Genomic DNA, 228,158 nt, shown 5'->3' with positions numbered 1-228,158 from the left:
ACTGAGAAGTTCGCTCGTGAGCAGGGAGTCGCCAGCATCACCGCCGAGGTGCTGTACGCGGCGAAGGAAGCGGTCGGGGCGTAACCGCAGATTCTGTCCAATGTATGGGCGAACACCGTTCGCCCTGATTGGGCAATAACCTCGCTGGGCAAACAACCGTTTGCCCCTATAGGCCCGCTTTGAGGCAGGGCTCAACTTCCAAAAAATAGGCCCCAGACTTTTCCCCTGTTGGAGGAGTCTGGGGCCTAATTGATCTAAAGGCTTTTACCCATCGATAGGACTAGCTGCCCTGGCAACCAACCCAGGTGCCCTGGTCTTCATAGACAAAGGGGGTACCGGTTTCGCAGAGCACCGAAACAGCGCTCTGGGGGCCAGGGATGGTCACCATGGAGACGGTGCCGCCGACGGGGCTGGGTACGTCAGATAGCTCGGGCTCGGTCAGCGCCGACTCGGGGCCGACGGCGTCACCGGGGTTGGGCACTTGGCAGCCAACCCAGTCTAGGCCCGCGTCGCTGTAGGCGAAGGGGACGAAGCCTTCCTGGTCACAGGCCACCATAACGGCGGTCTCGGGGCCGGGTAGCCGGAGCTGCTTTACGGTGCCGCCCTCAGGGCTTGCGATATCGCCAAAGAATACATCAATCGTAGCTCCAGGCTCTTCAGTCGTGGGTTCCTCGGTAGAGGGAGCTTCTTCGTTGGGATCCATAACTTCTACAGGGGTGGTACAGCCTACAGCACCAACGAGGCAGAGTGCTGCCACTGCACCCAAGCGACCCCAGGCAGAGACCGACAATTTAGCACCGGGTAGACGAGAAAAAGCCATAGCAAAACTACCTATTGAAAGAGTATTTTTCAGCATTGAGCATTATAAACACTCTTGCGACGGATTTTTTAAGTCGCTAAAGGTACATTTTTGGTCAAGCCGGGCCTTTTTTGCTCAAAAACCTCCGTTGGCTATGCCGTTTTATCGCCCGCTCGGCCCTTCGCCCTCAGACTTGATAGCGCCAAGGCAGGGTTAGCTGTGCGAGGGGGCGATCGCAAAGATTCACCATTGGCGGCAGCGACCCAAAACGGGGCAATCTAAGGCAACACCACACTCTGTATAACGGTTAACTAATGACCCAGGCTAACTCCGAACCCCCAACCCCTTCAGATGGAAGCAACGCGGTTAAGTGGGTAGCGCTGGGCTGTGTCGGCTGCTTTGGGGTGCCGGTGCTGGCCGGGCTGGTCACGGCGTTGGTCATTGGCGGCACCACGCAGTTTTCCGCTGGCCCCGACCAGGGCTCAGCCGAAAACCAAGAGCTGTTTACCTACACCATTCCCGGTGAGACTCAAACTATTTTGAATATGGGCATGTTGGGCATGCAGATGGTTCAGGTAGCAAACACCGACTCGCCCCCGTCGGTGCTGCTGACCATGGGCCAGTTGCCCAGCTATCTCAAGGGGAGCAACGCTCAGCAAAGCTTCGTTGAAGAGTTTCAAAACAGCATTACTACCGAAGGCAATTATCAACTCACTGAGCAGCGGGTTGAAGAGCGTACCCTCTGCGATCAGCCCGTATCCGTTGTGATCCAGACAGGCAGCTTTGAAGACGGCCCTACCACCTATAATGCCGCCAGTCTGCTGACCTTTGTCGAGCACAACAACGACGCCCGTTTTGTATGGGTGCTGACCCACGGCGATGCGCCCCAAACTACCGCCGACCAGGTGTTTGCTACCCTCGATTGCCGTTGAGGAAGGCAGGTATAAGGTCTCAGGTATAGGGTTTAAGGGGTTGGCCTGAGACCTTATACCTCAAACCCTAAACCCTCTATTTCACCTGTGTTACGCGCCAGCTCAGCTTGAGGTTGAGCCAGAAGTTCCAGAAAGTGACGATCGCGATCGCCACCAAGTTTGCCAGGTAGGGCCAGCGCTGGTCAAACACCAGGTTGTAGATCACGTTGAGCACCAGCACGTTGAGTACCAGCCCCGCCAGACATACCAGGTTGAACTTAAGAAACCGCTTTAGCCGAGCCGACCAACCCTGTTGCAACATGCTGATGTCGGCAAAGGTCCAGGCGTCATTCCAAATAAAGTTGTTGATAATCGCTACTTCAGACGCCCCAATTTTGCTGCGGGTTAGAGGTAGCCCTAGGGTGCTGTGCAACAGGTAGAGAATGACCATATCCACTACCACGCCGCTGAGCCCTACCACCCCAAAGCGCACAAATCGCTTCATGGGGAAGTGCTGGTGCAGTTGTGACAGTCGCCCCCCCAGCCGCAGCCGCAGCAGGTGGTGAATGTAGTCGATGTACTGTCGCCAGGTGACCTTGCTCGCTCCCTCCTGCCGCTCTTGAAAGACGTAGCCCACCTCGGCGATGGTATCAATGGTGCCGCGCCCCAGCACCTCGAGCAAAATTTTGTAGCCCTTGGGGTTGAGCAGAGGGCCGGCGATCGTCTCCCGCTGCACCATAAAGTAGCCGCTCATGGGGTCGCTCACTCGACCCACTACCCGAGGCAGCAGCAGCAGACCCACCGTCTGCGCCCCCCGCGACAGCACTCGCCGCGCCAGGCTCCACTCGCTGACACCGCCGCCCTCGACGTGGCGACTGCCCACCGCCAAATCAGCTCCTTGCTGAATCGCCTTCAACAGCCCGAGCAGCACCTCTGGGGGATGCTGCAAATCGGCGTCAATAACGCCTAAAATGCGCCCTCGGGCGATCTGCCAGCCGCGAATCACCGCCGAAGATAGGCCTCGCTCCTCCTGCCGCCGCAGCACTCGCACCTGGGGGTAGGTTGTCTGTAATTCTAGAGCTCTGTTCCAAGTGAGGTCGGGGCTGTTGTCGTCAACCACAATCAGCTCATAGTCCTGGGGAATCGTGCTGTCGAGTAGGGCAACCAGGCGCTCCACCAGTGGGCCAATGTTCTGGCCTTCGTTGTAGGTGGGTATGGCTAGGGACAGGGTTAGGGTTTGTAGCGCAACCCCATCATCCCCAGCTAGAGCTGGTGAGGGTTCAATCTGCAATGGGCCGCTGGGGCAAGACTCAAGCTTTTGCAACTGGGATTGGGGAATCATGGCACCGGCGCAACACACCAAGCATTCCGGTAGCCCGAGCCCTAGAGCGCGCTAAGAACCTAGCGCTAATGCCTGAACCTAGCCGAAATTTTACATAGGCAACCATCCTACAGCAGTCGCTCCCCCAACGTAAATGCTGGGGTGTCTCGGCAAAAACCGGGCCATAGGTTTCTCACAATTTCAAAGCCTGTGTTAGACAGCGGCTTGAAACCCTAAACTCTTTATCCTTCCATCAGTCTTACGGGCTGCTAAAACTCAGCCCATAGAATGTGTCTGGGGGTAGAGAGGCACTAGCATTAGGTCTCGTACTATACAGTTCAATCTGTTCTGGGTTATCAGCGGCTTTAGTCCGTCGCTTTCTGGCAGAACCGGAATTTCTCACATTTATACTAAGGAACTTAAAAACTTTATGCAACGCCTTATCACACTCTCTAAAGAAGTTGTTAGCCGCCGCTTTCGTGCGATCGCCCTGGTTTGCCTAGTTGGCCTAATGAGCTGGCTAACTTTGGCGACTCAGCCTGCTTTCGCTGCTAACAGCAAGGGCACTGCGACCCCGCCGGTAGACCAAAAGATGACTGAAGAACCCCGAGATCAGGCCTATGAGGAGGCCGTCGAGGTCATTGATAACCCCAACGGCATGCAAAAAGTCTACGAGAAAAATCTAAAGCAGTACCGTCAGGAAAATCCTGACCAGAAGAGCTTGGTTGAAGATGCTAAAGGCCTGGTCGAAAAAGTCACAGGCGGCAAATAGAGCGGGAGGTTTTCAGTCTGGGCCAATCCTTTTGCCCAAAATCTAGCTGGGCCGAAACTCCTAAATAGGCTGTTTAAATTGCCTGGGTGCGAGGTTCAAATATTCGAACCTTGCACCCAGGCAATATGTGTTTGTGCAGAGCTTAACTTCAATCTCATTCAAGCGCAGCAAGTTTTTAAAGGTTGCTAAAGCGGTAGTGCCGTAGGGTTTTAGCGGCTCAAACTAGACTTGAGCCTCAGCGCTGCTAGGGCTGCTCTATTTCGGTCACCACTCCAGCCTCTATGGGGCGGTTGGTGGTTTGAATCGAGCAGTTGGCCGGCGAGCTTTGGCTCTGCAACACCCGAGTCGTTTGCTCACCGCGAATGTTGATGTAGGTCGTGGGCCCAGAGCCAGTTTCTATGCGGGCGGGGACATCGAGCCAGGTAATATTGTCGAGGCGATCGTGCACTCGCAGCTTGAGTTCGCCATTTTGGCGGTACACGCGGGCTGTCGTGCGATTCGTGCCGTTGCAGACCATGACGGTGGTTGTCGGCGCGTCAACCCCTGGCCCTGGCTGATCTAAAACAGTGACGTAGGGGGCGTAAACCCAACCCTCAATCGGGCCGGTAACAACATAGAGCCAATCCCCCTGGGTTTGAATAATCTTAGCCTGGGCACCTCTGGGTATGGTGCCGCGAACGCCGTGGTTGAGGCCGGGGCCAGAGCGCACGTTGAGACTGTCAATATTGACCTCGGCAACTTGGGCAAAGGCCGTAGAAATTGAGAGGCCAACGGCAGCAGCGCTGGAGAGCAGGGCAATAGCCAGGGTTTTAAGTTTCATAGTTTGTAGAGTCTCACTGGGAAAAGGGGACCGCAGCCCCTAGGCAACGGCCCTGATGAAGCGATGGCGACTAAATCACCCGCACCAATTTAAGTGATGAATCTAAGGAACCAATAAAGCTGTAACTCTGTATACCAAGGGGCGTCCCATCTATCCCTTGACCCCGCTCCCTGTCTCTGTGGGCACAATGTAGCGCTGTAGCAGCACAAACACCACGATGGCGGGCAGCACCGACAAAATAGACCCAGCCGCAATCAGCCGCCAGTCAAGGGAGAAGCTGCCCGCCAGCCGGGCAACGCCTAGGGGCAGAGTGTAGCGCTCGGGGCGATCGAGCAAAATCAGGGGCCAGAGAAACTCGCTCCAGGTGCCAATGAATACAAAGATTCCTAGCGTTACTAGGGCAGGGCGAGTGGCGGGCAGCATTACATTCCACCAGATGCCGAGGTCAGAGCAGCCATCCATGCGGGCAGCTTCTTCTAGCTCCTTGGGCACGCCCTGAAACGCCTGGCGCATGAGAAAGATGCCAAAGGCCGAGGCTAGGTAGGGCAGCACCAGCCCTAGATAGGTGTTCCGTAGGCCCAAATTAACAGCCAAAATATACAGCGGTATCATCACCACCTGAAATGGAATCATGATGGTGGCCACAATTAGCGCCAGCAAAGTGTCGCGGCCCAGAAATGACAGCCGCGCTAGAGGATAGGCCGCTAGCGAGCACAGCAGCAGGTTTGCCGCCACCGTCAGCACCGCCACTACGCTGCTGTTGAAAAAATATTGGCCAAAGGGGTTTGACTGCCATACCTGTCGGTAATTGGCTAGGGTCGGCTGCTGGGGCAGAAGTTGAGGCGGAGTTGCTAGCAGGTTCTCTGCTGCTCCTTTAAATGAGGTGCTGAGCAGCCACAGCAGCGGAAACACCATCACCAGGGCAATGAGCAGCAGCAGGACGTAAATGCCTAGGTTGCGCCAGTGAGGCCATTGGGCGAGGGATTGAACTATGGGTTGCTGCTTGCGATCGGGCATCGGTAGTCCTGCCTGGGCATCGGGGGACTAGATTCCAAGGTTCATTAGGAACTCTGGAATCTGGCTAGCGAGAAATAGTTGGAGGAGAGGCCATCTCGTCACCCCAAAAGCAGCTCTTGCAGCAGCCAAAACCCAGCAAAAGATTCGCTTTCGCGGCTGTCTTGGATGCCAATGAAATGCACCTGATTAGCTTTGGCCTTGGCGGCTTCAAACGCCTGGGCCTCGGCCAGCAGCTTAGGGCCAGGCAGACCCGCCAAGACCCAGCTATCGAAGGCTCCGGTTTCTAGGATAATTTGGGGAGCTTTGCTGGATTCTATGCGCCAGTAAGCTAGCTCTAGGCCCGACATCCAGGCGGCCAGGGCGGTGGCGCGGGGGGAGAAAATCAGCAGGCCAGGGATTGGGGTGCTGGGGTCTAGATTCGCCATATCTAGAGGAAAGGATTCCCCAAAGCCAATCTCCCAGTCGGGCAGATCGGCAAAGGCGGCGGCCTCAAGGGTGACAAAGGTCCACTGCTGCCCCAGTAGGGCATCGGGCAGAGCCTGGGGGCTGGGGGGCGGCGCTGCTACCGAAGGCGAAGGAGCGCTGGTATAGCCTTCCATCTGGGGATACACAGTTTGGTTGCGATCGCTCAACCACCTCTGCAACGCCACCGTGCGACGGCTGGGCCGAGCCGGAATGCTTGCGTCTTCACAGGCTCGCAAAATCATGTTTTGCATTTGGTAGCGAAAGTACCGAATGCGGCTGGGGGGCGCAATGCCCTGGCTGGTGGCCTCGGCGATCGCCTCCTCGATCGCCCCCTTCAGAACAATCGAGTTGACGTCGCTGCTGGGCAAAAACTTGCTGTAGCGAAAGAGTTGATCGGCCTTGGCTCCGGCGCCTACCAACCCTTCACAGAGCAGCACTTCCCAGAGTTTTTTGCCATTTTCATCCAGCACGGGCCGGGAGTAAAAGTCGAGTTCCCATACGGTGCCCATAGTGCCTAGGCCTCGCTGTCGTTCAGCATGCGGCTGACGTCGCCCAGACGGTTCTCAGCGTCTTCAAACACGGCTTCAGATTCTTTGATGATCTCGCCGGGATATTTTTCCAGCACCTTGGTCGAGAGGGAAATGCGGTTGCGTTCAGGGTCGAGGCCAACCACCACCGCTTTGATCGACTGACCCACCTGCAGCACTGTGGGCAGCGACTCGACATAATTTTTGCTGATTTGCTTGATGTGCAGCAGGCCGCTAATGCCGTCAAACTCCACAAAAGCGCCGAAGGGCTTGAGGCTGGCCACGGTACCCTCGACAAGTTGCCCTAGGGCTAGGGTGCTCATCACCTGGCTGCGGGCGGCGGTGCGAGCCGACATCACCAGCTTGTTGGCGGCGGGGTTGACCTCCAAGAAGCCTACGGTGAGGCGCTGGCCCACCGCATCCTCCAGATTCTCGTAGGTGCGTCCCAGGTGCGATCGCGGCACAAATCCCCGCAAACCCTCCACATCGACTGTCACGCCGCCCTTGTTGAAGCCGGTGACTTTGACATCCATCACAGCGTTCTCTTCGGCCTGCTGGGCTAGCTTATTCCACAGCTGCTTGAGCTGGAGCTTGCGGATCGATAGCAGCACCTGACCGTCGGCATCCTGGTCGCGAATTACCTGAAACGAGTATTCACCCCCCGGTTCAAGCACGCCCTCAAAGGAGGTGATGGCCCGCACCGCCGCTTCGCGAATGGGCAAAAAGGCCGCTGACTTGCCGCCAATATCCACCGTGGCCCCATCGGGAGCAAAGGAGATGACGGTGCCCCGCACGGTGCTACCCACCTGAAAGTCGTAGTCGTGGGCCTCAAGGGCTTTGGCAAAATCTTCGGCGGAGAAAGTCAAGGCTGAGGCTCCTGGACAACAAACATAATTTAACTAGCTTTCTACTATACAACGCCTTGCCTGGGGCACCGCTGAGCAATAGCCCAGGCAAGGCAGGCCGAGACCCTTTACAATAAATGCCAAGCGGATAATGTTGCCCCCAAGAATCGATGGCCGACGAGCAATTTAGCTTATTTAATGCTGACAGTGGCGCTACCGAAGGCGCGATCGCAGACCCCAGCACTGTAGATTTTGACGCCATTCCCACTAGCGGATCGGTGCCCATTCCCCCCGGCATTTACCCCGACCTGGAGACTCTGGGTACCCACTGTCGGGGCTGTCTACGCTGCGACCTGTCGGAAACGCGCACCAATGTGGTGGTCAGTCGGGGTAGCCCTACCGCTCCGGTGCTGATCATTGGCGAAGGCCCTGGTCAGCAGGAGGACGAGCAGGGTGTACCCTTTGTGGGCAAGTCGGGCCAGCTACTAGAGAAAATTCTTGAGTCAGTGCGGTTCAACACGGACACTGATGTGTACATTTGCAACATCGTCAAGTGTCGCCCGCCCGAGAACCGCGTGCCCACCACAGCTGAGGTAGCGGCCTGCAAGGGCTACCTGCTAGAGCAAATTCGCATGGTGGATCCTAAAATCATTCTTCTTACCGGTGCGACCGCTCTAAAGGCACTCCTAGGGGTGAAGTCGGGCATCAGCAAAGTGCGCGGCCAGTGGATGGAGTGGGAAGGCCGTTTGTGTATGCCGATTTTCCACCCGGCCTACCTACTGCGCAACCCATCGCGCGATAAAGGCAGTCCCAAGTGGCTCATGTGGCAAGACATTCAGGCGGTGCGGGCCAAAGTCGATGAACTGTCGGGAAGCTGAGGGCATCCGGCAGGTTGAGTTCGGCTTTCATTACCCAGGGGCCAACCAAATCTTTGACAGAATGAATGGGGGGCTAATTGGGTTTGAGGTCAAAGGGTTAAGGCATGGCTCTGAATGCCCAAATTCCTGAATCGATCGCCTGATACCTCCATCGATCGCGCCCCGCAAATAGCAAGGAGATTTTAATGGATACCAATAACCTTTTACGCCAGTTGCTGATGATTGGCGTGGGCACCACCTCTCTAGTCGCTGAGCGGGTCAAGCAGGTCAGCGAGGAGTGGGTGCGCGAGGGCAAGTTTAACCCCGAGCAGGCTCGCACTCTGATGGATGAGGTGATGGCCCAGCTCAACGAGGGCAACGGCGCGCTCGAAGAGCAGTTTCAGCGGCTGTTTCGCAATACGCTGCAAGACCTGGGCGTACCCCGTCAGGCTGAAATGGACGAGCTGCGCGGCCGGCTCGATCGCCTAGAGCGTCAGGTAAGAGATTTAGAAAACCGCGCCTGGAAATAGTCTGCTCATCTGTAGCCCAGCCACCGCTACGAGAAAAAAAATAACCGTAGAGTAAAACCAGGTTTTCTCAGGCGAAACAGCGGTGCGCATCTTTATTGATTTTGTCGTGGGCAGCATTGCGGCCCTATTTCCAGTCGTAGATCCGATCGGGTCGGTGCCGATCTTTTTGGTGCTGACCACCGGGGTGCCCGCCGCGCTGCGTAATCGCTACGCTTTAAATATTGCCTGCAATGTTGTGCTGCTGCTGATCGGTACGCTGCTGGTGGGGGGGAGTGTGCTGCGGTTTTTTGGTGTCTCCCTGGCTGTGGTGCGCATCGCTGGAGGCATTGTGGTGTTCCACGCGGCCTGGAAGGCGATGAACTCTGACCCCAAGCTCAACGAAGTAGACAATCAGGATGCGGCCTATCGCGTTGGCGAACACAAAGATATTTCGTTCATGCCAATGACCATCCCGCTGCTGGGAGGGCCGGGGGCGATCGCCGTCACTCTGGGCCTGGCCGCCCAAGCGGGTGGCGATCTATCCGTGCCCACCGCCATGAATATGCTGGCGATCGCCGTCGCGATCGGGCTGATCGGCGTCGTCATTTTTCTGTCGCTGCGATCGTCTACGCTGCTGCTAAAAGCCTTGGGGGCCAGCGGTATTCAAGCCATGAGTCGTCTGTTGGGCCTGTTTGTTATGGCCATTGGGGTGCAGCTGATTTTGAACGGTTTGGCCGACTGGTTGACTTCATTGAATTTGCTGGTTCCCTAAGAACTAACGGGCAGCGTGAGTGGTCTATCGGCCTGACAAACTGCGTTACCGCACCATACTTTTGACCTAGACTTGGGGTGTTCCCTGAAAATATCGCCCTGGCTCTGCTGATTCGGCAATAGAGATTGGGTGTAGGCCAGATGTAGCCAGATCGATCGGGTTAGCGGTGCTACCGTGTAACCGATCGCTCGTCCACGGTTGGTCTGCGTAATCCACAACACTTCATCTAGTGGTGAACTTTCTGTTTGCCGCCAACTGTTTCAGGGAACCATTGACCCATGAGCTACCCTAGCTTCCACAGCTTTATTAAACTGCTGCGCAGTCTGCTCAAGCGCAGGCAACCTCTGCTGTTTGAAGAATCTATTTTTTTGGCAGATCTGTGCCTCGCCTACGGCACCATTGCCGGCCTGGGCGATCGCGACAAAAAGACCCTCTTTCTGGCCGCCCACTTCAAAAATCTGGGGGCTATTTACCTCGAAGACCACAACCTCATACAGGAGTACCGAGACCATCGTGAGGCCATTGCCCAAATGGAGGTGCTGTTTGACGCCAGCGCTCAGCTAGCCAGGGATGCTGGCCTTCAGGAGGTCGCCGACGTTCTCGATGAGTACCACCTGCGGGCCATTCCCCACAATCATCTAGCCCGCATTTTTCAGGTGCTCAACGCCTGGGTGTCGTGCCGCCAGCGCAAAGGCTGGCGTAGCTCGATGAGCGACAAAGAGGCGCTGATTATTCTCAAGCAGCGGGCCGAGATGAAGTGGTCTGACCCCAAAGTAGTGTTTCACTTTATTGAACACCTCTGCCGCTACTCGTCGCGGCCCGAGCGCCGCCAGGCCTGCACCGTTACGGGGTTTGAGGTACCGGCCGAGATGCCCAAGGTGCGCGACTACAGCTTTGATACCCTAGAGGATCAGTTCCAGGAAGTTGAAACGGCGGGGTGAATTGAGTATAGCGTTGGCCACGGCGCTTAGGACTAGAGTCACCACCACGGGCAAAAACTGGGGCAGCGCACTAGCCGATAGCGCTCCCCTCAAGGGATTATGCAGAATGTCTCAGCCGACCTGGCGATCGCTGTAAATCTCCAGCTTCTGGACAACGCATTGAGCAGCCACGATTATTTAACATCACTCCAGCAGTGGGGTGACGGGCAACTCAAACTGGCGAGGCCGATTTGCTCAAATAATCTGCCTATTGGCCTCTAGCCGCTGTTAAGCCGCAAGAAAGCCGATCGGGGGATAGTCAGACATAGCGCAAGGGGCTACAGTTGGGGAGGCGCAGCGATGGCCTCGGGCCAGTCTCTGACCATCGTCGCGACGTTTTGGCGGTTGTTGACCGCCGGTCGCTTCGACGGTTGAGGCACTATGCCCACCACCGCAGATCGGCCGCACAATTGATTTGTTGATCAATAGCTACCAAGGGTCTGTTATGGCTGAAGACGCAATAGATATGGATCTACCCTATTCCACCCCGCCTGAGGATGGGTTAGATATTGTGTCCTATGTGGACACCATTGAGGCAGTGATTGCTTCTTTGGATCAAGGAGATGGAGCTATGGTTAGCCAAACCGATGAGGGCCACCTGTGGCGATTTAAGTACGGCAGTGTCGATGTGTACGCGCAGCTGACGGGTGAGACTGAGACCGATACGCTAACCGTGTGGTCCCCTGTACTCATGCTGCCCGCTAAAGATGAGCCCCGTCTGATGAAGCGGCTGCTTGAGAAGAACTGCAACGAAACCCTCGAAGCTCGCTTTGGCATCTCGGGCGATCAGGTGCTGGTGATTTCAAGCCGCATTCTGAAGGACATTTCCCCCGCCGAAATCTCTCGCTTGATGACCATTGTGGCCACCATCGCCGACGATTCCGACGAAGCGCTAGTCTCCGAATTTGGTATGAGCTAGCAGGGTATAGGGTATGAGGTATAGGGTAAAAGAACAGTCCTAAGCCTTACTCCCTATACCTTGTACCTTGCAGCCCTACGCCCGCGCCTCTTCAATCACTGATTTTGCGATCGAGGACAGCTGTAATCCTGGGGGATACTGCCCGTCTTCTTTGATGCGCTGAATCATGGCGGGGGAGACCCGCAGGCCGAGGCGATCGGCGATTGCACGCACCACATCGCCGCGATCGATCGTGCCGGCTACGGCATCGGCGGGGGTGAGCACCGTGAGCCGAGGCAGCTGTAAGTCTTCAAGCTGGTCGATGGCTTCGGTTAGCGGTGTGCCCTCGCGCACCGATGGAATCGTCAACAGGGGCTTGGCGATGTGGCTAAGTGGCAGGGTTTCCCACTGGCTGCGCTCGATCGCCCGCATATCTTCAACCGTGACCAAGCCCCGATAGCGCCCCTCCGAGGCCGCAAAGTAAGCTGGAGGGCGATTCTCTTCGAGGAGGTAGGTGTCAGCAAACTGTCGCAGCGACATGGCTGCATCTACGACTTTGAAATCGCGGGCCATAGCGTCGGCGGCGGTAAGGGCCAACATGGCCTCTTGTAGATTGGTGACCTGGTTGTAGGCGGCGGCATTGCGCAGAGCAAACCAGCCGATCGCGGCAATCCAAAAGCCAGAGAATGCCTGATAGAACAACGCCATGACCAGGCCAAAGGCGATCGCCAGCCAGCCCAAGAGCTGACCGGAGCGCGCCGCCCAGCGAATGCCCTTGATGCGGCTGTTGGTGACCTTCCACACCAGGGCCTTGAGCACCTGGCCGCCGTCGAGGGGTAGGCCGGGAATCATGTTGAACAGCGTCAGCACTAGGTTGATCTGAGCCACGCTGCCGGTGATCACGCCCACCGGAGTCGGTAGCGAGGGAATCTGGGAGATGGCGGTGAGCAGCAGGAATAGACCAAAGCTGACCAACGGGCCGGCGATCGCCACCTTAAGCGCATCCTCTGGCGTTTTCGATTCTTTGTCGATGGAGGCAATGCCGCCAAACAAAAACAGGGTGATCGAGTTGACCGCGATGCCCTGACCCTTAGCGGCAAGGCTGTGGCCCAGCTCGTGCAGCAGCACCGACGCAAACAGCAGCAGCGCCAGACCAAAGCCCATCACCCAGGCCAGGTTGCCCCAGGCCGAGTGCCAGCTGGGCTCCAACCCGTAGGACACGGTCACCAGCAGCAAAATAATGAACCAGGAGCTATCGACAAATAGGGGAATTCCTAAAATGGCCCCAACGCGCCAGTTGGATTGCATTGCCTAGCTCCTATGAATGCTGTCAAATACCAACCCAGACCCGGTAATGGCTAGCAGAACTAGGGCACTTGGGTCTGGGGTCTGGCTCTATTCTATCAATCGCCCCACAATGTCGTTGGGCCTAGGCGTTGGTGAGGCTAGAGCAGCCCGGCGTTGCCCAAGCCCAAAATCATGCCAGCGCCAAGAATGTGGCCAAAGCTAGCGATCGCCAGCAGCTCGGGCAGACCAAAACCTTCAAACAGCATGGGCAGGCCCACGGGTAGGGCTGGCCCGGCCCCAGGCTTGCGAATGGCGTACTTGCCAATGGCCAGTACAAACAGGTTGCAGGTAATCATAATTAGCGCCACTTTATACGACCACTCAGGGGTGGTGGGCACAGTGTAGGCAGCAAGCAGGGTAGAAAACAGCAATGTTATTTCTCCGCTAGAGGTCTAAAATTAGGTCTTGAGAATTGAAATTGGGTCTTGAGAATTAAATCGAGTCTTAAAGAAACAGAATCTCAGGCGATCGCCACGCGCTTAATTTAGGCATTCAACCTTGTTGGATTATAAAAATCCGGCGACACCCACCTAACGGAATGTTCAACAGAGTTAACATGCGGGTCAAGATTTGTGGCATTACTCAGGCGGAGCAGGCGATCGCGATCGCCCGCCACGGTGCTACCCACCTGGGCTTTATTTGTGTGCCCCAGTCGCCCCGCTACCTAGCCCCCGCTGCGATCGCCGAAATCACCCAGGCCCTAGACGCGGCTGGAGTGGTGACCAAAACCGTGGGAGTCTTTGCCGATGCCCCGCTAGTGGAGATGTCCGCCGCTGTCCGCCGGGCCAACCTCAGCCATATTCAGCTCCACGGTCAAGAAACCCTGGAGCAGTGCCAGCAGCTCCTGGCTGAGCTACCCGGCGTCTTCCTGATCAAAGCTATTCGTATACGCACTGCTACAGACCTGGTACGGGCTGAAACCTACGCTCCCTACGTCGATGCTCTGCTGCTCGACGCCTACCACCCTCAACAGCTCGGAGGCACAGGGTTAACGTTGGATTGGGATGCTTTAGTGTCGTTTAGGCCAACCTGCCCATGGATGCTGGCTGGAGGGCTCACCCCCGAGAATATATCTACGGCGCTGTCAACGCTGAGACCCGACGGCATTGACCTTTCCAGTGGGGTAGAACAGCATCCCGGTGTAAAAGATTTGGCGTTGGTTCAACACCTGTTTGAGCAGCTGCAACCCTGGCTACCGAGCAGAGCTGAGGTATAGGCCGAGGCAATAGCGGATGGGGAAGAAGGCTAGTTTTGGTCGGCTTGGGGAGCAGTCGATGAGGCACTGGGAGTTCCAGGGCTGACAGCGGCGATCGCCAGATCTTTACCCCCATCACTGTGGGTGCTGTCTTTGGCTAGTATTGCGATCGCCTCGGGTTGGTAAGCGGCCACATCAAACCAGAAGGTAGTGCCAATGCCCACTTCGCTGACCAGATGCACCTGACTGCTGTGCTTTTCGATGATGTTTTTGACAATGGAGAGGCCCAAACCGGTGCCTTCCAGAGTGTGGACGCGGTTTTCGACCCGGAAGAAGCGATCGAAAATGGCCTGCTGGTCTTCGGGGGCAATGCCGATGCCGGTGTCAGAGATCTCAATGCGAATGTAGCCGCCCTCGTTGGGGTCGTCTCCGGGGGGCACAATCTGGTGGGCCCGTAGCATCACCTGGCCGCCAGATTCGGTAAACTTCAGCGCGTTGCCCACCAGGTTGCTAAACACTTGCAATAGCAGGTCGTAGTTGCCGATCACGGGGGGCAGATTGGGCTCTACGTCCTGTAATAGCTCGATTCGCTTGTCACGGGCGTTGAGGCGGTGGGTGCGCAGGGTTTGCTCAATCGGCTGAATGATGTCGACGGCTTCGAGCTGGTATTGGCGACTCGACTCGAGACGCGACAGGTCGAGCACGTCGTTGACCAGGCGAGTGAGGCGATCGGTTTCATGGTTGGCGGTTTCGAGAAATTCCTTGCGTTCGCCGTCGCTGAGGTCTTCGCCGTACTCGTGCAGAGTTTCAATGAACGACTTGATGTTAAACAGCGGCGTGCGCAGCTCGTGGGAGACATTGCTGATAAACTGGGCCTTGGCTTCGTTAAGGGCCACCTCACGGGTGATGTCCTGCACGGTGATGGCCAGACCTTTGACGTTCTCTTTGGCCTGGTCGAGTACGGTATTGAGCAAGATCCTCAGGGTGCGGTGGCTGGGCTCAGTGATCGGTACCCGAAATTCCATCGCCTCTGAGTCGCCCTTGACGGCCTGAAATAAGGGTCGGGTGAGCTGCACCCGCACCGCATTGGGAAAGTGTTCCAGAATATTTTTCCCGTCCAAAATCTGGTCATCCCAGCCAAAAATGCGGCGAGCGGTGGGGTTAACCAGTACGGCGTGCATATCGCTGTCGAGCAGAATGGCGCCGTCGGCGATAGTAGAAACCAGGGTTTCAAGCTTGGCTTTTTCGGCGGTGAGCTCTTCGATGTTTTGCTCTTCGTAGCTTTCTAGGCGCTCGGCCATGTCGTTAAAGCTGTAGATCAGCTCACCGAGTTCACCCCCCAGGGGCAGGTCGATGCGCTGCCTAAAGTTGCCGTCGGCGATGTTCTTAACCCCTAATGAGAGTTCTTTGATCGGCTGAGTAATCGTGAGCGCGTTGAACACGGCTCCCAAAATTACCATGACCCAGATGGAGACAAACACCGCAATGGTGACATCTCGCGTCAGGTGTGAGGAGGCCACCACCGTGGGGTTAGGGTTGATGCCCATAGCCAAAACGCCCAGGTGAATGCCGTTGTAGTTGAGGGGCACAAAGACGTCGGTGACTTCACCTGCTGGGGTAAGGTGCTGGCGCACCAGGGGGCGATCGGTGTTTTGGGCATAGCCCTCGGGCAGCTGCATGCGTCGTCGCAGCGTGAGGGAGTTTTGGACCGCTGCTTCAGAAAAGGGGATGCCGAAGAAAATATCGCCGTTTTCGTCGGCGTAAAGCATATAGCGCACGCTAGAGGTGCTTTGGTAAAAGCTGTAGGAGAAGCGGGCTAGCTCGGTGCGATCGGCTTCGTTGACCAGGGGGGCGACGTTGGCGGCTAGCAGCAGCCCTAAGTCTCGGGCAAACCGGGTGTCGTTGAGTCGGGCATCCATCTGGATGGTGTTGACAGCCCAAAAGGTAAGGGCGCTCGTGATCATCGACACTACCAGTGTTGCCCCGGCCATTAGCCGGGTTTGGAGGGTGAAGTCGCCCCACCAGTGCAGGAAGATATCGCGAATTTTAGCCAGAAGCCTGATCAACGGAACCTATCGAATGCTGGATGTTGAATTCAGCCTTTATTCTGGCATGTTCTTCGCATCTTAGCCCTGCGCTTAGTCTTCGAAGAGGGTCTCAAACTCGTGGCGCAGACTGTCGTAGTTGACCACGCGGGCCACAATCAGGTTTTGGTCGCCCTGGGCGGCGGCAAACTGCTGTCTCCAGTGGCGCACGTCCTGTTCTTGGTTCAGCCAGAAGGTGACGATGGTGCTGACGATCGCATCCCAATCCCAATCAGGCTTGCGGTGCACGGCCTCGGTGGCGCTGATAAAGGCATCGAGGGTGCAGCAATAGCTGCCGAGAAAGGCCTGGCTGCGATCGCGCCGCGCCTCTGCCTGCTGCTGGTGATTAAAAAATTGCAGTACCGGGGCAATGCCCACTATGTCAAAGCTATAGCTCATGGTTAAACGGGTGATAAAAACGAAGTTTATCGGCAACTCGCTTCACCGCTGGCGGCAATCCTAGTTAGCCAGAAATTGCCCTGGTATAGATCAGAGCAACAGCGGAGCAAAGGAAATCCGCTGCCCCATTAGGTAGCCACAAGTGAGGGAAAAGCCGGTAAGACTGGGCTGAAATCGGTGATAGATCACGTTCAGAGTCAGTACTGGTGATGCAAGTTAGTGAATAGTTTAGACAGTTCACTCTGTGGAGTTGTTCGTCTGCAACGGTTTTTGACGATTTCTACAAACTAGACGAGTCGCTACCATAGAAGACACCGCCGTCAGTTAGAGATCGCCCACATCTCTCGGAGCATCCTATGACCACCCTGGATTTGCCCCTTGAACTTAACCTCGAGGCTGTTCACTTCACCGATGAGCAGTTCTACCAACTCTGTATCCACAACCCGGAGATGGCGATCGAGCAAAATGCCCAAGGAGTGTTGATCGTTATGCCCCCTGTTGGCGGTGAGAGCGACAATCAAGAAATGGAGGTTGGCGGTGAACTGTATCTTTGGAATAAGCAAACCCAACTTGGTAAGGTGTTTAGCTCCTCGACAGTTTTTCCAACTGCCGATTGGCAGCAAGCGATGGTCAAGGACCGGCCCGAAGGGCCATCGCCCGATGCCGCCTGGGTAGAACTATCCCGCTGGGAGGCGCTAACCCCAGAGCAGCGGCGCAGATTTCCCCCCATTGCGCCTGATTTTGTGATGGAAGTGCGCTCGAGCACCGATAACCTGACGACTCTGCGCGAGAAGATGCAGGAATACGTGGCCAGCGGTGTTCGTTTGAGCTGGCTGATTAATCCTCAGGACCAACAGGCGGAGGTTTATCGGCCTGGGCAGGAGGTGGAGGTGCGATCGCTGCCTACTCAGCTTTCTGGAGAATCTGTGCTGCCGGGCTTCATCCTGAATGTTTCCCCGTTTGCTTAGCTGTTGGGATAGACCCACAGCCAGTCGACCCTAGCAACACTGGCTTGCGGAGCTTTGTAAGTGACAGGCGTCACAGTTCGCAAAACTCTTGAGGGCTGCTCCCCCTTGACCAACTTGGGATAAAGATGCGGGTGCAAGGGATGACTCAGCCGTGCCCTTGAGGCATTCTAAGTACAGATAAGACGAGCTTCGCACATATAACTAACTCCCTATTCTAAGCAGCCCCTGGTGCCCCGGCATCGGGGGTTATTTAATGGAAAAGCCCCAGGATGCTGCGAGCGTCCTGGGGCTTTAGCTGGGGAAGACAATGGTTTATACCAAATCCCATTTAGTTACACCCGGTTTGTAGGGGCATTGCACTGCAATGCCCTACGAGAGCCCTATTTTGAACCGGGGTCTCTCAAGACGGATTTCGTATTAGGTGCCAACAGTCCAAGAATTGATGTAGATCTCTTGCTCAGGGGTCAGGCTATCGACTTCGATACCCATGGCGACCAGCTTCAGGCGAGCAATCTCCTTATCTACCTCAACGGGGATGGAGTGCAGACCGGGTTCGAGGGAACCCCGGTTCTTCACCAGGTACTCACAGGCCATGGCCTGGTTGGCAAAGCTCATGTCCATAACGGCGCTGGGGTGGCCTTCGGCGGCGGCCAGATTAACCAGGCGGCCTTCACCTAGCACAATCACCGACTTGCCGCTGGTGAGCATGTACTGTTGGGTAAAATTGCGCACCTGCTTGACTTCGCTGGCCATCGCACCCAGCGATTCGAGGTCAATTTCGATGTCGAAGTGGCCAGAGTTGCACACCATGGCGCCATCTTTCATCGCCTCAAAATGCTCGCGACGAATGACATGCTTGTTGCCAGTGACGGTAATAAATAGGTCGCCTACGGTAGCAGCCTCAGCCATAGGCATCACCCGAAAGCCGTCCATAACTGCCTCAATGGCGCGCACTGGATCAATTTCGGTGACGATGACGTTCGCCCCCATGCCCTTGGCTCGCATAGCAGTACCTTTGCCGCACCAGCCGTAGCCGGCCACAACAACAGTTTTGCCCGCCAGCAGTACGTTGGTAGCGCGAATAATGCCGTCTAAGGTCGATTGACCCGTGCCGTAACGGTTGTCGAAGAAGTGTTTGGTGTCGGCGTCATTGACGTTCATAGCGGGGAAGCTGAGCACCCCGTCGTTGAACATAGCCCGCAGGCGGACAATGCCGGTAGTGGTCTCTTCGGTAGTGCCAATGATGTCGGCGAGCTGTTCTTGGCGGGTTTGCACCAGGGTAGCGACTACGTCACTACCATCATCAATGATGATGTTGGGGCGGTGGTCAAGGGCGGTTTGCACGTGGCGGTGGTAGGTGGCGTTGTCTTCGCCGCGTAGAGCAAACACGGGAATGCCGTAGTCGGCCACTAGGCTAGCCGCAACGTCATCTTGAGTCGAGAGGGGGTTGCTAGCAATGAGCACGGCGTCAGCGCCGCCATTCTTGAGGGCGATCGCCAAATGAGCTGTCTCAGTAGTGACGTGGCAGCAGGCCGAAATGCGAATGCCCGCCAAGGGCTTTTCCTTGGCAAAGCGGTCTTGAATCTGACGGAGCACGGGCATCTCACGCCCAGCCCACTCAATCCGCTGTTTACCCTGGGTTGCCAGGGAAATATCCTTGACGTCGTACTTAAATTGAAGAGTTGTGGTCATAGCGAGGGTATCAACCGTAATAAATCGTCTCTGTGCCAGTTGCTAGCGTTTATAGCTTAACGGAATTTCACCTGGCGGACTGTCTCGATACTCTATATAAGGTACTACCCAGATACTTCATGCAGAGTATTGCCGCGATCGCTCATGCGGGGTACTGCCCCGATCGCACCTCGGTACAAAACTGCTGGGCGGCTTCAACGGCCTGCTGCCTGAGGTTGGCGTAGACTTTTGCAAAGGGCGGCTGCCAGGCTGACAGCCCGAGGACGTCGGCAGTGACCAGCACCTGGCCGTCGCAGTGCACCCCAGCGCCAATGCCAATGGTAGGAATGCGCAGCGCCTTAGTAATATCGCGGGCTAGTTCGGTAGGAATATGCTCTAAAACGATGGAAAACGCTCCGGCCTGCTCTAGGGCTTTGGCTTCGGAAAGAATGCGATCGGCCTCGGCCTCAGTTTTGCCCTGCTTGCGAAAACCGCCAAACTGGTTGATCGACTGGGGCGTCAGCCCCACGTGGCCCATCACCGGAATGCCCCACTGCACCAGTCGGCGCACGGTCTCAACTACACCAGCGTGGCCGCCCTCTAGCTTTACTGCCTGGGCTCCGGCTTCCTTCAGCATCTGCCCTGAGGCGCGAACGGCGTCCTCAACGCTGGTCTGATAGCTCAGAAAGGGTAGATCGACTACCAGCAGTGCATTTTTGACCCCCCGCCGCACCGCCTTGGCGCAGATCAGCATGTCCTCAGTGGTCAGCGGCAGGGTGGTGTCGTAGCCTAGGGCGACCATCGCCAACGAATCGCCTACCAGCACAATGTCGGCCCCGGCCTGGTCAACAATTTGTCCCGACATCACATCCCAGGCGGTTAGCACGGTAATGGGTTGAGCTGGTGCGCCTGTCTGCTTCCACCGCAAAATTCGATCAACGCTAACGGCCATGGCTGCGCCTGGAAAGGGATATGGTTGTCAGGATAACAAACCCTGATTCGGCTATCCCTCCAATCTGCCGCCCCCCTGGGGAACACAACTCGCTAAAATCAAATAAACCCGTACAAAGTGGCTTATCACGATGATCCCAACCGTTATTGAGCAATCCGGGCGTGGCGAGCGCGCGTTTGACATTTATTCCCGACTTTTGCGGGAGCGTATTATTTTTCTGGGTCAAGAGGTCACGGCCGATTCGGCCAACCTGATTGTGGCCCAGATGCTGTTTCTTGAAGCCGAAGACCCCGACAAAGATATTTATCTCTATATCAACTCCCCCGGTGGGTCTGTATCGGCGGGCTTGGGCATCTATGACACCATGAACCACATTCGGCCTCAGATCTGCACCATTTGCGTGGGGCTGGCGGCCAGTATGGGGGCGTTTTTGCTTACCGCAGGCGAAAAGGGCAAGCGCATGAGTCTGCCCAACTCCCGGATTATGATTCACCAACCCTTAGGCGGTGCCCAGGGTCAGGCTACTGATATTGAGATTCAGGCGAAAGAGATTCTCTACCTGAAGAAGCAGCTGAACGATGCGATCGCCAAAAACACCGGTCAGTCAATCGATAAAATTGCCCAAGACACCGAGCGCGACTTCTTTATGAGCCCTCAAGAAGCGGTGGAGTACGGTCTCATCGATCAGGTGATTGATCGCACCTCCGTCGGTTCCCGCCCGCTGACAGCGATGTAAATCTCTCTAACCCCTGGGGCTTGATGCCTTGGGGGTTAAGTGTTGCCACGTGGGGATTGGGTTTCTAAGAACAGCAAGAACTCCAGCAGTTCTTCGTCGGTGAGGTCGTGACGCGATAGCTTGCCGTAGGTTTTCTTCAAAAACTCACGCCCCTGGGCAACCCCCCAGCCCAACCGCTGAAGTTCTACATCGGTTTGGGCAATGATGTCCGATAAATCGACCGCTGCCGGTTCTACGCCTAGATCCACCAACTCGTCAGCCGGGGCCTCGATGGTAGCGGGCAGATCTACCTGAAATGGGGCGACTGGTGGGGGCAGGGTTGGAGCCGCCACGACCGCTAAGGGCAGCTCGGCAGCCGGTTGCTCTAAGATATTTCCCTGGTCTAAAACGGGGGGAACCAGACTGAGCGGCGGTGGGGCGAGTTCTGGATGAGTCGTTGGCAAGGGCTCTCCCTTGGGTTGGTTGGGAGGGGCGATCGCCTCCAGGTTGGCTAAGCCTGGGCTGGGCTTGGCGATCGCTGCCTCAGGAGGCTCAACCCTATCGACTTCGATGGGGAGGGGCAGGCTGGGCAGTTCACCCGTCAAGCTCAGGCGCTCTAGGGCACGGGTGGTGGCTATATCTTCAGCCATCTCTAGGGCAGTATTTGCCCCTAGCCCGCTGGCCAGAATCAGATTGTCTACTCCAGCGCAGACCCGCACTACATACAGTCCGTCGTGGATAGTGAGCAAATCCGACGTCAGGCTGCCCTGGGGATACTGTTGGCGAAATTGCGTCAGCAGTGAACTTAGCACTCGGGCGGTCTCCCCTGCGGGTGGATGGTAACCGTACTATTCTAAGGAAGTAGGGCACGTTAGACTGAAGCCATTGTGACGCTGGCCTGCTTGAGGGCGGCGAGGGAACTCCCCCAATGGCGTGCGACCGTGGGTCGGGCAGGCTAATCAGCCGGTGCCTTTACCCTGAACTATTTTGATTGCTACTCTAGGCGGCTGAACTGAGCTAATGCTAGACCGATTACTCGATATCTCTAATAACTTTGGGGTCGATACCCTACTGTTGCTGCCGGTGCTCATTGCCCTGGAGGCGGTGCTGTCGGCCGACAATGCGATCGCCCTGGCCGCGATCGCCCAAGGCCTAGAGAGCGAAGCTATGCAGCGCCGGGCGCTCAACTTTGGGTTGCTGATCGCCTTTGTTCTGCGGGTCGGGCTAATTTTGACAGCGGGCTGGGTGCTTCAGTTCTGGCAGTTTGAAGTGATGGGAGCGGCCTACCTGCTGTGGCTGGTGTATAAGCACTTCACCGCTGCCAGCGACGACGCAGCCCAGCACCACGCCCCGAGATTTGCCACCGTTTTGCAGGCGATTCCAGTCATTGCCTTCACCGATCTGGCTTTTTCGCTAGATAGCGTCACCACCGCCCTAGCCCTCTCTAAGGACGTACTGGTGATTTTGCTGGGCGGCACCATTGGCATCATCACCCTGCGGTTCATGGCGGGGCTGTTTATCCGCTGGCTGGATGAGTTTGAGCACTTAGAAGACGCCGGCTTTATCACCGTGGGATTTGTGGGTGTTCGTCTGCTGGTGCGGGTGATTGACGACAATCTAGTGCCCCCAGAGTGGACGATGGTGCTGGTGATTGCCCTCGTGTTTGCTTGGGGCTTCTCGAAGCGCGTCGCAGAGAGCGCCAGTATTGAATCAGCTCATTTAGGCAATGGCAAAATGCCTACCGTTGCTGAATTAGAGGCCCAGAGCAGTATCTCTACGGAGGCTGCCTCTGAGGAAGATGCCACCCCGGCAATCCCCCTCCAGCAGGACTAAAAAGCCCCGCCCTCAGCCGCACCCAGTCTCTAGAGATAGGAGCACCAGTCGCTCCAGCCGCCAGGGTAGAGCTTAGCCATGGGTCGGCCCGCCACGGTTTGAGCTAGCAGATTGACGCAGGCCGTTACCCCTGAGCCGCAGTAGACGATCACCTCATTGGCATCGTTCAAGCTGGCCCAGTGTTGGCTGAGCTCATCGGCGGGTTTCATTTGGCCGTTCTCGGCAGAAACATCTTGCCAGAAGTAGTTCACAGCGCCGGGAATGCTGCCTGCTACTGGGTCGATGGGTTCGACCTCGCCCCGATAGCGGTCGGGCGATCGCGAATCGATCAGCAGCGTTCCCTCCGGGCGATCGCGCACCGTCTCTACATCCACAACCCAATCTTGACGCGGCGCGGGCACAAAGTTGCCCAGTCGAGATGCAGGGATCTCGGTACTGGTGGGATAGCCGCCTTCGACCCAGCCTGACCAGCCGCCATCGAGCACGGCTACATTGTCGTGGCCCAGGTAGCGCAGCAGCCACCAGAGGCGCGAAGCAAAGGCAAAACGGCTATCGTCGTAGGCGACGACGAGGGTAGGCTCTGGGCCGTCAGACTCTACCCCCATCGTTGTGAGCCGCTGGCTGAAATTATCCCAATCTGGCAGCGGGTGGCGACCCCCGTGGCGCTGCACCGGACTGGATAGGTCTCGATTGAGGTCTAGGTACCAGGCGTTAGGAATGTGGCCAGCGGCATACTGCTGCTGCCCCTGCTCGGCATGGGCTAGGGCAAAGCGACAGTCGGCGACCACAACTTTGGGGTCATCCAGGTGCTGGGCTAGCCAATCGGCGGTTACTAAGTTGCGAGGGTAGGTCATAGATTAGATGAACGGGCTGACATGGGAGGTTAAAGTCTGGTCTAGCGAGAGATAGCGGTGCGCCGCAGAAGTAGGGTATAAGGTTGCTGAACCGGCAACCTAGTCGTCGTGGAATCTATGCGGTGAGGAATGCGGACGGTGCGAAATGCGGGTGTTCAACTAGAGTACGGTCAACCTTTTTAACCAGCAGATCCTATTCAACGAGGCGCTGTTATGACTATGGACACTCAACCGAGTACTGAGATTAAAACAGCAACGAGCTGGGTCATGGCCCTCAGCGTAGGTCTGATTGTTTTAGGTATTTTGGCAGTTTTAATGCCGGCGATCGCCTCCGCTATTTTTACCTCCGCTATTGGGTGGATAGCCGTAGTCAGCGGAATTTTGCAGGTTGTGCAAGCGTTTCAGGCGCGAGCGGTCAGGGCGCTAGGGTTAAGCTTGGGGGCGGGCCTGCTCTATGTGGTGGCGGGGCTCTATATTTTGTTTAATTTAGCGAAAGCGACGGCGGCGCTAACACTGGCTTTTGGCCTATTGTTTATTGCCGAAGGCATTTTTACCATCGTGATGGCGTTTACCTACCGAGCTGGGCGCACCATGTCGTGGTTTGTGGCTATCAATGGCATCATCACGCTGATTCTAGGGATTTTGGTCATCAATCGCTGGCCGTTTAGCTCGCTTTGGCTAATTGGCTTTTATGTTGGCGTTAGCCTATTGTTTAGCGGGGCTTCGCTGCTAGGGGCAGCCGCAGCCGCTCGGAAAGAAGTTGCCTAGAACCGTCCATGTCCGGAGACTACATTCTCTTTGCCCAGCACGGCTGGGCCGACACTAATCAGTCAATGATGACCCTGGCGGAGCAGCTAGCGGGCGATCGCGCGCAAATTGTAGCTCCCTGCCTCAACTACGCCATGACCTGGCTGCGGATTGCCCCGCTGGTGGATGAGGTCGATGCGCTAGCTACGGCGACCCTGGCGCGTCAGCCCAGCCTGCCGGTACGAATTGTGGGTCACTCAATGGGGGGCTTGATTTGGTTGGAGGTGCTCAATCGCCATCCCGACTGGTGGCCCAGGGTAGAGTTTTTGACGCTGGTGGGCTCTCCGGTGGGCGGGGCAGACCTGGGCCGCATTCTGGATCCGCTGAAGATGGGAGTTGGCATTGCCGCTGACCTGGGGCGCGATCGCCGCCCCCTAGCCGCCCGACTCGCTGCCGCCATCACCACCCTATCGATCGCAGGCGATGTGGATAGGGGCAGCGATGGCACCATCACGGTTGAGAGTACACGGGTGCCCAACGGCCAATTTGTTTGTCTGGGGGGTATTAGCCACGCGGCCCTGCGCTGTCACCCACGCGTGGTGGCGCAGATTCAACAGTTTTGGAAGGGTGACAGCCTGAGTGATCCGCTATTCCCCCATTCCCTGGTGGAGCAGCTGCGTCAGATACCCGGTATGACCGATGCCCACCGACGCGACTTTGCCCGGGCTACTCCCTGGCACACCTTCGCCGACGGCACCAGTATTCGCCTCTGGCTCAGCCCCTTTGGCATTCACCACGTGTTTTTGGCCTCTGCTGAGAATGACTGCCTGTACTCAGGCTATGTGGGTTGGCTGCACAGTGGGGAGCTATGGCACAGCCTAGGGGCACTGCGGACAGACGCCAAATTATTCTAAAGCCGATGAGTCGGTGGGGTGGCGATCGCCCGGTTGGCGGGTGGAGGTCAGCGGACTGGAAATAGAGAGGCCATCCTCACTGACTAGGCCCACGGTGACATCGACGCTGCCCTCGTGTTGGCGGTCTTGCCGGTACTGCTCGACGGCGGCGTTCACCTGGTCTGCGATCGCCCAGGCGGCCTTCGAGGGCGGCGGCGACTGCTGCAAAATATTCAGCTGAAAACTGACCTGCTCAATCAGCAGTTTTTCATCGATGACGCTGAGCTGGGTGTCAATGTTGAAATCAACCTGATTTTTCAGCACCGCACTCAGAGCTAGAGCAATCAGATCGGCCCCGACATTGATTAAGGTCGGGGCGTGGCTTTTGACGTAAGCGCTAACGGTTTCACCTACCGCCTCGGCCATGGGTTGCTGAGCTAGGGCGGTGGCTAGGGTTTGAGCGATCGCCAAGTAGGCGGGATCGACAGCGGCGGCGATCGCACCATCGACATCAAAGGACTGCACAATCTGGCTGATCAGGCCCAGGGCTTCTGAACGAGTTAGGGGCCGATGGTCAGCGATCGCTCTGCTCAGCAGCGGCATGACCGAGGTGACTATCGTCCTTAACCTGTCTGGGGTGAGATTGGGCCTATAGCGCTGCACGTAGGCCGCGAGAACATTCTGAGCCTCTTGCTCCAGATGCTGCTGCCAGCGGTAGGTTTCTTTCGCTAAAGCACTGGTAGCGCGATCGACAATGGCATTTTTGAGATCGTCAGCGGTGAGCCCATCGAGCACCCGTTGAGCTATGGCGTCAATCAGAGCGGCGGACTCTTCGGGCAGATATAGCCGTAACAGGGTGCCGAGCAGACCCTGAACCTGCTCGGGTGAATTGGGCAAGCCATAGAGTCGCCCATAGGCGCTGAGACCGCTGATCAGCGTTGCGGTCACCTCGGGGTCACGGGAAGCAGAGGTCAGATCCTCAGACGGCATCGTCAACCTCCTCGGTGGAAGTGAAGGGACTATCGGCACCCTTCCCAATACTAATCACAGACTGGCTTGGGCAGCCTCACCTCTGCGGGTACTCTAACGATGCGGCATTTGTGCCAAACGGCCTGCTCTGTTAGCCGGTGAAGTCTCGGTTAAGACCACCCAACTCGCCAAGGTTTCAGCTAGCGAGGATAATTTTTCATTCTTCGCGCTTCTGTCTTCATTTTTTATAAATTGCCGTTGTAGCCACGGGGCGTAATCAGCCAGGGGCCGTGGCGCTGGGTGCTCTGGTTGCCGATCAGCACTACCGTCAGCATGTCGATGGGGGCCTCTAGCAAGTTGGCCAACGTCGTGCGGTGAATCATCTCGTCGGGGCGGTAGACCGACTTCACTACTGCTACCGGCGTATTCGGCGATCGGTAGGCCATAAAGATGCTGTGGGCGGCCGCGATCTGCTCGGTGCGGGTTTTTGACTTGGGGTTGTAGAGCGCCACCACAAAGTCGGCCTGGGCCGCTGCCTCTAGCCGCTTGACAATCACCGGCCAGGGGGTGAGCAGGTCGCTGAGGCTAATGGCGCAGAAGTCGTGCATCAGCGGTGCTCCTACCCGAGCCGCGGCAGATTGGAGGGCTGAAATGCCGGGAAACACCTCCACTGAGGGCGTTTCGCCATCCCAGCCGGTGCCCTGGAGCTGCTCTAGCACCAGCCCGGCCATGCCGTAGATGCCGCAGTCACCGGAGGACACCACGGCTACACTCAGGCCCCAACGGGCCAGATCAATGGCGCGATCGGCCCGCTGGCGCTCTTGGGTGATGGGCCAGGGTTCAACAATCTGACCAGGCCGACAAAGAGGGCGAATTTGGTCAATATAGAGGCCGTAGCCGATGACCACGTCGGCTTTAGCGATCGCCCCCTTAGCCGCAGGCGTAATCTGATTCAAATCACCAGGACCGGTGCCCACCAGCGCTAGATGCCCAGCGCGGGGGATATATTCTCGCTCGGCTTGGGCGATCGCCACCGTCACCGCCCCCGGCTGCCCCTCCACCCGTACCACCTGCTTGGTCACCCGCAGATCGCCCCCCGCCGCCAACATCGCGGCGGCCTCCGCCACGCTGGGAGTCTGTACCGCCGCTTCCACCACTGTGGACGGGTTGGGGACGGGGATGGTTTTCAGTTCTTCCGCGGTAAAGCAGCGCAGGGGCCAATGATGGTCTTGGCAGAGGGCTACTAACCCCACTTCGTCAGCTTTGAGGTCGAGGCTGGCGAGGCCGGCGATCGCTCCCCAGGCAAAGTGCCCGGCTCGGCAAACCCGTGCGATCGCTGCCTCAATCACCGCCTGGGGTGTACCTCGTTCGCAGCCGATCCCCACCCACAGCACTCTTGGGTGCCACTGGGCTTTAGGAAAATCGCTTTCGGGAGCAAACTGTCGCTGAATTGGACTGATCCACAGCCGAGCAGCCGGGTTGCGGACCGACTCAAAGACAAAGGGATGGGTCGGAGGCAGGTGGTCTTGCCAGAGGGTGGTGCCGCAGTCTTGCAGCACCTCGACGGTTTTGCTGTGGGCCAGAGCGGCACTCACCCCCGTCCAGTCGCCGCTGCCCTTGCTCCAACCAAAAGGCACTCCCAGCACATCCACCCCCGGCAGCCCGTGGGTCGAAGCGGATCCAGTAATCACGGGCTCTACCCCCAGCAGCAGGGCGATCCGATGGGTCAGAGCATCCGCGCCGCCCTGGTGGCCGCCGCAGAGACTAATCACCTGGACGCCCGTTTCAGCCACTACCACCACCGCAGGGTCGGTGGTTTTGTCGGCCAGCAAGGGAGCAATCAGGCGTACTACCGCCCCAGTCGCTAGGGCAAAGATGAGTCCGTCCTGGGTGGGCCAGAGGGCTGCGATCGCGGCTTTGAGCGGGCCATCATAGACCTGAACCGCTAAGCCATAGGATTCAGCTTCAGTAGCCAAATCGGAGGGAACCCAAACTGTAGCCGGGAGAGCAGACGCCAACGGCAGCAGAACTTTTAACCCTGCTGGGGTAGTGGTAATAGCGGCAAAGGAAGGAAGGGGCAAGCTCTAAATACTCGTAAAATGCGTTGGCGCTAACGGCATTGACCCAAACTTTAGCTGGGCAGGCGCGCTTACCTACCCTACAGCATTGTTGATTTTCCCTGGCTGCCCTTTCTGGGGAATCTAACCGCCAGAACCAGAACCGTAGGGTGGGCACTGCCCACCTTAAGTTGTTGCCAAGCAATACAAAGTCCTGTAATTCACCTTCCAGACCATTGGGAGAGCTTTGCTTTTTATGGCGCAACTGGTGGTGGGCAGTGCCCACCCTACTGCTGGTGCTGCCCATGACGGTAGACAGCCGGGATGGCTATCCCACAAAAGTTTGAATATCTTCCAGCTCTTGTGGGATAGGCATTCTGCCTGTCCTGGCCCCTACCAGCTCGGCTTAGTAGTAGTTTCCAACCTTGCGGTGGTGGATAGCGGTCTGGCCATCGGGGTCAGACACCTTGCCGTCCTGCACCGTGCAGTAGACAATCCAGTGGTCGCTCACCTCCATGCGGCTGGTGACTTCGCACTCCACGTAGGCCAGGGCGTCGGCCAGCAGGGGCGAGCCGTTGTTGGCGGGGCGGGTGCGCACTCCGGCAAAGCGATCGGCACCGGGGGCAAACCGCTTGAGGAAATGCTTCATCAGGCCCAGGTGCTTGCCCTCTTCGAGAATGTTGAGCACAAAGGTATCACCCACCTGCATCAGGGACTCAATGGCACGGTCTTTCGCCACAGCCACCGAAAAGCCCAGAGGCTGAAAGCTAACCTGGGCCACCCAGGAGGCCAGCATGGCGCTGGAAACCTGACCCTTTTTGGCGGTGATGATATACAGCCCGCTGCTGATGCGGCCCAGCGCTTTCTCCAGGTCGACATCGAGGGATTTGAGCTTCTTCAGCTTGCCCGCCTGGGCGAGGCCCTGACCCAGGTCAGTACCGGCCTCTTCGCAGAACTGATAGGTGCCCTCGGTGGGGGTGTCTTTGATGCGAATCGGCACAAACGATTGGATCAGCTCTAGATCCTGAAACTTATTGGCCAGGGGGTCGATCGGCTCATCGTCGCCGCCGTAGGACTCATATAACCCAATGGTTTGCTTGCCGTGCACCGCCGCCAGAATGGTACCGAGGGTGGTCTGGGTTTCGCTGGCTCCGACCCCGGAGGCGGGGGGCATGCCGACGACTAATCCCTTGGCCCGACCCACTAATTCTGTGACCTCCTGAGGGTCGGCGGAGCGCATATCCATCATTTCGACGGCGACGCCGGTTTTGGTAATGCCGCGGGCAATGGATTGGGAGAGGCGATCGCTGTACCCGTAATCCGACACGTAGAACACCGCCACCAGGTCTTCGGCCTTGGTCTTCTCCTGGCTCCAGCGCTGGTAGCGGCCGGTCAGCTCCGCCACGTTGTAGCGCAGTAAGGGGCCGTGTCCTGTGGCCACCATCTTCACCGGCGGTAGGGCTTCCATGCGCTTCATGGCCCCGAGCACTGACCTGGCGTTGGGGGCCATCAGGCACTCGTAGTAAAAGCGAAAATCGGGGGAAACCAGCTCTAGGTTTTCGTCATAGGGGGCATCGCTGCAAAAGTGCATGCCAAAGGCGTCGCAGGTAAACAGCACGCCGGTTTTGTGGTCGTAGGTAAAGATGGTGTCGGGCCAGTGCAAGTTAGGGGCGCTGATAAACTCTAGGGTGTGGCCGTTGCCCAGCTCTAACGTGTCGCCGTTTTTCACCACGAGGCGCTCAAAGGGGCGGTGCACCAGGTCTTCAAGAAAGGCGATCGCCACCTTAGCCCCTACCACCACCGCCTGGGGAGCCAGCTCCAGCACGTCGCGCACCAGGCCACTGTGGTCGGGCTCGGTGTGGCTGATGATTAGGTAATCGATAGTTTTGGGGTCGATTTCGCCAGTTAGCGTTTTGAGATAGAGCTCGCGAAACTTAGCGTGGGAGGTATCGACCAGGGCGACTTTCTCGCCGCGAATAATGAAGGAGTTGTAGGTGGTGCCGTTTTGCAGACCAAACTCAATGTCGAAGCGATCGCGATCCCAGTCTAGCGAGCGAATGGTGGTGGTGTCGTCAGCCACCCCTTCGACTTGAACTGTGAGACGCTTCTGCGCTGGTGCCGCTACAACCATGGAGAACCTCCTGCAAAATTTAGGTGCTGCCAACCCGGAATACAAGCCAGGGGTTTAGCAACTAAAACGTTTCTTAACTATAGGTATTCTCGCTTAAAACCGCGAGGCTTGGGGTCAAAATCCCTTATCGCTTTAATTGCGATCGGTAACCATTGACAATGGGGGAGGGTAAATTTTGAGTACCCTAGAATTAAGCCAATCAACATTTATTCTCTCGTCGCCTTGGTTCCAGCCTAGCTAGCAACCTGGGCGCTGCCGGAACGAAATTAACGCTTGCAGAATAGCCCCGTAACTTACTCCCAAGTCTGTCTGAGAGCCTGTCAGCCCTATCATTTCTCCATAGTTCCTGCGTAATAGCCCATGTCACTCCCCACTGGAGCCCTGGTTCTAGAACCCACCGCCGATGGTTCGATGACGCTGTTTTCAGAAGATTTTGGCGAGTGGTTTCACAGCCGCGAAGGAGCCTACACCGAGGCCAAAACCACCTATGTAGATGCCACCGACCTGGCCAGACTGGCCTTGGCCCCTACCCTGACCATATTGGATGTCTGCTACGGGCTGGGCTACAACACCGCCGCTGCTCTATCCACTGTTGCCCAGGTCAACTCTGCCTGCCAGGTGCGGTTGGTGGCCCTAGAGCTCGATGCTCGCGTACCCCGCCAGGCTGTAGAGGCCGGGTTGATTCATGGGTGGCCCACAACCGTGCAAACCTGCCTGCGGGAACTGGCCGCTACTGGCCAATCGACCCGTCCTGGGCTCGATGCCACCCTAATGTGGGGCGACGCCCGCCAGCGCATTCAAGCGATCGCCTCGTCGGGGTTTAAAGCTGACGTGATTTTCTTTGACCCGTTTTCGCCGCCCCACTGTCCTGAGTTGTGGACGGTGGAGTTTATTGAGCGGGTAGCAGCCTGTCTGCACCCCCAGGGTCGCCTGGTCACCTATTCCGCCGCTGCTGCGGTGCGGGTGGCCTTTCAGCTGGCGGGGCTCTCTATTGGGCCGGTGAATGCTGTTGGCCGCCGCTGGCCGGGTACTCTGGCTCAGGTAAACCCTGAGGGCCTAATGCCGCTGTCGCTGCAAGAACAGGAGCATTTGCTGACTCGGGCCGCAGTCCCCTACCGCGACCCTACCCTGAGCGCCAGCGCTGAAGCCATTCGGCAGCGCCGCCAGCAGGATCAGGCTGCGTCAAACTTAGTACCAACGTCGCGCTGGCGCAAGCGGTGGCTGCCCCCGTATGAAAAAAAACTATCTCCCCGATAGGCTGTAGTTAGCTTTGTTGATCGGTTGTTGCCATTCTTAAGGTTTTTGCTGTGCCCTACCGAAACCCTCTACCACCCCGTGTGCTTGTGGTCGACGACCACGCCCCCAGCCGCATGGCTGCCGTAGCGCTGTTGTCAATCGATGGCTATCAGGTGGAGCAGGCAAGCTGCGGGCAGAGCGCCCTGAGCCGAGTCTTGCAGCACCAGCCTGACTTGATCTTACTGGACGTGATGATGCCCGGCCTAGACGGGTTTGAGGTGTGTCGCCAGCTTAAAGAGAACGACAACACGCGGCTGATTCCGGTGGTGTTTGTCACGGCCTTGGGCGATCGCGAAGCCCGGCTGCAAGGCATCGAAGCGGGGGGCGACGACTTTTTAACTAAGCCCTTCGACCAGCTCGAACTTTCGGCCCGAGTCAAGTCGCTGATTCACCAAAAGCGCCTCAATGAAGATCTCGACCATGCCGAAAAGGTGTTGTTCTCCATCGCCCGCACCATCGAGAGCCGCGATCCAAACACGGGGGATCACTGCGATCGCTTGGTCAGCCTCGGGCGTGCCTTTGGCGAATACCTAGGGCTTTGCCCAAGCCACATTCGCGATCTCGCTTGGGCGGGCTACCTGCACGACATTGGTAAGGTGGGCATCCCCGATGCTGTGCTGCTCAAAACTGGCCCTCTCAGCGTGGCCGAGCGCACCATCATGGAGCAGCATGTCGCCATCGGCGAGACCATCTGCTGTCCTTTACGCACCATGCAGGGAGTACTGCCAATCATTCGTCACCACCACGAGCGGTGGAACGGCAGCGGCTACCCCGATGGTTTGGCTGGGGCGGCTATTCCACGACTGGCCCAGATTTTTCAGCTGATCGACATTTTTGACGCGCTCACCCACGATCGCCCCTACAAACCCGCCTTCTCTATAGAAGAATCGCTCCAGATCATGCGCCAGGAAGTAGAGCGGGGCTGGCGCGACCCAACGCTAGTCGACCAGTTTGAAACCTTTGTTTGCGCCTATCGACCCGATGCCGTTTTGGGCCTAAACATGGCCGCTCGCCAGGGCGAACGGCTCGAGCCCGCCAAGCAGCGTTACGCTTAACCTGCGCTAGGTGTGGTCTGTTTGCTGAAGACTATGGCCGGTTGAGCCTCGTTTTCCACAAATCTTTTGATTATGTAGCACGGTTGTCTTTTTTGAGAGACAAGCCGCCCGTACATTTATTGAATAGTCCTGATTACGCCACCTGAACTCCGTTTGGGGCTGCGATTCCACCAGGAATCGCTTCGCGAATCGCCAGGGTGTTGACTCTAGAGCCCCAGCAAACCGATTTTGACATTCAGCTTTAGCTAGCTTGCCCCAGCTAGACACGGCCTGAGGTGGCAAGAATAGGGCTTTTTTGGCTTGATATTTGGCGCTTGGCCTGAACCGAGGCAAACATAGTCAAGACTTTAGAAATTAATTTTTGGACACACGTTTAGGGGATTTTACACACCGTGGATGCACCACAGAAGCTGGCCTTTATTGTTCAATCGAACCGCTTGCAGGGGCTCATGTGGCAGGCGCTGCTAAAGTCCCAAAAGCTGGCCGTCATTCTAGAACCCGCTAAGGGTGACCTAGCCGACTGCATCAGCCAAATTGCCAGCGCCGGGCTGACTTTGCCCGATGTCATTGTGTTGGATACCGAAGCAGCGGAGCTCAACCCCTACGAGTTTTGCCGCTGGTGCCGCGCCACCTTCCCCACTATGCAGATTTTTCTGACCCGGTGTCGTGAGCTTCACATTTCCGATACCGAGCGGCGCTGGGCCAAGCAGCAGGGAGCAACCGACTTTCTCTGCGGCTTTGACCGTGACACCTTAATGAGCGGTGCCACTAACAATGTCAAACGCATTTTGACCAGCCTTGACTACCCCTTTCTCAACGAGAAGGCGCTGCTCACGGTGCTGCTCAATATTCGTCGTCAGTTGGGTACTACCCAAGCCACCGGGACTCTCGCCAGTCGTCCAGCGCGTGCTCAGGCTAAAGGTACAGGGCTTGCCCTGACTGGTGCTAAGCCGTCTCCAAATGCGTCCAGCGGCCCAGCAAGCCCGTCTGCGACCCCCGATCTTCTAAACGATGTCGATTGGGTCACCTCTGGTCTCCGCGCCCTAGGCAATGGGTTATCTCGCAAGGCTGCCAAAGAGTCGTTTGCACCCCCGCCCGCCGTTAAGTCGAGCGCACTGCCCAAGCCCTCGGTTATCGATGAGAAACTGGCTGATGGTAGTACCGTGCGCCGCTACCGGGGAGTGGTTTACTAACGCTTGCCAGCGTAGCCTGAAGCGTTGAGTTCATCCTTAAAGCTGGCACCATCACCAACAAAACCGGCAGAGATTGATTAAATCTCTGCCGGTTTTGTTAGTTGCCATAGTTAAGCGTCGGCTTCAGGAGCTGAGTCGGCTTTTTTAGACGCAGACTTGGTGGGCGATCGCCGGGTTGTCGTCTTAGTGGTTTTTGAGGCCGCGGACTTTTTCGTGCCAGTAGCCTTGGTATCCGTAGACGACTTGGCGGTAGTGGCTTTGGTCGTTTTCTTCGCCCCGCTAGCTTTGCTGGCTGCCGCTGTCTTGGTGGTGCGCGAGGTGGCTGCTTTGCCCTTGCCCCCCTTGCCCTTTTTGGTCGATGCCTTAGCGTTGATCCAGCTGAGAGCCTCCTCTAGGGTGACGGCCTCGACCTCGACCCCTTCGGGCACCGAAGCATTGACCTTGCCGTGTTTAACGTAAAGGCCGTAGGGGCCGTTAAACACCGCTACCTGCTCATTGTCATCGGGGTGGGCACCCAGCTCTTTGAGTGGATCGACCTTCTTGCGGCCGCGCCCAGCCTTGGGCTGAGCCAGCAGTTCCAGAGCGCGCTCAAGGGTGACGGTGAGCACGTCGTCGTCGCCCTTGAGGGAACGATAGTCACGGCCCTCTTTGCCCTGGTCGTGGACAATGTAGGGGCCAAAGCGGCCCTGTCCGGCCTTAATGGACTTGCCCGTTTCTGGATGGGCACCCAGGTTACGGGGAAGCTGTAGCAGCCCCACCGCCATCTCCAGGGTGACAGCCTCAAGCTGGGTACCCTTGGGCAGCGAGGCCCGTTTGGGGTTGGGGTTGTCGTCGCTGGGTTCGCCGAGCTGTACATAGGGGCCGTAGGGGCCAATGCGTAGAAAGATCGGCTCCCCAGTATCGGGGTGCAAACCTACTTTGTCAGGGCCTTCGACCTTCTGCTTGATAATGCGCTCAATCTGCTCGCCATCAAGGTCAGCGGGGGGCACATCAGCGGGAATGGAGGCCTTTACCGACTCCTCGCCAGTGCCAATTTCGACGTAGGGGCCATAGCGACCGATGCGGATTTTGGCATCGAGATCGTCAAGCAGCACCGTGCGGGCGGCGGTAGGGTCGATCTGAGTTTCGCGCTCCTGCACCAGAGTTTCTAGGCCCTGGTCCCCGGAGTAAAACGCCTTGAGGTAGGGTAGCCATTCGACTTCGCCCGTGGAAATGTCGTCGAGGGTCTGCTCCATGCGGGCGGTAAAGTGCACATCCACCAGGTCGGGGAAGTTTTGCTCTAGCAGCTCGGTCACCGCAAAGGCCGTGAAGGTGGGGATCAGGCTGTTATTGACCAGGTTGACGTAGCCGCGATCGATGATCGTGCTGATCACGGTGGCGTAGGTACTGGGGCGGCCAATGCCCTCACTTTCAAGCACTTTAACCAGGGTGGCCTCGGTGTAGCGAGCCGGGGGCTGGGTTTCGTGGCCGATCGCCTCCAAATCCGTACAGCTGAGGGCATCGCCCGTGGCTAGGGCAGGCAGCAGCACCTCTTGGTCTTCGATCGCCGCATCGGGGTCGTCAGAACCCTCCACATAGGCTCGAAAGAAGCCGGGAAAGTCGATGCGCTTGCCCGTGGCGCGGAAGATAGCGTTTTCGACCTCAATGGAGGCGGTGATGTTGGTTTGACGGGCCTCGGCCATCTGACTGGCCACAGTGCGCTTCCAGATCAGGTCGTAGAGGGAGGCTTCGCGCCCAGTTAACCCCGTTTCCTTAGGAGTTCTAAAGGTGCTGCCAGCAGGGCGAATGGCCTCGTGGGCCTCCTGGGCACCCTTTGATTTGGTGGCGTACTGGCGAGGTTTAGGACTGAGGTAGTCGGTGCCGTACTTGGTGGTGACACAGGCGCGGGCGGCGGCGATCGCCTGCTCCGACAGGTGCACCGAGTCAGTACGCATGTAGGTGATGTAGCCCTGCTCGTAGAGGTTTTGGGCCACTCGCATGGTGTCGCGAGCCGAGAGCCTGAGCTTGCGGTTGGCCTCCTGCTGGAGGGTCGAGGTGGTAAACGGTGGGGCGGGTTTGCGGTTGTTGGGCCGCTCTTCCAGGTTGCTGACGGTCCATAGACCCGACTGGAGGCGAGTTTGCAGCTCACGGGCCTGGGTTTCGTCGAGCAGCACCACGTCGCGGCCTTCGGCTACGCGACCGGTGGCTTCGTCAAAGTCGCTGCCGTTGGCTAGGCGGGTGCCGCCGAGGGAGTAAAGCTTGGCCTCAAAGGCGTTCTTATCCTTGAGCAGGCTGGCCTTGAGATCCCAGTAGGAGCCTCGGCGGAAAGCGCGGCGTTCTTGCTCGCGCTTGACCACTACCTTGACCGCCACCGACTGCACCCGACCAGCGGACAGACCGCCAGCAATCTTCTTCCACAGCAGGGGCGAGAGGGTGTAGCCCACTAGGCGATCGAGGATGCGGCGGGTCTCCTGGGCATGGACCAGCTGGCTGTCGATGTCGCGGCAGTTGTTAAGGGAGGCCTGAATCGCCTCTTGGGTAATTTCGTGGAACACCATGCGCCGGGTTGGCACCTTGGGGTTTAGCACCTGGAGCAGGTGCCAGCTAATGCTTTCGCCCTCGCGGTCTTCGTCAGTGGCCAGCAGCAGTTCGTCGGCCTGTTTGAGGGCGTCTTTGAGGGTTTTAACCACCTTTTTCTTGTCGCTGGGCACGATGTACAGCGGCGCGAAATCATCCTCTGGATTAACTCCTAGCTGAGCCCACTTCTCGCCCTTGACGTTAGCAGGAATCTCGCTGGCCGATCGCGGCAGGTCGCGCACGTGCCCCATAGACGCCTCAACCCGGTACCCCGACGGCAGGTAGTTGCGAATCGTTTTAGCCTTGGTGGGTGACTCGACAATGACAAGGGTTGACATAGGTCTGCTGGCGCTTCGGTGATAATCGTTAGCAATCGCGGGCGGGCTCGGTAACCTACAGCTTTATAGCGGGTTTTGGCAAACCTATTTAAATAGTTTGCGGCGCAGGTGTGGTGGCCAGATGATCAACACTGTACTGCACACCTACCGAACTGCTGGGGTCTTTAGCCATGAAAACTTAATCATTGGCAGCCTTCAGCAGGACTTAGGGTTGAGCGAATCAACCATAAGCTACATAAATAGATCATTCCCTTAGCTATCGTCCAGCCCTACTCAATTTTGAAGCTTAGGATAGGGCGCAGGAAAAGTTCTCTGGTCGAGGGGCGGCGATCGCGTTACCATCGGCCCAGGGCATGCCATCAATTCCCTCGCACGTTGAGTGGAATTGGGGCAACGGGTGATCGTCAACCTGAGGATGATCATTGAGTCTTAGCCCCTGGTCACTGTACAGGTGACCTGGTACGGTAAAAAATAATCTTGCGGGAAAAAGCCATGGATCTCGTCAACCTCGGGGCACAGCTCAACGCTGGCACTATCTGGCCAGAGGCCGTTCTGCTAGTCACGATCTTGGTGATTTTGGTCGGCGATCTGATCCAGGGTCGCTCCTCTTCCTCCTGGACTCCCTACGCGGCCATGGCCGGAGGGCTGGGGGCCACCGCCGCCCTCGTGGTGCAGTGGTCGATGGCCAACCCTGTGGGCTTCTTAGGGGCTTTTAACGCCGACGATTTGAGCATTGTGTTCCGCGGCATTATCGCCCTCTCAGCGGTAGTGACGGTGCCCATGGCCATTCGCTACGTCGAGCAGTCGGGTACCTCCCTGGCCGAATTTCTGGTGATTTTGCTCACCGCCACCTTGGGGGGCATGTTTCTCTCGGGAGCCAGCGAGCTGGTGATGATTTTTGTCGCCCTTGAGACCCTCAGTATTTCGTCATACCTGCTGACCGGCTACATGAAGCGCGATCCCCGCTCCAATGAGGCGGCGCTCAAGTACCTGTTGATTGGGGCGGCGAGTTCAGCCATCTTCCTCTACGGTTCGTCTCTGCTGTACGGTCTTTCGGGGGGCGAGACTCGGTTGGATGCGATCGCCACTAACATCGTCGGTGATGGCACTCAGGCCCCCATTGGCCTAGTGGTTGCTCTGGTGTTCGTGATTGCTGGTATTGCCTTTAAAATCGCCGCCGTTCCCTTCCACCAGTGGACTCCCGACGTTTACGAAGGCTCTCCAACCCCAGTGGTAGCTTTTCTGTCGGTGGGTTCCAAGACCGCTGGCTTCGCCCTCGCCATTCGTCTGCTGGTTACTGCCTTTCCGCTGGTGTCGGAGCAGTGGCACTTTGTCTTCACCGCCCTGGCAATTCTCAGCATGGTGCTGGGCAACGTGGTGGCCCTGGCTCAAACCAGCATGAAGCGCCTGCTGGCCTACTCCTCCATCGGCCAGGCCGGATTTTTGATGATTGGTCTGGTGGTAGACACCGACGCCGGCTACGCCAGCATGCTCTACTACCTGCTGGTCTACCTGTTCATGAACCTGGGCGGCTTCACCTGCGTGATCTTGTTCTCGCTGCGCACGGGCACTGACCAAATCAGTGAGTACGGTGGCCTATACCAAAAAGATCCCCTGCTCACTCTGGGGCTCAGCATTTGCCTTCTCTCCCTGGGGGGCATTCCACCCATGGCTGGATTCTTTGGCAAAATCTACATCTTTTGGGCGGGTTGGCAGGCTGGTGCCTACGGTCTGGTGCTGGTAGGTTTGGTGACCAGCGTAATCTCCATCTACTACTACATCCGCGTCATCAAGATGATGGTGGTTAAAGAACCCCAGGAAATGTCTGATGCGGTGAAGAACTACCCCGCTATTCGCTGGGATCTGCCTGGTCTGCGTCCCATGCAGGTGAGTTTGATTTTGGCGGTAGTGGCCACGTCTCTAGCGGGTATTTTGTCGAACCCTTTGTTTACCATTGCTAACAACGCGGTGATTCAGACCCCCATGTTACAGAGCCATGGTGCACAGGTAGCTGTGAGCCCTATCGCCGACACTGTGCAGAACTGAGGGTTGAAGGTATAGGGTTTAAGGGGGTCAAGGATATGCCCTATCCTTGACCCCCTTAGCTTTAAAGCCTCAGGCATTCTTGGCGATCGGTTTGTCTAGACCTCTGATACACGCATAGGTATTAGCGCCATCGGCCGTGAATCCTTCGCTTTTAAGGACAAGGAAGGATATTGCTTTAATGGGTATCATTAAGCACCCAATTTTGCCAAATTAGATCAGGTTGGGCTCGTGGAGCTGGCTTCGGTAGGCATGACCGAATTGAGCTGTGGCTTGGCTGTATGCAGCTCATGGTAGGCGGCGAGGGGCAGCAGCAACCGGCTGTGGGTGCGGCCATCGTCAAGGATCGAAAAGCTGATTTCGCCCCCCAGCTGAGTAATCAGCAGTTTGCAAATGGCCAGATGCAGCCCCGGTGGACCATCTAGAGCCGAGGGGGCCAGCACGTCGGCAGGATTGAGCTGGTTAAGTTCTTCGAGCAGGTGCGGTGAGCACTGACCGTCGTCGGTTACCGACAGCTCGACCCAGTCAAGGTTGAGCACTCGGCACCAGAGGTCAATGCGGCCTCCCACCGGAGAGCGGTTGCATGCCGCCGCCATGACCTCGTAGAGAATCAGCTCTAGCTTGAGCATGTCGCCGCCCAGCACGACGTTGCTCTCGTTGTGCACCTTAGACCAAAGCTGACGGGCCTCCAAAATCGGGTTGACCCGCTCAATCAGGCGGTTGAGCAAACTGATTAATGGCATGGTCTGGTGCTGCTGGTGTAGCTGCCAGCGTTCACCTAGTAAAAGAGTTTCAGCGTTTTCCATCACGGCGGCCAGCTGATCGTGGAGCAGCTGAAGCTCACCTGCGATCGCCGTGTCCTTAACCTGAAGCTGGGCAAGATTTTGGGTCGTCTGCCCTAGCACTCGGTAGAGATCCTCCAGGCGGTGGTGTTTGTACCAGTTGAGATTTTCGAGATCCTGGCGCTGCTGAGTCAGCATTGCCGTCAGGGCCAAGTGCCGTCGCGACCAGGCTAGCTGACTGGTGAGCAGCTTAAAGATAGTGAGGTGGTGGTTAGCCCACTGCCGGTGGGCGGGTGATACAGCGACTACTACGCCGGTAACCACATGGGATGGAGCTGTTCTTAAGGCGGTAATGAGCAGGCGGCTGCCCAAGGGCGCGATGAACCAGTCGGTTGTTTCGGTGGGCAACTCATTGACCGTCAGGGGCAGCATGCCGTCGGTTTGGAGCGCCCAATTGATCACGGCATCGGACCCCACCGGAATTGGATGGTTGCTCTTAATGCTGACGCTGGTATCTTGACTGACAAATTGAGTGACGGTAGCGGTGAGGCTACCGGGCTGCCAGCTGAGCAGCAGCACTGCCGACCCGTGCAGCAACTGCATGACGTGCTGGAGGGTAGTTTGCTCAAGCTGGTCGGGGTGTAGCCCTTTGTGCAGCGCCTGCAAGCCCCACTGAATTGATTCGTAGATATGCTGCTGCTGGTCGAGCTGGCGCTGGAGCTGCCACTGGTGCAAAATCACGCCAATCTGTCGGGCTACGGCCTCAAACAGGGACTGCTCAGTAGTAGTCCACTGGCGGCTCATGGTGTCGCAGATCAGCACCATGCCCTCGGGGGCGTTGCCGGGGGCCACATTGCCCACCAGCACCGCCTGGGCACCCAGCTCTAGCAGGGAAGGTCGCCAGGCCATGAGCTTGAGATCGTGGGAGAGGTTGTCAATGGTAATAGCTGAGGGGCTGCGCTCGAGCATTTGCCAGTCGATATCGTCGAGGCAGGGCCACAGCATCGGCACCCCTCGATGCCGGCCAGCCTGGCTTTGAAAGCAGAGATCGTAGCCGTTGCGATCGGGGTTAAACAGCAGCACAAAAAATTGCTGAATGCTCAGTCGGTCTTGCAGTACTTCAAAGCAAGTTTGTAGGGTGTGGTGCCAATCGACATCACCATGGATACCCTGGATAACGCCGGTGGTGAGATGCTGATCGAGCTCAGTTTGGCGTACGGTTTCTCTGGCGGTGGCGGCAGGTAGCGCCACGGTGAGCAATTGCGCCGCGCCAATCAAAAACTGCTTTTCGGGCTCTTTCCAAATGCGAGGGGTGGTGCCCTCTACCGAGACAAAGCCCATCAGGTCGCCTTGGCGGCTAATGGGGGCAATCATCAGAGATTCAGCCTTGAGCTGCTGCATTAGGCGATCGGAGATGATGGTTTTGAGCGCGCCCCGGCTTTCACCCACCACCACGAGCTGCTGGTTACAAAGGGCCTGGTAGAGACCGCGCACCTCATCGACGGCAATGTGCAGCGATCGCTCGTCCTCGACCGATGCAGGGCGGTTGGCTAGCCCTGGTGTGCGCTGCCAAAAGTAGTTGCCCTTGGGTTCAAACCAAAAAACGCGGGTGCGCTGGGGTGCCACAAACCGCTGGGTTTCGCGCACTACCTCCTTGAGCTGGCTATCGATATCGGGCAAGGTGCCCAGGCGGCCAATTAGAGCCAGCAGCGGTTGCTCAAGGCGCTTGGCCTGCTGCCGCTGCTGCTCAGACTCAAACTGGTGCAGCGCCTCAGCCAGTTCTCCCATGACAATGGCCAGGTAGGAGCGCTCCCCCAGGGAGGCACTCTTGCCCCACTCAGAAGACGCCAGCACCAGCAGGCCAAAGCACACGTCCTGACGCTTGATGGGAAAGATGATGGCGCTTTGCAGGGCCAGCTGTTTGGCGATCGTGCCCCATTCCCCGGCGCGAATTTCGTTTTGCAGGTCGGCCACAATGAGGGGGCGCTGCTGCACTACCACCTGCTCCATCACATCTCCTGGGGTGAGGTTGATCATGGTGCGAATCAATCGCACCTGCCGGGGGCTGTGGCATCCCTTGGTAACCAGGCGGTGGTTGATGCGATCGTACAGGCCGACCCAGGCCACTTCAAAATCCATCTCCTGGCGCACATGGTCGAGGGCCAGGGTTACCGCTTCTTCGGCGGTGGTGCTGCCCCGTAGCGTCTTGAGAATGCGCGACAGGGCCATAATTTGATGGTCGTGCCGGTCAGAGGAAGAATCGTGGGGTTGGGATTGCGCCATGGGCGTCAACAATCTCCTCGGTTGCAGGAAAGGGGTTAGAAACAGATATCTGGCCCACCAGGCCAATCCCTAGATACCCAGGGAGCTAACCGAGTCGCCGGGCTACCCCTCGGCCAGGATACTGGCTAGAGCCATAACCTGCCGAGTGCAGTGACTTGATCGCTGTAGACTCCACCCAGATCTGCCAATTAGTCTTAGCGGCCGTCCAAGGCTGCTTTAATAGGGAAAGCCAACCACAGACGACGCGGTGCTGCTAACCCAAAGACCGTTGACCATGTGCTCCTGACGTGCTCTGTAATGCGCAGGCTGTGGGCATCACCAGATCTCACCCCTAGCCAGAATATTAGTCTACCCGCCCTCTATTTGCATACACCACTGCTGTTTGTGAAAGATCCCTACCGTCAGCTTGTGCGTCCCCTGTTGTTTCACGGGGTGACGCTCGACCCAGAGTTTCTGCACCACCGCACCATGAATTTGCTGGCTTGGTTGGGACAGCCTGACCGGGGAGCGATCGCAGCCCAGACTGAACCCTGGCTACAGCAGCAGTTTTGCCTCACTGACCCGCGCCTGGCCCAGACTCCCTGGGGTTTAGGTTTTACCAATCCCCTAGGCCTAGCGGCGGGCTTTGATAAAGATGGTTTAGCGGCGCGTGCTTGGCCCCAGCTCGGCTTTGGCTTTGCCGAACTGGGTACCGTTACTCGTCATCCTCAGCCGGGCAATCCCCAGCCGCGCCTGTTTCGCTTGGTCAAGGATGAGGCGGTGCTCAACCGCATGGGTTTCAATAATCAGGGAGCATCGGCTTTGGCCGATCGCCTCGAATCCTACTGGAGCACCCAGCGGCCTACGATCCCTATCGGCATCAACCTGGGCAAGTCGAAGGTGACCGAGCTGGCCGATGCTGCTGAAGACTATCGGTTCAGTTTTCGGCAGCTCTACTCCTACGGCGACTATTTTGTGGTGAATGTGTCGTCACCGAATACGCCAGGGCTCAGGTCGCTACAGGCGGCTGACCAGCTCGGCCCCATTTTGGCGGCGCTACAGGAGGAGAACAGTAGGCGCAAACCTCTACTCGTCAAAATTGCCCCCGACTTAGCTTGGCCCGATATTGACGCTGTGATCGAGCTGGCTCAAGCCTACGAACTGGCGGGCATTATTGCCACCAATACCACGATCGCAAAGGAGAGCCTCAAAACCAAAACTCTGCTACAGACTGGCAACGCTGTCGTAGATGAGGCGGGGGGGATTAGCGGTGCGCCGCTAAGGTCGCGATCGACTGAAGTAATTCGCTATATCTACCAGCGCACTGGGGGAGCCCTGCCGATTGTGGGTGTAGGGGGTATCTTTACCGCTGCCGATGCCTGGGAGAAAATCATCGCTGGGGCGACGCTGCTCCAGGTTTACACCGGCTGGATTTATGAAGGTCCTTGGATGGTGCGGCGGGTCTTGGCAGGACTGCTGGCCAAACTAGAGGAGCATCAGCTAACCAGCATCGCGGACGCTGTGGGACTGAGCCACAGGTCATAGAGCGTTGAGCTAGATGTCGGTGCGCCCTACGTGAGTTTTTGGAAGTTTAGATAGGTCTTATAGCTTGCCCTGGCTCTTAATGCGCAGATAGCTCTCGACCAGCGGATCGGAAATTTGGTGAGCTGGGGCATCGAGCACCAGCACCCCACGCCGTTTCAGGCGAGCAAAGGCGGCCTCGCGCTGACCGAGCAGATCCAAGGCAACAGCCCGCTGGTAGGCGGCATCGACTTCGGCGGTGGGCTGCTGGGCCTGGCGATCGATCGCTGGATCCCGCAACGTAATACAGAAGGGCAGGTGTCGCGGGCGCAGGCGGGCTAGGGCCGAGAGCAGTTCGGCGCTGGCGGTTTCATCCACAATGTCGGTGATCAGCACCACCAGGGAGCGGCGGTGCTGCTGCTGGGCGGCGTGGGTGGCGGCAGCCGGATAATCCGATTCTTCGAGCACGGGCTGGATGGGGGTGAGGCGATCGATCATCTGCTGAAAGTTGGCCTGCCCTCCCTTGGGAGGAATCCAGGTATGGAGAGTGCGATCGAACACGCCTAAGCCGACGCGATCGCCCCGGCTCACCCCCGCCAAAGCCAGCGACAGCGCCGCATTCATGCCCCAGTCGAAGCGGTTGAGTCCTTGCACCTGGGCGGTCATCAAGCGTCCGCGATCTAAAAGGATCAGTAACGTTTGTTCGCGTTCCGGTTCCAGCACTCGCACTAGAGGCTGGCTGAGGCGGGCGGTTGCCTTCCAGTCGATGAAGCGGGGGTCGTCGCCAGTGCCGTACTCGCGCAGCTCGGCAAATTCGGTGCCTACGCCCATGCGCCGCTTTTGCTTCAGGGTGCCGGTAGCCTGGAGGGCGAGCTTGACGGAGAGCTGATTCAGACCAATTAGATCGGGGTAGACGGCGACGGTTTCGGCGGCGGGTACTGTCCAGTCAGCCCAAGCCAGCCCTAAGGGACTGCGCTGCTGGATCTGGAGGTCACCCCAAGGATATTTGCCCCGCTGCTTTGGGTTGACGGTAAAGGTGAGGGTTTCAGGTTCCTTGCCGCTGAGGGAGATCTCTAGGGGCATGGAGGTGCCGTCAAAGGCGGTGGGATAGTTGTCGAACAGGCGCAGGCGAACGGGGGTGGAGGATTCCCCATGTAAAGAGATGGGATTGTCGCGTCCGATTGACAGGCGGTGGAGCGGATCTCGCTTGATCGTCGCCCGCCGGGTTTTGACTCGCAACCCATCCCAAACCATCACGGCAAGCACTGCACAATCGAACAGCAGCAGGGCCAGGAGGGCAACGGTGAGTTGGTTGGGGGTGTCGAAAAAGTTGGTCAGCAGGGTGACGACGAGCCCGCTCCCTAGCAACAGTCCATAGGTTCGTCCGGTAGGGATAATCGCCATTAGCGGGGTACCGCTACGCTGTCGAGCACGCCCTGGATGACGCGATCGCAGGTCAACCCATCTAATTGGGCCTCGGCCCCAAGGATCAGCCGATGGCGCAGCAAGGGCATGGCCACAGCCTTGACATTGTCGGGTGTGACGAATTCTTGCCCATTGATCCAGGCGTGGGCTTTGCTGGCGGCCAGCCACTGCACGGTGGAGCGAGGGGAGGTGCCCAGCTCCAGGTCAGCGTGCTGGCGGGTTTTGTGGGCCAGGGCCAGCAGGTAGTCAATGATGTTTTCCTGCACGGTCACGGCTTTGACGGCCTGACGGGCGGCGAGAATGTGGTTGGCGGCGGCGATTGGTTTGAGCTGGCCAATATCCAGCCGTTTGGCCTCAAATCCGGCCTGGGCATTGAGCAGCATTTGTTTTTCTGCCGCTGGGGCCGGGTAGCCGACCACGAGCTTAAAGAGAAAGCGATCGAGCTGGGCTTCGGGCAGGGGATAGGTGCCCTCAAACTCCAGCGGGTTCTGGGTGGCCACAACCCAAAACAGGTTGGGTAAAGGATGGCTGGTGCCATCCAGCGTCACCTGCTGTTCTTCCATGGCCTCGAGCAGGGCCGACTGGGTTTTGGGCGGAGTGCGGTTGATCTCATCCGCCAAAAGGACTTGGGTGAAAACTGGGCCTTTTTTGAGGGTGAAGGTGCGGCTGGTGAGGTCAAAGACGTTGGTGCCCGAAATATCCGACGGCAGAATGTCGGGGGTGAGCTGGATGCGGCCAAAGTCGGCCTGGATCAGCCGCGACAGGGCGCGCACCATCAGGGTTTTGCCGGTGCCGGGCACTCCTTCAAGAATGACGTGGCCCCCCGCCAGCAGGGCCACCAACAGCTCCTGCACCAGGGGTTCTTGCCCTACCACCACGCCGCTGAGGGTTTTGCCGATGCGTGCGATCGCCGCCTGTAGGTCAGTTTGTCGCTCGGTCATGGCCCGCTAGTGTCTCCTGTGGTGTTGCCGGGGTAATGAAGGGATTGTACCCGCTTGAGCCAGTCGCGCAGCTGACTTTCGCCCTTGAGGGTAGGAGGATTCAGAATCGTCGCCAAATCGGTGGTGGGCAGGTTCGTTTGGGCATTCCAAGCCGCTTGCAGTTGCTCTACCGGCAGCAGCGTATTGCCCAGCCCCAGCGCTTTTTGCAGTCGGAGCCGCTCGGCCTGACTCAGGGTCTGCACCACAAAGTCGTGGCTGCCCGCCTTGTGCAGCACCCCAGCCAGCGCCTGAATGTAGGCTCGGCTGTTGTCTACTGGGGCAGCTAGTAGGGTTCGCCGCTGACCCAGTCTGTGGTTAAAGGCCAGCAGCGCTAGCAGTGTTACCGCCAGGGCTTGAAGCACCACAATGGCCAGGGGGGTACGAGCCAGGTAGTTGAGCCAGCTAGCGTCGTCGCGGCCGACCTCTGAGGCGATCGCCTCCTCATCCCGGTAGCCATGCAGGTACTCATCGACCCACACCCGCCCGCCCGCGCTGGTTACCAGCTCTGTCGCTAGGGCAAAGTTTCCTGGCTGGTTGGCGTAGGCGTTAGCGGCCAGGTGGGGCGTGGCCACCATCGTCACCTGGCCCGACCCAAAGGCCTGCTGCCAGACCACTGCCCCATACTCGTCTTCTAGGGCGACGCCCAGCTTTGGCCCCTGGCTGTAGCGACGGCGAGTGTCAATTTTGACCTGGCCGGCTTCGCTGGTCAGGGTTTGGGAGAATGGGGCAGCTGTCGCCGGAAACTTAACGCCCAGTACCACCAGCCGATGACCGGCTTCTATCCAGTCGGGCATCCAGGGCAGCAGGGCCGATAGACCGGGCTCGTCAATAAACCCCGGCAGTACGGCTACCAGGGTTTCGGGGATGGCCGACTGATTTTGAATTAGGGTGACGGTGGCCTCCTCAGCCTCCCCAAGCTGCTCGATCAAATCCTCCACTGGGCGCTGCCAGCGCTGCACGGTAATGCCCTGCTGCTCTAGGGAGTTGTACCAGGCGCTATAGCCTGCCGGGCCTCGGTGCCAGGTCGAGCCACTATCTGAACGGCTGGTGGCAGGGGCGCTGACGATCATCAGGCTCAGCAGCAGCGCCAGGGCCAGCAAGGCCAAAATTAACCTGCGGCGGTTGAAGGGGAGCGATCGCGTCACGACTGGGCGATCTCCTGGTAGGCGCGGCGGCAGCGCTGGTAGGTTTCCTCCGTTGCCAAGGCTTCGCCGTAGGTGATGCGCTCGTGGGTGCGAATCAGCAGTTCGTAGGGGCGGCTGGGGTCAGCAGCGATGCAGTCAAGGTATTCGCCATCGGTGCGGCTGGCGCGGTAGAGCACCCGCTCGGTCTCGTTGAGCCGCGCTAAACCCGCCATATAGAGAGCCTGGCAGGCTCCAGCGTAGTTGCCCTGCTGGGCCAGCCGCTGGGCCTCACGCCACCAGTGAGCTGCCTGCTTGAGGGCGGCTTCGGTGGGGGTCGAGAACTGGGTCGCGCTTGATTTAACCTGCCGCTGTCGATAGTCGAGGTAGGCCAGAATAGCGCGGTAGAGCAGCCAGCCTGTCCAGAGAGCCAGGGCGGCGATCGCCAGCCAAAATAGCCCCTCGGCCAACGGGCCGAGCCAGCCCCAATTGGGCACCTCGGGCTGGTCAATATCGACCTGAGAAAACTGGTACTCAAACCATTCCCCCACGTTCTGCCCTCCCTGGCGCATTTGCCAGGCGAGAGAATCGGTGCGGTGGGTGAGGTCGGCCATTGTGGGAGTCAGTCAAAGCTGGCCCCATTATGGCTCAGGAGCCCAGGCGAATCACCGGCTGGTTCAATATTTAGAGCGCAGCTACCCCGCTAGTGCAAAACACGCTATTGGGTGAGTTGGCCTGGCTCGCCACTGTGCCGACGGCGGTGAACTCTGCTGTTGTCAAAAGAGCTTCGACTTGGGCGACCTCATAGGCGGTGAACCCGTGCTGGGTTAGCCCCTGGTCTTCTAAGTAATTCTTTGACGCGTAGCCAATCACCAAGCGTCCGCCGGGTTTGAGTACGCGCCGACATTCGCTCAGCACCTGGGGCGCGTTGGCCCAAAAATATAGAGTGTTGACGGTGCAAACCTGGCTGAACTGCTGATCGGCAAAGGGTAATGCCTCGGCGCTGGCTTGGTGAAGCTCGACCATGCCCTGGCTAATTAGGGTTTGGAAACGCCGCTTACAGATCTCCATGGCGTCGGGCGATCGCTCTACCCCCACCACCTGCGACGGTTTGCCTGTCGCCACCAGTTTGTGCATCAGGTCGCCGCCGCCGAACCCGATTTCGAGCATGCGATCGCCCGGCTGAAGCTGTAAAGTCTCTAGAACTAAGTCGTTGAGAGCGGCATTGCGGCGATTGAGAAACTTCAGCAAGAGCCGCCCAAACCATCCCGACGGATCGCCCAACTGTCGGGCCAGAAACGGCCTGAAGGAATTAATTCCCATAGTTTTGCTCTAAATAGAAGAGTGGAACGGTTCTGTCGCTAATCGTTAGGTTTTTGATTAAAACAACACTGGCAAAGATTTGACGCTATGGACTTCGATGGAGGGAATAAACTCCAGTTCTCTATCAGGCACAATGCGAAGATTGGGCAGCCGTTCTAGCACTGCGCTTAGAACAATTTTGGCCTCCAATCTAGCCAACGGCGCACCTAAACAAAAGTGAATGCCATTGCCAAAGGCCAGGTGAGGGTTGGGATCGCGATCGATTACAAACGCGTCGGCGTGCTCAAACTGGGCCTCGTCTCGATTGGCCGCACCCATCCAAACGGTGACCATTTTCCCGGCTGGAATGGTCTGCCCATGGAGCTGAGTCTCAACCTGAGTGAACCGTGCCATAGCCTGCACTGGCGATCGATAGCGTAAGACTTCTTCGATCGCCAGCGGCAGAAGTTGAGGATCTTGCTTGAGCTGTATGAAGGCCTCTGGATAGTCGTTAAAACAGAGCACCGCGTTACCCAATAAATTGGTCGTGGTCTCGTTGCCGCCCACGAGCAGCACGATACAAAAATCTACGAGTTCTTGGGCTGAGAGGGTCTCGCCTGCTTCGTGGGCGGCAATTAAATCGCTGATCAAATCTTGGCCTGGATGTTGGCGGCGCTCGGCTAGCAGGTGCCGAAAGTAGTCGGCCATAGCGGTTAATGCTGCTTGATCGTAGACCACAATGCCGTCTGACCAGCGTTTGAAATCGCCGCGATCGCCCACCGGCACGCCCAAAATCTCAGCAATCACAATCACCGGCAGCGGAATCGCTAAACCGTGCATAAAATCCATCTCACCCTGATGCTGAACCGCGTCAATCAACTCGTGGGTAATTTGCGCAATGCGGGGAGCTAGGGACTCTACTCGTCGAGCGGTAAAGACCTGGCCTACAAGCGATCGCAGTGTTCTATGCTTCGGCGGGTCAGTAAAATTTAGGCTTTCAGTGAAGTCAGTTTGCTCCGGCGGCTGCGGAATTTTGGATGAAAACGTTTTCCAGTCAGAAAATACTGGCTTAACATCGTCGTAGCGAAACACCATCCAACTTTGGTGCTCTGGGTCGTAAAAAACCGGCGTATCGCGGCGCATCTCGGCATACCACGCAAAGGGATTGCGAAAAAGTTCAGAATTTTGCATGACACATCTCCTAAATATCTAAAAATTTGCAGGACAAATCGAGCCAGCTAAAAGCGGCAGCCTCAAACAGCGATTTTGGAGCTAAACCCTAGGGGTGATGCTCAGAATTAAGGGGCAGAGAACCAGCTCATGCCGGTGGTGATGGCAACGGCTGTCGCAACGCCGTACAGCGTGATGCCAATGAGTGAAAAGACTAAAAGTTGCCGGGGTGCAATGCCAGTAAGTGGGCCAACAATGGCCACTGTCCAGCTTCCTAAAAGGGGCGTCATGGCAATGAGAAACCAGGCACCGTAGCGCTTAAAAGGCTCTCTAACTCGCTGCCCGCCGCGTTTCTCTAAGCGCAAGAGCCAAGCGCGCAGCTGAGGAATCTGCATGAGGCGATCGTAGCCCCACAGCAGGAGTGGAATAGGCGCAAAATTGCCCAGCACTCCCCAAAATACCGCTGAAACCGCGTCTAACCCCAGAGCCATACCCGCCGCAACGGCTGCATAAACTTCTGCGTAGGGAAAGAACCCTACTGACCACGTCGTCAGCGCTTTAGTGACGTATTCTATCGTTGGCATGGCGGTCATTTGAGATGGGATGGTAAGGCATTGAATTGTTAGGACTGATGGAAAGGGGAGACTTGCTCAACAGAAGGGTGCGGTAGGGGCATTACACTGCAATGCCCCTACCAAGGGTCGCATGGCAAACAGCATCCTGCCGAGACGAGCAGTTGGTCTAGCGCAACAGTGCGGGGGCAAGCGATGGTCAAAAACCGGCCTTAGAGGGCGTTGGCGAAGCCTCTCTGGAGGAGAATCGCATTCCCCGAGCTGTCATAAACCAAGCAAAGCCCAACAAGATTGAGTACCCAGCAAATAAGAACGCGGCGTAGCGCCCAGCGGTTTCAGGCTGCATGTTGCTCATCAGTCCAGCAAACCCAGCCAAAATGGGAATTTCTCCTAGCATTCCAGGCAGCGCGATGCAAACTGCGCCCTGTAACCAGTCTCTGGCTTCGATGCGCCGCCACCGCATCAGCCCGACAAAGACCAGCGTGTATAGCCCGCCCGTGCTGGCAACGTTGAGCCAATATTCCATCATCGAGCGCTCAAAGAAAATCGAGCCCACCTGCCGATAGGCCACTGTAGCCGCAGCCCAAATGCCAAATCCAACCAACACAAGGCTCAAGCGATCTTTTGTGTTCATGGGGATTACCTATGAAACGATGTTAACGTAATAGCTATTACGTTAATAGTAAATGTAATAGCTATTACGTTAACTGTCAACATGAGTCGACCGACCGAACCCCAAAAGAAAGCTGAGCTGCTCGAAAAGTGCCTGGAGGTGGCCCTTGAGACGGGCGAGCTGGACTCTAGCATTAACGCGATCGCCAAGCGCATCGGTACTAGCGGGCGTATGCTGGTCTACCACTTTGGCTCGAAGCAAGAGCTAGAGCGCCAGGTAATCGCTCGGCTAGAGGTGCGTCTGCGCGCCCAGTTGCTGTCGCTGCAAAACACAGCCGTAGCAGACACCGATACCGTTGCTGAGTCTCTGCTGGCGATGTGGCGGCAATTTACCACCCCAGAGATGCAGGGCTGGCTGAAGCTGACAATGGATCTCAACCTGCGGGCCATGCGAGGCGATACCGAAACTCAGCAGTTTCTAGAGCGCGAAACCCAGCAGTGGGTCGAGGCGCTGACGGCGCTGACGGGGAATGAAGCGGTGGCGCGATCGCTGTTTCACCTATTTCAAGGGGCCACCCTCGACTTTCTGACCACCGGCAACGCCCAGCGCGGCGAGCAGAGCGTCAAGGCATTTTTAGAGGGAATGCGATCGCCCAACATTCACTAACCCCTTTTAACGCTCAACTGCGCCAACTGGCCCAATACGATACTCTTTTAAGGTGAAAAGGTAGCGTATCTGCAATGGACCCTCCTCAGCCTCGCCCTCGGCCGTCGTTAGAGCAGCTGATTGACGCCTACGAGTCTGCCATTGCCATGCTTGAAGGTATGGCTGTTGACGAGGCGACCACTGAGGTATCGCATCAGCTAGTGATGGACGCCCTGCTGGCAAGGGATGCGGTAGAAAAAGTTCGCCAAGATGATGAGAAATCTGCCGCCAGCCCTTTGCCCACGGGAGTGTATGCCCGGCTAATCAGGCTAGATCAGCGGCTGAAAAGTAAGACAGACTTGATTGCAGCCCACGGCGATTTAGAGAGTTCTCGGCAGAGTATTAACCCCAATTCCCAAGCTTGGTGGTGGTTTTTAACCCCTGCTCCTCAGGCTGCCAAACAGCACGACCAAGACCGCTTTGACTGGGTTTGGAATGGTCTAACTGTGGTTTTTTTGGTCACTGCGACCAGCTTTGCAACTAGCACTGCGAAAGCCTTTTCAATTCAAGGCTTTGATGTGCTGGGGTTGTTTAGCAGTTTTATTCAGGGGGCGGGTTTAGCCTTTGTCGCTGGCGGAGCCTTTACTGATAAAGGGCAACGGGTGGTGCAAAATGCCTTGCGAAGCGTCAATATTCCCAGCTATCACCATGCCGAAGCAACCTGTCTGCTGTCGGCAAGCCTGTTAACAATGTCGTTTTTGGGCTACTCAAACCTATACCGACTCGGCAATTTGTACTACGTTTGGGGCCAGGGAGAGCGCGATCGCGGTGATAATATCTCCGCCTTTCAAACCTTCCAAAAAGTCTTAGACTTTGCCCCCAACAAAAAAGAAGCCTACTCTGCGCTGGGCCAGGTCGCCGAGAAAATGGGCCGTTTAGACGAAGCTGCTACTTACTATGAACAGGGGCTAGCCCTGTCCGATCCTTCTTCCGCACTGGGGATGGCGCGGTTGGTACTAATCAATACCCTTAAAGAAAGCGGTTGGGCAGCACCCATGGACAACCAAAAAGTTCGCGAAGTCGAATTTTATCTGGAGCTTGCCTCTCAATTTAACTTGGGGTTTGATAAAGCCGGCAACCCAGTGGAAGTGGTCGATGTCGTCATCGATCAGCAAACCCACTATGGGCTGCTAGAACTGGCTAAAATAGACTTCCAGAGCATCAGCTCTAGCCCACCTGTCAATGCCTTAACGGCGGAGCAAAAGCAATCGATTCGAAAAACCCAAACTCACCTCAGGCAGGCGCTCACTTATTTTCAAAAGGCCCATTGGGAGGAGTCGATCACTATAGCCACCCAACGACCAGAGGATGCGGAAAACCTTCTAGAACTGACTCGACAGCATTCTCGGTGGGTACGTGATCTCAGCGCTTCCGCAATAGACCCTCGGCTATCTGAAGATGAGGAAAAACTGCTGAGCCACGCCGTTGACCAAGCATCTAACGGGCTCAACTTAAGCCCAGAGTTCACCGAACTCACTCAAACTTTTTCCTATGGAGAACGAACTTATCTCATTGATAGATTTGTTAGCAGCCTACCTGCCGCTCATCAAGAAAAACTGAAGGAAAATCTAGCCCTAGATCTTGGCAAGCCGAGATGCTATATCGCCATTATATTTCTAATCGATTTTGCCATTGATGACTATTTAGCTACTGGGGCAAAAGGGGATGCTAACCGGCTCGATCTGCTGCGATCGCGGCAGCAGTTTAGCGATCGCGAATGCGGCAATACCGAAGTTATGGCAGAGCCTTTTCTCCAGACTCAGCACGCCTCTGCTCCGCCCCTCAACCGGCTTGACCTCTACACCCTCAGCATTCACGAAAAATCATTGATCAGTGAACTACTGAGCGTTCCAGAACCCCTGTTCTCAGGCGCTGACGAATAGCATCAGGCTGGCCGTCGCCAGGTTCGCCACCAGGGCCGCTGAGGAGTGGCATTGCGGCGGCGTGCGGGTTGACATACTCGGCTATCTGCCGACGATAGGCAAACCTCTGACTTGCTCCGCGATAGCTGCTTCACCGTGCGCAAGGCTTGAGGTGGCGCTGCGATCGCAGGCTGACTAGCATCTCTGCTGGCCTGTCCCTCAATGCCATATACCAGGGTGTTGTTGACGAGACTACAAAGATTGATGCCGGGCCACAGAACCGGCTCTAAGTGATCTGCCCGGTTTGGGTTGATAAATACGGCACGAACATCATGAATGCACTGGCGAGTGGTGTCTACAAAGGCGACTTGATCAGCTTCGCCGGGGGCAATGGCGCGAGATTCCAGTCGGTTATAGCCCCAGGAGGTGCTTTGGGGTGAGGCAATGTAAATTTCTTGAAGCACTAAATTTTTGTCTGTGGTGCTTTGGTCAGTGGCATTGGCAATGGTGATGCGGCGCGGCTCGCCCTGTTGGGGTTGGCCAAAGACAATTTTGTCCTGATCACACAAATTGACGCCCAGCTGCTTTTCCTGTTGGCCATTGGCAAAGGTGGCGGTGACGTCATATCGCTGAATGGCGACACAGCTTAGATCAGCCGTGTCCGTCAAAATCCAGGCTTCAGTTTGGGGTCGAATGACGTAGCTGCCCAGCAGACCCACTTGCCTGAGAAACCGCTCATCGCAGGTGTCATCGGTACAGTCTCTCGATGATTCAACGCGGGTGCTTCTGCCTGCGCTCAGGCTGTCACCGCCCGCTGATTCGGGGTCAACATCGCCGTTGATTAGCGCCATTTCGTATAGGGCTTCATAGCAGACCCTGCGCACAGCTGGCGAGCTAAATTGTTCGCACAGGGCAGCCTGTAAATCTCCGCCGTCAGAATTTTGCTCGGCTGCAGAATTAGGTTCTTGACCCTCTGGCGTCGCTGGGCTTTGCTCGGTAGAAGGTGCTAGCCGACTCATGCTGGCGCCCTCAATGAGAATTTCTTGAAGGTCACTCGTGGTGCCATTAAACACGACTAATTTGCCGCCCTCGCTCTCGGGAGAAAACAGGGTATAGGTACCGCCGTCGATGGTGCAGACGTTGATATTGTAATCAGCTACGGATTCGCCGTCGCTAAACACGCTTAGGAAATCGTAGTCGCAGTTGCCTGGCGATCGCTGAAATAACAAAGAACCGCTGGGCCCAACTGCCTCTCCCCTCAGCCGATTGGGGCCAAAATTGAGCTGGCCAGAGGGCACTGCGTACAGTCCAACCAGCGACTTTTGGGTTTGATTGACAATTTCGACCCCAGACTCCTGACTAACCGCTGAGTTACTTAGCAATAGTGTTGCAGGAGCCAAGACTATTGCTGAAAAAACGCAGGACAATTGTTGCTTATTCATAAATTGCTGTGCACCCTAAGCCGATCGATAGCTGTTTCAAACATACAAGCCCGTAGCGGTTTAGGCGATCGCAGCGGCTATGAATTAATACTATTTACAGGAGCTGAGCTTAGTGAATGGTATCTGTTGAGAGCTGTCTAAACAGATCGCCAGCCCAGGAAAACCCCTGATTTCCAGTTCTGTACCCGAAATTTCTGCCCAATTTTATCAAGTGGTAATGCTGAGTGGCTGGACTACAGAAGATCAGCATTAAAGGCTAAGATTTTTCCTTGTTGAGATCGATTTTGAGGGTGAGCCGCAGGGGCAAAAATAGCTGCCAGCGAATAGCGATCGCGCGGATGCCAAAAATTGTCCCCATCGCGATCAATCGGCAGAAGGGCGAAGGCATCAGGTGCAGCAGCCCCACGTAGAGTATGCCGCCCAGCACAATGGGGGTCGCATACAGTTCCCGCGACAGCAGCAGCGTCGGCCGATGGGTCACCACGTCGCGAATAATTCCCCCGGCAATGCTGGTGATCAGCCCCATCACCACCGCCACCACCGCCGAATGCCCAAATGCTAGGGTTTTGTCGATCGCCTGCACCGCAAATAAAGCCACACCCATGGCATCTAAATACGACAGCAGGCGCAGCGGCAGCTTGAGAATGAAGCGAATGCCTAGAAATGTGGCAAACGACGCACCCATGGCCACCCAAAAAGCCGTCAAATCTTCTAGCCAAAACACTGGCACATCGAGAATCACATCCCGTAGGGTGCCGCCGCCGATCGCCGTTAGTAGCCCCACCACCACAATGCTAAAGATGTCGAGGCGCTGCCGAGCCGCTGACAGCACCCCAGAGATGGCAAATACTGCCACCCCCGCCTGGGCCAGAACATATTCCATGGGGTTCTCCAACGCGGTCGCTTCTCGCCAAGCGAGAAGCTCTGCTGATTATCCCCTACTGCCCCGGTCGGGCTCGGCCCCGAGAGAATGGTGAATGAAAAGCCGCCCGGCAGCGATCGCCTCCTCGCTGCTAGGGTAAGTTTCGCCGTCATTGAGCACGGCCATCTCTGGGTTAATCACCCAGCAGCGGTAGCCCAAACCCTGGTGATAAGTCACCCCAGCCACCCAGCCAGGGAATACCGAAACATGAATTAAACGACTGTTATCCATCGGTATTGACCCCTTCAGCCTGTCATGCGACGCCTATAAAACCCTAATCTGTGCGCTCCGCTCAGCAAAACCCACACGTCAGCCCACCGCTGACTGATCTATCAGAGGCAGTCTAATTTGGTTCAAGTGTACTATAATAAATAAGCGAAGACAACGGACTTGCAGCCAAAGTCATGGCCCAATTTCACTACAACTTTCCCCTTGGGGCGACTACCCTTCTAGGCTGAAGTGGGGTTTACTAAGGTCATCTTCCTGGCCCTCGCCTCAGGCTCACTTCGTTCCGCTCACCCAATTCACCCCCAGGCAGCTATGGCATCTAAAAACAACGCAGGCTCCGAAAAGCAAAAAGCCCTGACCATGGTGCTCAGCCAGATTGAGCGCAACTTTGGCAAAGGGGCAATCATGCGCCTAGGAGAAGCCAGCCGCATGACGATCGAAACCATCCCCACGGGCGCGCTAACGCTGGATTTAGCTCTGGGGGGCGGCCTACCCAAGGGCCGAGTGATTGAAATCTACGGTCCCGAGAGTTCGGGTAAAACCACCGTGGCTCTCCATGCCTTGGCAGAGGTGCAAAAAAACGGCGGCGTAGCGGCCTTTGTGGATGCCGAGCATGCCCTCGACCCGGTCTATGCCAAAGCTTTGGGCGTCAACATTGACGAGCTATTAATCTCTCAGCCCGACACGGGCGAAATGGGTTTGGAGATAGTTGATCAGCTGGTGCGCTCCGCCGCTGTCGATGTGGTGGTGGTTGACTCGGTGGCCGCCCTGGTGCCCCGCGCCGAAATTGAGGGTGAAATGGGCGATGCCCACGTGGGCTTGCAGGCCCGCCTGATGAGTCAGGCGCTGCGGAAGATCACTGGCAGCATTGGCAAGTCGCAGTGCACCGTGATCTTCTTAAACCAGCTGCGGCAGAAAATTGGCATCTCCTACGGCAACCCAGAGGTCACCACGGGCGGTAACGCGCTCAAGTTCTACGCCTCGGTGCGGCTCGACATTCGCCGCATTCAGACCCTCAAAAAGGGCACCGAAGAGTACGGCATTCGCGCCAAGGTCAAGGTAGCTAAAAATAAGGTGGCGCCCCCCTTCCGCATTGCCGAGTTTGATATTCTCTTTGGTCAAGGCATTTCGACCATGGGCTGCTTGATCGATTTGGCTGAGCAAACCGGCGTGGTTGTCCGCAAGGGTGCCTGGTACAGCTACGGTGGCGAGAACGTCGGCCAGGGCCGCGACAACACCGTGCAGCGCCTGATCGAAGACGCCGACTTTGCCGCCAAGGTGGAGGCTGAGGTGCGCGAAAAGCTGGCCATTAACGGTGCCCCTGTCGTGGTCGAAGAGCCCGAGGATGATGCCGAAGTCCCTGACAGCGCTGCTGAAGCCCTGCTTGAGGATGAGTAAGCCGTGACCAAGGGGGTGTGTTTAACCGCTGGCTCTCACTGCGGGTAGTGACGCTTAAGCACCGCTCGGGGGAGGATGGGGCTACGATTACTACTTTTCCCCATGGATGCTCCCTCCAATCGCGCTAACTCGGGTACGGGTCTGGCTATTGCCACTGCGATCGCGATCGCAGCTGCGGTGGTGTTTAACACCCTCTTCAACCGCTTCCCGCCTGGGGAGCAAAACGTGGGTCAAATCGCCAACACGGTTTTGGAGGGGGTGCTGATTACTCCTGCCAACTATGCCTTTGCCATCTGGGGAATTATCTATCTGGGCCTGTTTGCCTACGCGATTTATCAGTTTCATCCTGAGCGGCGGCGGGAGCCTCAGCTCCAGCGGGTTAATAAGCTGTTAATTGTGGCTTGTGTGGTCCAGACGATCTGGATTGTGCTGTTTTCTCTCCAGCAGTTTGGCTGGTCTATTCTGGCCATGCTGGGCATTTTGATTCCCCTGATTGGCATTTATCTAACGCTGAATATTGGTCTAGATGGTCAGCGACCAGCGTTGGGCCATCGTGTTTCTCGCCGCCGCCGTTGGATGGCGCACATTCCCTTTAGTCTTTACCTGGGTTGGATTGCGGTGGCCACCATCGTTAACGTGGCTTCGGCCCTGTACGCTTCAAACTGGAGCGGTTGGGGCATTTCGTCGGTGACCTGGACGGTGGCCATGATTGTAGTGGCCGCCATTGTGGCCGAAGTGGTGATCTATCAGCGCGGCGACATTGCCTTTACCCTGGTGTTTGTTTGGGCGTTGGTAGCGATCGCCGTGCGGCAAAGCGATATTCCCGCCATTCGCTGGATGGCGCTAATCGCGGCGGGGGTGCTGGTGCTTTGGCTGGCTTTGGTAAAACAGGGCTGGCCGAAGCGATCACAAGAGTAGTCGCCGCCATCGCTAACGGAGCCGCCTATTCCCCTAGGCCCAACCCGAAGTCAAACCCAGTGGAATAATGGGAGGGTAGCGTTTTTCGCTACAGACCTTTTAACCGCCTTCCCATGACCCCTGAATCCGACTCAATGCAGCCCTGGCTTTCGCTCAAGCGGCTTTTTCTGATAATTGTGACCGCCCTGGTGGGGCTGGTAGTGGTGCAATCGCTGCTGAGTAGCTGGAATGAACCCCAGGTGGCAAGCCAGCTCCAGCTGTATCAAACCGACCTGCTACTAGAGGGCAGTGCCTGGAAGGGAGAGGGGTTGCCCGAAGATCAGTGGCCGGTAATCCGCGAGGGCCTGCTGGGCAAAGACCCTGTAGACAACGCCACAAAGCAGTATGAGGAGGTGCGGGAGGGAGCCGTTGAGGGCATGGATCGCTGGCGATCCCAAACTGCCCCCACCGATTCCCTCGCCGATAGCACTAACGTGGGCAAGCCCTTGGCCCGGCGACTGCAAAGCGCCCTTGACCAGCAGCAGGCGCTCATTCATCGCCTCGACCTGCGACTGGGCTTGATGGATGCCTACCAGGGCCAGCCCGAGGCCGCCCTGAAGCGTTGGCAACAGGTGCGCGACAGCGACACCGCCCCTGCCCCGGTGGTGCGCACCGCTGATACCTTGATTCGCCTCTGGCAAGACGGTGACGTGCTTCCCGAGGATGAAGCTTGGCTAGAGCAGGCGCTCAACGGCTGGTTTGAGTACCGCGCCCTCGACCGGCTCTACGGAGTAGAAGGTCGCGAGGGCGATCGCGCCCAGCTCCAAACCCAGGAGCAAGAGGCCGCACAGGCTAAATTGGTCAAGCTAGCTCTGGTGGGCGCCTTGCCGACCTTTGGGGCGATCGTAGGCATTGGGCTGATTATTTGGCTGGTGGCCCAGCGAGTGCTGCGGGGCAGCCAGTCGGTGCTGCGCCAAAATGCCGACCGCGGCTGGGAGATTCCCTGGAAGGGCGAAATTGTTTGGCAGGTGCTGATCGTCGGCTTTTTCTTTGTGGGTCAGATCTTACTGCCGTTGGTATTGGGCGGGTTAGGCTTCAGCAGCGGCAGTTTCAGCAGCCGGGGGCGGGCGATTTTTTCGCTGGTGTACTACCTGCTGATGGCGGCGGGGTCTTTAGCAGTGCTGTGGTGGTCAATTCGCCCCTACCGACCGGTGCCGAAGGAGATGTTCAGCCTGAAGCCCTCAGGGACTGGGCTGCTGTGGGGACTGGGGGGCTATTTTGTGGCCGTGCCGCTAATGTTTGGCGTGGCCCTGCTCAACCAACAGATTTGGCAGGGGCAGGGGGGCAGCAACCCGCTCCTGCAAACGGTGTTGGAGGAGCAGGACGGCGTGGCGCTGCTGGTGTTCTTTTTGACGGCGGCGATCGCCGCGCCCATCTTTGAAGAATTTCTGTTTCGCGGCTTTTTGCTGCCCTCCCTGACGCGCTACGTGTCGGCGGGCTGGGCGATCGCCCTCAGCGCCCTGATCTTTGCTGCCGCCCACCTCAGCCTGTCGGAGGTGCTGCCCCTAACTCTGCTAGGGGCGATTCTAGGGTTTGTGTATACGCGATCGCGCACCCTGATCTCACCCATGGTGCTGCACAGCGCTTGGAACAGCGCCACCATGTTGGGTCTGTTTATTTTGGGCGGCTAGAGGATGGAAAAGGTATAAGGTTCAGGGTTTAAGGTTTGAGAATGGCCTGAAACCCTATACCTTGAACCCTTTCTAGCCGCTATCATGGCCCCATGATCACCCTTCTCCACCTTTCCGACATCCACATGGGTAGCGGGTTTGCCCATGGTCGCCTCAACCCCGAAACCGGCCTCAACACCCGCCTAGAAGACTTCATTGCCGCTCTCACCCGCTGCATCGATCGCGCCTTGGCCGAGCCGGTCGATTTGGTGCTGTTCGGCGGCGATGCCTTTCCCGACGCCACGCCGCCGCCGCTAGTGCAGCAGGCCCTGGCCCGCCAGTTTTGTCGGCTGTCGGCGGCGGGCATCCCCACTGTACTGCTGGTAGGCAACCACGACCAGCATGCTCAGGGCTTGGGCGGAGCCAGCCTGTCGATCTACAGAACCCTGGGCGTGCCGGATGTGGTGGTGGGCGATCGCCTCGAAACCCACCGCATCGACACCCGCAACGGCCCGGTGCAGGTGGTCACCCTGCCCTGGCTGACCAAATCGACCCTGCTGACCCGCCCCGAAACCGAGGGCTTCTCTATGGCCCAGGTCAACGAGCTACTGCTCGATCGCCTGCGGGTGGCCCTCGAAGGCGAAATTCGCCGTCTCGACCCCGCTATTCCCGCTATTTTGCTCGCCCATGCCATGGTCGACACCGCCACCTATGGGGCCGAGCGATTTTTGGCCACCGGACGGGGCTTCAATATTCCCATGGCGATGCTGGCGCGCCCCTGCTTTGACTATGTAGCCCTAGGCCACGTGCACCGCTACCAGGTGCTCTGCGAACAGCCCCTGATGATCTACCCCGGCAGCATTGAGCGGGTCGACTTCAGCGAGGAAGCCGAAGAAAAAGGTTATTTACTGGTTCAGGTGAGTAAGGGAAACACCCAGGCCGAGTTTTGCCCCCTGCCCGTGCGCCCCTTTAAAACTATTCAGGTCAATCTCACCGAGGCCGAACATCCCCAGACTCGGCTGGAGCGGGCGATCGCCAAAGCTGATATTACCGATGCTGTGGTGCGCTGCCTCTACACCTTGCGCACCGACCAGGTTGACCAGGTCGATCAGTCTGCCCTAGAGGCTGTTTTGGCCGCCGCCCACACCTACACCCTGCAACCCGAGCTGAAAGCCCAAACCAACCGCAGCCGCCTGCCCGAACTGGGTACCGACAGCACCCTGGATCCGTTGTCGGCCCTGAGCACCTACCTGGCTAACCGCGACGACCTCAGCGACTTGGCCGAGGCCATGATGACTGCCGCTGCTGCCCTGATCGCCGACGAAACTGAGGTTGACCTGCCCCCCGAGACCGCCGATATCGACCTAGATGACTTGGATAGCCTAGTGCTTGAAGAAACCGCCCAGCAGCTGCGACTGCTCTAGCCATCGCAAACCGACTGCGGAACCGCCCCTTGCAGTACCATTGAGCCCAGACCTTGAGCCCAGTGGAATTTTGTCGGCCCATGAACGAGGGCGAGTACCAACGCCGGATTAGCTACCGCCTGTTGCTGACGACCCTGTGGGCAACCCTGCTGCTGCTGGCGGTGCAAGCCATCGGTGGGTGGGCCAACCAATCGCTGACCCTGCTGGCCGAGTCGCTGCACACCCTGGTAGACGGGTTTAGCACCGTGCTTAGCCTGGTGGCCGTGACTTCGCCCCAGCGGCAGATGGGCCGCGAGGTGTGGGGCCACGGACGCGCCGAGGTAGCAGGCACCCTGATTTTGTGTGCTTTTTTGGGGTTTACTGGGGTCAGTCTGCTGCTAATTGCCCTACGCCAGGTGCTGGGTGGCCTCACTGGAGGGGCAACCCCATTTCCCGTGGCGATTGACTCAGCCGTGCTGCGGTTTACGGCGGCGATGGTGATTCTCAATGTGGTCCTGGGCATCTACGCCAGCTACCAGGCCCGCAGCCTCAGCAGCCAGGCCCTCAAGCTCAACACGCGCCACTTTTTAGCCGATGCCTGGCTGAGCATTGTCATGGTGGGGGTGCTGCTGGCTATCTGGCAGGGGCAGCGCTGGCTCGACCCGGTCTTTGCCCTGGTGCTGCTGCCCCTGGTGGGCCGCAGCCTGTGGCGAGTGCTCAACGAACAGCTGCCGATGCTGCTGCGCCCGACGGCGATCGCCCCAGAAGCCATCTCCCACATTGTCACTCAGGTAGATGGTGTCACCCGCTGTACCCGCATTCGCTCTCGGGGCATGGTGGGTCGTCAGGTGTGGATTGAAATTCACCTGGTGCTGCATCCCGAGTTTGTAGAATCGGCAGAAATCATCGGCGAACAGATCGATGCCCAGCTCCGCCAGCGCTATGGCCCCCTCCGCACCCAGGTTTGGGTTGAATCTGCCCGCCCTTACCAGGACGCATTCATGGAGCCAGGAATGCCGAATTACCTGCCGCCCTCGTCGAACGGCGGCGGTGGTGACTGGGTTTGAGACAACATCGGTTGGGTTTAGGTGCCAATGTACTGATCGGATTCCTGAGCCACAGGCGAAACACTTGCCTGTTCAGTAGTAAAGTCATGCTGACTGCCGATCCCGAACTCAGGCTAGTTGAAGACTGGTGGGCAATGCCCACCCTACGGCACTGCTTCAACTGCTCACTTAGACCTACAGGCCTGGATTTGGCCCGCTCTGCATTGGCCCCAAGTAGCGGGTTAGATAGGGCGAAAACACTTCGTAAATCAGCGTCAACGGCTTGCCCCGGTGCCAAAACAGATAGTGGCGGCCCCAGAACGGCCCGGCCTGGCCAAAGGCTTCTTCTAATGCTGGTGAGTCGCCATAGTAGAGGCCCTGGATGTCGCGGTAGAGCTCGGTGCGCAGGCGGGCCAGGCTAGCCCAGATCGGCAGTGACTTATTTTGCAGATATTCATCGACGTGACTGGCCTCCCACCAGGAGGCGGCGTAGGCGAGGCGCTGACCCGAGGCGGTGCGCAGCCACACCTGGCGGCGCAGGCGGGGGCCAGGCACCACGCGAATAATGTCGGGGGCACCGTCGAGATCCATGCCTACTGGGGTCATGTCGATGACATCGACTTCGGTGCGATCGCGCGTCAACAACTGCAAGTGGCGAGTGGGCGAACCATCTCCCAGCAGTAAAATTTGCCAGGCGGGGGCGAGCTGATCGTGGGGCAAGCCCTTTTGCACGGTGGGCTGCCCTGCCTGCCAGCGGGGGGCAAGGGCGTGCCAGTCGCTGGGCACCGCCGGATCAATGATGGGCTGTAGGGCAGAAGCCAAGGGCGTTACAAAAATTCATGTGTTAATTCTATGCTATCGCGGCAGCCTGACCCTTTCCAGCCCAATCTGAAGAATCGGTGCGGGCTACAGTGAATCAATTCAACACAACGTCCATCGACAATATTTATTACTGGGGGAGTGCGCCACCATGGCGGAGGGAATCAAATTAGCGGTCAACGGCACCCTGATGCGAGGGCTGGAGCTTAACCCCAACCTGCTCAACGCTGGGGCCAAATTTCTCTACGAGGCGGCCACCACCCCCCACTACCGGCTGTGGTCGATCAACGATGTGCATCCGGCCATGGTGCGAGTCAGCGACGGCGGTATCGCTGTGGTGCTGGAGGTGTGGCAGGTGCCCCCCGATGGGCTGGTGCAGGTGCTGCTGCAAGAGCCGCCGGGGCTGAGTATTGGCAAAGTGCCTCTGTCTACTGGCGAAACAGTGCTAGGCGTGCTGGGTGAACCCGTGCTTTGTGAAGGCCAGCGGGAGATTTCGGCCTACGGCGGCTGGCGATCGTACTGTGCCGCGCTAGAGCGAGAGGCACTGCCTCAGCCAAAGCTGTCTCAATAGGATGGACTGTTCTATTCTGAAAAAATGCCGGCCAACCCAAGGAACCTCAGTTCGGGTGAGGCATAGTTAGCGATGTTTCCCGGCAGCCCTCTCCCCCAGCCCCTCTCCCACGAGGAGAGGGGAGCCGGAAGCGCTCAAAGTCCCTCTCCCTCAGGGAAAGGGATTTAGGGAGTAGCTTGCTTCCTGCAGGGTGGGCCACAACGCTAGCCAAGCAAAGGCACGCAGCGGTTGTAATGCCAGGCTTATCCCGAACTCGGTTAAGGAAAGATTGTTGATTTGGAGCACGTGGTTGTGGGTAAGAGGCTGACAGGTATGAATGTTCAAACCTGCCAGCCTCTTACTTCAATCCGCAAATTCGGCTTGATCCCGGAGCTTGAGTTCCGATTTGAACGCTACTCCACCGTCAGCTGAAAACGGCCGCGATCGCCTGCCTGGAAGCTGTTGACCAGCACAGAGTAGGTACCGTCGCGGGGTAATGTAACCGCCATTTCAGAATTGGTGTTGTCGGGGTTGGCGTCGTCGTTTTCAGCGAGGCGGTTGCGGCCTTCGTCGAGCAAAATCATGTAGGTGTCGAAGTCAGGGCTCTCTAGCCGCAGGCGCACTGTCTGCCCCGCCCGACCTCTAAAGCTGAATTCTTGGTAGTAGGAGCCATCCTGTAGGGTGTCGTCGCCCGGCCCAAGATTGCCCTGCTGCCGCAGTAGCGCCCCGCTTGGAGCAGTCTGGGCAGGGCCACCCTGACCGCCGCCCGCTTGGCTGAGCTGAAGCTGGTAGCGTCCCGCCTCGCCCTGGCCGTAGCTGTTGGCCAGAATAATGTAAGACCCGGTATAGGGCAGCTGCACCGAGATGCGAGCGCTGAGGTCGCCGCCGCTGTCATCGTCTTGAACGGAAAAATCGTCGCGATCGGAGGCCAGCAAAATCAGGTAGGGGTCAACCTCCTGGCTGTTCATGGCGATGGTGACGGTTTGCCCCGCCTGCCCCTCGAACCGGTAGGGGTTGTAGAAACTGCCGTCGGGCAGCACGTTGCTGGTGTCGTTGAGCTGGCCCTGTACCGATGCGCCCAGGGCGATGGGGATAGGCTCGCGGCTGGTGCGATCGGCGGGGGCTGAGGCTGTGGCCGTGCCCGATCGCACCGAGGCCAAAAACGTCTGCACTGCGTCGGTGGGGATGGCAAAGCCAATGCCCACGCTGCCACCGCTGTCGCCGGTGGTAAAGATTGAGGTGTTGACGCCGATCACCTGCCCAGCGCTGTTGAGCAGGGGGCCACCTGAGTTGCCGGGGTTAATGGCGGCATCGGTTTGAATGACGTTGCGATCGCGATCAATGCGGCTGACGATACCCACGGTCAGGGTGCCCTGCAACCCAAAGGGACTGCCGATCGCAAAGGCGCTCTGTCCCACTCGCACTGAGTTGGGGGGCGCTAGGGTCACCGTTGGCAGGCCGGTAGGGTTGCCCCGCAGGCGCACCGCCGCCAGATCTAGCCGGTCTTGGCCGTAGCCCACGACATCGCCCTGGAAGCTGCGGCCGTCAGACAGTCGCACCGTTACCACACGCTCAGTACCGACTACGTGGGCGTTGGTCAGAATTAGCCCGCTGGCGTCAACAATGCTGCCGCTGCCGCCGCCGTCGCGGGTGTCAATAGCCACCACAGCTGGGCTGACCTGATCGTATACCCGAATGGTGGTGGCTTCATCGACAGGTGACTGAGCCAGTGCTGGGGTAGCCCCCAACGGGGTCAAGCGGACGGGGGCGATCGCCGCAATTCCCGCCAGTAGCGCCCCTAGGGCTAACGAACCCGATGCCAATCGCTTCACTGCTGCCTGTGCCATATAGTCCCTAAATACTCTGTAAAAACGCACTACCGAGTCGGCATGAGGTAGTACCCGATACCTACTATCTACCTATCCTTCCCGTACTTTCAGGATATATCTCTGGATAGAGGCGCACGGGTCTCCCCAGCCACTTTTATGGCAGGCACCGTCGCCACCACCACCTGGTTACGTCCCTTAGCCTTGGCTTGATAGAGGGCGTCGTCAGCAGCTTTCAAAACATCCCCAGCTCGCAGACCGTGGCCAGGAAAGCTAGCCACCCCCAGCGAAGCCGACAGCCCATGGAGGGTAAGGCCGCTGTAGCTGATCTGAAGCAGACTTAGAGCCTGACGAATCTCTTCAGCCCTGGCCAGCGTGACCTCCGGAGGTGACTCTGGCAGGATCAAAAGCATTTCTTCGCCACCATAGCGGCAGGCCACATCTGAACCGCGCACGCTATTGAGCAGGAGCTGCCCAACGGTTTTTAGGACGCGATCGCCCGCATCGTGACCATAGGTATCGTTAAACCGCTTAAAATGGTCAATATCGAGCATAATGACGCCAATTGTGTGGCACTGGCGCTGGGCTCGCTGCACTTCTCGGGTCAGAGTTTCTTCCAGGTAGCGGCGGTTAAATAGTCCGGTCAGTGGGTCGCGAATGCTCTGCTGCTGAAGGGTTTCGCGCAGGTGCAGGTTGGCCAGCGCTAGAGCAATCCGCTCAGTCACCGTGCGAGCCAACTGCTGCACTGACTGAGATGGATTGGGGGTGATGAGGTAAAGCAGCCCTAGGGTTTGGCCCTGGGCCAGCAGCGGAATGCAGAAGGTGGTCAAGGCCTGGGTGCTTTCGGCATGGCCGCACCCCAAACTCAAGCAGTCGGGGCCAACCTGGTGCAGATGCTCCCGGCACAAAGCACGGCAGGCTGGGGGAATAAATTCTGGAGCCGATGCCTGCTTTGGCCCCCAGGTGGCAACCTGCGCAACGCGATAATCGGCGACATCGGTCAACATGAAAATGCCGCCACTGCTGCTTGGAAATAGGGGTGCTACCCGAGCACCTAAGGACTGGTAAGCATCCTGGACGGTTAGACATGCCTGCAAAAAGTCGCTCATTTCACTCAACAGCTGCATCTGCTGGGTGTGCTGGTTGAGTTCGTCAACGCGGCTTGCCAGCTGCTGATTCGCCTGCTGTAGGTCGTGCTCTGATCGTTTTAGGGGAGTAATGTCACTAAAAGTGACGGCAAAGCCATCGCCTAGCTGAACGGCCATATTCTCAAACCAGGTGTCGAAGCCGTCATGGCTGTAGTGAAACTGACGCCGTACGGGGTTGCCCGACTCGGTAACCTGCACATAGAGGTCAAACAACCCGTCGGTTTTGTTGCCAGGTAGCTCATCGAGCAGGCGCTTACCCAGCAAGTACTCGGCGGTGCGGCCCACCATTTCACAGGCGGCGGGGTTGCTCAGCAGCCACTCAAAATCAACAATGGTGCCCAATCTATCGCGCACTGCCTTAAAGGCCATGATGCCGTCTAGAGAGCTATTGAGCACGCTGGCTAGCTGCATTTCTGAGGTTTGCAGGGCAGCCTGAATGGCTACTATAGCGGTCACATCTAAATGACTGCCCACCATGCGAATTACCCGTCCGGCGGCATCTTTTTGGTGAATAGCGCGAGAGAGAATGTGGACTGTGGAGCCATCTTTGTGATGGAACCGCTGAGTAAACGAAAATTCTTCGACCCGGCCACTGTTGTAATCGTCAACCAGTTGCAGGGCGGTACCTCGATCCGCCTCAAAAGCGACGGCTTCCCAGGTGGCAAAGCTGTTGTCTAGCTCGTGGTTGGCGTAGCCCAGCATCGCCTTCCACTGGGGCGAAAAGTAAATTTCTTCGGTAACCAGGTTCCAGTCCCAGTAGCCTTCGGCAGAGGCCTGGAGTACCAGATCTAGCTGGTCTTTGGTGCTTTGCAGCTCTAGTTCAGCCTGGATGCGATCGGTGATGTCGCGGGCCGCACCGTAAACCAGATGGCCTACGGGCACCGATCGCCACTCGATCCACCGATAGGAGCCATCGGCACACCGATAGCGATTGACAAAGTTGCAAACCTCCTGCTGCTGGGTTAGCGACGAGAGCGCTGCCAGGGTGGCATCAATATCTTCGGGGTGCACGTAGTCGATGTATCGAGTGCCCTGCATTTCCTGCACTGAATAGCCCAGCGTCTTTTCCCACTGGCCGTTGAGACGGTGGAAGTAACCGCTGGTGTCGCCAATACAGAGCAGATCAAGGGAAACTGAGAAGAAGCGATTGAGCTCTTCGGCGGTAGCTTGGAGCTGAAGCTCAATCTGCTTGCGATCGCTAACATCGCGCACAATCACTAAGCACTGGTCTGTACCGCAGGGAGCTAAGCGCACTTCTTCGTGGCAGAGCTGGCCATGCTTTTCAAACTGGTGTTCCCAAGTTTGAAGCTCACCGGTGCTCAGCGCGCGCTCGACCCGCTGGAGCTGATGATGGAATAACTTGGGGGGCAAGACCTCTGATAGATTGTTTTGCACTGGCAAAAAAGTACCTGCCGCCGCATCGGCAGGGGGCAAAAAGCTAAAGCAGGTGCCATCGCGCCCCACGCGCAAGAGCAGGTCGGGAATCGCTTCAATGATGGCCCGGTTGGTGGCCTCACTCTCGCGCAGAATGATCGTTAGCTGCTGCTGGTGAATTTCGGCCTGCTTGCGCTCGGCCTCACCGCGTTTACGCTCGCTGATGTCTTTGTGCGTTCCGATCACTCGCAGGGGCTTGCCGTCAGCATCCCACTCAATGACCTTGCCGCGATCGAGGATCCACCTATAGCTGCCGTCTTTGCAGCGCATGCGGTGCTCGTTTTGGTAGATCGGGGTTTCACCGCTAAAGTGCCGCTCTAGGTCGGCATAGCACTGGGCTTTGTCGTCAGGGTGCAAGCGGCTATTCCGTTCGTCCAGGCTGCTGCCAATTTCATCGTCGGCATAGCCTAGCATCGCCTTCCACTGGTGGGAGAAAAATATTTCATTGGTCTGAGTGTTCCAGTCCCACAGCCCATCGCCAGAGCCTTCGATGGCAAACTGCCAGCGGGCTTCGCTATCTCGCAGGGCCGCTTCGGTTTGTTTTAGCTCGGTGATATCGACCCCAATGCCCCCTACCAACGTGCTTGTGGCCCCGATCGCCTGCATGGGAAACTTCCGCACCAGGTAGGTATGGATGGTGCCATCGGGTAGGGGGGCTTGTTCTATCGTTTCTAGAACTGTCTGATGCTCCAGCACCCACTTGTTGTTTTGGAGGTAGTTTTGAGCCAAAGCGGCAGGAAATAGGGTTTCGACAGACTGGCCCACGGCTTCCTGCTCGGTCAGATCTACCATCGCCAGCCAATCCGGGTTGGCGTAGGTCATCGTGCCCTGGGCATCGGTAACCCAGGCTAGCATTGGCGCGTAGGTCACAAAATCTTGGAACGGATCAGTGCCCTGGGGCTGCAAACAACCAAGGATAGGCAGCGATTTGCCACTGTCGCTATCCTGTGGCAAACCCTGGCGCTGGTTGTGGTCTGCCTGCTGCAGAGTTGCTACCTGGCATTGCAGGTCAGCGTTCTCCGCCTGTAGCTGCTGCACCAAGCGTCTTAGGTCATCCACCTCAGCCATTGCGCATCAGACCTCCACAGTCGATCGCTTACATATTTGTATTCCCTACAGCAGGCTCTGAGTTCGGCTTAGCAGAGCAACTTTAAAGAAATTCTGGTGACAATAACTGTCTCAGCTGAGTGGTTAAGTCTCTCAATCGTAATTCCTATCGATGCCAAGTTCTGTTTGTTTCAGATGGGGCAGGGCAACCCTCGTTTAAGACTAAGACGATACATTCGTTGCATTGGAGGCATTGACAAACTTGTGTAACTTTCGCTCCGCCCTGCACGGCTATCTAGGCAAGGGTTCAAGCCTAGAATGTCTGAGGTTTTGTGTGGTAGGTTTGCGAGCAAATATCTGGTGAGATCTTAATTATGAATACGCCACTAGCTAGTTTTTTGAGCGCAATGCGCCAATCGCTGGGTAACCGTTTAGGCATCAGTATCTGCCTTGGCCTCGCCCTAGTGACCGCTATGACCATTGTGGGCTTGAGCCGGTCGGCTCCCGGGCTGGCTACCGTCGCTCAAGCGCCCCGCCTAGTGCCCGCGATTTTAAACGGCAGCCCAGTGAGTGTGCTGTATGTGACCCGCAGCAGCGACACGGTGCTAACGCGCTGTTACCCAGGGTTTGAGCCATCTCTGACCCTGCGAGCTATGGGTAGCAACGCTGAGCAGATGGAGGGGGTACTGACTTGCGTTAGCCGTCAGTAAGGTTTGGGTGAAGATTGAAAAGGGAAGAACGAACTAAAAACACCCCCGGAGGCTTAGCCTCTGAGGGTGTCTATGTCAGGTGAGTCAGGTAGACAGGTGGTTTTACTGACTTAAAGAAGGAGCCTTGAGCACCGGTAGGGCCGCGACGGGGGCCAGTCCTTCGGCACTGGCTTCGGTGGCTACAAACACCTGACTCAGCCGGGCTGTGAGCTTCTGGGTAGTGGCGTCGTAGATTTGGGTCAGCATTTTGGGATAAAACCCAAAGCCAATGATCGGCACCAGCAGGCAGGCGATGATAAACACTTCGCGGGGCTCGGCATCGGCTAGCACCTCGTGCTCGATCAGCTCCTTGTTCTCTGGGCCGTAGAAAATTTCTCGCAGCATCGACAGCAGATAGATCGGGGTGAGAATGACCCCGATCGCCATAAAGATGACCGTAATCAGCCTAAAGGTAAAGCTGTAGGCATCGCTGGTAGCAAAACCCACAAACACCATCAACTCAGCCACAAAACCGCTCATGCCCGGTAGGGCCAGCGAGGCCAGCGAGCAGGTGGTGAACATGGCGAAGATCTTGGGCATCTTTTTGCCGACGCCGCCCATTTCATCCAGGATTAGGGTGTGGGTGCGATCGTAGGTGGCCCCCACCAAAAAGAACAGACTGGCCCCGATTAGCCCGTGGGAGACCATTTGCAGCACCGCGCCGCTCAGCCCCAGGTTGGTAAACGAGGCAATGCCAATCAGCACAAAGCCCATGTGTGAGATCGACGAATAGGCGATCTTGCGCTTGAGGTTGCGCTGGGCAAAGGAGGTCAGCGCCGCGTAGATAATATTCACGCAGCCCAAAATTACTAGAATCGGCGCGAAGTAGGTGTGGGCCTCGGGCAGCATACCCAGGTTCATGCGAATCAGCGCGTAGCCACCCATCTTTAGCAGAATGCCCGCGAGCAGCATGTGTACGGGGGCCGTGGCCTCACCGTGGGCGTCGGGCAGCCAGGTGTGCAGCGGAATGATCGGCAGCTTGACGGCGTAGGCAATTAGAAATGCAGCATAGAGGAAGAGCTGGAGCCGCAGCGGATAGACCTTCTCTGCCAGCGCCCGCATGTCAAAGGTGATTGTGTCGCCGTAGAAGGCCATCGCCAGCGCCGCCACCAGAATGAACAGCGACCCGCCAGCGGTGTAGAGAATAAACTTGGTGGCAGCGTAGAGCCGCTTCTTGCCGCCCCAGATCGACAGCAGCAGATACACCGGAATTAGCTCTAGCTCCCAGAAGAGAAAGAACAGCAGCATGTCCTGCACGGCAAACACGCCGATCTGGCCGCTGTACATAGCCAGCAGCAGAAAGTAAAAGAACTTGGGCTTAAGAGTTACCGGCCAGGCCGCCAAGGCGGCCAGGGTAGTGATGAACCCGGTCAGCAGCACCAGAGGCATTGACAGACCGTCTACCCCTAAAGACCACTTCAGATCGAGCTGAGGCACCCAGGTGTAGCTTTCTACCAGCTGCAGACCGGGCTGACTAAAGTCGTAGTTGAGGTAGAAGGCAGCCACAATCAACACAAAGTCGATCAGGCCCACCGATAGGGCATACCAGCGGACTGTCTTACCGTTGTCGTCCGGCAAAAACGGTATCGCTATGCAGGCCACCAGTGGCAGCAGCGTAACGGTGGTCAACCAGGGAAAAGTCGCGAGGTCCATAAAGCTGTTTCTCGTCGCGTTCTGCTTAAGAGTGGATGAGTGGATGAGAAGGGAGATGGATGGGAAGGGGCGCGAGGGAAGGGGATGGATAGGTAGAGCAGTTTAGAGAGTGTCGCGGCATCAAACTCATCTACTCATCCACTCTCACACCCATCCACCCTCACACCCTTACGTCACGCCCGACAGCAGCACCAGCCCCAGCACCGCGCCAAATACGATCAGTGCGTAGAACTGAGCCCGTCCATTCTCCAAGTACTTCAACCCTTCGCCCGTTACCAGGGTAACGAGGCCAGCTAGGTTAACGAGGCCATCGACAATGCGGATATCGACTTCGAGCACCTGCTTGGCGAGCTTGCGGCTGCCTTGAACAAAGACAACCTCATAGATGTCGTCGATGTACCACTTGTTGAGGGAGAGGTTGTAGAGGAAGGGGATTTTGGCGGCGATCGCTCTCGCATCAATGGCCTTGGTGCGATACATCAGCCCGGAGATGATGATGCCGACCGTGGCGATCGCCACAGAACTCCCGGCCATCAGCGCAAACTCATTCCAGTCGAAGGCCTCTGCCGTCTCCACAGCCGCTATGACTTCCCCAGGGGGATGGATGAACGCCTCGAAGTAGTTGGCAAAGGGAGTACCGACTAGACCCACCAAGACTGAGGGTACGGCCAGCGCCATCAGCGGAAAGATCATCGACAGCGGCGACTCGTGGGGCTCGTGGGCGTGGTGCCCATGCTCGTCGTGATCGTCGTGCTCGGCATCCAGAGTTAGCTCCTGGGGGTTCATTGCGCCCGGCCCAAGGGACATGCCCATCTTCTGAAACTGGGCCCGCTTGAGGTCGCGGCGAATGCCTTCGTCGTTGCCCCGGAAGCTGCCTTCAAAGGTGGAGAAGTACATGCGGAACATGTAGAAGGCGGTGATGCCCGCCGTCAGCCAGCCCACTGCCCAGAGGGCAGGGTTGACCGCAAAGGTTGCCCCGAGAATTTCATCCTTCGACCAGAAGCCGGCGAAGGGGGGAATGCCGGAGATAGCCAGCGTGCCAATTAGGAAAGTAATGGCCGTGACGGGCATGTACTTGCGCAGGCCGCCCATCAGGCGCATATCCTGGGCCAGCACCGGGTCGTGGCCCACAACCGCTTCCATGCCGTGGATGACGGAGCCAGAGCCGAGAAACAGCATGGCCTTGAAGTAGGCGTGGGTCATCAGGTGAAATAGACCGGCGCTGTAGGCGCCAACGCCCATGGCCATGACCATGTAGCCCAACTGTGACATGGTCGAAAAGGCCAGCCCTTTCTTGATGTCGTTTTGGGTAATGGCGATCGTGGCCCCCATGAAGGCGGTAAATGCCCCTGTGTAGGCAATCACCGTCATCACCGTGGGGATATGCTCGAACACGGGGTACATGCGGGCTACCAGGAACACCCCAGCCGCCACCATGGTCGCCGCGTGAATCAGCGCTGAGATCGGGGTGGGGCCTTCCATGGCGTCGGGCAGCCACACGTGGAGGGGGAACTGGGCCGATTTGGCCACCGGACCCAGGAATACCAGAATGGCGAAGATAGCAGCGACGCTAGCGGGCAAACTGCCCACATTCACCATGTCGGTGAGTCGTTCGCCCATGATTTCGAAGTCGAAGCTGCCGGTGGCCCAAAACAGCCCTAAGATGCCCAGCAGCAGGCCAAAGTCGCCCACGCGGTTGGTGACGAAGGCCTTTTGACAGGCGTCGGCAGCAGGCTTGCGATCGTACCAAAAGCCAATCAGCAGGTACGAGCACATGCCCACCAGTTCCCAGAATACGTATACCTGGAGCAGGTTGGGGCTGATCACCAAGCCCAGCATCGAAGAACTAAACAGGCTCAGGTAGGCGTAGAAGCGCACATAGCCCGCGTCGTGAGCCATGTAGCCATCGGTGTAGATCATCACCAGGAAGGCGACGGTGGTGACCACCACCAGCATCAACGCCACCAAGTGGTCGATGGTGTAGCCCATCTCGATGCGGAAGTCACCCGCCGCGGCCCATTCAAACATGGCCTGGTAGGGAGCGTGGCCCTGCCACTGACTCCAAAAAATTGCAAAGGAAAGCACCATCGCCGCCCCAATCAGGGAGACGATGAAGATCGCCACCGGCTGCCGCAGCTTGCTGGTGGCCTCGCCGTAGGAAATTAGCCCGGTGCCGACTATGGCAGCCCCGATGAGCGGCAGCACCGGTATCAGCCAGGCGTATTGATAAAGCGTGTCTACAGAATCCATCTTGACTGCCTACTCCAAGAGCTTGCGTGAGTTGGCAAAAAACCGCTTACATTCTGACATACCCTTCCTCAAGGAAAAGTCGGCTTCGCAGCAAAGTTGGAGAATCTGAGGCGCGATCGCCGCCAGCTTGACCAACCTTAGAGCCTGTCTGAACCGTAGCCAAAGGCTGCCAAACCCTTGTCCCAGAACCATTCTGGAGACCCACTGGCTTTAGAGCGGGTTTCTTAAGAAAGATATCTAATTCTGTGAGCGATTGGTGGCTGAGAGCAAAATCTCACCCTTGAGCCATAATCAGGGCAACCGCAGTTCTCTATCAATAGTTCCATGGCTGGCCAACTAACGATTTGCTCAGCTCAGTCTCTAGGGCAATCTCTAGAGCAATAGATTTTTTTGGGACGCTATGAAGCTCTGGCTAGTCTGCTTTTTTATCTTGTTTTTTGGGGCTGAAGCAATTCAGTGGTTTGGCCACCTGCCCTGGGTGAGTAACGTTGAGCTATCGCTGCCGCTGACGATCGTGGGGGGCATTGGGCTGGCGATCGCATCCAACTATCGCAACTGGCCCACTCTCGGTCTGACTCCTGCAGAGTCCAAGGTCCACCCCTTGCCCAACCCAACGCCGCCCAGCCCAACGATTACAACTCCAGTGAATGATCCAAAGGTCAGCCGCAAGGTGGATACAATTTCCTTTGAAATTAAGAAGCCCCAGGCGAAGGAGCGAGGGAGATAGAAAATTTTGAGTGCTTAATTTTGAGTTTTAAGTTCTCCGCTCCACAGCCCATTCAAAACTCAACACTCAAAACTTAAAACTTCTCTTCCCCACTACCTCCCCATATTCCGCTTCAGCTCCTCTAGCTCCTGCTCTGTCTCCCACCGCTGAAACGATTCTTCAACCGGATCCATTGTGTTGCGGCCAAAGTCTTCAAAGGGGGGCTTAGCCCAGCCCGTGTCCCAGCTGGTGGTGGTGCGCTGGGCAGTTCGTTGAGCCTGGGTTTCAGCGATTTTGGCTTTGAGTTCGCGACGGCGATCGTGAATTTCTTTTTGCAGGTTGCGAGTTTGCACAATCTGCTCTTTAACACCTTTCATTTGGCCCCAGTACTGGTTGCCCTGACGTAGCAGGGCCGCCTCGCGCTCTTGGGCAGCCTTAACCAAGTCGAGACGGTTAGCGGCTTGGGCGTTTTGAATGCGGCTATGCCAGCGCTGAATGTCCTGGGCTGTGGAGAGAATGCTGTCTTCGAGCTGCTTTTCGCGGCGCTTGAGGTCGCCTAGTAGGTGAATGGCGTCTTGCTCTTGGCCTCGCAACTGGTCTTCTAAACCCCATAGCTCTAAATGAGGGTTAGCTTTGAGAAATTCATCAAGTCGGGTTTCAAGAAATTTGCTCAGGTCTTCAAAGATGCTCATGGTGTAACTCCTGCCGCAACGCCTTGCCTTTCAGAATAGCGGGTTAGTGGTGCAGGCGCTCCTCTAGGTAGGCATAGAAACCCAGCAAAAATCCGAGCAGGGCCGTAGTCAATCATATTAGCCAAAGTACATTTCAAAAGCCCTGTGAGTGCTCAGAAGGCTTGAACCGAAGAAATAATCTGTTAGGTATTCTGATAAAACGTTTTCAAAGAAAAGATGAGGACGAAAAAGCTAAACATAGTTAATTGTTAGAGCCTATAGCTGAGCTTTAACTGCTTTCAAATTCACCTAGTTACGTGTGCCTGATGATTAGGCTATCAGTAAGGTTAAGATGCTCTACGAGCTTGAGAATGGTGATTATATTGTTGTAATTGATCTCAAGGTCAAAGACTTTTTCTAGAAAGTCGTTTTAATTTTTGAGCCCCATAGAGAAAAATTTTGGCGATAGGATGCGATCGCGGCTATTCACCTTTGCTTTATAGATTCTTGTGAATCTGGGGCATAAGCTTAGTAATTGAGCCAACGTTCGGAGCTTTGGGCGGGCAAACTTGCTGTAGGTGAGGCATACCAGACGTGCAACCCCCATCGTCGCCTCAGGTTTAAGGTTTTCTCTGCTACTACGCGATCGCACAGCCAGATCATCGCCCCAGATCTGCAATCGCGATCGCTAAAGCACGCCTACGGGCTTACTCACACCTATCAGTGAGCATCTACTGACTATGAACAAAATTAATTTTTCGCATCGACTTCCCATCAAAACCATCAGTGCCGACATCGACTCCTTCTACGGCCTCAACACCGTGAGCGGTCCCCTGCTTAACCGCACCGTTGCAGCTCCTGAAGGCATTGACGCGAGTTGTGCAGCCATGGGCGCCAAGCAACAGCGCGAAACTGAGATCGCGGCTCTGCTCAAAGCTGCCGCTGAGACTGCTCGCCAGACCAAGGTTGAGGTGTGTGATGCCGTCATCGCTATGCAGGAGTCGTTGCGGGAGAAGGTTGACCCCAACCCCAATAGCAATCAGACCTAGGTCATAGGTACCCAAAAAGGTGGGACGCGCCAGATTTGTCTGCCTGAACTGGTACTAGAAGCGCTGACCGATGAAGATCGATCGCACTTCGCCGTTGCGACGAATTACCACTTCTTCGTTAGAGACCGACACCAGGCTCCAGCCGCTGCTGCCAATGCGCTCACCGATGTAGACCCGCTGGGAAACGCCGCTGATTTCGAACAGGGCAGCCGAGCGATCGCCCAGTTCTAAAATGCCCACCAGGGCGTGAATCGGGTTCGCCGCTACCGGGGCCTGTGCGGGCGCGGCAGGAGACACCGGAGAAGGCGCTCGCACCCCTGGTTGAGGCACCAGCACAGGTGCGCCCGGCGCGGGCTGCTGAGCCGTCTGGTAGGGAATGTAGACCCGCTCAATGACATTGACTGGGCCAGAGCCCAGGCTGCCTACGGTGCCGCCGGCCCCCAGGGGCGGCAGCATGGGCGGCGTGGGAACTGCAACTGCGCCAGGAGCCTGACCGACAACGGTAGTGGTGCCCACTTCGCCCCGCTCAACCTTGCCTGCAATCACTTCTAGCGATCGCTGTAAGTAGGCCAAAAATTCTTCGTCAGACTGCTGTGCCGCCGTTTCGACAGACGATCGGCCCAGGGAAAAGCGGTTGCCCTGCTGGCTAAACCACAGCACTCCCCCAATGCCCAGCAGCGATAGGGCCGTGATGCTCAGCAGCATGCGGTCAAACAGTTTGCCAAAACGGGTTTTGGTTGGGGCTGCCGGGGTGGCAGCGTTGGCATTGTCGGCGCGGAAGAAGTCAAGATCGGTGCTCAGGGGAGCCAGGGATGCGTCTGCCGCTGGAGGATCCACGGGCTCGGCAGTAGTTTCAACAAACGGGGCGATCGCCGTGGACGCTGGCTCTGGTGCCGCCTCTACCGATGCCAGGGCGTCTTCATCGCCGTCTAAAATTTTGTCAACATCGTCAAACAGCTCGGTGATCAGGCTGTCGGCGTAGGTGGTCACCAGGGTATCTGGATCGACTGGGGTCGGCTCCTCGGGCGGCAATGTGGCGGTGCTGCGAGATTCTTCCTGGCTCATAGGTCGATTTATCCTGGCGGTGGCAAAGGGAGAAACGGGCTGCCTGATGGGCGATGTGGGAGGCTCAAACAGGCGTAGCTAAGGGCCAAAAGACGCTTTAGCTGACACTCCCCTGACGGTCTGATGAAGTTTACCCCAACTTGCCAAATCTTTCATCCCGTTGGGGAGAAAGTTAGAGGGGTAGGGGGTGACGTACCACGCCCTACCCCTCACCTCCTAAAAGGGCTTCGCCGTGTGATTCTCTAGGTCAAACTCGTAGCGATCGCTAAAACTTGTTGCCCCGTAGAGGTTAAACGACACAGTGGGCTCGTCACCCAGGGGTTCCACACTGTGAATGGCGTCGGCGGTGAGGGCCACCACATCGCCAGGGTTAAGAACTATTTCGTCGACTAGCTCTAGCTGGTCGGGGAAGTTGGGTTGGGGGGCGCGTCGCCAGAGGCGGTTGCGCTCTTGACCGCCTAACAGCGCCACAATTCCCCAAGCTCCGTGGTTGTGAATGCTTGAGGTGTGCCCCGGCAACCAGGCCACCATCTGCACCGTGATGGGGAACTGGTGCTCGCGGTAAAGGAAATTGACGCTCCAGCCCGTTATAGGGTCGGGAGTGTTGTATTCCATCTGCAGCCAGTAAGAGCTGACCAACAACTTGCGCACTAGAGGGGTAATCGCTTCTAGCCGACTGATGTCGTCGTGGAAGATGTCGAGAATGTCTTCTAGCTCAGTGAGAAATCGGTAGAGGCGATAGTAACGTCCTGGCTCTATGGTTTCGGGCTCGCCGAAGGATCTATAGGTGCCGTCATCGGCAACCAGCCAGTTGTGGTTGGCCATCGCTACTCTACCCGGAGGCGGCGAGTTTCAACGACCATGCCGTCTTCGCGAATGACTACCGTCGAGGCCCAGCGACTGTCGGGCTCGGCGGCGGCAGTGCCGACTTTGTAAAGCCCACCAGAGCTGAGAATGTCGAAAACCACCGGGCGTGGCGCAAAAAAGTCTTCGGCGGTCACGCCTTCTTCGACGGCAACACCCATCAGCGATCGCCCTTCCAGCGGCTCCACCACGATCGTGTCAAAGCTGTAGGATTGGCCTGGGGTGAGGGTAGTGGGTAGCTGCACTTGCAGGGTAGGTGGGTTGGAACCCGACACCAAGCGGTTGGTCTCGCTCAAAATTTCTTGGTAGGCGATCTTGCCGTTTTCCAGGCGCTGGCGCGAGGTGGTATCGGCGGCGAGGGTGAGAGTGCGATCGGGGCGTGTTTGAGTGCCGGTGGCGGTGGTGCGGGTTTCGAGAGTGTAGCTACCGGAGCCATCGGCCTGCCAACTGAGCAGCTCAATGTCGTAGGTGAGGTCGGGATATTGTTGCCAGAGGGTTTCGAGGGTTTGGCGCAATTGGGCATAGTCAAAGCCGGTGTCGCTGTCAAAGCCTTCGCTGTAGAAGGCCATAACGGCATCGAGGTTGCGACTGCTCGCCGCTGTTTCTAGATCGGTCAACAGTTGCTGCACCTCAGCCGGAGCCGCCTGGGCCAAGACCGGTGCGTTCCCTGTCGTGTCTGCATGGGTAACCGGAGCAAAGGCTCCAGTACTCCACAGTACCGCCGCCATCGACACGATTCCTAGACTCCACTGCCGCACCGCCGAGTTAGCCACGCTGAACCGCCCCATTAACCAAAAATACTCCGTCTACCTTATATCAGTTTCTTTACAACCGGCTACGGTAGCCCAGCTGCTCCCCTTGGTACCGCGCGTTTTACGTAAAACTGGATCCGCTTTTGGTAAAAGAACAGAAAATCTAGGGCATAGATTCTGGGCAGGAGTTGGTATAGTCTAGAGGCGTTTTTAGCGTCGAGGGTGTTCCCTTGTCATCTACATCTACCCAAGCGGCAGCTCCCCGGCTGCTGGTGGCCGCCAGCGGTACGGGTGGGCATCTGTTCCCAGCAATCGCCACCGCCGAAGCCCTGCGCCAGGAAGGTTACACCATCGAGTGGCTAGGGGTACCCGATCGCCTCGAAACCACCCTGGTGCCCAAAAACTTTCCGCTACATACAGTGCGCATGGCCGGGTTTCAGGGCCGACCTGGTCTGGGAACGGTGAAAACGCTGGGACGATTTGGCCAAGCAACGGTGCAGGTGCGGCGACTGCTCAAACAGGGAAATTTTGACGGAGTGTTTACCACTGGAGGCTATATTGCGGCCCCGGCGATTATTGCGGCGCGATCGCTCGGTCTGCCCGCTGTGCTGCACGAGTCCAATGCTTTACCCGGCAAAGTTACCCGCTGGTTAAGCCCTCGCTGCACTGTCGTGGCGCTGGGGTTTGACGCGGCCCGCCAGTACCTACCTAAAGCCAGAACCGTGGTGGTAGGCACGCCTGTCCGCGACGAATTTCTGACCCCAGCGCCACCCATTCTTACCGATCCCGCCATTCCCGATAGAGTACCGCTGATTGTGGTTGTGGGCGGCAGCCAGGGAGCCGTCGCTGTCAGTCAGCTAGTGCGGGCCGCTGCCCCGGCCTGGATTGAGGCGGGCGCGTGGATTGTGCACCAAACCGGCAGCAGCGACCCCGACGCCGACAGCTACAGCCATCCTCACTATATTCACCGACCCTTCTTTAGTGCGATGGCTGCCCTCATGCATCGGGCGACTCTAGCCATCGGTCGCTCCGGGGCGGGCACCCTCACAGAGCTGGCTATCTCCCGCACGCCCTCGATTCTGATTCCTTACCCCTATGCGGCAGAAGACCACCAGACGGTCAATGCCAAAGCCTTCGTCGATGCCCATGCCGCTCTGATGTTGAACCAAAGCCAGGTCGTCGCCTCAGAATTTCAGGCCCTGGTGCTTGATTTGCTGGCAGAGCCACAACGGCTGGAGGCGATGGCCGCAGCAGCAGGGAGATTGGCCACTGCTGATAGCGCCACAAAGCTCGCCGATTTGATTCAGCAGGTGGTGCTGAACCGCTAGGTCGTTCTCACAATGGCGAACATGATCGCGGCTGCCTGCTGCGATCGCTACAGTAGTGGGTCTATAACAGCTTGCCAGTCGCTCAGCGTGGAGCTTGACTCCAGCTTGGGCACCGGGCTGCCATTAATGAAGATAGTCGGCGTTGACCAAACCCCGCGACTGATTGCGTAGCGAACAGATGCCTTGGCTCGACTCGCCACTGAACCCTTCTCATCGCTAATCTGCTGGGCCAGAGTGCTATTTTCCTAGGCTGGGTCAAATTTGGCGGTTAGGTCTTCGATCAACTGTCGCAGGTCCTGACGGGTTTTGTGGTCAAACGCGTCTAAAGCATAATTGGTTTGGTGCTGGTACAGGTGGCCCATAAACTGCCAAGCCCGCAGCGGGTTGTCTGCTGCGATCGCCACTGTGGCTTTCGTTAAATCCCAGCTCTGGCGATGGTCGCAGAGCACAATTGGGTGAGCTGTAATGCCAACGCAGTCACCCTCATAGTGATCAGCTACCGCCAGAACCGTGGGCCAAGCTTTTTTAGAAAAAGGACATTCCAGATCGACAAATACCTCCACCTGTACAGGGGCCTCGCCAGATCCCAAACGAAACCCACTTGGACGAGACGGAACAGGCATTGGCATAGGGAATTAATTTCTACAGCGTCTAACGGCAGCTTATGAGACTGCGACTAATTCGGTTACTCTCGCGGGGCAAACTGATGTGTGCAAAAAAAGCACTGCAAAAGGCAGCCGGATCAAGCAAAAATAGACCCGTAGGGTAACTGGTAGCTAAGAACAAAGAGCAATCGAATGGAGCCTGCGATCGCTCTCCCCAAATTACGTGTAAATCTCACCATCCTGAACGCTATTTAAGTTGAGGCTGTCTGCCTCTTCTAGCGCGGTTGACTCGCATTGCAGGTGAGCTTCTAACAGCTTTAGGTTCCGCACGTTCGACTTATAGAAGGCGTCAAACAAATCCCCTACCAGCGGAACAGCTCCCACTACAGCCTCCAGGCCGATGTTAAGAACCATCTGCGCCAAAATGGCCTTGGGCAAACGGAATCGGGCCGCCAAAATAATGACATAGGCCGATACTGCGGTAGCAATCAAATCGCCTAGCCCAGGTATCAGTCCAAGCACTGGGTCCCAGCCGACTTTGAGCCCCAAAACGGGGATTTTGAAAGCCGTATCCATCAATCGGCTGATCCGACGGATGCGGTTTAGATTTCTGAGTTGGGAAGCGGTATCAACAGTATTCATAGATTAATGCTGCCAGCTATGACTGGCAGTTGTCTTACCTCAAAGGGATGAAAAAAGCCCAGTAGGTGCTTAGAGCGCATTTGACAGCGGAATCGCACCTCAGATTGATTTGCCTTTTGTCAAACCCTCAGGCAAGAGATTTTGCTCTTTTTCGGTAAGCCAAGTCCATCCCTGCCCATCAGCCGGTCGAATTCAATCTTGAGCTACTTGGCTAACTGAGTGGCCTCGGAATGAGCAGTGGTCCAAGCCGTCAGCGGCTGGAGGCTAAAGCCAACAACCTGATGCCCACGGCAGTAGAAACCCAGCTTGGGGCGGACTTCAAAGGCGGGGGTAGTGTCTTTCTGCGCTTCGGCTTCGGTGTAGAGCCAGTAGCCCTGAGGTCCGGCAACAAGCTGCACCGGAGTTTCTTTAGTGCGCGAAATCAACACGTGAGTAGGGGTGAATGTCATTGCAGTCTCCTTGGGTGCAATCGACCCTGAGTGAGTAGTAACTCTATGTAACGTCTTCTCAGATAAACTCGCGAGCCGGAGAGCCGAATCTCGTCGGGGAGGATCTCCCCATCCGCCTCTAGGTAAAGTCTCTCAAGGTGCCCAACAGTGCCTGACGAACACCACGAATCCTGAAAGGCATACTAAATTGTTAAACAGAGGTTACAAAACTTCATCTGCCCCTGGTCGTACCCCGTTTTCAGGTAGCTTTCATTTATGAAAGAATTCCATGCCAGCCAAACCCTGCGCCTGCGAGTGCCCAATGAGGCGATTCCCATTGAGCACTACCTGCGGCAGCCCCAGCGCCTGGTGCAGGCGATCACCGACCCGCGCCGTATTGAGGTGCTGGGCGAGGGCGTGTATCGGCTCAGCCTGCGGCCTCTACAGTTTTTTGGCATCAGTATTGAACCCACCGCCGATCTGCGGGTGTGGAGCCTGGCTGACGGCACTTTGCGGCTAGAGTCTGTAGCCTGTCGCGTCAAAGGCCCTGACTATCTCAGCTTTGTGAATGATTCCTTTGGCATGGCCCTACAGGGCACCCTCACGCCCCGGCGCCAGGCCACCCATACTGAACTCCAGGGCCAGGCCGACCTACAAATTCATTTAGAACTACCGCCGCCGATTCGCTTTATGCCCGCTTCGGTGCTCGATCGCACCGGCAAAACCTTTTTGAGCGGCATTCTTGGCACCATCAAGCACCGCATTGAGCGACAGCTGGTGGAAGACTACCGCGCCTGGGTAGCCACCACCCATCGCCAGCCCCAGGTTGGCGCTCAGGGGGCTATGCAGGGTCGCACTGTGCAGGGTTAGCGCTCAGGGTCAGCTCGACGCGATCGCCTACCGCCAGGCCAAACTGCTGTTGGGCACTGCCCTGGTTCACCGCTAGTTCTACAAAGCCGTGGCTGCCCACCAGCGCCAGTCCTTGCCCAGGGAGAACGTTTCCATAGGTCTGGCCGCCTGGCAGCGTTCGATTCCCTAATGTCACAGTCCAGTCACCAGAAGCCACGGCGCTGGCTGGGATAGTTGTAGCGGCATTACCGAAGCGATCGATGTACTGAACTGCGCCTATCCATCCCGTGGCTGTGGCGATCGGAGCCTGCAAGGGGAGGTTAATGAGGGATTGGGGATCGATTCTGGCTCCCAAGTCAGCTATCGACACGCCATTGGCCAGGTGAGCCGCCACTGGAGCAAAGATGTCGCGTCCGTGGAAGGTGGTGCTGGGGTTGGGCGATCGCCAATAAGCCACATTTGTCAGCTCTACCGCGTTCAGAACGCCTTGATTCTCCTGGCTGTCACGTTCCCAAACGCCGCTGAGTACCCCATTGTCTGGCCCGACGAAAGTGCCTCGGGAGGTCTGCACCGCCACCGCCCGCCGCTGGGTGCCTACACCTGGATCGACCACCACCAGGTAAATAGTGTCCGGTGGCAGGTAGGGATGGGCGCTGAGCAGAGTAAACCACGCCGCGTAGAGGTCTTGCGGCGGCAGGTTGTGGGTCAGGTCGATGAGCTGGGCGGTAGGGGCTAGCGTAGCGATAACGCCTTTCATGACGCCTACGTAGCTATCTTGAAGTCCAAAGTCGGTGAGTAGGGCAATGCGCATAAGATCGCGGAATTAAGAGGGCCAGTGGCTGAGCGGGGTCGTTTGTCTTTCCGATGGGCTGACTGTACACTTGCTCTGCAACCGCCAACGCGAAGCGTCCTTAGAAAGGAAAGCTGCCAGGCCTGGACTCTTTTCAGAGCAATGACTACGCCTCTGCTTTGTAGTCGCCCGACTTGCCGCCGGTTTTCTTCAGCAGGCGAATGCTGCGGATCTCAATGGATTTTTCTAGCCCTTTGGCCATGTCGTAGAGAGTAAGGGCGGCGACGCTAGCGGCGGTGAGGGCCTCCATTTCAACCCCAGTTTCGGCCTTGATTTTGACCGTCGCCTGAATGTGGTAGCCAGGCAGCGCTGCATCGGGGGTAATTTGCACCTCCACCTTTTGAATGGGCAAGGGGTGGCAGAGGGGAATGAGGTGAGCGGTCTGCTTGGCCGCCATAATGCCTGCAATGCGAGCTGTGGCCAACACGTCGCCCTTGGGGGCGTTGCCTGCTTCAATGGTCGCCAGCGTCTCGGGCTGCATGACAACGGCGGCGATCGCCACCGCTTCCCGCACGGTCTGAGCTTTAGCGGCCACATCCACCATGTGGGCCTGTCCCTGGGTATCGAGATGGGTGAGCGCGGCCGATGCTAAAGGATTTTTTGTCATGGGTTCAAACTGTGCAAAAGAATATGCTAATATCGAAAGCCTGCACGAGGGCGTGTAGCTCAGTGGACTAGAGCACGTGGCTACGGACCACGGTGTCGGGGGTTCGAATCCCTCCTCGCCCGTTTTCAACAAATAACTGACCTATCCGACGTTGCTTGGGCTCTGATTGGGTAGATCGATGGCGTAGACATCTTGGCCATGCCCCAGGGCAAACCTGAGGGAATGGGCCAGGTCTTTGCTATTGGCGGTAGCAAAAACGACCAGCCCCACCATCGTCATCACCCCAGACAGGCCAAAAATTCCTCGATAGCTGAGCTGATCGGCGATGGTGCCAAAGATGGGGCCAGCCAGGGCAATGCCCACGTCAAAACCGACCATGGCCAGGCCAAAGGTGCGACCGCGATCGCTGGGGCTAGAGCGATCGCCCATCAGTGCCGCAATCATTGGAATCAGGGTGCCGCCCGCAAACCCCTGCACAAACCCCGCCAGCAAGAACATCGGCGCACTGCGGGCCAGCCAAAACATAGCCATACCCAAACTGTAGATCAGCAAACTAGCGGTGATAAATCGCCCCCGTCCGTAGCGATCGGAGGCTCGACCGGCAATCAGACGCGACATAAAGCTGGCCAGGGCCGAGGCGGTGTAGATCAGTCCCACATTGAGAGCCAGGCCCGCTTCCCGCACGTAGAGGGGCACAAAGGTGCTCAGGGTGCCAAAGGCCAACCCCACCAGCAGCAAAATGATCGCCGGGGTACGCACTCGCCCAGTCCACAGCTGACCCCAGAATTCCTTTGAGCCAGCATTTTCTACAGTGCTGGGCGGTCGGTAAGGCTCGTGCAGCCGCGCCACCAGCACCAGACCGACCATGCCCAGCAGCCCCATCACCAAAAATGCGGTGGTAAACCCCGTGGCTTCGTAGAGAAAGCCACCAATGGCAGGCCCTAGGGCTAGACCAATGGGGTTGACCAGGGTCATATAGCCAAGTAGCTCCCCTCGGTTAGCAGGGGGAGCTAGATCCAGCACCAGGGCACTGTAGGCCACCACAAAGGCGGCAATACTCAACCCGTGGAAAGCACGAATGCCGATCATCGCTAAAATTGAGCTATCCAGCGTGATGCTATACCCCCCCAGCGACAGCGGCACGATCGCACGGGGCAAAAACTGCACTAGCAGGTAGCCAAAAGGAGCCAGGGCGATCGCGCTCAACCCCACCAGCAGCACCACCTTGCGGCCCCGCTCGTCGGCCAGCCGCGATAGGTAGGGCCGGGTCGCCAGCAGGCCAATGGCAAAAGAGGCCATCACAATACCAATTTGCTGGCCGTTGCCCCCCAGGGTTTCAATAAACAGCGGTAGCGTCGGTAGCAGCCCCGCCAACCCGGCCCAAAAACACAGCCCTGCCGCAAACAGCACCGTCAAATTGGTGCGCACTGCTGGGGTAAAGGTTGAGAAAATAGTCAAACTGCCAGTCTCCGAGTAGAGTGCTGGGTGCTTAGCAGCGATCTTCGCCACCTGGTCAGAACCACCGCGCCCCACCCCTCAATGTAAACAAATGTTGCAGCTGTCGGCCATAGAACGTTCTGCCACCTTTGACCCCACAGGTTGCTACCGATACAGCCTCGGGCGGCGGTGGAGTGCGGCCCCCACCCTAGCCATTATCATGCTCAACCCCAGTCAAGCCGACAGTAGCGTAGACGACCCCACCATTCGTCGCTGCATTGGCTTGGCGCAGGGCTGGGGGTTTGGGGCGATCGCCGTCGTCAACCTGTTCGCCTACCGCAGCCCCCACCCCAAGGCACTGCGCCAAGTTGAGGACCCCATTGGTCCTGAGAACAATGCCGCTCTGAGCACAGCCGCACAGCAGGCCGAGCAAATTCTGCTGGCTTGGGGAAATTGGGGGAGTTGGCTGGGGCGCGATCGCTCTGTTCTCACCCTACTAACCCCCTTTCACCATCAGTGCCGCTGCCTGGGCCGCAACTGCACCGGCCAACCCCGCCATCCCCTCTACGTGCCCCGGATTACAGCCCTACAAGCCTGGGTTTCTCCACAGCCCGGCGAACTCAAAACTGTCTCGCCCCTTAATGTCTAGATTGGTTGGAACTAACTAAATCAACTCCACCCATCCACCCACCTACTCATCCACCCATCCACCCATCCACCCACCTATTCATCCACCATCCACCCACCTACTCTCCTACCTCTGCCGCCCCGGCTCCTGATACACCCCGTAGGCCGCCACAATCCCCAGCACAAAGCCAAACAGGTGCCCCCACCAAGCCACCATCGGCTGAGTCGGAAACATGCCAAAAATAAAGTAGCTGTAGTTGATCAGCACAAACATCGAAATCAGCAGCGGCACTACCCGACGCTCCAGCCAGCCAATGCAGAGCAGATAGCCAAATAGGGTGTACACCACACCGCTCAACCCGTGCACGCTGCTGGGACCGAGCAGCCAGGCCACCACGCCACCCCCCAGCCAGCCCACCAGCAGGGTAATCCAATAGTCGCGACGGCTTTTGGCCAAGATCAGCCAGCTAAAGATGAGGAACCCGACGGTGTTGCCAATCAAGTGGGCAAACCCCGAGTGAGAAATTGCCGACAAAAAAATGCCCGGTATACCCTCAATACTGCGGGGGTGCAGCGGCAGGTTCCAACGACCACCAAACACCACCTGGTCAATAATCTCCTGCGCCCAGGGAATGGCCACTAGATAGACAGGCAATAGCGCGTTGCCCTTTAGCCGTTGCAGCCAAGGTTGGGATGCTGGAGTTGGCTTGCCGGTGGATTGTCGGGCGGTTGGAGGCGCAGCGGTATTGAGCTCTGCCTCTAGTTTTTTGAGTTTGGCCTGTAGGTCTGTGTCGTCCAAAAGGTTTGCCTAGCTGGGTTTGGGACTATAGCCAGAGTAGCTTTTTCGCTCCCCCACTGCCCAGTGCTAGACGCCTAGGGCTGACGGGGGCGACAGATTGGGCACAGCGATGGGAGGAAGCTGCTCATAGTAGCTATGCACTAAGGGCTGAAACCTTTATGTCGCAAATAACGGGCCATGCTGGGATCGAACCAGCGACCGACCGCTTAGAAGGCGGTTGCTCTATCCGCTGAGCTAATGGCCCTAACGTAATCACTTTACATTTTAGGGGGTGTGGGTCGCTCTCAGGGCAGACTAGGACGAATAGAATATTGAAAAAACAGCGGCAAATGCTGCCAGGGCGGTGAGTGCCGCTAAAATAAGTCACTTACTTTATAGAAGTCACTGTTTTCGAGGGGTTGCCAGGCTTTATCCCATCACGATGACGCAGTAATAAGGGTGCGGTTTACCGTTGCAGCCGCCGCCTACTGCAGGTACTCACCTCAGTTAGGAGTCAGCAGGCCATAACATGTTTATCCTCAAGCGGCAGGATGTTGACATCAAAACGATGCACCATCCTCAAAAAGATCAGCAAATTCCAATTTTGTCGTACCAGGGGCAAACCTTTCGGTTGCTGAGTGTGTTTACTGCTGCCCAGGAAGACGACGCTAGGGCACTGTGGCGCGACCTGACCGACAACCGAGGTAAAGCCTGTGTGCTGCTTGAAGAACCCGATCGCTTCAGCATCTGGGGCAAAATTCGCCTTGACCAGTTTGATGACGCTGGTCCCGATACGGGCACCCCGCCAGCAGAGGCCACCTACATCAAAGCCTGCCTGCTGATGCTACAGGTGCTGTACATGGACGTGGAAGATCTGCTGGGGGCCAAGCAGGCGCGTCAGTTTGAGGGTGACATTAGCAAGGTGTTTGCCGCCTGGAAATTTCCCCAGGCGGTGACTCCCGATGCGGTCAAGAATTTGCTGACCGTAGACCCGCTGGCGATGCCGCAGCTGCCGCCCTGGCAAGATCACCATCTGCAACGTCTGTTGGAAGAAACCCACCGGATGGGCAAGGATTATTTTGGCAATGCCAATTTTGCCGATCGCGCCCTAGAGGCAGTCGAAGACTTAACCGCCAACGAACAGGCTCTGTTTCGGCGGTGGTTGCAGCAGTCGCCAGGGGGCAAGAACTGGGTCTAGGCGAGCAACACCTCCGGGCTTGGGCGCAGGCGACCTCGCAGGAGTTTAAGAATTATTGCTCTGCACGACTAATTAGGACGATTCTGCCAGGCTGACGGCTCAAGGCAGTGGTGAGTCGGTACAATTCAGGCGTTGCGCTAGGCCCTGTGCTAGATCAGCCAATCGCTGCGATGGCGAAGACCTGCCCTTAGGGCCAGCCGCAGTGTTTTAGTCGGCATGGGTGCCGTTGAGTTCCGTTAGGAGTGAACCCTTGAGCAAGTCATCAACCCCGTCATCTGCTAGTTCTTCGTCTACCCCGCTGTTGGTGGGGGCTTGCATCGCTTGGGGCGTGGCTACCCTACTGTTTTTTCTGCTATTTACTGCTCCTGGGGAAGATGGTGCCCAACCCAGCTGGTTTTTGGTGGGCATTAACCTACTAGAAATTGGCGCGTTTTTCTTCGCCTCGCTACTGTGCTTTCGCAACTGGCGCAGCACTCAGATTGTGAGTGGCCGCAACGTCTGGTTCTGGATTGGCCTTGGCCTGATGTCCTATACCGCGGGCAACATCCTGTTCTTTCTCTGGGGCACCATCTGGGGGCTTGACCCGGAGGTATCCCTAGGCGATTTCTTTTACATTTTTAGCTACATTTTTCTAGCCGCAGGCATGTTTAAGGCGGTGCTGCCCCGACGCCTAAACTTGGAATTCTCCCAGTGGCTGATCGTGGTGGGCATTGGGCTGGGCGGCATTTTGCTGACGATTTTCGTCAACCTGACGGCGGCGGAAGCGGCAGTAGTGCCCCCAGCCCCAGCCCCAGCATTCTATTTGGCCCAGGAAGCACCTCCGGCCACGCCGGAGGTTGTGCCCCCGACGGTGCCAGAGCCAGGGGCCGAAGCCTCATCAGCCCCCGGCTGGGTGCTCCAGCTCAACGGCCTACTCGAACCGCTGGAGGGTGTGATGAGCCTGTTGTATCAGATGGGCGACATCGTGCTGCTGATCATTGCCGGCACACTGCTGGTGGCTTTTTGGGGCGGGCGCTACTCCCAGTCGTGGAAGCTGATTGCGATCGCCGCTTTCTGTCTTTACATCGCCGATATGTTTTTTGCCTACGCCGTCAGCACGGACACCTACGTAGAAGGCAGTCTGTGGGAAGTCTTCTGGACGTTTTCGGCAGTGTTTTTTGGCCTAGGAGCAGTAGTTGAGAATGCTGTTTCTGTAAATTCCCGGCGGAGTCCGCGGCGGCGGCGGGGGTAAGGCGCTCTAGAATGTTAGATGGCATTGTTACGGAACCCATGGCATGGCACCCAAAAAGCTGACCGAGGCTGACAAGACTTCCATCTTGAGCCTGTATCGCCAGCCCCAAGAGACCACATCAACCCTAGCGGAACGCTACGGGGTAAGTAACAGCACCATTAGCCGACTGCTCAAAGCCAGTCTGCCTGAAGACGAGTACAGCATCTTAATTCAGCAGAAGCGGGGTACCGATAAGACAGTCGTTGTAGACACCGCTGTGGCCGCAGCAGAGCCCGCTCTTCCTGCTGTGGTTGAGGCAGAGCCTGCTATTTCTGCTGTAGTTGAGGCAGAACCCGCTGTAGTTGAGGCAGAGCCCGCGGCCGTAGACGCAAAGCCTTCCCCTAAGCCCAAAACCAAGCCTCGCAGCAAGAGAGCCACTGAGGTGCTGCCCGAGGCGGCGCCGACTGAGCCCGCACCCCTGCCCATAGCCGAGCCGATCGCAGAAGAGGTGACTGCCAGCGAGGCTAAGCCTCTGCGTAAGCGGCGATCGCGGGCGGCAGCAGAGCACGTGCCCGAGGTCGTAGACGCACCTGCCGAGACGATGGCAGCTTTGCCCACCGTAGACCCTGAGCCCGCTCAGCTCTCGCTGCCAGAGCCGGCTCCAGAAAAACCGGCCCGGCCCGTGCTGAAGTCGGCTCAGACTGCCTTAGCTGAGGCTCAAGCCGCCGCCCCCGAAATCGAACCGGCTGAAGTCCTTGACGTTGCCGAGGCCCTAGACGACGACTGGGATGACGATACCGTTGGCCTTGACGACGACTATGACGATGACGATGACAGCGATGATGACGATAACGTCTACCCCTGGGACAGCGGCAACGGCGCTGCTGCTAACCTCGAAACCCTAGAAATCTTCCCTCTCACGGCGGCGGCGCTGCCACCCCTGTGCTACGTCGTTGTGGAGCGCACCTCGTCGGAGCTGGTTGTGCTGCCCTTGCGCACCTTCGCGGAACTGGGCCAAATTCCTGAAGAAGAAGGCGATTCCCGCACGCTGCCGGTGTTTGAAAACCACAATGTGGCCCGGCGCTTTTCGCGCCGCAACCAGCGGGTGGTCAAGGTGCCCGATGGCAGCCTGCTGCAAACCACCAGTTCCTATCTCCAGGCGAAAGGCATTACTCGATTGTTTATTGATGGGCAGGTGTTTTCCCTAGGCCAGGATTCCGTTGAGCCTGTGCTCCCCGTCGGAGACGATTGACCCGGTCCGCAGGTCGGACAGTAGCCCGCTCAAAAGTTAGCGCTAACCCAGCGCATTTCTTGCAATCTCCCCATACACTGGGCTTACTGGCGTTAACCCTGGGGAGACATGGATGTACTGCTGCACATTGCCATTGGCATTGGCCTCAGCACCGCCGCCGGGTTTAGAATTTTGGTGCCGTTTTTGGTGGCGGGGGTAGCCGCTCAGCAGGGCTATCTGACCCTGTCCCCCAACATGGCTTGGATGGCTACCACCCCAGCAATTCTGGCCTTGGCGGCCGCTACGGCTCTAGAGGTGCTGATCTATTTTGTGCCAGTAGTCGATAATTTGATGGATGCGGTGGAGCTGCCAGCAGCGGCGATCGCAGGCACTGTCCTCACCGCTGCCGTCACAGGTGGCGACATGAACCCTTTCTTGCAGTGGAGCCTGGCTCTGATTGCTGGTGGCGGTATCGCCACCAGCACCCAGGCGTTTACGGGCCTAGCCCGGCTGGCTTCCACAGCGGCAGGTGGCCCGGTGGGCAACATCGCGGTTTCGACGACTGAGCTGGCCAGCTCGACTATCCTTTCGGTACTGGCGATCGCGGTACCGATTTTGGTACTGCTGGTAGTGGGTGTGCTGCTATATCTAGTCTTTCGTCGTCGGATTCGCCAGCGACGGGTTTACTAAACCTTGGATTACCGACCGCCAGCCCACCCAACATTAACTACCGCTAGGGGAGCCGCCATGGCCAGCCACATCACTCTAACCCCTGCCCAAGAGGCTTTTGAGCACCACTTTGAGGTAATGGTGCCGCTCATTTTGGCCGAGTGGCCCCAGCTGATTGAAGATAACCTGCTGGCTACGGAGGGCGACCTAGATTTAGCTGTGGCATACATCAGTGGCGAAACTGACCGCACCCAAACCCTCACCCGTCGCCACCTAGACGAGCTAGCTAGCCTGATCGAAGTTGAGCCACCGGCCTCGAGCAATGGCTCTCGCAAGGCTGTTATCAGTGGGGTGTCGTCTGCCTTAAAATCCACTGTCCTAGAGGCTACTGAGACCCTGAAAGTAGATAAATCTAGCATTGACAATCTGCTCGATGACCTCGAATCGCGCACCGAAAATCTAATTCAAGAGCTGAAGGCCGAAATGCTCCCCGAGCTTGAGAAACGCGCCCGAGGCAACCTGGGGCAAAGCCTGCTGATTGCTCTAGGCATTGGCTTTGTGCTGGGTCTGATCTTGGGGGGCAAGCGTGGCTAACTCTGACTCTGCCTTTGACCAAATCGAAAGCTATTTTCGGCGGCTGCTGCGTCTGATGACGGTGCTGGTCGATACCCACCTTGATGTGGCTGTGCAAGAGGCTAACTACGAAAGCCGTCGGCTGCTCAGCGGGTTTATTCTGCTTGGCATCGGCATTGGTCTAGTTACCACAGCGGTTGTGCTCGGCATCGTCGCCAGCGTGGTATTTGCCCAGTCCTTAGGGCTGAGCTGGCTTCAGGCCGTTGGGGCCGTGGCTGGGGTCGATCTGCTGCTGGGGCTGATATTTCTCATCTTGGCGCGGCTGCGGCTGAGTGGGCCGCTGATGATTCAGACCCAGGCTCGGCTCTCGCGATCGCTAGCACTCCTAAAAGCCAAAGAGTAACTAGAGAAGTAAGTGCCTGAATAAATAACCTTACGCGCCAATCACGCCAAGGAATTACTTAGGCAAGGCGCTTAGCTCTGCTTTGTCATCTCCTGCAGCAGTCCCAACACCTGCTCCATACTTTCCTGAAGGGACTTAATTTCCAGCTCGATCGCATCGAGCCGCTCCAAGACTTGGCTGTTGTTAGTATTCGGAATCCAAGTTTCGCTGCTGCTAGGAATTCCGCTTGTCTCATTCAGTTTTGTCGCCAGAGAATCCCAGCTATTTGCTTTGATATCGAAATGATCCTTAGCGGCTTTGAGGGTCTTGAATTCCTGCTTTAAATCCGAAACTTTGTATGTAGTTAGGTTCTCGCTCTGCTCCCTTCGACTTAAATCCTCCTCGACCATCTCCACCACCTCACTAATTAGCTGATCGTGGTTCTGAGCTATCTGGGCAGCTGCACCCAGGATTCGGGAGGTAGCTTTAATCTGTGTATCTGTTTCCTGCCGTAACTCCTGGGCAATATTACGCAGGCGATCGCCCAAAGTCGCAGGTTGTGAAGCCGAAATTATTGAAGCTGAATCGTTGCTCATGGATTACCTGTTCCTTACTCTGCCAGGATTTCCTTGACCGCAACCCATACTCGCTGAAGCTTTTGCAGCATTCCGACTGGATTGTTGGCCGCCTCATTATCGACTGAATCTACCAGCTTCTGAATTCGATCCATCCGAGTTGCTACATCCTCCAAGCTCTTAATAGCCTGATCCTTCTTAGTCAATGACTCGCGAAGGACGATCGCCATTTCGCCAATTTCCTGCTTCAGTCGCTCATTTTCCCGCTTGCGTCGGGTCTCCCAACCTTTAATGCCCGCCTTGGAGCGCCGCTCTGTTTTCAGCTCTTGCTCAATCTGCTTATAGCGCGCTAGGTGGTTTTGGGACTCCTGGTGAGCTTCGTTATATTTGACCTCAAGCTCGCTGCTCTTGGCTTTCTCGTCGGTATAAAGCGCCAGATACGAACTCGCCTGCTCTTGGGTTTCCCGATAGAGAACAATCGTCGATTGCAGCTTTTCCTCTTGCTCCCGATAAAGCGTCTGGCTTTCCTCTAGCTGTCGCTCTTTGTCAACAACCTGATTCTTCGCCTCATCCCGTTGCGATCGAACATTGCTTAGAATTTGCCTAAGCTCTGCGGTCGATGTGGGCTCAGCCCGCTTTGTATGTGGGTGCTGAATTGAATTATCGTCGGATGAAGTACGTCTGTCGGCTCGTTGCATTTCCGGCATTGGCAAACAACACTGAAGGTAAGAAGATGCACCACCTTCTTCATGTTGAGGATGCCCTTGTCCGGAGGCTGAAGACCAAAACACTAGAAGAAAATCTTTCATGAAGGCCCCTCACCTTCGCGACTAGCAGCGCTACGACTTGCCAAAGATCAGAACTCAAATGCCGTTTGAGTGATGAGCACGTGGTTAGGCTGGGCCGCAATTTGTGCCAGCCAGCGCCGCACATGGGGAAACCGATCTAGCTCAAAGCCGCCTTCATGGGCCACGTGGGTGTAAGCATAGAGCGCCATGTCGGCAATAGTGTAACTTTCGCCCACAAAAAAGGCGTGCTGCCCCAGGTGCTGCTCCATCACCGCTAGTGCCTGGTAGCCCTGCTCTTGCTTGTAGGGCAGGGCAGTCTCTTGATAGGCATTGAGTCTAGGCACGTGGCAGAGCCAAAACCGTGGCGTGGCAATGTTGGGTTCGTGGCTATACTGCTCAAAAAATAACCAGCCCATGACCTGGGTCTGACTCAGTAGATCGGTGGGCCAGAAGGGGGTGCCTTGCGCCAGATAAAACAGAATGGCGTTGGACTCAGCTAGGTATCGCCCCGGCTCGATCTCCAGCACCGGAATGCGTCCGTTGGGATTTTGGGCTAAGAATTCTGGAGTGCGAGTTTCGCCCTTGAGAATATCCAGCTCAATGTATTCAAAGGGCACAGCCAGTTGGGCCAGCAATAGCCTGACTTTGTAACCGTTGCCCGAGGGAGGATAGTCGTAAAGGCGATACATGAGGGCTCCTTTAAGATGTGAGGTTTATGACTCCTTGCACCCTATCCCTCAAACCTTAACCCTACTCACAATTCCTTACCTATCTAGTGGAAAAAGCTAATCTTGCTGGGTTGAGAACTGACGCGCTCCGATCGCCGCCAGCACCCCGGCCACCGCTAACAAGATGGGGATCGAGTACCAGGGAAATTCGCCTAGGGGTTGGTAGGCGGCCGCCCGCAGGCCGATCGTTGTGTAGGTCAGCGGTAGCAGGTAAACGATCGCCTTCAGCGCCACGGGCAGAGTGCTGGGATCAAAAAACGTGCCGCCCAAAAACGACATTGGCACAATCAAAAAGTTGTTGAACAGCCCTACGCTTTCGAGGGATTTGACGTTAAGTCCGACAATGACACCCAAACCGGCAAACACGGCGCAGTTAAGCACTACCAGCAGCAAAAATAGCGGGTTCACAAAGCTCCAAAACCGCCCGGTGAAGAGAATCGCCACCAGGATCACCGAGCCTGCCGTCATCATTCCGCGCACGATGCCTGCCAGCATTTTGCCCAGGTGCAGCGCTAGGGGGTGCACCGGGTAGAGCAGCATTTCCTCAAAGGTCTTGGTGAACAGGCGATCGCCGCAGATCGAAAACGTGGTGCCACCAAAGCTAATCACCATCGACGACAGCGCCACCATACCCGGCAAAATAAACTCTAGGTAGTTGTCGCCCGCTGAGGGAGTAGTTACCTGGTCAATGGCGCTGCCCAGACCCAAGCCAAAGGCCAAGATATAGATCAGCGGTGACACGAGCCCCGATGCTGCCACCTGGGGAATGCGCACCCGCAAATCGAGCCAGTCACCCCAAAATACGGTGAGCATATCGACCCAGAGGGTCCGTAGGGGCAGAGCCTCGCTCTGACGCAGGCGCGGACGGGAGAGAATATTGGTCACGACATCATTTGTAACGCTTCTTAACAGTCTAAGGCGTAGAGGGCTGATGAATTTTGATGTTGAGTTTTGAATTTTTAGTTCTCACCGTAAGACGTTCATCCCCAACTCATAATTCAAAACCTAAAACTCAAAACTCTCTACTCCCTAGGGGTTAAAAAGTTCATCTTCGTTGCCAACCCACCACTCTCCTAGGCCCATCAGCTCCTTGTGCAGCGCCTGGAGTTCTTCCATATAGAGTTCAGGGGGAGTGGTATCTTTGCGCTCCTCCAGCTTTTTCAAGCGCAGCAGCACTAGCAGCCAGGGTTTAGAGATGCCATCTCTGGCTTCGATAAATTGGGCAAGCTCGCGACTGTCCATGGTTAACCTGTGCGGGGGGTATGAACAACTTTAACAGTGGTACCAGCGGTCTGCCCGACCCTGGTTTACGGCCGGGGTTGTATACATCTATTGCGTTAGAGACACGAAAAGTTAGATAAGGTTGTGGGCTGATCCCCAGATTTTTAGCATAGAGATGTGCGGCGCGTTGGCGAAGCCTGATCTGGGCAAAATCGCCGGTCTCCAGCTACTCAAAAATCTCAACAATCTATAAGTGGAGCGTTTTGTCGGTCGCACAGTCTTCGAGTACTCCTTTGAGGTGGCGACATGGTAGCTACGTCTGTAGTTCAACGTTCTTCGGTGCAGCGTGATCAGCAACTAGTGCTCTGGCTTGACCAGGTACGGCTAGAGGATGTGCACCTCGTGGGCGGCAAAAATGCTTCCCTCGGAGAAATGATTCAGCAGCTAACGCCCAAGGGAGTGAGAGTGCCAACGGGGTTTGCCACCACGTCCTATGCCTACCGCTACTTTATTGAGAGAACTGGGCTAGATGCCCAACTGCGCCAGGTGCTGGGCGGTTTTGACGTGAACGATGTGAGCGAGCTGCGGCGACGGGGCAGAAAGGCGCGATCGCTCATCCTCAACGCCACCTTCCCCGATGACCTGAAAACTGCCATTCTCACGGCTTACCACCAGATGTGCGAGCAGGCCGGGCAGAGCCTCTGCTTTGGTGATGAGTCCTGTCTGCAAGACCATGCCTATACCGAGGTTGACGTGGCCGTGCGCTCTAGCGCCACCGCCGAAGATTTGCCCGACGCCAGCTTTGCGGGCCAGCAAGAGACCTACCTCAACGTCTATGGTGACCAGGCAGTGCTAATCGCTTGCAAGAAGTGCTACGCCTCGCTGTTTACCGATCGCGCTATCTCCTACCGCACCACCAAAGACTTCGATCACTTCGACGTGGCCCTGTCGGTGTGCATTCAGCGCATGGTGCGCTCAGATCTGGCCACCTCAGGGGTGATGTTCTCCATTGATACCGAGACCGGCTTCCAGAATGCGGTGCTGCTGACCGCCGCCTATGGCCTGGGCGAAAATGTGGTGCAGGGCACGGTCAACCCCGACGAGTACGTGATATTTAAGCCCACCCTCAAATCTGGCCACAAACCTATTCTCAGCAAGCGCTTGGGCACCAAAGCCCTGCGCATGGTTTATAACACCACCGGCACCGAGCTCACCAAAAACGAGCCGGTGCCCCTGGCCGATCAAGAGCGTTTTGCCATCGACGAAGACGACATTCTTCAGCTCGCCCAGTGGGCCTGCACCATCGAAGATCACTACACCCAGCTGCGCGGCGTCAACAGCCCCATGGATATTGAGTGGGCCAAGGATGGCCACACGGGGGAGCTGTTTATCGTGCAGGCTCGGCCGGAAACGGTGCAGTCGCAGAAATCACAGAATGAGCTGCGATCGTACATTCTTGACGTGCCTGAGGGCGTGGAGCCGGTGGCCCGTGGTCGGGCCGTGGGCGATCTGATTGGCCAGGGCGAGGCTTGCGTAATTTTAGAGGTGTCCCAGATTGCCGAGTTTCGCCCTGGGGAAGTGCTGGTCACGGCTCGCACCGACCCCGACTGGGAGCCGATTATGAAGCAGGCCAGTGCGATCGTCACGGACCAGGGCGGGCGCACCTGCCACGCCGCGATCATTGCGCGAGAGCTGGGTATTCCGGCGATCGTCGGCTGCGACAATGCTACCCAAATGCTCGAGATGGGTGACTTCGTCACTGTCTCCTGCGCCGAGGGCGAAGAAGGGGTGATTTACCGAGGCGAGCTGCCCTTTAGGGTCGAAACTACCAAGCTCGATAGCCTGCCCGAAACCCGCACCAAAATCATGATGAACGTGGGCAACCCCGAGAAGGCCTTTACCCTAGCCGCCCTGCCCAACGACGGTGTTGGCCTAGCCCGGCTGGAATTTATCATCGCCAACCACATCAAAGTGCACCCCCTGGCCCTGCTCAACTTTGACAGCCTCGCCAACGGCTCTGAAAAGCGTGAAATTCAGCAGTTGACGGCCCATTACGACCACAAACCCGACTATTTCACCGACAAGCTAGCCCAGGGTGTTGGCACCTTAGCCGCTGCCTTTTATCCCAAACCGGTGGTGGTGCGACTGTCCGACTTTAAGAGCAACGAGTACGCCCATCTGCTAGGTGGCAGCACCTTCGAACCTGACGAAGAAAACCCGATGTTGGGCTGGCGCGGTGCCTCTCGCTACTACGACGAGCGCTACCGCGATGGTTTTGCCCTTGAGTGCCAGGCCCTCAAGCGCGTGCGCGACGACATGGGTCTCACCAATGTGATTTTGATGGTGCCCTTCTGCCGCACCCCCGAAGAGGGCCGCCGGGTGCTTGAGGAAATGGCTCGACACGGCCTAGTGCGTGGCGAAAATGATCTGAAGGTCTACGTGATGTGCGAACTGCCCAATAACGTAATCTTGGCTGACGAGTTCAGTCAGGTGTTTGACGGCTTTTCCATTGGCTCGAACGACCTGACTCAGCTCACCTTGGGGATCGATCGCGACTCGGCCCTGGTGGCCCACCTGTTCGACGAGCGCAGCACCGGGGTTAAGCGCATGGTGAAGATGGCGATTCAAACCGCCAAGGAGCATGGCCGCAAGATTGGCATCTGTGGTCAGGGCCCTAGCGACTACCCCGAGTTTGCCCGTTTCTTGGTCGAACAGGGCATTGATTCTATCAGCCTCAACCCCGACACGGTGATCAAAACCCGCCTGGAGATCGCCGACATGGAGCAGCAAATAGGTTGAGAATGGCTACAGATCCCAGGGATACTTCAAAACCTTGAAGGTTTGAGCCTAAAGGGTTGCTGCAAGAGTGTTCGTAGTTTTGTGGGATAGCCTCCTGGTTGTTCATCAGGACAGGCAGGAGCCTACTCCACAAAACCACCGGCATTTAGCTACCCACTGATGACAATTACGCAAAACTCTGATCAGCCTCGAAGTTTTCGAGTTTTGTAGGGCCGCCGCTCGGGTCGAACGACCTAATAGAAGAGCGTGCTTTTGTGTGATTGACGGCAGATAATTTAAGCAGCGAAGGATCGTAGCTGCTGTGTATGGTCTTGGCTTTTGTGAGAAAACTCAGTCAAAGTTATTTGAGAAATCTCAATTAATCATTTGTACGATTAATCCTGAGATAGAGCCTTCTAGAAAAAGCAACCTTTATGCTGTAAAGCAAAGAGTTTGAGCGATCGCTTGCTCTGCCAAATTGCAAGTCAAAACCGATTATTTTGTCATTGCTTTTTCACTGCGGTCGTGGTCATTCTCTCCTCTAGATTATGAGTAGGGAAAAATGAATCAGGTTAAGCCAGTTATCGTTGTTCACGGTGGAGCTAAAACTATTTCAGAAGACAAGCTGGCGGCAAATCACGCTGGATGTCGAGCAGCAGCAGAGGCGGGGTGGAATATACTTCGTAGTGGCGGTAGTGCAGCTGCAGCCGTTGAAGCTGCCATTCAGGTATTAGAGTCTGACCAAACATTTAATGCCGGCTTCGGTTCAACTATGAACAGTGAAGGCGAAGTTGAAGACGATGCCGCCATGATGGATGGAGCAACGTTAGCTTGGGGAGCCATTGCAGCCGTGCAGGGAGTTCGTCATCCTATCTCTGTTGCTCGCAAGATTATGGAAGACAAGCCTCGGTTCCTAGTGGCTGAAAGTGGTGAACGATTTGCCCTCGAGCACGGGCTAGAGATGTGTGATAAAGACGAGCTGGTCAGCGAAGAACAGTATCAGGAATGGAAAGAAGAAGCTAACGTCTTAGATCGTCCAAATACTGTGGGCTGTGTGGCACTTGACAGCAGTGGCAATCTCGCTGCAGGTACTTCTACAGGTGGTACGACTGGTCAATCCCAAGGACGTGTGGGCGATTCTGCTTTAGTTGGCTCTGGTTTATATGCGGATAATCAACTGGGAGCTTGCTCAACTACTGGGGATGGCGAATCAATTATTCCGGTGGTACTTGCCAAGACGGCAATCGATGCCTTAGCTGAAGAAACTCATCCAGACCAAGCAGCCCAACACGCGATCAACACCCTCAAAGCGCGTGTAAAAGGCGAGGCAGGCTGTATTTTGCTTGATCGCCAGGGACGTATAGGTTGGGCATACAACTCAGACAATATGGCAGTTGCCTACATGACTGAAGCTTTGCAGCAGCCAGCTGTTTTTACCGAAAAGGAACAATCATTTGCGATCGCTTAAACTGCCATGTTTTCTCAAACTGACTTTAAATTCTTCCAAGGCAATTCTTTTTCTGATCTCTTCGCTCAGGATATTGAAAATGAATCCTATGCCCTGATCTTAAACTATCCTGCAACTGCAAAGTGGGCAGCTTATCCTAACGTCCAGAAGTATTTTCTGCAAGATGGTAGCAGTGAAGCCACCAAAACGTCATTTGACAAAATTTGCCAAAAAGAACCTTGGAAAAATCTAGCTGTACTGGGAGATACGCTTCCTGGGGTAGTCATCAGCCCACCGCAGAACCTCTTAATGAGGTATTGGCAAGAGCATTTTGGCTTTGGCGATCGACAACTAGAGATGATGGATTGCTCAACATATTTAGATGACTTCAACCAGAGCAACCACCTTAGCCAAGCGATTACGCTTTTTCCGTTCGATCGATTACTGCCCGAAAAACATGCCGTCAATCCCGATATGCACTATCGTTTGTTGAGCAAAGCCACCCTTGCCAAGTTAGGAGTGCTCTGCCCAATTTACCAAACCTATGATTTAAGTCAGGTTGATTTAAATCAAATTCAACTTCCATCAGAGTACCCCTACCTGATTAAGACATCGCATGGTCTTTCGGGCGAGGGTACTTATATCATTCGCAGCAACAGCGATCTTAACTACTGCTTGGAAGAACTCAAGAAGTATATGAGGATCAATCTATTAAAAACCATCATTGTTTCGGAATTTGTTAAGCATGAAGTTGGCAACTATTGTGTGCATTTTTACGTTAATAAGGCTGGAAAGATTACTCTAATTGGTGTGACACAGCAGCTAGTAAGTCCCGAAGGAAATTATTTGGGTGGGTTAGTCGATTACACAAATGATATGAGCAAATTCTTCTCAATGATTTCGGCGATCGGAGAGTATGCCTATCAGCAAGGATATTTCGGCATTATTGGTTTTGATGTTCTGGAAGATAGGGATGGAAAACTTTACGCGATCGACGCTAACTTTCGCATTAATGGCTCCACGCCGCTTTGTCTTCAGCGTCATTCATTGCTGAAGCACGGTAAGGCGATCGCAAAATATTCGAGCGATTATCGGATGGAAGGAACGCTTGATTCAATTTTGCTCACACTGAAGTCAGAGCTAGAGCGCAAGGATTTTCTCATCTTGTCGGCACTAGAGAAGGTGAAGTACGGCAAAATCTACACCGAAATCTACGGCATTGTCACAGGAAAAAGCTTACAAGATATGCAACAGATCGAACAGAGCTTGCACAGCAAAGGCTTGCAGTTGACGAGCTAACACACAGAAGGGATAGGGCGTAGTTAAGGTTGAATGAGGTTAGACAAGCCTATGCGCCCAACCCTTCAAGATCGCTTTGATCACTAGTTAGCGCCGAGGGGGTGAATGATGCTTACCGTCAGGTTTTGATCCCAAGGACGGTTGCAGAGTGGAGATGGAGAAGCACTCGTAGGTTGATGGTTGAGGATCTATCTCCTACTAAAATCTCAAACGAATTGTTCGTTTCTTCAATTTAGGAGCAATCGCATAACCTAATTTCATAAACCCGAACTTTTGCCAATTCCTCCAGGCCTACGCTACCCCGGCAAACATGGCTTCGTAGGGCTGAGGATTGGCATTGTCTTGGGCAACAATTTCCACAATCTTGTTGCGTGACTGAGGCTGGTACAGTGCTTCTACACAGACCTCAGCTACCTTTGACCGAGGTACGCTGCCCTCAGACAGCGTGTCTGCCGAGGCCATAACTAGGGGGCGGGTGTCAGCATCGTCATCCTTCAGTCCGCCGGGGCGAACGATGGTGTAGGTGAGACCGCTGGCTTGCAGGTAGGCCTCAGCCTGATGCTTCCAGTAAAGAATGAGAAAGAACAAATTGAGGGGGTGGAAGAAGCGAGAGGCGCAGAGCGACGACACCATCACAAAGTGCTCAATGCCGGTTTCTTTGGCCACATCGATCAGGTTTTTGTTGCCTTCGTAGTCAACCTGGTAGGGGCCGGTGGGGTCAAAGCCGGGGCGAGCGCCGGTAGCAGATAGCAATACGGTGCAGCCTGCGATCGCCTTGCGAATGCTCTCTTTATCGGTCACACTACCTTCCATCAGCGTGACCTCGATGGGCAGCTTGGCACGAGCAGCGGCGGCATCGCGCACAAAGGCCACCACGGGCACGCCGCGACCCACGAGCTGGTTCACAATTTTTGAACCTGTGGCCCCAGTCGCCCCGGCAACAAATGCTTTCACGGCTGCTTCCCCGATAGTTATAGAACTGGCTTGATCTTACGGAAAGCGATATGAAAAGAAACCAACCCTAAGGCGGGTTACATGAAACCGTGATAGGCATGACAGTTCTGAGGGGCACACTTGAGATACTAAAGCCTTACGATGGATTAAGCCTGAGACGCAACCTTCGGCGTAATTACATTGTCTGATGTTGTTTAAGCAAGTGGTTGGACAGTGACTCTCGAATTCATGCCATCTGCTCAAAACCCCAACGCCTCTCCCTTGCCGGGGGATGAGGAAATTGGTGCTGAGGAGGCGATGGTCAACGAGCAAATTCCCCCAGCCGTTGCTGACCATGGAGCACCCCCAGTGGCCCATGACCCAGTACCCCTTACAGACGGCGCGCTGCTGTTAGAGGGGCACTACGCTGGCAAGATGGATATGGCCGCCGACAGCGATACCGTCGGTCGCTATCTCAACAGCCACCGGGGGTGGTTTACCCGCTGCGCTCACCCGATGCAGGTAGAACATATCTCAGACCATGGTTATGGGCTGGTGGTTGGGCGCTTCTCGGTGCTAGGCTACGAAGTAGAGCCTAAGGTGGGTTTATATCTGTCGCCCCTCGACCATCAGGTCTACCGCATTGATACGATTCCAGTGCCGGGGTACGTGCCTCCTGGCTACGATGTCGATTTTCATGCGGTGATGCGTTTGCAGGATGGCCCCAAAGCCACCCCTCCCGCCACCAATCTGACTCAGGTTGATTGGGATCTGAGCCTGGCCGTCAAGATTCACATGCCACGCCTGCTGAACTCAGTGCCGCGATCGCTGCTCAAGTCCTCAGGCGATCGCCTGCTCAACCAGGTCGTGCGCCAGGTTTCTAAGCGCCTCACCCGCAAGGTGCAGGAAGATTTTCACCACAGCCACAACTTACCCTTGCCTGAGAGCTACCGAGGCCACCACTTTTGGTCGAACTGGGGGCGGTGAGCGGGGAACGGCATCCACAACGGCCAAGCCAAAGCCAGGCCTGGAGGTTAGATCTGGGGATAGTTTGAACCGACAACACAAAGCGATCGCGGCCTAGGAGTTCCCTTTGGGCCGCGATCGCTGAAGAATTTATTCCCTAAGACTTGCTTTGGTCGCCCGACTAACTAGGATCCAGCCGAGGCCTGAAGGTCAGTCAGCAGCCGTTGCACAATCTTCATGCCGGTAAAAGCTTGCCAGCTAAACAGCCCCACTAACACCATGTTGAGGGTGATGTGGGTGAGCCGAGCCGTCTCACTGCCCTTCTGCATGAACGGCACTAGGGCGGCAGAGACAGCAATCAGGGATGCCATACCCAGACCTGCCAGCAGGTGAGGCCCCACAAACAGCTTGCCGGCTTCTAAGTAGGTAGCCCCCATGCCACCCACGGTGCCAAGCACCATCCAGGCCAGCAATACAGAGCCGACCTTGTGGTGCTTAAGGGCAAATTTACCTTTGATCAACTCTTTGCGGGTTTCGGCATCAGCTAGGCGGGTGCGGCGCGACTGAACCCCCAGGTAAAGGGCGTAGAGGGTCATCGCCAGCAGCAGCCACATGGTTATGGGGTGAACAAAGTTGAGCCAGGGTTTAATCGTGTCTAAGGTCATGGGGCTCCGTTGTTGCGTTTTCCGGCGTTACATTTATTTAACAAAATTATAGGAGCACAGATTCTGGCTTGGCAAAGCATTGGATCAGAATGAGTCCAGAATAAATAAGTTACCGGCAGGAACCCAGGTTCAGGGATAGCGCCGTGCAGACCCAGGTCTGGGTCTTGCCCCATCCGTCACCCAGGGAGCATAGCCTCATTCGTTGTAGAGAAACCAGTTTTAGGGAGATGTCATGCGGCGATTGCAGCGGTTTGTGACAGCATTACTGGCCAGTTTCTTGGGGGCGGTGCTGCTTAGCCAGGGGCTTGGCCTAGGGGTATCTCCAGGGTTTGCGGCAGAGCCTGCTGGAGTGGTGGCGGAACCAACGGCAACGGCGCAGGCCAGTGCTGAAGATGCGCTGTCGGTGGACCCGGTCGCGCGGCCCGAAAATACGCTGCCTACTCCCTTCCCAGAGCAGCCTGACGGCACCCTGAAGCTGCCGCCCAAGGAACCTGATATTCCTGAAATTCCTGGGACTGGCTCTGAGGTGGTTCCGACAGCCGCAGATATTGATGCCGATTCGACCGTAGGGCGGGCGCTGCTGCTATCTGGCCTTTCGCCAGAGGTGGCCAAGCGCAGCGAGATCTTGATCGAGGCCGATCGCCTCTACCAAGCAGGCAATCGCGACGATGCTGAACTCCTCTATCGGGCGGCCAAAGACCCAGAATGGCTGGCAGAAGCTGGGCCAGAGCTGGCGATCGCCCCCCTCACCGACCCCACTGAGCTACCGCCCACCGGGCAGGTCTACTGGCGCGAGGCCCAGGCCGGGGCCGAGTCGGAGTTCCCTAATCGGGTGCTGGTGCCCCTAGAGCTACTGGTGGAGAACTACCCCGAGTTTTTGCCGGGGCAGGCCCTCTACGCCCGCTACCTGGTGCAGCATGACCGGGCCGACGAGGCGGCTCGGGTGCTGGATGGGGCGATCGCCCGCTATCCCTACAACCCCGACTTGCTTAAGGCCCAGGCCGAGGTGCAGATGGCCCGCGAACAGTGGATTGAAGCGGCCATTACCGCCAACCAGTTTGCCATTCTCAACCCCGAGCACCCCGAAGCCGAAGCTATGGGTGCCCTGGCCCGGCAGAACCTCGATCGCTTTCGCGGCGAGACGAATCAATCCCTGACTCGCAACTTGATATCAAATATTGTCACTGGGGCGGCGGGGTACATTCTCACCGGGGGGCTGCTGGGGCCGTTCAGCGCGCTTAATTCCGGCATTTTGCTCATGCAGGGCGAAAGCGGTCTGGGCAACCAGGTGGCTGAGCAGGTGAAGCGACAGCTGCCCATTGTCGATGATCCCGAAATTCGCGCCTACGTCAACGATATGGGCCAGCGGCTGGCCGCCCTAGCCGGACGCGACGAGTTTGACTACACGTTTGAGGTGATCATGGATGACAGCCTCAACGCCTTTGCCCTGCCCGGCGGCAAGATCTTTCTCAATGCTGGAGCAATTACCAAAAGCCACTCCGAAGCCGAACTGGCAGGATTAGTCGGCCATGAACTGGCCCACGCGGTGCTCTCCCACAGCTTTCAAATGGTGACCCAGGGCAACCTCACCGCCAGCCTGGCCTCGTTTATTCCCATTCCTGAGGTGGCCAACATCGCCGCTGGGCTGGTGGTGTCGAGCTACTCCCGCGACATGGAGCGCCAGTCCGATATTTTGGGTACCAAGCTGCTGGCCACCAGCCGCTACGCCGCTGACGGGCTGCACAATCTGATGATTACCCTCGAAGACGAGTACGGCAACCAGGGTATAACCTGGTTTGCCTCGCACCCCAATCCGGGCGATCGCGTCAGCTATCTCAAGCAGCTGATCGACCAAGGCGGCTTCGACCGCTACACCTACGAAGGGGTCGAAACTCACCTCAAGATGCGCTACAAAATGAACCAGCTAATCACTCAATACAAGCTGGAACAAGGCATTCCAGCAGATGAACCAATTCAGGACAGGCGTCGCTAAGCCACGCGCTCTTAGGAACTAGCGCCCTTATTGCCGGTGTTGGGTATTGGTTGACGGCAAAGACAACTGAGCTATTCAACCCAGCGCAGTACCGCATCAACGCCCTTGAAGAAGTTCACCCCACGATCGCCGCCAATAGCAGCACTATCCCTACCCCAAAGCACCCCACCATTGACCAGAAGGCAATTTTGGCACTTTGATCAACGCTCTTAGTAATGACCTCGTGGGATTTCAGCGTGATGATGTAGGGCTGGTCATCCTGGGCAGGTTTTTCAATGGCGATGGTGCCGGTGCGATCGCTCGCCATGCCTACCACTAGCAGAGGGCGATCGAGCGGCAGAACGGTTTCCCGATAGCGGTAGCCCAGGGTGCGGCGAGGGCCACTGATACTGTCTTCCCCCAGCGCCAGCGAAAACGGGCCAAAGGAGAGCATGCCTCCGGCAGGGTTGCCCGGTCGAAATTCGTCCAGCACCTCCACTGGCTCGATCTTGGCATCTTCAGGATCCACTCGCACCTGCCCCGATGGATCTACCAGGTCGAAGGGAATGCGCTGACTGTGCTCGCTGATGGTTTCTGAGCCCCGCTGAGTGCTGGTCGTGACTTTGCCGTCACTGTCTTTCTGGCGCACGGTTTCTTCGTACTCGCGCACTACGGTGCTGGTGTAGCACACGCAGGGCACTGCCTTAAATTCCGAGGTGAGGGGTGTGGTCGTTTTCACGGTGCCCCATAGCCACACATAGTCGCGCCAGTCGCCGCCGCCAATTTCCTTTGAGACGGCAGTAGCCGTGGCCTCTAGGTCGGTTGCCTGACAGGCACGAGCCAGTTTGAGCTGGCGACAGCGGCCCTGCTGGCGTTTTTGCACCCACCCGAGCACGGCCCCAGCGATAATGAAGATAATGCCTGCGATCGCCATACTGCTCTCCGTCAATGACTGTCAGCTCTGGCTATCAGCTTGCCCAGACGCAACGCCAGAAACCGCTCCCTTTAACGAATTTGCACGAAAGACTTTTCTGCTGACGTTATTTACCGAAAGGTTTTGTTGCAAAACTTAAAGCCTTGCCGACTGTCCTAAAAGCCCTGATACACTGACATTTAGCGATTCATTGGACAGTTGTTCTCTTCTCTGTTCTCAGGATGTGAATTAGTCCGAGCGTCCAGAGTTGCAAGGACTGCCTCCCCTAGCATCGCCCGCCGGAAGATAGACCGGCCCACGTTCACCGCGCCATCGAAGGACTCATGGTAGATTCCCTTAAAAAGCCCGAATTGCAAGAGCTTCGCCCAGGGGTAAAGGCTCCCGCCAAAGACACCATTCTCACCCCTCGGTTTTATACCACCGACTTTGACGAGATGGCCGCCATGGACCTCTCTATCAACGAAGACGAGATGCTCGCCATCCTCGACGAGTTGCGGGCTGACTACAACCGCCATCACTTCGTCCGCAGCGAGGTCTTTGACCAGTCTTGGGACTGCGTCACCGGCGAAACCCGGCAGGTGTTTGTAGAATTTCTGGAGCGCTCCTGCACCTCTGAGTTCTCAGGCTTTTTACTCTATAAAGAACTGAGCCGTCGCCTCAAGGGCAAGAACCCCCTGCTGTCTGAGTGCTTTGATCTCATATCGCGCGACGAAGCGCGTCACGCCGGCTTTCTCAACAAGGCCATGGCTGACTTCAACATGCAGCTAGACCTGGGCTTTTTGACCAAGACCAAAGACTACACCTTCTTTAAGCCCAAGTTTATCCTCTATGCCACCTATCTGTCAGAGAAGATTGGCTACTGGCGCTACATCACCATCTTCCGCCACCTCGAATCTCACCCCGAGAACGAGATCTACCCCATCTTCCGATTCTTTGAGAACTGGTGCCAAGACGAAAACCGCCACGGCGATTTCTTCTCGGCCCTGATGAAGTCTCAGCCCGAAATTCTCAACGACTGGAAGGCTAGGCTGTGGTGCCGCTTCTTTTTGCTGTCGGTGTTTGCCACCATGTACCTCAACGATCTGCGGGCCAGAGGCTTTTACGAATCCCTCGGGTTGAATGTCCGTGAGTACGACATTGAGGTGATTGAGAAAACCAACAGCACTGCCGGACGCGTGTTCCCGGTGACGCTGAATGTTGAGCACCCCAGCTTCTTCAAGCGGTTGGATGTGGCTGCTGCCGCTAACTCTAAGCTAAGCAAGATTGCTGAGTCGAATCAGCCTAAGCTGCTGAAGAAGCTGCAACAACTGCCTCACATTGCCACTATCGGCTGGCAACTGGTGCAGCTCTACTTCCTCAAACCCATAGACGCCATGGCGACACGCGGCCAGGTGCGCTAGAGGGCATTAGCCATTTATCGAAACGCTATCCTCGTTTCCCCCAGCGGTTTTGCTCTTTGAGTGAGGCCGCTTTTTTTGCCTGTCCACAGTGTGGCAGCACTGCTAATCGAAGGCGGTAAGATGCATAGGATTCATGATGTGAGCTAGGAGCCGCCGAGTGGTGTCATCAACAATTCAACTGTTGCGACTTGGGGGCTGTCTGGCAGCGTTTGGGGTTGGACAGAGCGCCATGGCGCTTGAGGTGCGACCTAATGGCGTTGAAGCGATTGAGCCGACAACGCTTGGCTCTGAAACTCCCCACAATACGGCGGCGTCTGGCTTGTCCCTTTGCCCTCAGACGGTCGAATTTGTAGAATCTTGCACGGTTTCCTTTGAGACAACCCTGCCAACGGTCGGCGCTGCTACTCCGTCAGAGACGCTAGCCCTCGAGCCTGAGGCAGTGGCCCCTACCCTCGATCTTGACCCGGCTGTGATCGAAGGCAGCCCAACGCTCCAGCGCTGGCTAGAGGATGTGCCCGATGTGGCCAACGAAATTCGCCACCAGCCCAGCTTTCGCACCAGGCTGCGGGTAGGCTATGCCCAGTTTCCCTCTACGGGGCAGATCGGCGGCTTCGGGGTAGCGGTAGAAGACGTTTTTGTGCCGGGCACGGGCCTCGCCGCCAGCGTTGACTACAGCCGCAGCTGGAATGGCGATCGCGAATCTTACGGGGGCGAAGCTCGGTACTACCTGCTGCCTCTAGGCGGCTATTTCAACATTGCGCCCACGGTGGGCTATCGCTCTCTCAGCACTCCGGCCTACCAGACCGATGGGCTAGATGTGGGCTTGCGCCTGATGCTGGTGCCGTCGCGGGGCGGCGGGGCCGACCTGGCCCTAAGTCAGCGATGGGTGGCGCCGGGCAGTGAGAGTGAGGTGGGGATTACGAGTTTAGCGATCGGCTATGCCGTAACCCGTCAGCTGCGGCTAGGCACCGATTTTCAGCGGCAAAATTCTCGTTTTGGCCAAGACAGCCGCGTTGGAGTTTCCTTAGAACTGCTGTTGTAGGGTAGTGCTCTTTGGGTATGTCGGTTCAACGCAAAAAAAGGTGGAGAGCGATCGCTCTCCACCTTTTAGCTAGCCGAAGCAAGGCTGTGGGCTAGGGCAAGGTGCCCGATTAGTTCGAGCCCGGCTCAGAGAACTCGGCATCGATGACATCGTCACCACCGGAGCTATCGCCAGGAGTGGCGTCGCTAGGAGCCGCGCCAGCCCCATCGCCACCGGCCTGTTGATACAGGTTGGTGCTAATGCCGTAGAGGGTCTGCTGCAATTCGCCGGTGAGGGTTTTGATGGTGTCAAAGTCCTCGGCTTCAATGGCGGTTCTCAGCGCCTTGATCTGCTCCTCAGCTTTTTCCTTGTCGGCAGCGGGCACTTTATCGCCCATATCAGCCAGCTGCTTCTCAGCCTGGTAGGAGAGTGAGTCAGCCTGGTTCTTGAGGTCGATGCGCTCGCGACGCTCTTTGTCAGCGGCGGAGTTGGCTTCGGCATCCTTCACCATGCGCTCGATCTCAGACTCATCCAGCCTTGAGGCACCCGAGATGGTGATGGTCTGCTCTTTGCCGGTGCCCTTGTCTTTGGCGGTGACGTTGAGAATGCCGTTAGCGTCAATGTCAAAGATCACCTCAATCTGGGGCACGCCGCGGGGCGCGGGGGGAATGCCAGAGAGCTGGAAGGTACCCAGGCTCTTGTTGTCATTCGCCATTTCGCGCTCGCCCTGGAGCACCTTGATCTCCACGTTGGTCTGCCCGTCTTGGGCGGTGGAGAACACCTCCGACTTCTTGGTGGGGATGGTGGTGTTGCGGGGGATGAGTTTGGTCATCACGCCGCCCAGGGTCTCCACACCCAGAGATAGGGGGGTGACGTCGAGCAGCAGAATGTCTTTGACTTCACCGGCCAACACACCGCCCTGGATAGCGGCACCTACAGCTACAACCTCGTCAGGGTTGACGGTTTCGTTGGGCTCTTTGTCGAGGGTGCGCTTGACCACGTCCTTAATGGCGGGGATACGGGTGGAACCGCCCACCAGCACCACTTCGTCAATGGCGGTCTTGGCGATCTTGGCATCCTTGAGGGCCTGCTCGACGGGGATGCGGCAGCGATCGATCAGATCGGCGCACAGTTCCTCAAACTTGGCCCGGGTGAGGGTCATCTCCAGGTGCTTGGGGCCATCCTGGGTCGCGGTGATAAAGGGCAGGTTGATTTCGGCCTGGGTGACGCTCGACAGCTCAATTTTGGCTTTTTCAGCGGCCTCAGTCAGGCGCTGCAGGGCCTGCTTGTCTTTGCGCAGCTCGATGCCTTCCATCTTTTGAAACTCGCCCGCCAAGTAGTCAACGATCTTCTTGTCGAAGTCGTCGCCGCCCAGGTGGGTGTCGCCCGAGGTAGCCAGCACTTCAAATACGCCGTCACCCACTTCGAGAATGGAGACGTCGAAGGTACCACCGCCCAAGTCGAAGACCAGGATGGTTTCGTTGCTCTTGCGATCGAGACCGTAGGCCAGCGAAGCGGCAGTCGGCTCGTTGATGATGCGCAGCACCTCTAGACCGGCGATTTTACCAGCGTCTTTGGTGGCCTGGCGCTGGGAGTCGTTGAAGTAGGCCGGCACCGTGATCACGGCCTGGGTAACTTTTTCACCCAAGTACTTACCGGCGTCGTCAGCTAGCTTGCGCAAGATCTGAGCCGAGATTTCTTCAGGCGAGAACTGCTGACCCGCTTGGGGGCAGTCAATCTTGACGTTGTTGCCCACGTTCAGCACTTTGTAGGCGACTTCGGTGGACTCGGTCTTGACCTCATCGTAGCGCCGGCCAATGAAGCGCTTGACTGAATAAAAGGTGTTTTCGGTATTCATTACCGCCTGGCGCTTGGCGATTTGGCCAACCAGGCGATCGCCGTTCTTGGCGTAGGCGACGACCGAGGGGGTAGTGCGAAAGCCTTCAGCGTTAGCGATAACGGTGGGCTTGCCCCCTTCCATAACGGCAACCACAGAGTTAGTGGTGCCTAGGTCGATTCCAACTACTTTACCCATATTGTCTTTGCTCCGGCTTGACAGCTATATCATCTATAGTGCTTGCTCAAGCCATTTCTCTGAAGGAGGGGATACCGAACCGTGGAAGGCGGGGTGTGGGGCGGGGGTAGGTGGATGAGGGAGATGAGGGGGATAGAGAAGATGAAGAAAGTCTCTTTTCCCTAGGGTGTAACTATTGAGTGGTTCTTGTAATCGATTACGGTGACTGCTCGTACTCAAGGATCGACTGTAAAGGCTCGACTAGGGGCGGTAAGCTGCGGTGGATCGTTCTCCAGATGGTGGGTATATCTAGCTGAAAATATTCGTGGGCAGCTACGTTTCGCATGTCCTTCATCAAACGCCAAGGCAGGTCGGAATAGCGCTGTTGAATCTCTTCAGGGATATTGGCTGAGGCCTCACCAATGATGATGAAGTCGTAGAGCACCGCCTTGAGGACAGTTTCGTCATCTTCAAACACTTCAAAGCTGATAGCTGACGTGCGTGCTTGAATAGCGCTGATCGCGGTCAAGATGTCGTGAATGCGAAGCAGCCAGTCTCTAGAAGACACGAACAGCATCCTTAGTGACGGGTTCTCGAAGATGGGCTTTGAGTGCTGCCCGAGTGCCTATATCTACGTCACAGCCTAAAAGATCTTCGAGATAATGCTGTACCCGAAATACATCAAACAGAGTTGGCTCAATGGCGAAATCGACCAAAAAATCAATATCACTATGGGGCCTGGCCTCATCACGGGCTACCGAGCCAAACAGTTCCAATGATTTAACTCCAAGCAATTCAAGGTCGCCCTGGTGGGCTTGGGCCAATGCTAAAACGTGCTTGCAGTTTAATGGCAAAGTCATGCTAGAGAGCCTTGAGCTAATTTTGCCCTGTCCATAGGGTCTATCTGTAGGGTAAGGTTGCTGCTTATGTTTTGGCGCTAGCCTCCCTGCCAGTGACTAACCCAGCTTGATCCTAATTCATTTCAAATAGCGGCTGCCCTCAGGGGTGAGGTGTAGGTTGACCACGGCCCTCTCGTAAACCACAATCAGTCCCTGTGTTGCCAGCCGCTCTAGCAATCGCTGGCGATCGCCCACCGACACCCGCCGATGAATCTGTCCGGGGCGAATTCTGCCGCCCAAGCACGATCGCAGAATCAGCAGCTCGTCGGGGGTGACGGGCCATACCGACAGATCGAGCTTGAGCAGGGTTTTGCTGGTGAGGGTGAGGCCAAATTGGGCGATGTCGTGGTCGTAGGTCAGCCAGCCCCTGGCCCGAAGCTGATGACAAGCTTTAACCCGCTGGCGCACAGAACTTTTTCTCTCAACGGGCAGCGCGGTGAGGGAATCGCAGGTGCCGCCAGCGGCCTTGAGCTGGCCCAAAATGTCTAACTCAAGCAGGTTTGGGGCCAGAGAGGTGGTCTGGGTTGCGCTCATTGGGACTGAAAATGATAGTGGCGTCCTGAAACGATTGGCGTGGGGTGAAGTGTAATGGAAGGGGGCGATCGCGCCTGGGGCTAGTCTCTGGCTATCGCACTAGTTCATAGCAACTAGTTTTATCATGCCGCTTGCATCTTAACCACCGTGACCGCTGCTGTGTCTTTGAATTCTCAAACCTACCTAGGGCACAACCAGGAAGCCTATCAGGAGCTGCGACTGGCTCTGCAACTCAACCTGCGGCGGCAGCTGCTGATTGCGGTGTGCGACGACATGGCTCTGCAAGAGCAGTTGGCTCAGCGCCTGGAGGCCAACTTTAGCCCCTTGCCTGAGACGGTGCCTTTGGCGGCAGAGGTGCGGGCGCGGCAGTTTACGCTGGTGACGCTGCGGCTGAGCGGCGATCGCCCCGACCTGGTGCGCGAGGTGTTGCTGTGGCTGAAGCAGCAGCGCCGGCTCCAAAGCAGCGCGCCGACTACACCCGTGTTCCAGATTGTGGGCATCGATCAGCTCACCCGCCAGTCGCCCACGGTGCAAAATCGGTTTTTGGCTTCGCTGATTCGGGTTGATGCGCTGCTCACCCAGCTCGACTGTCGGCTGGTGGTATGGGTGCCGCGTCCCTGGCTGGGCAAAATTCGCCAGTCGGTGCCGGGATTTTGGCGATCGCGCAGCGGCCTATTTGAGTTTATGGGCGAACCCAGTGCGCCATCGTCAGCTCCGGCTGAGCCAGCGGTGCCACCAGCGCCAAATAGCCCCGCAGCTAAACCCCCCGATCTCTGGCGGGTGCTGCGGGATGATCTCTCGACCTTCGAGCAGCCTGCGCCTCCCAAGGATCTGACTCCCAAGGATGGGGCGGCACCGCCAGCGGTGCCGCCCGTAGAGCTGCCCCCTCTGCCCGCCTCAGATTCTAAGGCTGCTCGCAGCCGTGACCAGCCGCAAAACCCCCAGAGCTACACCGTTATAGATCAAGGCACATTTTCGAGTATCGTCATGCCGCCGGTGGGGGCAATGGCAGCGGAGACCTTAGCGGCCCTGCAGCGGGCTGAACCTGTGCTGCCGACCGTTGAGCCGGTTCCTACCCCCGCCTCGCCCAGCCCGACATCTCCGCGCCCGACAGGGGCTCTACAACTGCCCCCAGACTTAGCTGAAGATGTGGAGCTGACGAACCTATGGCGCTACATTCAGGGGTTGGTTGAGCAGCAGGCGGGGCCGCTAACCCTATCGCGAGCGTACCTGGCGCTGGGCCAGATTGGGCGCGATCGCCTCTCGGTAGAAGCTCCCACTGCCAGCGTGCTCGACTTTGCGACGGCGGTGTATGACTTGGCGATTGCCGGTTTGCCCCAGGGCAGCACCGACTGGTGCGACGCCCTCAACGACCTGGCCAGCCTCTACTGGCTCCAGGGGCAGCAGGAAAGCACGCCTGACCCCACCCCCTGGCTGCGCCGCAGCGCCAGCACCTACGAAAAGGCCCTCAAGGGCGGTGCTAAAGCGATTCCTGCCGACACCCTGGGGCGCATCTACGGTAACCTGGGCACCGTATACGGGCTGCTGGCGAACCTGGAGGAGCCAGCCCATTGTCTAGAGAAGGCGGTGGCGGCGTATCAGCAGGCTCTAGTGCACAGCCCGGCAGCGCGATCGCCCATCGACTACGCCAACTTGCAAAACAGCCTGGGGGCGATCCACTGGCGGCTATCCCAGTATGACCAGCCCCAGCACCACCTGGCCCAAGCCATCGCTGCCTACGGCGAAGCTCTAGCTCACCGCTCTGCCCAGGATGAACCGCTGGAATATGCCATGGTGCAAAACAACCTGGGCATTGCCTACTGGAGTTTGGCCCAGCACCAGCAACCGGTGTTTTTGCTCGAACGGGCGATCGCCGCCTACGAAGCCGCCCTCAAATACCGCACTGTGGCCGTTTCCCCGGCTGGCTGTGCTGCCACCGCCAACAACTTGGGCACCGCCTATTGGGATCTAGCTCAGCAAGCAGCTGTGGTCGGCGATGGTCAAAGACCTGCCCTAGGGAGCGATCGCCGCATTGCCACCCTACAACAAGCCGTTGCCGCCTACGAAACCGCCCTGGCCGCCGCCCAAATTGCCCTGCAAGAAACGCCCCCCCCTGCCCTAGGGTTTGACCTGTGGGCCACCTGTCACAGTGCCGGCGTGGTTCACGATCAGCTGGCTCAAGCGCTGCCAGAGACTCAGGCCGAAGCCCGTCAGCGCCATCTAGAAACGGCCCTCAGCCAATACCTGCTGACCTACCAAGGCTGGCACGACAATCCTCAGCAGATGGAGGTGCTGATCACAGCCCTGGTCTACAACGCTCACCTCAACTTTGAGATCTTTGGCATCCCCGGTCAGCAGGCGGTGCTCTCTAAGCTGCCGGGAGAGCTGTTGGCTCAGGTGTTGCGGCGGTTGTAGGAGTGGGGACGGGTGGGTGGATGGGTAGGTGGGTGGATGGGTGGATGGGTAGAAACTCTAAAATTCAAAGTCTAAAAGCCAGAATCGTTAAGAACCATCGCACTCGCCTTCTCAAGGGCAAACCCTTGCAGGACAATGAAAGGCGTACTTAATGGTTTGCAACATCCCGCCAGGGTAGAGCTTTTGGCAGGATGGCAGGAAGAACTATGGCCTACTACTGGTTCAAAGCGTTTCACATTGTCGGTGTGGTGGTGTGGTTTGCCGGGTTGTTTTACCTGGTGCGCCTGTTTATCTACCACGTTGAGGCGGAGGCTGAGCCAGAGCCGGCGCGCAGCATTCTCAAGAACCAGTACACCGTGATGGAAAAGCGCCTCTACGGCATCATTACCAACCCCGGCATGATAGTGACGGTGGTGATGGCCGTTGGGTTGCTGGTGCAGATGCCTGACTACCTCAAAGATGGCTGGATGCACGCCAAGCTGGGGCTGGTGGCGGTGCTGCTGGGCTATCACCACTACTGCGCTCGGCTGATGCGCCAACTGCACCGGGGCGAATGCAAGTGGTCGGGGCAACAGCTGCGGGCGCTCAACGAAGCTCCCACTCTGCTGCTGGTGGCGATCGTCATGCTGGTGATCTTTAAGAACAACTTCCCCACGGGGGCGACCACTTGGTTAATGGTGGGGCTGGTGGTGTTTATGGCGGCTACGATTCAGCTCTATGCCCGCAAGCGACGGCTAGATAAAGAAAAAGCGGCTTTGGAGGCTCTAGACGACGTGCCTGAGCCCCAAGCTCTGCAAAGCTAAGCCAGCTTTGGTCGGGGGCTCCTAGTAAGCACAAAAAACGTAGGGTAGCGATGGGCAAATGGGATCGCTGGTTGGTGCCGGGGGTTTTGACCGCCGTGGGCGTTCCCTTTTTAATTGCTGGGGGAGTGCTTTGGGCTGTGGTGCCTCAAGCAGTTGCCAACCATGCTAAGGAGGTAGCCCGGCTGCCCGTGGCCACGGCAGCCACGCTCAATGAACGGGGTGCCCCGGTGCTGCTAGAGGGCCAGGTGAGCGATCGCAACTCCTTTAGCGATCGCCCACCCCTAGTGGCCTACAACGAGTATCACCGGGTGCGCCGCGACGACGAGTGGAAATGGGAGTACGAGCGCAGCTACAACCCCACGCTCTGGGTACAGATTCCGGGAAAAGAGGTGGAGATCGAGGCGGGATACAGCCTGCAATCGACCTCTTCTCAGGTACAAGAGGGGAGCAATCGCAGTTATGAAGGCCTTGAGGTCAACGATCCAGTTCTGGTGTTGGGCACCTTGAGCGTCGCTGGCGATCGCCCCGTAGTCGCTGAAGCCAAGATTGGGGCTGAGACCAAAGAGACCTACCTGGTATCCCTAGAGCAAGACCAGGCGACTGCTCGTTGGCTGGGCCTACTGTTTTTAGTTTTGGGCAGTCTGCTGATCCTGGGCGCTGGGTTAGCTGTTTACCTGATCTGGCGGGGAATGAGCCGCGATCGCTAGAGCACTGCCCCACGATTGGGTCAACCCGGTTCTTCTGATCGCCAAGCTTGGCGATAAACTACACCAAACTTTCATACGTGTAACTCGGAAGAAATGCCACATTAGGCGTGGACACTCGATCCGAGGCTACACACATGCTCAATCTGGAAATGCGGCGCCCCCTCAGTGTCGGTTTCGAACCGCTGCATTTGCGCCCTGGCACTCGGCGACTCAACCTGGCGGCAGGGCTAACGACCTTTCCAGAAGAAATTCTTGAGCTAGCAGACAGCCTTGAGGTCCTGGATCTATCGAACAACGCTCTGTCCACCCTGCCCGACAGCTTTGCTCAGCTGCGCAACCTGCGGGTGGCCTTCTTTAGCAACAACGCCTTTGAGGTGTTGCCCGAGGTGCTGGCCCACTGTCCTAACCTGTCGATGATTGGGTTTAAGGCCAACCAAATCACCACCGTGCCCGCTGGGGCGTTACCCCTAGCCACCCGCTGGCTGATCTTGACCGATAACCGCATCGAGTCGCTGCCCGAGTCCATTGGCCAGCTCACCAGGCTGCAAAAGCTGATGCTGGCTGGCAACCAGCTGCGGGCTCTGCCAGAGAGTCTAGCCAACTGCCAAAATTTGGAGCTAGTGCGCCTTGCTGCCAACCAGCTTGAGGTCCTTCCTCCTCAGCTGCTCGCCCTGCCACGCCTGAGCTGGCTGGCCTACGCCGGCAACCCTTTCTGCCAAGGTTGGGGCAGCGAGCCCATACCGCTACCTCAAATTGCCTGGGACGATCTGACGGTGGGCGACATCCTCGGGGAGGGGGCCTCTGGTGTAATTTCGCGCGGCACTTGGCGGCAGGGTCAGGATGAAATGCCCGTTGCCCTCAAGCTATTCAAAGGCGCGATTACCAGTGACGGCCTGCCCGAAGACGAAATGCGGGCCTGCATGGCGGCGGGGGCACACCCGAACCTGGTTGGTCCCCTGGGCCAAATTGTCGCGCATCCCGAGCAGAAACCTGGGCTGGTGCTGCCGCTGGTTGACCCTAGCTACCGGGTAATGGGCGCCCCTCCTAGCCTAGAGAGCTGCACCCGTGACACCTACCCCATAGACGCCACCTTTTCCCTAGAGGCGGCTGTGGGCATTGCGCTTGGGGTAGCTGCCGCTGCCGCCCATTTGCATCGACGGGGCATTCTTCACGGCGATCTGTATCCTCACAACACCCTGGTTAATGCGGCGGGAGACGCCTGCTTGAGCGACTTTGGGGCGGCTAGCTTCTACGACCGGGCGGGGCAGGCCGCTCCGGCCCTAGAGCGTTTGGAGGTACGGGCCTTTGGCTGCCTGCTGGAGGATTTGCTCGATCGCTGCCCCGCCGCTTCTAAGCCAGCGCTGCGACTGCGCCAGCTACAGCACGCCTGCATGCGGCCTGAGGTGCTGGCTCGTCCAGCCTTTGATGACGTGCTGGATGAGCTGGTGGCCTTGGCTCCCTGAGGCCGGGCTTGCCAGGGCTTGGCCTACAGGTGGACGCCGTCACAGCCTTGGCCTTACCTTTAATTGCGTCAGCAAACGGATGCGGCTTGAGGGAGTAGGTGTATCCAGCGATAGCAAGCCGATTTAAAAAAATGGGTATCCTCAAGGCGCGGGCAGTTGGAGCAGCAACCCCAGGCAACGCACGGCTCGTTGGCCAGTCTGGGCACAGGGTTTGAGTGCATTGCAAGCATAGGTACAGCTTTTGAACAACGCAAATGTTGCTGGCCACGGCCAGTCTGCCACTGACCCAACGGCTCAGGTATTTTTGGCTTACGCGGTCGAAGATGGTTGCCGCGCTCCTGGGGACGCGATCGCTGGGCCCGGTGGGGCCAAGGCGGTAGAGGCGTTGCGCCAGCTGCTAGCCCAGGCTCAAATTAGCTACCGGCAAAGCCCCTACCCCTGGCCTGCTGACGCCGACCCCGAAGTGATCATCTCTCGGGCGGCCGAGGCTTGCGATAACTATGTGCTGGTGCTGTCGCCTTACACCCTGGCCGATGTCTTTTGTCTACAGGGGCTGCTGTTTGCCCTCAGCCTGAACAAACGCATTGTGCCGGTGCTGATCGAAACCGTCTCTGCCCAGCACCTGCCTGAGCCCTTACAAACCCTTGAGACTATCGACCTGCGGACCAGGTCAGTGCCCCTGGCGCAGACTGACGGAGGCCGCCAGCTTTTGCAAACTCTGCACCACGCCGCTGACTACCACCAGGCCCACACCCAACTTTTGGTCAGAGCCTTGGCATGGGAGCGACAGCAGCGCCACCCAGATCTACTGCTTCAGGGTGATGAGCTGGCTCAATACCAACGCTGGCTGGTGCAGGCCAACGGGCGGTCGCACCATCGACCCATTCAGCTACAAGCCCTATATATTGCTGAAAGTGCCCGCCACAGCGCTGACCAGGGCGGTGCCGTAGCTTTAGGCATGGGCTGGATCAGGCGCTGGCTGTAGCTGACCTAGCTTGATGCGCTGGTGTAAAACCGCAGGGCAAATCGCCAAAACCGATTCGCCACCACCATCAGCACCGTCGCCAGCAGCGCCGAAGCCAGCAGCCAGCCACGCCCGCCCTGGTTGAGCATGGTCTGGGCCGGTACGGTCGTCAAGAACGCCACCGGCACCACAAAGGTGAAAAATGCTCGGTAGGCCACTGGGTAGGCGGCGATCGGGAACCGTCCCGCCTCTAGCAGCCCCCGCAGCACCTCGGTGACGTTGTAGATTTTGACAAACCAAATGCTGGTGGCCCCCAGCATAAACCACAGGCTGTAGAGAGTAAGCGCCCCAAACAGCAGGGGCAAGGTCGCCAGGGCGTAATCGGCCCAGCCCAGGCCTAGGCGTGTGCCGCCGTAGCCAATCATCACTAGGCCAAACAGCACGTCGGGCAGGCCCCAGGGCGAGATCACTCGGGTCGAAAGCCAAAACTGCGAGCTAATCGGCTTCAGCAGCACAAAGTCGAGGGTGCCCTGCTGCACCTGGCTGACGATTTTGTTGAGGTTGGGAATCAGCACCGTGGCCGCAAAACCTTGCAGCACGGTAAATAGCCCCAGCACTAGCAAGGCGGCTTCCCAGCTCCAGCCGGCAAACTCGTAGCCGGTACGATAGAACAAAAACAGGCCAAACAAGCTGCCCACCAGCCCGCCCAGACTAATCAGGGCGGTGACCAAAAAGTTGAGGCGGTACTCGAGCTCGGCAGCGATCGCCGTACCCCAAAACAGTCGCAGCACCTTCCAATAGCGCTCCATTAGGCCCCCATGCCAGAATATTGCTTCAGTCCCCGCCGCCACAGCCAGCGGTTTAGCCCCCAAAACAGCGCCGACCAGAGCACCATCGCCGCAAACCCTTGCGCTACATGGTTGGGGCGGTTAATCAGCAGACTGGCCGGAAAATAAATTAAGTAAGGAAATGGCGTCCATAGCACCACCTCTCGTACCGCGTCAGGAAAGAGGGAGAGGGGAGCGATCATGCCCGATAGGAATGTGTAGAGCAAAAACCAAAACTGCTCCAGGGCACTAGCCCGTTCCGTCCAAAAGGCCGCCAGGGCAAAGGTGTACTGCATGAGAAACCGCAGGCAAAAAGCCAGGGCGATCGCCAGCAGCCCCAGCAGCAGATTGCCCAGACTGGGCAGCCAGGCGGCATAGGGGTAGAGCAGCAAAAACAGCCCCACCAGCAAAAAGGCGAAGGGCAGCCGGGCAAAGCGTTCTGACACGTGGCTAAAAAAGTGCCGCCAAGCCGGGTCTATCGGCTGCAACAGATAGGGCGACAGCCGCCCTTCCACTACCTCCCGCTCAAATTCCCAGATCACCCAAACGACGGTGAACTGTCGCACCAAGAACACCGCCAAGAAATATTGCACCAGCTCGGTCGGACTGAGGTCGAACTGGTTGCCCTGGGCCGCTTCTACCCACAGGCCCATGAGAATTAGCGGAAAGGTGCCGGACAGCACCCAAAACACCAGCTCAGCTCGGTATTCCACCATGTAGGCGTAGTATACCGACAGCATGACGCGGGAAATTTTCAGCGCTTGTTTCACTATACTTTCACTAAGGGAGGCTCCTCGTTGGCCTTGATCCTACCAGGATGCACTGGGCTGAGGGAGAACAAGGCACGACGGTCTGTCGATGGGCAGATATTTTCCAAAGTTTGATGTTTTCTGCAGATGGCTTTAACTCTTTTCTCAAAAGAAAAGATATGCTTGAAATTGTATTCGGTAACTTTAGATACAGATTTTTTGGAGTGTTCGCTATGTTATCTACTCAAGAGCAGGCTCGACAGCTATTGGCCCGCACCCGTCAGCAGCAGCAGCATCGTCGGGCCAACATGCTAGGACGTTCTACCCACGAAGTTTTGCCTTCCGAGACCCCTCAGGCCTAGGCCATAGTCCTCGGCTTAATGCCCTACCTATTGAGCGATTGGACAGTTGGCCCCATGTCACTCAGCAGAGACTCGGGCTAGCTTAACCGCTCATTAACCCCGGCGATCGCCCCCACAACCATGATGAACGTGAACTAACCATGCATTTTTGCAATGCGGTTCGCACCTGACTCATCTTTGGCCCAGCGATCGCTGGGCCTTTTTTATGCCTTAAACTCCTTGAGATCACAGAGCCGAGTTCCACTCCCTAGGTCCTAACAGGTCACTTTCGAAGGGGGAACAGCTGTTGCTCTCTTGCAGGCGAGCGGCGATCAGGGCGGTGCTAGTTGCACAACGTTCCATTATCTCCCTTAAGATCAAGTCTTCCAGACCTAATTCGCGCCCGCTGTTAGTGAGAGTGCTTCGCTTTATGTTCTGGTTGAGTATTGCGTTAGTGATTGCCCCAGCAGCCCTCGCCTTAGCTCAAACTCTGGCCCAGGGATCCGGGGCAGACCCGTCGTTTTTTGCGTCGCTTCAGCAGCAGCTAGTGCAGGCGCTTGCCTGGATTGACGGTTTGGGGGCGATCGCACCCCTAGCCTTCATCCTGCTCTACATCGTGATTACCGTTGCCTTTGTGCCCGCCTCAATCGTAACATTGGGGGCCGGCGTGGTGTTTGGGGTGCTTAAAGGAGCGGCCCTGGTGTTTATTGGGGCTATGCTGGGGGCCACGGCAGCGTTTTTGGTGGGTCGTTACGTGGCGCGGGGTTGGGTCGCTAACAAAATCGCCAACAACCCTCGCTTTCAGGCCATTGACGATGCGATCGCGAAAGACGGACGCAAGATCATCTTGCTGCTGCGGCTGTCGCCGGTATTTCCCTTCAACCTGCTCAACTATTCTCTAGGGCTCAGCCAAATTTCCCTCAAAGACTATGTGGTGGGTACGGTAGGCATTTTGCCCGGCACGGTGATGTACGTCTACCTGGGCTCGCTGGTGGGCAACCTGGCTACCCTGGGGACTGACAGCAGCCAACCCCCTGAGGCTGCCACGGTGCAGTGGGTCATTCGCACTGTGGGCCTAGTGGCTACGGTGGCCGTAACCCTCTACATCACCCGCATTGCCCGCCGCGCCCTCAATCAGGCCCTCCCCAAAGAGTCAGCTTCTCCAGAAAACCCATAGTTAGCCAATCACGCGCTACCCTCCCACTCCCTACTCTCCCACTCCCTACCCCCTCGTCCGCTATGCTGGTGTCGGTGTTTCGGGTCTAGACGCATGCCAATGGCAATCAACCCGATGAGTTGGCTAGGCCGTCTGGTCTGGGGAATTGTGCTAGCGCTGGTGCTACATGGGGCCATGGCAGGGCCAGGAATGGCTCAGGCCGTCGACACCGAGCCGGTATTTATAGATGGCCTTTTTCTGTTTGAGGTACCCGCCGCAGGAGACCTCACCGCCGTGGAGCGGGCGCTGGCCATTGAGATCAACCTGGAATCTTTGATAGAAGACGCCAACCCAGTGCTGGTGCGCACCGAAACCCGCAGCGCTGGGGAATCAGGAGGGAGTAACCCAATCATTTTTGCGGGCGATCGCTACATCATGACAGTCACCAGCGCTGATGCCGCCGTGGGCGGAGCCGGTACGCCTCAGATCCAGGCCAATCGCTGGGCCGACGCCTTGGCTGGCGCCCTCAAGCAGGCTCGCGCCGAACGCCAATCAGGCTTTTTGACCCAGGCGCTGACCAGGGCTCTAGCCGCCCTGGCCGCCGCTTTATTACTCCATGGCCTGACGGGATGGCTGTGGCACCGCTGGCTCAAGCCGCTGCTTGAGCGTTTATCCTTTTGGCCCACCGACTCAGAGCACCACAGCACCGGGCTGAAGCTGTTGTTTCGGCTGACGCTGGTTTTGGTGCGCGGGGCGGTGTGGTTTACGGCGGTAGGCTACATTGCCAAGCTGTTTCCCCTCACACGCCGGGTGAGCTACCGAGTGTCGAGCAGTTTGCAGGAGGGCCTGTTTGACCGCAGCGTGCTGCTGGGCAGCCGATCTTACTCGCTGTTTGATTTGCTGATGGTCATGGCCACCCTGCTGGCGTTAGTGGTGATTGCCAGTACCTTGACCAATCTGATGCGATCGCGGGTGTTGCAGGTCACCGGCATCAGCCTTGCCGCCCAAGAAGCGATCTCAGTGCTCTCGAAATACACCCTAATTTTGCTGGGCACCGTGGTCGTGCTTCAGCTCTGGGGCATCGATCTCAGCTCCATCGCTCTGATCGCCAGCGGTCTGGGGATTGGGGTGGGCCTGGGCCTGCAGGGGCTAGTTAAAGACTTTGTCAGTGGTCTCGTACTGGTGTTTGAGCGCCCGGTGCAGGTAGGTGACTTCGTTGATTTTGGCCAGGTCAAAGGCACCGTGGCTCGCATTGGCTCGCGCAGCACCGAGATTCGCACCCTCGACCATGTCTCAATCATCGTGCCCAACTCCCGTTTTTTAGACTCGGAAGTGATTAACTGGAGCCACGGCAACCCCGTATCGCGCATTCGTCTGCCGGTGGGGGTGGCCTACAGCGCTGACCCCCAGCAGGTCAAGGTCGCCCTGCTCGAAGCCTGCCAAAAAAACCAGGAAATTTTGACGACTCCCGCCCCCCAGGTATTTTTTCTGGGCTTTGGCGACAGCGCCCTCAACTTTGAGCTACTGGTGTGGATTGCCCAGCCCAGCCGCCAGCTGGTGATCAAAAGCGACCTGTACTTTGTCATCGAGGCTAGCCTACGCCACCACGATATTGAGGTGCCGTTTCCCCAGCGCGACCTACACATTCGTTCGGGGTACTTACCAACGTCTCGCCCATTGGAGGCACAGCAGTATTTGGATCAGGCGGCCAACGAGTCAGCCCATGGGTCAGAGGAGGCCTAGCAATATCGTTGCTTTCCGTAAGGCCGGACCGAGGCGGATCGTTCTCCCGGTGGTCACAACCATAGAGGCCTAATGCTGAATGCTGGTTGACGCTCCTTGCTGAAGTAGGAAAAAAGACGGGTTTTCCGGTGGAGGCGACCTCTTTTTAAGCTGAGGCAATTGACTTTAGACTTAGTTTGATCATGGTGAACCGCGGCGTTTTGAAGGGCAGCAAAAAAAAGGAGCGCTTTAGGGAAAGTTAGCTAAAATTACAGCCGTATTTGCAGAGAAACCGGGGTTCTATACCCGCACGTTCCCGAATTGGTCGCCTAACGGGTTTCTCGAGTGAGGAGTATAGGGAGCTAATTTTCATGAAACCAGTCTGGCCCATTGTCCCCCTTAGCCGCTGGTCGAAGCGGCTGTTTAAGTCGCTTGCGCTGTTTATTACCTCGGTTTTTCTGGTTACTGGCCTATCGGTGCCTGGTTACAGTGCAGCTCAGCCCCCAGCGCTGACGCCCAACACCGCTGCCGAGGCCGGATTGGATATATTGATGGCTCAGGAACCGAACACCTCGGGCAACGCCACCCTCTACTTTGAAACCGCTACCTTTACCGTTAGCGTCTTTCCCAGGAATTCTCAAACCCTGCGGATGAATGTCTACAACCGTGATACCCGCCTGTCTGAGCAGCTCAATGCTCCCGTTACCCGCCGCGACGGAATTATTAGTAGCGAGTGGATAAGCTATGACAGCTTTGGCTCGCGTGCAGGCCGCAACGTTGTCTACCGGGCTAGTGGCAACCTAAGTAACAACCAGGCCCGCCTCGAAATTGTTGATCTTTCCACCAGTTCCATCTTGCTTAGCCAAAACAGCACCAGCGTTCGAGACTTTTTCCTTCCCGGAGCCAACCCTAACCCTAACCCTAACCCTGGGCAGGGCGACCTGCTCAACCGCACGCTTGTGGGCTTTGATACCCAAAATCACTCGGTTCGGGTGTTTAACGACAGCGGCGTAACCAAGATGAATGTTTACAACAGAGTCTCTGGTCAGGCGCTGGTCAATGGTCTGACTGCCACCGCAGAAGCCACTGAGGCTGCCCCCTACCGATGCTGGGTCAACTACTTTGGCGGTCAAAGTTTTGGCGGTGCTGCGGCCCGCTACTTCATTCGAGTCAGCGGTGATGGACAGGCACGGCTGGATGTGATTGCCCCCAATAACGGGGTGTTACTGTCAGAACCTAGAATCAACTCTGCGCCTCTGGTGACTAATATTCCCCAGGCCGATCGCCCCGCTTGTTTTGGTGGCGGTAGCACCGTGCCCGATGGGGCTGGCCTAGCGCCTTTTGTGGTCGCCGTCTTTGGTGGTGACAATGAACTCCAGCAGGTGCGCCGGGTGCTACCCAGTGGCAGCAGCCAGGGTGTAGGTGGTTTGACCTGCGTAATCAACCCTCGCTTTGAGAATGCGCCCCAGGGTCAATTCATCAATGCGGCTGAGTGTACCGATCGCAACGATGCCGGTGCTGTAGTCAGCTTCCTGCGCGGTCGCGGCCTCAACTCTCGTCTGGTCTACCGCAACTTCCGGTACCGCTAGGGTCGAGTAGCTGAGTTTCCTATTCAGCTATCCAAAATCTCACACAAAAAAGGGGAGACGACACCGTCTCCCCTTTTTTGTGTTCATTGCTTTAGGGGGCCAGGCGGGCCTTTTTGAGCCGGTTCTCTTCGTACCAGGCGGCGATCGCCGGTACCCAGGCCGTAAAGTGGGGCCAGATTTCTTCACACATTTTCTGCGCTTCGAGCTGGGCGTCGGCCTTCCAGCGCAGGTCGAGCAGGTGCATCACCGATCGCACGTTGGCCGACATCACCCAGTGCTGACGAATATCGAAGGGAATTAGCCCTCGGGCATGCTCTTCGGCAAAGCCCTGGTCGATGCGGGTTTTGTAGCGGCGGCTGGCTTCCAGGCACCAGTCGAGATCTTGCTGGCGAGCCTCAGGGGTGTATTCGTACTTCTTGCCCTGGCGATCGGTGTAGTAGCCTAGGGGCCGTAGGTAAAAGACCTCTTCGACCTCGCGTTTGCCATCGACTACATCCAAAATGCGCTGGCCGGTATATCGAAAACTCTGCACATCGAACGAAACGCCCACGCGATGAGTACGAATCTGCTGCATGGTGCTGTGGGGAAACCAGCCGACATTAAACACAATCTGGGGATGCTCCAGCGGGCCGTAGTGGCCACGCCCACCCTTGAGCAGGCTAGTGACTAAGATTTCGCCGCAGCGCTCTTCGCTGGGCCAAGTCTCGCGATCGTGCGCCACAAAGCCCTCGGCGTAGTCTTGGTGCATGGCGGCATACATGGTCTGTTGAGGGTTTGGGGTCTGGGAAATGACCTCAACGGTGAAGCGATCCATAGCGCAGATTTCCGGGAATTAAGCGATCCATAGCTTAGGTTTCCAGGAGTTAAATGTCTAGGTATTCCTCATATTCGACCACGACTCGTCGTTCCTTGAAGACAGGCGAGGGCGAACGGGTTAGTTCTGTGGTAGATGCCTCTGTTGAGGATGCTGGGGCCTGGTATGAACTGTTCTGCTCAAGGGATGCTTCTAAATGCCCCGAGTCCGAAGGCTTGAGGGATTCTGAAATGCCTGGTTCTGCAACAAATTGAGTTTCTAATTCTGGCTGTTTCAGCTCAGCAGCGTCGGGCGCAAAGTCTACAGCGAAGACAGTGGCGGAGCTTGGCGGCAGTGGCTTGGCCGATCGCAGCAAGCTCTGCCCCTCTTCTAGAGCCGATCGCACGATCGCATCACTCTCTTGGCCCAGCCGCAGTTGGAAGCAGTCGAGTAGGTGCGATCGCACCGACATCCCCGCCAGATACTCTTCATCGGCCTGAGCCAGGCGCACCAGCCGTCGCACCGCCACCAACCGCTTCAGCGGGTCAGGGTGGCTCAGCAGACCCAGGTTGTGCTCTACCTGAGCTATGGGGGCAGCATCCCACAGGTCATCGTTGCGCTCTGTCGAACGGGACGATCGCAGTAGTGCCCCTACCGCAAACAGCGCTAGGGCCCCCTGTCCGGTGAGCAGTAGTGCCATCAGCAGCGAGTGGGTGCTGTGCCACAGAGCAGTAAAGGTATAGGTGCTGACTCCTGTGACCAAACCCAACATCAACGCCTGCTGCTGTGGGGTAGCCGGCAGCGGCAGCCCTTGCTGAAGACGCTGCATCAACCCCTTACGCTGGCGCGGCGAGAGCTGCAAGATCTGCTGATAGGCCACCAGCCCGATCCCTGCCGAGAGCACCAAGGCACCGTTGACCAGGCCTAGGGCCAAGCTACCCATACCCAAGCCCCACATCTGAGGATGCTTGAGCAGCAGCGATCGCCCTGCATAGCTGCTAGACCACGGCAGCGACAACCGCCACCCCCGGCGCAGCAGCGCTGACTTAGAGCGCGGGGACGGCGGCGGTGAAACATCCAGAGCGGGTCGAGGGATAACGGGAGAAACCACGGGAAGCTGTTGTAGGCGTGATGAATCAAGGTTTAGCATAGCCTGCCCCCCTTGTCTTAAGCTCCTTTTTGCAGGAAAACTAAAAGCTCCAACCCTCAACAGCTGTCTAATGATTGCTAACGGCTAACCCCCTGACCTCCCCATCTTCCCCACCCTCTCACTTCTCGCCCCTACGCCACACAAATCCCGTACTGGGGCAGCAAATCGTGGATGACATAAAAATGATGGGCTCGCAGGGCGTCGTGGAAGAGCTTCCAGTTGCTGGTTAAAAAGTGGGGAGAGTAGGGTAGGCGAGCGTCTTTGCGATGGCCCAGGGCCGGTCTTTGACCATCGCCCTCACCGACGATGCCCAAAGCATTGTGTTTCCAAGATCCGTAGCCGCTGGCGATATAGCTCACCTGGGCAGGGCCAAAGCTAAAAGAACCTTGGGCGATGTGGTCTATCCACTGGTAATGGCGACAGGTGCCCTCCCCCAGGGTGGTTTCAAACAGCATCGCGATTTTGTCTTTGTCGGTCGTTAATAGCCCCGGCACATCGGCATCGGCATCCCCCAATCGGTAGCGCTGCATGGCTTTGCAGAGTTCATTCGCCGCTGCCAAATAGTCTTTGGGGTTGTCGCGCATAATTTTTTCGCCTCGACCATTGGTGTAGCCCCAGCGCAGGTAGGGTTTGTCGGGGTTGCTCAGCACCGTGCCGTGGCCCAGGGGCAGTGCTCCGCCAATAAAAAAGCCCTTGAGTCGATCCATCAAACTTTGGTCGGGCCTGTTGTTGCCATCGACCAGATCGCGGGCGCTATTGATTTCGTGGCTGACCCCGGCAAAGCCCTGGTGGGCCCAGGTATCGGCAAACACGTGCATGGTAATGCCCAGGCGGTGCAAAGCGTAGCTGCGGTAGCGCTGCTCAATGCATTCGCGCACCATGGTTTGGGCCACGGGGCTATTGGGTCGGCAGATCAGCTTTTCGATAAAGGTGCCGGGTGGGTCTTGCCCAGCCGGCAGACCGCCGTTGCCCGGCAAAAAGTGAAAGGGAATCCATACCTTGTAGTTGGCCAGCTCCTTGAAGTTGCGGTAGTCGAGCATTTTGTGGGCCGAGCTGATGCGATCGAACATCGCGCCATTGTCAAAGCGAATGAGCCCTGCCTGGGTGGAGTCATCGACGTATTGAGCGCTGTGGGCCACAATGTCGGCTTCGAGGTGCTCAAAGCCGGCCAAGCGGGCGCACACGTAGGTCACCCCATGGTGAAAATCAATTTGCATAACACTGCACGGCTAGCGGCGATCGCAGGGCAACAGGCCCCACAAGTAGGGTATGGGCTAGCGTGCCCTGCTAGCGTTAAGCATTGTGATGAGAGGGGCTAGGGTTTCAGGTTTAGGGTTCAGGGGGTGGCACCTTAGACCTAAAACCCTGCACCCTCCATCTCCCGCCGTCAGTTGTTTTGAGGCGTAGCGCTGGTGGCTTGCGATCGCGCAAAAGACTGGTGAATCGCGTTCAGCACCGGGTCAACATTGTCGGTGGAGTCGCCGTAGTAGCTAGTAATAGTGGCGGTGGCGGTGGGGTAGCCCACGTAGGTGATAAACGCGTTGGGTAACGCTTCAGGAATGCCGCTAATCCAGAGGCGCACAGCGGTAACCCCGTCGATAGTGATGGCATCGTAGCGGGTGACGGTGTAGCCATTGGCGCGCAGAGACTCTAGCGACTCGCCCACCACTTCGCGGGGGGGTGCCTCTTGCCAGGTGACCTCAGTACGCATGGCGGGCAGGCTGCCGCTGGCCCCGGCGCTGTCGGCCACGAGCTGGGGAGCCTCGGTCTGTTCGCTCACTTGCCACCCGGCTGGAAACGCAATGGAGAATAAATCTGCATAGCTAGTGGTCTCTAAAACCGGGGGAGCCTCGGCGGCAGGGGCGGCCTCAGCCGCTACTAACGGGTCTGCAGCCTGCGCCAGGGCAGGAGATAGGCCAACGGTCAGGGCCGCTGCTCCCAGTATTAAGGCCCAGGTTTTAAGTTGTCCCATCACGACTCTCCTGTGTACTGACTCAACCACTGCTGTTTAGTATGGCCCATGAATAAGGTAGGGCGACTGCCTCAAGGGCGAGACTTTGAGCGTCTTCTGGTGGTGGGTGTTTTGCCTTTGTCCCTAGTGGGAATGCAAGACCCGCTCACCCGCCAACGCTACACTAACCTCTTAGACCCCACTCTCTCTGCCCATGCCCCCGGCCCCCGACTCTGACCCCAAACCTGGCCATCTCTACGTGGTGGGCACGCCTTTAGGCAATCTCGAAGATATGACCTTTCGAGCGGTGCGAATGTTGCAGTCGGTCGATCTGATTGCCGCCGAAGACACCCGCCACACGGGCAAGCTGCTCCAGCACTTTCAAATCACTACACCGCAGATTAGCTACCACGAGCACAACCGTCACAGCCGCATCGGCGAGGTGCTGCACCACCTGCAATCGCGGCAGCACGCCGTAGCCCTAGTGTCAGATGCGGGGATGCCAGGAATCTCTGACCCCGGCTATGAACTGATCGCGGCCTGTGTTGCAGCGGACATTCCCGTAGTGCCAATTCCAGGGCCGACGGCGGCGATTACAGCGCTGTGCGTGGCGGGGTTGCCCAGCGATCGCTTCGTCTTCGAGGGCTTTTTGCCCCTTAAGGGTAAGGAAAGAACCACGCGACTAGAGGCGATCGCTCGCGAAGACCGCACCATTGTGCTCTATGAAGCACCCCATAAACTGCTCAAAACCCTGGAGGATTTGGTGGCTGCTTTGGGAGGCGATCGCCCCGTCACTTTAGGCCGCGAATTGACCAAACGATTCGAAGAATTTTGGCGTGGTACCTTGGATAGCGCTCTGGAGCATTACCAGGCTGAAGCGCCCAAAGGCGAGTTCACCGTCGTGATTCAGGGCGCACCGCGCGAAGCACCCGTCCTTTCAAATGAGGCCATCAGGGCAGAACTAGAAGAGTTACTGCGTCAGGGCATGTCTCGGGCCGATGCCAGCCGCCAGCTCGCCAAAGCCACCGGACAACCCAAGAAAGCGATCTACCAGCTTTCCCTGGGTATCGATACCGATGACCCCGCCAATTAGCGGGTTGACTTTAGCAATGTCAGCCCACGTACTGACGTTGCAACATAATGATATGCCCTAGCCAGCCGGCGCACTAACGGTTTGAGCCAGTGGTATACCATGCCCACTCGACGCATTGACGCTGCAGAGGTAGGACATGCTATATCCAGGTGACGCATTGGGTTGCGAAGGCAGGACATGCCATATCCACTCAATGTATTGACGTTGCAGAGATAGGAAACGCCATATTTAAGTGACGCATTAGCGTTACAGAGGGGCGCGATAGCAGGTGAAGTCTAGATTGAAACAGCCCAAGATGCCAAGGTTCAAGCCTATCGGACAGTTTTCGCTCTTCTATTTTCGTTCTTTTGCCATACGTCCTATCCTGCGATGACCCACACAGAACATCGCTGTCGGCTGAGGAGAGGCCATCGTCATTGTTCTTACGTCGCTAGCGTCAGTCCAGATAGGTCTGTAACAGGCGAATTACTGCCGCTACCGAGGCCAGCGATGCTGTCTCCGTCGCGGTATGGTACTCGGTGGTGGGAATTTGCAGCGTGGTGCCCGTCACTGATCCTTCTGTAGCGGCGGTGAGGCGACCCATCTCGGTGCGCCCCAGGGAGTAGGGCTTGGGGCGACTCAGGTTTTGATCGGCAATGTAGTCGTCTTTGTAGCTGTAGGCAATGTCGAGCTGATCGCAGCGATCGGCCAGCTCCTGGGTAATGCCGAGGGCAAAATCGGCGCTGGCGTCTTTGCGGCGCAGGGTGACGAGCTGCTGGTCGGCGGCCTTGCGGCTGTGGTAGGGGCTGGTGTCGAGGGCCACTAACCGCTGGGTCGAGAGGCGCTGCCGCTGAAACCACGACAGCGCATAGCGCCAGCTGCGGCCCGACTCTTCCTGGGCAGTGAATAGGGCCGTGCCCTCAAACCCACAGCGAAACAAAAAGATAATGATGGCGGCGCTAATCACATTGTCGAGCTGGGCCGAAATGTAGCCATCTTTAAATTGCAGGCGGTCTAAAAACGAGATTGGGGTGCCGGGTTGAAGGTAGTCGAGCCCATCGACCTCAAAGATCAGGTTTTTGCGCTCAGGGCAAATGTAGGAGTTGGTGATGATCCCCTGGCCAATGTAGGTGCCGGTGTAGGGTAGGTGGGCCTGCACCCGCTGACCCTGAAAGCGGTTCTCAATGGTGTGCAGCATTTGTTCAGACACCGAGTCGCCCGTCAACTCGCCCTGGTTGCCCGCAATAAAGGCAGCATATTGAAATTCGTTGGGGCCGGTGCAGAGTAGGCCGTGGCGATCGATGTGGGCCGACAGCATCAAGTCGTGGGGGCGGCGACCCTGGGCCACCAGCACGCCGTGGTAATAGCTGACCTCAGCCCCTACTTCATCTAGCTCGCGCCGCAGCACCCGAAAAAATGAGTCTTCGCTGCCTACCACCGAGGGTTCGCGAATCAGAAATTGCAGAATTTCAAGAAAATCGGCTAGGCCTTCTAGGGGCGCTGGGGCAGGGGCTAAAGTAGCCTGGGTAGAGGCAGTAGGGCCAACGAGTTGATCAACAACCAGGTTCAGTGGGCTCATAGAAAAGGGCCTGCCAGAGGTTTGCCTGCGGTGCTGAAAACGTGACTGGGAGGGGTGAGGCTGGGGCGATTGCTGGTGGAATAAACGCGATCGCCGCTATATCTATGTATCCCCGAACACCTTCCAGAACACTACCCTGAAGCTCTATGACGTTTAGTGAAACGCAATACAAATCCAGCAGTTTCTTCGCGATCGCATAATCCTGCAAACCCCAGTGGAGAACCGGAGTATAATGGACCGTATCGCTCTTTACCCCGCCTGCCCTGTGGATTTGTCTTCTAAAAGTGAATACGCTCTGCTAGCTCTGCTAGAGCTGAGCCCCCACTATGCCAGCGGCGAGCCGCTGCAAATTCGGCAGATTGCTAGCCAGCAGAATATTCCCGATCGCTATCTAGAGCAGCTGCTGGCTACCCTGCGCCGGGCGGGCTTGGTCAAGAGTCAGCGCGGGGCGCGGGGCGGCTATTTGCTGGCCCGTGATCCGTGGAAGATTACCCTCTATGATGTGGTGAGCTGCATAGAAGGGTTTGAGCCCCAGGCCGACCCCACCCAAGTGTCTAACACGCCAGAAGCGCAGGTTATTCAAGGCGTGTGGGGAGAGGTGCGCCAAGCCGCCGAGGGGGTGCTGCACAAATACACCTTGCAAGACATGGTCGAAAAGCGCAACGCCCAACAGCAAGTCGACATTATGTATTACATCTAGGCCAGGCCCATGCGAATTGCCGAAAACGTGACCCAACTCATTGGCCGCACCCCTCTGGTGCAGCTTAACCGCATTCCCCAAGAGGCCGGCTGTCTAGCTCGGCTGGTAGTCAAACTTGAGGGCATGAACCCCTCGTCCTCCGTCAAAGACCGCATCGGCATCAACATGATTGAGGCCGCCGAAGCCGAAGGGCTAATTACCCCTGGTAAAACTACCCTGGTCGAGCCCACCTCGGGCAACACCGGCATTGCCCTGGCCATGGCGGCGGCGGCGAAGGGCTACCGCCTAATTCTCACCATGCCTGAGACCATGAGCTCCGAGCGACGAGCCATGCTGCGGGCCTACGGGGCCGAGCTAGAACTCACTCCCGGCGTGGCCGGGATGTCGGGCTGCATTCAGCGCGCTCAAGACATTCTCGACACCCTGCCCGATGCCTACATGCTGCAACAGTTTCGCAACCCGGCCAACCCAGACATTCACCGCCGCACCACGGCTGAAGAAATTTGGGCTGACACCGATGGCCAGGTCGACATCCTGGTGGCCGGGGTGGGCACGGGCGGCACCATCACTGGCGTAGCCGATGTGCTGAAGCAGCGCAAGCCGGGCTTCAAGGCGATCGCCGTCGAACCCATCAACAGCCCAGTGCTGTCGGGCGGGCGGCCCGGCTCTCACAAAATTCAGGGCATTGGGGCCGGTTTCGTCCCTGAGGTGTTGAACGTGAGCCTGATCGACGAGGTGGTGCAGGTGGCCGATGAGGATGCGATCGCCTACGGTCGTCGCCTAGCCCGCGAAGAGGGTCTGCTCTCGGGCATTTCCACCGGGGCCGCCGTCAAGGCTGCTGTGGATGTAGGCTGCCGCGCCGAAAACGACGGCAAGCTGATTGTGATCATTCAGCCCAGTTTTGGCGAGCGCTACCTGAGCACGCCGCTGTTTCAAGACCCCGAGCTGATGGCTCCTCTGGTGATGAGCTAGTAGTCTGCCAAGCCAAAGGTGATGGGTTAGCGAGGTACAGGGTTCAAGGTTCACGACTGGACTTGAACCTTAAACCATAGACCCTGAGCCCTAGCTATTTGAGCCTGTCACAGTTAGCTTACTTAAGTGCAGTTTCTCTAAGATTCTGTCAATTAGTCCTGCAACCTGTAGCCTAGTGACTGCCAAGGAATTTGACATCGACCGGGCGATCCCGCTGCTGCGTGAGGCAGTGGCCCCGTTTCCTAAAGCCGCCATGTTTCAACTGGCGGAAGAGGGCTTCGACACGCTCTACGAGCAGCTCGTCGCCTGCATTATTTCCATTCGCACCTACGACGAGGTGAGCGTGGTGGTGGCGCAGCGACTGTTTGCTCGGGCGCGATCGCCAGAGCAAATGGTGGAGCTGGAGGTAGGAGAGATTTTGACCCTCATCGACGGGTCTACCTTCGCAGAGAATAAGGCTCCACAGATTCATCAGATTTCCCAGCAAATTTTGGCCGAGCTGGGCGGCAACCTGCCCGCCGACCCCGAGGTGCTGATGCAGTTCAAGGGGGTGGGGCCGAAGTGTGCCCACCTGGCAATGGGGGTAGCGCTGGGCTATCCCTGCATCAGTGTCGATGTGCATGTGCACCGGGTCACTAACCGCTGGGGCTATGTGCAAACCAAGTCGCCCGAAAAGACGATGACGGCCCTGGAATCCAAACTGCCGCAACCCTACTGGGTCGAGCTCAATCAGCTGCTGGTGCCCCTTGGCAAGCACATCTGTACGGGCAATCGGCCTAAATGCGGGCGCTGTCCCCTGGCCGACATGTGCGCTCAGGTGGGAGTCGCTCAGGCGACTCCCTAGTGCTTTGTGTCTAAAGCGCCTTTACCGCCTCGGGTTGCGTTGCCAGGTACTGCTGAATCGAAGCAGCATCGTCCTGGCCCAGGGTGATCTGGTTGTAGGCTGCCTCTAGGTTGCCGGGGTATAACGCCTGGAAGAGGTAACTGCTGTATTTTTCGGGCACTGGTGTTGCGATCGCCTCCTCCTGGGGCGTACCTGCTGCTTTCCAACCCTCTGCCAAGGCAACCAAATCAGCCAAGTAGGTCTTGAGGCGTTCTAAGCCAGCGACATCGGTGACCGGGCCGTGACCAGGCAACACTAGGGCAGCGGGGTAGTCAACGATCAGACTGGCCATGGTCGCTTGCCAATCGCGAATGTTGCCGTCGGATACGAAGGGAATTCGCTCCTGAAACACTAGGTCACCAGCTATCAGCACCTTGGCATCGAGTACATAGACCACCAGGTCGGTGCCGCTAGAGTGGCCCTCGAACTCACGAATTTGCACCTGGCGTTCTCCTAGCCACAGATCCCAGGAGCCGTTGATAATTACCTCGGGCGGCGTGATGTTGGAATCGCTCTCGCTGTTGCGGCTGAGCATAAACTCGCGAATGGGGCCACGCCCGAGAATCGGCAGCTGACGGCTAGCGGCGGCCGGGTTTCCCCCGGTGTGGTCGGCGTGATAGTGAGTGTTAACCACATATTTCACCGGCAGATCGGTAAGGGTAGCCACTGTTTCAAACAGTAGGTCACCCAAAGCCTCCGTTTGAAACGGATCGACCACCAGCACACCGTCGCTGCCGATGACGATGCCGCCATTACAGATGGCCATGCCGGGATCGGTGGGCGGAAAGTCTACGCTGGCGATTAGCCCGTAAACGCCTTCGCCCAGTTCTTCTAAGGTGAGTCCGGCTGACTCTAGGGTGACCGGAGCCGGGGTATCTTGGGCTGTAGCGCGAGGTTGCAGCGTAATCAGCCCCACTGCCGTCAGCGTCACCAGTAGCAGCCCTAATACCCATTGCTGTAGCTGTTTCATTGCTTAAAGTCCTAGAAACAATACGATTTGCGGTTTGACACCCTAGGGCAGGTACTTCTCAAACTACAGTTGTTCCACAATATCGAACTTTGAAACCTATGGCTAGATGGTTCAAGCAAAGCTATGGGTAGGATCGCTTTCATCTAGGCAGCACCGGATCCTTTGTAAGCTCTTCTATAAAATCAGCGCAACCGCACCTGAGCCTGTATGGGCAGGTGATCTGATGCCTGGGCCGCCTCGGCCACGACTTCGGCGGACACCATCTCTAGGGTGGCGGGGGTGTAAAAGATATAGTCGAGGACGTACTGGGGCTGGTCAGAGGGAGAGGTAAACGACGACGGGGCCGTGGTCAGTGCCGATGCCAGCACTGGGGAGTCGAGCAGGAGGCCAATCGATCGCGGATCGTCGCCTTCGTCGCGGTTGAGGCTGCTGTTGAAGTCGCCCAAGAGCAGAACTGGGTAGTCCTCGGCGTAGCCCTCGGCTAGCTCGCGCACCACTTCGGTTTGGCGGATGCGGGTAGGGGCATCAAACGCTTCGAGGTGAGCGTTGATCACGATCAGGGTTTGGCCGGATACGTCGATTTCGGTGACCTGGGCGACGCGATCGAGGTACAGTGCGTTGTAGTAAAACGGGTTCGTCGGCACCTTTTCGAGCACCAACCGTTCGTTGCGGCGGATGGGGTAGCGGCTGAGCACGGCCTGCCCCGAGATCACCTGCTTATAGTGAGCCTGAGGCGGCCAGTAGGGGAAAGGCACGTAGCGCTTATCCCAGTTGACGGCGATCGCCCCAAAGGCCATCTCCAGCGCCGCCGAAACCGCGTACTGCTGATTGAGGTTGAACGATCGGTAGGCGTCGAAGTCGATTTCTTGCAGCGCCAGAATATCGGGCTGGAGAGTTTTTAGGGCAGCGATCGCCGTGGCCTGGTTCGCCTCAAACAGGGCTTTGTCTCGCTCTATGGCCTGCTGGTTGGTCAACCCAGACAAATAGCCAATGTTGTAGCTGACTACGCTAAGCTGCTCAGGGTTGTCGACACCGGGGGCATACGCCTCGTAGGTGACCAGGTTGTCATAGTCGCCCTCATTCCAGTTTGGCGAACTGATGTAGGCGAAGGTGCCTGCTAAGGCCACTACCGGTAGCCCCAGGGCGATCGCCACCCCCAAAATAATGTTTTTCATGGACTAATTTTATGGCCTCAGCTGACCCTTCGCGCCTGCCGCTGCGGTTTTGGATTGCCGCGCTGGTGGCGTTTATCAATGCGGTGGGGTTCACGTTGATTATTCCGCTCATTTACCCCTATGCGGTGGAGTTTGGGCTGAGTGACTTTCAGGCCAGTTTGCTGACTACGGCCTACGCGGCGGCACAGTTTATTGCCACCCCCATTCTAGGACGGCTGTCCGATCGCATGGGCCGCAAGCCCTTGCTAATTGTTAGCCTGCTGGGCACGGTGGCGGCGAATCTGATGGCGGGGCTGGCCTCGGTGGCCTGGGTGCTGTTTGTGGCGCGTCTGCTCGATGGCATCACTGGCGGCAATACCTCCATTGCCCAGGCGATCGTCAGCGACATCACCACGCCAGAGCAGCGAGCGCGGGCCTACGGTATTTTTGGGGCGGTGTTTCGGCTGGGGTTTGTGGTAGGGCCACCGCTGAGCTACGTGGCGCAGCTGGTGCCGCCCCTGCCGGGGTTTACCAGTCTGGGCATGGGGTTTTTGTTTTCGGCGGCGATCGCCCTATTTGCCACCGTGCTCTGCCTGGTGCTGCTGCCAGAAACCCTGGCAACTGGCTCCAGCAGGTTTCAATTCTCCTGGCGCGATTTTGGCTTTGGTCGCCTGGCCAGGTCGGCTACCGACAGGCGCTTTGGCCGCATTTTTTGGCTGACCTTCTTCAGCGGTTTCACCTTTACGATCTTTACCTTTGCCTTCCAGCCCTTCTTCCTCAAGGTGCTGGGGCAAGACGCCCGCAACCTGGCGATCATGTTTGCGGCGGTAGGGATGATTGGTTTTGTAACGCAAGTGTTTGCCCTGGAGCCGCTGCGGCGGCGGTTTCAGCTGGTGCAGATTTTGGCGGGGGCGTTGGCCGCGCGGGGCATTTTGTTTTTGCTGATGCCCGCATTCCCCAACATTGTGGCGTTTGTGGCGATCGCCGTCGTCTTCAGCGCCGTCAACTCATTCCCTATGCCGCTGATCGATGCGCTGCTGTCGCTCAACAGCGGCCCGCGCGAACAAGGGGAAGTGATGGGGCTAAACGCGTCGTACCTGAGCATTTCCAATGCGATCGGCCCGGCGACGGCAGGGCTGCTGGTCAGCGTCAGCTACAGCTTTCCGTTTTGGATTGCTGGAGCGCTGACGCTGCTGACCGCCTGGTTTGCCATGACGCTATCAGGGCGCGGCACAGCGAAGGTGTAGAGAAGTCTTAACCTAGGTCGATCCGCTATCTTTAAATCTATCGCCCTTGGAGAAAAACTCGGTGACCGCCCGCGAACAACTCCTGCTTGAGATCAACAGTGCTCCAGACTTCCTCCTGGAAGAAGTGCTGGATTTTTTACTGTTCGCCAAAACCCGGCGGCAACAGACGCCCAATGTAAGCGAGTCTAGCGGTACTGACGAACCCCCAAAGCCTATTTGGGCTGCTTTTGAAGAATTTGCCGACTCATTGCCTGAAACCACGGCTGCCACTCTACCTACTGATGGCGCAGCCCAATTGGATCACTACCTCTACGGCTTCCCCAAGAGCGATCAATCAGAACGTTAGATGAGAACTTTATTCGCCGATACATTTTATTGGGCTGCGATGCTCAACCCTAGAGACCAGTGGCATCAAAAGGTCAGGCAATTCAACCAAACTTTGGGGGCAGTAGAGCTAGTCACCACAGATGAAGTATTGACTGAATTTTTGAACTTCTTTTCGAGCTTTGAACCGCTTGTTAAGGAAGGAGCGATTCAGCGAGCAAGCCTATTACTGCAAAGTCCAATGGTGCAGGTTGTTCCTCAAAGTCGCGATACCTTTTTGGCAGGGCTATATCTCTATGGGCAGCGCCTGGATAAAGGCTACAGCTTAACGGACTGTATCTCCATGCAAACCATGCAGTTCTTGGGCCTCAAAGAAGTGCTTAGCCATGATCGGCACTTCGTTCAAGAAGGCTTTACAATTCTCTTTCCTTAACCGCTCAACGGCTTTGCTCTTAAAGAAGACACCAGAACTCTAGGATCAGCTCTGGTGGTTTCCAAGTTTATTGCTAGAACCCTATGGGCTGGGGTAGGGAGTAACTTTAAGCCACTCCTTCCAACACCTCAGCCCCGGTTTCGGCTTCGCCTAGCACAGTTAGGAACTGCAGAGCCATGGCGATGTAGGTGGCGCACTGGGTGGGTGGCAGCTGGTAAAACGCTTGCCAGGCAGCGGCTTTGTCAGACTCGTAGGCGGCGATGCGATCGGGCTGGTGGTCGAGCCAGCCGAGGCGCACGGCATGGCCAATCAGCACATCGAGATAGATGTGGTCTTCAAAGTAGAGGTCGGGGTTGACCTTGAAGATTTCGCCCATTTCGCGCAGGGCTTCGAGGTTGACGTGGCGGTATTCGGGAGCCTGAATTTTATTTAGCAGGTGGGTGATGCGGCGTTCAAAGTTTTGCTCGCCGGGGGTCATTTCGGAGAGGATGCGATCGCTATCCAACCGGTTCTTACGGTCAAACTTATTGCCGATCACAATGCCCTTGGAGTGTTTCAACACCTCCCAGACCTGGGTGTAAAACTCCTCCGAAATGCGGGCGATTTCGCCGTCAATCACCCGCTTGCGCCACCAGTCTTGATGAGGCGCTTCGGCTGCTTCGGCCGCTGGTTCGATGTCGTCGGGCACCACCTGCCAGTTGATGGGGTTGTGGGGCTTAACGTGCAGTGACTCCCGCCGAAAGATCGCCTGGTTGAGCCCGTCGAACCCGGCTAATACCTGGCGCAGGCGAGTCTTAAGCTCAAAGGGGCTGAGGTCAATGAGTTGACCGTAGGCCTCGTCCTGAGTAATGCCGCGCTCGCGAGCCAGTTCGCTGGTAATGAGCAGTAGCAGGTAGCCTACCCGCAGGGTCATCAGCCCTTTGAAGAGGGAAGGCTCAGCTTTGATCAGAATGCTGAGGTCGATCAGCACCTCCTGGGTGAGCACGTGGTCGCGCACGTCGTCGCCGCAGAAGGTGCGGATTTTGTCGACGATCTCGCTGTGACCCATGGGTTCACTGATCAGCGATTCCTCGCTGTAGGACTTGCCCACGGAGATTTGCTTTTGGCGCACCAGCAGCTCGGTTACCGCATCGGACAGGGTAATATCGGCCTTCTCTAACAGCCCGGCCGCTCGGCGCAAGATGCCCCACTGCTCTAGCTGGCTGGCCTTGGCATAGACTTCATCTAGCAGGTCTTCGACGGTGATCACGTGGTTGGGGCCGCCGAAGCCAGTGTTAAAGTCGCTGCCGTGCAAATGCTTGAGGGTGCTGAGCAGCTCAAGTTGCTCGTAGATGTTGTTTGACTCGCGCAGCTGGGTGAGCAGCCTGTCGAGGTCGGTCTCGTTCTCTAGGGTGTATTCTTCAAGCAGCGATAGGGGGCCGTCGCGATCGGGCTCAAAGCCCAAATAGGCCGTCCACAGGGGCGTATAACCTACAGAGGTGCTGCCCAGCTGGTAGCCGTTGACGTTTTCGACCCGCTCTAGGCTGGTGGTCATCATCAGCTGGTGCAAGGGGCCAAGTTTGACGGGGACGTGATCGCAGCGATCGTCCTGCAGCTCCTGCATCAGCGCCATCAGCGGCGACTCATAGATCGGTCTGTGGCCCAGCTCAAACATGGCGTGGGTCAGCAGCAGTGTCACTGTAGGCCGACCTGGCTCGCGCCAGTGGTCGTAGATGTAGGCTAGCTCGCTGCGAATTTGGGCTACTAGAAAGTGGTAGTCGAGGGTGAGATAAAACCGCTGCTGGTCTAAAAACGACGGCAAAAATACCACCGACTCGCCCTTAATGCGAAAAATGCGCGAGGTGGTCAAGCTGCGCAGCCGCCGCACTGGGCGACCGCTGAGGTTTAGCTTGTCGTTCTTGCCAATTTCAGCGTAGGTTGCCGACAGCTCGGTGGCTGGAAACACCTGCACCGGGTCAATTTCTTCTAGGGTTTGGGTAGGCAAGCCGTAGGTGGCAAGCTCTGTTTGCAGGGCTTTGTCTTCGGCTAGCAAGGCCACCTGCACCACCGGGTAGCGGTGGTCGCCTAGGGCGCGGTGCCGCCCTAGGGGGTCAATGTCGCTGGGTTTAAGCAGCCCGTCTTGCAGCAGCTGCCCCAGCAGGTAGAGGCTTTGGGCCCAAACCAGGGGCAGATTTTCGTTGGGTAGACGGGTCTGGCTGCCGGGCTGCTGACGTTCGGCATCCAGGTTTTCTTCGGGCACGTAGTACAGCTCGGGCAGTAGGCCATGGCCGTCGCGATTGACGGTGAGAGCCGCTAGGCGCTCTTGGTAGAAGAGGATTTGGTCGCGATCGCCCTCAAACAAACTGTCTAGCCACAGGTAGGTAAAAAACAGCGGCCACTCGCACTCGATGTGCTCAAACTGCCGCAGTTCTTCCGGTTCATAGTGCAGTCGGTTGGTGTCTTCAATCACAGTCTGGTGACCGTCACGCAAGAACCTCTTGCAGCCGTAGCGACCTTGCAGCTTGTCGATAATTTTTTGCCGAGTCTTTTGGGCCAGCTGCTCGTCGTCGATGGCAAAGGCCGGGTAGCCTACCACGCTCAGCAGCGCCGCATCAATTTCCTTAGACCCCGACTCTCGCGGCAGCAGCGACTCTAGGGTAATGCGGGCGCGGGCAATCTCGTCGGTAAGCACGTGAATAGTTGAGGACTGCCCCCCGCGCATGCCAAACAGGTTGAATCCCCGTAGCGCCTCCAAGGCTGCCTTGGCCATGCCTACAGAGCTGGCGTTAAGCTCGGGCTTGCCGTGGTTCATTTTGTTGCCCCGTTCCCAAATGCCGTAGTCGGGGGTACGGTAGGCGCGGCCAATGTAGTAGACCAGGTTCTGCACAAAGTTGACTTCATCCTGGGTGTAGATGATTTGCAGCCCCGAGGCCGTCATCTGGGCTAGCATGAGCAAAAACACTGAGGTGGCGTCGATTTGCAGGTGACCCCACTCGTCGTCTGCCACTACCGGTAACCCAGTGCCCGTGTCGTACTTGGCATGTAACGCCTGAAGCGGATCCTGTCGTTCTTTAAAGTGCTCAACTTTTTTGGCTTGGCGCAGCATGGCTGTGAGGAGGCCGCGCATGAGCTTGACGACGCTCTGCTCTAGCTCCACCGTGCGGCCTCGGTCGTCGTCGAGGTGGCGGTAGGCCAGGCCTACTCCCCATACCGCCAGAATGCTGTAGACGTTGTCGCGCACCCAGGCATCGGTGTAGTTGCCATGGACGTTCACTGCCGTGCTGGCGGGCAAGAGGCCGCTAACCGGGTGCTGCCGCGACAAAATCACGGTTTTGACCTGCTGGTAGTAGCGATCGAGCCGCTCCTGAAGGGAAGCTGAGGACATAGACAGTGACGATAGGAAACGACGGCAAGCGAGAATTAATCGGGTTTTAACCTACTCTAGGGGGAATTGGCCATGCTATACCTACGAGGATCATGGAATTCTAATAGTGATGGAACAGGACCGATTGTCTGTCAAGTCACTATCTGCAACTCCTTGACGCAGAAACAGGACGGCAGACTATCTGCCTGAGATCTCCCTGACCTAATATAAGTGGCTGAAGCCAGGCCATTGTAGGTTGGGTGACGCGCTAGCAGAACCCAACAGAACCTAGTCTGTCGTTGGGTTTCACTTCGCTTCACCCAACCTACGATTTGCTTTACAACTAAGCTTTGGGCAGCGTGTCCAACCAATTTACCAGCAGCGGATTGACCACCTCGGGGCGCTCATCGTGAGGGCAGTGGCCGGTGTCGGCAATGCCGTGGAAAGTAACTAGGCTGGGGCGAGCCACATCTTCGGCCAGTTTGCGGTAGACCTCAGCGCCTTTGATTGGCGTCCAGGGATCGTTTTCGCCCCAGAGCACCAGCAGCGGTTGGGTGATCTTGGGCAGCAGTTCCTCGGGCTTTGGCCCTGGCGGTGCGGTGACAATGGCGGCAAACACCTTCTGCGCTGTGGGCTTGCAGGCGGGGGTGTAGATCATCTCGATCAGCTCATCGGTGACAGCGGCGGGGTTGCGGTACACCTGTTTGAGCGAGCTGCGAATGCGACCCTTGCGACGCACCTGATTGAACACCAGTGGCCCGACTCGGGGCGAACTCACCAGCCAGGTAAAGGCTCCCATGATCCAGGTTAGCGGCGGGTAGAGTTCTTCGGGGCGGTGGTTGAGCCCCCCAGCGCAATTGAGCACGGCCCCGGCTTGGGCTTTGTCGGGGTGGTTGGCCAGCATCATGAGGGTCAGCAGCCCGCCGATGGAGTTGCCGACATAGACAGCGGGGGTGTTGATAAACGCAGCCCAGAAATCGGCCAGCAGGTCTTGCCAGAGGTCGAGGGTGTAGGGTATCTCAGGCTGATCTGAGTCGCCAAACCCCAGCAGATCGAGCGCATAGACCCGGTGCCCTGCCGCCGCTAAAGCGGGAATATTTTTGCGCCAGTGACCAAGGGAGGCTCCAAACCCATGGATGAGAACGACGGGTGTTCCTTCGCCTGCGACAGTGTAGGCGATGCCGTAGCCTCGCCAGGTCCAGGTGTGCTTTTTGATTGACGCCAGCGAGAGGGAGACCAGTTCAGCGACCATAGTCAGAGATGTAACGAAGTGTGACTGTACTTATAATACAGCCGTCCTAGGGTTGCTGGTTTTCATTCAAGCCCCAAAACGTTTTCCTCGTAGCATTTCCTCGATAGCAGTACTTGAATTTGCTTCCGCTGACAAATGCTAGATAGCACTTGAGTTAGCGCAATTCTCCGGCGCTGTTCTGCTGAGGAACTTGGGCACTGCTCTGCCAGATCACTCAAAGTCTGGGCGTAGAGGGCAAGCAGATTTGAGTCTTGCTTGAAAGTGTTTTGCTCACTCAGTTCATCTAAAAGCTTCTCAAACCCTACGCAGGCCAATCCATAGATCACAAACTTAGAGGAGATTGCTTCGGGTTTGTAGGGCCGCTGTAGATCGAGGTTGTTAAAGTATCCGCCATGGGTATCAATGCGTCCGCCAAAGTAGTCTTTGGTCAACGAAAAGTAGTCGCCAATGCTCAAAGATTTTTTTCGTTTTGCGTGGCTGAGTACGCCTACGAGTTTTCTATCTGCGTTGGGCTCGACGTAGTCTGTGCAGTCAAAGAAGCTAAACAGTTCACCGATGGGGGTCTCTCCAGGTGCTAAAGCAACGCTTCTTTGCCGCTCAGATAGCGGGGTTTTGTCACGGATGTAGAGGTAGTCGAGGGGAAAACGCCAGGTAATCGAGACCCTGCCCTCGATCGCTAGGGGTTCTCCAGCAATCTCTTCTTGGTGCTGGTATTTGACAAACTTTCCGTTTCTAAATACGGCAAGCTGGCTACCGCTGACCTTGAGGGGCTCTCCATAGGCTGAGGCCCAAGATTGACCCTCAGCTTTATCGAGAATTTCTAAAGTTTCGCCTTTGATTTTGGCGATATGCCCACGCTCGAATATGACAAACTGCTCGTCGTCAAAGTCAAATAGCTTGTCACCCTGGACTCGGCAAAGATGATTTTCTTGAATTGCTTCAAAATACCAGTAACTCTTGGCCTTGTTTTGAAGTGAAACAATTTCTCCACCGGGAAGTCTGACGATCTGCCCCTGCTGCAAGCTGTCGATCTTGCTAGCTTGAAGGTTATAGGGCTCAAGAAAATCATGAAGCGCTTCGTAGAGAGGAGCCGTTTCGCCATGCTCAGAATAAGTGAGCATCTCACCCTGAAGGTTGGCGATCGCACCTCCCTCAACTTTTGCCAGCTGTCCGCCACAGATAGCGCCTTGCACGTGCCCTTGGCTAGTCAGGGTGTCTTGTAGTTTAACTAATAGCCCATTGGGAAGTCTCGCCAGAATGCCGTAGTCTTCGGATTGTTCTTTGCCCTCTTCTTTTGACCCGATTCCAGAGCTTCTAACGGTAACGTTGCCGAGGCGATAGCCCCCATCTCTAGTTCTAGAAGGATAGCTAAAATAGTTGGCCGCTGTAGAGGCTAAACGCAGCGCCATGTCGCCTTCATTGCTAAATAGATAGGCCTCTTCAAACCGACGCAGTGAAGACTGAAGAAAATTGGCTCTTCCAGAAATAATGGTTTCGGCGGGGATATCTGGTGAAACTAGGATCAAGCGGCTGAGACAATACACATTGCCAACGGCAGGCGAAGGTTTCTTCTGAGGGTCGGCTGTGCTCATGGTGCCGACAGATTTTGAATCGAACACATCCGACAGAATGCGCACGGTATTGGTGACGACGAAGCCTCCCATGCTGTGGCCAATAAACGACAGCTTGATGCGGCTTTTGCCCCAGTCTTTGTCGGGCTCGGGGACATCTTTGGTAAGGGTGTTGTCAATCTGACGCAGCAGCTCTACCAAGTCTGGAGTGCCAAAGTTATTGGCTCGATAGTTGTCTCGAAAGTAGACAACGAACCGCAGCAAGATAATGGTAAGGATGGGAGCAAAAAAGAATAGTGCAACCGCTGTTGCTAGGCCGGCAATCAGCAAAGAAAGTACAGTGCCTGGAATTTGAGAAGCAGTTGAAAATAGACCAAACAACCAGGATAAAAGGCTAATCAATAAACCTGTGAAGCCCACTAGGAAAAGCAAACCCGGCACAAAAGGCAGTGCGTTTCTATAGTTTTTTAGCTGGTTACCTAAAATATTTAGCTTGTTTTCTCCCGCTCTTAATAACTCGCTGGGGATGATTTGCTCCGAGGGCCAGCGATAGCCGATTAGCACAAAGCCTTTAGCTCGGCTTTGGTAGTGGAGGGCAATATGTTCTTGAATGCTGTCAAACCAGTCTCTGACGGAGTCCTTGTTGGTGTTGTAGCCGTGGATTACCACCAAGATTTCTGCATTGCCTTTGTGTTCTTTGAGATAGCTGGCCATCTCTTGAACGTGGGCTTCAGGGCTGGCAGGAATAGTGACGCTGGATGAATCGCTGTAATCGAGGGGGTCGTCTTCGACGTTGTGGGGGGCGGTACTGGCGACAAAATAGCCAGGAAATTTGTCTGAATGCTTGAGTTTTTGAATGAAAAGTAGCGATGCACTCATGGTTAGTTTCCGAGGGCGCTCGGAAGATTTAAAGGGGCAGAGGTAGGTTCGGTGAACCGAAGTGAACCCCAACAGTCACAGAGTTTTGTTGAGTTCCGTTGGCACTTCACCCAACCTACGTTGAAAGAGAGGGTTAAGCAGATGGCTCAAGGTTAGCCCCATTTTAGAGTCAGCCGTGACGCAACCCCACCTATTTCAACGGATACTATTCTCCAAGCCTATCCCTACTTGAAACCAGAGGATATCTACGAAGCCTTCTCCCACGCAGCTTGGCGAGTTGATGAGCTCGAGGTGCCCCTCGCGTCCGTGTGAAGATTGTTGATGAGGCTTGAACCCGAGTATAGGGTTTATTGATTTGTTGAAGGATTTGCAGCGTCTCCAGGATACTCAGACCATCCCGTGAGTGGGCTGAATGCAAAATCCCCTCGGTAAGCTCAACTTACTGAGAGGATGCTGGGAGTTTGAGGGGTAAGCTGCTCAAGCCACGCTGTCTACCTTGCGGGTGGGGCGCTTGCGATCGCTCTTGCGAGTGCCGCCGGCCATTTCATATTCGTAACTGTCTTTGCCATACTTGGCTGCCACAGCAATCAGCATGCGTTCTGAAAGCACTTTAATTTCTTTTTCGGTATCGCGCACTACGCTAAGGGCGCGATCTACAAACGATAGCGATTCGTTGTAGGTATCGAGTTGAGATTGCAGCTTATCCAGCTCCAATTGGTAACGTTCCAAAGTAAGTCTTTCGCCCAAAATGAGGTCGGGGCTGATCGATTTGAGCGCTGCCGCCCGACGATTGCCTTTTTCGAGCACGGGTGAGCTTCTTTTAGGTCGAGGCATAGGATGCACCTCCATAGGGTTGTCCCTTTCAAAATGGCACAGCGGCCAATGCCCCGAAACTGATAGTTCTGCGGGAGTTGAGATGTGCTTGCTAGGCCAAAAGGCTCAGTAATTTTGCCGTCATTTTTGGAGCATAAGGCCAGCACTTTAGCTAGTGATGACGGTGTTTTCTAGTAAAAAGAGGATGTTCCTTAAGGATAGGCGGATGAATTCAATTAACAGGAGCTCATTCATAATAAACACTTTCATTCTCGTTTAGATCACGAAAGTGATCCTTATAAATGGGGCAATGAATTCAACTAACACCGTCGCGATTTTAATGGATAGGGCGATGAACTCAATCAACAGCTGCCTGTCGATAGGTAACACTTACATTTTGGTGGCGATCGTCGGGACAGCATAAGTATGCAGTTGCACACCTTAACCCGCGTCAATCCTGATTCTTAGTGACGCGTACTAGCTGGCCTGCGATCGCCTCACAATTCTCGAGCGCTTGGCAAACAGCTGTTGTAAAGCTATTCCAAGGAGAGACAAACCACCCTCAAGCGGCCTCGTTTTGTTGAATAGCTTGTTCGATTTCGTCGGTGTGCGCTGCGGCATAGTCCCAAGCATTGGCCAGATGGGTCGCTGTCAACTGGGGATAGGCCTCTAAAATTTTGGCATCCGATGCCCCTACACGGCGATACTGAACCAAGTCCCAAACTGGAATGCGAGTTCCGACGAGACAGGCATCACCGCCTACAACTCCTGGGGTCTTTTCAATTCCAGTCCAAACATTGCCTAAGCTCTGCACCAAAAGGTGAACAGCTTCAGCCTTCTCCACTGGAGTCAAGGCCAGAAGGTGGGTTCGTAGCTCATCTAAGGTCATTAGTAGGGCAGCCTTGATCAACTCCCTCTACCTTAACGGGTTATTCCAGAGCATCAACGGTAGCTTCGATCTCAGGTCGGGTCGGTAGTGGGCTGCTAAACCCGTTGATCAGTGGGCTTCCCTCCAAGCGCTCTTGAGCGACGGCCCGATCGAGGGGCTGCACCTGCTGACTCAGCGCTTCGATATCTCGCTCGCCTGGGTAGATAAACAGCTGCTCGCCACTGCTTAAAACCACCTCGTTCTCACTGTCAGCTAGCCGAAAGGCCACTTCTCCTTCCCAGGAGAAAATCTCGACCGGGGCATTGGGATCGTCTTCGATGTTGACAAACACTGTGGTGCCGCGAACGCCGGCAATGCCGGCGGGGGTAACGATTTCGATGGGCTCGGCCAGTGCGCCTTCGACCCAGGTAATCATCTGTCCGGAGTCGAGCCGGAGTTGGCTGGGTTGCAGGGTGAGGGCCGCGTTGCCGCCAATGCGAAACATCGCTCCGTTGACTAAGCCCACCTCGGCCAGGGCCTGATCGGCGGTGCGAATCTGGTCGCCGTAGGCCATGGCCTGGTCAACTTGGGCTGGCTCAGGCTCGCCCTGACCGAGGGTGACCGAGACGGGGTTGGCGACAATGGCTTGGATGGTTGCGATCGCGTCAGTCTGACCCTCCGAGTCGGTTACCGATTGTGTTTCCTGGGCTGGTTCAACCGGCTCAGGAGTTGAAGCCTGCTCGCAGCCAGCGAGGGCCATGCCCCCTGCTATCAACAGGGCAATGGTTAAAGTTTGGCCGTTGAGGGAGATGGTCTTTGATCGACCCCTGAGGGCGATCGCGATTCCCCTTAAAACATGTTGCATAGTTAGGGTGGGGCTAAGGGTCAGATGGCTGGGTCATGTCTTTAGGTTATTCAGTTTGAGATGCTGATTTTCCGGCAAGGTGAGGCGGCGAGTCGGTGATATGGTCGGTGTTGACCGCAGCTTTTAGCAGAGGCGTCTAAACGGTTTTGGGTCTACTTATTGGAGATTGAACCCTGTGGAACTGGTGATTTGGCTATCGGTGGTACTGGCTGTGCTGGGCTTTGGCATGGGGGTAATGGTGTGGGCCTATCGTCGCCCCTTGGGCAACAGCGCCCTGTTTCCGGCTCCGATTGTAGAGCTTTCCATCCCCATCGGTGATGAGGCTAGAACTCAGTTTGAGGCGGGCTGTGCGGCCTTTACTAAGGGCCGCTATCCGGTGGCTATTGATCAGTTCACTGCTGTGATGGTGGCCGAGCCTGACTGTGCCGAAGCCTTCCACAACGGTGGGTTGGCCTACGCCAACATGGGCACCGATGGGCAGGCCGTGCAGGCGTTACTGAAAGCTAGCGAACTGTACGATCGCCAAAGCACCAAGCCCCGGCTTGATCTGGTTAAGCAGCAGCTCGAACAAATTGCCAGCCGCCGGGGCCTCAAACCCAGCACCGCTGCCTAGGGGATGCACCGATGGCTAAACAGCGTCTAGATGCCCTGCTGGTAGAACGCGGGCTGTGTGAATCGCGGCAGCAGGCCCAGCGGCTAATTCGCGCGGGGGAGGTGCAGGTGAACCACGCTGTGGTGGATAAACCGGGCACGGCCTTTGCCGAGGATGTGGAACTGCTGGTGAAGGCGCGATCGCCCTATGTCTCGCGCGGCGGCGAAAAGCTGGCCAAAGCTCTGGGCGAATTCCCGATTGAGCCCAAAGGACGGATTGCGCTAGATGGAGGAATTTCGACCGGCGGCTTTACCGACTGCCTGCTGCAAGCCGGAGCTGAGCTGGTCTACGGCATCGATGTGGGCTATGGTCAGGTGGCCTGGGCGCTGCGTCAGGACCCGCGCGTGGTGCTGCGCGAGCGCACCAACCTGCGCCACCTCACCCCTGAGCAGCTCTACGGCGAGAATGATCCCCGCCCCGACTTGGGGGTGATGGATGTGTCATTTATTTCGCTGACCAAGGTGCTGCCCGCCTTTTGGGCGCTGCTGGTGCCACCGCGAGAAGTCGTGCTGCTGGTGAAACCCCAGTTTGAGGTAGGGCGCGATCGCGTCGGCAAAAAGGGCGTCGTGCGTGACCCTGGGGATCAGGCGGATGCGATCGCCAGCGTGCTGGCCTCGGCTCAGTCCCTCGGGTGGGTTTACCAGGGGCTCACTTGGTCGCCCCTGCTCGGCCCAGCGGGCAACATCGAGTATCTGCTGTGGTTGACCCAGCCAGAAGCGGACGAGGTAAAACCGGCAACCCCCGATCTGATTGCCCTCAGGTCCCTAGCAACCAACGCTCGCCTGACGTTGGGCGACTAGCAGCGGCACCTAAGCCGCAATGCTTTGAAAAGACTTAGCTTGATGCTCTCGCCCGTGGGGTTCTTCATAGTCGATCGCTGGCCCAGCAGGCACAATGCTGCTGGGGTTAAGTTCGGGCAGGCCCCCGTAGTAGAGCTGCTTGACATGCTCTGCGCTACACCACTCAGCTACCCCCCGCTGCTGATACAGCTCGCGGCAGTAACCCCACAGGTTGGGATAGTCTACCAGGCGCTTGAGGTTGGTTTTGAACAGCCCGTAGTAAGCCAAATCAAAGCGAAACAGGGTGGTGAACATGCACCAATCGGCCAGGGTGATCTGGTCGCTCACCAGGTAGCGCTGCTGACCGAGGACGCCCTCCCAGTGATCCAGTGCCTCAAACAGCTCCGTCACCGCACCATTGTAGGCTGCCTGGGAAGCCGCAAAGCCACTGCGGTAGACGCCATTGTTGATTGGCTGATAGATAGCATCCATCGCTGCGTCAATCTGGGGCCGCAGCGCCTCGGGGTAGAAGTTGCGCTGGGGAAACTCGGCAAACTCGTTGAACTCAGAGTTCAACATCTGAATGATCTGGCGCGACTCGTTGTTGACAATGGTTTGGGTCTGCGTATCCCACAGCACGGGCACGGTGACGCGGCCGGTGTAGTCGGCCTTGGCCCGGGTGTAGAGCTGCCACAGATATTCCGCCCCGTAGAGGCTGTCGGGAATGCTGCCGAAGCGCTTTGAGAATTTCCAGCCCTGGTCGCTGATTACCGGGTCAACAATGGAGAGACCGATCGCCCCTTGTAGCCCTTTGAGCGATCGCAGCAGCACAGTGCGGTGCGCCCAGGGACAGCCCAGCGACACATACAGGTGGTAGCGCCCCGGCTCGACCTTGAAGCCGCTGGAGCCATCCGCCGTTACCCAATCGTGAAACAGGGTCGGCATGCGCTGAAATTCGCCGGATTCGCTGCGTTCGGTCCATTCTGTGGACCATTTGCCGTTGATCAGTCTGCCGAGGGCCATGGGGGGTGTCCTATGAGAAGGGGATGGGGAAGATGAGGGAGGTGGGGATGATGGGGGGAGTGGGGAAAGTTTTGAATTTTGAGTTGAGAGTGAATTCAAAACTTAAAACTAATCAAATCGATAGGCAGCCATGCTGAAGGCTCCGTAGGTGAAGCCGTGGTGAATTTGCTGGCTGGGGCCACCGGCACCGAGGGCGACGAACAGGGGCAGCAGGTGCTCTTCGCTGGGGTGGTTTTGGGCGGCGTGGGGGGCGTGCTGGCGATAGTTGAGCAGGCGTTGGATGTCGTTGGCGGCGTTGGTTGAAGACCTACCCGCCTGGGTAATAGCCTCGGCCAGCCAGTTATCAAAGGCCACGGCCCAGGCGGGGGGTGGGGCATTGTAGCTGCCGTTGAAGGCCCCCAGGTTGTGGGTGGCGGCACCGCTGGCAAAAATTAGCACGCCTTCATTCCGCAGGGGGGCGAGGGCTTTGCCAAGTTGGTAGTGGTGCAGCGGCGTTTCGTGGGGCTGAAGCGAAAGCTGCACGACGGGGATGGTGGCCTCTGGCGCTGCCAAAATTAGCGGCGTCCAAACGCCGTGGTCGAAGCCGCGATCGCCATCTACGCGGGCCGAGAACCCGGCCTCGGTGAGCCTAGACATCACCTGCACTGCCAGCTGTGGATTTCCTGGGGCAGGGTAGTTCAGCTTGTAGAGCGCCTGGGAAAAGCCGCCGAAATCGTAGATCGTCTTGGGCTGCTCGGCGGCGCTGACCGTGGGCTGGGCTGTGAGCCAGTGAGCCGAGACCGCCAGGATTGCCTTTGGCTTTGGCAGAGTCTGCAAGAGCGATCGCAGAAAGTCTTGGGTCGGGCCAGCACGCAGGGGCAGGTCGGGTGCCCCATGGGAAACAAACAGACTGGGTAGGGATGCCATAGTTTTAATCTAGATAGTTTTAACTAGAACTATTTGATATAAGACTAGCACTTCTGTTCAAGAATCGGCAGGTCGGTGCTTAAGGACTGCTGGTGCTGTTTTCTGCTGCAAGCTTGTGGAGCAGGGCGATCGCCGTCTCAGCCTGGGCCATGGGCACAAACAGGTGATCGTGGTAAAAGGCTGAAACGGGGTTGACGCTGATCCCGTGGCTGGCAAGTCGGGTGGCGATCGCCGCCAAAAACCCTACCGCCTCCAGGCTGGAATGCACTGACAGGGTGATCATGGTAAAGACGGCTGAGTAGGGCAGTCCTGCTGCCTCGGCCTGGGACCGCGACAAGATCAGCGTCAGTCCTTCCTCTTCTTTGAAGAATCCAATGGGATCGAGGTCGTGACCACTTGGGTCTGGAAGGGTACAAAACACATATTCCCCCTCGCGGAGAATCGGTTGCATGGACAATAGCAGTCTGGTGAGGTTGGTTTCGCCAGCCATCTGTTTCTACCTACTTGTGGAGGGCGCTTGAGAGCCCTAGGCCAGGGTCTAGAAGCTGCAATATTTTAGACTTGAGCACCTTGGAACAATGTATCGGTGGAATATTTGCTGTGCTGTCTGGAGCTTTCTGCCTCAGTGGGGAAGACGAAGCCAGCGAAACGCTGCTGAATAAATGGTGTAGGGATGCCATGAACGAATGATCAATGCAAACGCGCCTTCGTCAGGCCGTGGTTCTCAACCTGCTCCGCGAGTTGTGGTCTATACAGATTCCCTTGGGATGGGGGGAGCGGAGTTTAGCCTGGGTCATTTAGTGGCAACGGTGTCGAAGGATATTGCCATTACAGTGCTGGGGCTCTCGGCTACTGTGGTCGATGCGATCGCCAGCCAGCGGCCCGGTGCTGAGAAAATTGTTTTACCGCCGGCGGGGTTGCCCTCCATGGCGGCTCATCTCGCTACCCTGCATCGGCTGCGCCCCGACATTGTGCATCTCAACCTATGTACGCCCTGGGCTGGGGCCACGGGACTGGCGGCGGCCCTGACTCTGCCCCAAGCGCGAGTTGTACGGGTCGATCAGCTGCCGCTGCGCACTACGGATGCGATCGCGCTGTGGCGGACGCGATCGCTATCGCTGCGGGTTGATGCCCATGTCGCGGTGGGTGAAGCCTCGGCCAGGCGCATGGAGGATTTTTATGTCCTGGGGCGCAACACGGTGATGTCTGTGCCCAATGGTGTGCCCGACATCGACGTTGAGCGCGCCCCAGGCCCAGTCCTGAAAGAGCCCAGACTGGTGGTGGGCAGTGTGGGTCGCCTAGATGCGATGAAGGCCCACGATATTTTGCTGCGCGCGATCGCTCAGGTTGAAGATACCCACGTGGTTGTGTGGGGCGATGGGGAAGAACGTCCAGCCCTGGAACAGCTAGCTCAAGATCTGGGCATTGGCGATCGCGTTTCTTTGCCGGGTTGGGTCGACAACCCTCGCGCCTACTTGCCCAACGTCGACATTTTTGTTTTGCCGTCGCGCTCGGAGGGCTTTCCCTTGGCAATTGTGGAAGCCATGCTGGCGGCCCGACCCGTGATTGCTACTCGGGTAGGCAGTGTGGCAGAAGCCGTAATCGAGCAGGAAACAGGGCTGCTGATTGAGAAAAACGGTGTCATGGGTTTAGTCAGCGCCCTCCGCCGCCTCAAAGCCGATGCCGCTCTGCGCGAGCGGCTGGGGCAGCGGGGTCGAGCGGTGGCGGTGGCTCAGTTTACGGCTCAAGCCATGGCCCAGCGCTACGAGCAGATTTGGCGACAACTGCTGACTGCGCCGCGATCGCCCCGGCTGCTAGTCCCCCGTCCCCGCGACTGACGAGGCGGCTAGACCAGCTCAAGCTCATGCTGTTCGATCGGTAAAATCACCGTAAAGGTGGAACCTTGACCCGGTTGCGATGACACCGAAATCTCGCCCTGCATCAAATTGACCAGCTGGGCCACAATCGCTAAGCCTAAGCCTGTGCCCTGGTCACCATCAGGGGTGGGGCCGTGGCTAACCCGGTAATAGGGCTCGAAAATATATTTCTGCTCAACCTGAGGAATGCCGACGCCACTGTCGGTGACGGTAACTGACCAGCGGCGATTTCTCTCTGGGGAGGCTGCACCATCGTCCAGGGTTGCGGCTGCAATAGAGACATATCCAGTCTCGGTATAGCGAATCGCATTGCTCAGTAGATTGGTAATAATCTGCTGTAGGCGCAGGGGGTCGGTCTGCACTGCCGGGGGCAGGCGATCGCACGCCACCCGCAGCTCCAACCCCTTATTGCGCACTAGCGGTTCAATGATTTCGATCACTGACTGAATCAGCTCGTGGGGAGCGATCGTCACCAGCTTGAGCTTAATCTGTCCATCACCTTTCTGCAGTTGTAGGGTGTCGTTGATCAACCGCAGCAAAAGCCGCCCGCTGCGCAACACGCGCTCAATGCTTTCTAGATGGGCGTAGGAATCTTTGATTTCGGCCTGCTGCTGCTGGCGCAGAAATAAATCGGCATAGCCAATAATTGAGGTCAACGGAGTTTTGAGTTCGTGGGTTAGCTTTGACATGTTGTCGTGGCTAGCCCGCACCAGACGCGTTAGCTCTTGATTAGTGAGCTGCATTTGGGCTCGGAGCTGATCGAGCTCCTCCATACGGGTTTGGGTATAGCTGTCAAAACAGCGGGCGATCGCCTCATCGATCACCGCATCAATCAGTCGAATGGCCCACAGCACATCCTTGGGTTCCGCCTGCACCAAATCGGCTTCTAGCTCCGAAAAAATCACCGATCGCAGCAGGCGATATTCGCGGGCAATTTCTGCCGGTTCAAACCCCTGCTCGGCGCGAATTAAACCATGTTCTAGACTGGCCTCATCAACAATTTCAAAGTTTTCTGGCTCGCCGTCAGCCATCATGGCGGCGAGAGATTCGAGCACTCTGGGCAAACTGTCGCGCACTGCGTTGAACGTTAATTCATTGGTAGCTTCAATTTGCTGATCTTCAAAAACCGCGTTAATCCACAACTCGATAATCGTGTCGCGTTTTTGATCCAAAATGGTGCTGAAATCTATTCTCACAGCATTCTTCACAACGTTTTTCGCCACACTAGCGACTGTAGAGCTGAGTCAAGGTGCGTAACCGATCGCTCAAGGCATTGGTCAGCAACGCCGAACTGCGGTAGCGCCAGCGCCAGTTGCCGTCGTTGCGGCTGGGGTTGTTCATGCGCGATCGCCCGTCTAAATCCAGCAGGTCTTGCAGCGGAATAATTGCCAGATCGGCCACCGAAGCCAGCGCCGTGCGAATCAGCAGCCAGTTGATGTCTTCAATCGCCTCCGGCGAACTGTAGCCCGAGTAGCGAGCCACAAACTGTTTCTCGGTGTCGCTGGCCTGCTGCCACCAGCCGATCGCCGTGTCGTTGTCGTGGGTGCCGGGGTAGACCACCGTGTTGCGGGTGTAGTTGTGGGGCAGGTAGGCGTTGTCAGGGTCATCGCCAAAGGCAAACATTAAAATGCGCATGCCGGGAAAGTCGAAGCGATCGCGCAGTGCCTCAACTTCGGGCGTAATAATGCCTAAGTCTTCCGCCATGATCGGCAGCGTTCCTAAAGCTTCGCCGAGGGCAGTGAAAAACTTTTCGCCAGGGGCTTCAATCCATTCGCCGTTGATAGCGGTTTCTTCGCCCGCAGGCACCTGCCAGTAGGCTTCAAAGCCGCGAAAGTGGTCGACCCGCACAATGTCGACGTACTGCAACGTCACCTGAAAGCGCTTAATCCACCAGGCAAAATTAGTTTTTTCGGCCTTGTCCCAGTTGTAAACCGGGTTGCCCCAGAGCTGGCCCGTCTCGCTGAAATAGTCGGGCGGCACGCCAGCGATGAAGGCGGGTTCAAAGGTGTTGGGGTCGAGCTTGAACAGCTCGGGGTCGGCCCAAACGTCGGAGCTGTTGTGGCACACGTAGATCGAAATATCGCCCACGATCTGGATGTTTTTGTCGTTGGCGTAGCGGCGCAAATTTTGCCACTGCTCAAAGAATTTGAACTGCACAAACTGGTGGTACTGAATCTGATCTTTCAGCGCCTCCCGCTGGGCTTGCAGCGCCTCCGGTTCGCGACGGGCGATCGTCGGATCCCAAAAATTCCAGCTTTTGCCCTCGTGGGCCTCCAGCAGGGCCATAAACAGCACAAAGTCATCCAGCCACGAGGCTTGCTCCTGGCAGAACTGGTCAAACTTGGTCTGCTGCTCGGGCGATCGCGTCGTCAAAAAGCGCTCGTGGGCCAGCTTGAGAAACTGCGTTTTGTGGGCAATCACCTTCTCAAAATCGACCTTCTCCGGATCGACATCGGTCAGAGGCTCCAGTTCGTCCTCTTTCAGCAGGCCTTCATCGGCCAGCTGATCTAGATTGATCAGCAGCGGGTTGCCGGCAAAGGTGCTGAAGTTCATGATGTAGGGCGAATGCTCGTAGCCAGTGGGCCCCAGCGGCAAAATTTGCCACAGCTTTTGGCCACTCTTCGCCAAAAAGTCGACAAAGGTATAGGCGGCTGGCCCCAGATCCCCAATGCCGTAGCGGCTGGGAAACGAGGTGGGATGCAGTAAAACGCCACTGGCACGTTGAAAACTCATAGGGGTTCGGCGATGCGTTAGAAATTTGAAAGGGTCTTAAAATACAGAAAAGCGACGCCTGAGGGCGAGTTCTCACCCCACCGGCACTGTCATTGGTAGGAGAAAATGGCTGCCCAGCGCATCCTCCTAAGGGTTGGGGGTTGTTGGTTCCCGAGTGCTGCATAGACTTTGCATTCTATTTGCGCTCTTGTGAATTCCGTAAATTCTGTGGCGCGTGTCGTGGCTCGGCGTGACGGGCCGCAGCGGAAATGGTGAGCACCGCCCATTCCACTGGGGAGCAAAGCTTTCGGTGATCGGTAATAGGTTGATTCAACGCCGTTGTAGTGGGTAACGATGGCGCGATCGCTCTTACCTGGGGCCGATGACGCTTCGTATGAATTCCGCTACCGTGGGGGCGGACATTACGTGCTGGTGGGTAGGTTGACCTTGAAGAATGAGCCCCTGTGGTTTAAGAATGCCATCATTTACGAAGTGCCTGTGCGGGCCTTCGCCGACAGCAATGGCGACGGCATTGGTGACTTTCGCGGCCTGACTGGCAAGCTGGACTACCTTCAAGACCTAGGTGTCACCGCCATTTGGCTGCTGCCTTTCTTTCCGTCGCCGCTGCGCGATGACGGCTACGACATTGCCGACTACGTAAATGTCAACCCCATCTACGGCACCCTAGACGACTTCAAGGATCTCTTGCAGGCGGCGCACCAGCGCGGCATTCGCGTCATTATCGAGCTGATTGTCAACCACACCTCCGATCAGCACCCGTGGTTTCAGCGGGCGCGGCGATCGCCCAAGGGCAGCCCCGAGCGCGATTTTTACGTCTGGAGTGATACCTACGAAAAATATCAGGAAGCGCGGATTATCTTCCAGGATTTTGAAACCTCCAACTGGACCTGGGACTCGGTGGCCAACGCTTACTTCTGGCACCGCTTCTATTCCCACCAGCCCGACTTGAACTATGACAACCCGGCGGTGCAGCAGGCCGTCTTTGACGTCATGGATTTTTGGCTAGAAATGGGGGTTGACGGGCTGCGCATGGATGCCGTGCCCTACCTCTACGAACGCGAAGGTACCAACTGCGAAAACTTGCCCGAAACCCACGCCTTCCTGAAAAAGCTGCGCAAGCACGTCGACGAAAAATTCCCCAACCGCATGCTGCTGGCCGAGGCCAACCAGTGGCCCGAAGACGCCGCCGCCTACTACGGCGACGGTGACGAGTGCCACATGAACTTTCACTTTCCTCTGATGCCGCGCCTGTTTATGGCGCTGCGCATGGAGGACAGCTTCCCGATCGCCGATATTTTGCAGCAGACGCCCGCCATTCCCGACAATTGCCAGTGGGGCCTATTTCTGCGCAACCACGACGAGCTGACCCTGGAAATGGTCACCGATGAAGACCGCGACTTTATGTATCGCGTCTACGCCCAGGATCCCGAAATGCGGGTGAACTTGGGCATTCGGCGACGGCTGGCCCCGCTGCTGGGCAACGATCGCCGCCAGATCGAGCTGCTCAATAGCCTGCTGCTGTCGCTGCCGGGCACGCCCGTGCTCTACTACGGCGACGAGATTGGCATGGGCGACAACGTCTATGTGGGCGATCGCAACGGGGTGCGCACCCCCATGCAGTGGAACTTTGACCGCAACGCTGGCTTTAGCAGCGCCAGCCCCCAGCGGCTGTTTTTGCCCCTGATTGTCGAGGCCGAGTACCACTACGCCACGGTCAATGTGGAAGCCCAGCGGGCCAACCCCAGCTCGCTGCTCAATGCCACCAAGCGGCTGATTGCCATGCGCAATCACTTCCGCGCCCTGGGTAGCGGCGATTTTCAAATTCTGCATCCCGACAACCGCAAGGTGCTGGCCTATACCCGCACCTACGAAGACGAGCGGATTTTGGTGGTGGCCAACCTGTCTCGCTTTGTGCAGACCGTTGAGCTAGAGCTGCCGGGGTTGAAGGGGTGGGTGCCGATCGAAATCTTTGGTCGCACTGAGTTTCCGCCCATCGATGAGTCACCCTATTTCTTGAGCATTGGAGCCTACGCAGTTTACTGGTTTATGCTCAAGCCCCAGGTCGTGCCCCTACCTGAGGTCAAACCCACGGTAGAGCTGCCGATGCTGCTGCTGGCTGGGGCCTGGCCCACGGCGTTTTCTCAGCTGCAATCGGCCCAGACGCGCGGGTTTACGGCGAGTTTAGAAATGCTGCTGCCCCAGTATTTGTCTAGCCATCCCTGGTTTGGCGGCAGAACCCGCACGGTGCAGACGGCTCGCATTACCGAAGTGATCACCATTCCCTACGGGAGTAGCCATGCCCAGATGCTGGAGCTACAGGTCGACTACATTCAGGGCAGCCCCCAAACCTACGTGTTGTTTTTGGCGATGGCCGAAGGGGAGCAGGCGCTCCGTCTGTTGAAAGAGACTCCGCAGTCGGTGGTGGCGCGGCTCAAGCTGGCCAGCAGCGATGAGGAGGCGGTGTTGTTCGATGCGATCGCCGACAAGTCGTTTCTAACCGCCCTGCTCGACGGCATTGCCCACCACCGGGTCTATGAAAATGCCGCCGGCAAGCTGGTGGCGGCTACCACGCCCTTATTTGATGAGCTGAGCAAGGGTGATCCCAATCCATCCCTGGGTGAGGAGCCGATGGGAGACGGCCTGCCCTTTGAAGCTTCGCTGATGAAAGGCCTCCACAACAACACGTCGATCGCCTACGCTAAAACCGGCAGCGTCGCCGCCCAAAATCGCCTGATTCTTAAGCTCTTTCAAAAAGTTGAGGAGGGTCAGCACCCCGACCTGGAGGTGCGCCGCTTTTTGGACGAACACCAGCACTTTACCCACATTCCTTCGATCGCAGGCACGCTGACCTACCATCGCCCGGCGGCGGAGCCGATCACCATCGGTTTGCTGCAAGAGTTCATCCCCGACACCCGCAGCGGTTGGGACTACACCCTCGACCATTTGCGCGACTACTTCGACCTCGTCGTGATGGATCAGTCGGATATTGCCGAAGCACCCATGCCTGTGGGGTCGCCCCTGGAGCTAGAGCCGGTGGCCCCAGATGCGCCCCCAAACGAGGTCTTTTTCCCGCTGCCCTACTGCCCGCTGCCCTCCGTCGAGTCTCAAATTCCGGCCTGCAAGGCGATCAATAGCTATCTGGCCAACATGCAGCTGCTGGGGCAGCGGACCGCCGAACTCCACCTAGCCCTGACGGTGGATGCCGACCAGCCTGCCTTTACGCCGGAGCCGTTCACCTCGCTCTACCAGCGATCGGTCTACCAGTACAGCCGCAACCTGACCGGTCAGGTCTTTTTGCTGTTAAAGAATCGCCTAAATACGCTGCCGCCGGAGACGCGATCGCTCGCCACCCTGGTCTTAGAGCAGCACGATGCCTGTTTGCAGCAGTTTCAGTCGGTGTTGAACCACAAAATCACTGCTCTGCGGACTCGCTATCACGGCGACTATCACCTGGAGCAGGTGCTATACACCGGCAAAGACTTCTACATCATTGACTTTGAAGGCGACCCAGCCCGCAGTCTCAACGAGCGCCGCATGAAGCGATCGCCCCTGCGCGACGTTGCCTGCATGCTGCAATCGTTTTACTATGCCGTCAACGTTGCCCTCGACAAGGAAATCGAAAGCGGCATGGGACAACCTGACCATCACCATCAAATGGAGCAGTGGGCCGAATTTTGGTATCGCTGGGTCAGTACCACCTTCGTCAAGGCCTACCTGACTACCGCTGCCCGCGATAGCTTTTTGCCCAAAACCCAGCAAGAGCTTGAGGTGATGCTCAACAACTACCTGGTCGAGCAGGCGATCTACAACCTGGGCCGTGAGCTAACTAACCGAAGCAGCCGCATCAACATTCCCCTGCGTCGCATCCTTCATCTTTTGAAGATTGCCCCCGAGGGTGCTCTCGCTGAGCATAAAGTTCTGAAGGCCTAGCTCAAACCTCAAACAGCGTTAGAGGTCAGCAAGTTGTCCGTACGGTGGCCATCGTCCCGCAGGAGGTTTTCGGCCAGCTGCTTCTTGGCCAACAGGCCCAGGGTTTGCATCGCCTGCTCAACTTGTTCTGACCAAGAGACCGCCGTATTTAGCCGCAAGCAGTTGCCGTAGCACTGCCCCGAGGCCGAGAACATGACGCCGGGGGCGATCGCAATTCCCTGGGCTAGCGCCTCCTGATACAGCCGCAGTGAGTCAAATCCTGCCGGCATTTCGAGCCACAGCACATGGCCGCCGGTAGGGCGCGTCACACAGGTTTCAGCGGGGAAGTAGTCGCGAATAGCCTGCTGGATGTGCACCATTTGGTCTTGGTAGACGCGGCGCAGGTGGCGCAGGTGGCGATCGTAGCCGCCGTTGGCCAAAAAGGCCGCCACTGTCAGCTGGGGCGCGATCGCCGTATTTTGGTTGAGAATCGACTTCATGTGGGCAATCTTGCTGTGGTAACGGCCCCCGGTGCACCAACCTATCCGCAGCCCTGGCGATAAGGTTTTGCTCACCGAAGCGCAGTAGAGCACCCGATTGTCGGTGTCAAAGGCTTTGATCGCCTTAGGGCGAGTTCCCTCAAAGCAGAGATCGCCGTAGACATCGTCCTCGATCAGCGGCGTGTCGTACTGGTTGAGCAGCTCCACCAGGTGCTTTTTCTTACGGTCATCCATACAGCTACCTAAGGGATTGCTGAAATTCGATACCAGCAGCACCACCTTGACATCGCCGGTTTGCAGCGCTTCTTCAAGGTGAGGCAGGCTAATACCGTCGCGGGGGTGGGTGGGCAGGGTCAGCGCCTTCAGCCCCAGGCATTTTAGTGCTTCTAGCACAGCGAAGTAGGTAGGCGACTCGATCGCCACGGTGTCACCGGGCTGGGTCAGCGCTTGCAGGCAAAAATAGATCGCCTCGTTGGCCCCGTTGGTAATTACCATCTGGTCGGGGTGGACTGAGCAGCCCGCGTCGAGCATGCGTTTGGCAAACTCGGCCCGCAACTCGGGGCAGCCCAGGGGCGTGCCGTAGGAGTGGGCTGCATTGGTGTTGTCTCGCAGTATCTTGCCCATTAGCCGATTGAGCTGAGCCAGGGGCAAGTGTTCTAGGGCAGGTAGCGCTGCCCCTAGCTGAATCAACCCCGGATCGCGCATCAGGCTAATTACCTCAAAGGCCAGGGAGATATCAATGTCGGTGGCCTGCCGGGGAGGCGCGGTGGGAGCGGGCTCCTGGGGCAGCTGTAGGGTTGTCTGTTTGACGTAGTAGCCCGACTGGGGGCGCACCACCACCATGCCCCGGTCTTCCAGCAAGCGGTAGGCTTCCATCACTGTGGAAGTGCTGACCGACAGCTGAGCCCGCAGCTTGCGCACCGAGGGCAGGCGATCGCCCGGCTTGAGGGTGCCTTCGGTGATCAGCTGCTGAAGGCGATCGGCCACCTGTTCGTAGAGAATTTGGTGCGGGGCGAGGGTGATGGGGGAGAGGGGCATGGGGTGAGGGGTGAGGGAGTAGGGAAGATGGGAGGATGGCGAAGGGGGAGGTTCTATAGCGGGTTAATTTTTGGGGAGGGTAGGAACAGTTTTGGGGTGGGGAGACCAGAACAGTTATAGAAATCCAAACTGTTACCAAGACAATTTACGCTAACTGCCTCTGTTTCGATAGGGGCAGATCGAAGAAACTTTACCTATGCCGAATCGATTCGTGCTGTTCCCGTTGGCCAATCGCCTTTTTAAGAGGACAGCTCCATGAAACCGAATAGTTTGTACGCTCAGCTTGAGCTAATTCAAGAGCCGCTCGATCGCCCCATTCAGTCCGATTACTCCATTGCTCGGGTTTGGGCTGGGGCCAAGCGGCGTCTCAGTCTGGCGGGCGATGCCCTGTTGACCTACCTCTGCGGTTCCGCAGACCTAAGTGTGACCGTGAAGCGCGATCGCCGGGGCAATACGCTATTTGTTGCCTACGACCCAGTCAACCAGCAGCGCCGTACCTTCAGCTCTGAGCAAGAGCTGCGGGTGTGGGTTGACCAGCGCTATTACCAGTAGTGGGTGACATCTTCGATCCGACAGGGCGGGCCAGCCGACTGACCTTCCCGCCGGATTGGAGCCTAGGGCAGACCGCAGGGTTTGCGGTGACTACATAAATCCGTAAACTTTGCTCGACGGCGCGGGGTATGTGCTGACGTGAGCGCACAGATGAGTAGGCTGGACTTGAGAATTTTCTCGAAACCCGCTTTTCTCACGGCCTAGGAAACTCATGCTAGAGCTACTTCGGACTGGTTTTGCTCGACGTTGGCCAAAACTGACCTGGAAGCTGGGTTACTGGTTTTTTAGCCCCAAAAAAGTTACCCCGGTTTTGCTGGTGGTTGTCACACTAGTTCTAGTCACCCGTGAACCTGGGTCCAGTTGGCGTATGGCGATGGCGGGTTTGGCGCTACTGGCCGCCTATGGGGTTATGATGTCGCCGCTGTTTTCGCTCCCAGCAACGGCACTGCTATCGAGCTTTGTGCCCCCAGACAATGGGGAGTCGGCCGATGCCATTGTGGTGCTGGCCCGGAGCGGCCGCATTCAAGGCGATCGCTACAATACAGCGGTCGATATGGTGGCCGAGGGGCGATCGCCTAATCTCCTAATTATGGGCCTCCCCCAGGGAGTCAGTGTGCTTAAAGCCCTTGATCAGCGCGACCTGTCGCCTAACCTCATGCTCAGCGCCGTTGGCGTAAAAACCACTAAGCAAGAGGCGGAGTCAGCCGCCGTCGCCCTTGGCGCTAGGGGGTTGAAGCGGGTTATTTTAATCACCGATACTCCCCACATGCTGCGGGCCTGGCTAACCTTTAAGGGGCTGGGGTTTGCCGTCGTCCCTCACATTGAGCCGCTGCCCATTGGGGTGGCTAGTCGTGAGCGATCGCTGCTGGCCATTCGTGAATATCTGGGGCTGGTTAGCTATGCTGGCCTGGGGCGTTTTCAAAGGAAGACACCCAATACCCTGTCCCAAGTGGCCGGGGCAATGGCCAACGACTCACCTGCCGATGGCCGCTTTATGACCGCTGAGCAAATTCGGCAAACGTTTAGACTTAGCTGAAATTTTAAGGAAAAGGGTGGAGCCCAATGACCATTTCGCTAACTCAGGTTGATGCCTTTACCGACGCTGCCTTTGGCGGCAACCCAGCGGCGGTGTGCGCCCTACCCGAGGCCCGCCCCGATCGCTGGATGCAGCAGGTGGCCCAAGAGATGAACCTCTCAGAAACCGCCTTTTTCTACCCCGAGGGCGACGGCTACCGGCTGCGCTGGTTTACCCCTACCGTCGAGGTCGACCTGTGCGGCCACGCCACCTTGGCCACCTGCCACGTGCTGTGGAGCGAAGGTCACCTGAGCAACGAACAGCTCGCTACGTTCCATACCCGCAGTGGGGTGCTCACGGCCCGCTGCCTCGGCGATTGGATTGAGCTCAATTTTCCGGCTAACCCGTCCCACCCCATCGCTGAACCCGACGGTTTGGCAAAGGCGCTAGGCGCACCCCTCCAAGCCGTTGCTGAAAATTCCCTGGGCTATCTGGTCGAGCTAGAGTCAGCGGCGGCGGTACGCGATCTGCGACCCGACTTTGTTGCCCTCGGGCAGTTTCCGGTCCACGGCGTGATTGTCACCAGCCGAGGCGACGCGCCCTACGACTTTGTCTCTCGGTTTTTTGCCCCCGCCCTCGGCATCAACGAAGATCCGGTCACCGGGGCGGCCCACTGCTGCCTCGGCCCCTATTGGCGCGAAAAACTCGACAAAACCACCTTTCTCGCCCACCAGTCATCGGCTCGGGGCGGCATAGTCAAAGTGCAGGATGAGAGCGATTCCGGGACGGATCGCTTCGCGAATCGCATTCGCCTCAGCGGCCAGGCCGTTACCGTTTTTAAGGGAGAATTGCTGCACTGATGCAGATCGATGTCACCACCTGGTATTTGGAAATGCTTGACCCGGCCCAGCTGCGGCCTAAACTCAGCGAGCATCCCAATCTGGAGATTCGCCAGGCCGAGGTGCCCTGCCCAGAGTTGAGCCGATTTCTCTATGTCAGCGTGGGCGGCCAGTGGTACTGGTGCGATCGCCTCTCCTGGTCCTACGATCGCTGGCTCACTTACCTCAACCGCCCCCAGGTTGAAACCTGGGTGGCTTATATCTCAGGTACCCCAGCGGGCTATATCGAGCTAGAAGAACAGCCTCAAGGCAATGTTGAAATTACCTGTTTTGGTCTGCTGCTCCAATTTATTGGCCAGGGCATTGGGGGACACCTGCTAACGGTGGGCGCGCAGCGCGCCTGGGGCCGGGGAGCCCGCCGCGTATGGGTACATACCTGTAGCCTCGACGGCCCCTTTGCCTACAAAAATTACGAGTCGCGTGGATTCACCCGCTACGACACCAAGGTCGTTGGCGAAGACCTGCCTGACGAACCGCCTGGCCCCTGGCCCAACAGCAATTTCCACCCACAGCCATGAATCATCCCGACTACTACCGCACCATGGTCCGCTACAACCAGTGGATGAATGGGAAAATTTATGCCTGCTGCGCCCAGCTCTCGGATGGCGATCGCAAGGCCGACCGGGGCGCGTTTTTCAAGTCTATCCATGCCACACTCAACCACTTGCTGTACGGCGATCGCGTTTGGGTATGCCGCCTTAGCCACCAGCCCTGCCCCAACCTGGGCCAAGACCTCTACGCCGACTTCGACGAACTCTACCAGGCTCGCACTGAGATGGATACCGCGCTGATAGACTGGGTGGCCACCTTCACCCCAGCCTGGCTAGCCCAGTCCTTTGAGTACACCAGCAACATTGACCGGCAAGTTCGTCGGCTGCCCATCTGGCTGCTGGTCACCCACTTGTTTAACCATCAAACCCATCACCGTGGCCAAGTCACTACCCTGCTATGTCAGCTTGGCATTGACCCTGGCCCCACCGATTTACCCTGGCTACCGCTGGTATAACCGCTCCCAACAACCACGCCTAGCAGGCTTCGCCGTCGCTCTCAGCGACGGCGTTCATGCGGTTTCACGTAGATTGTAGGGATTAGAAAGCCCTCTGCTCAAGCAAGATTCACTCAATGGCGTAACTTCGGTGCCAGCCAACCGCTTTTCAAAACGTTTGGCACAACCAGCCTCAGCGGAGCGAGATAATATTTTTCGGGCTGATGATAGTTATAAATCGAGAATCTTCTGCTGCTGGTCAAAAAATACCTCAGATCTTTGCCATAGCCTCGTTGCTCAATCAGTCTCTTCAGGTCTAATCCATAGGCTGCCACAAACAATTCCCCCAGCCGGTGGCTACTCATCCAAGGTGAACCCGTGCGCTCTAACTCAGCTGCAAAAAGATCTTCAATGGCCTCTAACACCTGATTCATTGAAGAAAACGTTGACAAACTTTGCGGAAATGCCATGGTTGCTCGACTGCCTGTAGCGACAAAGGATTGTCTCCGTAACTACAGATTTACTCCGTGCTATTTCATACCCAAAACCATACGGGTTTCCCTACAGCAAGGGCAGAGTTACGACGGCAATCTCTACTACCCTGAGTTCTCTGCGGTATTCGTTTGGGTAGCGATCGATGTCGTTTAGATCACATAGCGTCAGAAAGTTCTTGGCTCACACAGCAGACGAAGCTCTGAGTTTAGGACCACCCCAAATACCAGAATTCAAGCCTGTTGGGCATTTTCACTCTTCTACTTTTCACTCTTCTACTTTTCGCTCTTTTGCTATAGCTCTAATCTTTGGCACCAGCGCTGATATCACTAGGCTGATCGAGATTGGCTGGGGCTGAACCAGGCTGTTGATCGAGGCGTAGGGCTTGGGCCAAGGCCGATCGCGCCTGGGCTTTTTGCACCAACGGGTCGAGCAGCTCGACCGATAGCCCGCTCAGCAGGCTTAGCTGTTGACGATTTAGCCCTCTTAGCAGCATTTCGACGCACCAAGTGGCGCGGGCCTGCTCAACGCCAAGCGATTCGCCGGTGGGCGACATGATGCTGGTTGTCACCTCGGCCCACAGTTGCCGCACCCTCAAGGGCGTAATTGGCTGATCGTCTGGCCCTAAAAACATGGCTGATGACGCGTCGCTGCGGCTTTTAAGCCAGCGGGTAAGCGGGTTTTTGGTGTAGGTGCCGTAACGCCGACCCATAATCCACTGGTTGAGAGGCACCTGACGATGCTGAGGGCCAACTAGCAAAATGTGCTGGCTGCTGTCGTAAAGGGCGCTAGCGCGGGTTAGTAGCGGCACCTCTGCTGCCGCCACCCCAGCCCCCAGCAGCACGTAGATCAGGGCATGGGTCTGGTTGCCAGCCTTGCGGGCCACCTGCATAATCTCGTGCACCACTGGGGCGGGGAGGTCGATCCAGCTCTCTGTGTTGGGGGGAGTAAGGCTAGGCTGGGCTGTGGCAAGACCAGACTCATCACGGGGCCGGAGGCTGAGCAGCCAGCTGACGACATTCTCAATAAAAGCGCTCCTGCTGGCCCATAAACTGTGAAATTCTACGCTGTCGTTAGCGCCTGCGGTGGTGCCGTCGATCGCGGCATAGCCCAGAAGCAGCGCCATTACCAACCCTGCCACTTCCTCAGGGGGCAGGCCAGCGGCTTCCCCTGGGGCCAGATGCGCCTCCAGATATTCAGCGATGAAGTCGCGAATGGTTTGCAGGCCGCGCCCCATAGCCTGGCTATTGTCTGCGGAAAACTGCCCGGCCTCACCAATCACCGACCGTACCAGCTCGGAGAGTTGATCGAGGGTAGCCAAACACTGGCTCAGAAAATCTCTCAAAGCCTGGTCAGTGGGGGCTTGGGCTAGAGCCGCTAGGTCAAACCCATAATCTGGGCCAGACAACACCTCAGCCTCAGTCATGACCGCTGCAAGCAAGCCATGCTTGCTACCAAACTGGCGAAACAATGTGACTTCGTTAACACCCGCTAAATCGGCCACCTGCCGGGTAGTAGTAGTGCCTACCCCTTGGCTAGAAAACAGCTGAAATGCCGCATCCACCAGACGCTGGCGGGCTGATTGACGTTGAGCTGCCATAGCAAAAAGAAAGCGATACTTGCATTTTACCAGAAAAGTTTGCTAGGATGAATTTGCAAGCGACACTTGCAAAAGACTCCAGCCAGTCCCTAGAGGGTGCGAAGGAGTCGGGCAAGGACTTCCCCTCGGTCGGGTTAACAAACTGCTCGAGGGTTTAAACCCTAAAAGAAGAAAAGGACGTGCTATGACAACGTTACTGAAACAGGCCCCAGAGAAACGGGGAATTAAAGACTTAGATTGGACATTAGTCGGCTTCTTAGCCACCATTCACGGCGTTGCCCTGCTGGCCCCGTGGTTCTTTTCGTGGTCGGCCCTAGGGGTGATGGTGGCGCTGCACTGGCTGTTTGGCAGCATCGGCATTTGTTTGGGCTATCACCGACTGCTCACCCACCGCAGTTTGCAGGTGCCCCAATGGTTAGAGTATGCGATCGCCACCATTGGCGCGATGGCGCTCCAGGGTGGCCCAATCTTTTGGGTGGCAGGGCATCGTCAGCACCACCTCTACACTGAGGATGCTGAAAAGGATCCCTACGCCGCCAGTCGTGGGTTTTGGTGGAGCCACATGTTGTGGATGGTGTACCGCAACCCGGCAGTCTTTAACGGCCAGATCTACCGTCGCTATGCCCCGGATATTGCCCGCGACCCCTACTACCGCTGGCTCGATCGCAACTTTCTATTTCTGCAAGTGCCGGTTGCGATCGCCCTCTTTGCCTTTGGCGGCTGGTCTTTTGTAATCTACGGTGGCTTTCTTAGAATTGCACTTCTATGGCACTCAACCTGGCTAATCAACTCAGCAACCCACATGTGGGGCAAGCGTCGCTTTCACATTGAAGACAGCTCGGGCAATCTGTGGTGGACGGCGCTGCTCACCTACGGCGAAGGCTGGCACAATAACCACCACGCGTTTCCTAACGTGGCCCCGGCTGGCTGGCGCTGGTGGGAAGTCGATGTTACCTGGTACGCCATTCTGTTGTTAGAAAAACTGGGTTTAGCTCGTCGCGTGGTGCGGCCCTCCGCAGAGGCGATGGCTCAGATACAGCAGTAATTAAGAGCACCTAGTGCCGCTATCCGCTCAATCGGTGGATAGCGGCAACAGTGGATATGCCAGAGTGCCGTTGGCCTCTTCTCCTAAGGTGCCGGTGCAGCTTCCATAGAGGGGAAAGTGCTTCAAGAACTGTGGGTAACGGTGCCCAGCCTACAAATCTTGAACTGAGAACTCTTCTGGGGGATGAAAGCGGGGGTGCAGGCGATCGCGCACCAACTCTCCTCCCACCAAATGCTGCTCCACAATTCTCGACACATCCTCAGGGGTGACCCGGCAGTACCAAGTATTGCCGGGCATTACTTTAACCGTCGGCCCAGCGCTACACTGGCCCATGCAATCACTCTCGGCCACTAGAATATTGGGGCTCTGGTGCTGCTGAAACGCCGCCAGCACCGCTGCCGAACCGCCGCGATCGCACGATCGATGCCGACATACCTGCACTAGCCAACGCTTAGAAACCACAGATAGATATCCCCCGCAATGGGTGTCTTAACCGTGAAGCAGTTTCCGCCCACAAAGTCCTGGAATGGCTTGTTCTGCCCGCTTTAACAAACCGTTTAAAGACCGGTTTTTGAGCACGGCCCGTAGGCGGCTAACAGTTCGTTCACCCAAAGCGCATCGATCGCGCCCTGGAGCCGCCGCTGCTGCTGGTGAAGCGTCTGAGGGCTGAGACAGGGCTGCAAGCGCGCCACTAGCTCATCGGCTTCATCAATCAAAAAGTTGAGCAACGGCTCTGCTTCGGCCTGCTGCAAAATCTCGCCCATGCGCTCTGCGGCCGCCTGATCAAGTGTGGGGAGCAGAGCTAGCTGGCAATACTCATAGACCGTAGGGCGGTAGGCCAGGGCGCTACTGAGCCATTCGTCAGAGTCTGACATGGGGGTCTCCTACAGCCATAGGCCCAAGCCGTTTTGGCTCAGGGTTTAATCGAACAAAACAGCAACGGGTTACCGTCACGGCAACCCACAACCTGCCAACTCTGGCCCACGACGATACCCAGACCAAGGTTGCTTCCTTGAGGGTTAAGTGTACCCAGGTTCACCACCGTGACAAGGGTTTTGGTGAAGTTTATGTCCTGGAAGGCAGATATTTTTGAAGCAATGACGAAGCTGACCTCAGTAGTCCACCCACTCAATTTTGACAAGCGATAGAAGACTGGGGCGCAGATGCCGGTTTTTAGGAGCAGGGAAGTACTAGGCGGCTACTAGCGATCGCACCAAACTTTCAAACAGCGGCAGCCCGTCTACCCCGCCCAGCACCGCATCGGCGGCCCGCTCGGGGTGAGGCATCAAGCCCAGCACGTTGCCCGCTCGGTTGCAGATACCCGCAATGTTGCCTAGAGAGCCGTTGTGGTTAGATTTCTCATCCACAGACCCATCTAGGCCACTGTAGCGAAACACAATTTGCTGATTGGCCTCTAGCTCGGCCAGGGTCGCTTCGTCGGCGTAGTAACAGCCCTCACCGTGGGCAATGGGCAGAGTAATCACTTGGCCAGCGGTATAGCCCGCCGTCCACAGCAGGTTGGTGCGCTCGACTTTGAGGGGCACGCGATCGCAGATAAACCGCATGTCCCGATTGCGCACCAGCGCCCCCGGCAGCAGCCCCACCTCGGTCAAAATCTGAAATCCGTTGCAGATGCCGAGCACTGGCTTACCCGCTTTGGCATGCTCTACTGTAGCCTGCATGGCAGGTGAAAAGCGGGCGATCGCTCCACACCGCAGATAATCCCCGTAGCTAAAGCCTCCGGGCACCACCACGATATCCACATCGCTCAGGTCGCTGTCTTCATGCCAAACCATGCGGGTAGGCTGTCCAAGAATATCGCGGGTGACGTAGGCCACGTCGCGATCGCAGTTGGCCCCAGGGAAGACGATGACGGCAAATTTCATGGGAGTGGGGGGTGGGGAAGGTGAGGGGGTAGGGAAGGTGAGGGGGTAGGGAAGGTGAGGGGTGGGGAAGAATGAAGTTGATGTTCTTCCCTATCTACCTCAACACCTCATCGTCCTCACCTTTCTGACTTAGGCGGTTGCTAGGGTTTGCAGCTCAAAGCGATAGTTTTCAATCACCGGGTTGGCCAAGAGCTGAGCGCACATGCGATCGAGCTGCTGACTGGCGGCGGCTTCGCTATCGGCTTCTAGGGTCAGCTCAATGTATTTGCCAATGCGAATTGGCCCCACATTGTTGTAGCCCATGTGGGCTAGCCCGGACTGCACCGCTGTGCCCGCCGGGTCAAGTACGGAGGGGCGCAGGGTGACGTAGATGCGAGCGCTGTAGTGGGGCAAGGCTGACTCCGGTGGCAGGGAAAATCACAATAGTTTGTACCCCTCATCCTACCGTATCAACCGATTGATAAAATTGAGTCAGTACAAGTGAGCCAGCATGGTACGACGCACCCGCAGCCAAGAGAAAGTTTTGACCGTTTTAAAGGGTTTGAGTAAGCCGATTTCGGCCCAAGCTCTCTATGTTGAAATGCGGCAGGACGGCAACACCACGGGGCTTGCCACGGTTTACCGAGCGCTTGATGCTCTCAAGCTGGAGGGGGCGGTGCAGATGCGCACCCTGCCCTCGGGGGAAGCGCTCTATAGCCTGCCTCAAGAAGACCGCCACCACCTTACCTGCCTTCAGTGCGGCAACACCATCGCCATCGACCAGTGCCCCGTCCACGAGCTGGAGAAGCAGCTGCACAAGGCCCATGAGTTCAAAATTTTCTACCATACCCTGGAGTTTTTCGGCCTTTGCCCCCGCTGCCAGGGCAGTTTGGCCAGTGCCGAAGCTTCGGTCTCCTGAGGCTGAAGGCTACGGATCGGGCTCCTGTTGCCGGAGGTAAACTCACCCACCTCAGGGTGCAAATGGACTCGCGCGGACAACTGGTTGAACGTTCTGCTCCAGAAGCCAGAACCGGCACCGATTGGTGGATGGTGCTGATAAGGGGAGCGATCGCAACTACTACCGATGATTGATGGCGAAGCTAGCTAAGAGAACAATAATCAAAGCTTGAGGCAGCGGCTATACGGACTTACTCTACTTGAGTCCAATGCCGGTAGCTCAGTCCTTGTGCTCCTAGGCCGCTCATCCATGGTTAAGTTTAAGCCTTACTTTGAACGCCATTATCCCCACCTAGAGCGTGTTATCGCCATCATCGCTCTCGTCAATTTGGTGCTGGTCGTTTTCGATATAACCTACCTCAATCTGCGGCCGGTTTATAGGCAGTATTTATCTGCCGTTACGCAGGTCTATGACCCAGTTAAAGGTATCGAGGCCCATCCTCTAACCGAGCGTTATTCAGCTCAGGTTGGACAACTCAAAAACCAGCTTGAGGAGGCTGGGCTACGATCGCAGCCCACCCAAGATTCGCTATCGGATTTGCAGAACCTCAGCCAGCAACTGTCGACAGAGCGCGCCTTTGCTGAGCCCCACGGTGACCTTGCCCTGGTTGCCATTCAGCAAGCCCTGCGATCGCGCACAGGCCAGTCCTCGGCCCAAGATGCATTCACCCAATTTTGGAGTGCAGACTACCTCGAACAGGCGAGTTGGCAAACGGAGCTTGAGTTTTGGGACCGCCAAATTCAGCCCTTTTTTCGGGGCAACTATTACCGCACCGTCAACCGATGGGGTGCACCAACAGACCATTTCTGGCTGATTGATCTGCCGTTTGTTCTCATTTTCGCGGTAGACATTTTGGCGCGCATCAATGCTACCCGGCGGCGCAACCCGGATCTAACTTGGGTAGAGGCTAGCCTACGGCGATGGTATGACCTGTTCTTGCTGCTGCCATTTTGGCGCGGGTGGCGAGCTTTGCCGGTGGCGCTACGCTTGTATCAAGTGGATTTGCTAGCGCTAGAACCGGTGCAGGCTGAGGCGCAGCGGGATGTAATCGTAACGGTTGGGGCTGACATCGCCGGTATTGCCGGCATTGAGATCATCGAGCAACTTCAGGATTCGATCCGGCAGGGAGAGCTGCTGAATTGGATCGCCTTAATTGACCCAGTGGCTGACTCTGAAAACTCAGTTGATCTAGTGGCTGAGGAAGAGATCACGGCGATCAGCAGCCGCCTCTATCAGGTTGGGGTAGACAACATCTTGCCCCAGGTTCAACCCGACATTGAAGAGCTGGTGCAGCACAGCATTGCCAGAACCCTGGAGCAGATGCCAGGATACCCCCAGCTCAACTATCTACCGGGTTTAGAACAGGTGTCTGTGCAGATGATTAAGCACTTGTCTCATTCGGTAGCCCAGGGCCTTTATCGCAGTGTTGCGGGGAGTTTGCTAGACGCTAGAGGCGCAGAAATTACCGCTCGCCTACAGCACAATCTGCGAGAGGCGATCGCCAGTGAACTGAGTCAATACAATACCCGGAAAGAAATTGAATCAAGGTTGGTCAGCGCCCTAGACAAGTTCAAAATAAAGTATGTAAAGGCCCTGGCCGAGGCCGGTGGCGAGACGCTAGCCAGCCATACAGAGCTCTTGCGTAAGCAGCTAAGCTAACATTGCTGCTCTCAGAAACCTTTGTATTCAAGCAGCTATACCTTTGATCCCCTAACCTATTCCCTCCCAGGTAAGAGGGTGAACAGGTTGAGAAACCTTAAACTTTTAAATATTGTTCAACCACGAGCTGACCAATCTAGAGTTGGTCAGGCTTGGAATGGTGCCAGTGTGAGTTTGAGGCTGCCTTATTGCAAAAATAGATTGATAGCGATATTTCACGGACAGCCTTAACGCAGTTATCAAAAGATGCTAGTTGAAAAGTTTTGCTTAGTTAGTTTTTAACTTCCATTCCTCTAAAACTTTTGGTAGCCACGAATTGCAGATATTAACCACAAATTATGCAACGAGTACTAATTATCGGCGGCTGCGGACGGATCGGCGGCAGTATTGCTAAAGACATTTTGGCTCACACTGACGCTGAAGTGACAATTACCGGGCGCAACCCCCAACTGGGTACCGCTGCCTTAGAACGCTTGGGTTCCAAAGTGCAGTTTCAGCTGTTGGACCTGACGAATCAACCGGAGGTGGAAACAGCGGTCTCTAAGGCAGATTTGGTCATCCATTCGGCTGGCCCTTTTCACTACCGAGATGTTGGTGTTTTGCAAGCCTGTATTGATCAGGGGGTCGGCTACACCGACGTTAGTGATGAACGCAGTTTTACCCGCAAAGCCCTGGCCCTGCACGCCGAGGCCGAGGCTGCTGGGGTGACAGCCGTCATCAATACTGGGGTATTTCCTGGTATCTCAAACAGCATGGTGCGCCAGGGGGTCGAAGCCTTAGACAAAGCGACCTCGATTCAACTGAGCTATATCGTTGCTGGTTCTGGTGGTGCTGGCGTGACGGTGATGCGAACCACTTTTATTGGTTTGCAACGCCCCTTCGAGGCCTGGCTGAACGGTATCTGGCAATCGGTTAAACCTTACTCAGGTCGGGAAACTTTGGAGTTCCCGGCTCCCTATGGCAAGGCCAATGTCTACTGGTATGACATGCCCGAGTCGATTACTCTACAGCAAACCTTTCCGGTAGATAATGTCATTACAAAGTTTGGCGTAGTGCCCGACTTTTATAATCACGCTACTTGGGCAATGGCCAACTGGGTGCCACCATTGGTGCTGCGCAACCGGCAAACGGTAGAATTTTTAGCCCATGTCAGTCATTCTATGACTAGTGTGACCGATCGCTTTAGCGGTACTGGGGTGGCTATGCGCTGTGACATCAAGGGGCAGCAAGGAGGCCAGGATGCTCACTATGTCAGCACTTTTGCCCATGAAAGCGCTGCGATCGCTACTGGCCTAGGCACAGGCAGTATCGCAGAGCTGATGCTAGCGGGTAAGCTCAACCGTCCTGGCGTGTATCCAGTGGAGCAAGCGCTGTCCACAGATCTATTCAAAGCAACAATGAATTCTCGCCAATTGGAGATTCACGAAAACCTACGCCAGGCTGAAGTGAATGTCTGAATTTCTATAGAGTATAGGGGCTAGTTTTTGCCCACTGCGCATGTGACAACGCTCCTATAAACAATGATTTTTGGCTGAATGCGATCGCATCACCTGTCGAGCCAACGCTCCGGGTGGTAGTACGCCACCCTTCAGAGTTCAATCCTGAAAATGTGTATTCATAGGCGCTGATTTAATTAGTGCCTATGAACACAATTTTCTGCTCCTGAGTTTTGAGAACAGGGAGTATATCGAAAGATTTTTTGAATCTACCTATCTATAGATCGTCGGACCATCTCATTCTTGAGGTTGAGGTTGATAGTGCAAAGAAAAAATTAATGTCTAGTTAAGTAAAGATTTTTTCTTGTTCCCAGTAAAAGGGGATTTTTATGTATCGGCCAGACAAGGTACAGGCTTACTTGACATCCATCAGTGAGGGCCCTTCTCCTGTGGAAGATGCTCTAAAGCGCAATATTTTTAAGTATGGTTTGTGGCTTCTAGCAATTCCGGCGATTGTTTATGGAGCAGTCGATCGCGGTTTGGCCGCCTTTTCCAGTCCTGTCCTTGATGTGACCAATATTTCCTATTGTTTAATAGGGCTAGTTATTCTACTGGGCTGGATTTGCATTGGTTTGGCTGAAGATGTTCCCGCCATGATCTCTATGGAGGAGGCCAAGCAGATCAAATCTGCGATCGCCCCAGCCTCAGACTACATCGCTCAACAGACCTACCGGCTACCGTTTCCCTACCTATGTCAGGTTTACCACCTGCTCAATGTTCAACATTTGGAAGACATTCACCGATTTAGCTTGGGAAATTTAAAGGTAGTCAAGGTCAGCGATTTTCAAAAAACCGAAGAGGGCGGCAAGATTTGCTTCGAAACGATGCTGGATTCTCCCTTTAACGTTCTTCGGTTGTGGCGAAATCCAGTTGTTGAAGTGGAGCTAACGATTCATTCGCCTCACCAGATCGAGCTAAAAGTACCAGCTTACGGTCAAAAGTTTATTCGCGTTCTCTTTAATGTGGTGCCTCTCAACGCTGAAGAACACCACCTATCGATTCAAATGTTTAGCAACTTGGCATGGCCTAAGGAATTGCTTAAAGCTATGCTAATTCTGGCTTCTAGCCTTACTCTTCTAGAGGACCTGCCCTATCTGAGCCATCTAGCTAGACGCAACTATGATCGGCTGTTCAGCCAAGCCTCAGAAAAACGGCGATCGAGCCAAGCTATGCAGCTCTTTCACCGCTATGTCGATCTTTACAACGACTCCTGGAAACATCGACAGTTACAGCTACTAGATTACTAACTTGATGATTTGATGAAGTCACTCTTTGGACAGTTGAAGCTTATTAAAAGCGGCGCGAATCTAGAGACAGGTGAAATCTAGCAGACTTTGCAGTAAAGATGCCCTGGACCTACGAAGACTATCCAGCCTCTATGAAGAATCTGACCGCCGAGGTGCGGCGGAAGGCGATTGATATTGCCAATGCTTTATTAGGCGACGGATATGGAGAAGGTCGGGCGATCGCGATCGCCACCGCCCAATCAGAAAAATGGGCCAAACGCCGCCATAAGCAAATCGCCAAGAAAAATACCGGCGGCACTACAGGTCAGGCCGTTGCTGCCGACGATGAAAAAGGCAATGAAGAGCCCATTCACGTTTTTGCTGACCCGGAAGAGTCGGGCTGGATTGCGACCCAAGGCCGAAAGCGGATTGCCCAGGGAAGTAAAAAAGCAGATGTGGTAGAGAAAGCTAAGGAAGAAGCTAAAGCCCAAAAGACAGAACTCTGTATTCACAACAAGCAGGGCGATCTCATTGAGGAAAGAGACTACTCCTAATATTGCTTTAGCTAAATCTAAAACAATCTCTGCCACTCGACATTTCTTTGGCCTTCAAACTGCTGATAGGTTTCGGCCGCCGCTGAGTTGATAGAACTCAGCGGCGGCCAATACGCTACGAGATAGCCAGCGCCATCCCCCAAAAACTCCTTAAATACCAAGGCGTCTGCTGAGCAGAAGAATGCTTATGGGATTCTAAGCATTCGTGAAGTCTTAATCTGATGCCAGTACTATGCAGGGGCATTAGCAATGCTATCGAGATACTGTCGGCCGTGATTTTTATGGAAACGGTTCCTAGTGGGTAGAGGTCGCCCAATCGGTGTGGTGGGGCTTTAAGCCGTTGCGCCGAAACGAATCGACTCGTCGCGCTGACTGCCCAAACGGTGGTCGAAGTGACGTCAGAAGAGGGCTTTCACCCGGTAGGATACTACAGGATAATTTAACGCTTCAGCACGTGCGCCCTCAATGGCGGGGTGGCAACGGTCTATGGAATTACCAACGGAGTAGTGGTTATGGTCGCAATTACATCGGTTCACGGTAGGCAGATTTTAGATTCACGGGGCAACCCCACAGTTGAAGTCGATGTAGTGCTAGAAGGTGGGGCTAAGGGTCGGGCTGGTGTGCCTTCTGGAGCATCCACCGGTATTCGCGAAGCCCTAGAACTGCGGGACGACGACAAAGCCGTCTACGGTGGTAAAGGGGTGCTCAAAGCTGTAGCCAACGTCAACGACACCATTGCCCCAGCCATTCTCGGCATGGATGCGATGGATCTCGCCGCTGTAGATCACAAAATGCTGGCTCTAGATGGCACCGACAACAAGGGCACCCTGGGCGCTAACGCCATTTTGGGCGTGTCGATGGCAGTGGCGCGGGCGGCTTCGATCGCAGCCGATATCCCCCTCTACGTCCATTTGGGTGGACCCGACTCGGTGCTGCTGCCGGTGCCCTGCTTCAACATCATCAATGGCGGTGCCCATGCCGACAACAGCGTCGATTTCCAAGAATTTATGATTGCTCCGGTGGGTGCGCCGACCTTTTCTGAGGCGCTGCGCTACGGGGCCGAGGTCTACCACGCCTTAAAGTCGGTGCTGAAGGCGGCGGGCTATAGCACCGCCATTGGTGACGAGGGCGGCTTTGCCCCCAACCTCAAGAGCAATGTGGAAGCGATCGAGGTAATTCTCAAGGGCATTGAGAAAGCCGGTCTGCGGCCTGGAGATGACATTGCGATCGCCCTCGACCCCGCCGTCAGCGAGCTGTACCAAGAGGACGGCAGCTATCTGTTCTACAAGTCCGACAACAGCCGCAAGTCCACCGCTGACATGATCGATCTGTGGGAAAGCTGGGTTGGCCAGTTCCCCATTGTGTCGATTGAAGATGGTCTCGGCGAGCAGGATTGGGCGGGTTGGCAGGCCATGACTCAGCGGCTGGGCGATCGCATTCAGCTGGTCGGCGACGACGCCTTTGTAACCAACCCCGCCATTATTGCCCAGGCGATCAAAGACGGCGTTGGCAACTCGACCCTGGTCAAGGTCAACCAAATCGGCTCAATTACCGAAACCCTCGAAGCCATCAAAATGTCCCATGATGCAGGCTATACCTGCATGGTCAGCCACCGCTCTGGCGAAACCCCCGACGACTTCATTGCTGATTTAGTGGTGGGCGCGATGACCGGCCAAATCAAGTCCGGTGCTCCCTGCCGAGGCGAACGCTTGTCGAAGTACAACCAGCTGCTGCGCATCGAAGAAGAACTGGGTGCCAAAGCTCAATACGCCGGTCTCAACACCTTCAAGCGCAAAACTCTGGCCGCCTAGAAACGCCCAACCATCCGCCAAGCTCCCGTTTGCGTGAGAGGGACGCTTGAACCCCGACTGCCGTGGCCCTGCTGCGGCAGTTTTTTGCGCAACGTCTACTAGGTTGGTCGGCTGCGATCGCCCAATGGCGGCAACCACAGCAAAAGAACGAAGAGGAGCCAAAAAAATCCCGGCTGAGTAAAGCCGGGATACCATGCCCTCCTAGTCCGAACATCGGACTTCTACGAATCGCTTGAGCTGAGGTCATCTGGCAGCTCACACTGCCCGGCCGGTCCCACGACTCTGATATAGCCTCCCCCATTCTGCAATTCCATCTCAAACTCCCCCTGAAATTCAGACAGCACCAGCGCCACTAGCGCCCCGATCAACACAAACCCCGCCGCCGCTGCCACCCCTTTCAAACCCCGCTGAAACGCTTCACTTAACATCTCCGCCCCCTCGACAATGCCTAAACAACCCTCTAGTGCTTAGTAGGCGTTGGTGAGCAACTGAGACAGCGGGCTAGGTACAGTTATCCTGGCCTAAGGCTCCAAATATTGCCGAAAAAACTCGATTTGCAGCTGGGCTGCTAGGGGTTGATGGCCCGACCCATAGAGGCTGTGCCCTACCCCCTGAAACTCATAGAGGGTAACGGGCACTTCTGCCCGCTCAATCACATCGTGGAAGTTGCGAGCTACATCGACCTGCAAAAAATCTTCAGCCCCGTGGAACAACAGCGTGGGGGTGCGAATCGATGCCGCATTGTAAAGCGGCGACGTCTGCAGGTAGGTGCTAGGAGCTTCCATCGGCGTTTGCCCCACCAGGTACGACAGCAGCGACGAATAGCCCAGCTGCCACTCCGTCAGCGTGTCGAGCAGCGAGCACTGGGGGTTGGCCGCCGCCGCCAACTGTGGGTATTGGCTGGTGAACTGGGCTGTGTAGTAGCCTCCGTAGGAGCAGCCCGTGATCCCCACCTGGTCGGCGGTTGTCCACCCCTGCTGGATCATTTGGCGAACGATCTCGGCCCCCTCTTGGAGGTCAAGCTGGCCAAAGTTTTGGTTGTCGGCCAGGGCCCGGTAAAACTCAGGGCCAAAACCCTCGCGCCCCGACAGCGGCACCACCAGCACCGCCAGCCCAAAGTTGGGCAGCAGATTCAGCGGCATTTCGACCTCGGTGGCAAACTCATTCGCCATCGAGAAGCCCGGCCCCCCCTGTTGCCACACTACGATCGGCACCCCTTGGGGCGGAAAGGCGCTGCCCGCGGGTTGAATCAGAAAGCCTTGACGATCCCCTTGAGCAGTGGTAAAGCTTACCGGATCCATCCGCACCCGGTTGCTGCTAGCAACGGCCTCGTTGATGGTGGTAAGCGATCGCGGCTCCGACTCGCCATCAGGCGTGAGTGCAAACAACTCCGGCGGCTGCGTCACCGATGAAAAGCCGTAGACCACGGTGTCGCCATTCTCACTGGCAACAATCGATGCCGCATCCACGGACCCCGGTGGCAGCGGCAGGGGAGTGAGGGTGCGCTGGTTTAGGTCGTAGACATGCAGGTGGCGGTTGATGCCCTCGGTGCCCCAAAATAGCAGACGATCGCCGCCCAAAAACTGCCCTCCCGACTCCGTTGGCCCCCGCAGGGCGTCAGCCGCGATCGTATCCACCACCGTTCCCGCCAGGTCATACACCTCAAAGTAGGCCAACTCAGGAAACACGTAGGAGGGATGCTCCCGGCCCGCCACCACGCTTGGCCGATAGCGCTTGAGCAGCAGCTGTTGGCCATCGGGGCTGAGGCTGGCTCCGGCAAAGGGGTCGCCACCGTAGGCGGGGGCCGTTAGCTCTAGGCGCAGCGGTTCAGATTGGGTGAAGTCAAACACCCGCACGGTGCTGTGCTGGTGAAAGGGGTTATCCGCCGGATCTAGGCGACCCAGGGCATCTTGCACAACGGGTTTGGCCAAGCTGGGAGTGTTGGGGGTGCGATCGTACAGGCGGCGTTCCTCCCCCGACGACATCACTAGGGCCACCTGATCGCCGCTCTCCGACCAGGCCAGCGGCTGAATCTGTAACCCCTCGGGCAGTTTGGCTACCTCCACCCGGCGCAGCGACGGCAAAAACACCACATAGATGGTGTCCTCGTCTTCGCCATAGACCCGCAGGGCAAACTTAGAGAAGTCGGGGGCCATGCCCAAGATTTCTCCCTCTTCGGGCTGAGTGGGATAAACCTGGGTGCGCGATGCGATCTCCGTCACCCGATTGACACTAATAATTTCCCAGGGGCCATAGGGATCCTGCTGCACAAACCGTAGGGTGTCGTTGCTGATCCAGCGCAGGGGCAGGTCGGGACTGACCATGTCATACTCCAGGGCGAGAGCGTCGCTCAAGGCCCCGGTGCGCAAGTTGAGGAAGTGCAGACTGCGATCTTCTGTAAAAATGCGGCTACTGACGGCCACCACCAGGGTAGAGCCGTCAGGGCTGAGGGTGCTCAGCACCTCAATCTGCCGCACCCCAAGCAGGGCATCGAGTCGGGTCTGTTCAGCCTCGGACAGGGGTGGCACCTCAAATCCGTCCAACTCCACGGAGATAATCTCTCCCCGCCCTGGAACTGCCGCTAGCAAAGCCATGTAGGTGGCTAGGGTGAGCGATCGCAGCATCGCGGCTTTAGGAGAGCACCGGCGGCTCAACCCACTGCCCCAACCACCAAAATTACGCCAGGAATTCGTCACCGAGGCCCTGTAATTAAAGACAAGCCATCATAGCGCCATCCCCATACCTCACGGGCGATCTAACCAGAGTTTGTTAACAACCCCGCCGCCCCTCTCGCCGAGAGCAGCCCAGCGAGCTACCGTGAAAGAAATTCACCCCCTACCGCCCGTGACCCAGGCCGTGACCCAGGAATTTCAGCTTTCGATCACCCCCCTGGGGCCAGACACCTACCTGCTGCGCACCGAAGATGTGGCCCCCGGGGTACCCTTGGCCGAGGCTCAGGTCACTTGGCCCCTAGCAATCTGGCTAGCCCAGGCCGAGGCCTTGTTTCAGGATCCCCTACAGGCCCTGCTCACAGCCTCTACTGCCCCCGACCCTTGGACTGAGCTTGGTCAAACCCTCTATCAGGGCCTGTTTCAAGGGCGCATTCGCGATAGCTGGGTCGCTGCCCAAGGGGTTGCTCAAAACCGGCGGCAACCCCTGCGGCTGCGCTTAGGGTTTAAAGACAGCCGAGTGCAGCGCCTACCTTGGGAACTGCTTTATGGCGACGATCGCCCCCTAGCCACAGGTCTCGACGTGACCCTGTGCCGTTATTACCAAGCCCAGACGGTCAGCGATCTGGCGGCCATGGTGCCACTCTCTCCCGCCCGCGATCCTATCCGCCTACTGGTGATTATCTCGGCCCCCAGCGATCAGGAGCGCTTGGCCCTGCGCCAGGAGGTGCAAAGTCTAATTGATAGTCTTCAAGCGACTCGGCCCGGCTATCTAACCTTGGACCTGACGATTTTAGAACAGCCGGGACGGCCTGAGCTGGCCCAGGCCCTGGAGCAGGGCAAGTTCCAAATTCTTCATTATGCCGGCCATAGCGAAGCCGGCGATACTGGCGGTGATCTGTTTCTAGTCAATCGTCAGACCGGTCTGACCGAAAGGCTCAGCGGCGAAGACCTTGCGGGTCTGCTAGTCAACAACGGCGTTCGCCTGGCGGTGTTTAACTCCTGCCGCGGGGCCTACACTCCCCAAGATGATGCTCAGGCCGGCTGGCGTGACCAAAACCTGGTGCAGGCCCTAGTGAATCGGGGAGTTCCCGGCGTCATTGCCATGGCCGAGCGCATCCCCGACGATGTGGCGCTCACCTTTACTCAACTGCTTTATCGCAACCTGCACCAGGGCCACCCCATCGATCTATGCCTCAGTCGGGTGCGCCAAGGGCTGATGTCGGCCTACGGATCAGATCAGCCCTTTTGGATGCTGCCGCTACTCTACCTGCGTCCCGACTTCGACGGCTACCTCTACGCCCATGACAGCGCCGCTGCCTCAGAAAGTGGCTTTAGTGATGCTGACCTAGCCGAGGCTGCCCTGTTGCTGCCTGACTACAGCACCGACCCCGAAATCTCGAGTTTGGCGGCAGAGGTTTTTACTCAGCAGGCTAGGGATGTCGCCACTGACGGCGCTGCCCCACCCCTCTACGACTGGCTGCAAGATCTAGAGCAGCCCGAGCCTGCCGATACCGCTGTGACTAATCTGGTGCAGCGGTTGTCTCAGCCCCAACCCTCAAGTAATGGCAGCGGACCAGGCTCCGATCGCCCTCTGATCGCCGATCCTGACGAAAGCCTGCTACCCCAGACCCAGCCCAGCCCTACGCCACTGTACCCCCTGCCCCCAAACCCAAACGCTACTTCAACTGCCGAACTTGTGCCGCCGATGACTTGGGCGCTGCCTCGGCGCTGGTCGGTGTCTCCTAATTTGCTGGTGTGGGGTAGCTTGGGTCTAGCGGGGTTAGGGGCAGTGCTGGGGCTGGCCACCATCACCCTGACCACCGTCAACCGCCCCCCGGTGAGCGACCCGGTTGAAGTACCGGTGGCCAGTGACGCTGGCGGGATCTCGTCTGCTGCCAGCCCGGCGCTGTTGTCGGGTGCCCTAAATGCGATCGCCCTAGGGCGTACCGACACCGCCCGCACCCTGATCGAACAGCTGCTCGATCGCAACGACCTGACCACCGCTGAGTCAGCGGTGAGCGCTATCGCTGGGTCACAGCTGCTCGACCCAGACCTTGCCTATGTACGGGGGCGACTGGCCTGGCAGCAAATGGTCGCTAGCAGCGTCGCCGATACCTCCCCCAGCGATGCCCTACGCGCCTGGACCCAGGCCACTGAAGGTCGCCCCGACTTTCTTGAGGCCTGGGTGGCGTTGGGGTTTGCCCACATGGCTCTAAATGACTATGACCAGGCCACAACAGCCTGGCAACGGGCGATCGACATTGACCAGCGCCAGCGGCGCGACATTAACCCCGACGATCCCCAGGTGGCCGTTCCCGTAACGGTCAACGCCTACGCGGGGCTGGCTCTGGCTTACCACAAGAATAGCGAGCTGGCCATTGCCGCTGAAGAGCAGGCCCAGCTCCGACAGCAGGCCCAATCTTACTTCGCTCAGACCCTGGCCCTCGACTCCACTATGGTTAATCCCAATGCCTTGTCCCTCAACTGGCGGTGGTCGCCAGCTCTGATTGGCAGTTGGCAAACCGCTGTCAGCCAGCTAGCCGTTAGCAGCGGCGGCGCAGTAGGGACCAGTAACTGAGCTTTTCTCACCGGCTAAAGCGGGTGTTAGCATGATTAGACTACTGAGAATCATCTATGCCCAGCACTCTCGCGATTCTGGCCCATCCCACTCAGGCTACCGCCGTCCTGGATTGGCTCTCAAAGCATGAGGGGGTGTTGACCCACTTTCAAATTATGGCCCCGGCAGAAATGGCCCGAGGCATTGAGCAGGGTTGGGATCTACAAAAAATAGAGCTAGTTGCCCTCAAAGAATCTAACCAGGGGGGCGATATTGAGCTGGCTGCCCACATTCTTGCCGGGGAGGTGGCAGGGGTAATTTTCTTCACTGACCCGGAGGCGCTTGCCTTCGCCTTTCCCAGTTTTTCGCTGGTGCTGCGAGCTTGCCAGCTCCAGGGCATTCCCGCTGCCCTCAACGCCATGTCGGCCACACTGCTGCTGCGGGGCATTGCCGAAAGCCAGATTGCCTACCTGATCTTTAACCCGGTTGCCGGTCAAGGCAACCCCAATACCGATCTTGCCCTAATTAAAGAGGTGCTCGAGCCTCAGATCTTGGTCAACGTAATCATGACTAAGCCTGAGATTGATCCGGCGGAGCAGGCCCAGGAGGTGATCGCCCACATTCGCTCCAAAACTGAGCACGACATGGGCCGCAGCCTGATTATTGCCTCCGGTGGTGATGGCACGGTGTCGGCAGTCGCCGGAGCCACAATCGGGACAGGTATTCCCCTGGGTGTGATTCCACGGGGCACCGCCAACGCGTTTTCGGTGGGCTTGGGTATCCCCACCAACCTGCGCGCTGCCTGCGAGACGATTTTGGCGGGCAACACCCACATAATTGATGCCGCCCGCTGCAACGATATTCCTATGATCTTGCTGGCTGGGTTGGGCTTTGAGGCCGGTATGGTCGATGGGGCAAGTCGCCAGCTCAAAAACGAGCTGGGTAACTTGGCCTACGTACTTTCGGGGGTGCGACAACTGGCCGCCGCTGAACCCTTTACCGCCACTCTTGAAATTGATGGCGAAGTGACGACGGTGGTTACAACCGCCATTACTGTCGCCAACGTAGCCCCACCCACCTCTGTACTAGCCCAAGGGTTAGGGGAGGTGATCCCTGACGACGGCCTGCTAGAGATTACGATTGCCACCAGCACGACTCGGCTCCAGGGCATCAATGCCCTGGCGTCTCTAGTCGCGGCGGCGGCCTGGGGTAACCCAACCCAACGGGACGACATTACCTGCCTACGGGCTCGCCGCATTAAGGTAACCACCGACCCGCCGCAAAAACTGGTGATCGACGGTGAGATTTTAGAGGCCAACCCAATGCTGTTTGAGTGCCTGCCCGACGCGCTCACGGTATTTGCGCCCCTCCAAACGCTCTAGCCGTTCCAAGGGCATGGCAGCAACGGGCAGCTAAAGGATCTGACCCGTGAACTCATTGGATTGGTACCAAGCGCCAACCCTAGCTACAGAAACGCGCTTTGGAGGTGCGATCGCCTACGGCAAACGTCCATCGGGCCAAAACCGGTTCGACGTAGGGGCACTGCAGTGCAATGCCCCTACCAGAAGATTTCGCCTGCCAAAGTGTCCAACTGGATTGACCGCTGCAATAGCCTAGTTCTCTTGACTGAACCGCGCTACAGGCTATATCTAGCAACTGAGGAAATCTAAATAGAATTTAGGGTTAGGGGCTTGGGTGTCGCTCAGGCCGATACTCCCGCAGCCAGCAGCGTTCTAGGTAGCGCACTTGGTGCAAATACCAAAACCGCCAGGGATTAAGTACGGTTTTGTAGTTGCGACAAAAAACTGGTTGGTGAAGATAGGGCAGGATGGGAAACCGCATTGTTCTAAATAGGATGATCAATAGTGACGAAGCTGGCTAGCATTCGCTCAAGGTCTTGTTTCAAGGGCAACACAGCAGTCAGCCGGGACTGCTTCCTCAGTATAGGCAGATGAAAAAAGAGACCCAACATTGGGTCTCTCAGATGGAAAGATAATTAATAATCGAACACAGAATTTGAAGATGGAGCTGACGGGAGTCGAACCCGTGTCCGCTTTAAGTATTAACACACCACTCATTCACAGGCTTAGCCCGTCTAATCCTCAGGGCCGGAACCGCCACTTATCCCGGACGGCGGGATTCTCTGGCTAAGTCTTAGTCAATGAATCCACCAGAGGAGAATCATTGAAGCATCCGTTGGGGTTTGTTCATAGCTCTTAACGGAGTCAAACTATGAACGCTCGCTAACTAAGTTAGAACTAAACTAGGTTTAGGTTAAGCGGCAACAGGTGCAGCTTTACGAGCAAAAGGAACGATGTTGTTCGCATTTACGTTTGTTTTGAGCCTTGATTTACGAGAGTAGACTCACTCTCGGCCTGTATCACAGCGTGACTTTCGTCAAAACGTCGAAACCGTTACAGCCCCACGATATTGCTTACTCAATCATTATAGATCATTGATTTGGATGATCGGTATTTTCCCTGTTCCCTAAATGGCGTTAGGGGGATGGAATAGCTGCTGAGCGGCCCTGTGAGTGCGATCGCACCACAAATATTCTGCTCTCAACGTCTCCCTGGGGCAGAAAACCAACGATTCCTGCTCTAGCTTGGACCCCGTACAGCCTTGATTAGAAATCCCTTATGCCGCCAATAATCTTTCGTAAACTCGATGGTGTAGTCATCAAAGTATAATATTTGCTTAACGGTTCTGTTTCTGGCGGGGGTTGCCCACTGGCAGCGTGCGCCGAGGCAGGCTCTAAATTTTAATCACATCTCATAGTCAAAATCAGCATTTTGCCCCATGGGCAGCTGTTTGCAGCAATAAGGACTTCTTACCCCTATGACCACGACCAACGACTCTAGCAACGGTAGTGCCGATACCCCCGAAAAAGAACCAGCCCGCGCCACTCGGGGCCGCACTAAGCGTGCTGCTGCTGCCAGCGGCGGCATTGTCAAAACTAGCCCTGAGAACAGCGATGTCCTGGTGCTAGCCGACAACACTCGGGTTTTCGAAACCGACACTCTGCCCAACCACCGTCCCATTGCCCTAGACACCTTTGAGATCGTTGGCACTCTCGATCGCGCCGGAGTTCGCCCCATTGGTGCCAACACCTTTGAGATTTCCACTACTGACACTCTGCCGGGTCACCGCCCAGTGGCAGTGAGCACTCTGCATATTGCCGATATTCACACGCTGCCCGGCGATCGCCCCATTGCCAACAATGACGATGTGGATCCCCATCCTTCTATTTTGATGGGCTATTTAGATTAGCTAAACGTCGGGCTGCTGCTGCCCGAACGGATTGAGCTAAAAGAAATCCGTTTCTCTACGATCCCTCCAACAAAAAAGCTCCTCTAGTGAGGAGCTTTTTGTTTGGGAAACTATCTAAGCTGAATCAGCAGTTCCCTAGTCTTGAATCATCTCAGAGCTATACGGCAGCTACAGCAGCAGGATAAACGCTGACTTTCTTGCCGTTCTTGCCGCGACGCTCGAAGGTAACAACACCGTCTACCAGAGCGAACAGCGTGTCGTCACCACCGCGACCCACGTTGTTGCCAGGGTGAATTTTGGTACCCCGCTGACGAATCAAAATGTTGCCAGCGATTACGGCTTCGCCGCCGTAGCGCTTAACGCCGAGGCGCTTAGAATTTGAGTCGCGCCCGTTACGAGTACTACCTGTACCTTTCTTGTGAGCCATGGGTGTATTCCTTCAACCTACCTACTGTTTAATTTAGCGTGAGTGGGAGAGGCTTAGCTCTCGGCTTCGGCCTCAACCGTCGCCTGGGCAGGAGCGGCGGCAGATTCGCCGGCGATCGCCTTACCGTTCAGCTCAATGGAGTTAATCATGACTCGGGTCAGATCTTGGCGGTGGCCCTGCTTTTTGCGGGTTTTCTTCTTAGGCTGCATCTTATAGACGATCACCTTGCGGCCTCGCAGATGGCTGACTACGCTGCCCACTACGGTTGCCCCTTCAACTACGGGCTGACCTACCACAGATTCGCCGTCGTTGTTGATAAACAGCACCCGTTCTAGGGTGACTTGGTCATCTATATCTAGGGCTAGGCGGTCTACGTCATAGAAGCGACCCGGCTCTACCCGCAGCTGCTTTCCACTGGTTTCAACAATTGCGTACGTCATTCTTTTACCTCATAACCGCCGTACAGGTGCCAACGACCCTAGGACTGGGGCTCCGCTGCGGGAGGCGTTAGCCTTAGGAACCTGATCCGAGCGCATAAACACAGTCTTTCATTATTACGAGGCAGTTCCAGCTCTGTCAAGGGGTAAGTACAGCTGTCTGGGGCTGCGATCGCAGCGAATTTCGGTTTGCCCGTTGGCCTTGCTGCGTAGGTAGCCAGAGAATGCTGCCATTTCATCCTGATAGGCGACGGGCTGACCTGGAAAACGAATTGGGATGTTGAGGCACGTAGGTATGGATATTTGGTTATTAGCGGCCCAGTTAGCGTTAGGCGGCGGGGCGCTCCCCTTAGAAAGGGAGGAAAAGGCACCTCTCCACAGGAGCGATGTCGCAAATGCAGTTTTACCCTCCTTGCCTAGCCCAAACCTGTGTTCCCCTGCTGCCAGCCCTAACAATGTTGAGGCCTGCCCCATGAACGGGGGCGGTGTAGCGACGGCAGCCCCTGTGCAGCCGCGGTCAATGAGTGCTGCTGCCGCTCGCTGGCCCAGTCCCGAGCAGGTGATGACCCCTGGCCGCCGTCCTACCCTTCCCCAGGTGGACCCTAGCGCTCGCCCCGTTACCGGTGCGCAGCTGTACCAGTTTCGCACCGCTGCCCTCCAGGCCGGAGAACTCTATGCCCAGGTCGCTCCATACCGCTATATAACCCGATGGCAGCGGGCATTTGTCTCCCCGACCCACAGCGACTGGCAGTCGCTGCTAGCGGCGGAGGCGGCAGCTATGGCCCGCCGCCAGAGGCAGGCTCCACTAACCGTGATGGTGGGCGATTCGCTGGCGCTGTGGCTGCCGGTAGACGAGCTGCCCACTGACCAACTGTGGCTGAACCAAAGCATTTCGGGGGAGACTACGACCCACATGCTGGGGCGGCTGCACTATTTTGCCGACACCCAACCCCAAACCATTCACCTGATGGCAGGCATTAACGATCTCAAAGCCGGAGTGCCTGAGACTGAGGTGGTCGATAATCTCTATCGAATGATGACTCGTCTACAGCAGCAGCATCCCCAGTCGCGGTTGGTGGTGTATTCCATTCTGCCGACACGGCTGCAGGAGGTGTCGAGCGATCGCATCCAGCGCGTCAACCAACGCTTGGCAGCCCTGGCGGTTCACCAGGGGGCTACCTACGTGGATCTGTACACTACTTTCAGCGATCGCCAGGGGCTACTGCGGGTAGACCTGACCACCGATGGGCTACACCTGAGTTCCCGAGGCTACACCCTGTGGCAGGCGGCGCTAGTCAGCTATTAATTGAGTTCATATTTGGCTGCAACTCAGGTGAAACGCTGTCAGGATAGGGCATCGTTGTGGGTCGATGGCGCGCCATAATAGGATCAACAATTGCCCTTTGCCAGAGCGAATCACCTGTGCCTAAGCGAGCTGCCAAACCCAAGCTGGGACGACTGGAAAAACTCGACCCTACCGACTATTGGCAGACCCAGGCCGATTTTCAGCAGTGGCTCACTGAAGCAGAAACCCTAGACCTGTTGGGTGAAGCGGCTGGGCTGAGCTTAGACTTGCCAGAGAGTGGTCCCCCTCCTGAGCAGGGCTATGCCCTGCTGACCGAGACCGACACCGGGGCGCTGGTTCTGGTGGCAGCTCATTTGGAGGAGCCTGGCTTACCCGCTCTGGGCCAGCTACTAGGCTGGGCTGCTGCCGAGAATGCTGCCATGGTGATCTGGGTCGGCCCCGATTTTTCTGCGGCGGCGGCGCTAACCTTGGACTGGCTTGACCAAAGCAGTGAGGTCATGTTTTTAGGACTGACCGTGGAGCTTTGGCGGATTGGTAAGACCGCTATGGCCGCCAACTTTATACCAGTGTGCGGAGCGGTAGATGATAGTGAGGCGGATTCAGAAGCTGAGGACATTGAGGACGTTCCCCCCAAGGAGCCAGAACCGGAGCCGCTGACGCCTCTACAGCAGCAGAATTTAGAGTTTTGGAGCGGATTGTGCGATCGCATGGATCGCCAGGGCAGTTTGGTTAAGCCCGGTTCGCCCACCCCCGAGGCCACCATGGGCTTCGCCATCGCTCGAGCTGGGTTTCGCCTCAACGCCATTCTCGATCGCGACCATGGCAGCCTCTACACCGAGCTGCTGCTTTCAGGAATTGACGCCCAGCCCCACTTTCACCTGCTGGCCGAGGAGCGCGAGGCCATCGCCGACGAAATGGGCCTGCCCCTAATCTGGGACGGCACCGGCGATCAGGCCTGCATGGTGGCCAGCACCTTAGCCGAGGTGAATTTGGACGATCGCGATCGCTGGCCCGATTACCAGGCCTGGTTCTGTGACTGCCTGGAGCGGTTCTACGAAGCCTTCTTTGACCGCATCAAGCGACTCGATGCCAATGGCTATCAGCCCCTGCCCAAGCGGGCGGCTGTTACAGATACGCTGGTTTTGCCGGCGCGGCCGCGGGGGTAGGGGATGTGGGAGAGTGGGTGGGTAGATGGGTGGATGGGTGGGTGGGTTAGCGCATGATGGTAGGGGCTACGGATGGGTGTCCTTGCGGGAGTGGGGAGAGCTTTGGGGGGTGCTGTCAACCTTATCTAAGGGGTGAGGTAGGGGCACCGACGGCGGAGGCGCTGATGCGATCGCGCTATACGGCTTATCACCAGGGCGATATCGACTATCTGATTGCTACCCACCACCCGACCCAGCGGTATGGAGGCCAGCGGGCCGCCATTGGGCAGAGTGTGGCGACTACCACCTGGCTGGGACTGCGGGTGATCGCCACTGAGGCTGGACAGGCGGCTGACAGCAAAGGTGTTGTCGAGTTTATTGCCTACTACGCAGACCCTCGACCTGGTCAGGTGCATGAGCGATCGCGCTTTGTGCGGCAAAAACAGCGCTGGTTTTATCTAGATGGGGATGCTCTGCCTCCGGTGGAGCCCAAGCGCAGCGCTCCCTGCTGGTGCGGCAGCGGCCAAAAGTACAAAGCCTGCCATGGCCGCTGAGGAAAATTTGAAGAATTATCGGAACTTTAGCCATCCTCTGCGGCGACATTCCATACTCATGGCAATCCTGTCCTGACGTTTTGCCAGGATGCACCTGAACCGCTACTATGACCGACACCCTACAACCTGCTGAGCTAACCGTTGCCCTGACACCAGAGGCCATCGTCCGGGTGCGGGAGGGGGTAGCCACGTCACAAAACCCAGCGGTGCGCCAGTGCATTGCGATCGACCTGGCCGAGCTGAGTGCGATCGCCCAGGGCACCGCCGATTGGCGCGTCAGCGGTGGCATTCGCCGCTGGGTTATGCGCCGCTTTATCAAAGCCTGCTTTCGGGTGCGCATCGAGAACCCAGAGCATATTCCGACCGAGCCCAATGTGCTGACCGCCAATCACCTCAGCCATTTAGACCCGTTCCTGCTGCTGGCCTTTTGTCCCCCCACCCCCTACTACTACATCCTGGGCGATGCCCGTACCCTTTACAACAAACGCTGGAAGCGCTGGCTAATCGGCTGGGCCGGGGGCGTGATTCCCTTAGAGCGCTGGTGGAAGGAAGAAATGGCTGTAATGGCCGCCGCCGACAACGGGCAGGATGATCTCAAGCCCCTGGCCGCTGCCATTCGCGAACACGTGCCCAACGGCAGTTCAATTCAGCAAATGCGGCAAATCGATCAGGCCGTGCAGGCTTTACTGGCCCGTGGCGACGGCGTCATGCTCTTTCCCGAAGGTCGCTTGGGAGAACGGGAGGGGCACATGCATGCTCTGCGGCGCGGCACCGTGCTCTACGCCATGCGCTCGGGGGTACCGATCTATCCGGTGGCGATTATCGGCACCAAAATTCTCTACTTTCGCAAACAAATTACCCTGCGATTTGGCCCGGCTGTGCATGTGCCCCACCAAACCCGACCCAAGCGCGTTGCCATTGATGCCGCTCTAGCCGAGCTCGAACAAGCCTTTCAAGCCCTCTTGCCGTCCCATTACCAAGAGCCCCAAGGGCCGCAGCCCCTGCGCCACTGGCTAAACCATCTATTCTGGTAAATGATTGCCCTAATAAAATGAGGGTAGTTGAACGGGATCCAATCATTAAAGACTGGCGACCCAAACTCGTGACGGCAGTTTGCAGAGCAAAACTGCTCTGATCCAGGCAAAATCTTGGGAAGCCCTTAACGAGATTTGAACTCGTGACCTCTCCCTTACCAAGGGAGTGCTCTACCACTGAGCTATAAGGGCAAGTTGTCGTGGATGGGCCGGGCTGGATTTGAACCAGCGTAGGCGTAGCCAGCGGATTTACAGTCCGCCCCCATTAACCACTCGGGCACCGACCCGCTTCATCCACGATTTATAATCCTAGCATGGAAGGGGAATTACTTTTGGGCAACTTAAAAAAGTTCTGCCTACTTTTTTTTGAGTCTAGCGGGCGTAGACAAACCAGGCTAAAACCCAGCCCAGCAAAAGCCCCAGTCCGCCAAACCGCACCGCCTGCCAAAACGGTTCTTGCAGATGCTGCCACGACACAACTTGACTGGCCAGCTCCATCTCAAAGCTATCGGCGGCTTCCTGCAAATTCATCACTTCCTGGGCCGAGTGCTGGGCATCCTCCTGTGCCCCGTCTGCTTGAATCTGCTGAAGCTGTAGCAAATTTGAGACCCCGACCTTAAGCTGGTGTAGGCGTGCTTCTAGCCCCTCTAGCTGATGCATAAGTTCCGTAAGAGAGCGGGGCGCTTCGTCGGCACTGCTGCCTAGGGTGCCGCGCTGACTGTGATATCGCTTTTGTCGGTAGCCTGGTTTCATTGTGCAGAATAGAGAAATAGAGGTGTCTACCTAGCAGGACTGCTGAGGCAGGGTACATCTTCTAGTTAACCCCAACTGGTTTCAGTAACTATGGCTTTTTCGTTTGATCCGTCAATGACGCCCCAGGCGATCGCCCGGGCTGCTAAACCGGCTGCCGAGCTAACCGACCTGGAGTTGGCTCAAATCCTGGCGGAGCGCCTAGCCGTTAAGCCCGCCGACTGGCACCGACTCAGCCGCGATCGCCGAGTGCGGGCCGGCGAACAGCTAGCGGCGGCGCTAGTGTTTTTGCTCAAGCAAAATTCTGAGGAAGCTCTGGTGCGGGTTGAGCAGGCGGCCGGCTGGTTGAACCGTAGTCTGCAAGCGCCCCCCTGCCCTACCCACGGCGATCGCAAAACTCGTGTAGCCGAGCATGGCGACTAGCACCCCCAACCTAGCTGACAAAGCCAAATCGGCTTTTCACAACACTGCTGCTTAGCGAAATTAGTTAGCGAATGAGCGGTAGCCGACGAGGCTGCCGCACCACTTTACCCAAGTGCAGCTCTCGGCCCTCGTTGTACCAGGTTACCTGATCAAAGATTTGGTAGAGAATATAGAGCCCGCGACCGCATTCTCCAGGGTTAGAGGTGCAGTTGTCATCAACGGCTTCATCGCAGCTACAGGGATGGCTAAACCCACCTCCCTGGTCAGTGATCACCCACCATAGATGAGACGCTGATGTAGTATATTTAACCGAAATGCACTTAGCCGGATCAAGGCGATTGCCGTGCTTAGCCGCGTTGACAAGGGCTTCTTGCAAGCCTAAGCGTACTTCGGCCTGCCAGGCTGCAGGAACATCTCTTAGCAAGAGTTCTAGAACTGGCTGCAAATATAGAGTAGAGACAAAACTCAGGGTGTCCCACTTTTTCTGCTGTGCAGATGGAGAAGTTGCTATCACTCAGGCCATCTCCAATGTCTTGAGTTGAATATTGGTTGAAGACTCTGACTCGGAGTTCAGAGATTAATCAATAAAAACGAATGTGTAACAACCGATAAAATATTTATATTTTTTGTGGCTTGCCCAAAGCTGGCACTTGTGCAAACCCTCTAACAATACTTTCTCAAAATCTCTAAACCAAAACAGTAGTTGGTTTAGGAGCTTGTGAAAGTGAAATTGTTTTAGGTAGAGCACTACAGCCACTATTTCACTATAGCAAACTTTGCCAGGGCTTCGTCAACGGAAAGCATTTTTAGGGGCAAACCGCTATTTCAGCACCTGTTTACCTGCATAGAATGCCGATGAGCTGCCTATTTGAGCCTGCTTGCCTGGGCCGAGGCACACACAACTCTATCCATGCCAAACGCGATCGCCGCGGCATAGAAACGTAACCTGCCAGAGAGGTTGCGTCAAATCAAGTGACTTGAAAGCGTGAGTTTATTCTGGCAAAAGCCGTTTTTTAGAGGCCTAGGTGCTGTTGGGCCGCACTAGCGACAATGTCAGATGTATCGGTGGTGAGCTGTTGCAGCGCCGATGTAGCATCGGGCTCAGAAAACTGAGCCAGAGCCTGTACTAAGCGATGGCGCACCTGCCAGTCAGGATGAGTGGTGTAGTTGAGTAGCAGGGGTAGGGCACGGCGATCGCCCAGTTCGCCCAGAGCACCGATGGCCGCAGTGGCAATCAGCTCGTTGTCTGAGCTGAGGGCCTCTTGCAGAAGGTCGAAGGCCTGGGGCTCACCCAGCTCACCCAGGGCCGCGACTATGCTAAATTTCACTAGCCACTCGTCGGTGCTGTGGTAAAGCGTAGCTAGTTCAGGATAGGCACTTTTGAGCTTGAGCCCACCAATGGTGTCGGCTGCCGCCGCTTGCACGTCGGGATCAGGGTCTTCGGTCAGCGATCGCCGCAGCAAGGGCTCTACGGTGGCTATGTCTTGCTGCCCCAAACTGGCAATCTGGCTAATAGCGGCATAGCGCACTCGAGCATTGCCGTCGTTAGCCGCTAGTTGCACTAGCTCAAAGGCATCGGAGGAGTCCAATTCGCGCATTTGGTTGACCGCCCGCAGCCGATCCCCGTAGTCGTCGGAGTGGAGCAGTTCTCGAACCGAGTTTGGGGTAATAGCCATTTTTGTAGAGATAAATACAAATCTGCTCCCTCTACTATCGGCCATTTTGGGGATCGGCGATAGGGGGAGTGCTGAAGTGGGTGGGTGGAAGAGTAGGGAAGTAGGAGAGTTTTGAATTTTCAGTTTCGAGTTGAAGTGCTGTCGGAAGAACTCAAAATTCAACATTCAAAACTAAGAACTCTCCCTCACATCCTCATCTTCCCCACCGCCTCATCTTTCTACGCGTAGCTATTCGCCATCTCCCGCACAATGTCGCCGCGGGTGAGAATGCCGACCACCTGCTTGTCGGAGTTCACCACGGGGAGACGACGCACTTGCTTGTCGTGCATGAGGTGAGCAGCTTCGCGGAGAGATTTGTCGGGGGCGATGGTGACGACGTGATCGGTCATAACGTCTTTGACCAGTTGGCCCAAGGCTTTGTGGAGTTCCTGGTTGTATTGGGTGGGGTTTTTTAGATAGATGACGCTGTCGAGCAGCATGATGTAGGCGGGCATGTCGACCCCAGTGGTTTGCCACATCAGATCGGACTCCGACAAAATGCCCACTAAATGTTCGTCTGCATTGATCACAGGCAGCCCGCCCACGTGGTTGTCGGCCATCAGCTGAATGGCATCCTTCAGCACGGTGTCGGGGTCTACCGAGATCGGGTTTGGGGTCATTACATCCGCGACGGTTTTGGCCATGGGGGTTAGTTCAATACTGGTTTGATGGGTGAGCGGGCTGATTTCATTTTAGAAAAGGTTCATCGCTAACCGGGTGGCTGTCACAGGTCGTTACAGTAGTGCTCTAGAATGTCGGCGCAGTGGGCGATCGCTCCTAAATGCGCGATCTCATAGCCGTGGGTGTTGTGGGTTGGGAAGCTGAGGCAGGCAGCCCGCGACACATGGCCAAACTTCATGGCGATCGAGCCATCGCTGCCAAAACCACTGATCACTGCCATTTGAATCGGTAGGTCGTGGGCGGTTGCGGCCCGACACAGTTCTGCGTTCAGCCCTTCGTCGTAGAGACCGTAGCTATCTTGACTCAGTACCACCGGCACCTCTCCCGGCTGAATGGGATATTCTGCCGCTAGAGGGCAAATTTCTAGGGCAATTAGGGCCCCTAATTGGTGGCGTTGGGAGAAATATAGAGCGCCAACCGCCCCCACTTCTTCCTTAGCAGACGCGACCAGATACACGGTTACGGGCGGTTGCTTCAGACGCTCGGCCAGCATCAGCAAAATCGCTAGGGAGGCTTTGTTGTCAAGGGTGTAGCTGGCGATGTAGTCGCCTAGGCGAAAGGGTCGTTTGCGGTGTTTGCCCACCACCACCCTGGTGCCGGGGCGAATGCCAGCGGCAGCGAGTTCTTCGGGCGATCGCTTAGTCTCGACCCAGGCGGTCTCCCAGGTGATTGGCTGGTTCTCTTGCTGAGCCTTCTGGGGTGACTCGTGGGAAACGTGGCGCGAGCCAAAGCTCAGAACGCCGCTGATAGTGTGCTGATCCCCGAGCAAATCCATCACGCCCTCGCCGTAGACCCAGGGGAACGAGCCGCCCAGCTTGCGCACCGACACCCGCCCGTCGGCGTAGATGCTTTTGACCAGGGTGCCGATTTCGTCTTTGTGGGCGGTGATCGCAATGGCCCGGCTGTCGTCACGCCCGGGAATTTTGGCAATGACGTTGTCGGCCTCATCGCGCCAGTGCTCTACCCCTAAGCCAGCCAAGTCGGTCATCAAATGTTGATTGATTTCGTCCTCCACACCGCTGGGCGAGTGGCACATGACTAAGTCCGAGATTTTCGTAAACAGAGCGTCGTAGGACATGGGTAGAGGTTATCGAAGTTGGGGTTCAAAGTTGAGGCAACGACCTTGAACCTGACACCTTAAACCTTAAACCCTTTCTCTAGCTTCCTCGTTAGCCAACTCTTCGCCTTGGGCTTTCTAAAAGCAGAATTATTTGCTTTAAAGCTTGTGCATCTACTACCAAAATCTCCCTGGGTGCGTTGGGGGATCGGGTTTGGGATTGGGCTTCTGCTGTTTGTGGGAGTCAGTAGCCAGTTTCGCAGCGAGGCTACGCTTCCCACCCTCGCTCCTCTGCCGCAGGACACCTATATTCAGGCTTATTTTAATCACAACCAGGCGGCGACCTATACTGACCCTTACCGCCAGATCACCCGCCACGGCGATGATTTAGAGCAGGTGGTTGTGGATGCGATCGCTACCGCTCAAACCTCCATTGATGTAGCTGTCCATGAGTTCTCGCTGCCGGGGATCGCCCACGCGCTGGCCGATCGCAAGGCCGCAGGGGTAGAGGTGAGGGTCGTTGTCGAGAATACCTACAGCACGCCGGTAGCCAAGCGCAATGGGGCTGCCTTTGCCGAGCTAGACGAGCATTCCCAGGACAAGATTAGCGATCTGTCTGCCTTCATCGACGCTGACCAGGACGGGGTGCTGAGTGATGGGGAGTTGAGCGATCGCGACGTGCTCACCATTCTTGCCCAGGCCAACATTCCCCTAATTGACGACACGGCCGACGGCAGCAAGGGCAGCGGCCTGATGCACCACAAATTCATGGTGATTGACGGTCGCACCGTCGTTACCGGCTCCGCCAACTGGACCTTGAGCTGCACCCACGGAGGCTTTTCGGATCCAGATAGTCGAGGAAACGCTAACAGCATTCTCGTAATTGACAGTCAGCCCCTAGCCCAGCGGTTTCAGCAAGAATTTAGCTACCTCTGGGGCGATGGCCCAGGTGGGCAGCCCAACAGCCTGTTTGGGCTACAAAAACCTCACCGAAGCTCGGCCCTAGTCTCGATTCCCGGCTCGGGATTAGAGGTGCAGTTTTCGCCCACCTCAAAAACTCAGCCCTGGGCCCAGAGCGTTAACGGGCTGATTGCCAAAACCCTGGGCCAAGCAACCCAGAGCGTTCACCTGGCCCTATTTGTCTTTTCTGAGCAGGCGATTAGCGATCAGCTGTTGTCGGTAGCCAATCGAGGAGTGCCCATTAAAACTCTAATTGACCCTGGCTTTGCCTACCGCAGCTATAGCGAAGGGCTCGACATGCTGGGGATCACCATTCCTGACCACAACTGCAAGCGCGACAACAGCGTACCCTGGGCAAATCCTATTACCACCGTAGGGGTACCGGCATTGCCTCCCAGCGATAAGCTGCACCACAAGTTTGCGGTGCTCGACCAAAACATCGTGCTGATTGGCTCTCAGAACTGGAGTCAGGCCGCCAACACCACTAACGACGAAAACCTGCTAGTGATTCGCAACGCCACGGTGGCGGCTCACTTTGAGCGTGAGTTTCAACGGCTGTACGATGGGGCAGAACTGGGCATGACGCCGCAGTTGCAGGGGGCGATCGCCCGTCAGCAGGAGAAATGTGGGCTGTAGCCCTTGCCCTAGGCCGCCGGAAGGCCAAACCAGACGCCCCGACTAACTCGCGGGTCGACGAGCAGGGCATCGACGTGGGCTGGCTGAAGTTCCAGCCAGCGTAGGGGTTGTCGTACGTCTCAACTTGAAGCGCGAGAACGGACTGGATCAGGGTTTGCATTCTCTGAAAGGGTGAGGGTGAAGGGGTTTGGCTTAGGATTGCTCAGGCTGAGACTGTTGCCAGTGCTTCATTTCTTCGGCGATGAAGTGGTTCACCAGGTCGCGGTAGAGAGCTTCGATCGCATCACCATTCAGCCCTTCTGCCTCGGCCCACACCCGGCGCTGCTGAAGCATGGCCTGAAAGCGATCGGGGGCTTTGACCGCAGTCTCGCTGGTTTTGAATTTAGACGCCGCTTTGACGTAGGCAAAGCGCTGGCCCAGGAGGGCAATCACCTGGCGATCGAGCCGATCGATCTCAGCACGAATGTCGGCCATATTTTGGCACTGTTCGGGAGTACGCATGGGTTTAAGGGAAATGTTTTAGAACCAATGGCTTGGTTGGACACCGAGCAAGTGTAAATCTGTTGCAGTATGAAGGGGTGCTGGCTCCATCAGGAGGAATGGTGGGCGGTGCCCACCCTACATGGGGTTAGGGTGAGGCGTTGTTGCTGAGCACGGATTGCAGGGCGGCGATCGCATCATACTCCCGCTCAAACACCCCGGTTAGGTGCTCAAACACCGGCAATACCTTTTGGTAAACCGTCACATTCTCTGGGATCGGTTGATGACGGTAGGTTTCGCCAATCATCGTCGTCACTGCATCTGGCGAAGACACTCGGCCCAGGGCATAGAGACCCAGCACGACGGCCCCCAGGCACGAGCTTTCGTAGTGCTCAGGAATGGTCACCTCGCGATTAAAGATATCGGCCATCATCTGCCGCCACAGGGCTGCTTCGGCAAAGCCTCCCGTCGCCTGAATCAGGGTGGCGGGACCAGCAAAATCTTCCAGCGCCTTGAGCACCAGGTAGAGGTTATAGACAATGCCCTCCAGCACCGATCGCACCAGGTGCGACTTAGTGTGTTTGACGCTGAGACCAAAAAACGAGGCCCGCGCGTTGGCATTCCATAGGGGCGATCGCTCGCCCATCAGGTAGGGGTGAAACAGCAGCCCCTCTGAACCGGGGGACACGGCCCCTGCCATGGTCATCAACAGACTATAGACGTCTTGACCCAAGCGTTTGGCGGTGGCCACCTCGGCATCGGCTAGCTGGTCGCGCACCCAGCGCAGGGCAATGCCGCCGTTGTTCACCGCGCCGCCAATCACCCAGCGGTGCTCAATGAGGGGGTAGCAAAATAGGCGCTCTTGGGGGTCGGTGATGGGGCGATCAACCACGGCCCGCACCGCGCCGCTGGTGCCTACGGTCACGGCCACTCGGCCTGGGGTGACTGCCCCCACCCCCAAATTCGATAGCACACCATCGCTGGCCCCAGCGATCAGCGGAGTCTCAACCCGCAGGCCCATGGATCCAGCCATGACAGGCTTCAGCCCAGTGAGCACGGCGGTGGTGGGCACCAGTTTGGATAAGGATGAGCGGTTGACCCCGGCGATCGTCAACGCCTCCGTGTCCCAATCCAGCGTCTCTAAATTCAGCAGCCCCATAGCCGTAGCAATGGAGTGGTCAACCACGTAGCGACCCAGCAGCCGGTAAAACACGAATTCTTTAATCGAAATAAACCGCGCCGCCTGCTGAAACAATTCGGGCTGCTCGTGGCGCAGCCAGGTGAGTTTGACCAGGGGCGACATCGGGTGCAGGGGCATGCCTGTGCGCCGATAGACGGCGTGGCCATTCATCTCGGTCTTGATGCGCTTTTCCCAGCCAGCGCTGCGGTTGTCGGCCCAGGTGATGCTGCGGGTGAGAGGCTTGTCGTCGGCATCGACCAAGATCAGACTGTGCATAGCCGAGCTAAAGCACAGCCCCAACACCTGCGCTGGGTCGAGGGCGTAGGTATCGACTAGCCCCCGCACGGTTTTGACCACGGCGGCAAAGATTTCTTCGGGGTCTTGTTCAGCGGTGGCTATGTTGGGGGTGTAGAGGGGGTAAGTCACCAGCGCCTTGCCCACCACCTGCCCCGCTTCGGTAAACAGCACCGACTTGGTGCTGGTGGTGCCAATATCAACCCCGATGATGTAGTTCTGGTTGGTCATAGAGAAATGGCCTGATACAGCAGCGATCGCTCGGTGCGCTTCATCAGGCTATACCCCCGCGGCACCGACGACAAAATCAATGCCGCGCCAAACTATGTTGCAGGCTCAGTAGATCGCAAAATCCTTGCTAGCCCTCTCCCCCAGCCCCTCTCCCAGGGAGGAGAGGGGAGCCGGAAAACCTTTCAAAGTCCCTCTCCCAAACTGGGAGAGGGATTTAGGGAGAGGGCTAGATGTCGTCAGGAGGGATTGTTTTTGATCTACTGAGGCTGTTAATCCGGCCACACACCCTTAGGCATAGAGCCGAGCCCAGCAGGTTAGTCGACGATCCCTACCCTTTTGTATGGTTTCGCATCGCCTTGTGAATCGTCTTCCACCGCCGTTTGCTGTTGAGGGCAGCGCGGGCATCGTGCCGCTGGTCGAGCCACTGCTGCTCGCGCTGGAGTTTGTGGTAGCTGTGCAGGCGATCGCCGCTCAGATCTCCCGCTGCGACGGCCTCCTCCACCGCACAGCCCGGCTCCCCCTGGTGCCGACAGTCGCGAAACCGACAGTCTTCCGCCAGTTCCTCGATATCGGCAAAGGTGGCTTCTAGCCCCTCGCTAGTGGTCCAGAGCTGTAGCTCGCGCATGCCCGGCGTGTCGATCAGCAGCGCTCCCGAGGGCAACGGCAGCAGGTGACGTCCGGTGGTGGTGTGCCGTCCGCGACTGTCATCCTCGCGTACGGTCTGGGTCGCCTGGTGTGGAACGCCAAGAAAGTGGTTTGTCAGCGTAGACTTGCCCACTCCCGACGAGCCAATCAGCGCCACGGTTTGCCCTGGCTCCAGGTAGGGTTCAAGCTGTTCTAGCCCTACTCCCGTGGCGGCGCTGACGGCATGAACCGGCACGCCAATGGCAACGGATGCAGCCTGATCCACCAGCTCATCCAAGTCGGCACAGGTATCGGCCTTATTCAGCACCACAACGGGCACTGCCCTGCTCTCCCAGGCCGCTACCAGGTAGCGCTCAAGGCGGCGCAGGTTGAAGTCGCCATCGAGACCAGTCACCAAAAACACCGTGTCGACATTGGCGGCCACCACCTGGCCCTCGGTTTTGCCGCCCGCCGCCTTGCGCACAAACTCGCTCTGGCGCGGCAGCACCGCATGAATGACGGCGTGGGTGCTCTCATCCTGCCGCTGCACAACGACCCAATCACCCACTGCCGGGAAAGATTGGCTGTCTGCTGTTTGGTGACGAAACTGCCCAGCGATTTCTGCCGACAGTTCTCCTGCTGGGGTTAAGAGCCGGTAGGCACCGCGATGTTCCAGTGCCACTCGGCCCGCTTCAAAACCAGCCTTTGCCCAAGGGGCAAACGCGCGATCGCAGGTGGTGCTCCACCCGCCTAATTCAGTTAAGTTCAAGGGTTTTTCCTCAAATGAAGCCTACGTGGGGCAAGGCTTCATGCGGTCGACCAAATATTAGGTGCCGCCTAGCCTTGCCGGAAAAAATGTTGGTTGCCGCACAATACCGACTCAGGCATAGGTCACCTCCTTGACAATCACTTAGGGGCCTTGCCCACGACTGGGGCTGCCCACCTTTAAGCCTACAGCTCCGATTGCCGCGATCGCGGCAACTCGGCAGACTTTGCAGCAAATCTACAAATATTGGAGAGCTCGCTAAGACTCTGGCTCGTTCAGGGAACACTAGCGCCCAGAGAACTTTCTATAGCAACCTAGCGACTGTTTAAGGGATAGTGATGATCAATGTTACTGCGGCTATCTTGTTAGCGCTTGGCATAACACTAGATTCTCTAGGAGAAAACTATACGCTTTTGGCAGCGATCGGTATTCTGTTCGCTATGGCGTTCTTCTTATTAATGTATCTGCAACATCCGGTTATGTTTACCGGCGCGGCGCGATATCCCTTAGCTAGAAAGTACTTTCCACTCGTCCGCTGGGCTATCTTTGGCATCTACTTTGTTGATCTGTCTACCACGCTCATGCGCTACTACGATGGCCCTGCCTTGAGTGTCTCTGTTCACGCCTACAGCATTTGGGCTGGGGTTTACCTGGTGGCCTACAGTCTAGCCATCTTGACTGGGCCACCCAAGCAGCGGCGACGGCGACGCAAAAAGATTTTTCGCTACTCCCAGTGGCGGCAGTGGGAAGGGCAACTCGTTCCCATTCCGATCTCATCGCGGCAGTAGGCCAACATTCAGGAATGTGTGGCGCTTGCGCATTGCTTAGGAAGTCTGAAGGCAGCACACCCTCCATGGATTGCGGAATAGCTGACTTATAAAGTGAAGTTATCCCTCAGATGTCCCTCAAACTCTGAATTTATGTCTGAATTTACTCCTCGGCAACCCGACCCTGAGGCAGACGATTTTGCTCAATACTTTCCCCATCAAAAACCCATTGAATATGGGGTCAATGTTCCGGCTCGATCTGGTCCCTCGTTCCCAAACCCCAACCTTCCTAACGCCATGGACCCCATGGGCACTATCGAAGCCAGGGGCGAAATCTGTCGAAACCTAAAAACCTCCTACGCTCCCTGGTGGACGGTGATCACCAGTTGGCTAGTGCTGGGGCTACCTGGCTTTTTTCTGGGCGGTATTGCGATCGCCTTTGGTCTTCAGCAACTCCACATTCTGCTAGAGGCCTTTACCTATTCCCAGGGCTGGCCAACTTTTTGGAGCAGTACTTTCATGCTGCTGTTGTCCCTACTTCTATTTAGCCTGGGAAGTTTGCTCCTGCTGATTCCCATGCGCAGCACTTTGGTCAAACTCAACCGTCGGCAAGCTAAACAATAAAAAGCACGACCTCGTCGATGTGCTCCATTTCAAAAGCAACCGAAAGTTGCTTTTTGGGAAAACAACAATATTCACAACGGTTACCAGCAGCACGTTGATTTATCAGTAGGAGGTGTGGAGGGCAGTGCTCACCACACACTACGGCAACCAAAAGCTCGGTAACCCCTGCAACCCCTGCCGCACCGAGCGATTGACCGATCGCAGCGCCTGAATCTGCGGCCATCGGGAATCACGGGCAAAATCTTAGCGGGCTGCCCCTGCCCCAAGGTCGCAATCACTTGGTTCGCCGCTTCTAACCTCGTCACATAGGCCTTCTCCTGTGGCCAACGGTCGTGATGGGTGACGATTCAATCATCCGCTATGAGTAGGTTATTGATGGGTATTTCGGATGACCTCTCACTTCACTATCAGTAACTCTCCTAATAAAGTCGTATCGCTAGGTAATTTATGCTCATCTGACAACCATGCTGTCTGTTAACTCTCAGCGGCACAAAACACCGTTCTAGTCTCATACCGTTCTCTAGGAGTAGTTGAAAGCGATGACAAACTTACCCTTTGAGAGACTGTAACTACCCCTGTAGGGCCTGCAGAATGAAGGCTGCCTATGGCAAAAATTGAAGAACAAGTTGATGCAATGCTGAGAAAATAGATATGGCTAAGTCAGTACATTCCCGATGCAAATGCGGCCAAATTACTACAGTTCAGAACAATTTTTGTAAAGAATGCTGGAGTTTGCTGTGGTGGCAGGCGATCGATCTGTCTATGAAAGGACAGCTTCGAACCCCTGTTTCTTTAGGATTCGATAGCATAAGCCAGCATAACCATCGTAGGGTCAAAGGTTTAGCTGCGTAGTAGGTTGATTTGGATCGATTCGCTAGCTTGCGGTCAAAACAGTGGCAAACGTAAGAATCCTTCAGAATCAACGCGATTCAGCGTGCATCTAAGCTCTTTAAAGATGCTGCATCATTTTCGTCTAATTCGGTGCCAGAAGCGTCATTCAAAAGCTGCTGTGACAATGGTATTTAGGCCTTGAGATGCTGTAGTGCCCAATACTCGCCAAGCGCTAGGGCAGCCAAAACTGGGGCAACCCCTGCAACCCCTGCCGCACGAAGCGATTGACCGATCGCAGCGTCTGAATATGCGGCTCATCGGGAATCACGGGCAAAATCTTAGCGGGTTGGCCCTGGCCCAAGGTCGCAATCACGCGGTTCGCCGCCTCTAGCCCGGTGACGTAGGCCTTCTCCTGCGACCACGACCCGTGGCGGGTGACAATCCAATCGCCCGCCATAAACAGGTTGTCGAAGCTAGTAGTGGTGGGCAACAGGTAGCGGTAGCTGCCGGGGGCAAAGTGCGTCACCCCTTGAGGAATGCGCACGACGCTGTGATCGATGATCTTAGCCTCGCCAAAGGCGGGAATGCACCCCGCGAGATCTTGCTGCACCTGCTTGAGCACCTGGTCGTCATCCAGCGCTAGAAGCTGGTTGGCGTGGTAGTAGTCGGCCTCGACCACCGTGCCCGGTTCGTCGCGATACTCGTCGTGGATGGCGTTGAGGTCAAAGAACGTCCATCCCGTAGTGGGGTGAAAGCCAAAGCAGGCGTTGGAGGGCAGGGGAATATCGACTTTGCGATCGAGCCACAGCCGCGCCGCCAGCACGTCGATCGCTCCCAGGTTGCGAATGTTGTTGAACTCAGGGCGCGCTCTCAACCCCGCCGACTGCTCCACAATTTTCTTCAGCCCGCTGATGCCGACGGCAAACACCACCGCATCGGCCTCAAACACCTCATCGCCGCAGACCACCGCCGTCACCCGGTTGTTCTCCACCGTCACATCCGACACCCGATGGTTGGCGAGAATCTTGCCCCCGGCCCGCTCGCTCGCCTCTGTCCAGGGCCGAAAGATCTGCGCCCCCACCGTGCCCCGGCACCAGCGCACGTCAAAATCGGGTTGGTGAGCCAGGATGAAGTAGTAGAGCATGCCCAGGGCCGCCGCCGCCGAGCACTGCTCTCCAGGGGCGAACAGGCCCACCAGCAGCATCGGCTCAAACGACTCATGGTAGAGCCGGGCCGACACGCCGTACTGGCGGAAAAGTTCGCGGGCGGTGATGCGATCGTACTTTTGCCAGGCCTCATCAGAGTTGTCGAAATCGATCAGCGCTTGCAGCAGGGGCAGGGCTGAGAGGCGATCGGTCAGCGGCAGGCGCTTAAAGTCGGTATAAAGAAACGTGCCCAGCGGTGTGGGCAAGTAGGGCTGCTCTTGAAATAGCGGCGACTCGACCTCTAAGCCGTGGGGCGAATACTGGGCCGATCGCGTCCAATCGGTAAAGGGCTGAATGCCCAGATGGTCGGTGAGGGCAAAAATATTGCGATAGGGGTACCAAAATCCGTGAATGCCTGCCTCGACGGCGCGGCCCTGGGGTGTTTGCCAACCCGCCACTAGGCCACCGGGGTAGGCTCCAGCTTCTAGGAGAGTCACGGCATAGCCCTGGCGGGCCAGATGATAGGCGGATCCCAATCCGGCCCAGCCTGCGCCGACTACCACTACCCGCTTTTGTGCTGTGTTTTCCATTGTTCTTGCCCCCGTTGCCCATAGACCTCCTTTACTCTATCGGTAGCGATGGCCTGTAGGGGTTAGGATCGGGAGATGGGTATTGCGATCCTCGGCTTCCCTCACCCCAAACCCCTCTCCTTGTGGGAGCAGGGAGCAGAGCTATCTTCATAAACCACTCTTTTTAGGCAAATGAGTAGTAAAAAAATTGTGAGAAGCGGCGTCAACCGGGTGATGGGGGTCAACGAGGCCACCCGCGACACCACCATCCAGACCAATTTGGCTAATCCTAGTTGGGATAAGAAAGCCACTCTGACCTATCTAGGAGCGACGATCGCTCAGGTGGCAGTGATGACCGGGCTCCTGTGGGCGATGGATGTGGCCTTTGGATACTTCAACCTGGGTGCTCTAGCGCCCTGGACAACAACTGCGATCGCCTGCGCATTTTTTGCCTTTGTGACGCTGCGATCGCGCTTCTTCTCTCTGCTCGACAATACTCGCAATAGTGGGCGCTACCAGTCGCTCCAGCGTCCCGGCTGGGCACCGCCGCCGTTGGCCTTCCCCATCGTGTGGATGAGTATTGCCGTGCTGCGGGTGGTCTCGGCCTATCTGGTGTGGTCGGCGATGGGGCAAACCTTCCTGTGCTTGCCCCTCATTCTCTATGTGGTGCACCTCAGTCTGGGCGACACCTGGAATACGATTTTCACGGTGGAAGGCCGTCTGGGGGCGGCGGTGCCGATGGTAATTGTGGGGCCATTGCTCTCTGTGGCTGTGGTCACGATCAGTTATTTTCAGGTGGTGCCCCTAGCGGGGTGGATTATTTTGCCGTCGCTGGTGTGGCTGGCGATCGCCACCGCCCTCTGCATCAGCCTCTGGCGCTTGAATGGACAAGAACCGCTATATCCAGTCGTGTCCAAAGCCGAGTCGTGAGCTGCGTCCGCGCTGCACCATCTGGAGGCTTGATATACTCCAGACTCTTTGAGCACCGATGACATGGGTTAGGCTAGCCGTAATGGATGCTAACGATGCTGAGCATTCTGTTCTTTTCCTTTGGTGAAAGTACCCATGGTCACCCTTGAGCTACGCCAAATTGAGGTACCTCTGGGCAAGAGTCTGGTGCTTCGCGACGTGAGTTGGGCCGAGTTTGAAGCCATCTTGGCCGAGCTGGGAAATCACCGCAGTACCCGCATCGCCTACGACGACGGGTTTTTAGAAATTATGGCTCCCCTACCAGAGCACGAGTATTTTAAGCAGACGATTAGCACGGCTATTGAGGACATGGCCGAGGTATTAGAGCAAGATTATGAGTGCTACGGTTCCACCACCTGGTGGCGCAAGGCCCAGCAGGCGGGCATCGAACCCGACAACTGCTTTTACTTTCAAAACGAGGCACTGGTGCGCGGCAAGCTGGAGTTTGATCTAGATCGCGACCCGCCCCCCGATCTCGCTCTCGAAATCGATCTCACCAGCAAGTCCCTCGATCGCTTCCCCATCTACGCCCGCCTGGGCGTACCGGAAATCTGGTGCTACGACAGCGGTGTGCTAACGATTTACCTGTTGGAAGGCGATCGCTACGGGGTGTCAGAGCAAAGCCGAGTGTTTCCCACGCTGAATATTCGAGCCCTGCCTCAGCTGATTGAATCGCAGCGATCGGCGGGCCGGTTGGCACTGCGGCGAGCTGTGAGGAATTGGGTAAAAGAGCGATCGCAGGGTGCATAGCGCTAGGGCTGCATGACCTCTCTAGTCAAACCAATTCTCTCGCCAAGTTCAAACACATTCTCTGTGAACTCGTTGACGTTGCCAGAAAAGGTAGCGGCTCCACCAGCGAGGGTGGCGGCGGCTGTCCCTGCCGCGATTAGGCGTTGCAGTCGTTTGCCGACGCGCTTTGGTTCTTGTTCTGGCTTACTGAGATCGCTTTCTAGATCATCCAACTCCATTAAAACATCTGCTTTTTGCTCTTCTGGAAACGCTTCAGACAGTTGACGAAGAGACGTTATGAGTCGAACAACCTCATCGGCGTTTTGACCGTAGTTGTTGATGATTCCGCCGACATTATTACCTTGAACAGTTTCGGCAAACCCGCCCGCAAACTGAGCGCCGCGCATGTCATATTTGGGAACTTTCTGCTCGTTAGCCATTGTTTCTACAACCTTTGATAATCGAGTTCGTTCTTGTCGCTCAAAGCTCAGAAAATCTCTAATGTCTTCTAGATGGGCTCCTTGCAAGCGCAGTTTTTGCTCATACTGGGCTTCGAGGGCAGCGAGTTGATAGGCATAGCGTTGCTTAATGTCTGTCTCAATAGCCGCTTTATCGGCCTCGGCTCTGACCTCCAATCGAACGACAAAGGCATTTCCCTTGCTCTCCATACCTTGAATTGAGATGTCCTCATCGGAGCGACTGTCTCGCAGCTCTTGGAAGGATTGGAAAAAGGCTTGCCAATCGATACCCTCTGTCAGAGTGATGTCGATAGTTTCTAGCGCACTGGCAATAATTTGAAATCGCTGAGTAAATTCGCCTGGAGCAAAGGTGCTTGCAGGGTCTATGGGAAGACGACTGGAGAATTGCCCAGTTTGCTGATCATAGGTGCGAAAAATGTAATCACATTTGACGTTCTCAAGAACAGTTGAGCTACCGATTTGCCAGTCGGCTATACAGGCTCCCGTGAGTTTCGTCTGCGTGAGATTGGCATAGAGAATTTGAGATGCATTGAGGTTGGCGTTGCTGAGGTCGGCGTTGCTGAGATTAGCTTTATTCAAGTCGGCACTGCTCAGGTTGGCCATGGTGAGGTTGGCGTTGATTAAGTAGGCTTTGCTGAGGCTAGCGTTGCTGAGGTTGGCATGGCTGAGATCGGCATAGCTGAGATCGACGTTGCTCAAGACGGCGTGGCTGAGATTGGCCCTATTGAGAGCGGCGTAGCTGAGGGCGGCATCGTTGAGGTTGGCGTTGTTGAGATCGGCATCGCTGAGGTTAGTGTTGCTGAGGTTAGCGTTGCTCAAGTTGGCGTTGCTCAAGTTGGCGTTGCTGAGGTTAGCGTTGCTGAGGTTAGCGTTGCTCAGGTTGACGTTGCTGAAGTAGGCGTTGCTGAAGTAGGCGTTGCTGAGGTCGGCACCGCTGAGGTCGGCATCGCTGAGGTCTTCGAACCAGAGGGATATTTCAATTCTGGGATTCTCTTTTCTCCAGGCATTCCAGACCTCGCTCCCTTGCCTGAGCAAAGTGACTTGGTTTTCATTTGCCATTGCCGTTGAGCCTGCATCTTCTCACCCTAGACTAGGCGTTTCGCTGATCGGTTCCCTATCCTTTCTGACTCTCTGGCGAAACTGTTGGTAGAGATGATGGCGGCTGGGAAGCAAAAGGTTGACTGCGACTACTGTTATGCGCGATCGCAACCCGAAACCCCAATATTGGCATGTCAACGCTGGTAGAAGGACTGTAGGCCGCGGCGGCCTCTGGCGGCGAAGCGCGATCGCTCCACCACTGCCGCTTTAGCCCACAGACCCGCGCTAAAGCTTACTTGATCACCGCACAGGCAATGCGATCGCCCGAACCCCCAATAGGTTGCGAATAGTGGTCATCTTTATCAGTGTGGATAATCAGCGCTGTACCGTCGTCATCCAGCAGTTTGGCGGCCCCAGAGTCTAGGGCAACGATGTCGCTGTACAGCTCGACTTCAACGGTACCATCGGCAGCAACCACCAGGTTAGGTAAGTTGCCCTCGTGGGGGCCATCGGGGTTGCGAAACCCATGGGGCTGGTTGAAGGGGTTTACGTGCCCACCCGCCGATTTAAATGCCGCTAGATCCGAACAGTCGCCCACAGCGTGAAAGTGCATGCCGTGGTAACCAGGGGGCAGATCCTTGGCCTTAAGATTCACCAATACCCCTTTGTGCCCTTGCTCGACCTGCACCGTGCCGATGGCGTTGCCGCTGTTGTCAATCAAGTCAGCCTGGGCAGTGAGCGCATCGGCAAAGGCGGGGCGGGCCAGCAGGGTCAGGGCACCCAAGCACAAGGCTAAACAAAGCAGCTTGAATCGATTGAGGAAGGTAAGCATAGGTCTATCCGTAGCATCTGCGGTTAGATCTTAATGGATTGAATCGGCCTCCTACGCTTTTAAGGCTGCCGTGGTAAAACGTAAGCATTACCATGTTCGTTAAAACGAGACGGTTAATCGTCCTTGCCAGGGCTGAAATGGGTTGGCCTAGGCCGATCGCACTACTGTCGGGATGGAATGATGCAAATTCTTCACGGCACCTGGATACCTCAGCCCGCCACCGACTTTGTGCAGACGGGAGCTTTTTACCTGTGGGTCGAAACCGGGCAGAAGAGTCGCCGCAAGCTGTCGCCCCAGGCCCATCCGTTTCACCTGCCCGAACCTGACCTGGTGCCCCTGCTCACCGATGAATTGGGGCTAAAGTCGCTCGATCGCCGCCCCCTAGCCGATTCCATCACTCCCCCCACCTTTCTGCTCCCCACGGTGGACGGTGAGCCGCTTCCCTCCCTGGAGCTATCGCGCTATTTAGAAATAGACATCCCAGATAGCTTCGACTGGCAGTACTGGCAGATCGATTGCTACCAGCCCGTGCTCGCCGACCTAGTTGGCCTGCTGAATAATCTGCACTTTCTCGCCGTCTACAACCTGGCGGAGGTGCAAATGGGGGCCGATCTGCTGTTTTGGTATCACTACACCCAGGCTTTTAAGCAGGTGATCCTGCGCGATCAGTACATCCCAGCTTTGAAGTATCGGCAAGTTGCGGCTGCCAAAGCATCTACCCAACGCAACGCGGCGGGGGCGAAGGCAACCAAAAAGCAAAAAGCAACGTCAGAGGCAGGGTTTGAGATTTATCCGGGCTGGGAAATTATTGGCGATCGCTACAACGACGATCTGCAAACCTATGTCGACTACATGCCCCTGCTCTGCGTCGCCGGGTTTGGGGAACCACCAGCCACACCCACCTTCTACGATCGCAAAACTCTACTCCGCCACTTTTCTGAGTGCTTCGTGACCGACCTAGTGCGGGGTACCAATATCCCCCAGAGTTACCTTAAAACCGTTGAGAATACGCTGATTCAGGACTGCTTGCAGGTTAAGGCTCCTGGTAAATCGGCAATAGATTTGGAGCGGTATCAGCAGTGGCAGGGATGGCGCGATCGCATCGTGCGCACCCAAACCGACCAAACCTTTTATCTCTACTTTCACCTGCAAGACCCGTTCAAGCCAGAAGATCCGTGGCAGCTTCAATTTCAAGTCGCCCCCAAAGACGACCCATCCCTCAAAGTCTCTTTGGATGATTACTGGCGCATGCGTCCCAAGCAGCAGGCCCAGGTAAGAGCCCAGCTCGGAGACGACTTTGAGCAGCATTTGCTCATGAACCTGGGCTACGCCGCCCGCATCTACCCCGACCTGTGGCACGGGCTAGAGACGGACCAGCCTGTGGGAATCCACCTCAATCTCGATACCGCCTTCACCTTTCTAAAAGAATCCGCCTGGGTGCTAGAAGATGCGGGCTACAAAGTCATCGTCCCTGCCTGGTGGACGCCCAAAGGTCGCCAGCGGGCCAAGGTGCGGCTGCGGGCCAAGGGCAAATCCCTCGGCGGCAGCGATAAATCTAAGGGCTACTTTTCCTACGACACCCTGGTGCAGTATCAGTACGACCTGGCGATCGGCGACCAGCCCGTCACCGAGCAAGAGTGGCAGCAGCTAGTCAACGCCAAGTCGCCCCTGGTCAAGTTTCGCGGCCAGTGGATGGAGCTAGACCAGGACAAAATGCAGCAAATGCTGGAGTTTTGGCAGCAGCAGCAGGCGGAAAACCCCGAAATGAGCCTGCTCGACTTTATGCGCCTGACCAGCGGCGAGACTGACGACAGCCTGGAAGTGGAGTTCGATCGCGACGACGCCCTAGCCACCATGCTCACCCAGCTCAGCGACAAAACTCGCCTCGAACTCACCCCCAACCCCGACCAGCTCCAGGGCAATCTTCGCGACTACCAAAAGCGCGGCCTCTCTTGGCTACACTACCTCGAAAACCTGGGCCTAAATGGCTGCCTCGCTGACGACATGGGCCTGGGCAAAACCATTCAAGTGATCGCTCGCCTGATTCAAGAGCGAGAGGAACCGTCCCAACCGATTCCTCCCACGCTGCTGATTGCGCCAACTTCTGTGGTGGGCAACTGGTTTCATGAGATCGAAAAGTTCGCGCCGCACCTGCGGGCGGTGGTGCACCACGGGGGCGATCGCAGCTTAGACACCAAAGCCTTCAAAGCCCTCTGCCGCAAACACGATCTGGTGATTACCTCCTTCACCTTGGCCCGCAAAGACGTCAAGCTGCTGGAGGGCGTCACCTGGCACCGCATTGTGCTCGACGAAGCCCAAAATATCAAAAACCCCAAAACCGCCCAGACCAAGGCCATTCTCAAGCTCAACGCCAACCACCGCCTCGCCCTCACCGGCACCCCAGTCGAAAACCGCCTAATGGATCTGTGGTCGATTTTTAACTTTCTGAACCCGGGCTATTTGGGTACCCAGACCCAGTTTCGCAAGCAGTTCGAGCTACCCATCCAAAAAGAAAACAGCTCCACCCACTCCACCATCCTCAAAAAGCTGGTGGAACCCTTTATTCTGCGGCGGCTCAAAACCGACCAGTCAATCATCAAAGACTTGCCCGACAAGGTCGAGCAAAAGCTATTCTGCAACCTCACCCCCGAGCAGGCTTCCCTCTACGAAGCGGTGCTCAAGGACGTCACCGAACAGCTCGAAACCAGCGAGGGCATCCAGCGCCAGGGGCTCATTCTCGCCACCCTGACCAAGCTAAAGCAAATCTGTAACCACCCCCGCCAGTTTTTGCAGGACAATAGCGAGTTCTCGCCGGAGCGATCGCACAAACTTAGCCGCCTGCTTGCCATGCTCGACGAAGTGGTGGCCGAAGGCGAAAGCGCCCTGGTCTTCAGCCAGTTTCGCGAGATTGGCGACGCTCTAGAACACCACCTGCGCCACACCTGCCACTACAACACCTACTACATCCACGGCGGCACCAACCGCAAAAAGCGCGAGCAAATGATTGCTGCATTTCAAGACCCCGACACCGAGCCCGCTATCTTTGTGCTGTCTTTAAAAGCCGCCGGGGTGGGCATCACCCTCACCCAGGCCAACCACGTCTTCCACTTCGATCGCTGGTGGAACCCTGCTGTCGAAAACCAGGCCACCGATCGTGCCTTCCGCATTGGCCAGAAGAAAAATGTCTTCGTCCACAAGTTCGTCGCCATCGGCACCCTCGAAGAACGCATTGATCAGATGATTGAGGATAAGAAAAAGCTGGCGGGGGCGATCGTCAGTGCCGACGAATCGTGGCTAACGGAGCTAGACAACGACGCCTTCAAACAACTGATCGCCCTCAACAAAAGCGCCATCATGGATTGATACCCTGGACATCTTCCATAATTGAGGCAGCACCGTCATACCAGAGGGATATTGTGAACCTTGAACAAGCCTTGCTAGAGCAGGTACGCTCACTCAACCCGGCAGAGCAGCAAGCTGTTTTAGACTTTGCCACCTTCCTTCGGCAGAGGGTATCTGTAGCTATCAAAGAGCCTACACCTGGACTGCACAAAGATGTTCCCTATTGGATGGCTGACGATTTTGATGCGCCCCTGCCAGACGAGTTTTGGCTGGGAGAATCATGAAACTCCTCCTCGACACCCACACCTTCATCTGGTGGGATAGAGAACCCGATTTGATTCCACCAGCAACCCTCCAACTCATACGCCAGTCACAACTGCTGTTAAGCCTGGTGTCGCTGTGGGAAATTCAAATCAAAACGCAGCTTGGCAAACTCAATCTAAACATGCCCCTACTAGATCTCGTAGAGCACCATCAGGCAAACGGCATGGAGTTGTTGACAATCACTCTGCCTCATATTCTGGCGCTAGAGCAACTACCTCAACACCATCGAGATCCGTTTGACCGCTTGCTCATTGCCCAAGGTCGCGTTGAATCTACGGCGATAGTCAGCCGTGATAGCATCTTCAAAAGTTACGACTGCCAAGTCGTTTGGTAGCTACATTTCCCTTTAGCCTCAAAGCCACTCTAAATTCTGATTTTTTGCCCTGTGCATAGGCTCGACCTAAAATAAAACCAGCACTGGAGGCCAGCGATGGCAAACTTTAGCCGCACCTGGTGGGGAAAGAACTTTATCGCTGCGATCGAGTGCCTCACCGACTCGGGCCGGTTGCAGCGGGGGCGCTCCTACGCCAGCGGCGGCAAAGTCAAAAGCTTTGAGATTAACGGAGGATTGGTTACGGCCAAAGTGCGCGGATCCGTGAACCCCTATTTTGGGGTAACGACAGAACCGACGTACACTACCATCATCGACTTTGCACCGGTCAGCAAAGCTAAGTGGGTGGCTGCGATCGCCCTCATCGCCTCCAAAGCCAGCCTGATCTCCCGGCTGCTGCTCAACGAAATTCCCTACAACATCGAGGACAGCTTTAAGACCCTGGGGCTGAACCTGCTGCCCGCCAGCGACAAAGACTTCAAGACCGAGTGCTCCTGCCCCGACCACAGCAACCCCTGCAAACACATCGCCGGAGTCTATTACCTGATCGCCGCCGAACTCGATCGCGATCCCTTCCTGTTGTTCGAGCTGCGGGGCTTACCCAGGGAAGAGTTCAAAGCCGAACTGGCCAAATCACCCCTGGGGAAAGCGCTCTCGGCAGAGCTTTCGGCCCAGCAGCGATCGCCTGACCCCGTAGAGCACTACTACACCCAGCCCCAGACCGTTGAAGCGTCGGCCCCCAGTCTAAAGGAGTTTTGGCAGGGAGAGAAGCGCCTGCCCCAGACCAATGAGTCGGCCACGCCGTCGGCTATTCCGGCAATTCTAGTCAAAAAGCAGGGCGATTTCCCCGCCTTTTGGAGCCGCGACAACTCGTTTATCGCCGCGATGGAAAGCCTCTACGATCGCGTCCGCAGCAAAAACAAAGACCGCCTGTAGAACGTAGGGTGGGCACTGCCCACCACCCACCCAGCGCCATTCAGCTTGGGATTTTGGCCCGCACCTCCTCTACACAGCTCCTGCAAAGATCGCCACAGGCACCCGTTTATAAGCAGGAGTCCCAGCCCTTGGCTCAATTCGTGCCTTCATCAACACATTCGCCTCGGGGTAAAACATCAGCGCTGCGCCCGATCGCACCTCCCCAAAAATAATTTCAATGCCGTCGAGCTGACCCGCATCCCCCCGCACGCTCACCCGCTGGTGCTGGCTAAAGCCTGCCCGCTGAGCATCGTCGGGGTGCATCAGAATGCAGTGGCGGTGGGGCATGCCCCGATACTTATCGGCTTCCTTATAAACCACGGTGTTGTGCTGGCCGTAGCTGCGCCCGGTAATCAAAGCCAGCACCAAAGCGGGCTGGGCAGCAGACAGGCCAAAGTCTTGCAATGTAGGCAGTGTCAGGGTAGGCAGCGGCGTCGGCTGCATTTCGGCTTTCCCCGAGGGTGTGGGGAATGTTGGCTCTAGAAAGATGCGTCCATTAATGGTGAACTCGGCGTTGGTGTCGTCAATCTCGCCAATTTTTTCGTAGCCGGGAATGGTTTGGGCAATGAGCTGGCGCACATAGCGGGTGTCGTGTAGCCGTCGCCAGTCAATGGGTTGGTCGCCGTGAAGACGGTGGGCCAGCTCCGCCAAAAAGTCGATCTCCGTCACCAGGTCGGCTTCTTTTAAGTGAGTTTTACCGGGGCTGTTGAACCGCACAAAGTTGTTGCCCGACTCGACGGTGGTCTTGTGGGGGTTCTCGAACCGGGCATAGACCGGCACGATGATGGTATTTTGCCGCGCCAGCCCGTGGAAGTGGCCCTGGTTGGGCTTGGTGGCTAGATAGATGATCGTGTCAATGTTGCCCAGGGCGCGCTTAGCCTGGGTCAGATCGGGGTTGGCGGCGTAGAGGTTGCCCCCTAGACACAGCAGGGTATCGACTTCGCCGCGATCGCTCGCCTCAATCAAAGCGCGGGCATCGTAGCCCGGTTCTCGCTTGAGCGATTTGCCCAGTAGTTTCTCTAGCGCCTCGCGAATGCTGTCTTTGAGGTGGGCCGTCACCCCCATGGAGCCAAAGCCCTGCACGTTGGAGTGGCCGCGAATGGGCATCATGCCCGCACCGGGCTTGCCGATGTTGCCGGTCATCAGGGCGGTGTTGGCGATGCTGAAGATGTTGTCGACGCTGTTGGCCTGGTGAGTGATGCCCATGGCCCAGGCGAAGACCACATTCTGACAGCTGTGAATCATCTCCGCAGCGGCGACAATCTCCGTCAGCGTCACGCCGCAGGTGGCGACGATCGCTTCCCACCCGGTAGCGGCTACCTGCTCAATTACCGCTTGCCAGTTCTCGGTGTGGGCCTTGAGGTAGTCAAACTGCACCCAGCCCCGCTCTAGCAGCACCTTTTGAATGCCCACAAACAGGGCCAGGTCGCTGCCCGGTATCGGCTGCAAAAATAGCGAGGCAATCTCTTCGCCCTGCACCAGCCGCAGCGGATGCGCTGGGGAGCCAAACTTGACCAGGCCCACCTCTTTGACCGGGTTAATGACGAGAACTTTGCCGCCGCGATCGCGCAGTTCAATCAGCTCATTCATTAGCCGGGGGTGGTTGGCGGGGGCATTCGACCCCACCAGCACCACACAGTCGGCCTGGCGCAGACTCTCCAGACTGACTAGCGAAGTGCTCGTGCCAAATACCTTATTTAAGCTGACCGTTGAGGGGGCGTGGCACAGGTCAGAACAGTCGGCCAGGTTGTTGGAGCCCAAGGCTCGCACCATCAGCTGCAACAGAAAGGCGGCCTCGTTGGACGATCGCCCCGAACTGTAAGAGGCCACCCGCTCTGGCGGCAGCGAAAAACCAGCGGTGGTGAGCTGGTAGATCTCCTCCCAGCTAATCGGTTCATAGTGGTCAGACCCGGCCCGATGAATCACCGGAAAGCTCAAGCGACCGAGGCGATCGGCCTCGCGGGAGGTGAGCTGTTGCAGTTCTGAGATGGTGTGGCGAGCAAAGAAATGGTCGCTCAGGCCGGGTTGCAGCTCCGACGAAATGGCCTGCACGCTTTTCATGCAGCGCTGGAGCGGTTCTTCTAACTCGTTGATAAAGCCGCCGTTTTGCCTGCCCGTGCCCCAGGCGCATGATAGACAGGCGCTTTTGTGGAACAGCGTTTGCCAAATCTGCGGCCCCTGGGGCGACAGTGTCTTTTGCGCCCAATATTGAATGATCGGTAGGCCACCGCCGATCGCAGATGCGTTATCAGCGGCGGCTTCAATAGCGGCGCGATCGCTGTTGTTGACAACAGGGAAAGGTGATTGGCCTTCGGTTTGATCAAGCTGGGTCATTGTCAAGCCTCACAGCAGCCATGCCTTCACTATAGCGAGGTTGTAAGTGTGACCCTGTCAGGCCGCATCCCATCGGCAGCAACGTGGTGAAAATGGTAGTGGCCCGAAGCGGTGATAATGACCGCGCTCATTGGGTTTCTACCTGCGGCAGCGTATGAGTGCCTAAAATGCCAGCATCGCACATGCGGCACTGCCGACGGCCATAGTTACCCGCCGTGTGCACTCCCATCACCGCCAGGGCCAGCGCCGATGGCAGGGTGTAAGCATCTGCGGCAGTATAGTTCACCGCATAGCCCAGGTCTTCTAGCGAACCCACCGTTAAACGACTGAGCGGATTTGGCCCCACATTCAAAAAGCCCGTCATCAGCTCATTGCCAAACACGGTTTCTCGCCAGTGGCCATCTCGGGTACCCTGACCCCCCGTATTCTCCAGCGGTACAGGCGTCATCCCCTGGGCCCCGATCAGCGCTGAAAATTCTCGCATTCCGTTTTGACCGACATAGGTCGGGTTGGCCGACCCGGCCCCCACGAGAAGATTCTGAATTTGCCAAATGGTGCCAATCCCAAGCACATGGCCCATCTCGTGAATAATCACGTCGAGCAGACCCCCCTCTGCCTCTAGGCGAGCTAAATCGCCGATATCAAACTCCATCACTCCGGTGATGGGTAGCCTAGAACCGCTGCGTAGGCGGGTCGGCCCGGCCCGGCCCAGCAACCCGTTGGGGCCATCGAGCGACAATCCGCGTGCTTCAATCAAGACATCGTCGATGGTTTCTCCGTTGACTACGGCGCTGGGCAAATCTCCAATAATGATTTCTGACCACCGGGCCGCAGCAACTTCAAAGACGGCGCGTTGGGTAGCCGTTAGCCCCCCTAAAAAGCGAAGCTGAATGGAAAAATCAGACGGGGTCGGCGGCATCGATGATTGATTACCAACCACCACCGCCAAAGACCAGTGGTTGAGAAATCCTCTGTCTAAAAAGGTCTGGTCTTGAATCTGTAGCGTCCAGGTGCCGTTGGGGTCACTGCCTATTAAGGTAGACAAAGGCTGCTGGGGCTGAAATGACCCCTGAAATGGCGCGGCACCCTGGCTGATAAGTATTGCGGCCCCATCATCAAAGGTAGTATCAAAAAAGTTGTCGCCGCTGCCACCCGCATTGCCGACCAGCAAGACAGAGGCTCCGCTGGGGGCGATGAGAGAAATTTGCAGCTCGCTGGTGTAGGTGTGAACTAAATTGATAGTGACGCTGATGCGTTGGAGCGGTCCAGAGAGGTTTGCGACATCAACAGTGGAGCTGACATCTGTGGGTGAAAACTGCGAAATCTGTATCGCCGTTTCGTTAGAGAAAACTTGCTTCATGGGGAGCTAGATGCACTTCAAAACTTCAGATGAATGGTAGCGCCAAGCTGATAGCTGTAGGCGGGGGAAACCAATTGAGGAATGCGGGAGTTTACTGAGTCTGCTCGTGTCGATAACTGAGTTCGAGGGCATTGCAAAAGCTATTGAGACTAGTGAGCAACGCATTGTAGTAGGGATAAGCATCGTCTCGTTTGGCCTCAAAGCAATCGCGCAGATTTGCTTATGAAAATAATCCTTGCTCGAACAGGGATTGCCCCTTACATGAGTTTCGGTGGGCGATGTTGCGTCGCCATCGGTCGATCGCGTTCAGTCATAGTCGGATTTTCTCAACAGCCGCCACCCATCACTATAGCGAGAGCGCTGGAGGCAAGGAACTCAGCCGAAAGATAGAGAGAATTTAAGTCAAACGCCCCTAATAGGCTGTCTGGGCAAAGGCGAGGCGATCGCAGGCAGCATTACCTATTGATCCTTCCCCTCTGAGGGAAGACAAAACGATTTTCTCTTGGCAAACTATTTACGAAAATGTTACTCGGAGGAGATTTTGCTATGAATCATCTGAATAAAATTTTGCTCAGCCTCGCCGTTTTGGGTGTGGCAGCTTTAAACGTGTCTCCAGCAGCGATGGCCCAAATCATTGAGCTGGGGGATCAAGTTGAGTTTGACCTCGGAGGAGACCGCGACCCCGAGCTGCGCCCTCGCCTATCGACTGACGGGAATCAGCTGAATCTTCAAATCGAAGAACAGCCTCAGCCAGAAACCCGCTTACGGTTTGACGGCAACCGCATTGAACTGCGCGAAGAACAGCCTGCGCCCAGAGAGCAGTTCAACCTGACCTTGCCCATTGAGACAGAAGAGTAGTCTGCGATCGCTATAGATCCAAAGATGCGTCTGAAATATCTCGCGTGCCATAACCCAGTTGAGATGTTTCAGTCTGTAGGTTGGGTTGAGCGCATGTAGGCTTTGCCTGCTCGCAGAGTAACCCAACCTACAGCTATGCTCTATTGCACCACTCTCGACTAAATTTCTACCGCGCAGTGCTCCTGCGATCGCGTCTCCCTATACTTACTAATGACTAAGCCAGGGCAAGTTTAAGCGGTGGGCGGAGTGAGCAATCTTGCCGCCCACACGCTAAACTCCCATATCCCTCATTGCGCTGAGGAGATAGACTGAGTTGCTTCCACGGCCTGTACTAATACCTCAGCCGCCCTTTCCCGATCGGAGGTACCAAACAGCCCTACAACCCAATCCTGTATCTGCATTGCGAACTGCGGCCCTGGTGCCTTAGCCTGCGGCTCAGTATATGCACGAGCGATCGCAATCAACGCCTGTGCTCGATGCATCGGATCAGCAATGGATTGCGCCGTTTGCAAAGCAGTGTCGAACTGCCCCTGCTGAGCAAATCCCTCCACCACTGCAGGCAGCATCCATGGGATTTCTTCACTCTGAGCCAGCTGCATGGCTTGCTCCGGTTGCCCAGACGCAGCATAGCCCTGCACGATGTCCGGCATAAATCCCTCAAGATTGCCAGTTTGAACGAGTTGCAAGGCCTGCTCAGGCTGTCCTGCATCGAGATACCCGACTGCCACCTCTGACAAAATACCCTTGACCTGCTGTGCTTGGGCAAACTGCCATGCCTGATCCGGCTGCTTTTCCTGCAAATAGTGTCTGACGATGCCGATCATCACACCGTTACGGTTGGGGTCCGACTGCGCTAGTTCGACTGCCGCCTCTAAATTGCCTGCTGCGGCATAGGCGCTTGCCATATTTCCCAGTGCCGCCTGTCGATAGCTGGTCGGTTGAATTTCTTCAACAATCTGCATGGCTCGTTCGAAATCGCCGATTTCGGCATAGCCAACAGCTACTCGGCCCAGCGCATCCGCATCGGCTTGCCCGTAGCTGGCATCGGGGACGATGGCTTTCCCAAACTGATAGGCTTCTGCCAGTATCGCCACGGCTTTATCATTCGAATCTGCCCGCTGGTAAAGGAGCGCCGCCTCAACAAGCTGACTCACTTTGTCGAGGGGAAACGGGTCTGCGGAACGGTTGCGAATTTTGGGAACGGTTTGATCGAGAAGCGCGATCGCCCGATCATCTGCGCCTAACTCCGTAAACTGTCGTGCCGTCCAAAGCAGAGCACTTCCCTGTAACGAAGCCGTTTCGGGGTCTTCGGTATCTATGGTTGCCGCACTCAGAATGGCCTGTTCCAGTACCGCCTTTGCCGGTTCAGGATGCCCTGCTAGAGTCAGATTCATGCCCATCCTATTCAACACTTGCGTTTGGTAATAGGCATTGTCAATATTTTGCGTTTGGGCCATCGCTTCCTTAATCGTTTGCGCTTGGGCGATCGCTTCCTTTAGTAGCTCGTCCGCTCGCCGAGATTGTCCTACGTTCAACAAATCAGCTGCAATCTCCGACAGGGCATTTGGGTCACCCATCCCACTAGCTAGCGCGATCGCTAACTCAAACTGTCCCTCATCGGACAATTCTATAGCGCGGTTCATTAACGATTCGGTCGGAGAGGTGGCACTGCTGCTACATCCGGTTGCCCCTTGAGCACGGGCGGTTTCAACGGCCTCTGTAACCCGGCGCTTGCCTTCTGCCTCCTGTCCGCTCAGCCAATAGCTACCTGCCACCTTTGCCAAAGAATTTGCTTTGAAGCAGGGTTCCATTGCCTCTGCGGCCTCTAGTGCCTGCTCAGAAATAGTGGTTGCCTGTTGCGAATCACCCAGCTTTGCATATTGGAAGGCGATGTCTGACAGTAGTCTGGCTTGCACATCGGGAGCGGGTAGGGCGATCGCTTGTTTCGGGGTGAGCATCCCAAGAGCGGGCAGGGCGGCCAGGAGGAGAAGTTTGGCACAGAGCACGTTAGATTTCATAGTGACTCGATAGAGATAGGAAGTTTGAGTAAGAGGCTTATTTAGCAATGCACCCTTGATGCTGAATTAGGCCTGAAACGACGAAAAAAGCCCTTTAAGCAACCTTTGAAACAGCCATAGGGTAAGACTGTAAAAGGCAACATTCAGGGCGAATGCCCCAAGATCCGCATAGAAATAATCTTCTGGCCCGACCCTGCCCCAACCACTTGTGGGTGAACCGCCTTCTGCATCTTGAACAAAGGGCAGGGGAAAGCCTGCCTTTTGTTCGCCAAACATGCACTGCCCAATTTGGCAGGATTGAGCATCTGTGCAAATTGTTTTACAATGAGCAGGCTGTTTGTAGCGCAAAGAGGCAATCGTTAGTCCCACTGACATCAAGATGATCAGGGTAATCTTGATTCCTTTACGAGCTAAAAGGTTCCTGCTTGTCATTAAGGACTGATTAAGGATTTGCTCCGGATATAAATAACCTTAGTGCTACGGAACCTAGACGTACCGAATTCAACTTCAACTTTTAATGAGTTTTCATCTTGGATGGCCATTCAAAAAGTTTTAACCTAGTCAAAGATGGTGAAGTTAGATCAACTCGATATATTTGATATCTAGCCCGCTTTCGGTCTTTAGCCTGATCACGCAACCTGTGTGCATGTTCCTGAATGTCAGTGATATCCAAGTCAGGAACCAACTGACCCCAATTTTTCCTAATGGGTGACAAGTTCTACCCCTGTTTTAGGAGGGTGCTCTGTGGCAGCGGGAATTTCGCCGGGCGGTGTTGCGTTGTTATCAGGCCGAGTGCGATCGGTCATTTTGAGGTCCTCGCTACAGCCGCTATGCAGCAACTATAGCGAGAGGAACAGAGATAGGTGTGTAAGCCTCAAGATAAGGAGCTTTGAAAGGGGCAGCCCTATGGAGGTAATCCAGTTGTTTTGTTACTTTAGCAGTGGCAACTCAGTTGAGTTCGTGATTGCCCCTTTATTTGCATTTTCTTTGTCTGCTCAATGATTTTGAACTCTGCTTTTGAGAGCATCAGAACTAAGGGAAGGAAGTCGAATTAAACTGCCCCTTCTGTCAGGATTTGAAGGGGTAATTTCCTGGGTCAAAGAGTGTAGGACTATTGTCATTCATCATGGTGCGCGACAGATTGGGAAATATTTGCTCAGGTTCATAGGCCATATACTTTGTCAATTTCTCTAAATGTGCTGCCCATTGACGACGCATGGAGACATAGGATTCAACGCCTGCTTCCGGATCATCAGTGATTGAAATGCCTTCCATTTTCAAACGTTCTAATGCCTGGTAGTAATGCTTCCGCCATCGAGATTCTTGCAGCTCCTGGGAATGAACTCGAACGCGAGGTAGGAGGGTATGACAGATTTCTTCCAGTAGATGCTTACTACCAAACCAAAGTTCTGCCGCACCTGCTGAACGTATAATAGCGCGGTACTTTTTCTGATCTAAAGCACTGCCAACCAGGGTTGCCACATCCATTGTGAGATACAAGATGCGGGGCAGAGCATAGTAGTCTTGAGGATAGCGGAAGTAGAGCAGCACTGGATAGGATTTATTAGATTCCAGCAGCTGCATCAAATTTTGGGCAGTTTCCGAAATATCCTGATTTAGAGTATTGATATTGTTGTCTGCGGCTAAACGAGCTAAAAGTTCTGCGGAGTTAGCAGTATCAGCGGTGCCGTGATGCAAACTGAGGGCAAATGACTTGCGGCTAGTGAGATTGCTATAAATCGAGGTGACGTAGGAAAGGGTCAGGGTCAGCACTGAGTAACCCAATATGCCTTGCAGAACAAGCAATAATCGCTGGAATGACGTTTGAGGAGTGAAATCTCCTGTACCTAGGGTTGTTAGAGCAAAGCCTACATAGTAAACAGCGGCGAAAAAGTCTGTTGGAGACTTTCCCTCTTTCACTTGAATCGTGGTGCCGAGGGCAGGCCAAACAATTAGAGCAAACCCGACCAGCAGCAGCAGCACCCATACGCCAACAATTGTGACAATGATAGTAGGACCACCGTAGGACAGGAAGCGATCGCGTCGTTTCTTGAGCGGAGCAATGCGGAGAAATAGCCACCAGACGGCTCTCGCAACTGGGATACTCAAGAGACTACTGTCAGACCGGGGATGCAACACGGTCAGAAAAATATCTGCCAATGCCAGCAGAACAATAGCAGTACCAATACTGATGAGGATAATTTGCATGATTGCATGAGCGACATAAATAGCGTGGGAAGGTATGCACCCCTGCCCAAAAAACCAGTAGTTGAACTGGCATGAAATGACGCTCTAATTTACTTGTTTCCTTAATTTTAGAGGCAACGTCATCTTTGAATTGACACAATTTAGAAGTATTTAGAAGAAATATGGATACTTCGTTAATTGATAATCTCTCGGTTTTTTGCCCTCAGAGCTTCTTTTCAACATTCAGAGGCAAGTTTAATAGATTTTTGAAAAAATTGGCTCTGACCTAGGAGAATTCTTTATTTTCTAAGAAATACCTCTTTAGGAGTATGACGAACCATTGGACTAACCAAACATATATAGTTACGATTGTGTGTCCGGTGAGGGAGACTGCGGAAAGTGTGGCAAGTCCTCATTTAGGCAAACCCAGGAGGCTGCGCTTGATGTCCAAATGTCTAGCGCAGGGGCAAAATCGCTTTGGTCGTCAAACGTTGTAAAGCGTATGGATGTGAAATCTGGCATCGCTTCGCCGGTTGTGAACAAGGGACTACCGCAGTTCGAGCAGAAGCTTCGCGTTGTCTGAGAGCCACTTGACGCGCGAACAGAATATTCTTTTGGCGAGCCGGTGACTTTGATGGACTTTGTTGATACGACTACGCCAGATGCGAACGGTGCTCCGCTGGATAGTTGGCAATCACTGCAATGACAATTCAGCATTGCCAGAGGCGTACTGTGACACTCATAGCGCACGGCACCGCAAGCACAGCCACCTGAAAATGGAACATTCATAAAAGACCTCTGTACTTGGCTCTTCGTGGAATTGGTGAATCGGTTGGGTTGGGCTAGCGTTCGTGAAGCGTCTCTCTTGAGAGAAAACCCGGCACCTGTCGCTGAGATTGTTGGGTTTCCTTCGTCAATCCAACCTACAGGAGATTTGCGATTGCGCTCACGACTAAGTTTGCGCTCTTTTTATTAAAACTGGTGTTGAATGCTCATCAATATTTTGCAGTCTAATTTGTACACACCCAAGCTTGTAAGCCTCTTTAATCGTTCGACCTGCTCCTAGAGCCTGATAAAAACCAATAGAGAAAGCAATAGCTGCTTTATCACCAATCGCTTTCTCCATCCCAATGACATAATCAATATGTTTAGCAATAGAATTCGCCTGTTCTTCTGAGTAGCAAGCATTTAGAATTACACAATCTATTTGATTAGAAAACTGCTCAAATAATGCTGCCAAAGCATCAGGTTTAATAACATGAACCTCACCCAATTGATTCTCGAAACATAGTTCGTTGTTAGCTGTACCATGACCCGAAAAATGAACGAACTGTGGGTTTATATCAAGTAATGCTTGACTCATATCTACAGGGCGAAGTGATCCTCGCTCGTGTAGTTCAAATTTCTCTCGCAATTGAGCTAATTGTAACTTCTCTTGAATTTCTCTAAATTCTTCAGCCAACCTTAATCGAGAAGCATTTTTCGGATCAGAAGATAAAAATAATATTGAAAAAATTGATCGGGTAGAAGATATTTTTACAGGCGCACTATAACTAGCAAGTTGCTTATCAATCGAAAAAAGCTCATTCCTAATATCTTCAATTTCCGTAGCTACATGTGGAGGGACAGATATGCCAAAACTAGCAGACTGTAACTCTAGAGTTTGAAGACGCCGCTGATTAGCAATTCGTAATTTCTCAAGATGCTGACGATGATTGTCCATGTTAAACATCCTCCACGCAAATCACTGATTCTTGATTTTCTAATTCACTAGCAAGATTATTAAGGAAATAGTCAAATACTTCTCGATCAGCCTGATAATTCCATACCCTATTAGCGCGAATTAATTGCTTCCCAAACTCCTCTATGTCGAGGCGATAGATTGGAGGCAAAACCACAAGAAATAAACGTAATGCTGTTAGGTGATCTAGCCGAATAGATCGACCTATGACTCGTAAAGAGCCTTCAAATGGATCATCTGATCCCGGAAAAAAGCGAGAATGAGAAATGCTAAGGCTGCTTATATGAATCTCACCCTGAATGATATTGCTAATTTGATCTCGACCGGAATTATTATACTCTGACGTAGGTTCATATACTTTTTGGGCTTCAATTCTCTTCGGTTCCGGCTTAACAGGAAGTCGTTCAAAAAAATCAGTATCAAGGTTAGAAAATGCCTCCTCTGCTAATCCAACGCGAATTTCATTTTCAATCTGATATGCCTTTTCAGGAACTATTCCCATTCTGAGCCGTAGTAGTTCTAGTTCAGCAGATCCTGTCAGTGTTGGCTTCCCTCGTTGCGTATCCCATGCTTTGGCAACCATTACTTTATACTCAGCTTCAACTATTGAAATTTGACCCTCGGCTGCCAATGTCTCAAGCCGAGCCATCTCATCTTCCTGTATATGAATCTGCTCACTTAAGGTGCTAATTTCAGTAAATATTTCAGGAGGCGTACTAAGACCTCTTTGGGCTACTTGTAACTCTAATGGACGCCGCCGCCGAATCAATGCACGCAAAATCTGGCGTTTATGCTCAAGCTCTTCTTCAATCTCTTGTCTCGAAAAGCCCATATCGTGACTCTCAACCTCATTGATCACTAATGTACGGTCTTTCCGAAACTACCGCCCTTTGCCGTCCAACTATGTATCAAGTGTCAGATCCGCTCGATAAGACCCTCCACTCTCGGCATTATCCGTTAGATCTGCAGGACAACACCTGGTTCTTAAGGAATTAAACATTAAATCTGTCGGATAAGTCCGGTATTTCGGGATGTTATCCAGTAGATTTGAGGGTTAAGCATGGAGATTGAGGTTGTTATCCGGCAAAGGTGCTGGATAATATCCCCGGTTTAGGGTTTATTCAGCATCTGCCAATGTCAGTACCCCAACCCCCTAATTGCTCGAATAAGGAAAGCGATTCTCCTCACGCCTTTTCACTACGGTTGACGAGTTGCTTTTGTACAAGTACATTAGTCCACTAAGCCGTTCGCCCAGAGCGGTTGTTACACAGAACTCGAAAACTTTGGCGCTGCCGGAAGGTGCTACCAACACCAACCGACAGCTAACCCCGCAAATCTCGTGGGCAGATTGCGAGGCTAGGGAGATCGTACCCTAGTCACTCCAGTTTGCACGTCAACTGCGGGTGGCTAGGGTTTTCGCGTTCTGTTTTCCTCACCCTTCCACCCCTTGCGGGAGGCAGGGCTTGCTCACCGCAACCAAAAAAGGAAACAGAACCGATGTTTGAATATCTCGAACCAGACGCCAGCGACAACTCAGAACCCGGCTCCCTACCGCTGCCACCCAACTCTGGGGCCAAAAACAAAGGAACTCAGTCTCTAACCCCCGAGAAAGTGCGCCACCTGCTCTACGGCAGTTTGGTAGCCATCGTTCGCGAAGCGTCTCCGGAACGGAGAATCGCACCATCAAAATCCTTCATTTCCTCGGCTACGCCAACCCCAACGACTGGAGCGACCCCATCCCCGTGCCCCCGAGCAGTACCGCAGCAACCGACCACCCCAACCAATGGATGGTGATCATGACCAAGACCCTACTCATTGAGTAGCGGCTCCCAAAGAGACCGAGTGCCTGCTGTTGCCCTGCAAAGTCTTGGGCCAAGACAACAGGCACCCGGTCGCTAAACGCAAATTGGCACAGCTGTTTAACGATCAGCACCCTGTGATCGTTAAACACAGCTCTGTGATCGTTAAAGTGGCACAGCTGTTTAGCAAACTGGCATAGCTGTTTAACGATCAGCGCCTTGTGATCGTTAAACACAGCCCGCTGATCGTTAAAGTGGCACAGCTGTTTAGCAATTTCACCCCGCAACTTAGCTCTCGGACAGGCTACAGCAATCTCTCTGCCCTGCGTTTGCTAGTTTCCCTCCGCCATTTGGCCGAGGTTTAGCAAAAACCTCCTGTTTCTGGTGCGATCGCAAGCCCACCGGGCAGCATTACCTCATAAGACTACGCCGTACCGGTAAAAGAGCTGAGTTTGCAGTTCTACGGCCCAAAATTCCTGAAAATCCGACCTTAAAGCCAAAAACTCAAAAAACACCAAACTCCTAAACACAATGAGGTAACCACCATGGCTATTGTTGATACCAGCCGCCGTCTACCAACCCGCTCCATACTGCAAGATATCGAAGCCTACGAAGGGCTTGCCGCCGTCCGAGAGTACACCGCCCGTCGCCCAGAAGCTTCCGCCGAGGTGCTGCAAGCTAATCTAAAAGCCATGCAGGCCAAGCAGCAAAAAGAAACCGAAATGCTAGCCCTGGCCAAAGCGGCTGCCGACGAAGCCCGCCAAGCCGAGTGGGACTTCCACAATGGCGTAATGGCCATGAAAGCCAATGTACGGGGTACATTTGGCCCCGACAGCCACGAAGCCCAGTCAGTCGGCTACAAGAAAAAATCCGATCGCAAGCGTCCCCGTCGCCGCACGGCAGCTTAACGACTGGCACTCACGCTTTAAGCTTACGACCCAAAGCACCCCGACTTCTTGAAGAAATCGGAGTGCTTTGAAGTCTTTAGACCCGCTGCTGCCCCCAACCTATAATGGTGCAATCAACCTCTGAGGTGATTCCTTCACCATGAGCAACTAGATTTCTACCAACTTCACCATAGAAACTGAGCAAGAAGAAGAAGGTCGCTGGATTGCCGAAATTCTAGAGATCCCTGGTGCTCTAGTCTATGCTGCTAGCCAGCAGCAGGCCGTCGCCCAAGTCAAAGCCTTAGCCCTGCGCGCGATCGCCGACAAGCTAGAACAAGAAACTACTTATAAGGGACTTATTCCCGTCCTATTACGAGACCAATCTACATTGGCTTCAGATAGGGGTGGCACGGGTTCTACCCTATAGTCTAGCTTCAGGTCGTAGCCCGACCTATCGTAAATTTCAGTCAGCAACCCCTGTAGGTCAACCGTAGGTTCTAGGTCGCCCTCACGCAACGGCAGCGAAAACGTTGGAATAGCATGGCGCACGCTAAACGCATAGAGACTTGCGATCGGCCTTTGCTCACTACGGCTTAACAAAATTCGATAATCACTCTGCCCCTCAATTCCAAACACTTCCATCGGTTCATGGGCTCGCAGCAAATCAATCTCGACAAAATGAGTTGCGCTGCTAAGTACTTGCTCTCGCTTGCTTTCATAGGTTTGCCGCCCTCGGCCCGATCGCTTGTTAATTGGCGACAGTAACTCGATTGCCGTCACTACCTCTTTAGTCGTTACCTCGCGCACCTCTAAATACCCCTGCCGCACCGTCAACGGCATTGGCACCCTCACCTGAATTGGTTGAGGCGACGGAGCTACAGCCACAGCAGTCGGCACCACCTCAGTCTGCGGCTTAGCCCTCTGAATCGCTACATCAGGAATGCCCACCAGCAGCGCCTGATCACCACTGGTCTCGTACATGCGCACCTCTACCGAAACCGAATACTTAGGTCGCAACTGCGGGCCTAATGATTCGGCTAAAGCGGCAATCAGCAGCAGGTGAACCCCCGGCCAAATCTCCGGATGCTCTAAGTAAGGGTCCATACCAGGAAAGGGAGAAGCCAACCCAACCTCCTCACAACTGGCGCTACAGCTTACCAGTTCTTTTAGTCCCCGCTCCCCGCAGCCACCCTGTAGGATCGGCTTACGCTGGGATCGTGATTCTATCACTACACTAAAGTGGTGGGTATCGAGAGTAGACTACTCGACCAGCCGCCCATCAGCGCTTTCAACAATGGGTAGAACTCTAGAGGTAATGATGAATTTGTTAGGGTGATTAAGAAGCTACGCAACGATGCCTATGCTGCCCTGCCCTGACTGCACCTCCGAACGGACCGTCAAGAATGGCCA

At 56.5% G+C, this 228,158-nt stretch carries 212 protein-coding genes, 4 tRNA genes, 1 other RNA gene and 1 pseudogene (1 of these 218 running past the window's edge); 104 read left to right on the top strand and 114 right to left on the bottom strand.

Annotated features, from left to right (window positions below):
- Positions 1–84, top strand: partial view of a ferredoxin:protochlorophyllide reductase (ATP-dependent) subunit B gene (gene bchB / locus H6F75_RS17460; RefSeq protein WP_190753731.1) — the 3' end only. It extends 1,455 nt beyond the left edge of the window; the window shows 84 of its 1,539 coding nt (coding positions 1,456–1,539); its start codon lies off the left edge, out of view; its stop codon occupies positions 82–84.
- 196 nt (positions 85–280) lie between these two features.
- On the opposite strand, the gene H6F75_RS17455 is transcribed toward bchB, so the two are convergent.
- Positions 281–820, bottom strand: coding sequence for a hypothetical protein (locus H6F75_RS17455; protein WP_190753730.1), 540 nt, complete (start codon positions 818–820; stop codon positions 281–283).
- A 293-nt stretch (positions 821–1,113) separates the two neighbouring features.
- Between H6F75_RS17455 and H6F75_RS17450 the strand changes: the two genes are divergently transcribed.
- Positions 1,114–1,731 (top strand): hypothetical protein, encoded by a 618-nt coding sequence (locus H6F75_RS17450; protein WP_190753729.1) that lies wholly within the window; start codon positions 1,114–1,116, stop codon positions 1,729–1,731.
- Positions 1,732–1,807: 76 nt separating this feature from the next.
- On the opposite strand, the gene H6F75_RS17445 is transcribed toward H6F75_RS17450, so the two are convergent.
- Positions 1,808–3,052 carry a glycosyltransferase gene (locus tag H6F75_RS17445; RefSeq protein ID WP_190753728.1) on the bottom strand — a complete coding sequence of 415 codons (1,245 nt, stop codon included), beginning with the start codon at positions 3,050–3,052 and terminating at the stop codon, positions 1,808–1,810.
- A gap of 409 nt (positions 3,053–3,461) precedes the next feature.
- On the opposite strand from H6F75_RS17445, the gene H6F75_RS17440 reads away from it, so the two are divergent.
- A complete protein-coding gene (locus H6F75_RS17440) occupies positions 3,462–3,803 on the top strand; it encodes a hypothetical protein (RefSeq protein ID WP_190753727.1) in 342 nt (113 codons plus the stop codon).
- 244 nt (positions 3,804–4,047) lie between these two features.
- On the opposite strand, the gene H6F75_RS17435 is transcribed toward H6F75_RS17440, so the two are convergent.
- The 4 genes from H6F75_RS17435 to H6F75_RS17420 form a co-directional block, all read right to left on the bottom strand.
- On the bottom strand, positions 4,048–4,623 hold the full coding sequence (locus H6F75_RS17435; RefSeq protein WP_190753726.1) for an SH3 domain-containing protein: 576 nt from the start codon (positions 4,621–4,623) through the stop codon (positions 4,048–4,050).
- Between the two features lie 150 nt (positions 4,624–4,773).
- A complete protein-coding gene (locus H6F75_RS17430) occupies positions 4,774–5,640 on the bottom strand; it encodes a carbohydrate ABC transporter permease (RefSeq protein WP_190753725.1) in 867 nt (288 codons plus the stop codon).
- A gap of 98 nt (positions 5,641–5,738) precedes the next feature.
- Complete coding sequence (locus tag H6F75_RS17425; RefSeq protein WP_190753724.1) at positions 5,739–6,614, bottom strand: Tab2/Atab2 family RNA-binding protein; 876 nt, start codon at positions 6,612–6,614, stop codon at positions 5,739–5,741.
- Between the two features lie 5 nt (positions 6,615–6,619).
- The gene (locus H6F75_RS17420; protein WP_190753723.1) at positions 6,620–7,498 is read right to left on the bottom strand and encodes a S1 RNA-binding domain-containing protein; all 879 of its coding nucleotides are present in this window, start codon (positions 7,496–7,498) and stop codon (positions 6,620–6,622) included.
- Between the two features lie 149 nt (positions 7,499–7,647).
- Here H6F75_RS17420 and H6F75_RS17415 point away from each other — a divergent pair, with 149 nt between their 5' ends.
- From H6F75_RS17415 to H6F75_RS17390, 6 genes are all read left to right on the top strand, one after another.
- Entirely contained in the window at positions 7,648–8,355 is a 708-nt protein-coding gene (locus H6F75_RS17415) for a uracil-DNA glycosylase (protein WP_190753722.1), read from the top strand.
- A gap of 185 nt (positions 8,356–8,540) precedes the next feature.
- Entirely contained in the window at positions 8,541–8,864 is a 324-nt protein-coding gene (locus tag H6F75_RS17410) for a phasin family protein (RefSeq protein WP_073608028.1), read from the top strand.
- 82 nt (positions 8,865–8,946) lie between these two features.
- Positions 8,947–9,615: a MarC family protein gene (locus tag H6F75_RS17405; protein ID WP_190753721.1), complete on the top strand. Its 669-nt coding sequence runs from the start codon at positions 8,947–8,949 to the stop codon at positions 9,613–9,615.
- 278 nt (positions 9,616–9,893) lie between these two features.
- Complete coding sequence (locus H6F75_RS17400; protein ID WP_190753720.1) at positions 9,894–10,556, top strand: hypothetical protein; 663 nt, start codon at positions 9,894–9,896, stop codon at positions 10,554–10,556.
- A 99-nt stretch (positions 10,557–10,655) separates the two neighbouring features.
- The gene (locus H6F75_RS17395) at positions 10,656–10,817 is read left to right on the top strand and encodes a hypothetical protein (RefSeq protein ID WP_190753719.1); all 162 of its coding nucleotides are present in this window, start codon (positions 10,656–10,658) and stop codon (positions 10,815–10,817) included.
- 223 nt (positions 10,818–11,040) lie between these two features.
- Entirely contained in the window at positions 11,041–11,514 is a 474-nt protein-coding gene (locus H6F75_RS17390; RefSeq protein ID WP_190753718.1) for a YbjN domain-containing protein, read from the top strand.
- A 75-nt stretch (positions 11,515–11,589) separates the two neighbouring features.
- Here H6F75_RS17390 and H6F75_RS17385 read toward each other — a convergent pair whose 3' ends face one another.
- On the bottom strand, positions 11,590–12,801 hold the full coding sequence (locus H6F75_RS17385) for a site-2 protease family protein (RefSeq protein ID WP_190753717.1): 1,212 nt from the start codon (positions 12,799–12,801) through the stop codon (positions 11,590–11,592).
- 137 nt (positions 12,802–12,938) lie between these two features.
- On the bottom strand, positions 12,939–13,211 hold the full coding sequence (psaK, locus tag H6F75_RS17380) for a photosystem I reaction center subunit PsaK (RefSeq protein ID WP_190753716.1): 273 nt from the start codon (positions 13,209–13,211) through the stop codon (positions 12,939–12,941).
- 185 nt (positions 13,212–13,396) lie between these two features.
- Here psaK and H6F75_RS17375 point away from each other — a divergent pair, with 185 nt between their 5' ends.
- Positions 13,397–14,056 carry a phosphoribosylanthranilate isomerase gene (locus H6F75_RS17375; protein ID WP_190753715.1) on the top strand — a complete coding sequence of 220 codons (660 nt, stop codon included), beginning with the start codon at positions 13,397–13,399 and terminating at the stop codon, positions 14,054–14,056.
- A 29-nt stretch (positions 14,057–14,085) separates the two neighbouring features.
- Here H6F75_RS17375 and nblS read toward each other — a convergent pair whose 3' ends face one another.
- The gene (nblS, locus tag H6F75_RS17370) at positions 14,086–16,101 is read right to left on the bottom strand and encodes a two-component system sensor histidine kinase NblS (protein WP_190753714.1); all 2,016 of its coding nucleotides are present in this window, start codon (positions 16,099–16,101) and stop codon (positions 14,086–14,088) included.
- 72 nt (positions 16,102–16,173) lie between these two features.
- Positions 16,174–16,518: a hypothetical protein gene (locus tag H6F75_RS17365; protein WP_190753713.1), complete on the bottom strand. Its 345-nt coding sequence runs from the start codon at positions 16,516–16,518 to the stop codon at positions 16,174–16,176.
- Positions 16,519–16,874: 356 nt separating this feature from the next.
- Here H6F75_RS17365 and H6F75_RS17360 point away from each other — a divergent pair, with 356 nt between their 5' ends.
- Positions 16,875–17,486, top strand: a complete 612-nt coding sequence (locus tag H6F75_RS17360; protein ID WP_190753712.1) for a Uma2 family endonuclease — start codon at positions 16,875–16,877, stop codon at positions 17,484–17,486.
- Positions 17,487–17,903: 417 nt separating this feature from the next.
- On the opposite strand, the gene ahcY is transcribed toward H6F75_RS17360, so the two are convergent.
- The gene (gene ahcY / locus H6F75_RS17355) at positions 17,904–19,178 is read right to left on the bottom strand and encodes an adenosylhomocysteinase (RefSeq protein ID WP_190753711.1); all 1,275 of its coding nucleotides are present in this window, start codon (positions 19,176–19,178) and stop codon (positions 17,904–17,906) included.
- Between the two features lie 142 nt (positions 19,179–19,320).
- On the bottom strand, positions 19,321–20,109 hold the full coding sequence (panB, locus tag H6F75_RS17350) for a 3-methyl-2-oxobutanoate hydroxymethyltransferase (RefSeq protein WP_190753710.1): 789 nt from the start codon (positions 20,107–20,109) through the stop codon (positions 19,321–19,323).
- Positions 20,110–20,239: 130 nt separating this feature from the next.
- On the opposite strand from panB, the gene clpP reads away from it, so the two are divergent.
- Positions 20,240–20,845 (top strand): ATP-dependent Clp endopeptidase proteolytic subunit ClpP, encoded by a 606-nt coding sequence (gene clpP, locus H6F75_RS17345; RefSeq protein ID WP_073608017.1) that lies wholly within the window; start codon positions 20,240–20,242, stop codon positions 20,843–20,845.
- 35 nt (positions 20,846–20,880) lie between these two features.
- On the opposite strand, the gene H6F75_RS17340 is transcribed toward clpP, so the two are convergent.
- Positions 20,881–21,636 (bottom strand): hypothetical protein, encoded by a 756-nt coding sequence (locus H6F75_RS17340; RefSeq protein ID WP_190753709.1) that lies wholly within the window; start codon positions 21,634–21,636, stop codon positions 20,881–20,883.
- A gap of 208 nt (positions 21,637–21,844) precedes the next feature.
- Between H6F75_RS17340 and H6F75_RS17335 the strand changes: the two genes are divergently transcribed.
- The gene (locus tag H6F75_RS17335) at positions 21,845–22,657 is read left to right on the top strand and encodes a DUF475 domain-containing protein (RefSeq protein ID WP_190753708.1); all 813 of its coding nucleotides are present in this window, start codon (positions 21,845–21,847) and stop codon (positions 22,655–22,657) included.
- A gap of 29 nt (positions 22,658–22,686) precedes the next feature.
- Here the strand turns inward: H6F75_RS17335 and H6F75_RS17330 are convergent, their stop codons facing one another.
- Positions 22,687–23,511, bottom strand: coding sequence for a sulfurtransferase (locus H6F75_RS17330; protein WP_190753707.1), 825 nt, complete (start codon positions 23,509–23,511; stop codon positions 22,687–22,689).
- A 219-nt stretch (positions 23,512–23,730) separates the two neighbouring features.
- On the opposite strand from H6F75_RS17330, the gene H6F75_RS17325 reads away from it, so the two are divergent.
- On the top strand, positions 23,731–24,279 hold the full coding sequence (locus tag H6F75_RS17325) for a DUF308 domain-containing protein (RefSeq protein WP_242020081.1): 549 nt from the start codon (positions 23,731–23,733) through the stop codon (positions 24,277–24,279).
- A gap of 8 nt (positions 24,280–24,287) precedes the next feature.
- Positions 24,288–25,172: an alpha/beta hydrolase gene (locus tag H6F75_RS17320; protein WP_190753705.1), complete on the top strand. Its 885-nt coding sequence runs from the start codon at positions 24,288–24,290 to the stop codon at positions 25,170–25,172.
- On the opposite strand, the gene H6F75_RS17315 is transcribed toward H6F75_RS17320, so the two are convergent.
- The 3 genes from H6F75_RS17315 to H6F75_RS17305 form a co-directional block, all read right to left on the bottom strand.
- Positions 25,164–26,141, bottom strand: coding sequence for a hypothetical protein (locus tag H6F75_RS17315; protein ID WP_190753704.1), 978 nt, complete (start codon positions 26,139–26,141; stop codon positions 25,164–25,166). The two genes, H6F75_RS17320 and H6F75_RS17315, sit on opposite strands and share 9 nt — an antisense overlap.
- 224 nt (positions 26,142–26,365) lie before the next feature.
- Entirely contained in the window at positions 26,366–28,201 is a 1,836-nt protein-coding gene (gene cobJ, locus H6F75_RS17310) for a precorrin-3B C(17)-methyltransferase (protein WP_190753703.1), read from the bottom strand.
- A 382-nt stretch (positions 28,202–28,583) separates the two neighbouring features.
- Positions 28,584–30,308, bottom strand: a complete 1,725-nt coding sequence (locus tag H6F75_RS17305) for a diflavin flavoprotein (protein WP_190753702.1) — start codon at positions 30,306–30,308, stop codon at positions 28,584–28,586.
- A 360-nt stretch (positions 30,309–30,668) separates the two neighbouring features.
- On the opposite strand from H6F75_RS17305, the gene H6F75_RS17300 reads away from it, so the two are divergent.
- The 3 genes from H6F75_RS17300 to H6F75_RS17290 all read left to right on the top strand — a co-directional run bounded on the left by H6F75_RS17300 (position 30,669) and on the right by H6F75_RS17290 (position 33,852).
- Complete coding sequence (locus H6F75_RS17300) at positions 30,669–31,565, top strand: MnmC family methyltransferase (RefSeq protein WP_190753701.1); 897 nt, start codon at positions 30,669–30,671, stop codon at positions 31,563–31,565.
- A 50-nt stretch (positions 31,566–31,615) separates the two neighbouring features.
- Complete coding sequence (locus tag H6F75_RS28860) at positions 31,616–32,659, top strand: HD domain-containing phosphohydrolase (protein WP_347710669.1); 1,044 nt, start codon at positions 31,616–31,618, stop codon at positions 32,657–32,659.
- A 392-nt stretch (positions 32,660–33,051) separates the two neighbouring features.
- The gene (locus tag H6F75_RS17290) at positions 33,052–33,852 is read left to right on the top strand and encodes a hypothetical protein (RefSeq protein WP_190753700.1); all 801 of its coding nucleotides are present in this window, start codon (positions 33,052–33,054) and stop codon (positions 33,850–33,852) included.
- A 110-nt stretch (positions 33,853–33,962) separates the two neighbouring features.
- On the opposite strand, the gene topA is transcribed toward H6F75_RS17290, so the two are convergent.
- Positions 33,963–36,746, bottom strand: a complete 2,784-nt coding sequence (gene topA / locus H6F75_RS17285) for a type I DNA topoisomerase (RefSeq protein WP_190753699.1) — start codon at positions 36,744–36,746, stop codon at positions 33,963–33,965.
- 492 nt (positions 36,747–37,238) lie between these two features.
- Between topA and H6F75_RS17280 the strand changes: the two are divergent.
- A pseudogene (locus tag H6F75_RS17280) lies at positions 37,239–38,750 on the top strand (NAD(P)H-quinone oxidoreductase subunit N); the annotation flags it as partial.
- A 257-nt stretch (positions 38,751–39,007) separates the two neighbouring features.
- Here H6F75_RS17280 and H6F75_RS17275 read toward each other — a convergent pair.
- Positions 39,008–41,854 (bottom strand): GAF domain-containing protein, encoded by a 2,847-nt coding sequence (locus H6F75_RS17275; RefSeq protein WP_190753697.1) that lies wholly within the window; start codon positions 41,852–41,854, stop codon positions 39,008–39,010.
- A 297-nt stretch (positions 41,855–42,151) separates the two neighbouring features.
- Here H6F75_RS17275 and H6F75_RS17270 point away from each other — a divergent pair, with 297 nt between their 5' ends.
- Positions 42,152–43,378 carry a quinone-dependent dihydroorotate dehydrogenase gene (locus tag H6F75_RS17270; protein WP_190753696.1) on the top strand — a complete coding sequence of 409 codons (1,227 nt, stop codon included), beginning with the start codon at positions 42,152–42,154 and terminating at the stop codon, positions 43,376–43,378.
- A 57-nt stretch (positions 43,379–43,435) separates the two neighbouring features.
- Here H6F75_RS17270 and H6F75_RS17265 read toward each other — a convergent pair whose 3' ends face one another.
- The 8 genes from H6F75_RS17265 to H6F75_RS17230 all read right to left on the bottom strand — a co-directional run bounded on the left by H6F75_RS17265 (position 43,436) and on the right by H6F75_RS17230 (position 50,558).
- The gene (locus H6F75_RS17265; protein ID WP_190753695.1) at positions 43,436–44,758 is read right to left on the bottom strand and encodes a DUF58 domain-containing protein; all 1,323 of its coding nucleotides are present in this window, start codon (positions 44,756–44,758) and stop codon (positions 43,436–43,438) included.
- Complete coding sequence (locus H6F75_RS17260) at positions 44,758–45,720, bottom strand: MoxR family ATPase (protein WP_190753694.1); 963 nt, start codon at positions 45,718–45,720, stop codon at positions 44,758–44,760. Before H6F75_RS17260 ends, H6F75_RS17265 begins: the two co-directional genes overlap by 1 nt.
- On the bottom strand, positions 45,717–46,904 hold the full coding sequence (locus tag H6F75_RS17255; RefSeq protein ID WP_190753693.1) for a DUF4350 domain-containing protein: 1,188 nt from the start codon (positions 46,902–46,904) through the stop codon (positions 45,717–45,719). Before H6F75_RS17255 ends, H6F75_RS17260 begins: the two co-directional genes overlap by 4 nt.
- On the bottom strand, positions 46,901–47,494 hold the full coding sequence (locus tag H6F75_RS17250; protein WP_190753692.1) for a DUF4129 domain-containing protein: 594 nt from the start codon (positions 47,492–47,494) through the stop codon (positions 46,901–46,903). Before H6F75_RS17250 ends, H6F75_RS17255 begins: the two co-directional genes overlap by 4 nt.
- A gap of 70 nt (positions 47,495–47,564) precedes the next feature.
- Complete coding sequence (locus tag H6F75_RS17245) at positions 47,565–48,203, bottom strand: methyltransferase domain-containing protein (protein ID WP_190753691.1); 639 nt, start codon at positions 48,201–48,203, stop codon at positions 47,565–47,567.
- 57 nt (positions 48,204–48,260) lie between these two features.
- The gene (locus H6F75_RS17240; protein WP_190753690.1) at positions 48,261–49,373 is read right to left on the bottom strand and encodes a cytochrome P450; all 1,113 of its coding nucleotides are present in this window, start codon (positions 49,371–49,373) and stop codon (positions 48,261–48,263) included.
- Between the two features lie 107 nt (positions 49,374–49,480).
- Positions 49,481–49,936 (bottom strand): small multi-drug export protein, encoded by a 456-nt coding sequence (locus tag H6F75_RS17235; RefSeq protein ID WP_190753689.1) that lies wholly within the window; start codon positions 49,934–49,936, stop codon positions 49,481–49,483.
- A gap of 187 nt (positions 49,937–50,123) precedes the next feature.
- A complete protein-coding gene (locus tag H6F75_RS17230; RefSeq protein ID WP_190753688.1) occupies positions 50,124–50,558 on the bottom strand; it encodes a DUF5367 family protein in 435 nt (144 codons plus the stop codon).
- Positions 50,559–50,639: 81 nt separating this feature from the next.
- Here H6F75_RS17230 and H6F75_RS17225 point away from each other — a divergent pair, with 81 nt between their 5' ends.
- A complete protein-coding gene (locus H6F75_RS17225) occupies positions 50,640–51,203 on the top strand; it encodes a TetR/AcrR family transcriptional regulator (protein WP_190753687.1) in 564 nt (187 codons plus the stop codon).
- Between the two features lie 74 nt (positions 51,204–51,277).
- Positions 51,278–53,125: a tetratricopeptide repeat protein gene (locus H6F75_RS17220; protein WP_190753686.1), complete on the top strand. Its 1,848-nt coding sequence runs from the start codon at positions 51,278–51,280 to the stop codon at positions 53,123–53,125.
- A 2-nt stretch (positions 53,126–53,127) separates the two neighbouring features.
- Here the strand turns inward: H6F75_RS17220 and H6F75_RS17215 are convergent, their stop codons facing one another.
- The 3 genes from H6F75_RS17215 to H6F75_RS17205 all read right to left on the bottom strand — a co-directional run bounded on the left by H6F75_RS17215 (position 53,128) and on the right by H6F75_RS17205 (position 55,699).
- Positions 53,128–54,504: a hypothetical protein gene (locus tag H6F75_RS17215; protein WP_190753685.1), complete on the bottom strand. Its 1,377-nt coding sequence runs from the start codon at positions 54,502–54,504 to the stop codon at positions 53,128–53,130.
- 298 nt (positions 54,505–54,802) lie between these two features.
- Complete coding sequence (locus H6F75_RS17210) at positions 54,803–55,429, bottom strand: trimeric intracellular cation channel family protein (protein WP_190753684.1); 627 nt, start codon at positions 55,427–55,429, stop codon at positions 54,803–54,805.
- Between the two features lie 48 nt (positions 55,430–55,477).
- Positions 55,478–55,699, bottom strand: coding sequence for a hypothetical protein (locus tag H6F75_RS17205; protein ID WP_190753683.1), 222 nt, complete (start codon positions 55,697–55,699; stop codon positions 55,478–55,480).
- A 309-nt stretch (positions 55,700–56,008) separates the two neighbouring features.
- Between H6F75_RS17205 and recA the strand changes: the two genes are divergently transcribed.
- From recA to H6F75_RS17180, 5 genes are all read left to right on the top strand, one after another.
- Positions 56,009–57,094, top strand: a complete 1,086-nt coding sequence (gene recA, locus H6F75_RS17200; RefSeq protein ID WP_190753682.1) for a recombinase RecA — start codon at positions 56,009–56,011, stop codon at positions 57,092–57,094.
- 102 nt (positions 57,095–57,196) lie between these two features.
- Positions 57,197–58,012, top strand: a complete 816-nt coding sequence (locus tag H6F75_RS17195) for a tryptophan-rich sensory protein (protein WP_190753681.1) — start codon at positions 57,197–57,199, stop codon at positions 58,010–58,012.
- Positions 58,013–58,125: 113 nt separating this feature from the next.
- Positions 58,126–59,682 carry a type II CAAX endopeptidase family protein gene (locus H6F75_RS17190; RefSeq protein WP_190753680.1) on the top strand — a complete coding sequence of 519 codons (1,557 nt, stop codon included), beginning with the start codon at positions 58,126–58,128 and terminating at the stop codon, positions 59,680–59,682.
- Positions 59,683–59,774: 92 nt separating this feature from the next.
- Complete coding sequence (sbcD, locus tag H6F75_RS17185) at positions 59,775–61,085, top strand: exonuclease subunit SbcD (RefSeq protein WP_190753679.1); 1,311 nt, start codon at positions 59,775–59,777, stop codon at positions 61,083–61,085.
- Between the two features lie 62 nt (positions 61,086–61,147).
- On the top strand, positions 61,148–62,131 hold the full coding sequence (locus tag H6F75_RS17180) for a cation diffusion facilitator family transporter (protein WP_347710681.1): 984 nt from the start codon (positions 61,148–61,150) through the stop codon (positions 62,129–62,131).
- A 174-nt stretch (positions 62,132–62,305) separates the two neighbouring features.
- Here the strand turns inward: H6F75_RS17180 and H6F75_RS17175 are convergent, their stop codons facing one another.
- Entirely contained in the window at positions 62,306–62,932 is a 627-nt protein-coding gene (locus tag H6F75_RS17175; protein WP_190695801.1) for a chorismate lyase, read from the bottom strand.
- A gap of 148 nt (positions 62,933–63,080) precedes the next feature.
- Between H6F75_RS17175 and H6F75_RS17170 the strand changes: the two genes are divergently transcribed.
- On the top strand, positions 63,081–63,500 hold the full coding sequence (locus tag H6F75_RS17170; RefSeq protein WP_190753678.1) for a gamma-glutamylcyclotransferase: 420 nt from the start codon (positions 63,081–63,083) through the stop codon (positions 63,498–63,500).
- 392 nt (positions 63,501–63,892) lie between these two features.
- Here the strand turns inward: H6F75_RS17170 and H6F75_RS17165 are convergent, their stop codons facing one another.
- On the bottom strand, positions 63,893–65,326 hold the full coding sequence (locus tag H6F75_RS17165; protein ID WP_190753677.1) for a trypsin-like peptidase domain-containing protein: 1,434 nt from the start codon (positions 65,324–65,326) through the stop codon (positions 63,893–63,895).
- A gap of 89 nt (positions 65,327–65,415) precedes the next feature.
- Positions 65,416–68,955, bottom strand: coding sequence for a PAS domain S-box protein (locus H6F75_RS17160; RefSeq protein WP_190753676.1), 3,540 nt, complete (start codon positions 68,953–68,955; stop codon positions 65,416–65,418).
- Positions 68,956–69,308: 353 nt separating this feature from the next.
- On the opposite strand from H6F75_RS17160, the gene H6F75_RS17155 reads away from it, so the two are divergent.
- Positions 69,309–69,644 carry a hypothetical protein gene (locus H6F75_RS17155; RefSeq protein ID WP_190753675.1) on the top strand — a complete coding sequence of 112 codons (336 nt, stop codon included), beginning with the start codon at positions 69,309–69,311 and terminating at the stop codon, positions 69,642–69,644.
- Between the two features lie 102 nt (positions 69,645–69,746).
- On the opposite strand, the gene H6F75_RS17150 is transcribed toward H6F75_RS17155, so the two are convergent.
- Positions 69,747–71,336 (bottom strand): NAD(P)H-quinone oxidoreductase subunit 4, encoded by a 1,590-nt coding sequence (locus tag H6F75_RS17150; protein WP_190753674.1) that lies wholly within the window; start codon positions 71,334–71,336, stop codon positions 69,747–69,749.
- A gap of 168 nt (positions 71,337–71,504) precedes the next feature.
- A complete protein-coding gene (locus tag H6F75_RS17145) occupies positions 71,505–73,586 on the bottom strand; it encodes an NAD(P)H-quinone oxidoreductase subunit 5 (RefSeq protein WP_190753673.1) in 2,082 nt (693 codons plus the stop codon).
- A gap of 400 nt (positions 73,587–73,986) precedes the next feature.
- On the opposite strand from H6F75_RS17145, the gene H6F75_RS17140 reads away from it, so the two are divergent.
- The gene (locus tag H6F75_RS17140) at positions 73,987–74,313 is read left to right on the top strand and encodes a hypothetical protein (protein WP_190753672.1); all 327 of its coding nucleotides are present in this window, start codon (positions 73,987–73,989) and stop codon (positions 74,311–74,313) included.
- 92 nt (positions 74,314–74,405) lie between these two features.
- Here the strand turns inward: H6F75_RS17140 and H6F75_RS17135 are convergent, their stop codons facing one another.
- Complete coding sequence (locus H6F75_RS17135; RefSeq protein WP_190753671.1) at positions 74,406–74,984, bottom strand: TIGR04376 family protein; 579 nt, start codon at positions 74,982–74,984, stop codon at positions 74,406–74,408.
- Between the two features lie 514 nt (positions 74,985–75,498).
- Between H6F75_RS17135 and H6F75_RS17130 the strand changes: the two genes are divergently transcribed.
- Both H6F75_RS17130 and H6F75_RS17125 read left to right on the top strand, forming a co-directional pair.
- Complete coding sequence (locus H6F75_RS17130) at positions 75,499–75,690, top strand: hypothetical protein (RefSeq protein WP_190753670.1); 192 nt, start codon at positions 75,499–75,501, stop codon at positions 75,688–75,690.
- Between the two features lie 13 nt (positions 75,691–75,703).
- Positions 75,704–76,012 carry a hypothetical protein gene (locus H6F75_RS17125; RefSeq protein WP_190753669.1) on the top strand — a complete coding sequence of 103 codons (309 nt, stop codon included), beginning with the start codon at positions 75,704–75,706 and terminating at the stop codon, positions 76,010–76,012.
- Positions 76,013–76,066: 54 nt separating this feature from the next.
- Here the strand turns inward: H6F75_RS17125 and H6F75_RS27785 are convergent, their stop codons facing one another.
- The 3 genes from H6F75_RS27785 to H6F75_RS17110 all read right to left on the bottom strand — a co-directional run bounded on the left by H6F75_RS27785 (position 76,067) and on the right by H6F75_RS17110 (position 78,729).
- Positions 76,067–77,077 carry a hypothetical protein gene (locus H6F75_RS27785; RefSeq protein WP_199303992.1) on the bottom strand — a complete coding sequence of 337 codons (1,011 nt, stop codon included), beginning with the start codon at positions 77,075–77,077 and terminating at the stop codon, positions 76,067–76,069.
- Positions 77,078–77,293: 216 nt separating this feature from the next.
- Complete coding sequence (locus tag H6F75_RS17115; protein WP_190753668.1) at positions 77,294–77,902, bottom strand: cupin; 609 nt, start codon at positions 77,900–77,902, stop codon at positions 77,294–77,296.
- 2 nt (positions 77,903–77,904) lie between these two features.
- A complete protein-coding gene (locus H6F75_RS17110) occupies positions 77,905–78,729 on the bottom strand; it encodes a nuclear transport factor 2 family protein (protein ID WP_190753667.1) in 825 nt (274 codons plus the stop codon).
- Positions 78,730–78,923: 194 nt separating this feature from the next.
- On the opposite strand from H6F75_RS17110, the gene murG reads away from it, so the two are divergent.
- Positions 78,924–80,021: an undecaprenyldiphospho-muramoylpentapeptide beta-N-acetylglucosaminyltransferase gene (murG, locus tag H6F75_RS17105; protein WP_190753666.1), complete on the top strand. Its 1,098-nt coding sequence runs from the start codon at positions 78,924–78,926 to the stop codon at positions 80,019–80,021.
- Between the two features lie 12 nt (positions 80,022–80,033).
- The gene (locus H6F75_RS17100; protein ID WP_190753665.1) at positions 80,034–80,192 is read left to right on the top strand and encodes a hypothetical protein; all 159 of its coding nucleotides are present in this window, start codon (positions 80,034–80,036) and stop codon (positions 80,190–80,192) included.
- Between the two features lie 74 nt (positions 80,193–80,266).
- Here H6F75_RS17100 and H6F75_RS17095 read toward each other — a convergent pair whose 3' ends face one another.
- From H6F75_RS17095 to H6F75_RS17085, 3 genes are all read right to left on the bottom strand, one after another.
- Entirely contained in the window at positions 80,267–80,644 is a 378-nt protein-coding gene (locus H6F75_RS17095) for a thioredoxin domain-containing protein (RefSeq protein WP_190753664.1), read from the bottom strand.
- 201 nt (positions 80,645–80,845) lie between these two features.
- Positions 80,846–81,268: a DUF4112 domain-containing protein gene (locus H6F75_RS17090; protein ID WP_190753663.1), complete on the bottom strand. Its 423-nt coding sequence runs from the start codon at positions 81,266–81,268 to the stop codon at positions 80,846–80,848.
- A 203-nt stretch (positions 81,269–81,471) separates the two neighbouring features.
- The gene (locus H6F75_RS17085; RefSeq protein ID WP_190753662.1) at positions 81,472–81,717 is read right to left on the bottom strand and encodes a hypothetical protein; all 246 of its coding nucleotides are present in this window, start codon (positions 81,715–81,717) and stop codon (positions 81,472–81,474) included.
- 255 nt (positions 81,718–81,972) lie between these two features.
- Between H6F75_RS17085 and H6F75_RS17080 the strand changes: the two genes are divergently transcribed.
- On the top strand, positions 81,973–82,566 hold the full coding sequence (locus tag H6F75_RS17080) for a DUF1997 domain-containing protein (protein WP_190753661.1): 594 nt from the start codon (positions 81,973–81,975) through the stop codon (positions 82,564–82,566).
- Here H6F75_RS17080 and H6F75_RS17075 read toward each other — a convergent pair.
- Both H6F75_RS17075 and moaC read right to left on the bottom strand, forming a co-directional pair.
- On the bottom strand, positions 82,538–83,356 hold the full coding sequence (locus H6F75_RS17075) for an SAM-dependent chlorinase/fluorinase (RefSeq protein ID WP_190753660.1): 819 nt from the start codon (positions 83,354–83,356) through the stop codon (positions 82,538–82,540). The two genes, H6F75_RS17080 and H6F75_RS17075, sit on opposite strands and share 29 nt — an antisense overlap.
- A 145-nt stretch (positions 83,357–83,501) precedes the next feature.
- Positions 83,502–84,002: a cyclic pyranopterin monophosphate synthase MoaC gene (moaC, locus tag H6F75_RS17070; protein ID WP_190753659.1), complete on the bottom strand. Its 501-nt coding sequence runs from the start codon at positions 84,000–84,002 to the stop codon at positions 83,502–83,504.
- Positions 84,003–84,050: 48 nt separating this feature from the next.
- Here moaC and H6F75_RS17065 point away from each other — a divergent pair.
- A tRNA-Arg gene (locus H6F75_RS17065) sits at positions 84,051–84,124 on the top strand.
- Between the two features lie 19 nt (positions 84,125–84,143).
- Here H6F75_RS17065 and H6F75_RS17060 read toward each other — a convergent pair.
- The gene (locus H6F75_RS17060) at positions 84,144–85,460 is read right to left on the bottom strand and encodes an MFS transporter (RefSeq protein ID WP_190753658.1); all 1,317 of its coding nucleotides are present in this window, start codon (positions 85,458–85,460) and stop codon (positions 84,144–84,146) included.
- Between the two features lie 91 nt (positions 85,461–85,551).
- Here H6F75_RS17060 and H6F75_RS17055 point away from each other — a divergent pair, with 91 nt between their 5' ends.
- A complete protein-coding gene (locus tag H6F75_RS17055) occupies positions 85,552–86,088 on the top strand; it encodes a DUF1643 domain-containing protein (RefSeq protein WP_190753657.1) in 537 nt (178 codons plus the stop codon).
- A gap of 105 nt (positions 86,089–86,193) precedes the next feature.
- Here H6F75_RS17055 and H6F75_RS17050 read toward each other — a convergent pair whose 3' ends face one another.
- Both H6F75_RS17050 and H6F75_RS17045 read right to left on the bottom strand, forming a co-directional pair.
- Positions 86,194–86,865, bottom strand: a complete 672-nt coding sequence (locus H6F75_RS17050; RefSeq protein ID WP_190753656.1) for a rhomboid family intramembrane serine protease — start codon at positions 86,863–86,865, stop codon at positions 86,194–86,196.
- Positions 86,866–87,036: 171 nt separating this feature from the next.
- Positions 87,037–87,109 (bottom strand) — tRNA-Arg (locus H6F75_RS17045).
- Positions 87,110–87,373: 264 nt separating this feature from the next.
- On the opposite strand from H6F75_RS17045, the gene H6F75_RS17040 reads away from it, so the two are divergent.
- From H6F75_RS17040 to H6F75_RS17015, 6 genes are all read left to right on the top strand, one after another.
- The gene (locus tag H6F75_RS17040) at positions 87,374–88,042 is read left to right on the top strand and encodes an Npun_F0813 family protein (RefSeq protein WP_190753655.1); all 669 of its coding nucleotides are present in this window, start codon (positions 87,374–87,376) and stop codon (positions 88,040–88,042) included.
- Between the two features lie 328 nt (positions 88,043–88,370).
- Positions 88,371–89,273, top strand: a complete 903-nt coding sequence (locus H6F75_RS17035) for a hypothetical protein (protein WP_347710668.1) — start codon at positions 88,371–88,373, stop codon at positions 89,271–89,273.
- A 43-nt stretch (positions 89,274–89,316) separates the two neighbouring features.
- Entirely contained in the window at positions 89,317–90,504 is a 1,188-nt protein-coding gene (locus H6F75_RS17030; RefSeq protein ID WP_190753653.1) for a transposase, read from the top strand.
- Positions 90,505–90,612: 108 nt separating this feature from the next.
- The gene (locus tag H6F75_RS17025; RefSeq protein WP_190753652.1) at positions 90,613–91,173 is read left to right on the top strand and encodes a DUF4126 domain-containing protein; all 561 of its coding nucleotides are present in this window, start codon (positions 90,613–90,615) and stop codon (positions 91,171–91,173) included.
- A gap of 57 nt (positions 91,174–91,230) precedes the next feature.
- Entirely contained in the window at positions 91,231–91,746 is a 516-nt protein-coding gene (locus tag H6F75_RS17020; RefSeq protein ID WP_190753651.1) for a hypothetical protein, read from the top strand.
- Positions 91,739–92,128: a phage holin family protein gene (locus H6F75_RS17015; RefSeq protein ID WP_190753650.1), complete on the top strand. Its 390-nt coding sequence runs from the start codon at positions 91,739–91,741 to the stop codon at positions 92,126–92,128. The genes H6F75_RS17020 and H6F75_RS17015 overlap by 8 nt, the downstream gene beginning before the upstream one ends.
- Positions 92,129–92,199: 71 nt before the next feature.
- Here the strand turns inward: H6F75_RS17015 and H6F75_RS17010 are convergent, their stop codons facing one another.
- From H6F75_RS17010 to H6F75_RS16990, 5 genes are all read right to left on the bottom strand, one after another.
- Entirely contained in the window at positions 92,200–92,703 is a 504-nt protein-coding gene (locus H6F75_RS17010; RefSeq protein ID WP_190753649.1) for a hypothetical protein, read from the bottom strand.
- A gap of 14 nt (positions 92,704–92,717) precedes the next feature.
- A complete protein-coding gene (locus H6F75_RS17005; protein WP_242020077.1) occupies positions 92,718–93,491 on the bottom strand; it encodes a hypothetical protein in 774 nt (257 codons plus the stop codon).
- Between the two features lie 47 nt (positions 93,492–93,538).
- The gene (locus H6F75_RS17000) at positions 93,539–94,159 is read right to left on the bottom strand and encodes a glutathione S-transferase family protein (protein ID WP_190753648.1); all 621 of its coding nucleotides are present in this window, start codon (positions 94,157–94,159) and stop codon (positions 93,539–93,541) included.
- A gap of 96 nt (positions 94,160–94,255) precedes the next feature.
- Entirely contained in the window at positions 94,256–95,011 is a 756-nt protein-coding gene (locus H6F75_RS16995; RefSeq protein WP_190754162.1) for an ABC transporter permease, read from the bottom strand.
- 216 nt (positions 95,012–95,227) lie between these two features.
- Positions 95,228–95,440, bottom strand: coding sequence for a hypothetical protein (locus tag H6F75_RS16990; RefSeq protein WP_190522262.1), 213 nt, complete (start codon positions 95,438–95,440; stop codon positions 95,228–95,230).
- Positions 95,441–95,725: 285 nt separating this feature from the next.
- Here H6F75_RS16990 and ppsA point away from each other — a divergent pair, with 285 nt between their 5' ends.
- The 3 genes from ppsA (at position 95,726) to H6F75_RS16975 (ending at position 100,943) form a co-directional block, all read left to right on the top strand.
- Entirely contained in the window at positions 95,726–98,218 is a 2,493-nt protein-coding gene (gene ppsA, locus H6F75_RS16985; RefSeq protein WP_190753647.1) for a phosphoenolpyruvate synthase, read from the top strand.
- A gap of 541 nt (positions 98,219–98,759) precedes the next feature.
- Positions 98,760–99,665 carry an isoaspartyl peptidase/L-asparaginase family protein gene (locus H6F75_RS16980; protein WP_190753646.1) on the top strand — a complete coding sequence of 302 codons (906 nt, stop codon included), beginning with the start codon at positions 98,760–98,762 and terminating at the stop codon, positions 99,663–99,665.
- 6 nt (positions 99,666–99,671) lie between these two features.
- Positions 99,672–100,943 carry an ATP-grasp domain-containing protein gene (locus H6F75_RS16975; RefSeq protein WP_190753645.1) on the top strand — a complete coding sequence of 424 codons (1,272 nt, stop codon included), beginning with the start codon at positions 99,672–99,674 and terminating at the stop codon, positions 100,941–100,943.
- A gap of 291 nt (positions 100,944–101,234) precedes the next feature.
- Here H6F75_RS16975 and H6F75_RS16970 read toward each other — a convergent pair whose 3' ends face one another.
- Positions 101,235–101,897, bottom strand: coding sequence for an NAD(P)H-binding protein (locus H6F75_RS16970; RefSeq protein ID WP_190753644.1), 663 nt, complete (start codon positions 101,895–101,897; stop codon positions 101,235–101,237).
- 228 nt (positions 101,898–102,125) lie between these two features.
- Here H6F75_RS16970 and H6F75_RS16965 point away from each other — a divergent pair, with 228 nt between their 5' ends.
- Complete coding sequence (locus tag H6F75_RS16965; protein WP_242020075.1) at positions 102,126–102,863, top strand: DUF1997 domain-containing protein; 738 nt, start codon at positions 102,126–102,128, stop codon at positions 102,861–102,863.
- A 164-nt stretch (positions 102,864–103,027) separates the two neighbouring features.
- Here H6F75_RS16965 and H6F75_RS16960 read toward each other — a convergent pair whose 3' ends face one another.
- Complete coding sequence (locus tag H6F75_RS16960; protein WP_190753643.1) at positions 103,028–103,507, bottom strand: DUF4079 domain-containing protein; 480 nt, start codon at positions 103,505–103,507, stop codon at positions 103,028–103,030.
- A gap of 232 nt (positions 103,508–103,739) precedes the next feature.
- Here H6F75_RS16960 and H6F75_RS16955 point away from each other — a divergent pair, with 232 nt between their 5' ends.
- Positions 103,740–105,500, top strand: coding sequence for a M48 family metallopeptidase (locus H6F75_RS16955; protein WP_190753642.1), 1,761 nt, complete (start codon positions 103,740–103,742; stop codon positions 105,498–105,500).
- A 115-nt stretch (positions 105,501–105,615) separates the two neighbouring features.
- On the opposite strand, the gene H6F75_RS16950 is transcribed toward H6F75_RS16955, so the two are convergent.
- Positions 105,616–106,428, bottom strand: coding sequence for an E3 ubiquitin ligase family protein (locus H6F75_RS16950; protein ID WP_190753641.1), 813 nt, complete (start codon positions 106,426–106,428; stop codon positions 105,616–105,618).
- 308 nt (positions 106,429–106,736) lie between these two features.
- On the opposite strand from H6F75_RS16950, the gene acsF reads away from it, so the two are divergent.
- Positions 106,737–107,813 carry a magnesium-protoporphyrin IX monomethyl ester (oxidative) cyclase gene (gene acsF / locus H6F75_RS16945; RefSeq protein ID WP_190753640.1) on the top strand — a complete coding sequence of 359 codons (1,077 nt, stop codon included), beginning with the start codon at positions 106,737–106,739 and terminating at the stop codon, positions 107,811–107,813.
- A gap of 157 nt (positions 107,814–107,970) precedes the next feature.
- A complete protein-coding gene (locus tag H6F75_RS16940; RefSeq protein ID WP_347710667.1) occupies positions 107,971–108,855 on the top strand; it encodes a hypothetical protein in 885 nt (294 codons plus the stop codon).
- Between the two features lie 109 nt (positions 108,856–108,964).
- On the opposite strand, the gene dnaK is transcribed toward H6F75_RS16940, so the two are convergent.
- The 4 genes from dnaK to H6F75_RS16920 form a co-directional block, all read right to left on the bottom strand.
- A complete protein-coding gene (gene dnaK / locus H6F75_RS16935) occupies positions 108,965–110,869 on the bottom strand; it encodes a molecular chaperone DnaK (RefSeq protein ID WP_190753639.1) in 1,905 nt (634 codons plus the stop codon).
- Between the two features lie 196 nt (positions 110,870–111,065).
- Positions 111,066–111,416 (bottom strand): HepT-like ribonuclease domain-containing protein, encoded by a 351-nt coding sequence (locus tag H6F75_RS16930; protein WP_190753638.1) that lies wholly within the window; start codon positions 111,414–111,416, stop codon positions 111,066–111,068.
- The gene (locus tag H6F75_RS16925) at positions 111,406–111,708 is read right to left on the bottom strand and encodes a nucleotidyltransferase family protein (protein WP_190753637.1); all 303 of its coding nucleotides are present in this window, start codon (positions 111,706–111,708) and stop codon (positions 111,406–111,408) included. The genes H6F75_RS16930 and H6F75_RS16925 overlap by 11 nt, the downstream gene beginning before the upstream one ends.
- Before the next feature lie 117 nt (positions 111,709–111,825).
- The gene (locus tag H6F75_RS16920; RefSeq protein ID WP_190753636.1) at positions 111,826–112,281 is read right to left on the bottom strand and encodes a hypothetical protein; all 456 of its coding nucleotides are present in this window, start codon (positions 112,279–112,281) and stop codon (positions 111,826–111,828) included.
- Between the two features lie 159 nt (positions 112,282–112,440).
- On the opposite strand from H6F75_RS16920, the gene H6F75_RS16915 reads away from it, so the two are divergent.
- The 5 genes from H6F75_RS16915 (at position 112,441) to H6F75_RS16895 (ending at position 118,654) form a co-directional block, all read left to right on the top strand.
- Positions 112,441–114,696 carry a tetratricopeptide repeat protein gene (locus H6F75_RS16915; protein WP_206754688.1) on the top strand — a complete coding sequence of 752 codons (2,256 nt, stop codon included), beginning with the start codon at positions 112,441–112,443 and terminating at the stop codon, positions 114,694–114,696.
- A gap of 206 nt (positions 114,697–114,902) precedes the next feature.
- Positions 114,903–115,499, top strand: a complete 597-nt coding sequence (hemJ, locus tag H6F75_RS16910; RefSeq protein ID WP_190753634.1) for a protoporphyrinogen oxidase HemJ — start codon at positions 114,903–114,905, stop codon at positions 115,497–115,499.
- A gap of 50 nt (positions 115,500–115,549) precedes the next feature.
- The gene (locus H6F75_RS16905; protein ID WP_190753633.1) at positions 115,550–116,206 is read left to right on the top strand and encodes a hypothetical protein; all 657 of its coding nucleotides are present in this window, start codon (positions 115,550–115,552) and stop codon (positions 116,204–116,206) included.
- A gap of 134 nt (positions 116,207–116,340) precedes the next feature.
- Positions 116,341–117,669 carry a leucine-rich repeat-containing protein kinase family protein gene (locus H6F75_RS16900; RefSeq protein ID WP_199303990.1) on the top strand — a complete coding sequence of 443 codons (1,329 nt, stop codon included), beginning with the start codon at positions 116,341–116,343 and terminating at the stop codon, positions 117,667–117,669.
- Positions 117,670–117,910: 241 nt separating this feature from the next.
- Positions 117,911–118,654 (top strand): toll/interleukin-1 receptor domain-containing protein, encoded by a 744-nt coding sequence (locus H6F75_RS16895; RefSeq protein WP_190753632.1) that lies wholly within the window; start codon positions 117,911–117,913, stop codon positions 118,652–118,654.
- 5 nt (positions 118,655–118,659) lie between these two features.
- On the opposite strand, the gene H6F75_RS16890 is transcribed toward H6F75_RS16895, so the two are convergent.
- Both H6F75_RS16890 and H6F75_RS16885 read right to left on the bottom strand, forming a co-directional pair.
- Positions 118,660–119,442: an ABC transporter permease gene (locus tag H6F75_RS16890; protein WP_190753631.1), complete on the bottom strand. Its 783-nt coding sequence runs from the start codon at positions 119,440–119,442 to the stop codon at positions 118,660–118,662.
- Positions 119,442–120,230, bottom strand: coding sequence for an ABC-2 family transporter protein (locus H6F75_RS16885; RefSeq protein ID WP_190753630.1), 789 nt, complete (start codon positions 120,228–120,230; stop codon positions 119,442–119,444). The genes H6F75_RS16890 and H6F75_RS16885 overlap by 1 nt, the downstream gene beginning before the upstream one ends.
- 212 nt (positions 120,231–120,442) lie before the next feature.
- On the opposite strand from H6F75_RS16885, the gene H6F75_RS28535 reads away from it, so the two are divergent.
- From H6F75_RS28535 to H6F75_RS16870, 4 genes are all read left to right on the top strand, one after another.
- Positions 120,443–120,571 carry a hypothetical protein gene (locus tag H6F75_RS28535; RefSeq protein WP_277874273.1) on the top strand — a complete coding sequence of 43 codons (129 nt, stop codon included), beginning with the start codon at positions 120,443–120,445 and terminating at the stop codon, positions 120,569–120,571.
- A 409-nt stretch (positions 120,572–120,980) separates the two neighbouring features.
- Complete coding sequence (locus H6F75_RS16880; RefSeq protein WP_190753629.1) at positions 120,981–121,727, top strand: TVP38/TMEM64 family protein; 747 nt, start codon at positions 120,981–120,983, stop codon at positions 121,725–121,727.
- A 99-nt stretch (positions 121,728–121,826) separates the two neighbouring features.
- Positions 121,827–123,449, top strand: coding sequence for a mechanosensitive ion channel domain-containing protein (locus H6F75_RS16875; protein ID WP_242020074.1), 1,623 nt, complete (start codon positions 121,827–121,829; stop codon positions 123,447–123,449).
- 350 nt (positions 123,450–123,799) lie between these two features.
- Positions 123,800–125,017, top strand: a complete 1,218-nt coding sequence (locus H6F75_RS16870) for a hypothetical protein (RefSeq protein WP_190753628.1) — start codon at positions 123,800–123,802, stop codon at positions 125,015–125,017.
- A 91-nt stretch (positions 125,018–125,108) separates the two neighbouring features.
- On the opposite strand, the gene thyX is transcribed toward H6F75_RS16870, so the two are convergent.
- The 4 genes from thyX to H6F75_RS16850 form a co-directional block, all read right to left on the bottom strand.
- Positions 125,109–125,831, bottom strand: coding sequence for an FAD-dependent thymidylate synthase (gene thyX / locus H6F75_RS16865; protein WP_190753627.1), 723 nt, complete (start codon positions 125,829–125,831; stop codon positions 125,109–125,111).
- A 49-nt stretch (positions 125,832–125,880) separates the two neighbouring features.
- Complete coding sequence (locus H6F75_RS16860; protein WP_190753626.1) at positions 125,881–126,921, bottom strand: hypothetical protein; 1,041 nt, start codon at positions 126,919–126,921, stop codon at positions 125,881–125,883.
- A gap of 170 nt (positions 126,922–127,091) precedes the next feature.
- On the bottom strand, positions 127,092–128,177 hold the full coding sequence (locus H6F75_RS16855) for a DUF6765 family protein (RefSeq protein WP_190753625.1): 1,086 nt from the start codon (positions 128,175–128,177) through the stop codon (positions 127,092–127,094).
- Positions 128,178–128,347: 170 nt separating this feature from the next.
- Positions 128,348–128,932 carry a PsbP-related protein gene (locus H6F75_RS16850; protein WP_190753624.1) on the bottom strand — a complete coding sequence of 195 codons (585 nt, stop codon included), beginning with the start codon at positions 128,930–128,932 and terminating at the stop codon, positions 128,348–128,350.
- A gap of 48 nt (positions 128,933–128,980) precedes the next feature.
- Between H6F75_RS16850 and H6F75_RS16845 the strand changes: the two genes are divergently transcribed.
- Together H6F75_RS16845 and rsmI are read left to right on the top strand one after the other, a co-directional pair.
- Complete coding sequence (locus tag H6F75_RS16845) at positions 128,981–129,148, top strand: hypothetical protein (protein ID WP_190753623.1); 168 nt, start codon at positions 128,981–128,983, stop codon at positions 129,146–129,148.
- Complete coding sequence (gene rsmI, locus H6F75_RS16840; protein ID WP_190753622.1) at positions 129,126–130,004, top strand: 16S rRNA (cytidine(1402)-2'-O)-methyltransferase; 879 nt, start codon at positions 129,126–129,128, stop codon at positions 130,002–130,004. The genes H6F75_RS16845 and rsmI overlap by 23 nt, the downstream gene beginning before the upstream one ends.
- Positions 130,005–130,440: 436 nt before the next feature.
- Here the strand turns inward: rsmI and H6F75_RS16835 are convergent, their stop codons facing one another.
- Positions 130,441–131,562 (bottom strand): peptidase M42, encoded by a 1,122-nt coding sequence (locus H6F75_RS16835; RefSeq protein WP_190753621.1) that lies wholly within the window; start codon positions 131,560–131,562, stop codon positions 130,441–130,443.
- Positions 131,563–131,827: 265 nt separating this feature from the next.
- Here H6F75_RS16835 and H6F75_RS16830 point away from each other — a divergent pair, with 265 nt between their 5' ends.
- The 3 genes from H6F75_RS16830 to H6F75_RS16820 all read left to right on the top strand — a co-directional run bounded on the left by H6F75_RS16830 (position 131,828) and on the right by H6F75_RS16820 (position 134,078).
- Complete coding sequence (locus H6F75_RS16830; RefSeq protein WP_073609073.1) at positions 131,828–132,262, top strand: Rrf2 family transcriptional regulator; 435 nt, start codon at positions 131,828–131,830, stop codon at positions 132,260–132,262.
- Between the two features lie 9 nt (positions 132,263–132,271).
- The gene (gene cysK / locus H6F75_RS16825; protein WP_190753620.1) at positions 132,272–133,234 is read left to right on the top strand and encodes a cysteine synthase A; all 963 of its coding nucleotides are present in this window, start codon (positions 132,272–132,274) and stop codon (positions 133,232–133,234) included.
- A 175-nt stretch (positions 133,235–133,409) separates the two neighbouring features.
- Positions 133,410–134,078, top strand: coding sequence for an endonuclease III (locus H6F75_RS16820; protein WP_190753619.1), 669 nt, complete (start codon positions 133,410–133,412; stop codon positions 134,076–134,078).
- 10 nt (positions 134,079–134,088) lie between these two features.
- Here the strand turns inward: H6F75_RS16820 and H6F75_RS16815 are convergent, their stop codons facing one another.
- Entirely contained in the window at positions 134,089–135,087 is a 999-nt protein-coding gene (locus H6F75_RS16815; RefSeq protein ID WP_190753618.1) for an MBL fold metallo-hydrolase, read from the bottom strand.
- A 182-nt stretch (positions 135,088–135,269) separates the two neighbouring features.
- The gene (locus H6F75_RS16810) at positions 135,270–136,262 is read right to left on the bottom strand and encodes an endonuclease/exonuclease/phosphatase family protein (protein ID WP_190753617.1); all 993 of its coding nucleotides are present in this window, start codon (positions 136,260–136,262) and stop codon (positions 135,270–135,272) included.
- A gap of 11 nt (positions 136,263–136,273) precedes the next feature.
- Here H6F75_RS16810 and H6F75_RS16805 point away from each other — a divergent pair, with 11 nt between their 5' ends.
- Genes H6F75_RS16805 through H6F75_RS16795 form a run of 3 tightly spaced genes read left to right on the top strand, consistent with a single transcriptional unit; the run spans position 136,274 to position 138,245 of the window.
- Positions 136,274–137,488, top strand: coding sequence for an MFS transporter (locus H6F75_RS16805; RefSeq protein ID WP_190753616.1), 1,215 nt, complete (start codon positions 136,274–136,276; stop codon positions 137,486–137,488).
- A gap of 46 nt (positions 137,489–137,534) precedes the next feature.
- Entirely contained in the window at positions 137,535–137,834 is a 300-nt protein-coding gene (locus H6F75_RS16800) for a hypothetical protein (RefSeq protein WP_206754687.1), read from the top strand.
- Positions 137,835–138,245: a PIN domain-containing protein gene (locus H6F75_RS16795; protein ID WP_190753614.1), complete on the top strand. Its 411-nt coding sequence runs from the start codon at positions 137,835–137,837 to the stop codon at positions 138,243–138,245. It abuts the gene before it with no gap.
- Positions 138,246–138,351: 106 nt separating this feature from the next.
- Here the strand turns inward: H6F75_RS16795 and H6F75_RS16790 are convergent, their stop codons facing one another.
- The 6 genes from H6F75_RS16790 to H6F75_RS16765 form a co-directional block, all read right to left on the bottom strand.
- Positions 138,352–141,609 (bottom strand): glycoside hydrolase family 15 protein, encoded by a 3,258-nt coding sequence (locus H6F75_RS16790; RefSeq protein WP_190753613.1) that lies wholly within the window; start codon positions 141,607–141,609, stop codon positions 138,352–138,354.
- A 322-nt stretch (positions 141,610–141,931) separates the two neighbouring features.
- Positions 141,932–142,840 carry an alpha/beta fold hydrolase gene (locus tag H6F75_RS16785; RefSeq protein WP_190753612.1) on the bottom strand — a complete coding sequence of 303 codons (909 nt, stop codon included), beginning with the start codon at positions 142,838–142,840 and terminating at the stop codon, positions 141,932–141,934.
- A gap of 62 nt (positions 142,841–142,902) precedes the next feature.
- Positions 142,903–145,290, bottom strand: a complete 2,388-nt coding sequence (locus H6F75_RS16780; protein ID WP_190753611.1) for an alpha/beta hydrolase — start codon at positions 145,288–145,290, stop codon at positions 142,903–142,905.
- Between the two features lie 477 nt (positions 145,291–145,767).
- Complete coding sequence (locus H6F75_RS16775; protein ID WP_190753610.1) at positions 145,768–146,124, bottom strand: hypothetical protein; 357 nt, start codon at positions 146,122–146,124, stop codon at positions 145,768–145,770.
- A gap of 541 nt (positions 146,125–146,665) precedes the next feature.
- Positions 146,666–146,992, bottom strand: a complete 327-nt coding sequence (locus H6F75_RS16770) for a DUF433 domain-containing protein (RefSeq protein WP_190753609.1) — start codon at positions 146,990–146,992, stop codon at positions 146,666–146,668.
- A gap of 40 nt (positions 146,993–147,032) precedes the next feature.
- A complete protein-coding gene (locus H6F75_RS16765) occupies positions 147,033–147,836 on the bottom strand; it encodes a FecR family protein (RefSeq protein WP_190753608.1) in 804 nt (267 codons plus the stop codon).
- 175 nt (positions 147,837–148,011) lie between these two features.
- On the opposite strand from H6F75_RS16765, the gene H6F75_RS16760 reads away from it, so the two are divergent.
- Together H6F75_RS16760 and H6F75_RS16755 are read left to right on the top strand one after the other, a co-directional pair.
- Positions 148,012–148,449, top strand: a complete 438-nt coding sequence (locus H6F75_RS16760) for a hypothetical protein (protein ID WP_190753607.1) — start codon at positions 148,012–148,014, stop codon at positions 148,447–148,449.
- An 11-nt stretch (positions 148,450–148,460) separates the two neighbouring features.
- On the top strand, positions 148,461–149,288 hold the full coding sequence (locus H6F75_RS16755) for a TlyA family RNA methyltransferase (protein ID WP_190753606.1): 828 nt from the start codon (positions 148,461–148,463) through the stop codon (positions 149,286–149,288).
- Between the two features lie 9 nt (positions 149,289–149,297).
- Here the strand turns inward: H6F75_RS16755 and H6F75_RS16750 are convergent, their stop codons facing one another.
- From H6F75_RS16750 to H6F75_RS16740, 3 genes are all read right to left on the bottom strand, one after another.
- Positions 149,298–150,290 (bottom strand): glutathione S-transferase family protein, encoded by a 993-nt coding sequence (locus H6F75_RS16750; RefSeq protein ID WP_190753605.1) that lies wholly within the window; start codon positions 150,288–150,290, stop codon positions 149,298–149,300.
- 108 nt (positions 150,291–150,398) lie between these two features.
- Positions 150,399–151,196, bottom strand: a complete 798-nt coding sequence (locus tag H6F75_RS16745; protein WP_190753604.1) for a class III extradiol ring-cleavage dioxygenase — start codon at positions 151,194–151,196, stop codon at positions 150,399–150,401.
- Between the two features lie 79 nt (positions 151,197–151,275).
- Complete coding sequence (locus H6F75_RS16740; RefSeq protein ID WP_190753603.1) at positions 151,276–151,686, bottom strand: ACT domain-containing protein; 411 nt, start codon at positions 151,684–151,686, stop codon at positions 151,276–151,278.
- Positions 151,687–151,882: 196 nt separating this feature from the next.
- Here H6F75_RS16740 and H6F75_RS16735 point away from each other — a divergent pair, with 196 nt between their 5' ends.
- Positions 151,883–153,034: a glycosyltransferase gene (locus H6F75_RS16735; protein WP_190753602.1), complete on the top strand. Its 1,152-nt coding sequence runs from the start codon at positions 151,883–151,885 to the stop codon at positions 153,032–153,034.
- 8 nt (positions 153,035–153,042) lie between these two features.
- On the opposite strand, the gene H6F75_RS16730 is transcribed toward H6F75_RS16735, so the two are convergent.
- Complete coding sequence (locus tag H6F75_RS16730; protein ID WP_199303988.1) at positions 153,043–154,269, bottom strand: sensor histidine kinase; 1,227 nt, start codon at positions 154,267–154,269, stop codon at positions 153,043–153,045.
- A 28-nt stretch (positions 154,270–154,297) separates the two neighbouring features.
- Complete coding sequence (gene malQ, locus H6F75_RS16725; RefSeq protein WP_190753601.1) at positions 154,298–155,806, bottom strand: 4-alpha-glucanotransferase; 1,509 nt, start codon at positions 155,804–155,806, stop codon at positions 154,298–154,300.
- A gap of 411 nt (positions 155,807–156,217) precedes the next feature.
- Here malQ and treS point away from each other — a divergent pair, with 411 nt between their 5' ends.
- Positions 156,218–159,736: a maltose alpha-D-glucosyltransferase gene (treS, locus tag H6F75_RS16720; protein ID WP_347710680.1), complete on the top strand. Its 3,519-nt coding sequence runs from the start codon at positions 156,218–156,220 to the stop codon at positions 159,734–159,736.
- Between the two features lie 8 nt (positions 159,737–159,744).
- Here the strand turns inward: treS and H6F75_RS16715 are convergent, their stop codons facing one another.
- On the bottom strand, positions 159,745–161,253 hold the full coding sequence (locus H6F75_RS16715) for a PLP-dependent aminotransferase family protein (RefSeq protein WP_190753599.1): 1,509 nt from the start codon (positions 161,251–161,253) through the stop codon (positions 159,745–159,747).
- A 255-nt stretch (positions 161,254–161,508) separates the two neighbouring features.
- Between H6F75_RS16715 and H6F75_RS16710 the strand changes: the two genes are divergently transcribed.
- The 5 genes from H6F75_RS16710 to H6F75_RS16690 all read left to right on the top strand — a co-directional run bounded on the left by H6F75_RS16710 (position 161,509) and on the right by H6F75_RS16690 (position 164,725).
- Positions 161,509–161,805 (top strand): hypothetical protein, encoded by a 297-nt coding sequence (locus tag H6F75_RS16710; RefSeq protein ID WP_190753598.1) that lies wholly within the window; start codon positions 161,509–161,511, stop codon positions 161,803–161,805.
- A 316-nt stretch (positions 161,806–162,121) separates the two neighbouring features.
- Positions 162,122–162,841 (top strand): YdcF family protein, encoded by a 720-nt coding sequence (locus H6F75_RS16705; protein WP_190753597.1) that lies wholly within the window; start codon positions 162,122–162,124, stop codon positions 162,839–162,841.
- 26 nt (positions 162,842–162,867) lie between these two features.
- Positions 162,868–163,680 (top strand): PhzF family phenazine biosynthesis protein, encoded by an 813-nt coding sequence (locus tag H6F75_RS16700; RefSeq protein ID WP_190753596.1) that lies wholly within the window; start codon positions 162,868–162,870, stop codon positions 163,678–163,680.
- A complete protein-coding gene (locus tag H6F75_RS16695) occupies positions 163,680–164,237 on the top strand; it encodes a GNAT family N-acetyltransferase (RefSeq protein ID WP_190753595.1) in 558 nt (185 codons plus the stop codon). Before H6F75_RS16700 ends, H6F75_RS16695 begins: the two co-directional genes overlap by 1 nt.
- A complete protein-coding gene (locus H6F75_RS16690; RefSeq protein WP_190753594.1) occupies positions 164,234–164,725 on the top strand; it encodes a DinB family protein in 492 nt (163 codons plus the stop codon). Before H6F75_RS16695 ends, H6F75_RS16690 begins: the two co-directional genes overlap by 4 nt.
- 113 nt (positions 164,726–164,838) lie before the next feature.
- Here the strand turns inward: H6F75_RS16690 and H6F75_RS16685 are convergent, their stop codons facing one another.
- Together H6F75_RS16685 and H6F75_RS16680 are read right to left on the bottom strand one after the other, a co-directional pair.
- Positions 164,839–165,174: a hypothetical protein gene (locus tag H6F75_RS16685; protein WP_190753593.1), complete on the bottom strand. Its 336-nt coding sequence runs from the start codon at positions 165,172–165,174 to the stop codon at positions 164,839–164,841.
- Positions 165,175–165,497: 323 nt separating this feature from the next.
- On the bottom strand, positions 165,498–166,796 hold the full coding sequence (locus tag H6F75_RS16680; RefSeq protein WP_190753592.1) for a TetR/AcrR family transcriptional regulator: 1,299 nt from the start codon (positions 166,794–166,796) through the stop codon (positions 165,498–165,500).
- 184 nt (positions 166,797–166,980) lie between these two features.
- Between H6F75_RS16680 and H6F75_RS16675 the strand changes: the two genes are divergently transcribed.
- Positions 166,981–167,841: a fatty acid desaturase gene (locus tag H6F75_RS16675; RefSeq protein ID WP_190753591.1), complete on the top strand. Its 861-nt coding sequence runs from the start codon at positions 166,981–166,983 to the stop codon at positions 167,839–167,841.
- A 150-nt stretch (positions 167,842–167,991) separates the two neighbouring features.
- Here the strand turns inward: H6F75_RS16675 and H6F75_RS16670 are convergent, their stop codons facing one another.
- From H6F75_RS16670 to purS, 4 genes are all read right to left on the bottom strand, one after another.
- Positions 167,992–168,303: an NAD(P)H-dependent oxidoreductase subunit E gene (locus tag H6F75_RS16670; RefSeq protein WP_190753590.1), complete on the bottom strand. Its 312-nt coding sequence runs from the start codon at positions 168,301–168,303 to the stop codon at positions 167,992–167,994.
- A gap of 95 nt (positions 168,304–168,398) precedes the next feature.
- On the bottom strand, positions 168,399–168,716 hold the full coding sequence (locus H6F75_RS16665; RefSeq protein WP_190753589.1) for a hypothetical protein: 318 nt from the start codon (positions 168,714–168,716) through the stop codon (positions 168,399–168,401).
- A gap of 315 nt (positions 168,717–169,031) precedes the next feature.
- On the bottom strand, positions 169,032–169,727 hold the full coding sequence (gene purQ / locus H6F75_RS16660) for a phosphoribosylformylglycinamidine synthase subunit PurQ (protein WP_190753588.1): 696 nt from the start codon (positions 169,725–169,727) through the stop codon (positions 169,032–169,034).
- Between the two features lie 129 nt (positions 169,728–169,856).
- Entirely contained in the window at positions 169,857–170,120 is a 264-nt protein-coding gene (gene purS / locus H6F75_RS16655) for a phosphoribosylformylglycinamidine synthase subunit PurS (RefSeq protein WP_190753587.1), read from the bottom strand.
- Between the two features lie 97 nt (positions 170,121–170,217).
- Here purS and H6F75_RS16650 point away from each other — a divergent pair, with 97 nt between their 5' ends.
- The 6 genes from H6F75_RS16650 (at position 170,218) to eno (ending at position 177,410) form a co-directional block, all read left to right on the top strand.
- Positions 170,218–170,625, top strand: coding sequence for a Fur family transcriptional regulator (locus H6F75_RS16650; RefSeq protein WP_190753586.1), 408 nt, complete (start codon positions 170,218–170,220; stop codon positions 170,623–170,625).
- A 288-nt stretch (positions 170,626–170,913) separates the two neighbouring features.
- Positions 170,914–172,323 (top strand): hypothetical protein, encoded by a 1,410-nt coding sequence (locus H6F75_RS16645; RefSeq protein WP_190753585.1) that lies wholly within the window; start codon positions 170,914–170,916, stop codon positions 172,321–172,323.
- A 338-nt stretch (positions 172,324–172,661) separates the two neighbouring features.
- Entirely contained in the window at positions 172,662–173,780 is a 1,119-nt protein-coding gene (locus H6F75_RS16640; RefSeq protein WP_190753584.1) for a saccharopine dehydrogenase NADP-binding domain-containing protein, read from the top strand.
- Between the two features lie 428 nt (positions 173,781–174,208).
- Positions 174,209–175,066, top strand: coding sequence for a hypothetical protein (locus tag H6F75_RS16635; protein WP_190753583.1), 858 nt, complete (start codon positions 174,209–174,211; stop codon positions 175,064–175,066).
- Positions 175,067–175,164: 98 nt separating this feature from the next.
- Positions 175,165–175,599: a DUF2188 domain-containing protein gene (locus H6F75_RS16630; protein WP_190753582.1), complete on the top strand. Its 435-nt coding sequence runs from the start codon at positions 175,165–175,167 to the stop codon at positions 175,597–175,599.
- Positions 175,600–176,111: 512 nt separating this feature from the next.
- Positions 176,112–177,410 carry a phosphopyruvate hydratase gene (gene eno, locus H6F75_RS16625; RefSeq protein WP_190753581.1) on the top strand — a complete coding sequence of 433 codons (1,299 nt, stop codon included), beginning with the start codon at positions 176,112–176,114 and terminating at the stop codon, positions 177,408–177,410.
- 221 nt (positions 177,411–177,631) lie between these two features.
- On the opposite strand, the gene H6F75_RS16620 is transcribed toward eno, so the two are convergent.
- Together H6F75_RS16620 and H6F75_RS16615 are read right to left on the bottom strand one after the other, a co-directional pair.
- Positions 177,632–177,838: a hypothetical protein gene (locus H6F75_RS16620; RefSeq protein ID WP_190753580.1), complete on the bottom strand. Its 207-nt coding sequence runs from the start codon at positions 177,836–177,838 to the stop codon at positions 177,632–177,634.
- A gap of 93 nt (positions 177,839–177,931) precedes the next feature.
- The gene (locus H6F75_RS16615) at positions 177,932–180,106 is read right to left on the bottom strand and encodes a prolyl oligopeptidase family serine peptidase (RefSeq protein WP_347710666.1); all 2,175 of its coding nucleotides are present in this window, start codon (positions 180,104–180,106) and stop codon (positions 177,932–177,934) included.
- A gap of 148 nt (positions 180,107–180,254) precedes the next feature.
- Between H6F75_RS16615 and H6F75_RS16610 the strand changes: the two genes are divergently transcribed.
- Positions 180,255–182,660, top strand: coding sequence for a CHAT domain-containing protein (locus H6F75_RS16610; protein ID WP_199303987.1), 2,406 nt, complete (start codon positions 180,255–180,257; stop codon positions 182,658–182,660).
- A gap of 56 nt (positions 182,661–182,716) precedes the next feature.
- Positions 182,717–184,021, top strand: a complete 1,305-nt coding sequence (locus H6F75_RS16605) for a YegS/Rv2252/BmrU family lipid kinase (RefSeq protein WP_190753579.1) — start codon at positions 182,717–182,719, stop codon at positions 184,019–184,021.
- Positions 184,022–184,659: 638 nt separating this feature from the next.
- Here the strand turns inward: H6F75_RS16605 and ssrA are convergent.
- Positions 184,660–185,063: a transfer-messenger RNA gene (gene ssrA, locus H6F75_RS16600) on the bottom strand.
- Positions 185,064–185,477: 414 nt separating this feature from the next.
- On the opposite strand from ssrA, the gene H6F75_RS16595 reads away from it, so the two are divergent.
- Positions 185,478–185,909 (top strand): hypothetical protein, encoded by a 432-nt coding sequence (locus H6F75_RS16595; RefSeq protein WP_190753578.1) that lies wholly within the window; start codon positions 185,478–185,480, stop codon positions 185,907–185,909.
- A gap of 157 nt (positions 185,910–186,066) precedes the next feature.
- Here the strand turns inward: H6F75_RS16595 and rpmA are convergent, their stop codons facing one another.
- Together rpmA and rplU are read right to left on the bottom strand one after the other, a co-directional pair.
- Positions 186,067–186,336 (bottom strand): 50S ribosomal protein L27, encoded by a 270-nt coding sequence (rpmA, locus tag H6F75_RS16590; RefSeq protein WP_190753577.1) that lies wholly within the window; start codon positions 186,334–186,336, stop codon positions 186,067–186,069.
- A gap of 53 nt (positions 186,337–186,389) precedes the next feature.
- On the bottom strand, positions 186,390–186,776 hold the full coding sequence (gene rplU / locus H6F75_RS16585) for a 50S ribosomal protein L21 (RefSeq protein WP_190753576.1): 387 nt from the start codon (positions 186,774–186,776) through the stop codon (positions 186,390–186,392).
- Positions 186,777–187,245: 469 nt separating this feature from the next.
- On the opposite strand from rplU, the gene H6F75_RS16580 reads away from it, so the two are divergent.
- The 4 genes from H6F75_RS16580 to H6F75_RS16565 all read left to right on the top strand — a co-directional run bounded on the left by H6F75_RS16580 (position 187,246) and on the right by H6F75_RS16565 (position 190,812).
- On the top strand, positions 187,246–188,079 hold the full coding sequence (locus tag H6F75_RS16580; RefSeq protein WP_190753575.1) for a GDSL-type esterase/lipase family protein: 834 nt from the start codon (positions 187,246–187,248) through the stop codon (positions 188,077–188,079).
- A gap of 116 nt (positions 188,080–188,195) precedes the next feature.
- A complete protein-coding gene (locus H6F75_RS29035) occupies positions 188,196–189,245 on the top strand; it encodes a DUF4268 domain-containing protein (RefSeq protein WP_190753574.1) in 1,050 nt (349 codons plus the stop codon).
- A gap of 53 nt (positions 189,246–189,298) precedes the next feature.
- On the top strand, positions 189,299–189,778 hold the full coding sequence (locus tag H6F75_RS16570; protein ID WP_190753573.1) for a YchJ family protein: 480 nt from the start codon (positions 189,299–189,301) through the stop codon (positions 189,776–189,778).
- A gap of 107 nt (positions 189,779–189,885) precedes the next feature.
- Positions 189,886–190,812 carry a lysophospholipid acyltransferase family protein gene (locus H6F75_RS16565; protein WP_190753572.1) on the top strand — a complete coding sequence of 309 codons (927 nt, stop codon included), beginning with the start codon at positions 189,886–189,888 and terminating at the stop codon, positions 190,810–190,812.
- A gap of 120 nt (positions 190,813–190,932) precedes the next feature.
- Here H6F75_RS16565 and H6F75_RS16560 read toward each other — a convergent pair.
- The 3 genes from H6F75_RS16560 to H6F75_RS16550 form a co-directional block, all read right to left on the bottom strand.
- Positions 190,933–191,004: transfer RNA gene (locus H6F75_RS16560), tRNA-Thr, on the bottom strand.
- A 13-nt stretch (positions 191,005–191,017) separates the two neighbouring features.
- Positions 191,018–191,099, bottom strand: a tRNA-Tyr gene (locus H6F75_RS16555).
- Positions 191,100–191,184: 85 nt separating this feature from the next.
- Complete coding sequence (locus H6F75_RS16550; RefSeq protein ID WP_190753571.1) at positions 191,185–191,565, bottom strand: DUF2203 domain-containing protein; 381 nt, start codon at positions 191,563–191,565, stop codon at positions 191,185–191,187.
- A gap of 114 nt (positions 191,566–191,679) precedes the next feature.
- Here H6F75_RS16550 and H6F75_RS16545 point away from each other — a divergent pair, with 114 nt between their 5' ends.
- Positions 191,680–191,985 carry a DUF6439 family protein gene (locus H6F75_RS16545; RefSeq protein WP_190754154.1) on the top strand — a complete coding sequence of 102 codons (306 nt, stop codon included), beginning with the start codon at positions 191,680–191,682 and terminating at the stop codon, positions 191,983–191,985.
- Between the two features lie 64 nt (positions 191,986–192,049).
- On the opposite strand, the gene H6F75_RS16540 is transcribed toward H6F75_RS16545, so the two are convergent.
- The 4 genes from H6F75_RS16540 to H6F75_RS16525 all read right to left on the bottom strand — a co-directional run bounded on the left by H6F75_RS16540 (position 192,050) and on the right by H6F75_RS16525 (position 195,459).
- Positions 192,050–192,499: an ATP-binding protein gene (locus tag H6F75_RS16540; protein WP_190753570.1), complete on the bottom strand. Its 450-nt coding sequence runs from the start codon at positions 192,497–192,499 to the stop codon at positions 192,050–192,052.
- Positions 192,500–192,998: 499 nt separating this feature from the next.
- Complete coding sequence (gene nblB / locus H6F75_RS16535) at positions 192,999–193,661, bottom strand: phycobilisome degradation protein NblB (protein WP_190753569.1); 663 nt, start codon at positions 193,659–193,661, stop codon at positions 192,999–193,001.
- A gap of 218 nt (positions 193,662–193,879) precedes the next feature.
- Positions 193,880–194,344 carry a CBS domain-containing protein gene (locus tag H6F75_RS16530; RefSeq protein ID WP_190753568.1) on the bottom strand — a complete coding sequence of 155 codons (465 nt, stop codon included), beginning with the start codon at positions 194,342–194,344 and terminating at the stop codon, positions 193,880–193,882.
- Positions 194,345–194,424: 80 nt separating this feature from the next.
- On the bottom strand, positions 194,425–195,459 hold the full coding sequence (locus tag H6F75_RS16525) for a M42 family peptidase (RefSeq protein ID WP_190753567.1): 1,035 nt from the start codon (positions 195,457–195,459) through the stop codon (positions 194,425–194,427).
- A 216-nt stretch (positions 195,460–195,675) separates the two neighbouring features.
- On the opposite strand from H6F75_RS16525, the gene H6F75_RS16520 reads away from it, so the two are divergent.
- Positions 195,676–197,034 carry a phospholipase D-like domain-containing protein gene (locus H6F75_RS16520; protein WP_347710665.1) on the top strand — a complete coding sequence of 453 codons (1,359 nt, stop codon included), beginning with the start codon at positions 195,676–195,678 and terminating at the stop codon, positions 197,032–197,034.
- Positions 197,035–197,226: 192 nt separating this feature from the next.
- Here the strand turns inward: H6F75_RS16520 and H6F75_RS16515 are convergent, their stop codons facing one another.
- From H6F75_RS16515 to rsgA, 3 genes are all read right to left on the bottom strand, one after another.
- Positions 197,227–197,535 carry an isochorismate lyase gene (locus H6F75_RS16515; protein WP_190753566.1) on the bottom strand — a complete coding sequence of 103 codons (309 nt, stop codon included), beginning with the start codon at positions 197,533–197,535 and terminating at the stop codon, positions 197,227–197,229.
- A 127-nt stretch (positions 197,536–197,662) separates the two neighbouring features.
- Positions 197,663–199,219: a gluconokinase gene (gntK, locus tag H6F75_RS16510; protein ID WP_190753565.1), complete on the bottom strand. Its 1,557-nt coding sequence runs from the start codon at positions 199,217–199,219 to the stop codon at positions 197,663–197,665.
- A 328-nt stretch (positions 199,220–199,547) separates the two neighbouring features.
- A complete protein-coding gene (rsgA, locus tag H6F75_RS16505) occupies positions 199,548–200,612 on the bottom strand; it encodes a ribosome small subunit-dependent GTPase A (RefSeq protein ID WP_190753564.1) in 1,065 nt (354 codons plus the stop codon).
- Between the two features lie 437 nt (positions 200,613–201,049).
- Here rsgA and H6F75_RS16500 point away from each other — a divergent pair, with 437 nt between their 5' ends.
- Together H6F75_RS16500 and H6F75_RS16495 are read left to right on the top strand one after the other, a co-directional pair.
- A complete protein-coding gene (locus H6F75_RS16500; RefSeq protein WP_190753563.1) occupies positions 201,050–201,397 on the top strand; it encodes a hypothetical protein in 348 nt (115 codons plus the stop codon).
- A 132-nt stretch (positions 201,398–201,529) separates the two neighbouring features.
- Entirely contained in the window at positions 201,530–202,000 is a 471-nt protein-coding gene (locus tag H6F75_RS16495; protein ID WP_190753562.1) for a hypothetical protein, read from the top strand.
- Here the strand turns inward: H6F75_RS16495 and H6F75_RS16490 are convergent.
- The gene (locus H6F75_RS16490) at positions 201,990–202,223 is read right to left on the bottom strand and encodes a hypothetical protein (protein ID WP_190753561.1); all 234 of its coding nucleotides are present in this window, start codon (positions 202,221–202,223) and stop codon (positions 201,990–201,992) included. The two genes, H6F75_RS16495 and H6F75_RS16490, sit on opposite strands and share 11 nt — an antisense overlap.
- A gap of 840 nt (positions 202,224–203,063) precedes the next feature.
- Complete coding sequence (locus H6F75_RS16485; protein WP_190753560.1) at positions 203,064–204,566, bottom strand: FAD-dependent oxidoreductase; 1,503 nt, start codon at positions 204,564–204,566, stop codon at positions 203,064–203,066.
- Positions 204,567–204,737: 171 nt separating this feature from the next.
- On the opposite strand from H6F75_RS16485, the gene H6F75_RS16480 reads away from it, so the two are divergent.
- Both H6F75_RS16480 and H6F75_RS16475 read left to right on the top strand, forming a co-directional pair.
- The gene (locus H6F75_RS16480; RefSeq protein WP_190753559.1) at positions 204,738–205,475 is read left to right on the top strand and encodes a tryptophan-rich sensory protein; all 738 of its coding nucleotides are present in this window, start codon (positions 204,738–204,740) and stop codon (positions 205,473–205,475) included.
- 135 nt (positions 205,476–205,610) lie between these two features.
- A complete protein-coding gene (locus H6F75_RS16475) occupies positions 205,611–206,264 on the top strand; it encodes a Uma2 family endonuclease (RefSeq protein ID WP_190753558.1) in 654 nt (217 codons plus the stop codon).
- 2 nt (positions 206,265–206,266) lie between these two features.
- Here H6F75_RS16475 and H6F75_RS16470 read toward each other — a convergent pair whose 3' ends face one another.
- Positions 206,267–207,781 carry a pentapeptide repeat-containing protein gene (locus H6F75_RS16470; RefSeq protein ID WP_190753557.1) on the bottom strand — a complete coding sequence of 505 codons (1,515 nt, stop codon included), beginning with the start codon at positions 207,779–207,781 and terminating at the stop codon, positions 206,267–206,269.
- Positions 207,782–208,052: 271 nt separating this feature from the next.
- Positions 208,053–208,592: a superoxide dismutase family protein gene (locus H6F75_RS16465; protein ID WP_190753556.1), complete on the bottom strand. Its 540-nt coding sequence runs from the start codon at positions 208,590–208,592 to the stop codon at positions 208,053–208,055.
- 180 nt (positions 208,593–208,772) lie between these two features.
- Here H6F75_RS16465 and H6F75_RS16460 point away from each other — a divergent pair, with 180 nt between their 5' ends.
- The 4 genes from H6F75_RS16460 (at position 208,773) to H6F75_RS16445 (ending at position 213,525) form a co-directional block, all read left to right on the top strand.
- Positions 208,773–211,955: a DEAD/DEAH box helicase gene (locus tag H6F75_RS16460; RefSeq protein WP_190754152.1), complete on the top strand. Its 3,183-nt coding sequence runs from the start codon at positions 208,773–208,775 to the stop codon at positions 211,953–211,955.
- Between the two features lie 53 nt (positions 211,956–212,008).
- Entirely contained in the window at positions 212,009–212,218 is a 210-nt protein-coding gene (locus tag H6F75_RS16455) for a DUF2281 domain-containing protein (protein WP_199303985.1), read from the top strand.
- Positions 212,215–212,592, top strand: a complete 378-nt coding sequence (locus H6F75_RS16450) for a type II toxin-antitoxin system VapC family toxin (RefSeq protein ID WP_190753555.1) — start codon at positions 212,215–212,217, stop codon at positions 212,590–212,592. The genes H6F75_RS16455 and H6F75_RS16450 overlap by 4 nt, the downstream gene beginning before the upstream one ends.
- Before the next feature lie 96 nt (positions 212,593–212,688).
- A complete protein-coding gene (locus tag H6F75_RS16445) occupies positions 212,689–213,525 on the top strand; it encodes an SWIM zinc finger family protein (protein ID WP_190753554.1) in 837 nt (278 codons plus the stop codon).
- 69 nt (positions 213,526–213,594) lie between these two features.
- Here the strand turns inward: H6F75_RS16445 and H6F75_RS16440 are convergent, their stop codons facing one another.
- A complete protein-coding gene (locus tag H6F75_RS16440) occupies positions 213,595–215,898 on the bottom strand; it encodes an FdhF/YdeP family oxidoreductase (protein ID WP_190753553.1) in 2,304 nt (767 codons plus the stop codon).
- A 127-nt stretch (positions 215,899–216,025) separates the two neighbouring features.
- The gene (locus tag H6F75_RS16435; RefSeq protein ID WP_190753552.1) at positions 216,026–217,258 is read right to left on the bottom strand and encodes a proprotein convertase P-domain-containing protein; all 1,233 of its coding nucleotides are present in this window, start codon (positions 217,256–217,258) and stop codon (positions 216,026–216,028) included.
- Between the two features lie 546 nt (positions 217,259–217,804).
- Between H6F75_RS16435 and H6F75_RS16430 the strand changes: the two genes are divergently transcribed.
- Positions 217,805–218,116: a hypothetical protein gene (locus H6F75_RS16430; RefSeq protein WP_190753551.1), complete on the top strand. Its 312-nt coding sequence runs from the start codon at positions 217,805–217,807 to the stop codon at positions 218,114–218,116.
- 287 nt (positions 218,117–218,403) lie between these two features.
- Here H6F75_RS16430 and H6F75_RS16425 read toward each other — a convergent pair whose 3' ends face one another.
- The 6 genes from H6F75_RS16425 to H6F75_RS16400 all read right to left on the bottom strand — a co-directional run bounded on the left by H6F75_RS16425 (position 218,404) and on the right by H6F75_RS16400 (position 224,894).
- On the bottom strand, positions 218,404–220,134 hold the full coding sequence (locus tag H6F75_RS16425) for a hypothetical protein (protein WP_190753550.1): 1,731 nt from the start codon (positions 220,132–220,134) through the stop codon (positions 218,404–218,406).
- Positions 220,135–220,200: 66 nt separating this feature from the next.
- The gene (locus H6F75_RS16420; RefSeq protein WP_190753549.1) at positions 220,201–220,566 is read right to left on the bottom strand and encodes a hypothetical protein; all 366 of its coding nucleotides are present in this window, start codon (positions 220,564–220,566) and stop codon (positions 220,201–220,203) included.
- A 636-nt stretch (positions 220,567–221,202) separates the two neighbouring features.
- The gene (locus tag H6F75_RS16415) at positions 221,203–222,342 is read right to left on the bottom strand and encodes a potassium channel family protein (protein WP_190753548.1); all 1,140 of its coding nucleotides are present in this window, start codon (positions 222,340–222,342) and stop codon (positions 221,203–221,205) included.
- A 342-nt stretch (positions 222,343–222,684) separates the two neighbouring features.
- Positions 222,685–223,038 carry a GFA family protein gene (locus H6F75_RS28855; RefSeq protein ID WP_279308311.1) on the bottom strand — a complete coding sequence of 118 codons (354 nt, stop codon included), beginning with the start codon at positions 223,036–223,038 and terminating at the stop codon, positions 222,685–222,687.
- Between the two features lie 235 nt (positions 223,039–223,273).
- Complete coding sequence (locus tag H6F75_RS16405; RefSeq protein WP_199303984.1) at positions 223,274–224,044, bottom strand: CHAT domain-containing protein; 771 nt, start codon at positions 224,042–224,044, stop codon at positions 223,274–223,276.
- A gap of 1 nt (position 224,045) precedes the next feature.
- Positions 224,046–224,894: a hypothetical protein gene (locus tag H6F75_RS16400; protein WP_190753545.1), complete on the bottom strand. Its 849-nt coding sequence runs from the start codon at positions 224,892–224,894 to the stop codon at positions 224,046–224,048.
- Between the two features lie 665 nt (positions 224,895–225,559).
- On the opposite strand from H6F75_RS16400, the gene H6F75_RS16395 reads away from it, so the two are divergent.
- The 3 genes from H6F75_RS16395 (at position 225,560) to H6F75_RS28850 (ending at position 227,175) form a co-directional block, all read left to right on the top strand.
- The gene (locus tag H6F75_RS16395; RefSeq protein ID WP_347710664.1) at positions 225,560–225,856 is read left to right on the top strand and encodes a hypothetical protein; all 297 of its coding nucleotides are present in this window, start codon (positions 225,560–225,562) and stop codon (positions 225,854–225,856) included.
- A 550-nt stretch (positions 225,857–226,406) separates the two neighbouring features.
- Positions 226,407–226,769: a hypothetical protein gene (locus H6F75_RS16390; protein ID WP_190753544.1), complete on the top strand. Its 363-nt coding sequence runs from the start codon at positions 226,407–226,409 to the stop codon at positions 226,767–226,769.
- 151 nt (positions 226,770–226,920) lie between these two features.
- On the top strand, positions 226,921–227,175 hold the full coding sequence (locus H6F75_RS28850) for a type II toxin-antitoxin system HicB family antitoxin (RefSeq protein WP_347710679.1): 255 nt from the start codon (positions 226,921–226,923) through the stop codon (positions 227,173–227,175).
- Here the strand turns inward: H6F75_RS28850 and H6F75_RS16385 are convergent.
- Positions 227,094–227,873 carry a DUF4058 family protein gene (locus H6F75_RS16385; RefSeq protein ID WP_190753543.1) on the bottom strand — a complete coding sequence of 260 codons (780 nt, stop codon included), beginning with the start codon at positions 227,871–227,873 and terminating at the stop codon, positions 227,094–227,096. The two genes, H6F75_RS28850 and H6F75_RS16385, sit on opposite strands and share 82 nt — an antisense overlap.
- Positions 227,874–228,158: the final 285 nt, after the last annotated feature.

It is taken from the genome of Nodosilinea sp. FACHB-131, assembly GCF_014695395.1.
Lineage (GTDB): Bacteria > Cyanobacteriota > Cyanobacteriia > Phormidesmidales > Phormidesmidaceae > Nodosilinea.
The sequence above is the reverse complement of the archived record's forward strand: the minus strand, read 5'-3'. Positions and strand labels throughout refer to the sequence as shown.

Bases quoted from the DNA above. Each gene is read 5' to 3' on its own strand.
- H6F75_RS16665 (WP_190753589.1), bottom strand. From the start codon at position 168,716: ATGTCAGACTCTGACGAATGGCTCAGTAGCGCCCTGGCCTACCGCCCT.
- H6F75_RS16805 (WP_190753616.1), top strand. From the start codon at position 136,274: ATGGCCTCAGCTGACCCTTCGCGCCTGCCGCTGCGGTTTTGGATTGCC.
- H6F75_RS17030 (WP_190753653.1), top strand. From the start codon at position 89,317: ATGGCACCCAAAAAGCTGACCGAGGCTGACAAGACTTCCATCTTGAGC.
- H6F75_RS16980 (WP_190753646.1), top strand. From the start codon at position 98,760: ATGAATCAGGTTAAGCCAGTTATCGTTGTTCACGGTGGAGCTAAAACT.
- H6F75_RS17375 (WP_190753715.1), top strand. From the start codon at position 13,397: ATGCGGGTCAAGATTTGTGGCATTACTCAGGCGGAGCAGGCGATCGCG.
- H6F75_RS16740 (WP_190753603.1), bottom strand. From the start codon at position 151,686: ATGGCTGGCGAAACCAACCTCACCAGACTGCTATTGTCCATGCAACCG.
- H6F75_RS16925 (WP_190753637.1), bottom strand. From the start codon at position 111,708: ATGACTTTGCCATTAAACTGCAAGCACGTTTTAGCATTGGCCCAAGCC.
- H6F75_RS16790 (WP_190753613.1), bottom strand. From the start codon at position 141,609: ATGTCCTCAGCTTCCCTTCAGGAGCGGCTCGATCGCTACTACCAGCAG.
- H6F75_RS17010 (WP_190753649.1), bottom strand. From the start codon at position 92,703: ATGAGCAACGATTCAGCTTCAATAATTTCGGCTTCACAACCTGCGACT.
- H6F75_RS16765 (WP_190753608.1), bottom strand. From the start codon at position 147,836: ATGCAACATGTTTTAAGGGGAATCGCGATCGCCCTCAGGGGTCGATCA.
- H6F75_RS16475 (WP_190753558.1), top strand. From the start codon at position 205,611: ATGGTCACCCTTGAGCTACGCCAAATTGAGGTACCTCTGGGCAAGAGT.
- H6F75_RS17160 (WP_190753676.1), bottom strand. From the start codon at position 68,955: ATGGCTGAGGTGGATGACCTAAGACGCTTGGTGCAGCAGCTACAGGCG.
- H6F75_RS17360 (WP_190753712.1), top strand. From the start codon at position 16,875: ATGACCACCCTGGATTTGCCCCTTGAACTTAACCTCGAGGCTGTTCAC.
- H6F75_RS17080 (WP_190753661.1), top strand. From the start codon at position 81,973: ATGAAAGAATTCCATGCCAGCCAAACCCTGCGCCTGCGAGTGCCCAAT.
- H6F75_RS16690 (WP_190753594.1), top strand. From the start codon at position 164,234: ATGAATCATCCCGACTACTACCGCACCATGGTCCGCTACAACCAGTGG.
- H6F75_RS17250 (WP_190753692.1), bottom strand. From the start codon at position 47,494: ATGGCCGACCTCACCCACCGCACCGATTCTCTCGCCTGGCAAATGCGC.
- H6F75_RS16490 (WP_190753561.1), bottom strand. From the start codon at position 202,223: ATGGCCGCAGATTCAGGCGCTGCGATCGGTCAATCGCTCGGTGCGGCA.
- H6F75_RS17125 (WP_190753669.1), top strand. From the start codon at position 75,704: ATGAACAAAATTAATTTTTCGCATCGACTTCCCATCAAAACCATCAGT.
- H6F75_RS17020 (WP_190753651.1), top strand. From the start codon at position 91,231: ATGGCCAGCCACATCACTCTAACCCCTGCCCAAGAGGCTTTTGAGCAC.
- H6F75_RS17220 (WP_190753686.1), top strand. From the start codon at position 51,278: ATGGACCCTCCTCAGCCTCGCCCTCGGCCGTCGTTAGAGCAGCTGATT.
- acsF (WP_190753640.1), top strand. From the start codon at position 106,737: ATGGTAGATTCCCTTAAAAAGCCCGAATTGCAAGAGCTTCGCCCAGGG.
- H6F75_RS16620 (WP_190753580.1), bottom strand. From the start codon at position 177,838: ATGTTAAGTGAAGCGTTTCAGCGGGGTTTGAAAGGGGTGGCAGCGGCG.
- H6F75_RS17305 (WP_190753702.1), bottom strand. From the start codon at position 30,308: ATGGTTGTAGCGGCACCAGCGCAGAAGCGTCTCACAGTTCAAGTCGAA.
- H6F75_RS16390 (WP_190753544.1), top strand. From the start codon at position 226,407: ATGGCTATTGTTGATACCAGCCGCCGTCTACCAACCCGCTCCATACTG.
- eno (WP_190753581.1), top strand. From the start codon at position 176,112: ATGGTCGCAATTACATCGGTTCACGGTAGGCAGATTTTAGATTCACGG.
- ppsA (WP_190753647.1), top strand. From the start codon at position 95,726: ATGGTAGCTACGTCTGTAGTTCAACGTTCTTCGGTGCAGCGTGATCAG.
- H6F75_RS17095 (WP_190753664.1), bottom strand. From the start codon at position 80,644: ATGCCTGTTCCGTCTCGTCCAAGTGGGTTTCGTTTGGGATCTGGCGAG.
- gntK (WP_190753565.1), bottom strand. From the start codon at position 199,219: ATGACCAACCAGAACTACATCATCGGGGTTGATATTGGCACCACCAGC.
- H6F75_RS16500 (WP_190753563.1), top strand. From the start codon at position 201,050: ATGGCGTTCTTCTTATTAATGTATCTGCAACATCCGGTTATGTTTACC.
- H6F75_RS16710 (WP_190753598.1), top strand. From the start codon at position 161,509: ATGAAACCGAATAGTTTGTACGCTCAGCTTGAGCTAATTCAAGAGCCG.
- H6F75_RS27785 (WP_199303992.1), bottom strand. From the start codon at position 77,077: ATGAGCCAGGAAGAATCTCGCAGCACCGCCACATTGCCGCCCGAGGAG.
- H6F75_RS17330 (WP_190753707.1), bottom strand. From the start codon at position 23,511: ATGACCTACCCTCGCAACTTAGTAACCGCCGATTGGCTAGCCCAGCAC.
- H6F75_RS17195 (WP_190753681.1), top strand. From the start codon at position 57,197: ATGGATGCTCCCTCCAATCGCGCTAACTCGGGTACGGGTCTGGCTATT.
- H6F75_RS17100 (WP_190753665.1), top strand. From the start codon at position 80,034: ATGGCGAACATGATCGCGGCTGCCTGCTGCGATCGCTACAGTAGTGGG.
- H6F75_RS16870 (WP_190753628.1), top strand. From the start codon at position 123,800: ATGAAACCAGTCTGGCCCATTGTCCCCCTTAGCCGCTGGTCGAAGCGG.
- H6F75_RS17260 (WP_190753694.1), bottom strand. From the start codon at position 45,720: ATGACCGAGCGACAAACTGACCTACAGGCGGCGATCGCACGCATCGGC.
- H6F75_RS16650 (WP_190753586.1), top strand. From the start codon at position 170,218: ATGGTACGACGCACCCGCAGCCAAGAGAAAGTTTTGACCGTTTTAAAG.
- H6F75_RS16775 (WP_190753610.1), bottom strand. From the start codon at position 146,124: ATGCCTCGACCTAAAAGAAGCTCACCCGTGCTCGAAAAAGGCAATCGT.
- H6F75_RS16780 (WP_190753611.1), bottom strand. From the start codon at position 145,290: ATGAGTGCATCGCTACTTTTCATTCAAAAACTCAAGCATTCAGACAAA.
- H6F75_RS17385 (WP_190753717.1), bottom strand. From the start codon at position 12,801: ATGCAATCCAACTGGCGCGTTGGGGCCATTTTAGGAATTCCCCTATTT.
- H6F75_RS16545 (WP_190754154.1), top strand. From the start codon at position 191,680: ATGACGCCCCAGGCGATCGCCCGGGCTGCTAAACCGGCTGCCGAGCTA.
- H6F75_RS17090 (WP_190753663.1), bottom strand. From the start codon at position 81,268: ATGAATACTGTTGATACCGCTTCCCAACTCAGAAATCTAAACCGCATC.
- H6F75_RS17230 (WP_190753688.1), bottom strand. From the start codon at position 50,558: ATGAACACAAAAGATCGCTTGAGCCTTGTGTTGGTTGGATTTGGCATT.
- H6F75_RS16835 (WP_190753621.1), bottom strand. From the start codon at position 131,562: ATGAGCCCACTGAACCTGGTTGTTGATCAACTCGTTGGCCCTACTGCC.
- H6F75_RS17445 (WP_190753728.1), bottom strand. From the start codon at position 3,052: ATGATTCCCCAATCCCAGTTGCAAAAGCTTGAGTCTTGCCCCAGCGGC.
- H6F75_RS16415 (WP_190753548.1), bottom strand. From the start codon at position 222,342: ATGCAAATTATCCTCATCAGTATTGGTACTGCTATTGTTCTGCTGGCA.
- H6F75_RS16405 (WP_199303984.1), bottom strand. From the start codon at position 224,044: ATGGACAATCATCGTCAGCATCTTGAGAAATTACGAATTGCTAATCAG.
- H6F75_RS16875 (WP_242020074.1), top strand. From the start codon at position 121,827: ATGGCAATCAACCCGATGAGTTGGCTAGGCCGTCTGGTCTGGGGAATT.
- H6F75_RS16570 (WP_190753573.1), top strand. From the start codon at position 189,299: ATGATGGTAGGGGCTACGGATGGGTGTCCTTGCGGGAGTGGGGAGAGC.
- H6F75_RS16640 (WP_190753584.1), top strand. From the start codon at position 172,662: ATGCAACGAGTACTAATTATCGGCGGCTGCGGACGGATCGGCGGCAGT.
- H6F75_RS17210 (WP_190753684.1), bottom strand. From the start codon at position 55,429: ATGGAATATGTTCTGGCCCAGGCGGGGGTGGCAGTATTTGCCATCTCT.
- H6F75_RS16450 (WP_190753555.1), top strand. From the start codon at position 212,215: ATGAAACTCCTCCTCGACACCCACACCTTCATCTGGTGGGATAGAGAA.
- H6F75_RS17450 (WP_190753729.1), top strand. From the start codon at position 1,114: ATGACCCAGGCTAACTCCGAACCCCCAACCCCTTCAGATGGAAGCAAC.
- H6F75_RS16685 (WP_190753593.1), bottom strand. From the start codon at position 165,174: ATGGCATTTCCGCAAAGTTTGTCAACGTTTTCTTCAATGAATCAGGTG.
- H6F75_RS16920 (WP_190753636.1), bottom strand. From the start codon at position 112,281: ATGAGCGCAACCCAGACCACCTCTCTGGCCCCAAACCTGCTTGAGTTA.
- H6F75_RS17435 (WP_190753726.1), bottom strand. From the start codon at position 4,623: ATGAAACTTAAAACCCTGGCTATTGCCCTGCTCTCCAGCGCTGCTGCC.
- H6F75_RS16715 (WP_190753599.1), bottom strand. From the start codon at position 161,253: ATGCCCCTCTCCCCCATCACCCTCGCCCCGCACCAAATTCTCTACGAA.
- H6F75_RS17205 (WP_190753683.1), bottom strand. From the start codon at position 55,699: ATGGATAACAGTCGTTTAATTCATGTTTCGGTATTCCCTGGCTGGGTG.
- H6F75_RS16495 (WP_190753562.1), top strand. From the start codon at position 201,530: ATGTCTGAATTTACTCCTCGGCAACCCGACCCTGAGGCAGACGATTTT.
- hemJ (WP_190753634.1), top strand. From the start codon at position 114,903: ATGGCCTACTACTGGTTCAAAGCGTTTCACATTGTCGGTGTGGTGGTG.
- H6F75_RS28535 (WP_277874273.1), top strand. From the start codon at position 120,443: ATGTTATCTACTCAAGAGCAGGCTCGACAGCTATTGGCCCGCACCCGT.
- H6F75_RS17110 (WP_190753667.1), bottom strand. From the start codon at position 78,729: ATGGGGCGGTTCAGCGTGGCTAACTCGGCGGTGCGGCAGTGGAGTCTA.
- H6F75_RS16990 (WP_190522262.1), bottom strand. From the start codon at position 95,440: ATGGACAGTCGCGAGCTTGCCCAATTTATCGAAGCCAGAGATGGCATC.
- H6F75_RS16400 (WP_190753545.1), bottom strand. From the start codon at position 224,894: ATGGGCTTTTCGAGACAAGAGATTGAAGAAGAGCTTGAGCATAAACGC.
- topA (WP_190753699.1), bottom strand. From the start codon at position 36,746: ATGTCAACCCTTGTCATTGTCGAGTCACCCACCAAGGCTAAAACGATT.
- H6F75_RS16435 (WP_190753552.1), bottom strand. From the start codon at position 217,258: ATGAAGCAAGTTTTCTCTAACGAAACGGCGATACAGATTTCGCAGTTT.
- H6F75_RS16595 (WP_190753578.1), top strand. From the start codon at position 185,478: ATGACCACGACCAACGACTCTAGCAACGGTAGTGCCGATACCCCCGAA.
- H6F75_RS17430 (WP_190753725.1), bottom strand. From the start codon at position 5,640: ATGCCCGATCGCAAGCAGCAACCCATAGTTCAATCCCTCGCCCAATGG.
- sbcD (WP_190753679.1), top strand. From the start codon at position 59,775: ATGATCACCCTTCTCCACCTTTCCGACATCCACATGGGTAGCGGGTTT.
- H6F75_RS17415 (WP_190753722.1), top strand. From the start codon at position 7,648: ATGGCCGACGAGCAATTTAGCTTATTTAATGCTGACAGTGGCGCTACC.
- moaC (WP_190753659.1), bottom strand. From the start codon at position 84,002: ATGACAAAAAATCCTTTAGCATCGGCCGCGCTCACCCATCTCGATACC.
- H6F75_RS16470 (WP_190753557.1), bottom strand. From the start codon at position 207,781: ATGGCAAATGAAAACCAAGTCACTTTGCTCAGGCAAGGGAGCGAGGTC.
- purQ (WP_190753588.1), bottom strand. From the start codon at position 169,727: ATGAAATTTGCCGTCATCGTCTTCCCTGGGGCCAACTGCGATCGCGAC.
- H6F75_RS16880 (WP_190753629.1), top strand. From the start codon at position 120,981: ATGTTCTGGTTGAGTATTGCGTTAGTGATTGCCCCAGCAGCCCTCGCC.
- H6F75_RS16890 (WP_190753631.1), bottom strand. From the start codon at position 119,442: ATGGAGCGCTATTGGAAGGTGCTGCGACTGTTTTGGGGTACGGCGATC.
- H6F75_RS16420 (WP_190753549.1), bottom strand. From the start codon at position 220,566: ATGACAAGCAGGAACCTTTTAGCTCGTAAAGGAATCAAGATTACCCTG.
- H6F75_RS16465 (WP_190753556.1), bottom strand. From the start codon at position 208,592: ATGCTTACCTTCCTCAATCGATTCAAGCTGCTTTGTTTAGCCTTGTGC.
- H6F75_RS16395 (WP_347710664.1), top strand. From the start codon at position 225,560: ATGTTTGAATATCTCGAACCAGACGCCAGCGACAACTCAGAACCCGGC.
- H6F75_RS16960 (WP_190753643.1), bottom strand. From the start codon at position 103,507: ATGACCTTAGACACGATTAAACCCTGGCTCAACTTTGTTCACCCCATA.
- dnaK (WP_190753639.1), bottom strand. From the start codon at position 110,869: ATGGGTAAAGTAGTTGGAATCGACCTAGGCACCACTAACTCTGTGGTT.
- H6F75_RS16810 (WP_190753617.1), bottom strand. From the start codon at position 136,262: ATGAAAAACATTATTTTGGGGGTGGCGATCGCCCTGGGGCTACCGGTA.
- H6F75_RS17190 (WP_190753680.1), top strand. From the start codon at position 58,126: ATGACCCCTGAATCCGACTCAATGCAGCCCTGGCTTTCGCTCAAGCGG.
- H6F75_RS16995 (WP_190754162.1), bottom strand. From the start codon at position 95,011: ATGCTCACCGTATTTTGGGGTGACTGGCTCGATTTGCGGGTGCGCATT.
- H6F75_RS17440 (WP_190753727.1), top strand. From the start codon at position 3,462: ATGCAACGCCTTATCACACTCTCTAAAGAAGTTGTTAGCCGCCGCTTT.
- H6F75_RS17270 (WP_190753696.1), top strand. From the start codon at position 42,152: ATGCGCAGGCTGTGGGCATCACCAGATCTCACCCCTAGCCAGAATATT.
- H6F75_RS17325 (WP_242020081.1), top strand. From the start codon at position 23,731: ATGGACACTCAACCGAGTACTGAGATTAAAACAGCAACGAGCTGGGTC.
- H6F75_RS17165 (WP_190753677.1), bottom strand. From the start codon at position 65,326: ATGGCACAGGCAGCAGTGAAGCGATTGGCATCGGGTTCGTTAGCCCTA.
- H6F75_RS17085 (WP_190753662.1), bottom strand. From the start codon at position 81,717: ATGACATTCACCCCTACTCACGTGTTGATTTCGCGCACTAAAGAAACT.
- H6F75_RS16845 (WP_190753623.1), top strand. From the start codon at position 128,981: ATGAATAAGGTAGGGCGACTGCCTCAAGGGCGAGACTTTGAGCGTCTT.
- H6F75_RS16855 (WP_190753625.1), bottom strand. From the start codon at position 128,177: ATGCAAATTGATTTTCACCATGGGGTGACCTACGTGTGCGCCCGCTTG.
- H6F75_RS16630 (WP_190753582.1), top strand. From the start codon at position 175,165: ATGCCCTGGACCTACGAAGACTATCCAGCCTCTATGAAGAATCTGACC.
- H6F75_RS17320 (WP_190753705.1), top strand. From the start codon at position 24,288: ATGTCCGGAGACTACATTCTCTTTGCCCAGCACGGCTGGGCCGACACT.
- H6F75_RS16975 (WP_190753645.1), top strand. From the start codon at position 99,672: ATGTTTTCTCAAACTGACTTTAAATTCTTCCAAGGCAATTCTTTTTCT.
- H6F75_RS17140 (WP_190753672.1), top strand. From the start codon at position 73,987: ATGAAGCTCTGGCTAGTCTGCTTTTTTATCTTGTTTTTTGGGGCTGAA.
- H6F75_RS16850 (WP_190753624.1), bottom strand. From the start codon at position 128,932: ATGGGACAACTTAAAACCTGGGCCTTAATACTGGGAGCAGCGGCCCTG.
- H6F75_RS16695 (WP_190753595.1), top strand. From the start codon at position 163,680: ATGCAGATCGATGTCACCACCTGGTATTTGGAAATGCTTGACCCGGCC.
- H6F75_RS17365 (WP_190753713.1), bottom strand. From the start codon at position 16,518: ATGAGCTATAGCTTTGACATAGTGGGCATTGCCCCGGTACTGCAATTT.
- H6F75_RS16605 (WP_190753579.1), top strand. From the start codon at position 182,717: ATGCCCAGCACTCTCGCGATTCTGGCCCATCCCACTCAGGCTACCGCC.
- H6F75_RS16530 (WP_190753568.1), bottom strand. From the start codon at position 194,344: ATGGCCAAAACCGTCGCGGATGTAATGACCCCAAACCCGATCTCGGTA.
- thyX (WP_190753627.1), bottom strand. From the start codon at position 125,831: ATGGATCGCTTCACCGTTGAGGTCATTTCCCAGACCCCAAACCCTCAA.
- H6F75_RS16955 (WP_190753642.1), top strand. From the start codon at position 103,740: ATGCGGCGATTGCAGCGGTTTGTGACAGCATTACTGGCCAGTTTCTTG.
- H6F75_RS17155 (WP_190753675.1), top strand. From the start codon at position 69,309: ATGAATACGCCACTAGCTAGTTTTTTGAGCGCAATGCGCCAATCGCTG.
- H6F75_RS16565 (WP_190753572.1), top strand. From the start codon at position 189,886: ATGACCGACACCCTACAACCTGCTGAGCTAACCGTTGCCCTGACACCA.
- H6F75_RS17265 (WP_190753695.1), bottom strand. From the start codon at position 44,758: ATGGCGATTATCCCTACCGGACGAACCTATGGACTGTTGCTAGGGAGC.
- H6F75_RS17335 (WP_190753708.1), top strand. From the start codon at position 21,845: ATGCTAGACCGATTACTCGATATCTCTAATAACTTTGGGGTCGATACC.
- malQ (WP_190753601.1), bottom strand. From the start codon at position 155,806: ATGAGTTTTCAACGTGCCAGTGGCGTTTTACTGCATCCCACCTCGTTT.
- H6F75_RS16900 (WP_199303990.1), top strand. From the start codon at position 116,341: ATGCTCAATCTGGAAATGCGGCGCCCCCTCAGTGTCGGTTTCGAACCG.
- H6F75_RS17455 (WP_190753730.1), bottom strand. From the start codon at position 820: ATGGCTTTTTCTCGTCTACCCGGTGCTAAATTGTCGGTCTCTGCCTGG.
- H6F75_RS17145 (WP_190753673.1), bottom strand. From the start codon at position 73,586: ATGGATTCTGTAGACACGCTTTATCAATACGCCTGGCTGATACCGGTG.
- H6F75_RS16770 (WP_190753609.1), bottom strand. From the start codon at position 146,992: ATGACCTTAGATGAGCTACGAACCCACCTTCTGGCCTTGACTCCAGTG.
- rplU (WP_190753576.1), bottom strand. From the start codon at position 186,776: ATGACGTACGCAATTGTTGAAACCAGTGGAAAGCAGCTGCGGGTAGAG.
- H6F75_RS16525 (WP_190753567.1), bottom strand. From the start codon at position 195,459: ATGTCCTACGACGCTCTGTTTACGAAAATCTCGGACTTAGTCATGTGC.
- H6F75_RS17410 (WP_073608028.1), top strand. From the start codon at position 8,541: ATGGATACCAATAACCTTTTACGCCAGTTGCTGATGATTGGCGTGGGC.
- nblB (WP_190753569.1), bottom strand. From the start codon at position 193,661: ATGGCTATTACCCCAAACTCGGTTCGAGAACTGCTCCACTCCGACGAC.
- H6F75_RS17240 (WP_190753690.1), bottom strand. From the start codon at position 49,373: ATGCAAAATTCTGAACTTTTTCGCAATCCCTTTGCGTGGTATGCCGAG.
- H6F75_RS17025 (WP_190753652.1), top strand. From the start codon at position 90,613: ATGGATGTACTGCTGCACATTGCCATTGGCATTGGCCTCAGCACCGCC.
- H6F75_RS17000 (WP_190753648.1), bottom strand. From the start codon at position 94,159: ATGTATCGCCTTTACGACTATCCTCCCTCGGGCAACGGTTACAAAGTC.
- H6F75_RS17055 (WP_190753657.1), top strand. From the start codon at position 85,552: ATGTTGCAGCTGTCGGCCATAGAACGTTCTGCCACCTTTGACCCCACA.
- H6F75_RS16645 (WP_190753585.1), top strand. From the start codon at position 170,914: ATGGTTAAGTTTAAGCCTTACTTTGAACGCCATTATCCCCACCTAGAG.
- H6F75_RS16430 (WP_190753551.1), top strand. From the start codon at position 217,805: ATGAATCATCTGAATAAAATTTTGCTCAGCCTCGCCGTTTTGGGTGTG.
- H6F75_RS16785 (WP_190753612.1), bottom strand. From the start codon at position 142,840: ATGGTCGCTGAACTGGTCTCCCTCTCGCTGGCGTCAATCAAAAAGCAC.
- H6F75_RS16485 (WP_190753560.1), bottom strand. From the start codon at position 204,566: ATGGAAAACACAGCACAAAAGCGGGTAGTGGTAGTCGGCGCAGGCTGG.
- H6F75_RS16550 (WP_190753571.1), bottom strand. From the start codon at position 191,565: ATGAAACCAGGCTACCGACAAAAGCGATATCACAGTCAGCGCGGCACC.
- H6F75_RS17135 (WP_190753671.1), bottom strand. From the start codon at position 74,984: ATGAGCATCTTTGAAGACCTGAGCAAATTTCTTGAAACCCGACTTGAT.
- H6F75_RS16445 (WP_190753554.1), top strand. From the start codon at position 212,689: ATGGCAAACTTTAGCCGCACCTGGTGGGGAAAGAACTTTATCGCTGCG.
- H6F75_RS17225 (WP_190753687.1), top strand. From the start codon at position 50,640: ATGAGTCGACCGACCGAACCCCAAAAGAAAGCTGAGCTGCTCGAAAAG.
- H6F75_RS16815 (WP_190753618.1), bottom strand. From the start codon at position 135,087: ATGAAACAGCTACAGCAATGGGTATTAGGGCTGCTACTGGTGACGCTG.
- clpP (WP_073608017.1), top strand. From the start codon at position 20,240: ATGATCCCAACCGTTATTGAGCAATCCGGGCGTGGCGAGCGCGCGTTT.
- recA (WP_190753682.1), top strand. From the start codon at position 56,009: ATGGCATCTAAAAACAACGCAGGCTCCGAAAAGCAAAAAGCCCTGACC.
- H6F75_RS17390 (WP_190753718.1), top strand. From the start codon at position 11,041: ATGGCTGAAGACGCAATAGATATGGATCTACCCTATTCCACCCCGCCT.
- H6F75_RS17395 (WP_190753719.1), top strand. From the start codon at position 10,656: ATGCAGAATGTCTCAGCCGACCTGGCGATCGCTGTAAATCTCCAGCTT.
- H6F75_RS16745 (WP_190753604.1), bottom strand. From the start codon at position 151,196: ATGGCATCCCTACCCAGTCTGTTTGTTTCCCATGGGGCACCCGACCTG.
- H6F75_RS17115 (WP_190753668.1), bottom strand. From the start codon at position 77,902: ATGGCCAACCACAACTGGCTGGTTGCCGATGACGGCACCTATAGATCC.
- H6F75_RS16700 (WP_190753596.1), top strand. From the start codon at position 162,868: ATGACCATTTCGCTAACTCAGGTTGATGCCTTTACCGACGCTGCCTTT.
- H6F75_RS16675 (WP_190753591.1), top strand. From the start codon at position 166,981: ATGACAACGTTACTGAAACAGGCCCCAGAGAAACGGGGAATTAAAGAC.
- H6F75_RS16580 (WP_190753575.1), top strand. From the start codon at position 187,246: ATGAACGGGGGCGGTGTAGCGACGGCAGCCCCTGTGCAGCCGCGGTCA.
- H6F75_RS17275 (WP_190753697.1), bottom strand. From the start codon at position 41,854: ATGGCGCAATCCCAACCCCACGATTCTTCCTCTGACCGGCACGACCAT.
- cysK (WP_190753620.1), top strand. From the start codon at position 132,272: ATGCGAATTGCCGAAAACGTGACCCAACTCATTGGCCGCACCCCTCTG.
- H6F75_RS16680 (WP_190753592.1), bottom strand. From the start codon at position 166,796: ATGGCAGCTCAACGTCAATCAGCCCGCCAGCGTCTGGTGGATGCGGCA.
- H6F75_RS16965 (WP_242020075.1), top strand. From the start codon at position 102,126: ATGCCATCTGCTCAAAACCCCAACGCCTCTCCCTTGCCGGGGGATGAG.
- H6F75_RS17315 (WP_190753704.1), bottom strand. From the start codon at position 26,141: ATGCCGTCTGAGGATCTGACCTCTGCTTCCCGTGACCCCGAGGTGACC.
- H6F75_RS17235 (WP_190753689.1), bottom strand. From the start codon at position 49,936: ATGCCAACGATAGAATACGTCACTAAAGCGCTGACGACGTGGTCAGTA.
- H6F75_RS16460 (WP_190754152.1), top strand. From the start codon at position 208,773: ATGCAAATTCTTCACGGCACCTGGATACCTCAGCCCGCCACCGACTTT.
- H6F75_RS17075 (WP_190753660.1), bottom strand. From the start codon at position 83,356: ATGCGCATTGCCCTACTCACCGACTTTGGACTTCAAGATAGCTACGTA.
- H6F75_RS16480 (WP_190753559.1), top strand. From the start codon at position 204,738: ATGAGTAGTAAAAAAATTGTGAGAAGCGGCGTCAACCGGGTGATGGGG.
- H6F75_RS17170 (WP_190753678.1), top strand. From the start codon at position 63,081: ATGGCGGAGGGAATCAAATTAGCGGTCAACGGCACCCTGATGCGAGGG.
- H6F75_RS16515 (WP_190753566.1), bottom strand. From the start codon at position 197,535: ATGCGTACTCCCGAACAGTGCCAAAATATGGCCGACATTCGTGCTGAG.
- H6F75_RS17300 (WP_190753701.1), top strand. From the start codon at position 30,669: ATGTCACTCCCCACTGGAGCCCTGGTTCTAGAACCCACCGCCGATGGT.
- H6F75_RS17040 (WP_190753655.1), top strand. From the start codon at position 87,374: ATGTTTATCCTCAAGCGGCAGGATGTTGACATCAAAACGATGCACCAT.
- H6F75_RS16440 (WP_190753553.1), bottom strand. From the start codon at position 215,898: ATGACCCAGCTTGATCAAACCGAAGGCCAATCACCTTTCCCTGTTGTC.
- H6F75_RS16425 (WP_190753550.1), bottom strand. From the start codon at position 220,134: ATGAAATCTAACGTGCTCTGTGCCAAACTTCTCCTCCTGGCCGCCCTG.
- H6F75_RS16905 (WP_190753633.1), top strand. From the start codon at position 115,550: ATGGGCAAATGGGATCGCTGGTTGGTGCCGGGGGTTTTGACCGCCGTG.
- H6F75_RS17425 (WP_190753724.1), bottom strand. From the start codon at position 6,614: ATGGGCACCGTATGGGAACTCGACTTTTACTCCCGGCCCGTGCTGGAT.
- ahcY (WP_190753711.1), bottom strand. From the start codon at position 19,178: ATGACCACAACTCTTCAATTTAAGTACGACGTCAAGGATATTTCCCTG.
- H6F75_RS28855 (WP_279308311.1), bottom strand. From the start codon at position 223,038: ATGCTGAATTGTCATTGCAGTGATTGCCAACTATCCAGCGGAGCACCG.
- rpmA (WP_190753577.1), bottom strand. From the start codon at position 186,336: ATGGCTCACAAGAAAGGTACAGGTAGTACTCGTAACGGGCGCGACTCA.
- H6F75_RS16795 (WP_190753614.1), top strand. From the start codon at position 137,835: ATGAGAACTTTATTCGCCGATACATTTTATTGGGCTGCGATGCTCAAC.
- H6F75_RS17005 (WP_242020077.1), bottom strand. From the start codon at position 93,491: ATGAAAGATTTTCTTCTAGTGTTTTGGTCTTCAGCCTCCGGACAAGGG.
- H6F75_RS17150 (WP_190753674.1), bottom strand. From the start codon at position 71,336: ATGGACCTCGCGACTTTTCCCTGGTTGACCACCGTTACGCTGCTGCCA.
- H6F75_RS16750 (WP_190753605.1), bottom strand. From the start codon at position 150,290: ATGGCCCTCGGCAGACTGATCAACGGCAAATGGTCCACAGAATGGACC.
- H6F75_RS16735 (WP_190753602.1), top strand. From the start codon at position 151,883: ATGATCAATGCAAACGCGCCTTCGTCAGGCCGTGGTTCTCAACCTGCT.
- panB (WP_190753710.1), bottom strand. From the start codon at position 20,109: ATGGCCGTTAGCGTTGATCGAATTTTGCGGTGGAAGCAGACAGGCGCA.
- rsmI (WP_190753622.1), top strand. From the start codon at position 129,126: ATGCCCCCGGCCCCCGACTCTGACCCCAAACCTGGCCATCTCTACGTG.
- H6F75_RS17400 (WP_190753720.1), top strand. From the start codon at position 9,894: ATGAGCTACCCTAGCTTCCACAGCTTTATTAAACTGCTGCGCAGTCTG.
- H6F75_RS16755 (WP_190753606.1), top strand. From the start codon at position 148,461: ATGGCTAAACAGCGTCTAGATGCCCTGCTGGTAGAACGCGGGCTGTGT.
- H6F75_RS17245 (WP_190753691.1), bottom strand. From the start codon at position 48,203: ATGGGAATTAATTCCTTCAGGCCGTTTCTGGCCCGACAGTTGGGCGAT.